We start from the raw sequence: 230686 nt of genomic DNA, 5'->3' as shown, positions 1-230686 counted from the left end.
TCGGGCGGATCCAGCGTGACGGCGCACTGCGCGGCATCCCGCTCGACGCGGTCTCCGAGCCCCGGCGCGGGCAGCGGTTCGCCTTCGTCATGGACACCCGGCTCTGCGACGGCGCGTACACGCTCGCCGAGGGCTGCGACATGCTGGTCATAGAGTCCACCTTCCTCGACGAGGACGGCCGGCTCGCCGCCGACCACGGTCACCTCACCGCGGGCCAGGCGGCCCGCGTGGCCAGGGAGTCAGGCGTACGGCACCTCGTGCTGACGCACTTCTCGCAGCGCTACAACGACCCCGAGGCCTTCGAGCGCCAGGCCAGGGCAGCCGGCTTCGAAGGTGAACTGACCATCGCCCAGGACCTGATCACGGTCCCCGTACCCACCCGCCACCAGTAACGAGAACCCCGTGCACCTCCCCAAAGCCGAACTCCACCTCCACATCGAAGGAACCCTCGAACCCGAGCTGGCCTTCGCCCTCGCCGCACGCAACGGCGTGGACCTGCCCCACGCGGACACCGAGGCGCTGCGCACCGCCTACCTCTTCGACGACCTGCAGAGCTTCCTCGACCTCTACTACGCCCTCATGGCCGTCCTGCGCACCGAGGAGGACTTCGCCGAACTGGCCGACGCCTACCTCGCCCGCGCCGCCGCCCAGGGCGTCCGCCACGCGGAGATCTTCTTCGACCCGCAGGCCCACACCGACCGGGGTGTCCCGATCGGCACCGTCATCGAGGGACTCGGCAGGGCGCTGGAGCGCAGCGAGGAGACGCACGGCATCTCCACCCAGCTGATCATGTGCTTCCTGCGCGACAGGTCCGCAGAGTCCGCGCTGGAGACCCTGGAGGCCGCGAAACCGTACCTGCACCGCATCAGCGCCGTCGGCCTGGACTCCGCGGAGGTCGGCCACCCGCCCGCGAAGTTCCGCGAGGTGTACGCCGCGGCCACGGCCCTCGGCCTGCGCAAGGTCGCCCACGCCGGCGAGGAGGGCCCGCCGGAGTACATCCGTGAGGCCCTGGACGTCCTGGGCGTCGAGCGCGTCGACCACGGCCTGCGCTGCATGGAGGACCCGGACCTGGTGGACCGGCTCGTCTCCGAGCGCATACCGCTGACGCTCTGCCCGCTGTCCAACGTGCGGCTGCGCGCGGTCGACACCCTGGAGGACCACCCGCTGCCCGCCATGATGGCCGCCGGGCTGCTCTGCACGGTGAACTCCGACGACCCCGCCTACTTCGGCGGGTACGCCGGAGACAACTTCCGGGCCGTCCACGAGGCACTCGCCCTGGACCACGAGCAACTGCGCACCCTCGCCCGGAACTCCTTCGAGGCGGCCTTCCTCGACCACGACGAGGAGCGCAGGTCGCGCTATCTCTCCGAGGTCGAGGCGTACGCGTTCGACTGACCCGATCCGCCCGCCGGACCGGCCGTCCGGAACGCGCTCCTGACGAGCCGCCTGCGGCGCAGCGCGGGAACGCTGATCTCCGTGACGGCCTGCTCCGGTGCTCCCAGTTTCGGCACCGCGCCGGACAGGCTGCCGGTCGTCGCGGCGAGCAGTGCCGCCGGGGCACCACCCCTGCGCCGGACGGAGCCGGGCACCAGCGGGCGCCCTCCGGTGTGCAGCGCGACGGCGGTCACGGGGGCGGCGACCAGCAGTGTGGCGGCGCCCAGGATCAGGCCCATCACCGCGTAACCGGCCTCCTCGGACAGCACACTGCCGAGGACGGGGCCGCAGGCCACGCCGACCGACGACGCCGAGCCCGCCAGGACCGCCCAGCGGCCGCGTACGTCCAGTGAGGCCGCCAGGCCGATCAGATACGACAGGACCACCGGGTAGAAGGCGTTCCACGTGATCTCGCCGGTCGCGAACGCGCCGAGGTCGTCGGCCGAGGAACTGAGAACGATGCTCATCGCGATGATCACGGTCCCGAGCCCGATCGGTACGGCGCGTCCGAGCCGGGCGCCCAGCATTCCGGCCCCCATGACGCCGAGGAGACCGGCCCCCAGCGCGGCCGCGAACACCGCGCCGACGGTCACCTCGGAAAGTCCCACCTGGACGACACCGATCCGGCTGCTGACCCCCCACAGGGCGTTCTGCGCCATGGACCAGACGAGCATCCCGCCGGCCAGCACCAGGCCCGACCGCCGGTGCGGCAGCCGCCCCTGGACGGTCGTGGCGGCGCCGACGGGCGAGGAACCGCCCAGCCGGGACGTGGCGGGCCAGACGAGCAGTGCGACCAGGGCGATCGACGCGAACGGCAGGCGGTGACCGCCGCCGAGGTGGGGGACCGTCAGATAGAGGAGGCCCGCCGTCGCCGAGACACTGAGCAGCCCCAGGGACGAGGTCCGGTGCGGGTCACGCTGCGCGGCGATGCCGGCCGCCGCGACCGCGGTCGCCGTGCCGGAGCCGAACCCGCCGATCACGACACCCGCGACCACCAGCGGAACCGAGGCGGTCAGGGCGGCGCAGCCGTAGCCCAGCACGGCCAGTATCAGTCCGACGCGCGCAGGTCTCCGTGATCCGTACCGCTCGACGCGTCCCGCCAGGGCGAAACCGGCCGAGGCCGAACTCAGCAGCAGGGCACTGCCGACCAGGCCCGCCTGGGCGGAGCTCAGCCCCAGATAGGCGCTGAGGCGGCCGACGATGGTGGGGAGCAGATAGGCGGCGAGGTAACCGGCGGTGAACACGGCGACCAGGGGCCACGCGGCGCGGGGGCGCGAGGACATGGGCGTTCCTGAAGACATGCCAGAAGAGGCAGGAGAAAGGCAGGGGAGGGTAAGGCGGGGGTGATGCGGGGGGCCCGGCGGATCCGGGCAGGGCGGTGCGAGGGGTGATGCGGAGGGGTGATGCGGAGGGGAGGGTGACGCAGAGGGGGGTGAAGCAAGAAAAAGCGGGAGATGCGAGACTCGTCGCCAACTGTCCCGAACGGTGCTCGCGGGCCAATTTGTATCAAGCGCGCACAGCGGACGGAAAGCCGCCTCGATGTGATCTGGGTCACTTACGGGTTTATGCATCTTCCGACCGGGTAGCAGCGCATGTTTATGCAGGTCGGAGCGAGTGTGAGCGTGGCGGCGCGGACCCTCCGGTTACGCGGGCGGATCGGGCACACTGGCCGGATCTCGCACTGTCCAGATCCGCCACGGCCGGGAGCGCACGGTGAGCACAGACATCTCAGGCATCGACCCGCTGCTCGGGCTGCGCGCCCCGCAGGACCCGCCCTGCGACGTCTTCCTGACCGGCCCGGTCTTCCTGGACATCATCTTCACCGGCCTGGACAGCGCACCCGTACGCGGCACCGAGTCCTGGGCCCGGGGGATGGGATCCAGCCCCGGCGGCGTCGCCAACATGGCCACCGCGCTCGCCCGGCTCGGACTGCGCACCTCGCTGGCCGCCGCGTTCGGCGACGACCACTACGGCGAGTACTGCTGGGACGCCCTCGAACAGGGCGAGGGCATCGACCTCTCGATGTCGCGCACGGTTCCCGGCTGGCACTCACCGGTCACCGTCTCCATGGCCTACGAGGGCGAGCGCACGATGGTCTCGCACGGCCACGAGGCACCCACCCCCGTCCCCACCGCGACACCCGGCCGGACACTCCCGCACTGCCCGCCCCGGGCCCGCGCAGCCATCGCCTCACTGACCCCCGGCCGCAGCGAGCCATGGGTGCCCGGCGCCGCCCGGGACGGCGCCATGGTCTTCGGCGACGTCGCCTGGGACGAGACCGGCCGCTGGGACCTGGACGCCCTGCCCGACCTCGGGCACTGCTCGGCCTTCCTCCCCAACGCCGAGGAGGCCATGCGCTACACCCGCACCGACTGCCCGCGCGCCGCCGCCCACGCCCTGGCCGAACGCGTGCCCCTCGTCGTCGTCACCCTGGGCGCGGAGGGCGCGTACGCCGTGGAGCGGGCGACCGGGACCGCCGCCGAAGTGCCCGCAATCGCGGTCGAGGCCCTGGACCCCACCGGGGCGGGCGACGTCTTCGTCGCCGGGTTCGTCACCGGCACCCTGGCAGGCTGGCCGCTCGCCGACCGGCTCGCCTTCGCCGGACTGACCGCCGCGCTCTCGGTCCAGGAGTTCGGCGGATCACTGTCCGCGCCCGGCTGGGCCGAGATCGCCGCCTGGTGGCAGCAGGTACGCACCTGCGCCGACCAGGACCCGGCGGCGCTGGAACGGTACGCGTTCCTGGAGGAACTGCTGCCCGCCACCAGCCGGGCATGGCCGCTGCGCCGCGCCGTCCCGACCATCGGCTTCCGCCAGTGAAGGGCTGATGATCAGCCGGTAAAACCTCTCGGTGTTGTCGGTGCGGAGTCGTACGCTGGTACTCCAGAGGCCGTCGAGCAGCGACTGCCCTGCAACGGGAGGTATGTGCAGGCCCGAGGGCCGGCCCATGACTCAGTCACCTACACAGCCACAGGCGCGAGCCCAGATCAGGATCCCCGCCGCACACCCCATGGTGATGCTCCTGGGATCGGGTGACTCCCTGCTGCGCGTGATCGAAGCGGCGTTCCCGGCCGTCGACATCCATGTCCGGGGCAACGAGATAAGCGCGACTGGCAGCGCGACGGACGTCGCCCTGATCCAACGGCTTTTCGACGAGATGGTGCTGGTGCTCCGCACCGGACTGCCGATGACGGAGGACGCTGTGGAACGCTCGATCGCCATGCTCAGGGCGAGCGGCAACGGCACCGGGGACGGCGCCGAGACGCCCGCAGAGGTGCTCACCCAGAACATCCTCTCCAGCCGCGGTCGCACCATCCGCCCCAAGACGCTCAACCAGAAGCGCTACGTCGACGCGATCGACAAGCACACCATCGTCTTCGGCATCGGCCCCGCGGGCACCGGCAAGACCTATCTCGCCATGGCCAAGGCGGTCCAGGCCCTGCAGTCCAAGCAGGTCAGCCGGATCATCCTGACCAGGCCCGCCGTGGAGGCGGGGGAGCGGCTCGGCTTCCTGCCCGGCACGCTCTTCGACAAGATCGACCCGTATCTGCGCCCGCTCTACGACGCACTGCACGACATGCTCGACCCCGACTCGATCCCGCGGCTGATGGCGGCGGGCACGATCGAGGTGGCGCCCCTGGCGTACATGCGTGGCCGTACGCTCAACGACGCGTTCATCATCCTCGACGAGGCGCAGAACACCAGTGCCGAGCAGATGAAGATGTTCCTCACCAGGCTCGGCTTCGACTCGAAGATCGTCGTCACCGGTGACGTCACCCAGGTCGACCTCCCGAGCGGGACGAAGAGCGGTCTGCGTCAGGTGCAGGAGATCCTGGAAGGTGTCCAGGACGTGCACTTCTCCCGGCTCACCTCCCAGGATGTCGTCCGGCACAAGCTGGTCGGCCGTATCGTCGACGCGTACGAGAAGTACGACAACGAAGAGGGCCGCAACGGCCGCAACGGGAAGTAGTCGCAGCGCACCATGTCGATCGACGTCAACAACGAGTCCGGAACCGAGGTCGACGAGCGGGCGATCCTCGACATCGCCCGCTACGCCCTCGCCCGGATGCGGATCCACCCGCTGTCCGAACTCTCGGTGATCGTGGTGGACACCGCCGCCATGGAGCAGCTCCACATCCAGTGGATGGACCTTCCCGGTCCGACGGATGTCATGTCCTTCCCGATGGACGAGCTCCGTCCGCCGGCGAAGGACGACGAGGAGCCCCCGCAGGGGCTCCTCGGTGACATCGTGCTCTGCCCGGAGGTCGCGAAGAAGCAGGGCGAAGAGGCGGACACCCAGCACTCCATGGACGAGGAACTGCAGCTCCTCACCGTTCACGGGGTGCTGCACCTCCTCGGCTACGACCACGAGGAGCCGGACGAGAAGGCCGAGATGTTCGGTCTCCAGGCCGCCATCGTCGACGGCTGGCGCGGTGAGCACGGGCTGACCGGCCCGTCCCCCGCACCCACCGTCTCGTGAGCGTCCCCCTCATCTCGGGTGCCGTCCTGCTCGTCGTCGTCGGCTGGCTCGCCGCCTGCGCCGAGGCCGGCATCGCGCGCACGTCCAGCTTCCGGGCGGCGGAGGCCGTCCGGGCCGGGCGGCGCGGCAGCGCCAAGCTGGAGCAGGTCGCCGCCGACCCCACCCGCTATCTCAACGTCGCCCTGCTCGTGCGGGTCGCCTGCGAGATGTCCGCGGGGGTGCTCGTCACGTACGCCTGCCTCGAGGAGTTCCCGGAGACCTGGGAGGCGCTGGCCGTCGCCATGGGTGTGATGGTCCTTGTCAGCTACGTCGCCATCGGGGTCTCGCCGCGCACCATCGGCCGCCAGCACCCGCTGAACACGGCGACCGCCGCGGCGTACGTCCTGCTGCCGCTGGCCAGGATCATGGGCCCGGTCCCGCAGTTGCTGATCCTCATCGGCAACGCGCTGACCCCGGGCAAGGGCTTCCGCAAGGGCCCCTTCGCCAGCGAGGCCGAACTCCGCGCGATGGTCGACCTCGCCGAGCAGGAATCGCTCATCGAGGACGAGGAGCGCCGCATGGTGCACTCGGTCTTCGAGCTCGGCGACACCCTCGTACGCGAGGTGATGGTGCCCCGCACCGACCTGGTCTGCATAGAGCGCTACAAGACGGTCCGCCAGGCGCTGACCCTCGCCCTGCGGTCGGGCTTCTCGCGGATCCCGGTCACCGGGGAGAACGAGGACGACATCGTCGGCATCGTCTACCTCAAGGACCTGGTCCGCAAGACGCACGTCAACCGGGAAGCGGAATCCGACCTGGTCTCCACGGCGATGCGCCCCGCCGCGTTCGTCCCCGACACGAAGAACGCGGGCGACCTGCTGCGCGAGATGCAGCAGGACCGCAGCCACGTCGCCGTCGTCATCGACGAGTACGGCGGCACGGCCGGAATCGTCACCATCGAGGACATCCTCGAGGAGATCGTCGGCGAGATCACCGACGAGTACGACCGCGAGCTCCCGCCGGTCCAGGAGCTGGAGAACGGCTGCTACCGGGTGACCGCACGGCTCGACATCGGCGACCTCGGTGAGCTGTTCGGCCTCGACGAGTACGACGACGAGGACGTGGAGACGGTCGGCGGCCTGCTCGCGAAGGCCCTCGGACGGGTCCCGATCTCCGGGGCCTCGTCGGTGGTGGACCTTCCCGACGGGCGCAGGCTCCGGCTGACCGCGGAGTCCCCGGCCGGCCGCCGGAACAAGATCGTCACGGTGCTGGTGGAACCGGAGGGAGCACAACCGGAATGACGCCCCAGGAACTGCGCGCGTTCTGCCTGGAATTCAGTGCCTGCGCCGAGGAGTTCCCCTTCGGGCCCGAGACCTCGGTCTTCAAGGTACTGGGGAAGATGTTCGCCCTCAGCGCGCTGGACGGCAGTCCGCTGACGGTCAACCTCAAGTGCGATCCGGACGACGCGGTGCGGCTCCGCGAGGAGCACCCCGCGATCGCGCCCGGCTGGCACATGAACAAGCGGCACTGGAACACGGTGACCGTCGGCGGACTGCCGGACCAGATGGTCCGGGAGCTCGTCGAGGACAGTTACGACCTGGTGGTGGCCGGTCTGCCGAAGGCGGAGCGCCTCCGGCTGGACCGGCCGTAGCCGCAGGTGCTCAGGCGGCGGACCGGCGCAGGCCGGCCGCCGCCGCGACGCCCGCCGCGAGGAGGATCAGCGCGGCGACCGCCGCCACCAGCCGCACCCCGTCGAACAGCGAGTCCTGGGTGGTCGCCAGCACCCCCAGCATCGGGATGCCGACCGTGAGCCCCACCTGCTGCGTCGTGGTGACCAGACCCGTCGCCAGCCCCTGCTCCTCGTCGGGGACCCCGGAGGTCACCGTCACCCCGTACGAGATGATCGCGCCCAGGTGGAACGCGCTGGCCAGGGAGACCGCCACCGTTGCCGTCAGGACACCGGTGTCCTCGCCCAGGGCGAGCAGCGCCCCGATGAAGACGCCTTGGCCGAGAAGCGACACGACCAGCGTCCGCCGGGCGCCGATCCGGCCGATGACCCGGGGCGCGTACACCCCGGCGGCCACGGACATCACGCCCTGCACCCCGAAGACCAGGCCCGTCCCGAAGGCGGAGAGGCCCAGCACCTCCTGGAGGTACAGGGTGAGGACGAAGACGACGGTGCTCATCATCGAGAACGTGGCCAGTCCGCCGAGGTTGCCGAACGCCACGGTGCGGCGCCGCAGCATCGGCAGGGACACCAGCGGGGCCGTCGCGCGCGACTCGACGGCCACGAAGGCCGCCAGCAGCAGGACCCCCGCCACCAGCGAGACCAGGACGTCCGCCCCGCCGAAGCCGCGCTCGGCCGCCGTGGACAGTGCGTAGATCAGTGCCAGCAGGCCCCCGGTGACGGTGACGGCACCCGGCACGTCGAGCCGCGGCCGGTCAGGCGTACGCGACTCGGTGAGCACCTTCGGTGCCAGGACGAGCACGACCACCGAGGCGACCGCCAGCAGCCCCGTCGTGGAGCGCCAGCCCAGGGTGTCGGTGAGCACGCCCCCCGCCACCATGCCGACGGTGAAGCCCAGCGAGAGCAGTGTGCCGCTGATGCCCAGGGCACGTTCCCGTAGCGGCCCCTCCGGGAACGTCGTCGTCAGCAGGGACATGCCGGTCGGCACGATCACGGCCGCCCCCAGCCCCTGGAGCGCCCTCCCCGCGAGGAACGACGCCGGGTCCCAGGCCAGGGTCGCGAGCAGCGAGGACGCCCCGAAGACGGTGAGACCGGCGAGGAACAGCCTGCGCCGGCCGTAGAGGTCGGCGATCCGCCCGAAGAGGAGCAGGAATCCGCCGGACGGCAGCGCGAACGCGGTGACCGCCCACTGGAGCCCTGACCGGCTCAGCCCGAGGTCCTCGCCGAGGACGGGCAGTGCCACGTTCAGCACGGAGAAGTCGAGCGCCACCATGAACTGGGCGGCGCACAGCACGAAGAGCACCAGACGGGCCCGGCCCGGCAGCCGGGCCGGTAGGGGGTTCACGGGGTCAGCGGCGCTGACGGATGAGGTGGAGGGGGTTTCGATCGCCATGGCGACAGCCTGCGACCGGCGGAATATCCGTGGGGAGCGGGAACTTATCCTGTTGGCCGCACCACCAGGCAGGCGCGCGGCACGGACACGGACACCAGGGGGAGTACGTGGCCTCACCGGCCCGTAACAGCACCACGGACCGCGGCATCACGGACGACAAGGCGCACCGCCTCGCCGAGCTGCGGGAGTTCCTGATGAGCCGCAGGGCCAGGGTCAGCCCGGCCGAGGCCGGACTGCCGGACGGCGGGGCACGCCGGCGTACCCCCGGGCTGCGCCGCGAGGAGGTCGCCGTCCTCGCGGGCGTCGGCGTCTCCTGGTACCAGTGGCTGGAACAGGGCCGCGACATCACGGTGTCGCCCCAGGTCCTGGACGCCGTGGCCCGGGTACTGCGGCTCAACAGCGCGGAACGCCGCCATCTCTACGTCCTGGCCGGCCTCAACCCGCCCGCGGCCGAGGTCGATCCGGCCTACCGGGACATGTGCGCGGGCCTGAACCGGCTCATCGACGCCTGGATGCCCTTCCCTGCCCACATCATGGACCGGTACTGGAACACCGTGCTCTACAACGACGCGGCGGCGACGGTGCTCGGCATGCGCCCCGGCATCGTGCAGAACTGCATGGTCGCCTTCTTCACCGACCCGGTGTACCGGGCCAGGTCGACGCAGTGGGAGGCGATCGCGCCGCTGGTCGTCGCGCAGTTCCGGGCCGCCTGCTCGGACCACCCCGACGACGACGGATTCCGGGCCGTCGTCGCCGAGGTGAAGGAGCGCAGCCCCGAATTCGCCGCGCTCTGGGACCAGCGGGACGTCGCCCCCGGCGGCCAGATCCGCAAGGAGCTCCAGCACCCGCTCGTCGGCACCCTGGCCGTGGAGTCCACCCAGCTGCGGGTGCCCGCACGCCCTGACCTGGTGATCGTGCTGCACACCCCGCTGCCCGACACCGGCACGGAGGCCCGGCTCCAGTGGCTGGCCTCGCCGGAGGGGCGGCGCGGCTCGATGTACCCCGTGCCGTGACCGGACCCCGTTGCGGCGCGGGTGCCCGCACGCTTCGTATGCTCAGCACATGACCGACACCGACCTCGGACCCGAGGACCGCAAGATCGTCACGCTGGCCCGCAGCGTCCGCGCCCGCAACGGAGTGCCGGAGGGCGCGGCCGTACGGGACGAGACGGGACGTACGTACGCGGCGGGCACCGTGGCCCTGGACTCGCTGAAGCTCAGTGCGCTGCGGACCGCCGTCGCGATGGCGGTGGCCGGCGGGGCCACATCCCTGGAGGCCGCCGCGATCGTCTCCGAGGCCGCCGTCCCCTCCGCCGAGGACCGGGCCGCGGTCCGTGACCTGGGCGGACCCGGCACTCCGGTGCTGCTCGCCGGGCCCGACGGGACGCTCCGGAGCACGGTCTCCGCGGGCTGAACCGCGACGGCGGCGCCCTGCTGTGCAACGGCGCCGCCGGGATCGGGGAGAATGGGCGCCATGAGCGCTCGACCGAACACAGAAGCTGCTGCGCAGCAGGCTGAGAACAACGCCCCCCACCGGGCCGGCTTCGCCTGCTTCGTGGGCCGCCCCAACGCGGGCAAGTCCACCCTCACGAACGCTCTGGTCGGTCAGAAGGTGGCGATCACCTCCAACCGCCCCCAGACCACCCGGCACACGGTGCGAGGCATCGTGCACCGTCCGGACGCGCAGCTGATCCTGGTGGACACGCCGGGACTCCACAAGCCGCGCACCCTTCTCGGGGAGCGGCTGAACGACGTCGTACGGACCACCTGGGCCGAGGTCGATGTCATCGGCTTCTGCCTGCCCGCCGACCAGAAGCTCGGCCCCGGCGACAAGTTCATCGTCAAGGAACTCGCCGGGATCAGGAAGACCCCGAAGATCGCGATCATCACCAAGACCGACCTGGTCGACTCCAAGACGCTCGCCGAGCAGCTGCTGGCCGTCTCCCGCCTCGGTGAGGAGCTCGGCTTCGAGTGGGCGGAGATCGTCCCGGTCTCCGCGGTCAAGGACCAGCAGGTGAGCCTGCTGGCCGATCTGATCGCCCCGCTGCTCCCCGAGAGCCCGCCGCTCTACCCGGAGGGCGACCTCACCGACGAGCCCGAGATGGTCATGGTCGCGGAGCTGATCCGCGAGGCCGCGCTCGAAGGCGTGCGGGACGAGCTGCCGCACTCCATCGCGGTCGTCGTCGAGGAGATGCTGCCCCGCGAGGACCGTCCGGCGGACAGGCCGCTGCTCGACATCCACGCGAACGTCTACATCGAGCGCCCCAGCCAGAAGGGCATCATCATCGGCCCTAAGGGCCAGCGGCTGAAGGACGTCGGCACGAAGTCCCGCAAGCACATCGAGGCGCTGCTGGGCACGCCGGTCTTCCTGGACCTGCATGTGAAGGTCGCCAAAGACTGGCAGCGCGACCCCAAGCAGCTGCGCAAGCTGGGGTTCTGAGCGGCAGTCCCGGGGCGTGGCACGCGTCCCGGCGTGCCGCGGCCCATCGGGACGCCGGGCGCGGGCTGTGCCGTGTGCGGGCCGGACGCCGGGCTACGCGCCCTCTTTCAGGACCCGGGAGATCAGTGCCCGCTGCGCATCGCTCAGCCGCGGGTCCGCGCAGTCGACGGTCCGGTCGCCGACCGTGATCCGGTACCGGAAGCCGTCCGGCACCCCCGTGGGCGGGCCGTCACGGCCGTCGGCGAGCACCGCCTCGGCCAGGGCCTCCCACTCCGCGGCGTCGGGCCGGCCCGAGGTGTCGACCTCGCCATGACGTGCGAGGCCGGCGAACCCGCCGGTCCGGCTCACCTGAATGCGCATGTGTACCGGCTCCTGCCTGAACCCGCCCGGACGGCCCGCTCGTACCCGGAGGGCCCGGCAGCCGCCGGACCCTCCTACCCGCTCATGCGGTCGGTACGCCCACCTCCGACCATGCCTTCAGTACGGCTTCCACCTCGTCGCCCTCGCCGAACCTGTTCCGGGCCGCCGCGATCGTCAGCCGGGCGAAGTCCGCGAAGTCCGCGTTCTGCGTGAGCTCGCCCCCGGTCAGGACGTCGAACCAGATCCCGCCTGCCCGCTCCCACGCGTTGCCGCCGAGCGCCATGGCCAGCAGGTAGAACGCACGGTTGGGGATGCCGGAGTTGAGGTGCACCCCGCCGTTGTCCTCGTCCGTCTCGATGTAGTCGTCCATCGACGCGGGCTGCGGGTCCTTGCCGAGCACGTCGTCGTCGTACGCCGTGCCCGGGGCCTTCATCGAGCGCAGCGCGACCCCGCTCACCCTGGGCGCGAGCAGTCCCGCGCCGATCAGCCAGTCGGCCTGCTCCGCGCTCTGGCCCAGCGAGTACTGCTTGACGAGCGAGCCGAACACGTCCGACACCGACTCGTTGAGCGCGCCCGACTGGCCTTCGTACGTGAGGTTCGCCGTGTACTGGGTCAGGCCGTGCGCCAGCTCGTGGGCGATCACGTCGATGGCGACCGTGAAGTCGAGGAAGATCTCCCCGTCCCCGTCCCCGAAGACCATCTGCTCGCCGTCGAAGAAGGCGTTGTTGTACTTCTCGTCGTAGTGCACGGAGCCGATCAGCGGCAGCCCCTTGCCGTCGATCGAGCTGCGGCCGTACTCCGTGAGCAGCAGCTCGAAGGTCGCGCCGAGTCCGGCGTACGCGCGGTTGACGCTGGCGTCGCGGGTGGCCTCCTCGCCCTCGTCGCGGACCTTGTGACCCGGCAGGTCCGTGCCGTGGCGGCAGTCGTACAGGGTGCGGTGGGGCCTGGTGGGGACGGGGTCCGCGGTGCGCGGGCGGTGGGGCGCCCAGGCCATCGCGGTCAGTTGCCGGTGGCGGCGCCGTGCCCCGTCGGCCTCCAGGGTGCGGCGGGCGGGACCGGCCAGGAGCGGGTCGTCCGCCTGGGACAGCTTGTCGAGGAGATGGGGCGGCACGATGGTGCAGAAGACGGGCTGGAACCCGTTGGTGCGAGGCTGCATGCAAATGACTGTGGCACTCCGTGACCGTGCTGTCACTGGTTGCGATCGCGATTGACGAAATAGAGTGATGAGTCACTGTTTTGCCCTCATCGAAGCGTGATCCCGCATACTGATACGGACCGACGCACCAGGCGCCCCTCGGTTAGTGTTGCCGCATCATGCGTTTCGGGCTGCTCCTTCTTAGCTGCCGCGGCGAGGGCCTGTAGTCGTAGGCCGGCTCCCTCCCCGCGGAGTTCGCTGTTGCAGCGACACAGTCGGCCGCCCCTGCTGGACCAAGAGGAGCCGTACGCCATGACTGCCGTAAATCCCGCCGAGAACGCCGCTGCCCCCGTGGGCGGACCCACCCCGGTCACCAACGCGACGCAGCTGCAGAAGCCTTCCGGGATGCCGGTCCACAAGTACCGCGGGTACGAGGCCGTGGACATCTCCGACCGCACCTGGCCGGACAACCGCATCACGCAGGCGCCCCGCTGGCTGTCCACGGACCTGCGCGACGGCAACCAGGCACTGATCGACCCGATGTCCCCGGTCCGCAAGCGCGAGATGTTCGACCTGCTCGTACGCATGGGCTACAAGGAGATCGAGGTCGGCTTCCCGTCCTCCGGCGAGACCGACTTCGCGTTCGTACGCTCCATCATCGAAGAGGGCGCGATCCCCGAGGACGTGACGATCTCCGTCCTGACGCAGGCCCGTGAGGAACTGATCGAGCGGACCGTCGAGTCGCTGGTCGGCGCGCGCCGCGCCACCGTGCACCTGTACAACGCCACCGCGCCCACCTTCCGTCGCGTGGTCTTCCGCGGCTCCAAGGAGCAGGTCAAGCAGATCGCCGTGGACGGCACGCGGCTGGTCATGGAGTACGCGGACAAGATCCTGGGTGACGACACGATCTTCGGCTACCAGTACAGCCCGGAGATCTTCACCGACACCGAGCTGGACTTCGCCCTGGAGGTCTGTGAGGCCGTCTGTGACGTCTGGCAGCCCGAGGAGGGCCGCGAGATCATCCTGAACCTGCCCGCCACGGTGGAGCGTTCGACGCCGTCCACGCACGCGGACCGGTTCGAGTGGATGTCCCGCAACCTGTCCCGCCGCGAGCACGTCTGCCTGTCCGTGCACCCGCACAACGACCGCGGCACCGCGGTCGCCGCGGCCGAGCTGGCCGTCATGGCCGGTGCCGACCGCATCGAGGGCTGCCTGTTCGGCCAGGGCGAGCGCACCGGCAACGTCGACCTGGTCACCCTGGGCATGAACCTCTTCTCGCAGGGCGTCGACCCGCAGATCGACTTCTCGCAGATCGACGAGATCCGCCGCACCAGCGAGTACTGCAACCAGATGGAGGTCCACCCGCGCCACCCCTACGCGGGCGACCTGGTCTACACGGCCTTCTCCGGCTCCCATCAGGACGCCATCAAGAAGGGCTTCGACGCCATGGAGGCCGACGCCGCCTCCCAGGGGAGGACCGTCGACGAGATCGAGTGGGCGGTGCCGTACCTGCCGATCGACCCGAAGGACGTCGGCCGTTCCTACGAGGCCGTCATCCGGGTCAACTCGCAGTCCGGCAAGGGCGGGATCGCCTACGTCCTGAAGAACGACCACAAGCTGGACCTGCCGCGCCGGATGCAGATCGAATTCTCCCGGATCATTCAGGCCAAGACCGACGCCGAGGGCGGCGAGGTCACGCCGGGCCAGATCTGGTCGACCTTCCAGGACGAGTACCTGCCGAACCCGGACAACGCCTGGGGGCGCGTGCAGATCCGCTCCGGCCAGACCATGACCGGTTCCGACGGCCGGGACACGATCACGGTCGAGGCCACCGTCGACGGCGCGGACACCCTGCTGACCGGTACGGGCAACGGTCCGATCTCCGCGTTCTTCGAAGCGCTGCAGGCCGTCGGCATCGACGCCCGTCTGCTGGACTACACCGAGCACACGATGAGCGAGGGCGCGAGCGCGCAGGCCGCCTCCTACATCGAGTGCGCGATCGACGGCAAGGTGCTGTGGGGCATCGGTATCGACGCCAACACCACGCGTGCCTCGCTCAAGGCGGTCGTCTCCGCGGTCAACCGCGCGCCCCGCTGACAGCAGCCTCCCGGCCCTGCGGACAAACGTCCGATAAGCCGTGAAGCCGTCCGGCCCGAGAGCCCCGTCCACCCGCCATGGGTGGGCGGGGTTCGGCCAACTCCGGGGGTTGTGACATCCGGGATGCTGACGCCACCTCGCGCATGTGGCTAACATCACGTCCGACACGGCAATGTTGCCGGGGCGTTACGGAGGTGTGCGACGTGCGGTCAGCCAAAGGACAACGCGCCACAAGACTGGGCATCTACGGCATCCGCACCGTCTGGGACACCGTCGGTGACGGTGAGTTCTTCTGCCCCGGATGCGGCGGCGACCGGAACTACCGCCGCCTCACCGGCCGCCACCGCTTCACCGTGATCGGCATGCCGCTGCTGCGGCGCGGCAGCGCGGGCCCCGTCGTCGAGTGCGCCGCCTGCCTGAGGCACTTCCCGACCGACGCCCTCGACCACCCCACCACCACCCGCTTCTCCGCGATGCTGCGGGAGGCCGTGCACACCGTCACGCTCGCCGTGCTCGCGGCGGGCGGCACCACCTCCCGTACGGTCCTGGAGGCCGCCGCGACCACCTTCCGCGACGCCGGGCTCGACGACTGCACGCAGGAGCAGCTGTTCACCATCGTGGAGGTGCTCGCCGCGGACACCGGGGCCGGTAACGGCCACGACCCCGCGGCCGAGGCCTGCGGAGCGGCCCTCGCCATCGAGCTGCACGAGGTGCTGAAGCCGCTGGCCCCGCATCTGGCGGTGGCCGGCCGCGAGGCGGTCCTGCTGCAGGGCGCCAGGATCGCGCTCGCCGACGGCCCGTACTGCCAGGCCGAACGCGAGGTGCTGACGACGGTGGGCGGCGCGCTCCAGCTGCGCCCCGCCGACACCGCCGCACTCCTCGCGGCGGCGGCGCGCACCCCTTCGTAGCCCCTCACCCCGCGCGTACGCCCCCGCGGCCCCGGCCTCCAGGCGTACGCCCTGTGTGACCCGTACGCCTCCGTGCGGCCGGGCGAGGGGAAAGGCCCGCGGCGTGCGGCTCCGGGCGGCACACCGGCCGCGGGGCCCCTTCCCGGGGCGACATGGAAGCCGCTCCGTGGCACTGTCGCGGTTTGTGGGCCACCAGGAACGAGGACCGCCGACGGGCGCCCGCCCCGGTGGGCGACAATGGGCGCATGAGCTTGTTCCGGGACGACGGCGTCGTGCTGCGTACGCAGAAGCTGGGCGAGGCCGACCGGATCATCACGATCCTGACCCGCGGCCACGGCCGGGTGCGCGCCGTCGCGCGCGGAGTGCGGCGCACCAAGTCCAAATTCGGGGCGCGGCTCGAACCCTTCTCCCACGTGGACGTGCAGTTCTTCGCACGCGGCAGCGAGCTCATCGGCCGCGGCCTCCCGCTGTGCACCCAGAGCGAGACGATCGCGCCGTACGGCAGGGGCATCGTCGCCGACTACGGCCGCTACACCGCCGGCACGGCGATGCTGGAGACCGCCGAGCGCTTCACCGACCACGAGGGCGAACCCGCGGTCCAGCAGTACCTGCTGCTCGTCGGCGGGCTGCGCACCCTCTCGCGCGCCGAACACGCGCCGAACCTCATCCTCGACGCGTTCCTGCTGCGTTCCCTCGCCGTCAACGGATACGCCCCCAGCTTCGACGACTGCGCCAAGTGCGGAATGCCCGGACCGAACCGGTTCTTCTCCGTCGCGGCGGGCGGCGTCATATGCGGCGACTGCCGGGTGCCCGGCAGCGTCGTACCCTCGGCGGAGGCCGTCGAACTGCTGAGCGCACTGCTCACCGGGGACTGGGAGACGGCGGACGCGTCCGAGGCGCGTCATGTCAGGGAGGGGAGCGGACTGGTGTCCGCCTATCTGCACTGGCATCTGGAGCGCGGCCTGCGCTCGCTGCGGTACGTCGAGAAGTGACACAGGGAGACGAGAGAAGCTCATGGCAGTACGCGGGATGCTCGGCGGACGTAACCGGCGTGAGTACAAGACCCCCGAGCCGCACCCCTCCGGCGCCACCCCGCCGAAGATCCCCGGCGAGCTGGTGCCCAAGCACGTGGCGGTCGTGATGGACGGCAACGGCCGCTGGGCCAAGGAGCGCGGCCTGCCGCGCACCGAGGGCCACAAGGTCGGCGAGGGCGTCGTCATGGACGTGCTCAAGGGCTGCATCGAGATGGGCGTCAAGAACCTCTCGCTGTACGCCTTCTCCACGGAGAACTGGAAGCGTTCTCCCGACGAGGTGAAGTTCCTGATGAACTTCAACCGGGACGTCATCCGCCGCCGCCGGGACGAGATGGACGAGCTCGGCATCCGGATCCGCTGGGTCGGCCGCATGCCGAAGCTGTGGAAGTCCGTCGTCCAGGAGCTCCAGGTCGCCCAGGAACAGACCAAGGACAACGACAGGATGACGCTGTACTTCTGCGTCAACTACGGCGGCCGGGCCGAGATCGCCGACGCGGCCCAGCGCATCGCGCAGGACGTCGCGGCCGGGAAGCTCGACCCGTCGAAGGTCAACGAGAAGACGTTCGCGAAGTACATCTACTACCCGGACATGCCGGACGTGGACCTCTTCGTACGCCCCAGCGGCGAGCAGCGCACGTCCAACTACCTGATCTGGCAGAGCGCGTACGCCGAGATGGTCTTCCAGGACGTCCTGTGGCCGGACTTCGACCGCCGGGACCTGTGGAGCGCCTGCCTGGAGTTCGCCCGGCGCGACCGCCGCTTCGGCGGTGCGGAGGAGAAGGCCGTGGAGAAGGCCGAGAAGGCCGCGGAGGCCGCAGGGAAGGCCTGACCCCTGCCACTTACGCCGATGGCCCCTCCCCGGGCGGGGAGGGGCCATCGGCGTAAGTGGGCAGGGGGATCAGCTCTCCGTGCCCGCGCACTCCGCGCAGGTCCCGAAGATCTCCACCGTGTGGGCCACGTTCACGTAGCCGTGCTGCGAGGCGATGGTCTCGGCCCACTGCTCCACGGCGGGACCCTCGACCTCGACCGCCTTGCCGCAGACCCGGCACACCAGATGGTGATGATGGTCGCCCGTCGAGCACCGCCGGTAGACCGCCTCACCGTCCGTCGTGCGCAGCACGTCGACCTCGCCCGCGTCGGCGAGGGACTGCAGGGTGCGGTAGACCGTCGTCAGCCCGACGGAATCGCCCCGGTGCTTCAGCACGTCGTGCAGGTCCTGGGCGCTGCGGAACTCGTCGACCTCGTCGAGCGCGGCGGCGACCGCCGCCCGCTGCCTGGTCGACCGGCCGCGTACCGGGGCCGCGTTCGTGCCACTGATCGGCGCCGTGGCCACAGGTGCCTCCTCGTGTCGCCCGTACGTATGTCGGGCCATTGTGCCAGCCCGTCCCGGCGGCACGGTCACACCCGCACGTCGTCCGTGGCCGGGCGAGCCGCCGGTACCTCCAGGGTGCACTCCTCGGGGTCCGCCACGCGTCCGCGTGCCCGCCTGCGCGCCAGCGGCGTGGCGAGCGCGGTCAGCGCGACGAACACGGCGATGGCCAGCAGCACGATCGTGGCGCCGGGTGGTACGTCCTGGTAGTACGAGGTCACGGTGCCGGCCAGGGTTACGGCGGTACCGATCACGACGGCCAGCACGAACGTCACCTTGAAGGACTTCGCGATCTGCTGCGCGGCGGCGACCGGAACCACCATCAGGGCGCTGACCAGCAGCAGACCGACCACCCGCATCGCGACGGTGACCGTGACCGCCGCCGTCACGGCGACCAGCAGGTTGAGCGCGCGCACCGGCAGCCCGGTGACCCTGGCGAACTCCTCGTCCAGGCTGACCGCGAACAGCTGCCGCCGCAGCGCCACCGTGACCAGCACCACGAAGGCCGCCAGCACGACGATCGCGGTGACGTCCTCCTCGGAGACCGTCGACAGCGAGCCGAAGAGGAACGACGTGAGGTTGGCGTTGGAGCCGGTGTCGGAGAGGTTGATCAGCATCACCCCGCCCGCCATGCCGCCGTAGAACAGCATGGCCAGCGCGATGTCGCCGCGGGTGCGCCCGTACCAGCGGATCAGCTCCATGACGACCGAGCCCGCCACGGCCACCAGGGTGGCCATCCAGACGGGGTTGGTGGACAGCAGGAAGCCGAGGCCGACCCCGGTCATCGCGATGTGCCCGATGCCGTCGCCCATCAGGGCCTGCCGGCGCTGGACCAGGTAGATGCCGATGGCGGGAGCGGTGATGCCGACCAGGACGGCCGCGATCAGGGCCCGCTGCATGAAGGGAGGTGTGAGGAATTCCATGATCAGGTCAGCAGTCCCGTCCGGACGGGCTCGGAGGCCGCGTGGGGGTGTACGTGGTCGTGGCCGGGCAGGGCGTGCTGGCCCAAGGCCTCCGGGGGCGGTCCGTCGTGCGTGACGCAGCCGTCGCGCAGCACGACCGCCCGGTCGATCAGCGGCTCCAGGGCACCGAGCTCGTGCAGGACGAGCAGCACCGTCGTACCCGCCGCGACCTGCTCGCGCAGGGTGTCGGCGAGGATCTCCTGGCTGGCCAGGTCGACCCCGGCCATCGGCTCGTCCATGATCAGCAGCTCGGGTTCGGCGGCGAGCGCGCGGGCGATCAGCACCCGCTGGTGCTGACCGCCGGACAGGGCGCTCACCGAGTCCTTGGCACGGTCGGAGAGACCGACGAGCTCGATCGCCCGGTCGACGGCCGCCCGGTCCGCCTTGCCCGGCAGCCGCAGCTTCGTACGGGACAGCCGCCCGGAGGCGACGACCTCGCGGATCGTGGCGGGAACACCGCCGGCCGCCGTGGTGCGCTGCGGTACGTAACCGACGCGGGCCCACTGACGGAAGCGGCGCAGCGGGGTGCCGAACAGTTCGACGGTGCCGGCGGTCAGCGGCACCTGGCCGATGACGGACCGCACGGCGGTGGACTTGCCGGATCCGTTGGCCCCGAGCAGGGCGGCCACCTCACCGCGGCCGACGGTGAGGCCGACGCCGCGCAGCACGGTGCGCGCACCGAGCGTGGCCGTGGCCCCGCGCATGCTGATCACGGGTTCGGGCGTACTGGGCTCGGGCACGAGCGCCTCCGATGCTGCTGCGACGGGTACGGGTGGTGCGAGGGTCACTTCGCGCCGAGAGCCTTCTCCAGCGCGGCCAGGTTGGACTCCATGACCTCGATGTAGTCAGCGCCGGCGGACTTGTCCGTGATTCCCTCCAGCGGGTCCAGGACGTCCGTCTTCAGTCCGAGGTCCTTGGCGAGGGTCTTGGCGGTCTTGTCGCTGGCGAGCGTCTCGAAGAACACGGTCGTGGCCTTGCTCTTCTCCGCGACGGCGTGGATCTCGTTGATACGGGCGGGACTGGGCTCGGCCTCGGGGTCGATGCCGGCGATGCCCTCCTGCGTGAGGCCGTAGCGCTCGGCGAGGTACCCGAAGGCGGAGTGCGTGGTGATGAAGGTCTTGGTCGTGGTGTCCTTCAGCCCGGTCTCGAACGCCGTGTTCAGCGCGTTCAGCTCGCCGACCAGGATATCCGTGTTCTTGCGGTAGTCCGCGGCGTGGTCGGGGTCGGCCTTCTCCAGGGACTTCCCGACGCCTTCGGCGACCTCGGCGTACTTCACCGGGTCCAGCCAGATGTGCGGGTCGGCGCCGGCCTCCTCGCCCTCGTGCTCCTCGCCCTCGTGCTCGCCCTCCTCGTGCCCGTGGTCGTGGCCGTCGACCTCGGTGCCGTGGTTCTCGAGCGTGGTGAGCTTCGCCGCGTCGACGGTGTTCTCGACGCCGGACTGGCCGACGGCGTCGTCGACGGCGGGCTGGATGCCCTTGAGGAACAGGATGAGGTCGGCCTCGGCCAGCCCACCGATCTGGCGCGGGGTGAGCTCCAGGTCGTGCGGCTCCACACCCGGCTTCGTCAGGGTGGTCACCGACACGTGCGATCCGCCGATCTCCTCGGCCAGGAACTGCATCGGGTAGAAGGACGCCACCACGTCCAGCTTGTCACCGCTCCCGCGGTCGGCCGCGTCGGAGGAGGAGCAGGCGGACAGCGCGGTGAGGCCGAGGGCGACTGCTCCGGCGACGGCGGCGGTGGGTATCAGGCGGCGTACGTTCATGACAGTCATTTTCAACAAAAGTGGAAACGATTGTCAACAAGGCTGATGAGATGCCCGGATCACACCGTGCGGGCCGTCGTACCCCCTGCCGATTTGATCCAGGGGGTGCGCCCGCCGGTAATCTGAGTCATTCGCCCGCAGCGTCGCCCGAGCACCACCCCCCGGCGAGGCGCTCCGCGCCGCCCCCTGTCCAATTTCACCGTCGCAATGAAGAGAGCACCGTGGCCGCCGACAAGATCGACACCATCGTCAGCCTGAGCAAGCGCCGTGGCTTCGTCTACCCCTGCAGTGAGATCTACGGTGGCCAGAAGGCCGCCTGGGACTACGGGCCGCTGGGCGTCGAGCTGAAGGAGAACCTCAAGCGCCAGTGGTGGCGCTACATGGTCACCTCGCGCGAGGACGTGGTCGGTCTCGACTCGTCGGTCATCCTTGCCCCCGAGGTCTGGGTCGCCTCCGGCCACGTCGCCACCTTCTCCGACCCGCTCACCGAGTGCACCTCCTGTCACAAGCGCTACCGCGCCGACCACCTGGAGGAGGCGTACGAGGAGAAGCACGGCAAGCCGCCGGTCAACGGCCTCGCCGACCTCAACTGCCCCAACTGCGGTAACAAGGGCACGTTCACCGAGCCCAAGCAGTTCTCCGGCCTTCTCTCCACCCACCTCGGCCCGACCCAGGACTCCGGCTCCGTCGCCTACCTGCGCCCCGAGACCGCCCAGGGCATCTTCACCAACTTCGGCCAGGTGCAGCAGACCTCGCGCAAGAAGCCGCCGTTCGGCATCGCGCAGATGGGCAAGTCCTTCCGGAACGAGATCACTCCGGGCAACTTCATCTTCCGCACGCGCGAGTTCGAGCAGATGGAGATGGAGTTCTTCGTCAAGCCGGGCGAGGACGAGCAGTGGCAGGAGTACTGGATGGAGCAGCGCTGGAACTGGTACACCGGCCTGGGCATGCGCGAGGAGAACATGCGGTGGTTCGAGCACCCGCAGGAGAAGCTCTCCCACTACTCCAAGCGCACCGCTGACATCGAGTACCGCTTCCGCTTCGGCGGCAGTGAGTGGGGCGAGCTGGAGGGTGTCGCCAACCGCACGGACTACGACCTCAAGGCCCACTCCAAGGCCTCGGGCACGGACCTGTCGTACTTCGACCAGGAGTCCGGCGAGCGCTGGACGCCGTACGTCATCGAGCCCGCGGCCGGTGTCGGCCGTTCGCTGCTGGCCTTCCTCCTCGACGCCTACAGCGAGGACGAGGCGCCCAACGCGAAGGGCGTCATGGAGAAGCGCGCCGTGATGCGTCTCGACCCGCGCCTGGCGCCGGTCAAGGTCGCGGTCCTGCCGCTGTCCCGCAATCCGCAGCTGTCACCCAAGGCCAAGGGCCTCGCGGCCGACCTGCGGCAGAACTGGAACATCGAGTTCGACGACGCCGGCGCCATCGGCCGCCGCTACCGCCGCCAGGACGAGATCGGTACGCCGTTCTGCGTCACGGTCGACTTCGACACCCTCGACGACAACGCGGTGACCGTGCGCGAGCGCGACACCATGAAGCAGGAGCGCGTCTCCCTGGACCAGATCCAGGGCTACCTCGGCTCCCGCCTGCTGGGCTGCTGACGGTACGCAGCTTCATAACGAAGCCCCCGGTTCCCGCGCAGGGAGCCGGGGGCTTCGTGCACACTGCTGGGCACACCCCTACAGGAGGCTCGGATGGCGTCCATGACCACGAGCAAGGTCAGCAGATGGGACCAGCACGGCCGCGAACACGTCGTCCAGGTACGGAAGTCGGGGATGCAGCGGCAGCTGACCTGCGACACCTGCGGATGGCGCAAGGGGGCACAGTTCCTGCCCTGGCTGAAGGCCGAGGAACACCTGGCCGAGGCCCACCAGGCGACGGTCGACCCGACCGCCTGAACCGGCACGGCGGCTCGGGTGGAAAATCGGGTGAGAGGTCCGTCGGGGCCGGGGTACCTTTTTCGGTATGTCTTCGTTCTTCCAGATCTACGAGTGAGCGTGCGACGGGCCGACCGCCCGTCGCCCATCGAATCGATCCCTGAGATCCCTGATCACTTCAGATCTCACTTCTCACCACGAATGGGAGAACCCCCGTGGCCAAGAGCCGCAACAACCTCCTCGGTGTGGGCGGACAGCGCAAGAAGCTGTTCCGCGCCGAGCAGCAGGGCGCGGGCCCCGCGCGCGACGCCGACCGCAGGACGGCGGCCGACAAGAAGCAGGAGCTGGTGCGCAAGATGCGCGAGCGCGCCGAGGGCTCAGGCTCCGCGCAGGCGGACGCCTCTTCGGACGCCTCCTCCGCCTCCTCCGGGCAGAACGGCACGGCGGCACAGAGCTGACGTACCTGTACGAAGGCGGGCCCGGATCACCACGGTGATCCGGGCCCACCCGCGTCTCCCCGGCCACCGCCTCCACCCGGCCGCACGGGACAGCACCACGGCCTGGGTCCAGGTCCCTCCGGCGTACGCGACAATGGATGGATGACCACGCTCGCCCCCGCCCTCCCGCTGCTCCGGATCGGCCCGCACACCGTGCGGCCGCCGGTGGTGCTCGCGCCCATGGCCGGCATCACCAACGCCCCGTTCCGCACCCTGTGCCGTGAGTTCTCCGGCGGCAAGGGACTGTTCGTCAGCGAGATGATCACCACGCGGGCGCTGGTCGAGCGCAACGAGAAGACCATGCAGCTCATCCACTTCGACGCGAGCGAGACCCCGCGCTCCATCCAGCTGTACGGAGTGGACCCGGCGACCGTCGGCAAGGCGGTCCGCATGATCGTCGACGAGGACCTCGCCGACCACATCGACCTGAACTTCGGCTGCCCGGTCCCCAAGGTCACCCGCAAGGGAGGCGGCTCGGCGCTCCCGTACAAGCGGCCGCTGCTCCGGGCGATCCTCCGTGAGGCCGTGGCGAGCGCGGGTGACCTCCCGGTCACCATCAAGATGCGCAAGGGCATCGACGACGACCACACCACCTACCTGGACGCGGGCCGTATCGCCGTCGAGGAAGGAATCACGGCCGTCGCCCTGCACGGCAGGACCACCGCCCAGCACTACGGCGGCACCGCCGACTGGGACGCCATCGCCCGCCTCAAGGAACACGTCCCCGAGATCCCCGTCCTGGGCAACGGCGACATCTGGTGCGCGGACGACGCGCTGCGGATGATGCGAGAGACCGGCTGCGACGGTGTGGTCGTGGGCCGCGGCTGCCTGGGGCGGCCCTGGCTCTTCGGCGACCTGGTCGCCGCCTTCGAGGGCACCGGGACGCGGCAGGCCCCGGCCCTGCGCGAGGTCGCGGACGTCATGCTGCGCCACGCGACGCTGCTGGGGGAGTGGATCGGCGACGAGAGCCGGGGCGTGATCGACTTCCGCAAGCACGTGGCCTGGTATCTCAAGGGCTTCGCCGTCGGCTCGGAGATGCGCAGGAAGCTCGCGGTCACCTCCTCCCTGGAGGAGCTGGGCGGACAGCTGCAGGAGCTGGACCTCGACCAGCCGTGGCCGGACGGCGCCGACGGCCCCCGCGGGCGCACCTCCGGCAACAACCGCGTGGCACTGCCGGACGGCTGGCTCAAGGACCCCTACGACTGCGCGGGCGTGGGCGCCGAGGCCGAGCTGGACACCTCGGGCGGCTGAAGCGCGCGCCGCCGTACAGGGCACAGGGTGCCCATCAAAGAGCCCGCTCATGTGAGCGGGCTTTTGCGTGAGATCTCGCGCGATTCGGAGCGGGATGGGCGCCCGTGTTCCGTCTTCCGGGTTCATGCTCACGCTCTGCGACGCTCTTGGGACCGACAGATGACCGACGGTCGGCCTAGGGGCGTCCGGATGATGACATCTGAGCGCGACCCGGGGCGTGATTCTCGCCACCCCTGAGGTGCGAGTGGCTCAAATGAGCGCTCTTTCGCTTACTGTATTTCTCAAATGATGGCACTGGGTGCCAGGGGGCTGTATTTTGATCGATCGACGCATTCGCTACTCCTGGTGCATGAGATCCATGATTTACGTCACTCTCCGTAGTTTTGACTTCGAGAAGTGAACGCGGATGCCTGTCCGGTCGATTCGAGACGTCACTTTCGATCTGCTGGCGGACGGGTGGTTGAGGCCTCGTGACGCGCAAGTGGGCGTACCCAGACACCTTCGATCTGGGTATGTTCCTCGCCGTCAGGGCAGCCACCGCGTCCTCGAGGAGTCGAGACCCGTGTCGGAAAACAAAGATTCTCAGAAGTTCGTCTACGACTTCACCGAGGGCAACAAGGATCTGAAGGACCTGCTGGGCGGCAAGGGTGCCAACCTCGCCGAGATGACCAATCTCGGGCTGCCGGTCCCTCCGGGCTTCACGATCACCACCGAGGCCTGCAAGGTCTACCTCGACAGCGGTGACGAGCCGGCCGAGCTGCGCGACGAGGTCGGTGCGCACCTCGTGGCGCTCGAGAAGCAGATGGGCAAGAACCTCGGCCAGGCCGACGACCCGCTGCTGGTCTCCGTCCGCTCCGGCGCCAAGTTCTCGATGCCCGGCATGATGGACACGGTCCTCAACATCGGCCTCTCCGACGCGTCCGTCGTCGGCCTCGCCGCGCAGGCCGGCGACGAGCGCTTCGCCTGGGACTCCTACCGCCGGCTCATCCAGATGTTCGGCAAGACCGTCCTCGGCGTCGACGGCGAGCTCTTCGAGGAGGCGCTGGAGGCCGCGAAGGAGGCCAAGGGTGTCACCGTCGACGTGGACCTCGACGCGGCCGACCTCAAGAAGCTGGTCACGCAGTTCAAGAAGATCGTCGCCCGGGACGCCGGACGTGACTTCCCGCAGGACCCGCGTGAGCAGATGGACCTGGCCATAAAGGCGGTCTTCGACTCGTGGAACACCGACCGTGCCAAGCTCTACCGCCGTCAGGAGCGCATCCCCGGCGACCTCGGTACGGCCGTCAACATCTGCTCGATGGTCTTCGGCAACCTCGGCCCCGACTCCGGCACGGGCGTCGCCTTCACCCGTGACCCGGCCAGCGGCCACCAGGGCACCTACGGCGACTACCTGCAGAACGCGCAGGGCGAGGACGTGGTCGCGGGTATCCGCAACACCGTGCCGCTCGCCGAGCTGGAGTCGATCGACAAGAAGTCCTACGACCAGCTGATCGCGATCATGAAGACGCTGGAGACCCACTACCGGGATCTCTGCGACATCGAGTTCACCATCGAGCGCGGCCAGCTCTGGATGCTCCAGACCCGGGTCGGCAAGCGCACCGCCGGTGCCGCCTTCCGGATCGCCACCCAGCTCGTCGACCAGGGCCTCATCGACGAGGCGGAGGCGCTCCAGCGCGTCAACGGCGCCCAGCTCGCGCAGCTGATGTTCCCGCGCTTCGACGACGAGGCCAGCACCGTGCTCCTGGGCCGTGGCATCGCCGCCTCCCCGGGTGCGGCCGTCGGCAAGGCCGTCTTCGACTCGTACACGGCCGTCAAGTGGTCCCGGTCCGGCGAGAAGGTCATCCTCATCCGCCGGGAGACCAACCCCGACGACCTCGACGGCATGATCGCCGCCGAGGGCATCCTCACCTCGCGCGGAGGCAAGACCTCGCACGCCGCCGTCGTGGCACGCGGCATGGGCAAGACCTGTGTCTGCGGCGCCGAGGAGATCGAGGTCGACACCAAGCGCCGCAGGCTGACGGTCGGCAGCACCGTCGTGGAGGAGGGCGACCTCGTCTCCGTCGACGGCTCCACGGGCAAGGTCTACCTCGGCGAGGTACCCGTCGTACCGTCCCCGGTCGTCGAGTACTTCGAGGGCCGCATGCACGCGGGCGCCGACGACGCCGACGAGCTGGTCGCCGCCGTGCACCGGATCATGGCGTACGCGGACCGGGTGCGCCGGCTGCGGGTGCGCGCCAACGCGGACAACGCCGAGGACGCCCTGCGGGCCCGCCGCTTCGGCGCCCAGGGCATCGGGCTGTGCCGCACCGAGCACATGTTCCTCGGCGAGCGCCGCGAGATGGTCGAGAAGCTGATCCTCGCGGACACCGACGACGAGCGCGAGACCGCGCTGGACGCGCTGCTGCCGCTCCAGAAGGCCGACTTCATCGAGCTGTTCGAGTCGATGGACGGGCTGCCCGTCACCGTACGGCTGCTCGACCCGCCGCTGCACGAGTTCCTGCCCGACATCACGGAGCTCTCCGTGCGGGTGGCGCTCGCCGAGTCCCGCAAGGACGCCAACGAGAACGACCTGCGCCTCCTGCAGGCCGTGCACAAGCTGCACGAGCAGAACCCGATGCTCGGCCTGCGCGGGGTACGCCTCGGCCTGGTCATCCCCGGACTGTTCGCGATGCAGGTCCGGGCGATCGCGGAGGCGGCGGCGGAGCGCAAGAACGCCAAGGGCGACCCGCGCGGCGAGATCATGATCCCGCTCGTCGGCACGGTGCAGGAGCTGGAGATCGTCCGCGACGAGGCCGACGGTGTCATCGCCGAGGTCGAGGCCGCCACCGGTACGGAGCTGAAGCTCAGCATCGGCACGATGATCGAGCTGCCCCGCGCCGCGCTGACCGCCGGTCAGATCGCCGAGGCCGCACAGTTCTTCTCCTTCGGTACGAACGACCTCACCCAGACGGTGTGGGGCTTCTCCCGCGACGACGTGGAGGCCTCGTTCTTCACCGCGTACCTGGAGAAGGGCATCTTCGGGGTGTCGCCGTTCGAGACGATCGACAAGGACGGCGTCGGCGCGCTCGTGCGCAGCGCCGTGGAGGCCGGCCTGGCCACCCGCCCGGACCTCAAGCTCGGTGTCTGCGGAGAGCACGGCGGTGACCCGGAGTCGGTGCACTTCTTCCACGAGGTGGGCCTGGACTACGTCTCCTGCTCGCCCTTCCGCATCCCGGTCGCACGGCTGGAGGCGGGCCGCGCCGCCGCCGGGTCGAAGGGCAGCGACAGCCGCTGAGCCCACCCGGCCGGCAGGCCGGCCACGAGCCATCACGACTCCGGGACCGCGGGCGGATCATCCGTACCCTCGCCGATCCGCCGGCGGCCCCGGAAAACCCGGAAGCGGCAGCACCCTGTGCGGGGGTGCTGCCGCTTCTTCAATTGAATTACGAACCATCCAGGGTTTTTTCTTTTCTTCGTTCAGTGAGCAAATCCCGTGGCCGAACGGACCGGGGTGCGGTCCATGGATCCCCACCCATGGACCGCACCCGGCTTACCCCCGCCGGGTACGGAGCCGCACCGTCGCCACCGCCGCCGAGCAGGCAAAGCCCCCCACGGCCCTCACCCGCTCTTTCGGTGACGCCGGATTCGCACCCGACGTCGTACAGCTTTTCGGCTGGCGAGGCTGTGGGCGAGACGTTTCAACTGTGGCCGAAACCCCGTGGTGACCTCCTGTGACGGCATGCATACCCTTTGATGGGGGCGATTGCGGTTGCAACAGTGGGGGTTCGGTGCTGCGTATCCATGTGTCCGGGGTGGACCTTTCCAGAGTGCGGATGGCCACGAGGCCTGACGCAATGTGGGAAACCATTCTCAGTTTTCACCGACTGAGGGACCGGCGGGGTTCCACGGTGTTCGGGAAATGGCGGACGGAATCCCGGGCCCGGTTGAATGGTGAAGCACGTCTGCTGTCGGCGGTCGTTCCGCTCCGCGGCTATTTCCCCGACTTCCTGACGCCTTCCCGGGAAGGCGCCGAGCCATTCGGTCTCGACGTCGGAATGGAGGCGCTCCGCGACACTCCCACGGAACGTCTCCACGCCGAACTGGCCCTGTTGGCCGAAAGTAGACCCTCCGTGCCGCGTGCGCGGGGCGTCAGCCGGTCGGCCGCCGCACTGCTGGACGTGCTCGCCGAGGGGCGTACGGAGCCGCTGGGCCGTCTCATCACCGCCCTGCGCAGCTACCACCGCGCCGCCGTCGAGCCGTACTGGCCGCACATCCAGGCGAGCGTGGAGGCCGACCGGGCCGTGCGGGGCCGCGCGCTGCTGGACGGTGGCGCGGACGAGCTGCTGGCCAGCCTGCCGTCCATGATCCGCTGGCGGGCACCCGTGCTGGAGGCGGACTACCCCGTCGACCGCGAGCTGCGCCTGGACGGGCGGGGCCTGCTCCTGCAGCCCTCGTTCTTCTGTCGCGGCACCCCGGTCGTCTACCGGAACCCCGACCTCCCGCCGGTGCTCGTCTATCCGGTCACTCACCCCGCTGCCCCGGTCTACGCCGCCGAGCCCGGCCCCTGGCTGGGACGACTGGTGGGACACACCCGCTCCGCGATCCTCCAGGCCATAGGGAAGGGCTGCACGACCAGCGAGCTGGCCCGCAGGACCGGAGTGTCCCTGGCCTCCGCGAGTCAGCACGCCTGCGTCCTGCGCGAGGCCGGTCTGGTCCTCACCCTGCGGCACGGCAGCTCGGTCCTGCACACGCTCACCCCGCTGGGCGCGTCACTGCTCAGGGGCGGCGCCCCGCTCGCGATGTCCTGACGGCCGGCGGCGCTCGCGAGCAAGGGACGCCGGGGTGCAAGGGATGCCAGGGCCGCCCGGGACGGGGGCGCCGGGGCTTGCGGGGACTCCGGAGAGGAATTCCCCCCGAGCGATGAGTTTCGCCGCGCCCCGCCGTCTACCTCTCGAAGGCGCTCGAACACAGTGCCTCGGAGCACGCGAAGTGCCGAGACGGAAGAAAGTGGGAACCATGCCTCAGATGATCTTCGTGAACCTGCCGGTCAAGAACCTGGAGACGTCGAAGAACTTCTTCGGGAAGCTCGGCTTCGGCTTCAACCCGCAGTTCAGCGACGAGACGACCGCCTGTCTGGTCATCAGCGACACGATCTTCGCCATGCTCATCAGCGAGCCGCGCTTCAAGGACTTCACCAAGAAGGAGATCGCCGACGCCTCGAAGACGACGGAGGTCCTCCTCGCCCTGAGCGCGGACAGCCGGGACCGGGTCGACGAGCTGGCCGACGCCGCGCTCGCCGCGGGCGGCTCGCCCGCCAACGAAGCCATGGACATGGGCTCCATGTACGGCCGTTCCTTCCAGGACCCCGACCACCACATCTGGGAGGTCGTGTGGATGGACCCGGCGGCGGTCGAAAGCGGCGGCCAGGCCTGATGACCGCGGGGACAGCCGCACGGCTCCGGTGCCGGCACCGTGCGGCCGATGTCCCGCTCAGCCGCGGAACGGCCCCGTGACCTCGTACGTGATGCCGCCGGAGGAGCTGCCGCTCGTCCCGCGCTGCGAGGAGAAGTAGAGCCGGGTGCCGTCCGGGGAGAAGGCCGGGCCGGTGATCTCCGAGCCGGACTGGCCGCTGATCCGCAGGAACGGCGCGACGGTGTCGTCCGGGGTGATCAGGCAGATCTCCATGTTCCCGCCGTCCTCGGCGACGTACAGGTCGCCCGAGACGGACCGGGTGACGTTGTCAACGCCGGTCAGCGGAGCTCCGCCGCCCGTGACCAGTGAGTCGTCGTAGGCGAGCGAGATGCTGGACGCGTTCGCGTCGTACGCCCACACCCGGTTGTCGCCCTTGGTGGTGAACCAGCAGGTGCCCGCCGCGTAGAAGCAGCCCTCACCGCCGTTGAAGACCTTCGCGCCGGAGACCTGGTGACGGGTCAGGGTGGGTGAACCGTCCGGGTCGGGGACCGTCGCCCAGGTCACCGGGCCCGAGGTGCCGGAGCCCGCCACCAGGACCTGGAGGGTGCCGGAGGACAGGTTGCCCCAGGTGGTGGGGCGGAAGCGGTAGAAGCGGCCGTCCGTCTCGTCCTCGGTGAGGTAGATGTAGCCGTGGTCGGGGTCGGCCGCGGCCGCCTCGTGCTTGAAGCGGCCCAGGGCGGGCCGCTGGACGGCCGCGTTCACACCCCAGGGGTCCGTCTCGTAGACGAAACCGCGGCTGACCTCCTCGCAGGACAGCCAGGTCTTCCACGGGGTGCTGCCGCCCGCGCAGTTGTTGTTCGTGCCGGACAGGATCCGGTAGGCGGAGGTGACGGTCCCGGCGGAGTCGAAGCGCACCGCGCTCGCCCCGCCGCCGCTGCCCGAGGAGACCTCGGCGTTGGAGACGTAGATCCAGCCGCTGCCGTCGGCGTACGTGGCGCCCCCGTCGGGCGCGCTGTGCCAGGCGTACGAGGTGCCGGGGACGGTCTGTCCCGAGCGGGCGACGATTCTGCTGGTGAAGCCGCTCGGCAGCAGGATGCCGTTGCCGTTGGCCGCCTGCAGCGCGCCGTACGGGCCGGTGGCCGGCTGGGCGGGGTCGGCGAAGGCGGCACCCCGCCACAGGGTGCCGCCGAAGGCCGCCGCCGAGCCGCCGATCACCGCTGTGCGCAAGAAGGTCCGACGTTCCACGATCACTCCACGGGTGACGTGAGGGCCCGCCGGTCCGGACGGCCCGGCGGGTCGAACGTCAGGACAGTAGAGGTACGTAGTTGACGGAGCGTCAACAGGCGGTGAACGGGCCGGGATCAGTCCGCGCGGACCGCGAAGACCGGCACGGTGACGTCGTCGTCGTCCAGGCAGGCGCCCGTCTCCAGGTCGAAGCGCTGCTTCAGCAGCGGCGACGCCACGAACGGCCGCCCGGCCGCCGAGCCGACCAGGCCCCGGGAGAGGACGTACGCCCCGGTGAACGGGTCACGGTTGTCGATCGCGTACGCGCGCCCCGCCCGGTCCACGAACAGGGCGACCTGCCGGCCGTCCGGGAGGAGGGCCGCCACGCCACGCCCCGGGGTCAGCAGGTCGCGGTCGCAGACCGTGAGCCAGCCGTCCCCGTCCGCGAGCTGGATCGTCCGGGTGTCCTGCGCCGTTTCCATCGTCTGCGTCGTCATCAGGAGGGAGTCCCTTCGAGAGTGCGGATGGCGAGCACGGGGCCCGCGAGGATGTCCAGGTCGGGCTTGACCTGATCGCGCTCGGGGACGAACCTGACCGAGGGGTCGGGTGCGTCGGGGGCGTTGACGAAGGTCACGAAGCGGCGCAGCCGCTCCGGGTCGTTGATGGTCTCGGCCCACTCGTCGCGGTAGCCGCGGACGTGGTCGGCCATCAGCCGCTCCAGCTCGTCGCAGAGACCCAGCGAGTCGTGGACGACGACGTCCCGTACGTGGTCCAGGCCGCCCTCGATCCGGTCCAGCCAGGTCGAGGTGCGCTCCAGCCGGTCCGCCGTGCGGATGTAGAACATCAGGAACCGGTCGATGAGACGGACCAGCTCGGCGTCGGACAGGTCCTGGGCCAGCAGGTCCGCGTGGCGCGGTGTGGCGCCGCCGTTGCCGCCGACGTAGAGGTTCCAGCCCTGGGCCGTGGCGATGATCCCGAAGTCCTTGCCGCGGGCCTCCGCGCACTCGCGGGCGCAGCCGGAGACCGCCGACTTCAGCTTGTGCGGCGAGCGCAGGCCCCGGTAGCGCAGCTCCAGGTCGATCGCCATCTTCACCGAGTCCTGCACGCCGTAGCGGCACCAGGTCTGCCCCACACAGGACTTCACCGTGCGCAGCGACTTCCCGTACGCGTGCCCCGACTCGAATCCGGCGTCCACCAGGCGGGTCCAGATCAGCGGGAGCTGGTCGACGCGTGCGCCGAACAGGTCGATCCGCTGGCCACCGGTGATCTTCGTGTAGAGGCCGAAGTCCCGGGCCACCTCACCGATCACGATCAGCTTCTCCGGGGTGATCTCACCGCCCGGGATACGCGGCACGATCGAGTAGGAGCCGTTGCGCTGGAGGTTGGCGAGGAAGTGGTCGTTGGTGTCCTGGAGGGCCGCCTGCTCGCCGTCCAGGACATAGCCGCTCGCACCGACCGTCGGTGCCAGCGAGGCGATGATCGAACCGACCGTCGGCTTGCAGACCTCGCAGCCGTCACCGCCCTTGGCCTCGTCGCGGCCGTGCGAGTCCAGCAGACCGGCGTACGTCGTGACACCGAGGGTGCGGACGATCTCGTACAGCTCGCTGCGGGTGTACGCGAAGCAGCCGCACAGGCCCTGGTCCTCGGGCTGCGGCAGCAGCTGTCCGATGACCTTGACGCAGCTTCCGCAGCCCGTACCCGCCTTGGTGCACTTCTTCACCTCGGGCAGCGTGGTGTGCTCGCAGATCGCGCCCTTGGTCACGTTGTGGCAGGAGCAGATCACGGCCTCGTCGGGCAGCGAGGACGGGCCGAGCGTGACCGGGCCGCCCGCGCCGGCCGGCAGCACCAGCTGCTCCGGCGCGACCGGCAGGACCGTGCCCGTCATCGGCCGCAGCGTGCCGTACTGGTCGGCGTCCCCGACCAGCACACCGCCGAGCAGCGTGCCGTCCCGGCCGATCACCAGCTTCTTGTACACCCCCGAGCGGGAGTCCGAATAGACGACGTCGAGGCAGCCCTCGGCCGCGCCGTGCGCGTCGCCGAACGAGGCGACGTCCACGCCGAGGAGCTTCAGCTTCGTCGACAGGTCGGCGCCGGTGAAGGAGGCCGCGTTGCCCGCGATCACCTCGGCGACCGCCAGCGCCATCTCGTAGCCCGGCGCCACCAGCCCGTACACCCGGCCGTCCGAGGCCAGCGCGCACTCGCCGATCGCGAAGACCGCGCTGTCCGAGGTGCGGCACTCCTCGTCGACGATGATGCCGCCGCGCGGGCCGACCGCCAGGCCGCAGTCGCGGGCCAGCTGGTCCCGGGGGCGGACACCGGCGGAGAAGACGACGAGGTCGGTGGCGAGCGAGGAACCGTCGGAGAGCGACATGCCGTTGACCCGGCCGTCCTCGCCCGCGGTGACCTCCTGGGTGCCGACGCCCGTGTGGACGGAGAGGCCCATGTCCTCGATGGTGCGGAGCAGCGCGGCACCGCCGCCGTCGTCGACCTGGACCGGCATCAGCCGGGGCGCGAACTCCACGACGTGCGTGCTGAGTCCGAGGCCCTTCAGAGCACCCGCGGCCTCCAGGCCGAGCAGCCCGCCGCCGACCACCGCGCCGGTCGTCGCGGTCTTCGCGTACTCCTCGATCGCGAGGAGGTCCTCGATGGTGCGGTAGACGAAGCAGCCCTCGGTGTCCTTGCCGGGCACCGGCGGCACGAAGGGGTAGGAGCCGGTGGCCAGCACGAGCGTGTCGTACGTGAAGGTCTGCCCGGAGCGCGCTGTGACGGTGCGCGCCTCACGGTCGACGCTCTCCGCCGGGTCTCCGACGTGCAGCTCTATTCCGTGCCGCGCCATGAAGTCCGGCTCGACGAGTGAGAGGTCCTCCGGGGTCTTCCCGGAGAAGTACGAGGTCAGCTGCACCCGGTCGTAGGCGGGGCGGGGCTCCTCGCAGAGGACGACGACCCGGGCCGTGCCCGCGGCGGCCGTCAGTCCGCGGTCGGCGAGCGCTTCCAGGAACCTCTGGCCGACCATGCCGTGCCCGACGACCACGATCGTCGGCACGCCTGCGGTGGGGGCGGTCGGGGGAGTGGACACCGGCATCAGAAGCCTCCGTCGTTGGTGAGCAGGTGGAGCAGGGACATGTCGGCGGGGAGAGGTTCGTCGTCCTGCCAGGTCCGGGCGAGGGTGCCGACCGCGGCGAGATCGCCGAACAGCACCCCGCCGGCCAGCCGGTCGCCCCGGACGACGACCGTGCGGTACGCGCCCCGGGTGGCGTCGGCCAGCCGGATCACGTCGTCGCCGGGCATCGGACGGGAGTCGCCGAAGGCGGCCAGATCGAGGCCGCCGGGGGCAGCGGGGGCAGCGGCGGAACCAAGGGCTCCGGCAGCTCCAGTAGCTCCGGCGGTTCCAGTGGCTCCGGCGGTTCCAGCGGTTCCAGTGGCTCCGGCGGCTCCGGCGGAGACAGGGACGGCGGCGGGGGAGCGCAGGGTGAGCCGGGTCAGGGCCCTGGTGCCCTCGTAGCGGTCGGAGCCGCCGGCCAGCACCCCGGTCAGCACGTCCGCCTGTTCCAGCGCGGCGCCCGCCAGCCCGTACACGGTGCCGCGGTGCTCGGCGCAGTCGCCGACCGCGTGGATGTACGGGTCCGAGGTGCGCAGCTCGTCGTCGACGACGACGCCCTTGCGGACGTCGAGCCCGGCGGCCTGCGCCAGACCCGTCCTGGGGCGGACCCCGCAGGCCAGCACCGTGATCTCGGCCTCCAGCTCGTAGCCGTCGGCGAGCTCCACGGCGCGTACCGCGGGGGTGGCCCCGTCGGTGCAGCGCAGACCGCGCACCCGGCACTCGGTGTGTACCTCGACCCCGAGGGCCTCCAGATGGCGCCGCAGCAGCCCGGCCGCCTCGGCGTCCAGCTGCCGCTCCATGAGGTGCTCGCCCTGCTGGGCCAGCACCACCTGGGCGCCGCACTCGGCCAGCGCACGGGCCGCGGAGACCCCGAGGAGCCCGCCGCCGATGACGACGGCGCGCACCCCGGGTCGCACGGCGGCGCGCAGCGCCAGGCAGTCGTCGAGGGTGCGGAAGGGATGCACCCCGTCCGGCAGCATGTGGCCGAGGCCCCGCAGCGGCGGCAGCACCGGGTTGGAGCCGGTGGCCAGCACCAGGCGCTCGTACCCGATGACGCTGCCGTCGTCGCAGTGCACCAGCCGGTCCGCCCGGTCGATCCGTACGACCCGCACCCCGCGCCGCACCTCGGCGGGCGGCAGCGTGATGACGTCCGGCTCGTACCGTCCGGCGAGTACCTCGGCGAGCAGCACCCTGTTGTACGGTGCGTGCTCCTCCTCGCCGATGACGGTGACACCGGGGACCCGGGCGGCGAGCCGTGCGCCCGCCATCCCGGCGCCGATCACCACCACACGCGCCGTGTTCCCGCTCCGTGTCCTCATGACAGAGAGACTGCGCGGACGGTGTTACCCGACCGCATCTCTCCTGTTTCCCGGGAGGAACCTTGCGCTCAGCGCGCGCGGGCGCCCTCTGTGAGGGCCCGGCAACTGGTTGGACTGGGCACCTATCGTCTGCCTAAGGTCGCGGACATGCCCGAGATGACGCTGACCACCCTCGTTCTGCTCTGCCTGGCCGCCGCCGCGGCCGGCTGGATCGACGCGGTGGTGGGCGGCGGGGGTCTCCTCCTCCTGCCCGCCTTGCTGCTCGGCCTGCCGAACGTCCCGGCCGCCCACATTCTCGGCACCAACAAGGCGGTCGCCGTCGTCGGCACCTCGGGCGCGGCCGTCACCTACGCACGCAAGGCGCCGGTCCAGGTGGGGACCGCCGTACGGATCGGGCTGATGGCACTGGCCGGGTCGATGACGGGCGCCTTCTTCGCCGCGGGGATCAGCAGCGACGTCCTGCGCCCGGTGATCATGGTGGTGCTGCTCGCCGTGGCGGCCTTCGTCATGCTGCGCCCGTCCTTCGGCACGGCGGCGGCCGGAGACGGAACGGGCAGGAAGGTCACCCGGGCCCGGACCGTCACCGCCATCGTGCTGGTCGGCGGCGGCATCGGCTTCTACGACGGGCTGTTCGGGCCGGGCACGGGCACCTTCCTGGTGCTGGCCCTGACCGCCGTGCTCCACCTCGACCTGGTGACGGCCTCCGCCACCGCGAAGATCGTGAATGTCTGCACCAACGCCGGCGCGCTGGCGATGTTCGCCTACCAGGGCACGGTGCTGTGGCAGCTGGCCGCGCTGATGGCCGTATTCAATCTGGCGGGCGGCATGTTCGGAGCGCGCATGGCACTCAGGAAGGGCAGCGACTTCGTCCGTGGGGTCCTGCTGGTCGTCGTGTTCTCACTCGTCGCCAAGCTCGGCTTCGACCAGTGGACCGCCTGATCACCGCCGGGCCCCCGGCTTCAAGGATGGACCGCCGGCCTCACCGCACTCCGGTGAGGTGGGCGTACGCCACCACGTTGCCCCGGTAGCCGGTCTCCGGCGAGAAGCCGCCGCCGCAGGTGATCAGTCGCAGGGCGGCGTGCGAGGAGGCGCCGTAGACCCGTCGGTCGGGGAAGTCGTCGTTGTCGTACACCTCGACCGCGTCCACCGAGAAGACGGCGGTGCGGCCGTCCCTGCGGTCGATCTCGACCCGGGCGCCCTTCTCCAGCGACCCGAGCGCGTAGAAGACGGACGGCCCCTCGGCGTTGTCGACATGGCCGGCGACGATCGCGGTGCCCTTCGCGCCGGGCGGGGTGCCGTTCCTGAACCAGCCCGCGAGATTACGCTCCTCGGCGGGCGGTACGTCGAGGCTGCCGCCCGCACCCAGGCCCAGGCCCGTCATGGGGGCGTCCACCCGGATGCCCGGGATGCGGATCCTGACCGGCTCGGAGGCGCGCAGCGGTCCGGCGACCGGTGAGCCGGGCCGCAGTTCGGGGCCGGCGGCGAAGGCCTCGGCGGTGGAGGGCTGCGGCGCGACGGTCCGGGTGGCCGCACCGTTCTGGACGAGCCAGACACCGCACAGCACGGCGATGCCCACCAGCCATGCCCTGGACCTCAGGGTCGTCCTGTCCACGTCGTCGTCCTCGCGAGGTCGCCGTCAGCCGTGCTGCGCGTCGTCCGCACGGCGCCGGCGCAGGAGCCAGGCGCCGCCGACGGCCGCCGCGCCGAGGACTCCTGCGCCCGCGACGAGCTGGGCGGTGTCAGGTCCCGCACTGCCGCCGACACCGGTCCGGACATGCCCGGAGGGGCGCTCGGGCCAGGTCCCGGTCGGGGGCGCGGACGGTTTGACCGGCGCGGGCTTCGTCCCGGGCGGCGGCTTGACGGGCTCCGGTCGCGGGCTGGTCCCGGGCCGCGCACCCGTCCCGAGCCCGGTCTCCGCCGGATCCGTCCCGGTCAGCTCGGCCTCCGCGAGCTCGGACCCGGTCAGCTCCGTCTCCGTCAGCTCTGTCTCGGTCAGCTCCGTATCCAGCCCCGGCTCCGCACCCGGGTCCGCCCCGAGTTCCGCCTCCGCCTGCGGGTCGGTCCCCGCCACGGAACCGGCCTCGGTGTCCGTCCCCGGATCCGTCCGGAGCACCGGCCAGGAGGATGACTCCGGCCTCGCGACCGCGCCTTCGGCGTACGCGGACGGGGTGGTCGCGAGGCCGAGCGCGACGGCGGTGAGGGCCGCGGCGGCGGTACCGGTCACGAGGCGGGCAGGGCTGCGCATGGGAATCCTCCGGGCAGACGGATGTGTCCTGCCTCCGAGACAACGGCCCGGGCCCGCCCGCCGCATGCTGACGGATGGTCAGCTTTCACCCGTACGGGCCCGCGAGGAGCGCCCGCCCCACCGGCCCGCCGCAGGTCGTGGCGGTGACACCGACTGCTCGGGCCGCCCGGTGCCGATCGGGTGACAGCCTTCCGCGCGACGTGTGATGCGCATCACACGCATGGTCCTGTGAGGGCCGGGCACACGGTTCACACCCCCCACGGGACGGCAGCCCTCCCGGCCGCCCCCACGGCAACCGCCCTCACCGGCCCATCCCCCCTGGGACCGGTGGGGGCGGTGTCACCCCCCGTCCGTGGCGGCCCACACGATGTCCGGCGGGCGCACGCGGGCGCACCGCGGCAGCCCTCCGTCGTCGGTCAGCCGCAACCGCGCGGTGAGGTGCCCGCTCAGTACGGCGGCTTCCAGGACGTCCTGAGTGACGTCGGCGATCATGAGTTTGGCCCGCCGGAACATGGTGAAGGTCCCGGAACCGTCCACCGTCCCCCAGGACAGATAGACGAAGCGCCCACCGAGCCTGTTCTGGATGTACGGCCCCGAGACCTCGATGCCGCCCTCGGCGGTCGGCACGGCGGTGCAGTCCAGGGTCCAGGCGGCCGAGGGGGCGTCGCCGGGGTGCAGGCCGAGCAGCTCGCCGGGCCGGTCCTTGCGCTGCACGCCGACGTGGATGTTGTCGAAACCGGCGAAGTCGGTGCCGGGCCGGCAGGTGAGGCCCGGGAGTTCTGAGGCTTCGATGTGGATCTGCATGACCCCATGGTGCTGCACCCGGCTCCCGGCCCGGGCGGCGCCGGACTCAGACGGCGCCCGAGGGGGCGGCGTCGTACACCTCGTCGAGGTGCTTCATCAGCTCCGCGTCGACCTCGAAGGACGTGCCGTCGATCCGGTGGACCGGCGCGATGCCCTGCGAGTTGGTGACGAACGCCGCCCGGTACGCCCCCAGCCCGTCCAGCGTCACCGCCCGCCGCACCGACGGCCGGTCCGTCCGTGCCAGACCGCTCTCCAGCAGGGCCATGGTGATTCCCGTCAGCGCGGGGGCGTCAGGCCAGACCACCGAAGTGCCGTCCCAGAAAGCCACATTGGTGATCGAGCCCTCGGCCACCTCACCACCGGGCCCGGTCAGCAGCGCCTCGTCGAAGCCCGAACGCCCGGCCAGCAGCCCGTAGTAGGTCTGGCCGAACTCACCGGGCCGCTTGATGTGCGGCACGGTCCGTGTGTACGGGACGGACATCAGGCTCCTGGGCGCGGTGGACATCCGCGCGGGCTCCCGCACCGTCACCATCGGCGTCGTCACCGTGTCGCCGGGCGGAAGGAATCCGTGCACCCGGACCGACGCGTCCCGTGTCCCGGCGCCGTCGAGCGCGTGCCCGATCAGCCCGCGCACGTACCCCCCGTCCAGGGGCTGGCCGAACAGCTCCCGGCTCGCGGAGTCCAGCCGGTCCAGATGCAGCCCGAGGCCGCGCACCGTCCGGTCCCTGACCTGCATCGCCGTGAAGTGGCCGTACCCGGCGAAGGCCGGGATCCGCAGATCCTCCGCGGTGGCCGGACGGCCGCCGATCTCGACGTACAGGGCGGTCGCGGGAGTCGTCATGCGCCCACCGTAGGGTGCGCCACGCACGGCCGGCTTGACCTCAACCACGCTTGAGGCGTGAGCCTGTGACGCATGGACCTCACCACAGTTGTTCCCACCCCGTCCGACGCCCCGCTGAAGGTGGCCGCCGTCCTCGGCAGCAACCGCGAGGGCCGCTTCGGCCCCGTCATCGCCCGGTGGTTCCTCGACCGGGCCGCCGGCCACCCGGACATCGACATCGAGCTGATCGACGTCGCCGAGGCAGGATCTCCGTCGGAACGGCTCGCGCGGGCCGACGCCTTCGTCGTGCTCACCCCCGAGTACAACCACTCCTACCCCGCCCCGCTGAAGGACCTCATCGACGCCCACTTCACCGAATGGCAGGCCAAGCCGGTCGGCTTCGTCTCGTACGGCGGGATCTCCGGCGGCCTGCGGGCCGTGGAGCACCTCCGTCAGGTCTTCGCCGAACTGCACGCAGTCTCCGTACGCGACACCGTCTCCTTCCACAACGCGGGCGCCCTCTTCGACGACCACGGGCGGCTCGGGGACCCGGCGGCCGCCGACGCCGCGGCGAAGACGATGCTCGACCAGCTGGTCTGGTGGGGGCGTGCGCTGCGCGAGGCCAGGATCCTGCGTCCGTACGGCGGCTGACCCGGGCCGGGCCGACAATCGAGGGGCAGCCCGCACCCACGAGACCGACGACGAACCGACGACGAACCGAGGAGACCCGGGGATGACAGAGCCGGCATGGCTGACCGTGCAGACCACGACGGACAGCGAGGAGAAGGCCCACACCCTGGCCCAGGGCGCGGTGGAGGCGCGGCTCGCCGCCTGCGCGCAGATCTCCGCGCCCGTCACCTCGGTCTACCGGTGGCACAACGCCATCGAGACCAGCGAGGAGTGGCAGGTGGTGTTCAAGACCACCACCCAGCGGTACGAGGAACTGGAGGCCCACCTCGTCACGGCGCACGACTACGACACCCCGGAGATCATCGCCACGCCGATCGTGCGGGGCAGCGCCCGCTACCTCGGCTGGGTGACGGCGGAGACGGCAGCGGCGGCGGCCCTGTGACCGGAACCGGACCGCCGTTCTTCGTCTACGGCACCCTGCTCCCCGGCCAACGCAACCACGACCGGTTCCTGCGCGGCCGCACGAGCGGGGAACGTCCGGCCGTGCTGCCCGGCGCCCTCCTGTACGAGGGCCCCGGATACCCGTACGCCGTCGGGGGCCACGGCACGGTCCACGGCGCACTCGTCACCGCCGCGCAGGGGTCGTACGCGGAACTGCTGGGCCTCCTGGACGACCTGGAGGAGTACCTGGGCCCGGACCACCCGCGCAATCTGTACGAGCGGGTGGTCCGCCGGGTCGTCCCGGGGACCGGTCCGGGATCCGGGGAGCCCGTCCGCGCCTGGGTCTACCTCGCGGCCGCCGCCGTCACCCGCTCCCTGCGCACCGGCGGCACGCCCGTCCCCGGGGGCGACTGGCTCAAGCGGCCTCCACCCGCACCGCGCACACCTTGAACTCCGGCATCCGCGACACCGGGTCCAGAGCCGGGTTCGTCAGGGTGTTGGCCCGGCCCTCGCCAGGCCAGTGGAACGGCATGAACACGGTGTCCTGCCGGATCGCGACCGTGATCCGGGCGGGCGCCACCGCCCGCCCCCGCCGCGAGGTGACCGCGACCGCGTCGCCCTCGGCCACCCCGATCCGCTCGGCCAACCGCGGATGCAGCTCCACGAAGGGGCCCGGCGCGGCGGCGTTCAGCTCCGCCACCCGGCGGGTCTGCGCCCCCGACTGGTACTGGGACACGACCCGGCCCGTCGTCAGCACCACCGGGTACGCGGCATCCGTCTCCTCCGCGGCCGGGCGGTGCACGACCGGGACGAACCTGGCCAGCCCGTCGTCCGTCGCGAAGCGCTCCAGGAACAGCCGCGGCGTCCCGGCGTGCTCCTCGTCCGGGCACGGCCAGAACACCCCGTCCTCCGCCGCGATCCTGGCGTAGGTGATGCCCGCGTAGTCGGCGGGGCCGCCCGCCGAGGCCCGCCGCAGCTCGTCGAAGACCTCCTCCGGATCGGCCGGGAAACCCTTCCCGTGCCCCAGCAGCCCGGCCAGCGCGTTCAGCACCTCCAGGTCGCTGCGCACCCCGGGCGGGGGAGTGACCGCCCGCTGCCGCAGCAGCACCCGGCCCTCCAGATTGGTCATGGTCCCGGTCTCCTCGGCCCACTGGGTCACCGGCAGCACCACGTCCGCCAGTGCCGCCGTCTCCGACAGCACCACGTCCGCGACCGCCAGGAAGTCCAGCGACCGCAGCCGCTCCTCGATGTGCCCCGCACGCGGCGCGGACACGACCGGGTTGGACGCCATCACCAGCAGCGACCGCACATCCCGCCCCAGCGCGTCCAGCAGCTCGTACGCACTGCGCCCCGGCCCCGGCAGCGAATCCGGGTCCACCCCCCAGACCCCGGCCACATGGCGCCGGGCCGCCGGATCGGTGAGCTTGCGGTAACCGGGCAACTGGTCGGCCTTCTGGCCGTGCTCCCGGCCGCCCTGGCCGTTCCCCTGCCCGGTCAGGCAGCCGTACCCGGACAACGGACGCCCCGCCCGACCGGTCGCCAGGCAGAAGTTGATCCAGGCACCGACCGTGTCCGTGCCCTTGGCCTGCTGCTCGGGTCCGCGCGCGGTGAGCACCATCCCGCTCTCCGCCCCGCAGAACATCTCCACGGCCTCACGCAGCTGCGGCACGGACACCCCGGAGATGCGTTCCACCAGCTCCGGCCAGTGCGCCATCGCCCCGGCCCTGGCCTCGTCCCAGCCGCTCGTCCGGGTACGCACGAACTCCTCGTCCACCCGCCCGTCCGCCACGACCAGATGCAGCATGCCGAGCGCGAGGGCCAGATCCGTGCCCGGCCGGGGCGCCAGATGCAGATCCGCCTGCTCCGCCGTCCTGGTCCGGCGCGGATCGATGACGATCAGCCGGCCGCCGTTCTCCCGCAGCTCGGTCAGATAGCGCAGCGCCGGCGGCATCGTCTCCGCGAGGTTCGAGCCGACCAGGATCACGCAGCCGGTACGGGGGATGTCCTCCAGCGGGAACGGCAGCCCCCGGTCCAGCCCGAACGCCCGCTGGTGCGCGGCAGCCGCCGAGGACATGCAGAAGCGGCCGTTGTAGTCGATCTGCGAGGTGCCCAGCACCACCCGGGCGAACTTCCCCAGCGCGTACGCCTTCTCGTTGGTCAGCCCGCCCCCGCCGAACACCCCCACGGCGTCCGCCCCGTACGCGGCCCGGGTCCCGCCCAGTCCCTCGGCGATCCGCTCCAGCGCCTCGTCCCAGCCGGCCGGTTCCAGCTCACCGCTCGCCGCGCTCCGCACCAGGGGCCCGGTCAGCCGGGCACCGGCGGACAGCACGGCGGGAGCCGTACGCCCCTTGCCGCACAGCGCCCCCCGGTTGACAGGGAAATCGGTGCGCTCCACGACCTCGACCACCGTGCCGTCGGTGACCGGTCGCAGCTTCATCCCGCACTGCAGCGCGCAGTACGGGCAGTGGGTGGACGTCTCGGTGCGGGCCATGCTCCCAGCGTGCGAGCCGGGTATTACGGGCACCGGTGCGTCCGGTTACGCCCCCGGTACGCGCACCTCAGCCCGCGTCCCGACCGGCCGTGAGGTCCGCGGCGAGCGCCTCGGTCACCCCCGCCTCGCGCGGCCCCAGGAAGTGCGGATCCGGTTCGAAGACGGTGTCCAGGAGCGCCTTGCCCGCCGCGAACACCTCCCGCGTCCCGCCGTAGTACCAGGTCGCATCGTGTACGGCGTCGACCCCGACCCCGTACGCGTCGATCCCGGCGGACCGGCACAGCGCGATCGCCCGCCGGATGTGGAAGCCCTGGCTCACCAGCACCGCGCGGTCGACCCCGAATATCTTCTTGGCGCGGACACAGGAGTCCCAGGTGTCGAAACCGGCGTAATCACTCACGATCCGTCCGTCCGGCACCCCGCGTTCCGTGAGGTACGTGCGCATGGCGTCCGGCTCGTCGTACTCCACCCGGCTGTTGTCCCCGGTGACCAGCACCACCCGCACCTTGCCGGTCCGGTACAGCTCGGCCGCCGCGTCCAGCCGGTGCGCGAGGTACGCCGACGGCCTGCCCTGCCACAGCCCGGCCCCGAACACCACGGCCACCTGCTGCGCGGGGGCGTCCGCCGCCGTCCGCACCCGGGCATCGGCAGTCGTGTGCAGCCAGGTCGCCGGCGCCAGGGCCACCACACAGGCGACCATCAGCCCCTGTACCAGCCACCGCTGCCCGCGCCGGGTGCGCGGCAGCCGTGGCCGCCCGGCGCCCAGCCACTTCGGCACCGACGGCCGCCCCAGTCCCCCCAGCCGCATGCGCGGTCCCCCCGTTCCGTACCGGATCCCTCATGGAACAAGACGATCGGGAAGGCCGAAAGGTTCGCCGGACCAGGAGTTCCGTGATCCCGGCCCCCGTCCTGACAGTGCGCCCCGCCCCGCCGTGAGGTGGCGGAAAACACCCGTCACCGGTGGGAAACGGCCTGGCAACCTCCGCCCGTCACCATCTGTTCATGACGGAGACGGCACCGGAACACCCGCGTGAGCCCCTGCCCCTCGACAGCACGGCGCAACTCCTCACCCGCATCACCTCACAGCTCGGAAACCAGCTCGACCTCGTCTCCCGGAACGGAGCCCGCAGACCTGTGCACCGCACCCGGAACGACGCCCGGCACCCCGCCCCGACCCTCGTCGCCGTCGCGCACGGCAGCCGGGACCCGCGGGCCCTGCGCACCGTCCTGGAACTCCTGGACCGGGTCCGGGAGCTGCGCCCCGGACTCGACGTCCGGCTCGGGCACATCGAGCTGAACGCGCCCCTGCTGCCGGAGACCCTGGACGGCATCGCGGCGGGCGACGCCGTCCTCGTACCGCTGCTCCTCGGCCGCGGCCACCACGTCCGGCACGACCTGCCCCTGGCCGCCGCGCGGGCCGGGCACCTGCGGACCCTGGTCGCCGCACCGCTCGGGCCGCACCCGCTGCTCGTCGAGGCACTGTACGAACGGCTCGTCGAGGCCGGCTGGCAGGCCGAGGACGGTACGAGCCGCAGCGCCGCCGTCGTGCTCGCCGCCGCAGGATCGCGTGACCCCGACTCGGCCGTCGACGCCCGCCGCACCGCCCAGATGCTCAGTGACCGCCTCGGCGGGGTGCCCGTCGTCCCGGCGTACGCCTCGGCGGCCACCCCCACCGTGCCGGTCGCCCTGCGCGCCCTCGCCGCCCGCGGGCGGCACCGCGTCGCCCTCGCCTCGTACTTCACCGCACCCGGCCGCTTCGCCACCGCGGCGGCCGACGCCGTCGACGGGACCGCCGCAGCACCGCTCGGCGCGCACCCGGCGATGGCCCGCCTCCTGCTGCACCGCTACGACCGGGCCCTGGCCACGGGCGTGCCCGCGTACGGCGCCCTGACACACGCGCACCTGCTGGCGTCCGCCTGAACCGTGCGGCCCGGCGCCGTACCGCGTCCGGAGCCGCATGACGCCACCCGCCGATCCCCTCCGCGCGACGGGCAGGCCGTTACTGTCGAGGTCATGGACGGTACGCACGACACCCGGGACACACAGGAGCACGGCACGACGCCCTACGGCGCGGCCGACACCGAGCGCTGGGACACCGAGCCCGACAAACGGCCCGGCCGCACCGCGTTCCAGCGCGACCGGGCCCGCGTGCTGCACTCCGCCGCCCTGCGCAGGCTCGCCGGGAAGACCCAGGTCGTCACCCCCGGCACCCGCGGCCGGGCCTGGGACGCCAGCCCCCGGACCAGGCTCACGCACTCCCTGGAATGCGCCCAGGTCGGCCGGGAGCTCGGCGCCGCACTCGGCTGCGACCCCGACCTCGTCGAAACGGCCTGCCTCGCCCACGACATGGGCCACCCGCCCTTCGGCCACAACGGCGAACAGGCGCTCAACGACTTCGCCTCGGACTGCGGCGGCTTCGAGGGCAACGCCCAGTCGCTGCGCCTGCTGACCCGGCTCGAACCCAAGCGGTTCGTCCGCGACCCCCGCAGCGGCGAGCTCGTCAGCGTCGGACTCAACCTGACCCGGGCCGCCCTGGACGCCGCCACCAAGTACCCCTGGCCCCGGGGCGAGCACCCGACCGACCCCGGCTCACCCAAATTCGGGGTGTACGAGGACGACCTGCCGGTCTTCGAATGGGTCCGCAAGGGCGCGCCGCAGGACCGGAAGTGCTTCGAGGCCCAGGTCATGGACTGGTCCGACGACGTCGCGTACTCGGTGCACGACTTCGAGGACGGGCTGCACGCCGGGCACATCGACCCCAGCTGCCTCTTCGCCGAACCGGAACGCAGGGAGATCTGGGAGGTCGCCATCGGCCGGTACGTCCCGGCCGGCACCGACCCGCAGGAGCTGGCCGACGCCCTCGACCGGCTCGTCGGCCAGGAGTGGTGGCCGCACGGCTACGACGGCTCAGCCGTGGCCCAGGCCCGGCTGAAGGACGCGACGAGCCAGCTCATCGGGCGGTTCTGCCTCGCCGCCGAGTCCGCCACCCACGGCGCGTACGGCCCAGGACGGCTCGGCAGGTACGGCGCCGAACTCATCGTGCCCGACGAGGTCCGCAACGAGTGCGCCGTCCTCAAGGCCGTCGCCGACCGCTACGTCATGCAGCGGGCCGAACAGGAGACCATCCGCGCCGGCCAGCGCATCGTCATCGCCGAACTCGCCGCAGCGCTCACCGCCCGCGCCCCCGGGGGCCTGGAGCCGCAGTTCCGCGCCCTGTACGAGACCGCACCCGACGACCGGGCCCGCAAGCGGGTCCTCGTCGACCAGATCGCCGCCCTCACGGACGCCTCGGCCCGCTCCCTGCACGGAACGCTCACCGGGGTTCGGCAGACTGGACCGTGACCGGGCCACATGACACCCGGATGTGACCTGATCGGGGCACACCCCCTTTCGCCATCACGCCGCGTGCGGGACGCTCGCAGGTGGTGGCGCCGCGCAGCACAGCACCGAGGAGGCTTCAAGTGGTCGACGCAAACCGGACGTTCGTCATCGTCGGCGGAGGACTGGCAGGAGCGAAGGCGGCCGAGACACTCCGGACGGAGGGTTTCACCGGCCGGGTCATCCTGATCGGGGACGAGCGCGACCATCCGTACGAACGGCCTCCCCTGTCCAAGGGTTACCTCGCGGGCAAGGACGAGCGGGACAGCGTCTTCGTCCACGAGACGGCCTGGTACGCCGGGGCCGACATCGAGCTCCACCTCGGCCAGGTCGTCACCTCCGTCGACCGGGAGGGCCGGTCCGTCCAGCTCGGCGACAACACCGTCGTCCACTACGACAAGCTGCTGCTCGCCACCGGCGCCGAACCCCGCCGCCTCGACATCCCCGGCACCGACCTGGTCGGCGTCCACCACCTGCGCCGCCTCGCCCACGCCGACCGGCTGCGCAACGTCCTCGCCGCCCTCGGCCGCGACAACGGCCACCTGGTGATCGCCGGCGGCGGCTGGATCGGCCTGGAGGTCGCCGCCGCCGCCCGCGGCTACGGCGCCGAAGTCACGATCGTCGAACCCTCCGCGACCCCACTGCACCACGTCATCGGCCCGGAGCTGGGCCAGATCTTCACCGACCTGCACACCGAGCACGGCGTCCGCTTCCACTTCGGCGCCCGCCTCACCGAGATCACCGGCGAGGACGGCCTGGTCCTCGCCGCCCGCACCGACGACGGCGAGGAGCACCCCGCCCACGACGTGCTCGCCGCTATCGGAGCCGCGCCCCGCACCGCCCTCGCCGAGGCCGCCGGGCTCGACATGGCCGGCCGGGCACACGGCGGCGGCGTCGCAGTGGACGCCTCGCTGCGCACCTCCGACCCGCACATCTTCGCCGCTGGGGACATCGCGGCCGTGGAGCACCCACTGCTCGGCACCCGGCTCCGGGTGGAGCACTGGGCCAACGCCCTGAACAGCGGACCGGCCGCCGCCCGGGCCATGCTGGGCCAGGAGGTCTCCTACGACCGGGTCCCGTACTTCTTCTCCGACCAGTACGACCTCGGCCTGGAGTACTCGGGCTGGGCCCCGCCGGGCTCGTACGACCAGGTCGTCATCCGCGGGGACGCAGGCAAGCGGGAGTTCATCGCGTTCTGGCTGAAGGACCGCAGGGTGCTCGCCGGGATGAACGTCAATGTGTGGGACGTCACCGAGACCGTCCAGGAGTTCATCCGGTCCGGCCGGCAGATCGACCCGGACGCCCTGGGAGACCCGTCGGTGCCGCTGCGGACCCTGCTCTGACCCGCCCGGCATCCGGGACCGGCCGGCGGCGGACACCCCGTGCCCGCCGCCGGCCGGTCCCGGATGTCCGGCCCCACCCGTAGACTTCACTCGTGGCAGGCAGGATCAACGACGACGACGTGAAGGCGGTACGGGACGCGGTCCCGATCGACGCCGTCGTCTCCGAGTACCTCCAACTGCGCAACGCGGGCGGCGGGAACCTCAAGGGCCTGTGCCCCTTCCACGACGAGAAGTCCCCCTCCTTCCAGGTCAGCCCCAGCAAGGGTCTCTTCCACTGCTTCGGGTGCCAGGAGGGCGGCGACACGATCGCCTTCGTGATGAAGATCGACCACCTCACCTTCTCCGAGACGGTCGAGCGCCTCGCCGCCAAGGCGGGCATCACCCTGCGGTACGAGGAGGGCGGCTACAACCCCTCCCACCAGCGCGGCGAGCGCATCCGGCTGGTCGAGGCCCACAAGATCGCCGCTGACTTCTACCGCGAGCAGCTCGACGGCCCCGAGGCGGAGATCGGCCGGAAGTTCCTCGCAGGGCGCGGCTTCGACCAGGACGCGGCGGCCCACTTCGGCGTCGGATACAGCCCCGCGGGCTGGGACCACCTCACCCGCTTCCTGCGCGGCAAGGGCTTCAGCGACAAGGAGCTCATCAGCTCCGGCCTCTCCCAGGACGGCCGCCGCGGCCCCATCGACCGCTTCCGCGGCCGGCTGATGTGGCCCATCAGCGACACCTCCGGCGAGATCGTCGGCTTCGGCGCCCGCAAGCTCCGCGACGACGACAACGGCCCGAAGTACCTCAACACCCCCGAGACGTCGATCTACAAGAAGTCCCAGGTGCTGTACGGCATCGACCTGGCCAAGAAGGACATCGCCAAGTCCAGCCGGGCCGTCGTCGTCGAGGGCTACACCGACGTCATGGCCTGCCACCTCGCCGGGATCACCACCGCCATCGCCACCTGCGGCACGGCGTTCGGCAACGACCACATCAAGATCCTCCGACGGCTCCTGATGGACAACGGCAGCGCCCGCGTGATCTTCACCTTCGACGGCGACGCGGCCGGCCAGAAGGCGGCCCTGCGCGCCTTCGAGGACGACCAGAAGTTCGCCGCCGAGACGTACATCGCGATCGCCCCGGACAACATGGACCCGTGCGACCTGCGCCTGGCCAAGGGCGACGACGCCGTCCGCGACCTGGTCGAACCCCGCACCCCGCTCTTCGAGTTCGCGCTGCGCCAGATCGTCGGCCGCTACGACCTGGAGACCCCGGCAGGCCGCGCCGCGGCGCTCGACGAGGCCGCGCCCGTCGTCGCCAAGATCAAGACGAGCAGCGTCCAGCGAGAGGTGGCCGTCCAGCTCGCGGGCTTTGTCGGCATCCTCGACCAGGAATTCGTCGTCCACCGGGTCAACCAGCTCGCCCAGTGGGCCCGCGGGCGGGGAGACAAGCGCGGACCCGCGCGAGCCCCCGCCGGTCCCGGCGCGCAGCACCAGCAGGGCCACCAGCCCGTCGCTCCGTCCGGCCCCGCGCTGAACCTCCGCAGCCCCGCCCACCGCACCGAGCGCGAACTGCTCAAGCTCGCCCTGCAGAAGCCCGCACTCGTCTCACCCGCCTTCGACGCCTACGGCATCGACGAGTTCACCGCCCCGCCGTACGCGGCGGTGCGCCAGTGCATCGCGGAGGCGGGCGGCGCCGAGCAGGGGCTGGCCGAGACCCGCGAGTACCTGGTCCAGGTGCTCGACGCGACCCCCAACGACTCGGTGCGCAAGCTCGTCACCGAACTCGCGGTCGAGGTCTTCCACGGCAAGTCCATCGACGAGTCGTACGCGGGCCAGCACCTGGTCAAGGTCCGGCTGCGCGCCGTCGACCGCCGGATCGACGACGTCCAGGGCAGCCTCGCCCGCCTCGGGAGCAACGTCGCCCCGGACCATCTGGCTGCCGCGCAGAACGAGGTCTGGGTCCTCCAGCAGTACGCCCAGTCGCTCCGGAGCCACGGCGCGGCCGCGCTCTGATCCGCGACACCGCCCGCCCCGCCCGGTGACCGGCCGGTCACGGACCGGTTCCAGAAAGTCACCGCACGCCCCTCGTGGCAGCGATGTGTCGTACCCCACACTGGGTAGCGGTGCCTGAGTCATCGGAGCGCGGACGGTCCACCCAGGGCGGACCCCCATCCCCGCGGTCCGGCAGCGATCACCTGGAGGTCGCCCCCGTGCAGACCCGGACCGTGACGACCACGACCGAGCATGTCCCGGCGATTCCCGCGCAGAACCGGGCCACGCGCCGTCCGGAGGCGGCCGCCCCGCCCCCGGACGCACCCGACCCGGTGATGGAGGAACCGGTGGAGGCCCCCGAGCCCCCGGAGCGGCGCCGGCCGGAGACCGGTGGCCCGTCGTCCGACCTCTTCCGCCAGTACCTGCGGGAGATCGGCCGTATCCCGCTGCTCACCGCGGCGGAGGAGGTGGATCTCGCCCGCCGCGTCGAGGCGGGGCTCTTCGCCGAGGAACGTCTGGCGGGCACCCCCGACCCGGACTCCCGGCTCGCGTTCGACCTGGACCGGATCGTCGTCATGGGACGGGTGGCGAAGCGCCGCCTCATCGAGGCCAACCTGCGCCTCGTCGTCTCGGTGGCCAAGCGGTACGTCGGCCGGGGCCTGACCATGCTCGACCTGGTCCAGGAGGGGAACCTGGGACTGATCAGGGCGGTCGAGAAGTTCGACTACGCCCGGGGCTACAAGTTCTCCACGTACGCCACCTGGTGGATCCGCCAGGCGATGTCCCGGGCCCTCGCCGACCAGGCCCGGACCATCAGGGTCCCGGTCCATGTCGTCGAGCTGATCAACCGCGTCGTACGCGTCCAGCGCCGCCTGCTCCAGGAACGCGGCTACGAGCCGACCTCCGAGGAGGTCGCGGTCCAGCTCGACCTGACACCCGAGCGGGTCGGCGAGGTCCTGCGCCTCGCCCAGGAACCCGTCTCGCTGCACGCCCCCGTCGGAGAGGAGGACGACGTGGCCTTCGGGGACCTCATCGAGGACGGCGACGCCGCCTCACCCGTCGAGTCCGCCGCCTTCCTCCTTCTGCGCGAACACCTGGAGGTGGTCCTCTCCACGCTGGGCGAGCGCGAGCGGAAGGTCGTCCAGCTGCGCTACGGACTGGACGACGGACGGCCCCGCACCCTTGAGGAGATAGGCCGCATCTTCGGCGTGACCCGCGAGCGCATCCGGCAGATCGAGTCCAAGACCCTGAACAAACTCCGCGACCACGCCTTCGCCGACCAGCTCCGCGGCTACCTGGACTGAGCCGCACCCCTGGGTCCGGGGCGTCGGCCCCGGACCCGCAGGGGAGTTCAGGAGCCGCGGACCCGCCGGGGGGTTCAGGAGCCCCGGACCCGCAGGGAGTTCAGGAGCCCCCGGCACCCTTCCGCTTGTGCCGCGCGCTGCCGGACGCCGCGCCGACCGCGACGCCCTGGGGCCATCCCCACGCCGACACCCATCGCGGGATCACCGGTCACCGCGCCGACCGCGGCCCCGAGCCCCGCACCGATCCCGATGCCGAGCGCGACGCGGCCTTCCTGGCCCGCGCCGTCGCGTCCCGTCCTCGTCAGCCGTCCCCCGTCCCTTCCGCCGGCTTCCCCACCGGCGATCAGTCGATCTCGGCAGGCGCCTGTGCGAACTGCGCGGCGTACAGCCGGGCGTAGGCGCCTTCGACCGCCAGCAGCTCGTCGTGCGTGCCCTGCTCGACGATCGAGCCGTTCTCCATCACGAGGATCACATCGGCATCCCGGATCGTCGAGAGCCGGTGAGCGATCACGAAGCTCGTCCGGCCGTGCGCGAGCCGCGCCATCGCCTTCTGGATCAGCACCTCCGTACGGGTGTCCACCGAGCTGGTCGCCTCGTCGAGCACCAGGATCACCGGGTCGGACAGGAACGCCCGCGCAATGGTGATCAGCTGCTTCTCGCCCGCACTGACCCCGGACCCCTCGTCGTCGAGCACCGTGTCGTAGCCGTCCGGCAGCGTACGGATGAACCGGTCGGCGTGGGCCGCCCTCGCGGCCTCCCCGATCTCCTCCCGGGTGACCTCGCGCGAGGCCCCGTACGCGATGTTCTCCGCGATCGTGCCGCCGAACAGCCAGGTGTCCTGGAGCACCATGCCTATGCCCGAACGCAGTTCGTCCCGCGACATCTTCGCCACGTCGACCCCGTCGAGAGTGATCCGGCCGTCCGTCACCTCGTAGAACCGCATCAGCAGATTGACGAGCGTCGTCTTGCCGGCGCCGGTCGGGCCGACGATCGCGACCGTGTGACCCGGCTCCACCCGTAGCGACAGATCCTCGATGAGCGGCTTCTCCGGGTCGTACCGGAAGGCCACCTTCTCCAGCGCCACGCTGCCGCGCAGCTCCACGGGCCGCTCGGCCGGCACCGGATCGGGCGCCTGCTCCTCCGCGTCCAGCAGCTCGAAGATCCGCTCGGCCGAGGCGACGCCCGACTGGACCAGGTTCGCCATCGAGGCGACCTGCGTCAGCGGCATCGAGAACTGCCGCGAGTACTGGACGAACGCCTGCACGTCACCGATCGACAGCGCACCCGAAGCGACCCGCAGACCGCCGACGACCGCGACCAGCACATAGTTCAGGTTCGAGACGAACATCATCAGCGGCTGCATGATCCCGCTGTTGAACTGGGCCTTGAACCCCGCCTCGTACAGCGCGTCGTTCTGCTCGGCGAAGTCCCTCGCGGACTCGTTCTGCCGCCCGAAGACCTTCACCAGGGTGTGTCCCGTGTACATCTCCTCGATGTGGGCGTTGAGCTTGCCCGTCACCTTCCACTGCGCCACGAACTGCGGCTGCGACCGCTTGCCCACCCGCGCCGCGACGAACACCGACAGCGGAATGGTCACCAGCGCCACCAGGGCGAGCAGCGGCGAGATCCAGAACATCATGATCAGTACACCGACGATGGTCAGCAGGGAGTTGATGAGCTGGCCCATCGTCTGCTGCATCGTCTGCGAGATGTTGTCGATGTCGTTCGTCGCCCGGCTCAGCACCTCGCCGCGCTTCTGCCGGTCGAAGTAGGACAGCGGCAGCCGCGCCAGCTTCGTCTGGAGGTCCTCGCGGAGCTGGAACACGACCCGGTTGATCACCCGGATCGACAGCCGCGTCGACACGAGCATCAGGAGCCCGGCGAGGACGTACACCACCAGCGCCGCCAGCAGGACGTTCCCCACCGCACCGAAGTCGATGCCCTCGCCGGGGACGAAGTCCACCCCGGACAGCATGTCGGCCAGCCCGCCGCTGCCCTCCTCCCGCAGCCCCTCGACCGCCTCGGCCTTCGACAGGCCGTCCGGCATCTGCCGGCCGACGACCCCCGCGAAGATCAGGTCCGTCGCCGCACCGAGGATCTTCGGCCCGACCACCGACAACGCCACGCTCAGCGTCCCGGCGCCCAGCATCAGGTACAGCGAGGACTTCTCCTTGCTGAACCTCTTCACCAGCCGCTTCCCGGACCCCTTGAAGTCCATGGACCGCTCGGTGGGCCCACCGGCCATCATCCGTCCGCCCGGCCCGGCCATCAGGCGGCCTCCGCTTCCGTCAGCTGGGAGAGCACGATCTCCCGGTACGTTTCATTGCCGTCCATCAGCTCACGGTGACTGCCCGTCCCGACGACCCGGCCCTCGTCCAGCACCACGATCCGGTCCGCGTCACGGATGGTGGACACCCGCTGCGCCACGATCACCACGGTCGCTCCCGCCGTCTCCCGGGCGAGCGCACCGCGCAGCGCCGCGTCCGTCGCGTAGTCCAGCGCCGAGAAGGAGTCGTCGAAGAGGTAGATCTCCGGCCGCTGCACCAGCGTCCGCGCGATCGCGAGCCGCTGCCGCTGACCGCCGGAGACATTGGTGCCGCCCTGCGCGATCGGCGCGTCCAGACCGTGCTCCAGCAGCTCCACGAATTCCTTCGCCTGGGCCACCTCCAGCGCGTGCCACAGCTCCTCGTCGGTCGCGTCGGGGTTCCCGTACCGCAGATTCGTCGCGACCGTCCCGGAGAACAGGTACGGCTTCTGCGGCACCAGGCTCACGGTCCTCGCCAGCAGGACGGGATCCACCGTCCGCACGTCCGTACCCCCGACCAGCACATCGCCGTCCGTCACGTCGAACAGCCGCGGTACGAGCCCGAGCAGCGTCGACTTCCCGCTGCCCGTCGACCCGATGACCGCGGTCGTCTCGCCGGGCCGCGCCACCAGATCGACCGAGCGCAGCACCGGCTCCTCGGCACCCGGGTAGCGGAACTCGGCGCCCCGTACCTCCAGATGGCCGTGGGTGAGCAGCTCGGTGACCGGGGCGGCCGGCGGCACCACGCTCGAATCGGTCTCCAGGACCTCCTGGATGCGCTCGGCGCAGACCTCGGCGCGCGGCACCATCATGAACATGAAGGTGGCCATCATCACGGACATGACGATCTGCATCAGATAGGCGAGGAACGCGGTCAGCGCACCGATCTGCATCCCGCCGCTCTCGATGCGGTGCGCGCCGAACCAGACCACGGCGACGGACGACAGGTTCACCACCGTCATCACGGTCGGGAACATGAGCGCCATCAGCCGGCCCGTCGACAGGGCGACGGCCGTCAGCTCGGTGTTGGCGCCCCGGAAGCGCTCCTCCTCGTAGCCGTCACGGACGAAGGCCCGGATGACCCGGTTGCCGGTGATCTGCTCGCGCAGCACCCGGTTCACCGTGTCGAGCCGCTCCTGCATCGTGCGGAACAGCGGCCGCATCTTCCTGACGATGAGGCTCACCGCGATGCCGAGCACCGGCACCACTGCCAGCAGCACCGCCGACAGCGGCACGTCCTGGCCGAGCGCCATGATGATGCCGCCGACGCACATGATCGGCGCCGAGACCATCAGGGTGAACGCCATCAGGACGAGCATCTGGACCTGCTGCACGTCATTGGTCGTACGGGTGATCAGCGACGGAGCACCGAAGCGGCCGAACTCGCGTGCGGAGAACGACTGCACCCGGTCGAAGACCGACGCGCGTACGTCACGTCCCAGCGCGGAGGCGGTCCGGGCGCCGTAGTAGACGGCGCCGACGTTGCAAAGGACCTGGGCGAGGCTGACGACGATCATCACGCCGCCGAACCTCAGGATGTAGCCCGTGTCCCCCTTCACGACACCGTTGTCGATGATGTCGGCGTTGAGGCTGGGCAGATACAGCGTGGCGCAGGTCTGCAGGAGCTGGAGCAGCACCAGCAGCAGGATCGGTCGTCTGTACGGACCGAGATAGGTCCGCAGGAGTTTTATGAGCACGCGGTTCTCTCGGAGTCGGCGAACGGCAGAGGCCGGTCCATCCTCCGGTACGCCGCACCAGGACTTCCAACGCTTTTCCTCAAGCCCGGGTCAAGAAAAGACCGGACCGCGAGACCCGGGCCCGGAAATCCCCGGGACCGGTGCCCCGCACCCCTCAGGCCGAGCCGTCGAACGCCCCGGGATGGATCTGGTCCCGGGTCGCCCCGTACTGCTGGCGCACCGCCCGGCCCACCGTCAGCTCCTCGCCCGGATCCAGCACCTGCGCCGCCGCCCCCTGCCAGGCCGGGGGAGTACGCGGGTCGAGCGACCCCTGCGCCACCCCGAGCGCCCAGGCCGCCTGCCGGGCCGCGCCCACCGCCGCGTACTGCGCGGGCTGCGGTACGACGACCTGCGTACCGAACACCGCGGGCGCCAGTGCCTGCACGGCAGGCAGCTCGGCAGCCGCGCCCAGCAGGAACACCCGCCGCACCTCCACACCCCGGCCGCGCAGCACGTCCAGCGCGTCGGCCAGCGAGCACAGCATCCCCTCGAAGGCCGCCCGCGCCAGATGCTCGGGCTTCATCGACTCGCGCCGCAGCCCGCTCAGCGTCCCCGCGGTGTGAGGCAGCTGAGGGGTGCGCTCACCCTCCAGATACGGCAGCAGCACGAGCCCGGAGGCACCCGGGGTCGACTTCAGCGCCAGCGCGGACAGCTCGTCCAGATCGTCCAGGCCCAGCATCTCGGCGGAGCCGCGCAGCGCGCGCACCGCGTTCGACGTGTGGACCACCGGCAGGTGCATCCCCGTCGCGTCGGCGAACGAGGTGATCATCCCGCTCGGGTCGGCCAGCGCCTCGTGGTGCACGGCCATCACCGAACCCGAGGCGCCCAGCGACACCACGGCGTCCCCGACCGCGACCCCGAGCCCGAAAGCCGCGGCCATCGTCTCGCCGGTGCCCGCCGAGATCAGCAGCCCCTCGGGCGTCGTCCCGGCGGCGTCTGCCGGGCCCAGCACCTCGGGCAGCGCGGCCTGATGGCCGAGCGCGAGCTCCACGAGGTCGGGCCGGTAGGAGCCGGAGCCCGCCGACCAGTAGCCGGTGCCGGACGCGGCACCGCGGTCGGTGGTCCGGCGGGCGGGCCGGCCGAGCAGCTGCCACACCAGCCAGTCGTGCGGCTGCATGACGGCGGCGACGCGCTGCGCGTTCTCCGGCTCCGTCCTGGCCAGCCAGCGCAGCTTCGACACCGGCTGCGTGGCCTGCGGCACGGACCCGACGGCCTCGGCCCAGGCCTGCCGCCCGCCGAGCCCGTCGATCAGATCAGCCGCGGCAACCTGCGCCCGCCGGTCGTTGCCGAGCAGCGCGGGACGTACGAGATTGCCCTGGTGGTCCAGCGGCACCAGACCGTGCTGCTGCGCGGACACACCGATGGCCTGCACACCTTCGAGCACTCCGCCGGAGGCCGCCTCACCGAGTGAGAGCAGCCAGGCCTGCGGATCCACCTCGGAGGACTTGGCCTCGATGGGATGCGCGGCATACCCCTGCCGCAGCACCTCACCCGTGTCCGTGTCGCAGACGACGATGTGTGTGAAGGCGGATGAACTGTCCAAGCCGGCGACTATGCCCATACCCAAGATTCTGCCGCACCCGCGGACCATTCCGCACCGGGTGCCGTCCGGCACCCGGCACGGGCCCGGTTCAGGTGTTCGTGGTGCCCCAGTCGTCGCTGCCGCTGTGACCGTTGTGGCCACTGCGCTCCCGCAGCGAACGCACCCGGTCCGAGACGGAGACGGGCACCTTGTCCCCCACCTTCTCGCTCACCGAGTGGTACGCCTTGCCCGCGAACTCCCGGCCGCCCTGCGCGGCCGACTCCGCGGCGTTGCGCACAGCGGGATTCTCGGCGAGCCGCTGCGCGGACTTCTTCAACTGCTCGTAACGCTCGCGCCCGGCTCGCGTGCCGAGCACGTATCCGAGGGCCACTCCGGCGATGAACGTGAGCCGGTACCGCATGGCTGCCACCCTTCCTTCGCTCTGTGCGACGTGTGCTGCCCGCCTACCCACGAGCACCGGAGATCACCCCGGGCGATACCGATTGGCGGAGCACCCCCCTGCTTGCGCTAATGTATGTGTCGCAGCGAACGCGCGCCGCTCGGCAGCCGCCAGGTAGGTACGATTCGAGGCAACGCAGCAATCCCCTGTAGCTCAATTGGCAGAGCAGCCGGCTGTTAACCGGCAGGTTACTGGTTCGAGTCCAGTCGGGGGAGCGCGATCCCCTGTAGCTCAATTGGCAGAGCATTCGGCTGTTAACCGGAGGGTTACTGGTTCGAGTCCAGTCGGGGGAGCGGAACGGAAGAGGACCCTTCGGGGTCCTTTTTCGTGTGCCCCGCGAAGGCCGTCGCGGACGCTCGGATGACGCTTTCGGGGCGATTTCCCGGCGGCCGGAACCGGGCAGCACGCTGCGCTGTCTTCATGGTCACGCGAAGGCGACCAACCGCAGCAAGAGATCGTATGACCGGCTATGCTGCGGCAGACGGCGCGCACACGTGTACGCGCCACGCCGAAACGGGGCGGTAGCTCAGCCGGTTAGAGCAGCGGACTCATAATCCGTCGGCCGTGGGTTCGAGTCCCACCCGCCCCACCCAGCATCCCCAGGCAGAATCGTTCTGACCTGGGGAAACGCGGATTTTGCGGCGGATTTCCGTGCGGTATTAGCCGCGCGCCGTGCGGTACTGGCTCGCTGTCGCAGCTTGCTGGCCCACTTTTGATGCGTCTGACCTGGCCTTTCGCGGCGGTTGCCTGAGGGAGCGTCGTGGCACGGTCCCACGGCCGTCGAGGGAGGCTTGTCGCTCTGTCCACGACCGCCACCCCGTAGGGCGTTTCCGCTGGCCCTCTGCTGTACCCAGTCTGTTCCGTGCAGGCCAAGCCGACGCCCTTCGGCTTTCTGATCGGCGCGACGCGTGCCGCTCCGCAGCGGAGCTCCGATCGAGCGGGGCGCGCTGACACGGTCGGACCCGTTCCGGTATCCGCCGGGGCGGGGACGGAGAATCCTGGGTTGTTCCTCGTGCTCGCGCGTACGGCAACTCGTGGGTACCGCGCTCCCCGGCGGTGGGCCGGTCGGAAGACCGGTGGCGAGCACGACCCGGACTGGCTCTACCGGATCAACGAGGGCGAGATACACGGACAAGCGGGCAGCTGCCGCCTCGACCTCGACGACCCGGCGGGGGCGCTCGTCTCCCTCCAGAAGGCCCGGAGCACACTCAACCCCGACGAACGGCGCACCCGAGCCCTCGCCCTCACCCACGAGTCCACCGCACACTTCCGCACCGGCGACGCGGAGGCTGGCGGCGACGGGTCAGCAGGCGCTCGCGATGGCCGGCGACCTCCAGTCCGCCCGCCTCGACGAGCATCTGCACACCCTCGCCGCCGAACTCGACGCCGATCCCGCCCCGTACGCTCAGGACCTTCAGGACGCGGAGGCGGATCTGGCGAGGACGGAAACAAGACGTGAGCGGACAGGTTCTCGTGCTGTGGGACATCGACCGAACGCTGCTGTACGTCGGAGACATCGACCGGCAGGTCTACCGGGAGACGTACCACGAGCTCACCGGTCGCACCGCCGGATCCCTCCCCAAGCGGGGCACCGGCACGACGATGCCCCTGGCGATCTTGCGCATGCTGGTGGAGAACGGCATCGCAGAGGACGAGGCGGCCTCCCTGCTGCCGACCATGGTCGAGCTCCTGCCGCAGGTCCAGCGCCGCCACATCGACGACATCCGACGCGACGGTGTCCTCTTGCCGGGGGCAGTCGCCGCGCTGCGAGCGGTGCATGACGAGCCGGAGTTCCTTCCCACGATCGTCACCGGGAACCTCAAGGCCAACGCACTGCTGAAGCTCGCCGCCTTCGACCTGTCCCGGCACGTCCATACGGACATCGGCGGGTACGCCTCGGACGACATGCACCGCCCCTCCCTGGTCGGCATCGCGCAGAAGCGGGCCGAGGCACTCACGGGGCAGAGCTTCGGCCGATCCGAGACGGTGATCATCGGAGACTCGCTCGAAGACATACGCACCGGCCGAGAGGGCGGCGCCTCAGTCATCGCATCGGTGTCCGGGACGACGTCGGCCGACGAACTGGCGGCGGCTGGCGCCGATCTCGTGCTGGAGGATCTGACCGATCAGCGGCGGGTCGTCGACTCGATCCGAGGCCTCGCCGGTTGACCGCCTCGAATAGCGCGCGGGTGTGTGAGTTCGGTACAGCACTGAGCACGAAATCGCGTACGAAGCTGGGGCTGTACCAACGCTGTGGGAGAAGGGAGTTCAACGCAGTTTCAGGTCCCCTGGGCAAGCGGCGGACGTACTCTGGCCCTGATTAGCTTGTCCGGGCGGGACAGTGGGGGATCCTCGTTGGCCGAGAACCAATTATGCCTTTCATGCGGCCAGCGCATCACTGTCGACGCCACCGGCGGAGTCGCTGCGCACACGAGGGCGCACAGTCCGTTCGCCTGTTTCGCATCCGGTCTCCCCGCCGCCGAGAACGCCAGGCCCGTCAACGGCGGCAGACGCGATGAGGGACGTCAGCGCGCCCCTGTCGCGCAGGAGTACAAGCTCCCGGAGCGTGTCTACGTCCAGGCCCCACCGTGGCTTCCTGAGTGGGGGCATGCCCATGTTCCCTCAGTTGCCCTTCGCGCATCCGGAGCCGTCGGAATCTACCTGCCACGCCACACCGATTGGGACCATCAGGAGAAGATCAACGCGATGGTCTCCGGCAGCCTTGGAGCCACACACGACGGCAATTGGGGTTGTTGGACGGTCCCTAGTTCGCACTTCCTTCACCTGGCCAATCAGATGCTGCGGCGTCACGACCGGATCATGGTGGGACGTCAGTACAACCCTGGCGAGAGGTGCAACGCCCGCTGCAAGAACGCGCTTGGACCCTTCTGTACGTGTTCCTGCCGGGCGAAGTTCCACAGTCGCGGTCGTTGGATGAAGGACTGGGAGACGATCGACGAGTTGGACACCCGTCACGGAGGACAGTCCTGGCATTGGCTCATCGTCTCGTCTGCACGCTGACACGCGAGTTTCCAGGGTGGGCAGCACCGAATCTTGCGTTGATCCGCTGTTGCCGCTCAAATAGCGGCGTTGGCAGAGCTCCGTTCGGGCCACGCCGCGAGCTGGAATCGCGACGGGCGGTTCTCGTACCGACCGGCCCGGCATTCGTCGCCGGACCTGCCCAGGGCCTTCTGCATGCGGGTGAGGAACCGGTAGTACTGCTCGTGCCAGAGCACGGCTGACCCCGCGTCCGGATAGGCGTCCGCCTAGCGAATTCCAGGGCCGCGATCTCGTACGTCAGGCCCTCGTGCTTCGCCCAGCAGGGCGGGATGGCGTCCTGCGGCTGCCAGGCGTACGTCCGGTTCAGTCAGCGGCACACGGAGTCGAGCCACGCGGGCATCGGCTTGTTCGGCTCCGCTGACAGGGCGCCGATGCCCAACGGGACGGGACCGTCGGCGGCCAGGCGAAGGCCGCCCCATAGCCGTGCGGTACGTACCGCACCGCAATGCCGTTGCCGGGGATCGAGGCGGATACAGCGGGTCCTCTAGCGGCCGGTTCCTCTCCCGCACCTGGCAGCGCAGAAGCTCATGGATCTACTGGTCGGTACCGTCGTCCCGCCAGACGCTGGCACCCCCACGGCCGCGAAGCTGTCGGCCGGGTCCGCCTCCTGCATGGCCGGCGGCGACGGCACGAGCGGGCCGGACGGCGTTACGGCCGTCGTCTTGCAGGTGCCGTCCTCCCAGACCAGATCCACGGTCACCGAAGGAAGGCGACCTGCGGGCGCTGCGTCTCGTCCTTCCCGGCAACGCCGCCCACCGGAGCAGTCCACAGCTCGATGCTCGCGGCCTGGTCCGAGTAGGAGATCGAGCGGGTGGCGAGTGCCGCCGTCCGCGTAATCAGCTCGCTTTCGTCGGCGGTCTTGCCATCGGCGCCGACTCCTCGGTTCTCCATGACCAGGCGAGCTGTCGAGTCGGTGTCGGAGGTGACCGAGTGCAGCACGTTGGACGCGGCGGTGGCCGCCAGCATCCGGTGTCGCCAGTCCTCGCTGACGAAGAACCGGGATCGTCGTGGAGCATGGTGGCGCTCACGGCAGCGGCACGGGCACCGCGCTCATCGCGTCCATACGGCGCCGGGAATCCGTCCTGGTTGGCCGAACCGCTCAGGACGGGGCCTTCTGCAGCTGCCGGAGCGTAGCCGGAGAAGTCGCCGGGGACGTTGGACGCCTGCCGCACGTCGATGGGAGCGACCAGGCCGTTCGTACTCGAACTGCTATCAAGTTTCCAGTCGTTGGACTCCCAGGTGAGCGTGACCGTCACGATTTCTGCGTTCGCTTCGGGCTGGTGGCTGGCTGTGGGCAGGTGGTATCTGCTGGTCTGCCCAGCTTTTCCACGGGTTCGGTTCCGGTCGGCCTTGGCGGGCGGGGTGGTCAGGGACTGTTCGTGTCAGCGGGGTGGGCCGTGGGTGGTGTCGAAGAGGTGTGTCCAGGCGTGCTGCCAGGGCCAGTTGTGCGGCAGGTGCAGGGTGACGCGGCGGGCGGAGCGGGCGATCCGGGCCGGGACCTGGATCAGGTGGGTGCGGAGGGAGGAGGTGGTGGCTTTGGCGTGGAACGCGGAGGTCAGGGAACCGGCGGCCCGCAGCAGGTTGTAGGTCATCGCCTACAGGGTGAGCCAGGCGGCGTTGGCGTTGAAGTGTCCGGACGGCAGATGAGCCAGGGCGCCGGCTTTGCTGTCCGCGATGACCTGCTCGACCACGGCGTGGTGGCGGTGTTCCCGCTCGGCCTGGAGTGTCGGGGCCGGCTGGTCGGTGAGGAAGGGGTGGTAGCGCCAGACGGGAAACAGCTCGCCCTGCTCGCCCACGACGGCGGGTTTGGCCAGGTCACGGACCCGCCGCACGATCAGCCGGGCGGTGACCCGGTCGACTTTCTTCCGGCCGACGAATGCGGTGTATTCGGGTATCTCGGCGACTTCGGCGTCCGAGATGAGTTCACCGGTCTCGGGATCAGGCACCGCGGTCGGGTAACTGATCTGCTGCCAGGCACTGTCAGGAAGGCTGTGAACGGCCCGCTTGATGGAGGGGTTCATCCCGGCGGTGATCGAGAAGTGGGCGCCTGCCCGGCGGCAGGCGGCGATCACCCCGGCGTTGTAGAACTGGGAGTCGGCCCTCAGGATGCGCATGCCGGTGCAGCCGGCCTCGACGGCGGTGGCCAGGGCCTCGCTCACGAATTTCGGGGCGCCTCGGGAGTCTGCCGCCTTGCCGCGTCGCATCCGCACCGTCGCGATCACCGGCCGGGAGTGGGGGGTGCAGATCGTGGCGAGGAGCGGGTGCAGGGTGCGGATGCCCCTGAACCGGCCGTACTCAGCACCCTGTTTCGCCCGGCCGTAGACCCGCTTGTGGGTGGAGTCGACGTCGACGAACGCCACCTCACCCGCGCCCGGCAGCAGCGGGGTGTGCGCGGCCAGAGCAGCCAGGAATCTACGGTGCACGGCGTGTAGTTGGAGAGCATGGCCGTGGGTGAACGCGCGCAGGAACGTGCCCAGCGTAGACGGGGCGCGAATCCCGCCGAACAACGCTGGCATCGCCCCGTGGCGCAACATCGCCAGGTCGTCGATGCTGTCCGCACCCGCGGCCATGCCCGCGACGATGCTGGTGACCTTGGCGTCCGCTGCCGCACCCGCCCCGTTCTTCACCCCGGTCAGCTTCACCTTCTCCGTCACCAGCCGCGACAACCCGCACCGCTCGGCCAGCCGCAGCACCGGGACCAGCCCGGCCTGCGCGATCAGATTCGGATCATCGCGCCCGACAGAGCGGAGACCGCCGCCGGTGTATGGGAAACTTGCATCTCGGAAGTGCCTTGCCGATCGTGCCTGATGGAGCCTCAAGAACTCCCATCATCACAGGTCACAAGGCACTTCCTCGTTTCAAGAGGAGTTATCCACAGACATCAAATCGGTGGATCAAGGCTAAGGGGCCTTGGTATCTCTGGACTCCGGCCGGACCGCGCTCCGTGCAGGGCGGATGCCTGCATGTCGGGTGCGCCCTGGGTGTCTGCGGCGCTGCTGGGCACCGGAAGGCTGAGTGCCGCATCCTGTAAAGGCCCGTCAGTGCACGTAGCGAACCTCTTGTGGAATATCCATCATTGCCCTGACCTGCGCGTTTGTCGGCGGGCAGCTCTTTGTGTCGGCGATCCAACTTTGCAAAGCCGTTATCAATATTTTGCCAAACGTCACCTATCTTGCATACAAGATCCACAAAGGGTCCGCAGTGCATCGGGCCGGGGGGCCCTAGAGGGGTGGGTCAGGCATGTCATTTTCCAGATGGACAGCTTCGCGGGCGGTGACCGCGTTGCTGGTCCTCGCGTTGGGGGGAACAGCTCCGTCGGCCTGGGCCGTGAGTAGTGGTTCTCTGTCTGGCGCGGCAGTGGCCTCCTCGGATCCTGCAACGGAGGCGGATTCCGCGCTGGCGGAGGCGGCCACCTCCGGTGAGCGGGTGGAGGTCGTTGGTGAGCGCACTGAGCGAGAGACAACGTTCGCCAACCCGGACGGCGCCACTTTCACGCTGGAGAAGTCGATCGCTCCGGTGCGGGTGAAGCAGCCGGGTGGCGAGTGGGTGAAGCCCGATGCCACGCTGGTGCAGCGCGCCGATGGGTCGATTGGTCCGAAGGCTGCGGTGGCCGGGGTGACATTCTCCGCCGGTGGAAGCGGCACGGATCTGGTGAAGATCGCCGAGGGCAGGCGTTCGGTGGCGTTGGGCTGGGCCGGCGAGCTGCCGGTTCCGACACTGGACGGCCCCAGGGCCACGTACGCGAATGTGCTGCCCGGCGTCAATCTGATCATGACGGCGACGGTGGTGGGCTACCGGCAGGTTCTCGAGGTCCGCACCGCAGAGGCGGCGGCGAACCCGGCCCTCAAGCAGATCAAGTTTGCGATGAAGGCCGACGGGCTACGGGTCAAGGGCGGACCCGGCGGAGGTGTGGAGGCGGTTGATCCCAACGGGCAGGTCGTTTTCCGTTCACCCGTAGCCCAGATGTGGAACTCGGCAGGGGATACTGCCGAGCCCACGCAGATGCGCGCGCTCGCGGCTTCGGCCGCCCCGGCGGATGTGGTGCAGGTAGCCCCGGGCGAGGAGGGTGACCCGCTGGCCGGGCCCGGCGCCGGGGATGAGTCGGCGGTGTTGGACATCGACCTGACGGCCACTTCGGTGACGGTCACTCCGGATGCCGGCCTGCTGGCGAAGGCGGATGCGGCATCGTTGCCGCTGTACATCGACCCGACGGTGGAGCTGAACGAGGACGAGCGCACAGTGCTGTCCTCGGACGGGGACGTGTTCTACAACTTCTCCGGCGGCGACAACGGTATGAGCGTCGGCAAGTGCGGAAGCGCAGTCATCGGCGGCGTGTCTTACTACTGCGGATCCGGCTATGTCAACCGTATGTACTTCGAGTTCAGCCCCACCAAACTTGCGGGCAAGGAGATCCTGGACGCGACGTTCAACGTGACGGAGACGTGGTCGTTCTCCTGCGATTCGCGCTGGGTTGATCTGGAGCGCACCAACAACATCTCCGCCTCGACGAAGTGGCCGGGCCCGGCCAAGCTCGACCAGATGGGCGATCGCGACATCTCAGCGGGCCGCGGCACCGCCTGCAGCCCCTCGCAGCCCCGCGCAGCGATCAGATTCCACGACAACGCTGAGGAGCCGGATGAGAATCTGACACCGACGGTGAAGGCTTTCGCGGCGGGCAAGATGTCTCGACTCACCCTGATGCTGATGGCCAAGGACGAGTCGGACACTGTTTCCTGGAAGCGCTTCGACGACGACGCCGTCCTCAGTGTCGTCTTTGTCGCCAAGCCGGCGCTGCCTGAGGCCACTGGCCTGGTGGTTGGCTCCAGCCCCGTGTGTTCCCCCGATTCGACCAAGCCCACCATCGTGAGCGATCCGACCCCTGCGGTGACGGGCAAGCCCAAGGTGGTGGCCGGTGGCGAGACGGGTGCGCGCCTGAGGATCCGCTGGCGTACGGAGAAGCTGAACGGTACGGCCTGGGAGGTGGCGCACACAGACGTCACCAGTCCCACGTCAGGGTTCGTCGGGAATGCGGTGAAGCAGACCCAGTCGCTGCCAGCGTTGTCGGAGGGGGTGTCCTACCGACTGAAAGCGCTGACGTTGTCCTATCAGGACAACGGGACGTCTTTCCTGAACACCGGTTACACCACGCCGTGCTACTTCCAGGTGGACGCTACAGCTCCCAAAGCCCCGACTATCGGTTTCAACGGCCCTTACACCCTGTGCACGACCACCGATTGTGCCCAGCACGGCAAGCCCGGGCTGCCGGGATCCTTCACCTTTGGGCCGTATGCGGGTGATGTCAACAAGGCCTACCGGTACGCGCTGTCCACCGGATCTAACCCGGATGCGAACCCGCAGTACATCTATCCGCCTGCCGGATCGCCTGTGACCGTAACCGATGTGACGCCGATGGACTCAGGCACGATTCACCTGCGGGTCGAGGCGCAGGATGCGGCCGGGACGGGCCGCTGGGGTGCCCCGAACATCGTGGATTTCCTGGTCAAGGAGAGTGACGCCCCGGTTGGCCGGTGGAGTTTCAACGAGGCGTCCGGCGATGCCAAGGACACCTCGACGACCGATCCAGCGCTGCAGGACAACGCGACCCTGGCCACCGGCGCTACCCGAACGGACATGGGGCGTCGCGGTGAGGTCTCCGGGGCTTCGGATCTGGGTCTGAAAACGGACGGCGCCACGGGATATGCCGCCACAGCCGGCCAGGTGATCGACACAAGGTCTTCCTACACCCTGGCTGCCTGGGTCCGGATGGACCCTACGACCCATAACGCCACAGTGCTGGGTCAAAACGGTGTCAACCGCAGCCCGTTCCTCCTGGGATACGAGCAAGCGCTGGGCAAGTGGTCCTTCAAAGCAGTGAACACCGATGCTCCGAAGTCGGGAACGTGGTCGTATCAGCAGGTGGCGTCCAAGAACCCGGCTGTGCCCGGAGTGTGGACGCATCTGACCGGGGTGTATGACGCGACTGCCAAGAAGCTCAGCCTGTACGTCAACGGCAAGCCGCAGGGCAGCGTCGCCTATACGACAGCGTGGGCGGCGACCGGAGCCTTCCAGATCGGCCGGGTCCAGTGGTCGGAGGCCTTCTCCGACTATTTCCCCGGCATCATCGACGAGGTCGCTGTCTGGCAGGAGGCCAAGACCGAGGCGGACGTGGCAAAGGAAGCTGCCACGTACGACGTGAACACCGGCCTTGCTTATCCCGAGTTGGTGACGGACTGGGACGCTGCTGGCGCGACCGGCACCACCCTGGCCAACCAGTCCCCAGGCTACGGCCACGACCTGGCGCTGTCCTCGGGTGCTTCGCTGGACGGTGAGGCGATCGTCCTGAACGGCTCCACCGGTGCCGGAACGACCACTGGTCCGCTGGTGGACGACTCCGGATCGTTCACGGTGTCCACCCACGTCGCACTCGACACGGCGAAGCTAGTCAACAAGCCCATCGGCTACCAGGCCCAGATTCTCGGCCAGCGCACCACTACCGGCTCATCGTGGAGCATCTGGTTCGAACTGACTGGCACCGACATGATTCCCGATGAGGACACCGGAGAACTGCAGACGGTGGTCTTGGGCCAGTGGCACTTCGGCCGCCTGACTGCGGACGGCACCGGGACATCGGTCGTCAGTGACACCGTCACGCTCGGCGACGGTGAAGAAGTAAGCCCGACCGGCATCTACGACGCCCAGGCAGGGACGACAGGCACGATCAGCCTCTACCTGGACGCGGACCAGAAGGGCATTCCCCTTGTCTACACGGCAGCCATCGGCAGCGGAGAGTTCGCAGTCGGCAAGGGCTACTTGAACAGCGTCTGGGGCAACTACCTGCCCGGCCGGATCACCCGCGTCCGCGTGTGGGCGGGTGCGCTGAGCAACAGCGATCAGGTCACTGCCGTCGTCGGCATCTGATCGGTTCCGGCCGGGGGCGGATCAGCCTTCGGCCGGCCTTCTTCCTGTTCTTCCCGGCATGGCGCTGCCGCCTGCCCGAAACCGCCCATCCCTCATGGAGAGGACCCTCGTGTCCAGACACTTCCGTATCGTCAAACGACGCTGGTCAGGGGGTGGCACGCCACAACCTGGCTCCACCCTCCGACGCCGGATACCCCTGATCGGCACCCTGATTCTGGCCCTGTCGGTGCCCGCCGGACTGACCCCGATGGCGGTGGCCGCCGACCCGCTGGGACGGCCTGGTCTGCAGGCCCCCCGGGTGGCCAAGGTCAAGGCCATGACCGCACCCAGTGCCAGGGCAGCCCGGGAGCGCGTCGACAAAGCCAAGGCCACCAATAAGGCACAGTCTGACCGAGCCCGCCAGGAACGCGACGTCTCCTGGCCCAAGGCCTCGAAGATCTCGCAAGCCCTCACAGGTAAGGCCGCCGCAGGCGCTGTCGCGCGAGTGGCCCCCACAAAGCTGGGCAAGTCCTCCCGCACCGCGAAGCCCACCGCCACGGGCACGGCGACAGTCCACGTTCTGAGCCAGGAAGCGGCGCGCAAGGCCGGGATCACCGGCGTACTGCTGACCGCTACCGCCTCCCAGCCAGGCAGTGCACACATCAGCGTTGACTACAGCTCGTTCGCCTCCGCGGTGGGCGGCAACTGGTCCACCCGGCTGGGCCTGGTCAGCTACCCCGCCTGCATTCTGACCACGCCGACGAAGGCCGGCTGCCACACCGCAACACCGCTGAAGTCCAGCAACGACCAGACCGCGCAGACAGTGAGCGCCCCGGTCACGCTGGCTGCCCAGACCACGCCGGCCAGCGGGTTGACGGTCCTGGCGCTCGCGGCCACCACTACCACCTCGGGCAAAGGGGCTGGCGACTTCAAGGCCACCCCGCTCTCCGCGTCCTCCACCTGGGAGGCCGGCGGTTCGTCGGGATCGTTCACCTGGTCGCACCCGCTGACCGTGCCGCCGGCCGTCGCCGGCCCCGTCCCTTCGCTGGGCCTGTCCTACGACAGCGGCAGCATCGACGGACGCACCGCCAACACCAACAATCAGGGCTCCCTGCTGGGTGAAGGCTTCGATGTCACCTCCTCCTACATCGAGCGCAAGTACGGCAGTTGCGACAAGGACGGACAGAGCGGCAAGTTCGACCTGTGCTGGAAGTACGAGAACGCCTCGGTCGTCCTGAACGGCAAGTCCAGCGAACTGGTCAAGGACGACACGACCGGCGTCTGGCACCTGAAGAACGACGACGCTTCCAAGGTCACCCTGTCCACCGGCGCCACCAACGGTGACGAGGACGGCGAATTCTGGAAGATCGTCACCGCAGACGGCACCACTTACACCTTCGGCCTGGACAAGCTCCCCGGCGCCGGCACCGAGCGCACCAACTCGGTGTGGACCGCGCCGGTCTACGGCGACGACGCCGGTGAACCCGGCTACACCAAGGGCAGCACCTTCGCGTCCCGGGCGGCAGTGCAGGCCTGGCGCTGGAACCTCGACCTGGTCGAGGACGTGCACGGCAACGCTTCCACCCACTGGTACAAGGCGGAGAGCAACTACTACGCCAAGAACGGCGACAAAAGCGCCCTGGCCTCCTACCATCGGGGCGGCTACGAGGACGAGATCCGATACGGGCAGCGCAAAGACACCCTGTTCACCGGAACCCCTTCGGGCAAGGTGAGTTTCTCCTATGCCGAGCGTTGTACCGCTACGGACTGTTCATCGCTGACCGCGGCCACCGCCGACAACTGGCCCGACGTCCCTTTCGATGCGATCTGCACACAGAGCGCCACGGACTGTGCAGCCACCTCGCCGGCCTTCTTCACCCGCAAGCGTCTGACCGGCGTGAATACATTCGTGTGGTCGACGGCAGCCGAGCCCGACGCGTACGCGCCGGTCGACTCTTACGCCTTCACACAGGAGTTCCTCGACGGCGGAGACATCGGCAACAGCTCCGACCAGACCCTGACTCTGAAGTCGCTGATCCACACCGGGAAGAACGGCACGGACAAGGCGCTGCCGCCGGTCGACTTCACCTACCACATGCTGTCTAACCGGGTCGGCCTGCCGGGCGAGGACATCCTGCCGCTGCACCGCCCACGCCTGAACACCGTCACCTCCGAGGCCGGCGCAGTCACCACCGTCACACTCTCCGCACCCCAGTGCGTGCGCGGCAGCAAAATGCCGACGGCCGAGGACAACAACAGCCTGTCCTGCTACCCGGTCTACTGGGCACCCAACGGCGGTGAGACGACACTGGACTGGTTCCACAAGTACAACGTTCTCGCCGTCACTACCTCCGACCCGGTCGGCTTCACCGACACCGTGGAGAACTCGTACACCTACGAGAATCCGGGCTGGCACTACAACGACGACCCGATGACGCCCAATGACGAGCGCACCTGGTCAGTCTGGCGCGGCTATCAGAAGGTCACCACCTACACCGGCGCGAGCGACGACACCCAGTCCAAGACCGTCAAGCTGTTCATGCAGGGCCTCCACGGCGACAAGCTCAAGGACGGCACGACCCGCACCGCAGTGGTCGCGGGCATCGACCTGCCAGGCCTGAACATCACCGACGCCAACGACACCGACGTCTTCGCCGGACAGCTGCGCGAACAGATCGTCTACAACGGAAGCGCCGCCGTCTCGGTCACCGTTCACAACATCTGGAACAAGCAGACCGCCAGCCAGCAGAAATCCTACGCAAACGTCAAGGCGCACTTCGTCAAGCCGTCCCGGACCTACGCCTACACCTACCTGACGGCCAGCGACACCTGGCGCAGCGCCTACACGTCCTACACATACGACAGCTACGGCATGACCAGCCTGGTCGACGCCGTCGGCGACTCGGCCAAGACCGGCGACGAAACCTGCACCCGCACCTGGTACGCCCGTAACGACACCAAGGGCATGACCAGCCTGGTCTCGCGCACCCGCACCGTCGCCAGCACCTGCGTGGACGCAGCCGGCGCAGCCATCACCGACGACAAGCTGACCCTGCCCGCATCCACCGCCACCCGCGGCAGCGTGCTCTCCGACACCGCGGTGGTCTACGACGACACGACCGCCACGGGCTGGAGCGCCACCCAGACCCCGACGCTCGGCGAGGCCACTTGGACCGGCCGCGCCAAGACCTACCCCGCCGCCAACGGCACCGCTGACCGCAACCCTGCAGTCAACGGCGGCTGGCAGACCATCAGCACCACCACCTACGACACCACCACCAGCAAGCTGGGCCGCCCGCTGTCCGTCAAGGACGCGTACCAGAACATCACCACCACCGCCTACACCCCGGCGGCCAGTGGCCCGCTGACCGCGACGATCGTCACCTCACCGAAGCTCGCCTCCAACGGGCAGACACACAAGGCCTACACCTACCTCGACCCCGCCCGCGGCTCGGTCATCCGCACCTTCGACGCCAACCTCAAACAGACCAACAACACCTACGACGCCCTTGGCCGGCTCACCGCCACCTGGCTGCCCAACCGCAGCCAAGCAGGCAATGACAGTCCCAACGCCAAGTACGACTACAACCTCTCCCGCACCAGCCAGCCCTGGACCTCCGTGTCCACACTGAACGCGGACGGCACCACCTACCAGACCAGCTACGACATCGCCGACTCCCTGCTGCGCCCGCTGCAGACCCAGACCCCCTCCCCGAAGGGCGGGCGGATCCTGACCGACACCCGCTACGACTCCCGTGGCCTGGCCTACGAGTCCTACGCGGACGTGTATGACGACAAGTCCGCCCCGAACGGCACCTACACCAGAGCCGAATACGGCGGCGCACCCACCCAGACCCAGACCGTCTTCGACGGCGCGGGCCGCCCCACCACAGCCGAACTGCTGGTTCTCGGCGTCCACAAGTGGTCCACGACCACCAGCTACACCGGCGACTCCACTGCCACCACCGCGGTGACGGGCGGCAGCGCCACTCGCACCCTGACCGACGCGCTGGGCCGCACCACCGAGACGCGCACCTACGCCTCCACCCAGCCCGACGACCCTGCCTACGGTGCCACCCTTGGGGCCACCTACACCCGCGTTAGCACCCAATACACCCCGGACGGCAAGCCCTCACTGGTCACCGGCCCGGACAACGCCCAGTGGTCCTACACATACGACCTGTTCGGTCGTACAGTCACGGCCAACGACCCGGACTCGGGCACCACGACCACCCACTACACCGACCTCGACCAGGTCGACACCACCCAGGACGCAAACAAGACCACGCTGCTGTACCAGTACGACGAGCTCGGCCGCAAGACCGGCCTGTGGCAAACCAGCCGGACCGACCCCAACAAGCTGGCCGCCTGGACCTACGACAGCATCCTCAAGGGACTGCCGGACACGTCTGTCCGCTACGAAGGCGGTCTGTCGCCGACCGGCAAGGCGTACACCAAGAAGGTCACCGCCTACGACTCGATGAGCCGGGCCACCAGCACCGACCTGCTCCTGCCCAGCAACGATGCGCTGGTCACCTCCGGGGCGGTAGCGGCGACCACCACCATCGGCACCGCCTACCGCATCGACGGCACCGTCAACAACATCAAGCAACCCGCCGCCGGCGGTCTGCCCGCAGAGACAGTCGAACCCGACTACAACGCCCTCGGTATGCCCATCGGCCTCTCCGGAGCCAGCAGCTACCTACTCGGCGTGTCCTACTCCGCCCTCGGCCAGCCCGAACAGCTGACCCTGGGTGTCTCACCCAGCGCCAAAAAGGCGACCATCGCCAATATCTTCGAGCCCGGCACCGGCCGACTGCAGCGCTCGCACGTGACAGACCAGACGCACACGTGGATGCCGCAGGACCTCAACTACAACTACGACGAAGCCGGGAACGTCACCTCCATCCAGGACCCCTCCACCCTCGGCGGCACCAGCAAACCCGACTACCAGTGCTTCACCTACGACGGCCAGCGGCGCCTGAGTGAGGCCTGGACCCCAAAGAGCGCCGACTGCGCCACCAATGGCCGCACCACAGCCAACCTGGATGGCCCGGCCCCGTTCTGGACGAGCTACACCTTCACCAACTCCGGTCAGCGCAAAACCGAAACCCAGCACACCGGCACCCCGACCACCACCAACTACTGCTACCAAGCCGACCGCCCCCACGCGCTGTCCGCCACCACCACCGCGCCGGACTGCACGCTCACCGCTCCGCAGTACAAGTACGACGACAACGGCAACACCACCACACGCGTCGAAAAGGCCGGCAGCACCACCAGCCAAAGCCTTCTCTGGAGCCCCGAAGGCAAGCTCAGCAAGCTCACCAAGGGCACGAGCGCCACCGAATACATCTACGACGCCGACGGCAACCAGCTCATCCGCCGCGACAGCAGCGGCGAGACGGTCCTGTACCTCGGCGACACCGAAGTCCACACCAAGGCCGGCAAGACCTGGGCAAGCCGCTACTACAGCGTGGCCGGATCCACCATCGCCGTGCGCACCAACGAGGCCGGCACCGAGAAGCTCTCCTTCCTCGCCGCCGACCAACACAGCACCTCCAGCCTGTCCCTGGACAGCACCACCCAGGCAATCAGCAAGCGCTACACCACCCCCTTCGGCGCCCCCCGCGGCACCTCCACAGGGACCTGGCCCGACGACAAGGCCTTCCTCGGCAAACCGGCCGACACCGCAACCGGACTCACTCACATCGGCGCCCGCGAATACGACCCAACCACCGGTCAGTTCATCAGCGTCGACCCCCTCCTCGAACTCGACAAGCACCAGACTCTTAACGGGTACAGCTACGCGGGTCAGGCACCCACCACGAATTCTGACCCTACGGGCACCTGTCTCGACCCGGGCAACGGCCACTGCCAGCCCGGCAATAACAGTGGGATACCGGACCCGGGCTATCCGATCAACACGAACCCGGCACCGGCGCCACCGCCCAAGCCCAGCGGCAGCGGCACTGCCCCCACCAGCAGCAGCGGCAACACCGGCAGTGGCAGCAACGGCAACGCCAACCGCGGCGGAAATGGTTGCGGAGACAACGGATTCACCGACATCTGCTACGGATTCGGCGAGATCTTCTACGGGCTGGTCTCGAATATCCCTCACACGGCTTCATATGGCGGCTGGCTCGTAGACAGTGACTGCTGGACCGGCGGCGGCGCAGGGGCACCTGGGTGCGACTACGGTGCCTCGTTCGACGAATGGGCTGCTAGCCAGGGCTACGACACCTCAAGTGACGCATACCAAGTGCCTAGCTTCGTTGCCGCGTTGTTCAGTCACGGGGAAGGGACCGGGCCTCGGCCTAGGCCGCGCACTAAGCCAACGCAATGTTTCCTGGCTGGCACGCAGGTTCTGATGGCCGATGAGTCGACCAAAAATATCGAAGACGTCAAGGTCGGCGACAAGGTTTTGGCAACCGACCCAGAAACCGGAAGAACCGAGAACCGTAAAGTTACTGCCCTGATTGTCACAGAGGGGCATAAGCACCTCAACGAGCTGACGATCAGAACAAAGGACGGAGAAAAGAAGCTCACTGCTACTAGTGAGCATCCATTCTGGGTTCCTTCTGAGCGTCAGTGGGTCTCGGCAGGTGACCTGAAGCCCGGCATGAAGCTCCGCACGGTGGACGGGACAACGGCCGAGGTTCGAGCGAATCGGGCATACAGTAAGCACACCCGCACGTACAACCTCACGGTCGAGGCCCTGCACACGTACTATGTGCTCGCAGGTCGTACCCCAGTGCTCGTACATAATCAGTGCGCCAAGAAGGCCCCTTCCGGGCCGAAGGTGCCACCAATCCCCAAGGAAGTGAAGTATCACTACACGGCCATTAAGCGGGGGAATGGAATTCCTCAACTCGACGACGAAGGCGTGCAGAAGATATTTCGTGGCGACAAACCGACCCAGCGGCAGTGGGCAGGGGCGAAGGAGTGGGTCGTCCCATCGAATCTCCCGGGGAATGAACTGAGAATCCTATGGAACGAAGATACGGGCCTCGTGGGGTGGAGTGCGAATCACTACACTACCATTCAGGAATTTCCTAAAGATTACGGAAACTAGGTCGGTCGTATCTGCGAACTTATGTAACAGTAACCCGAGGGGCCTGGCGAATATCGCGGGCCTCTCGGGCCCTTTCGTTGAATGGAGCCAGATCTATGAGCGCATGTTTCGCATTTTCGTTCCAGGCGGATGACGACGAAGATACCCCTCTCGGGAGCTTTGTTGACCTCGACAATTTCTTCATTGGCTCATCTAATGCGCTCTCCGAATTTGGTAGTGCAACAGAAAGCGGGTTGGATGGTGGCGGATTCTGGCTTAACCCTCGGCTGGTTGACCTGACCCCGACTGAGGCCTTGAGGGAGTATTGGGCCTCCGGATCGCCCGGCGAGAGGCATCTCGGAAATGCGTGGATCATCATCCACGGTGCGCACGGAAAAATGATCGGATCATACTTTGTGGGCTCTGTATCGCTGGATGAATGGGTGCAGAATCCAGACCAGACGGTGACAGTTACCCTTTCCTGCTGGGTCAACGTCCTTCCCGAGGGGGGTGCAGGCAGTTTGTGGAAATCCTGGGGTCGCCACGCGCCTACGTCCATGAATGGTTGGGTGGATATCCCACTGGGGCAGAGGGAGAGTTGGGTCGAAGTCTCTCGAATGTATGGGATGAAATCACGCCGGGCGAAGAATTCAGATGGAAGATATGTGCTCTGTGGTGAGAATATTCACGATCTCGCAAGCTTCTACTGTGCAATTGGTGAAGCTATGAATGGCCCTGGTGGATATTATGGATGCAATTTGGCCGCCCTTGATGACTGCCTCTTTGGTGGGCACGGCCCGGCAGCACCATTCCGGCTGGTGTGGCAGGAATCAGCGGTTGCAATGAACTCGCTCGGTACTCTGCCTACCGATATCGATAACAAAAAAGTACTTGGTTTGATTCTCGAATGTTTCGAACGTCGCGGGGTTAGTGTCGAACTGACCTGAGGCGAATGGTCTGCGGCGGAGGTCGTGGAAGCGGATGCGCCGGAGCCCGGCGCTGTCGAGGAAGCGGCCGAAGCGCCGGGTCATGTTGGCTGGGTCGATCGGTCCGCCGGTCGGAGTGGTGAAGACGAGCCCGCTGTCCTTCCAGTTGACACCGGCCGTCTTGCGTTCTGCTTTCTGATGTTGCCGGTGGCTCTTCAGCGAGTGGACGGACTCGGTCGGTAGGGCGATGCGGCGTTCGGAGGCACGGGTCTTGGTGGGCAGGGTCATCAGGCCGCCGCTCTGGGTGCGTTGGAGGGAGCGGCGAACGCTCGCCGTTCCCCAGTCGAGGTCGAGGTCTTCCCAGCGGAGGCCGAGGAGTTCGCCTTTCCGGAGTCCCGTACGGAGGGCGAGTTCGTACAGCGCGTGGAGCCGGTCGGCGCGGGCCGCGTCGAAGAACTGACGGGCCTCTGCCGCGGTGAGCGGACGGAAGCGCCTGGGCTGGTGCGTGGTGGTCTTGACGTTGCGGGCGACGTTGCGGGGCAGCTCGTCTTCGCGGACGGCGTGTTCCAGTGCCGACTTCAGCACCGAGTGCACGTAGGTCACGGTCAAAGCGGACAGCCGCTTGTGGCAGCACTGGCCGATGGTGCAGCACTTCTTCCGGTCGGTGTCCAGGCCCCGGGCGCAGCACTGGCAGGTGGTGCGGAGTCGGTCGAGGAAGGTGCGTACGTCCTTGGCGGTGAGGCGGGCGATCTTTTTAGTGCCGAGGCCGAGGCCGAGGCCGGGGATGAGGTGGAGGCGGAGGCAGGCGGTGTAGCGGGTGTGGGTGTTTTCGCGGAGCCGGTGAACGGCGACGCTGCCGAGCCAATAGGTCAGGTAGTCGCTCACGGTGCTGTCGGCAGTAGCGACGGGGAGACCGCGGTTGCTGTCGCTGATCTTCTCGGTGAGTTTGTCGGCGGCTTCTCTCCGGGTGGTGCCGTAGACGCGGACGCGTTTGCGGGTGCTGTCGGCGGCGAGGACGTAGCCGGCGGCTTCCCAGCGGCCGTCCTTGCGCTGGTAGATGGTGCCTTCGCCGTTGGCACGGGCCTTCTTGCGCTTGGGGGCGGTCATCGGGCGGCCTCTTCCAGGTGGCGCTGGACGTAGTCAGCGAGGGCGTGGGCGGGGATGCGGCGGGTGCGACCGATGGCCAGCGAGGCCAGGCGCCGGGTACGCAGGAGGTCGTAGAGCGCGGAGCGACTGATCTTGAGGCGGGCCATTGCCTCGGGGACGGTGAGGAGTTCGTCGTCACGCACCGGCCGTCACCTCCTGCTCGCGCACTGGGCCGCCACCGATGAGTGCGGTGAGGCGTTCGAGGTCGGGGGTGAGGCCGGTGCCGTCGTATGCCCAGTGGGCGAGGACGAGAGTGGTCGGTGAGGACGGAGGGGTGTGGCGGCGGCGCGGGCGGCTCGGAGGGCGCCGAGGGTGGTGGCGTAGGCGCGGGTCTTGGTGGAGAAGTGGCCGCGGAAGCCGAGCATGTGGGCCCACTTGCGCAGGTTCAGGTGCTTGAGGTCGTCGCGGGCGCCGAGGGCCCAGGCGGTGCGGATCATGCGGGCGGCGTGCTCGGGTACGGACTCGAACCAGAGGTCGGTGATCCTTTTCAGCCTGTGGTCGAGGGTTCCGGTCGCGGCTTCGGTTCCCTTGGTGGCGTACTTGGCGACGTATCCGGCGACCTTGCCCTCGGTGATCGTGGTCCCGCCCTGGAAGGCTGTGGACCGGATGATCCTGGTGTCGATCTGCTGGCCGAAGGTGAAGGAGCGGGCGCGGGCGTTGATCTCCGGTCCGTCGATGTGGGCGCGGGTGGCCGCGAGCCGGATGGCGTCGGCGAGGAGTTCGGGTGTGGCCCAGGCGGGTGGTGGGGTGTAGGGCTCTGCGGGGCCGTCGAGGCGGATCACGGCGTGGAAGTGGATCAGTCCGCGCTGCTGGTACTCGGCGACCTTGGCGTACGAGACGCGGGCGACCTTGTGGAGCAATTGTTGAGGGATTCCGGCTGCGGCGGCGATGGTGCGGCGAAGGTGGAGCATGAAGCGCGCCCACAGGGCCGGGGCGTGGGCGTTCCACAGCACGGCGCCGGTGTAGTCGTACCGCTCGGGGTCGAGCGGTGTACCGAGGAGCGGGTCGCCCTTGGTGTGGGTGCGTCCGCAGCGGCAGCGGGCGGAGCCGCTGGTGCGTCGCCCGTGGACCGGCCCGTACGAGGGCGCGGTGAGGGTGGCGAAGACGCGGGGGTGGGTCGCGACCTGGTCGGGGATGTTCTTGCCGCCGCGCAGGCCGGCGGCGATGAGGTGGTAGGTGTCCTGGCGGTAGAGCTCAGCGCAGGAGGGGCAACGGCTGGTACGGCGGTTGCCGCAGCGGACCAGGAGGTGCCCGGCGGGCAGCTCCTTGGACTTCAGTTCGCGCAGGATCTCGCCAGTGAAGGCGTCGATCTCGGTGCGCTGGCCTTCGAGCCGGATCGGCTGGGCGCAACCACTAACGACGTTGGGGGAAATACGGGTTCGGTCGGGCCGTGACATGGGAAGGGCCGTACAGGTTGGGTGAGTTGTGAGACTGACCTGGGCCCGTACGGCCTGCATCCATCCTGCCCTGTCCGGGGTCTCCCGCACACATTTCGGCGAGTTGCTCGAAGAACTCGCCCCGCGCTGGGCGGCGGCCCGCGAGTCGGCTCTGCACAAGATGCGGGGCGGAGTGCGCAAGCGGGCCGAGGGGGCCGGGCGCAAGCAGCGCCTCGTGTTCACCGACCGGCTCGCGGCCACCCTGGTCCACCGGCGACTCGGGTTGCCGCACGCCGCGCTGGCCGAACTGTTCGACGTGGACCGCTCCACCGTCTCCGCCGCGATCCGCGAGGTGCGGCCCCTGCTCGCCGCTCGGGGCTTCGCCGTCCCCGACCACCCCGGCCTGCGCATCCGCACCCTGGACGACCTGTTCGCCTACGCCGAGGCCGAAGGCGTCGACATCCGGCTCGACGGCACAGAGGTCCAGGTCAGACGCCCTCGCGCGGGTCGTCCCGGCCGTAAGGCGTTCATCTCGGGCAAGAAGAAGCAGAACACGATCAAGACCACCACCTTCAGCGACCACCAGGGCCGCACTCTGTTCTCCGGTGTGGTCCGCCCGGGCCGAATGCACGACCAGACCGCCGTGCGGAGCGAGGGCATCGCCGAGCAGTTCCGTCTGCACCCGGACGTGCGGGCCGAGGTCGACTCCGGCTACCAGGGCCTGGCCAAGGAGTTTCCGTCCCAGGTCAGCGCCCCGCCGAAGAAACCGGCCGAGGACGCTCCCGACGGCGACAAGCGTGCCTGGCGCGAGGCACGGCGGCGGCAGTCATCGGCCCGCATCGTGGTGGAGCACACCAACGCCGAGTACAAGCAGTGGCACCCGCTCCAGCGATACACCGGACGCCGCGAGGGCTACGAGCAGACCCACCTCGCCATCGTCGGCCTGGTCTCCGACCGTGCCGCCCGACGAGCTACTCGCCGCCCCACGAGCACCGAACTCGTGCCCGTCCGCGCGACAGCCTGCTGATCACCCACCAGCCAGACCGCCAGGCCAGCACGGCTCGATCTCAATTTCCCCCAACGTCGTAAGCAAACTACCCCCCGGTGCCATTGCGCCCCATATCTCACCCTTGGCAGAACCTACGCCTCAGACGCACCGCCTGCGGCGACATCACCCGGATTCGTCCACTGACCCGCCAGGCGGCGGCTGCCCGGTTTTGGCGCAGCGCAATAGCGGCTGTCGGCTCTCCGGCTGGCAGCGGACCAGATCCAGCAGCTCTCCTGAGTCCCTCTGCTACTTGCGTCGCCGGGAAGCCAAACTGATACGCTCCCGGCTCCTCGTGCCCAGTCGATACGGAGTGTGACTGCGTCGAACTGGGGGCGAGACGGTGTCGGAGTCGGCAGCATGCACTACGGATGAGTCGCGCGATGGGCTGGCTTGCAGCAGACTCGCCCGGCGGATCTACTCTCATACGGGCGCGGGCAGTGCCCTGTAGCCGTGCGGTACGTACCGCACCGCAGTGCCGTTGACAGGGATCGAGCCGGATGCAACGGGATCCAGCAGGATGCGAATGTCCCCCTCTGTGGCGTTTCCGCAGGTGAGAGGCATCACGCTTTTGGGTTCGAGTCCCACCCGCCCCACCAGTTCCATCCTGCGGAAACGTTCTGACCTGCGGAAACGTGGCTTTCGCGGCTGTTTTCCGTGCCGTATTAGCCGCGCGCCGTGCGGTACTGAACCGCTGTCGCATTGTGGCAGCGTGATCAGGAGCGTCTGACCTGGCTTTTTGTGGCGATCGCCTGAAAGGGCGTTGTGTAGCGGTCCCACGGCCGTTGGGGAGACGCTCGGGCTCACCGTGATCCAGGAGCGCTTCAGGGCCGGCGTGCAACCAGACGGGGAATACCTTGTCCGCCTGAACCGTGAGGAGGGGCGCGGCTGACGTGGTGCTCCGTGAAGGCCCTCGTGTCTCGCCCCGCCTCCAGCTGCTCCCCGGCGAACGCCCGTACCCCCGGCGGCACGTCGGCCGGCACGAGGAACGTCGGCACGGCCCTGACCGGCGCTGGGGGCCACCGCCAGTGCGTTCGGCAGCTGCTGACGGGTGAGATCCGTGCAGTAGGCGTGTGCCGGGCTGCTGCCGCCACGATTGCGCGAGTGGCCCCGCGGCAAAGGCGTCGAACCCGGTGTCCTCAACGAGTGCCATTGCCAGGTCAGGCTCTCGCGTGCTGTCGGCCGCGACGGGAGCGAGATGCGGTCCGCACCTCCCGCCGGCTTGATCCTGTGCGCGAACGACTCGGTGCGATCGAGTGCCACGCCTTGACGATTGGCCGGCCCAGTTGCTTGGCAGCCCACACGCTCTCGGCCTGTCCGGCCTCGATCGCCGTGATTCCGTTGTCCCGCGTGGTCTCGTCGCCGGACGTCGCAGGCTGCGCTGCTCGCAGTTTGTCCAGCTGGGAGCTCTGCTCGGCCGTGCTCCTCGCGATGGCTGCGGCCAGTTCCCTCGCCTCGTCGGCCTGGCCATGGGTCTGCTCGCCGGCGCAGAGCAACCGGGACTGCGTGAAGCCGGCGCGCAGCGCGTCGGAGAGAATCCGGTCGAACGCCTGACCGTTCGTGGCTGCCGCCTTTTCGAGGGTGGCGAGGCTCACCATGCCCGGCATGTTGTGCCCCTCGTGGGGGTGGGTATCGGGGACGCCTGAGAGACGCAGCACCGCGCGCAGTCGGCGGAGGTCTCCGCGCAGTGTCGATCCGGTCTTCGCCGCCAGCTTGGCCAGGCTCGGGTCCGCCGTGCGGGAGGGAGCCAGATCGGTCAGGAGTTGTGCGCGCTCGGTCATGGGGATCATCAACAGGATCCAAGCGGTGTCGGTAGCGTTGAAGGCCGGTCCCGGCGACGCGCCGGCCGTCGGCTGCGAGGTGCAGCCGACGGCCAGCAGCGCCACCACCATGGCGCATGCCGACCACAGGGTCAGAATGTGCCGGCGGAGTTGCACTTGGCCTTCTGGGTGATGCAGTCCTTCACGCGGTGCCCGAGACCGGCGTTGTCCCAGGCGTTGAAGAAGTCGCCGTGGATGGACGACGCCATGCCCGATGCCAGCCGGAAGCCCGCGGTGCTGCCGCTGGTCGGATAGCTGACGACGAAGGAGAGGTTGGGGATGGCGACAGGGTAGGCGCCGCTGCACTTGCCGTCGTAGGTGGTCGCCACGTGCGACGTGTGGTCGGGACTGTCGAGGTTCTTGCCGTCCCAGCAGTCGGGGAAGACGAGTTGGTGGGTGAGATGGGCCTGCGGGGCGCAGCGCGGCCAGTTGCCGTCGGCGCTGCGGCCGATCTCACCGCCCTCGCCGGCGCACCAGTACTGGCCCGGCGAGCCCGCCGGGGTGGGCGTCTGGGTCTTGGCGTTGCCCGCGATCATGCGGAACCCCTGCGGGAAGGGCACGGTCGCCGAGGGGTCGACGAGCCGGGAACCGTAGTACACGATCATGCCCTCGGCTTCGACGGCCTTGTCGCCTTCGTACAGGGTCGGGATCCAGTACGCCGAGAGGTCGTTGGCAGGGGTGCAACTGGTGGGTGTGTTGGTCAGCAGCGACTGGGGCGTGGAGAACGCGTCGGTGCTCTTGTTGCCGAAGAAGCTGTGCATGTGGGACGCACCGGGCAGGCCCGGCAGGACGATGGGGTCGTCCGGCTTGGAGTGACTGTAGGAGCAGGTGGCGTTGAACTCCGGGACACGGACAATACCGGCGGGCACCGCGGCGGGCGTCATCGCACGGAACTGCGCCAACTGGGCGTCCCACTTGGCCTGGTCGATGGGGACCCATCCGGCCGCCGGGCTGTCGTCCGCGCCGACGAAGGAGAACCAGTTGATGTTGACGAAGTCACCGGTCGCCGTGCTGCGCAGCACGGCGAACACCGTCTGTGAACCGGTGGGATGGGTGGTGACGTCGGTGGCCTGGGTCGCCCAGGTCTGCCAACCACCGGTCGGGGAGACCGGTATGACGGCGAGCAGTGGTCCGGTCAGGCTACCGGTCCGGAATTCCACCGTGCCCGAGCCGACGGCAGACGCGATCCGGGCCGACACCGTCAGCCGGCCGGCCGCGCCGAGGTCGACGCTGTCGAAGCGCATCCAGTCGCCGTTGGCGAGAAACGCGGCGTTCTGCCCGCCCCCGGTGTCCCCGGTCGCCTCCGAGGCGACACCCGACTGGGCTGCGTAGGACTCGGCCTGGACGGTGACCGTCGCGGCCTGGGCCTGCTGGGTCGACACGGCCAAGCTCAGGGCGGCTACCAGTACGACCGCCAGAGTGCTCACCAACAGTGTGTACAGATGAACGGGATATCTGCGCATTTCACTTCCTTACGGGCATCAGGGGTGACAGGTCTGCTCGCCGAAGTACAGCGATGGGAGAGCGGGAGGCGGACAGCGGCGTTTGCCCGCAAGGGGATTCGAGTGTCTCGAACCGTCGCCCACAGGGGGCGGGCGGAGCCGCCCGGGACCTTCGCGGTCACCGGGCGGCCAGGAGTTACTGGTAGACCCGCACGTGGTCGACGAGCATCTTGGCGGGGAAGGGGGTGTCGGCGTCTGTCGGACCCGGCCAGTCACCTCCGACCGCCAGGTTGAGGATCAGGTAGTGAGGGTGGTCGAAGATCCACGGTCCGCGTGTCTGCTCCACCTGTTCTTTGTCGAGAGTCAGAACGGTCCGGCCGTCCAGGCTGTAGGTGATGCCCTTGCTGTTCCAGTCGGCGACCCAGGTGTGGAAGTCGTCGGAGAAGTCGGCGTTCCCGGGCAGTGTGTACGGCGCGCCGATTCCACCCCCGCCGTTGTAGGCGGGCGCGTGGACGGTCGAGTACGCGGTTTTCACGTCCTTGCCGAGGATTTCCATGATGTCGATCTCGCCGTTGTACGGCCACGGCCGGCCCGTCAGGAAGTCGCCGCCCATCATCCAGAAGGCGGGCCACAGACCGTTGCCCTTGGGCACCTTGATGCGTGCTTCGACGCGCCCGTAGGTGAACTGGAACGTCGCGCCGGTGTTCATCCGCGCCGAGGTGTACTGACAGGTGGTGCTGCCGCTCAGCGGGTCACGCGGGCACGACGATCCGGCCGTGACCTCCTTGCGTGCTTCCATCACCAGGTGTCCCGCCCCGTCCAGCGCGGCGTTGCGGTGGTCGGTGTAGTTCTCCAGCTCGTTGTTCGGCCCGGTGCCCGGGTCGGCCCTCCACTTCGCGGAGTCGGGTTTGCCGCCTGCGGCGCCGTCGAACTCGTCACTCCACACCAGCCGCGGCGGGTTCGCGGGCTCACTCGGCAGCGGCGGAGCCTGTATCGGATCGCCGCCGGTGCCATACACCTGGAACTCCCACAGTGAGTATCCGTAAGGCGTGGCGCGCTGCGTCCCGTACATGCGCACATGGCGGCCGGTGCCGGAGACGGCCAGCGTCTGCTTGAAGCCCGTGCCGGACGTCGTCGAATAGATCGGTGTCCAGTCGGCCCCATTCGACGAGACCTGGATCTGGAAGGACTTGGCGTAGGCGGGATCCCACTGCAGGACGACCTTGTCGATCTGCGCCGGCGCACCGAGATCGACGGAGATCCAGCCTGGATCGGTCCATCCCGTGGTGGAGCTTGTGGACCAGCGGGAGGCCGGATCCCGGTCGAAGGCCCTGGCCGGCGTGCACTCCCAGCAGTTCTGGTCACTCTGGGAAGAGGAAGCCGCGCCCGGCCTGCCGTACGAGAGCAGCCTGGCGGCGTCACCGCCGGGACCGCCGGCGGTGCCGTACACCTGGAACTCCCACAGCGAGTATCCGTAAGCGGTGGCGCGCTGCGTCCCGTACATGCGCACATAGCGGCCGGTGCCGGAAACGGCCAGGTTCTGGGTGCCGCCCGTGCCCGCGGTTGTCTGGTGGACGACGGTCCACCTCTCCGCATCGCTCGATACCTCGATCCTGAACGCGGTGCCGTGCGCGGCTTCCCAGTTGAGGACGACCCGGCTGATCCCGGTACTCGCCCCGAGGTCGATCTGAATCCACTGCGGGTCGGCGAAGGCGCTGGACCAGCGCGTCCCGGGGTCGCCGTCGACGGCGCTACGAGCGCTGAAGGGCCCCTCGGTACTCGATGAGGTGGCGGGCTTTCCCTGAGAGAGCAGCACCTCCGCCGCCTGCGCGGAAGGGGGAGGGAGAGCGATGAAAGCGAGCAGTGCGGCCGCGAGGGCCAAAAATAAGCTAAAGCGACGCAGCGGCGCTTGCATGGGCGACTCCTCAAGTGGGGGAGGTCAGGGAGCGCTCCCTGAAAGGGAGGATGGAGGGACTGGTAAAGGCTGTCAAGGTCTCTTTCACCTCGAAAAAACAGCGATGTAACACGTACGACGCATGCAGGGAGCGGTCTCTCATGACCTACGCGGCGCGCCGACAGCCGCAGGGGTGGCGCTGAGGGAGACGCCTTACCGGGCACGCTCATGTCGCCCCGGCCTGCGGATACGCTGCTCGCATCGCCATGACGCAGAGCCGGAGGTCGCCCTGATGAGAAAACCCGCCCCGCGCACGAACCCGGGCGGCGGCACAGGGGACGGACAGGTATGAAACGCCCCACTCTCGATGTGGTAGCCGCCCGAGCGGGCGTGTCCAAATCGAGCGTCTCCCGGGTCATCAACGGCGAGACGACGGTCGCCCCGCAGATCCGAGACGTCGTCATGCGCGCCGTGAACGAACTGGGCTACGTGCCCAACGGCGCGGCACGCAATCTCGTCACCCGCCGCACGGACACCCTCGCCGTGGTGGTGTCCGACCCGCCTCAAGGAGTCGTCTCCGACGACCCCCTCTTCTCCGCCGTGGTCCGCGCCGTCAGCAGGGAGCTCGAGACGGCGGGCAAACGGCTCGTGCTCATGCTCGCGGAATCGGACCGGAGCCGGACCAGAGTCGTGCAGTACATCGCCGGCGGGCATGTGGACGGCGTGCTCCTGGTCGCCCTGCACGGGACGGATCCGCTGCCGGCCGCACTGGCCCGGCAGGGCCTGCCTGTCGTGTCCTTCAACCGCACCTCCGCACAGGACGTCCCGTACGTCGCGCTGGACAACGCCGGTGGAGCGGCGCTGGCCGTGAGTCATCTCCTGGAGCGCGGCCGGCGCCGGATCGCCACCATCACCGGGCCGCTCGAACTGTACGAGGCGCGGGAGCGCCTCGATGGCTACCGTCAGACGCTGCGTGACACCGGCCGTCGCTCCATCGTGGCACTGGGCGACTTCACCAGAGCCTCCGGCGCCGAAGCCATGCGGCAGCTCCTGGAGGACGATCCCGACCTCGATGCGGTGTTCGCAGCCAACGACCTGATGGCGATAGGAGCCCTGCGCACCCTCCATCAAGCGGGCCGGCGTGTCCCCGAAGACGTGGCGGTCATCGGCTTCGACGACATAGAAGCCGCGTCCTACACCAGTCCCGCGCTCACCTCGGTGTGCAGCCCGATGGCCGACCAGGCGACCGCCGCCGTCCACCTGCTCCTCGGTCTGATCGACGGCGGCCCCACACGGCCGGTGATCATGCCGAACGAACTCGTCGTGCGCGAGTCGACCTGATTTCCCGTCAAGGGCCCGTATTCCCTCCTCCGGGGTGAGCGCGCGGGGGTGCCAGCGCCGTGCCGCGGGCCGGCCGGGGCGAGGCTCTGGCGGTGGGATCGGCCTGCCGCTCGGTTACGGGCAGATCGACGAGCCGCTGACCGCGGACCAGTTGGCCGACGCCGTGCCCAGCCCGCGCGACCCGCGCTCCACCCGCGCCCTGGAGGTGGCCCGGGAGGGCTGGACCTTGCGCGACGTGCTCGCCCACGGCGTCATCGACTACCACCCGGTCGTGGCCGGTACCGCCACCGACGTGGCCGACCACATGCAGCAGTGGTTCGAGGCCGGGGCCTGTGATGGCTTCTCGCTGGCCATCGACGGCTACCACGACGGTGTCGACGCCTTCGTCGACCAGGTCGTTCCCCTCCTGCAGGAACGCGGCCTGTTTCACCTCGACTACGCAGGCCCCACGCTGCGCGACCATATCCTCGCCCGCGAGCAGTATGGTCTCGACCCGCGCGTCACGGAAGCGGCGACCCGGTGATGTCCACGAGCGCTTCTCTGCGATCCGGCGCCGCGGCGCAGCAGGCGTTCCGCGAGGTCATGGCCGCCGCGGCGTCTCCGGTCGCCGTGGTCACGGCACTGGACGGCAGCCGCCCGCACGGCACCACGGTCAGCGCCTTCGCGTCCCTGTCCCTGACGCCGCCCATGGTGCTGGTGTCGTTGGACGAACGCTCGCATCCGCTGGCGGTCATCCGGCGCAGCGGCCGCTTCGGCCTCAACGTCCTCGGCGCGCATCAGGCCGATCTGGCCTCCGTGTTCGCACGCTCGGGCCCCGACAAATTCGACGGGATCGGCTGGTCACCGAGCGAGGAACTGCCGCGGCTGCCGGATGCCGCCGCATGGGTCGCCGCCGAGGTGGCCGACAGCATCGACGCCGGGGACCACACCATTCTGCTCGCCCGCGTCATGGCCGCTGAGCCGGGCGAGGGATCCTTGCGGCCGCTCACGTATCACCGGCGCTCCTTCGGCACCCACACACCATTGATCCGGTAACCCTGCGGCACATCGAGGAAGCGAAAGCGGGCCTTGATCACGGGCCCGCAGTACGAGACGGCCTGCACGTCCTGCTCCACCCGGCACGTGGCACTGCAAGCAATGAACCGAAACCGCCCGGACCGCCCGGTCCCGGGCACACATGAAGGAAGCAAGGAGCAACGATGCCGACGCTGGGAATCATCGGAAGCGGCAACATCGGATCCGCGGTCGCACGGCTGGCGGTAGCTGCGGACATCGACGTGGTGATCGCCAACTCACGCGGTCCCCAGAGCCTCACCGACCTCATTGAGGAACTGGGGCCGCGCGCCACGGCCGGCACCATCGAGGAGGCCGCCCGGGCCGGGGAAGCGACCCTGCTCAGCATTCCCCTGACCGCGTACCGCGACCTGCCCGCCGGCCTGCTGACGGGCAGGACCGTGCTGGACACCGGCAACTACTACCCGTACCGCGACGGCCGGATCACCGAACTCGACACCGAGGAGGTGACCACGGCGGAGCTGGAGCAGCAGCTCCTGCCCGGCGCGCTGCTGGTCAAGGCTTTCAACAACATCCTGGCTCACCACATCCCCCAGCTGGCCCGGCCAGCCGGGGCTCCAAACCGCAGTGCCCTGCCCATCGCCGGCAACGACCCCGGTGCGAAGGCCCGGGCGGCAGAACTGATCGGTCGGCTCGGCTTCGACACGGTGGATGCCGGAACCCTGGACGAAAGCTGGCGCTTCGAGCCCGAGGCCGGCGCTTACACCCGTATCTACCTGGCAGATCCCGACATGCCGGCCGAGCATATGCTCCAGGCCCCCGCGGCTCCGCTGGCCGCCGACAAGCTGCGCGACGCGCTGCGGACGGCCCAGCGGGTGAACGTGGCCGCTCGCACCTTCTGACAGGACTCTTCCCGGCAGCGCCGCAACCCCGTGCGCTGCCCGCGGACCTTGGCTCCGGCGTCGGTCGACGCCGGGGCCAAGGCATTGGAGGTGGGCGGGGCGTGTACCGCTCGACGACCGACCGTAAGTCCGGGTACGGCGCATGCCCCGGGGGCTCACATGAACAGGACCCGGTTCAGGCGGACGCCGTACTCCGCGTCGGGGTTGGTCGTGGCGTCCCCGACCCTTTCCTGGATCGCAGCGACGGCCAGGTCGCGCCGCCTGGGCAGGCGCTCGGCTACCGCTGCCGCCAGCGCCCCCGGCATCTCCTCATGGGTGAGGTCCGTGCAGTAGCACGGCGCCCCGGGTTGCTGGCGCCAGGAGTCCGCGAGCGTCCCGGTGTCGAAGGCGTCGAACCCGGTGTCCTCGACCAGCGCCATGGCCACCCGACGGTCCCAGTCACGGTCGGCGGCGACGGGGATGACGATGCGGTCCGGGCTTCCCGCGGGCCTGCCCTTGGCCGCGAACGAATGGGAACCGACCGCGTTCCACGCCTTAGCGATCGGCTGCCCCAGCTGCTCGGCGACCCACAGGCTCTCCACCTGACCGGCGTCGATGGCCTCGATCCGGCTGTCACGCGCCGGGTAGTAGTTCGATGTGTCGATGACGACGGTATCTGCCGGCACATCCGCGATCAGCGGCGTGACCTGCGGAAGACGGTTCAGGGGAATCGAGAGGATCACGACGTCGACGTCCTCCGCGGCTTCTTCCGCCGTGACGGCCCGGCCGCCCGCGGACAGCACATCGGCCTCGATCGAGTGCGGGCCGCGCGAGTTGGCCACTTTCACCTGGTGTCCTGCCGCGGCCAGCTGATGGGTCAGGGTCTTCCCGATGTTCCTACGCCCAGAATTCCGATCTTCATGTTTCTTCTCCTTGCTCTCTGACTGCGATTACGCAGGGCCTTCGCCGCTCTCGGGGGTTGTTTCCGTCGCGGGCTTTTCCCACCCGGTGCGCATGAGGGAAACGAGCGCGTCGGGCGACGACTCGTCGGCCATGGCGGCGCTGCGTGCCCAGGCGGTGGCCAGAGTGCTGAGGAACAGGTCGCGTCCCCGCACCCAGGGCTGGGCCCCGCCGTCGCGCTGGGCCGCGTGTAGGAAATCCTCGGTGGTCGTGACGAAGCCCTGACAGGTGATCGCTAGAGGGGACGTGCCTTCGGTCAGCGCGGCCCGCAGGGGGTCGGGCAGGCCGTCGAAGGCGGTCACCCATTCGCCCAGCGCCTGAAGCCACTGCGCCAGCGCGGCGCGGGAGTCGGTCACCTCGCGCTGGATGGCGTCGCGACGGGCCTCCAGCTCTTCGTCGCGGGCCTGCAGCAAGGCAGCCAGCAGCGCCTCGCGGTTGGGGAAGTGCCGGTAGAGCGTGCCCGGGCCCACACCGGCCCGCTTGGCGATGGCGTCCATGGAGCCGGTGATGCCCTGCTCGGCGAAGAACTCCTCCGCGACCTCAAGGATGTGCGTGCGGTTGCGCTGCTTGTCCGTCCGCTGCCGACGCTCGCCGGTGGTTGCCTCACCCATGTCCGTGCACCTCTCGTTGACAATGTGGAGACACTCTCCGTATCGTCGCTCACGAAACGGAGACTATCTCCTTATCGGTTCCGATGCTACCGCTGGCCTCGGCAAGCATCCGCAACTCCCAGGGCAGTCCGGCGCGGCACACAGGCCTTCCGCATCGACGGCCACTGGGACCCGGCCGCCGCCCAGGGCGGCAGACCCCGACGCGACGGCTCCCCGGCGATCCTGACCAGCCCCGGAACGTACAGCCGGACACCACCGGCGTGCACCGACGGCATGGACGAACCCACGCGGCCCTGCGCACACCCTCGCCAGCAACAGCAACAGCAACAGCAACAGCAACACGGAAGAGATCACATGTCCCCCGACGAGACTCCGGTGCAGGCCGCCACGGACGCACCACCATCGACCCGCCACGACGGCAAACTGGCCTCCGGAGACGTTCTCGTCATCGGGATCCTGATGGTCTCCGCGTTCACCGTCCTGCTGAACGAGATGCTGCTGGGAGTCGCGCTCCCCACCCTGATCAGCGATCTCGGCATCACTCCCACCACGGGACAGTGGCTCACGACGGGTTATCTGCTGACCCTGGCGATCCTCATCCCGGCCACCGGCTTCCTGCTGCGGAGGTTCAACCTCCGCACGATCTTCATCGGCTCACTGTCCCTGTTCACCCTGGGCACGGCGATCGCCGCCGTCGCCCCGGGATTCGGTGTGTTGTTCACCGGCCGCATCATCCAGGCGGTCGGCACGGCCGCCCTCGTGCCCCTTTTGATGACCACGACGATGCGCCTGGTTCCCCCGCTTCGCCGAGGCCGGACGATGGCGCTGGTCACCGGTCTGACGGCGGTGGCACCCGCGGTCGGCCCGGCGGTGTCCGGCGTAGTGATCTCCCAGCTCAGCTGGCGGTGGCTGTTCATTCTGGTCCTACCCGTCGTCCTGGCCGCGCTGGCACTGGGAGCCGCCAAACTGCGCAACATCACCAGCCCCGAGCAGGTCAGGCTGGATGCACTGTCCCTCGTCCTGTCCGCCGTCGGGTTCGGTGCCCTCGTCTACGGCCTGTCCACGATCGGCGAGTCTGTCTCCGGCCACGCACCAGTCCCGCCTTACATCCCCATCGTCATCGGGCTCCTCGCCCTCGCCGTCTTCGTCCGCCGGCAGACCGTGCTCCAGCGCAACGACAATGCGTTCCTCGACATGAGGGTCTTCCGCACCCGCTCGTTCACCGTGCCGCTGCTGGTCATGCTCGTCGTCGCGCTGGTCGGTTTCGGCACCACGATGGTCCTGCCCCTGGTCCTCACCAACGTCGCCGGCCTGACGACGTTCCAGATCGGCCTCTTCCTGGTCCCCGGCGGAGCCTTGATCGCTCTCGTCTCGGCCCTCGGCGGCCGCGTCTACGACCGCTACGGGCCGCGGCCCCTGGCCATCCCCGGATCGGTCATCTGGACGGGTGCCCTGTGGTTCCTGAGCCGAGCGGACGAGAACACCGGTGTCGCCGCGCTCCTGGCCGCCTACCTCGTCCTGTCGGCTTCGCAGGCCCTCATGTGGGCTCCGATGACGACGGCCGCACTGTCCTCCCTGCGCACCGAGTTGTACCCGCACGGCACCGCGGCGTTCAACACCGTCCAGCAGTTGGCCGGCGGCGCAGGCGGCGCCGTCCTGATCTCGGCCTACACCATCGGCTCCCACGCGAAAGATGCGGGAGCACTGGATTTGGCCCAGTCCGTCTCGGCGTCACAAGCCGCCTTCGCCACCGCGGCAGCCATCGGCTGCCTCGCAATCATCGGCACCCTCTTCGTCCGCAAGGCCACGGCCGCCCTGCAACCGCCGGCCCCTCACACCCCGGGAAAGTACACCGTCTAGCCCTGGGACCTGGGCCAGGGTAGTGCGAAAAGAGCGGGCGCCTCGGCGTAGAGGAGCGGGGAAATGGCGGTCTACGGGGACATGGCCCGCGCGCTCATTCGGGCTGCGCTCGACGCCCTGGAGTGAACCTCCGCAATTTTTCGCAATTCTGTTGTGGAACGAGCGGCGGCCTCCGTAGCGTCGAACGGCACCGACGCACCCAGTAGCGGAGGCGGTGCCCATGAGCCCACCCACACCCGCTGACCCCGACGGTGTGGCGGCGCCTGGGGCGTGCGGACGAACAGGCCCTGGCGACGCGCTCGACAGCCCCGATGGCGAGGCCCGCTACTGCGAACAGGTCGCCCGCGTTGAAGCGGAGGAGAAGCGGCGCCGTGCCGCTGAGTGTTGCGGCCACGGAGGTAGCAGCGGCTCGATCAGTGCCCACAAGTCGTCGTCCACGATTCACGGTCGAGTGCTCACACCCTCACGAACGGCCGAATCGTCACACTGGTAACGCCCAACCAGGGCATGCATCTCGACGAGATCGTGCAACGAGTTCTTAGGTCGGCTTCTTCCGGACCGTCACCCACGCGGCGAAGTCTTCGATGCCGTCGATGAGCGCCTCGAACCGAAAGGAGTGGAGGAGGTCGAAGGCGTGGTGAGCGCCTGGCAGTTCGATGTACACGACTGGCGAGGTGGAGACGGAGCGCAGAGCGGCGACAAGAGCCCTGGGGTTCGCGGTGTCCACCAGCTCGTCCAGGTCCCCGTGCGCGATGAGGAATGGTGGTGCATCCGTCCGGACGAGGTTCACCGGCGAGGTCGCCGGGTCGCCGTCGAAGTACTCCGCGAGAAAGTCAGGCTGCCTATGTCAACGCGCTGGGCGGCAAGCTGAAGATCGTCGCTGACGTCGGTGATGAGATCTACGTCCTCGGCTGACCCGATCTGCAAACTCCGGCCCCGCCAGGCGTCGCTGCTCGCTCGGCGGGCCAAGTCGCTCAGTGACAGGTACGGGTGTCGGCGGTGAAGGCGCCGAGGATCTGCGGGGCGCGGCCGATGAGGGGCCTGTGCCAGCGGCGGGTGCAGGCTTCTGTTTGGCCGTCGGCTCGGCGGGGCAGCGGCCTCCAGGCGGTCGTATGTCAATGTGTGACACCTTCTTCGCCCGTGGTGCGGTCGTCCGACAGGCTCTGTTCCTCACACGAAGAGTGAGGAACAGAGCACTGAGCGGGGCCTCATCCCAAGGACGCCCTGTCACGCTCATGCTCCGCCGCGGAGCGACTCCTCATCCAGCGAGGCAAGTCTGCTGAGGATGTCAACGGCTATGGCCCGTTCACCCTCGGGAAGTGATCTGAGAAGTAGTTCGTTGATCCGTTCTGCCGGAGCGATCAGGGAATCGAGCAGCGCGGCCCCCTCGTCGGTGAGACTCAGCAGGGTTCGCCTGCGGTCTTCTTCGTCGCGCACTTGGCTCACGAGCGCCTGGTCGGTCAGGCGGCGGATCATCAGGTTGACCGTGGAGCGGTCCAGCGAGGTGAGGCGTCCGAGCGTCCGTTGGTCCACGCCGGGGTCCCGGCTCAGCGCGTTGAGGATGGCGAACTTCTGGGAGGTGATCTCCCTGGACACGTGCTGGGTCCAGAGAGCCGTGTGCACCTGCTCGGCACGCCGGATCAGATGGCCGATGTAGTTGGGCAGCTCCAGTGCGCGCGCCACGGTGCTCCCTCCGTCCGTCGTCTAGGTGGTGCCGGCCGAGGGACAGCCGGTCTGGATGGAGTCTAGGAGTGCGCGGCACCACCCTGTGTGCGACCTTCCGTCAGCGGTCCCGTCGTCCGGGGCGCTGCTCGTACGGGGTGGCCCGGGAGCCGTCGACACCCACTTCGAGACGGCCGACGCGGTCGATCTCCAGGACGACGCGGTCCCCATGGCTGAGCGGTCCCACTCCAGCGGGCGTGCCTGTCGCGATCACGTCGCCGGGGTGGAGTGTCATGACGGACGAGGTGTAGGCGATCAGCTCCGCGACCCCGAAGATCAGATCGGCCGTGTTGGTGCGCTGCCGGGTGACTCCACCGACATCACAGCGCAGGTCGAGGGAGTCGGGGTCCGGAATCTCGTCTGCGGTGACGATCCAGGGCCCGATCGGTGTGAACGTGTCGAACGACTTGCGCGTGGAGCGGTCCTCGCCGGAGCGCACGGTGATGTCCAGAACGCAGGTGTAACCGAAGACGTGATCCAGTGCGTCCCTTGCGTCCACGTGATTGGCGGTGCGTCCGATGACGACGCCGAGCTCTCCTTCCTGGTCGGTGCGCTTGTCGGTGTAGGGCAGGACGATGTCCTGACCCGGGCCGATGACCGAGGAGTTGGCCTTGAGGAAGACCCCGAGATCGGCGACCGAGGTGGTGTAGGCCATCTCGGCTTTGTGGTCGAGGTAGTTGACCGGTGCGCCGACGACTTTTCCGGGCCGGGGCAGGGGGGCTTCGAGGGCCGCTTCGTCGAGCGGAACGCGAGCGCAGCCGGTGAGGTCGACCTGTACTGCTCCGTCGCGTGCGACGGTCTCGATGTGCTGGTGCAGCGCACCGGCCGCACTCGGGGTGCCGGTTCCGGTGAGTTGTTCGGTCACGTCGACGAGGTCGTCGCCGTCGACGATTCCGAGGCGTCCCTTGTTGAACAGGGCCAGACGCATCGTGGCCTCCTTGTGAAGTGTCGGGTGGGGGAGATCAGGCGCCGGGGTCGGCGTCTTCGCTGCGGTAGAGGCCGAGGGAGCGCATGACGGGCTCGTCGCTGTACGAAAACAGGACCGCGTCGTCGGAGGCCGAGGCGTTCAGATGACGGTAGGAGGCCCAGCCGGGCACGGCGAAGGTGTCGTGCTCGGCCCACTCCAGTCGTGCGCCGTCCACGATCGTGGCGCCTTCACCGCGGACGACGTTGAAAATGGTGGAGGCTGTGTGCCGACGGCCTGCCCCCTGGAATCCGGGGCGCAGGCGCTGGACGCGGCAGCCGATGGTGGGCATGACCGGACCGCCCGTCCACGGGTTGGTGTACTCCAGGACGATGCCGTCGACGTCGCTTCCCTCGGCCGTGTCGGCGATGCCTTCCAGTGACCGCTGGGTCTCCTGCCAGGTGTAACGAGTGACGGGGGAGTTGGGCCCGTCCTGCGAGAGCCAGACGGGATTGAGCCTGCCGTGGAGGAACTGCCTGCTGCCCGCGTCGTCCGCTCGGGTAACGGGCTGGAGGCGCTGGTGGAACCTCTCGTAGAAGCCGGCTTCCAGGGCGTTGACCAGCGGGTAGTCGAGGGCGTCGAGCCAGATCATGGGCGCGTCGCCCTCGTGGGTGTGGTCGTGCCAGTGCCATCCCGGGGTGAGTAGCAGATCACCCGGAGCCATGAAGACACGCTCGCCGTTGACCGTCGTCCACGCGCCGCTGCCCTCCAGGATGTAGCGGAAGGCGTTGGAGGTGTGCCGGTGGGCCTGCGCGGTCTCGCCGGGCAGGATGACCTGCAGTCCGGCGTAGAGCGTGTTGACGGTGGCCGGGGGATCGGTCAGACCGGGGTTGACGAGCATGAGGACCCGGCGTTCGGCCTCTTCCAGCGAGAGGGTCTGAGAGAAGTGCAGGAGGAGGGGCCGCAGTTCCTGCCAGCTCCAGCGGTAGGGAACGGCGCGGCTCTTCGGCTGGGCGGGGAACAGGTTTCCGTAGAAGCGCCAGAGCGGAGCCGCACCCAGGCCCGGCAGGGCCTTGTAGGCGAGTTCGTCGGTCGTCATGGTGTCCTCCTGCGGTTGCTGGATCACGGGATGGGGACGGTGGCCGGGGACGGCGTCCACACCCAGGAGACGTCGTCGAAGTCCTCGGGCCCACGTGACGCGAAGAGCTGGTTGCGCAGGGTGGCCCCCATGCCCTCCAGGTGGCAGATCTCGCCGAAGGCGCGGGCGTTGGTCTGGATGAGGGCCGCGCGCTCGCGGCGCTGATCGGCGTACGCCGCGAAGGCGTCGGCAGGGTCGGTGAACCGGCCGAGAGCTCCTCCGAGGGCGACTGCGTCCTCCAGTGCCTGACATGCGCCTTGGGCCAGGTACTGCAGCATCGGGTGCGCGGCGTCGCCGAGCAGTGCGATCCGGCCGTGCACCCAGTTGTCGATGGGGAGACGGTCGAACAGAGGCCAGCGCCGGTCCCGCGCTATCAGGGGCAGGGCGTCACGCACGGCCTGGCAGGTTCCCGCGAAGCGTTCCTCGAGCTCGGCCTCGGTGCCCCAGGCGTCGGAGTCCGGTGTGTAGTGGTCGCTCTCGAACACCGCGACCTGGTTGTAGAGCTCGCCGCGTCGTACCGGGTACTGCACCAGGTGCATGCGCGGTCCGGCCCAGACCATCACCGCGTCCGAGGCGGCGTGCTGTGACATCCGGCCGGTCATCCTGTGCGCGGGAAGGGCTCCACGGAACGCCACGTAGCGCGAGCAGACAGGCTCGCCGTCACCGACCAAGGCCTGGCGCAGCCGCGAGTGCAGACCGTCCGCCGCCACGACCGCGTCGGCCGTCAGTTCCGTCGCAGTCTCGGCGAAATGCAGGTGTACCGCGGAGTCGTCCTGTCCGGCGTGTGTAACGGTGTGCCCGGTGCGCAGCGTGATGGCGGGGTGTTCCTGGCAGGCGGTGAGGAGCGCGGCATGCAGGTCCGTGCGGTGCGTGACCAGGTAGGGGTGACTGAAGCGCTCGATGTACGCAGGGCTGCGGAGATCGAGAGAGGTGACCTGATCTCCGCTCAGGGCGTCCATCATCACGAGCCGGGGCGGGGCGACCGCACTGCGCTGGACCGCCTTGAGCACCCCCAGTTCTTCGAGGGCCTGAGAAGCGTTCGGGGCGAGCTGCAGGCCGGCTCCGATCTCCCCGAACTGGGCGGCGCGTTCCACCAGGGTCACGTAGTGACCGGCGCGGGCGGTGGACAGCGCTGCGGCCAGACCGCCGATACCGCCGCCGACCACGGCGATGCGGAGTGGAACACGGGTCACGGACATATGGCCTCCTTGGCAGGGAAGTGGAGGACACCGACGGAAGGCGGCGAGAGGAGCCGCCGGAATGATCAGTACGCTAATCATTGGTGTACGGATCATATTGCGAGGGCGTTACCCCGGTGTCAACGGTTTCGCTGAGATAGGTCAGCCGGGGACGCGGCTCAGGTCCGTGGGATCAACATGCGGCCGTGTGACTGTCCGCGTGTACGGGAGCGTCGGTGTACGCGGTGATGTCCGCGAAGGTGACGCCCGGGGCCGTATCGACGAGGGCGAGGCCGCGGGCGGTTACATCCAGCACACCGAGATCGGTGATGATGCGGTCCACGCATTGCCGACCGGTAAGGGGCAGAACGCACTCCTCAACGATCTTGGGGCTGCCGTCCTTGGCGGTGTGTTCCATGACGACGATGACACGGCGGGCGCCGTGGACCAGGTCCATGGCGCCGCCCATGCCCTTGACCATCTTGCCGGGGATCATCCAGTTGGCGAGGTCGCCATGGGCCGACACCTGCATGGCGCCGAGAACGGCGGTGTCGATGTGCCCGCCCCGGATCATGCCGAAGGAGAGTGCGGAGTCGAAGAAGGAGGCGCCGGGCAGGACGGTGACTGTCTCCTTCCCCGCGTTGATGAGATCCGGGTCGACCTCGTCCTCGGTGGGGTAGGGGCCGGTGCCGAGGATGCCGTTCTCCGAGTGGAGCACGACGTGGACTCCGGGCGGGAGGTAGCCGGGTATGAGGGTGGGGAGGCCGATACCCAGGTTGACGTAGGAGCCGTCAGCGAGTTCTTCGGCTGCGCGGGAGGCCATCTGTTCACGGGTCCAGGGCATCAGATGCTCACCGTCCTCTTCTCGACAGGTTTGTCAGCGGCTTGTTCAGGGGTGAGTTCTACGATTCTTTGCACGTAGATGCCGGGCAGGTGCACATCGTCGGGTGCCAGCTCGCCCGGTTCGACGAGTTCCTCGACTTCTGCGATGGTGACGCGGCCGGCCATGGCGGCGAGCGGGTTGAAGTTTGCGGCGGCCCGGCGGAAGACGAGGTTGCCGTGCCGGTCGCCGCGCCAGGCCCGGACGAGGGCGAAGTCGGTGGTGATGCCGTGCTCCAGGAGGTACGGCCGCCCTGAGAAGTCCCGGGTTTCCTTGGGCGGTGAGTCGACGGCGACCGAGCCGTCGGGTGCGTAGCGCCAGGGAAGGCCACCCTCCGCCACCTGGGTGCCGACGCCGGCTGGGGTGTAGAAGGCGGGAATGCCTGCGCCGCCGGCCCGCAGGCGTTCGGCGAGCGTGCCCTGCGGGGTCAGCTCCACCTCAAGCTCTCCACTGAGGTACTGCCGGGCGAACTCCTTGTTCTCGCCCACGTAGGAGCCGGTGACCCGGGCGATGCGCCCCGCAGCGAGCAGGATGCCCAGGCCGCGGCCGTCCACGCCACAGTTGTTGGAGACGACCTCCAGCCCGGCTGCCTCCTGTTTGTGCAGGGCGTCGATGAGGGCGTCAGGAATTCCGGAGAGTCCGAAACCGCCGACGGCGAGTGAGGCGCCGTCGGGGATGTCGGCGACCGCCTCGGCAGCACTGCCGCTGACTTTGTTCACGTGCGTGATTCCTTTTGTGTGATGGCGCCGGGCAGGACCGTGGGCCGGCCGCCGTCGACGACGAGGTCGGCGCCCGGCTGCGAAGCGCAGGCCGCTGCCCGGCCCTGGCTTTGGGCGGTGCCGGAGATCAGAGCCACCTTGCCTTCGAGCCGGTTCACTCAGCGGCCTCGGGGGCGCAGGGCGTCGGAGACGGACTTGACGCCGCCGTGTGCGGTGAGGCCGCCGTCGACGGGGATTTCGGCTCCGGTGATGAACGACGACTGGTCGGACATCAGGAAGACCACCAGCGGCGCCACTTCGTCGACGCTTCCGGTACGCCCCAGCGGGGTTTCGCGGATGTTGGTCTCGCGGAAAGCCGGGGCGGCTGAGGCGGTCATCTCGGTCTCGATGTAGCCGGGATGGACCGTGTTGACACGGATACCGCGCGGGCCGAGCTCCAGCGCCGCCGTCTTCGACAGTCCCCGCAGCGCCCACTTACTGGTCGTGTACGCGACCGGGTAATGGGCGGTGAGGGCTGCGGAGGAGCCGACGTTCACGATCGAGGAGCCCAGGGGCATCAGGGGCATGAGGTGCTGGATGCCCAGGAGAGGGCCGGTGACGTTGACCGCGTGGACGCGCGCCATGTCCTCGGGGCGCACGTCGCCGACGCGGGCACGCCAGGTGATTCCGGCGTTGTTGACCAGGCCGTGCACCTGCCCGTATGTCTCCCGCAGTTCGGCGGCGAGTTCGGCCCAGTCCTGCTCGCTGGTGACGTCCAGGCCGCGGCAGCCGTCCCCGGGTTCGACATCCGTGGCGATGACGTGGGCGCCTTCGTGGGCAAGAGCGGTGGCCTCGGCTGCGCCCAGACCACGGGCCGCGCCGGTGACGACGACCACCTTGCCGAGCAGTCTCATGGGGTGCGGGCCGGTCACGGCCGCTCCCGGTTTCGACGCCGGCCGATCGGCAGGGGCAGGGGCTCAGCACCGGGGACAACGGTGCTGGTGAGCGTGCCGACGCCCTCGACGGTCAGACTGACGGTGTCGCCCGGCTGCAAGGGGGGCGGGGTCCGCTCACCTCGCCGGCCCCAGAGCTCGGCGAGGCAGCCGCCGTTGCCGCACGTGCCGGAGCCGAGGACGTCGCCCGGGACCACCCGGGTGCCGCGTGAGGCGTAGGCGGTCATCTCCTCGAAGGTCCAGCTCATGTTGGACAGGAGGTCCTCGCCGATGGTCTCCCCGTTGATCGCGGCGGTGAGGGCCAGCCGCAGGAAACCTTCGGAGTCGCGGTAGGGCTCCAGCTCGTCCGCGGTGACCAGGTAGGGGCCGAGGGTGGTTGCGGTGTCCTTGCCCTTGCAAGGGCCGAGACCCACCTTCATCTCCGCCGACTGGAGATCGCGGGCGGACCAGTCGTTGAAGACGGTGTAGCCGACGATGTGGTCACGGGCCCGTTCCGGGGTGAGGTCGCGGCCCTCGCGGCCGATGACGGCGGCGACCTCGAGTTCGAAGTCGAGCACGGCGGAGCCGGGCGGCACCGGGACGCCGTCGTGAGGGCCGTAGATCGCGTGGGGGTTGGTGAAGTAGAAGGTCGGTGCCGCGTACCACTGCTCGGGTACACCGGCGACGCCGTCGACCGCGCGGCGCACACCTTCGACATGCTCCTCGAAGGTGACGAAGTCGCGTACGGACGTGGGCTGGAGTGGGGCCAGCAGCCGGACCTGGGAGACATGAGGTCCGGCCGGTACGTCGAGTGCCGCCGCACCTGCGGCGAGCAGGCCGGGCAGCCCGTCGGTCTCTGCGAGCAGCGTGGTGAGTGAGGTGACGCCGGGCAGGGGGAAGAGTGTGCCGTCTTCTTCCACCACGGCAACGCGGTGGCGGTGCTGATGTTCGTAAGTGGCGAAACGCATGGTGCGGCTCCAGAAGGGGGCGGGGAAGGGCCGCTGCGGCCGTGTGCGTGACACGGCCGCAGCGGCCCCCGACAGGAACAGGAGAGGAGTGGTCCGGCTCAGACCGGCGGGGCGACGAACACGCCTCGGTCGGGGTCGTTGAAGGATTCCTTGGCGACGATTTCGTTCATCGTGTTGGCGGTGCCCCACTGGTCGGTGACCTCGGGCTTGGAGAAGTCGTAGACGTGGGGGTGCCAGGTGTCCTCGTCGAGGTTCTCCAGCTCGGTGGTGTATTCGACGGTGTTGCCGTGCGGGTCGAGGAAGTACGTGAAGGTGTTGTCGCCCGCCATGTGCCGTCCTGGCCCCCAGATCTTGCGGAAGCCGGCCCGCATGACGCGGCCGGAGCCGCGCATGTACTCGTCGATGCCGCGCATCTCGAAGGAGACGTGGTGCAGCGCGGTGTGCGGGCCCTGGGCGATGGCCATGGAGTGGTGCTGGTTGCTGATCCGCATGAAGTGCATGACCTCGCCCATGTGCGGGGAGCTGAGCGTGTCGGAGAGGGCGAAGCCGAGGTGGCGCTCGTACCACTCCCGGGTGCGGTTCAGGTCGGGGGAGTTGAGGACGACGTGGGAGAGCTTGACCGGGATGGCCTCCTTCTCCTCGATCTTCCTGTGCTGCCGGACCTCGACGTCGGCGGACACCTCGATCGTGCGGCCGTCGACGTCGAAGAAACGGAAGCCGTACCCGCCGCCCGGGGTGTCCACGGCACCGGGCCGCGAGATCAGCTGCACGCCCCCGGCCAGGAGCCGCTCGGCCAGGGTGTCCACATCGGCCGGGCTCGCGGCGCCGTAGGAGACGAGGTCGAGCCGCTTCTCCTCGGCCCTGCGCAGCCGTACGACGTACTGCTCGGGGGAGCCCTCGGCGGCCAGGAAGGAGATCCCGGAGTCCTCGGTGACCTTGGTGAGGCCCCAGACGCCGGCGTAGAAGTCGAGCTGCTTGTCGTAGTCCGGCACCGCCAGGTCGACATGACGCAGGTGGGTGAGCAGGCGTGCGCTCATGGTGGGTTCCTCCTCAGGCGAGGGTGAGGTTGAGCAGGGCTGAGGCGTTCCGGCCGCGTACGGCGTCGAGATCGGCCTCGGACAGCCGGGCTGCCCGCAAAGCGGCGACGGGGTCGTCGGCACCCATGTCGAAGGGGAAGTCGGAGCCCAGGAGTACGCGGTCGGCCCCGGCGGCGCGGATCAGCTCGCGCAGGACGTGCGGGTCGTGGACGAGGGAGTCGAAGTAGAGCCGCTTGAGGTAGCTGCTGGGCAGGTGGGCGCAGCCGGCACCGGCGTCCGAGCGGGCGGTCCAGGCGTGGTCGGAGCGGCCGATGTGGGTGGGCAGGTAGCCGCCGCCGTGGGCGGCGATCAGCTTCAGACCGGGGTGGCGGTCGAGCACGCCGGAGAAGATGAGGTGGGAGAGGGCGACGGCGTTCTCGGTGGGCTGGCCGACCGTGTTGGACAGGTACCAGCGGTCCAGACGCTCGTCGAGCGTGCATCCGAAGGGATGCAGGAAGAGCACCGCGCCGCTTTCCTCCGCCCGGGTCCACAGGGCCTCGTACGCGGGGTCGGACAGCTCGCGGCCCGGTGCGTGGCTGGAGATCTCCACGCCCAGAAGCCCGTGCCCCAGCGCGTCGTCAAGCGCTTCGACGGCCATGTCCGGGTGTTGAAGTGGTACGAGTCCGAGCCCGCGCAGCCGTTTAGGGGCCGCCGCGCAGTGCGCTGCGGTGGCCTCGTTGGCCAGCTGGTACACCTTCTCGGCAGTCTCCTCGTCGGCCCAGTAGTGGTAGTGCGAGGGGGACGGGCTGACCAGCTGTATGTCGACGCTCTGCTGGTCCATCGCCGCAAGGCGCACAGCGACGTCAGTCAGTTTCGGGATGCGCTCACCCACCATGCGCCCACTCACCGCGAGAGCCTCGGCGCCGTTGCGCCGGGCGTCCAGAGCTTTCGCCGCATCGTGGCCGGGCAGGCCGGCCACAAGTGCCTCGACCTCGGGAAGCAGGACGTGCGCGTGTACGTCTACGGTCGGGGCGGTCACGGCATCTCCCGGAGCATCGTCATGGTGCGGCCCATCAGGCCGGGAACATCGGCGTCACGCACGCCGTCCAGCTGCCACTGCCCGATCTGTACAGACGCTTCCACCACCGGCCGGACCCTTGCGATCCGTCGTTCGTAGTACTGCTGGAACAGGGTGTCGTCCCAGGTGTCGGACCCGGTCAGGAGCTGCGCGAGGACCCAGGCGTCCTCCAGGGACAGGGCGGCGCCCTGCGCGAGGGTGGGCGGGCAGCAGTGGGCGGCGTCGCCGACGAGGACCACCCGGCCCCGGTGCCACGATCCCTCGACCAGCATGCGGTCGAACCAGGTGTAGTTGACCTGCGTGGGGTCGGTGATGTGCTCGGTGATCTCCGGCCAGTTGCCGCCGTAGGCAGAGGCCAGGCGGCGCATCTCGTCGGCGTACGAATCGGCCGGGATGGTGGCGCGGTCGCGATTGGCCTCGACGACGTACGCGTAGAGCGTGCTGTCGCTGGTGGGGCAGTAGCCGGCGATGAAGGCCGGGCCTCCATAGGCGAGGTCGGTGCGCTCCACGCCTGTGGGGCGGGGGGTGGCGATGCGCCAGATGGCCATGCCGGTCGGTTCGGGCTTCGCCGTGATGCCGATGGCGGCCCGGGTCGTGGAGCCGAGGCCGTCGGCGGCGATCACCAGGTCGTAGCGGCCCTCGGAGCCGTCACTGAAGCGGACGGAGACGCCGTCGGCATCCTGGTCCAGGATATCGGCGGTGATGCCCAAGCGGACGGACGCGCCGCTTGCGCGTACGGCCTCGATCAGGATGCGCTGGAGCTGCGGCCGCTGCATGCCGACGGTGGCGGGGAGGTCGTCGCCACCGCTGCGGATGTCGTCCTGCGCGTGCAGGACGGTCCCGTCAGGGGCGGTGATGCCGACCGACCCGAAGCCGAAGCCGGATGCCTCGACCTGCTCCCACACGCCCAGCTCGCGCAGCACGCGCAGGGCGTTGCCCTGGAGGGTGATGCCGGAGCCGGCGGTGGCGTTCCAGTCACCCTTGGCCTCGATGAGGTTCACGTCGAGGCCGGCTCGCCGCAGCAGGAGGGTCACGGCGTTCCCGGCCGCGCCGCCACCGATCACCAGGACCGTACGAGCTTCATTCATGGGGGAACTCCCTTGTTCCTGGTACTACTTGACGGCGATCGGGTTGATGGGGGAGCCGACTGCGCCGGTGATGGGAAGGGGCGCGGCGGTGAGCCAGAACGCGTACGCGCCGTCGGCGGCACAGTCCTCGGCAAGGGCCTCCAGGTCCCACATCTCCCCGATGAGCAGGCCGATGTTGGGGATGGCGACCTGGTGCAGAGGCTGGAAGGCGACGTCGAACTCGTTGGGCCGCACCTCGAAGCCCCAGGTATCGGTCGCGATCGCGGCGATCTCACTGCCGTGCAGCCAGCCGGCGGTGGTGAAGGACAGGCCGGGGGCCGCGCCGCCTGCGTAGTCGCCCCAGCCGTCGCGGCGTACCCGGGTGAGCTGACCGGTACGCACCAGGACGATGTCGCCGCGACCGACGCGCAGGCCCTGGGCCTCAGCAGTCGCTGTCAGGTGTTCCTCGGTGATGGCGAAGCCGTCGGGCAGCTCGCCGTTCTCGCCGATACTGCGGCCGACGTCCAGGAGCACACCGCGTCCGGCGACGTGCGGGGCCATGTGCTCGATGCCGGTGACCAGGTCGCCTTCAGAGGTGACTGTCTTCGCCGCGTCCCGGCCGTTCCACGTCCTGCCGTGGTCGAATATGTGGCCGAGCCCGTCCCACTGGGTCGAGCACTGTAGCGGCATAGCGATGACGTCGTCGGCACCGCCGAGGCCGTGCGGGAAGCCCTGCAGGCCGAGTGCCGCGTCGGTGCCGGTGTCGAGCATGGTGTGCACCGGATTGGTGCGGCGGCGCCACCCCTTTTGGGGGCCGTTCATGTCGAAGCTCTGGGCGAGCGAGAAACTGGCGCCCCGGCGGATGAGCGTGGCGGCCTCGCGCCGTTTCGCCTCGTCCAGGAAGTTGAGGGTGCCCAGCACGTCGTCCGCGCCCCAACGTCCCCAGTTGGAGTACGCCTTGGCGGCCTCGGCGATCGAGCCCTCGGGATCGGTGCGGTCGAGGGTCATGACGTCTCCCCGACACAGCGGGTGCGCTGAGCGCCGAGTCCGGTGATGGCGCTGTCCATGACATCGCCGTCGCGCAGCAGCCGCCCCCAGTGCATGCCGTTGCCGGCCGGGGAGCCGGTGAGTACCAGGTCGCCGGGCAGCAGCTGGGCGGTCTGCGAGGCGTAGGACACCATGCGCGCGACGTCGAAGATCATGTCCTTGGTGGACTCGTCCTGCATGGTCTCGCCGTTCAGTTTCAGCACGAGGCGGAGGTCGTCGGTGTCCCCGACCGTCGCGGCCGGCACGATCCACGGGCCGAGCGGGGTGAACCCCGGGGCGTTCTTGCTACGGAGCCAGTCGGTGCCGATCTGCGGCATGTCCCGACGGAACACGGTCGCCCGGTCGGTCAGGTCGTTGGCGATGGTGTATCCGGCGACGTGGCTGAGGGCCTTCTCCACGGACACCTGGTGGGCCGGACGGCCGATGACAACCGCCAGCTCCAGCTCCCAGTCGGGCTTTTCGGCCCATGCGGGGAGGACGACATCGTCGTACGGGCCGGTGATCGCGCTCGGCAGGCCGATGAAGACGTACGGCAGGTCCTCGGTTGCCCTCCGGTCCATGATCTCCGCCGCCTCCGCGCGCCGCTCCTCCTCGGAACGATCGTCATCCGGCGCCCGGTGCGCGACATGCAGGTCGATCACGTGCTGCCGGTAATTGGCGCCCGACTGGAACACCTGGCGGGGCTCGACCGGTGCGTGCACCCGAAAGTCCGCCAGAGGCCTTCGCTCCAGAGCACTGTCGCCGGCCAGCGACGTAAGCCGCTCCGCAGCCGTGTCCCAGGCCTCCAGGAGACTACGGATGGACAAGGACTCGTCACCGAAGGCAGCGCGCAGGTCGACTGCCTGGGCGTCCGCCGTGACGAGCGCGGGGAAGGCCGGTCCGCCCGGTGCCGAGAGCGTGGCCAGAGCGAACGGCCCGGCGAACAACGCGGATGCAGATTTCACGAACATGTCCTCCTGATTGCTGTGTGACTAATCTGGACCCAGCACCCGGGATCACGGAAATCAATTCTGTGGATGGCCCTCATCCATCGTGTTTATTCCTTCCTGGTCGACGCCTTACCGCAAGGGGGAAATCTCGTGAATCTGGCCCGTCTCGACCTCAACCTCATCGTCGCTCTGCGTGCCCTGCTGGAGGAGCGCAACGTCACCCGCGCCGGGGAGCGCGTCGGACTCAGTCAGCCCGCGATGAGTGCTTCCCTGGCCCGGTTGCGCCGCCACTTCGGCGACGATCTGCTTGCCCGTGTCGGCGGCCACTACGAACTCACCGCCCTCGGCCAAGTCCTCCTGCACCGCACTTCCACCGCCTACGAAGTGGTGGAGCGCCTCTTCGCCAGTCAGGCCGACTTCGACCCGGGAAGCGAGAAGCGCGAATTCAAACTCGTGGCGTCCGACTACGCGGTCGCCGTGTTCGGCGCCGATCTCGCCCGGGTGGTCCACGAGGAGGCTCCCGGCATCCGTCTGCGCTTCGTCCAGACCCCGCCCACCGTGGTCGACGACACGGCCACGCTGCTGAGCACGACCGACGGTCTGCTCATGCCGCACGGCGTCATCAGTGACTTCCCCGCCACCGACCTCTACGAGGACAGCTGGGTCTTCCTCGTCGCGGACGACCACCCGAGCGTCGAGGACCGGCTCACCCTCAACGATCTGGGACGACTGCCGTGGGTCACCTACCAGCGGACCTACGACGCCCCCGCCGTGCGCCAGCTCGGCATGCTCGGCATCGAGCCGCGCGTGGAAGTTTCCGTCGACAGCTTCCAGCTGTTGCCGCTGCTGGTGGCGGGCACTCGGCGCATCGCCCTGATCCAGGCCCGCCTCGCCCGGCTCCTTGCACCGCTCGCGGCCGTGCACGTGGTGCAGCCGCCCTACGAAGCGGTCCCGCTGCGGGAGGCGATGTGGTGGCACCCGGTGCACACGCACGACGCGGCCCACATCTGGCTGCGTGAAACGACTGCCCGCGTGGGCAGGCGCATGGCTGACGTGTCCGGGGCGCCGACCGCAGACCGCTGAGTGTGCGTCCCCGCGGCCACCAGTGAAACCTGGCCGGGAAACATCGCGCCATCCACGGCTTGGATCGACGTCATCCGAAACTTGGATCGCGTGGGGGGTGGGCAGTGCAGCGCCCGAACCGCATAGTCATGGCACATCACGCGCATGCGCAGCGATCTCCGACAGCCGGACTCGCCCGCTACATGGCGCGACCTTCCCGCCTCGCATCCTGGAGTGCCGCCATGCCGGTTTCTGCTGATCCGCCTGTCAGTGAGCGCGATGACCACCCGGCTGTGGCGGGCAGGCTGCCAGCTGCTCTGCTGATGGCCGGCAGTTGTCTGCCCATCCTCGGCGCCGTGCTGGTTGCTCCGGTTCTGCCTCGTATGCAGGACCATTTCGAGGGTGTACCGGGTAACGCGGCGTTGGTCCCCCTGGTGCTGACGGTCCCGGCGCTGTCACTGGCTCTCCTTGCCCCGTTCGCCGGTGTCATCGTCGATCGGCTCGGCCGCAAACGCTTGTTGGTCGTGGCGACGATCTTGTACGCGTTGTTCGGCACGGTGCCGCTGTGGCTGGACTCCCTGCACGGCATCGTGGTCAGCCGCGTGCTGCTAGGGGTAGCGGAGGCCGCCATCATGACCGGTTGCACCACCCTGATCGGTGACTACTACACCGGCAAGCTCCGTGACCGCTATTTCGCCCTGCAGACGATGTGCGCGTCGGCATCAGCCACCGTCTTCTTCGTGTTCGGAGGTGCTCTCGGGGCGGTCAGCTGGCGTGCGCCCTTCTGGCTGTACGCGGTGGGTCTGCTGCTTGCCCCCGTCATGGCCCGTGTGCTGCCGACACCGGCAACCGGCGCCAGGCGCGTGGCAGGAGAGGAGCCCGTCGAGGCCGAGCGTCGGCCCTTTCCCGTGCGCAGAATGGCCGGCCTGTGCCTGCTGACCGTGTTCGGGGCGGTTGTCTTCTACGCCGTCCCTGTGGAGATGTCCTACCTCCTCGACGACTTGGGTGTGGATTCCACAGGCGTCATCGGAGCAGTCACGGCGATCGCCAGCGCCGCCACCGTGGTCGGCTCGATCGTCTTCACCCGGCTCACCGACCGGCCGCGACGCCGACTGCCGGCACTCTTCCTGTTGTGTGCCGCCGGCTTCCTTGTCATGGGGACCGCCGACAGCCTCCCCTTGTTGATTGCGGGCGCCGTGTTGAACTGCGTCGGGACGGGGCTGCTTCTGCCCTCGCTGCTGACGCTGGCGATGTCCCGGCTCGACTTCGCCGACCGAGGGCGCGGTACCGGCCTGTGGACGGCGGCCTTCTTTCTCGGTGAGTTCCTCTGCCCACTGGTCCTCCTGGGAGGCAAGGAAGTCCTGGGCGACCTGGCATCGGCGGTCGGACTACTCGGACTGGTCACCATGCTGGTCTCGGCCGCACTGCTGCCCGTCACGCGGCGTACGACGCAGCGGGAGCCGCATCACCATGCTCCTGAACATCCCTGACCGATCAGGGTCACCGCGCCGGTACGGCCAGCGTCGACCGGCGCACGACCAGTTCCGGCTGCAGTACGACGTGGGCGTGTTCGTGGTCGGCGCCGCGGGTCGTCTCCTCGACGAGCAGACGGCCGGCCTGCCGTCCCATCGCCACGGCAGGCCGTCGCACCGAGGTGAGCGGGACGACGGCGGACGCGGCGAATTCGATGTCGTCGTAGCCGACCACCGCAAGGTCCTCCGGCACCTTCAGCCCGGCTTCGTACAGCGCCTGGAGTACGCCCAGGGCAAGCAGGTCGTTGGCGCAGAAGACGGCGGAGGGGCGGTGGGGGAGCCCGAGGATGCGGTGCCCGGCGTCCTTGCCCGCGCCCACGGTGAGGTCCGCACAGGCGAGCTCCCTCAGGGCGGTGAGCTGGAGCCCGGCCTGAGTGACAGCGTTGACGGCTCCCCTGCGGCGGTCCCGCACCTGCTGGAGCTCCGGACCGCTGACATAGGCGATGGAGCGGTGTCCTTGGTCGATCAAGTGGCGTACCGCGGCGTGCCCACCCGCCACGTCGTCGATGCCGACGGAGCACGCGCCGGGCTGAGGGCCGTACTGGTCGGCGACGACGAATGGAACAGCATTCCGTCGGAAGGCAGCCACTGTGCGCCCGACGGCCTCTCCGGAGGTCAGCACGGCACCTCGGATCCGGTGCGAGGTGATCAGGGAGAGATGGCGCGACTCCTCTTCGAGGTCGCGGGTGCCGGTGCAGACCATCACACCGAGGTCGGCCTCGCGGGCGGCCTGTTCCACGCCTATGGCGAGGGCCGTGAAGAACGGGTGAGCCAGATCCGGCACGAGAACTGCGAGGACACGGGCGGCCCATCCATGAAGTTGCCGGGCTCCTTCTGTCCTTACGTAGCCCAACGAGTCGATCACTGCCAGCACGCGGGCTCTTGTGGGTCCAGCCACGAGTTCCGGGCGGTTGAGCACGTTGGAGACGGTGCCGAGAGATACGTCGGCCTCCCGCGCGACATCCTTGATGCCCACTCTGCGGCGTGCGGCATTCTCATGGTCCATCAGAGTCCTCTGTATGAGCCTTGGGTCAAGACACGTCGGAGAGTGCACGGCAGGCCCGCTTCCCTCCACGGTCTAACTGCCACTCAGGGCGGCGGTGCTGCCGCGTACCACCAGTCGCGGTGTCATGGAGGTCTGCATGGCCCTGTCGCGTCGGCCCTCCACGCGCTCGATGAGCATGCGGGCGGCGGAGGAGCCCATGGTGTGCCCGGCCTGGTCGACGCTGGTCAGCTGGACGGGGGCCAGGGCGGCCAGGGCCGTGTTGTTGTAACCGGCGAGCGAAAGGTCGTCCGGGATGCGCAGCCCGAGTTCGTGGGCCGCCCGGTAGATGCCCAGAGCCGCGACATCGGCGCCGGTCATGACGGCGGTCGGCCGGCGCTCGGCGGTCAGCAGAGTCATGCCGGCCTTGAAGCCCCCTTCGTCGGAGTACGCGGCGTGGTGGACGCGTACATGGTCGGCGAGACCGTGCCGCTCCATGGCTGCGCGGTAGCCGTCGGCGAGGACGACCTCCGGTGTGCGTTTCCACTGATTGGCCTTGGTGCCGGGGGCGGCGACCAGGGCGATGTCCCGGTGGCCGAGCGCCACGAGATGGTCCACCACCAGCTCGGCGCCGGTGTCGTCGGCGTCGACCACCGAGTCGTGGGTGTCGGTGCCGTCGTGATGGCCGATGACCACGGTCGGTGTAGCCGTCGCCGTCGCCAGCACCTCGGCACGCGAGGTCCCCGGCGCGATGAGGATCAAGCCGTCCATCTGACGGTCGACCATCGAACGGATCGTCTTCGCCTGCTCGTCCGGGTCGAAGCCGGCCGCGCCGATCAGCACCGTGTACTCGCTGGTGCGGAGCTCCTCCTGGATGCCGTCGAGGATGTCCGCGAAGAAGGCGTTGCGGACGTTGTCCAGCAGCACGCCGATCGTGTACGTCCGCCCCCGCATCCCGCGGGCAGCCGCCTGCGGGCGGTAGTCCAGCTCGGCGATGGTCGCGCGCACCCTCTGCTGCATGCCCGGGCTCACGCCGTAGGCGTTGCGCAACACCTTGGACACCGCGGCGACGGACACGCCCGCGTGCCGCGCGACATCGGTGATGGTCACACGCTTGTTCTGCTTCGGTGCGGCGGACCTGCCCATCGTCAGCACTCCGGATTTCATAGGCGTCGGTGTAACGGTCTACATCATGGCGCCTGAATGACGACAAGGCTACTGTCCCGTGCTCCGGTGTTACAGCTCCGTGTCTTGACGGATCCATCGGTGCGGTGCAGGGTGTTGCTCACTTCGTGGTGGAGAACGTTACACGCAGCCTTCTGCGCGGTCGGACCCGTCTGCCTTCCTCAGCGCCGCTCGCCGTTCCTCGCCCTCTCTCAAAGACCTTCGGGAGTCTTCCGTGTCTCTTCGCATGCCCCGCGTTCGTCGTGCGCGTCTGAGCCTGTTCACGGCCGGCACCGCCTCACTGGCACTGCTCACCACCGCCTGCGGCGGTGGTGGCGCCGGATCCTCTGCCGCGCCCAAGGAGTTCAGCTACCTGAGCGTCACCGAGAACACGACCGTCAAGACCGCCCTGACCACCATGTCCAAAGGTGCGTGCAAGTCGGCGAACGACGAGCTGCCGCTGAAGGTGGAGACCGTCCCGCAGGCGAGCTTGGACCAGAAGCTGCAGCTGCTGGCCGGCCAGGACGCCCTGCCGGTGCAGTTCGCTGCGGGCAACGCGCCGGCGTTGACGCAGCAGTTGGCGAAGTCGGGCAAGGTCGCCGACCTGGAGAAGGAGCTCAAGTCTCTCGGCGTCCTGGACCAGTTGGAGCCTGCCGCCGTCTCCACGATCAAGGCGTTGTACGGCGGCAAGGTCGAGGTGCTGCCGTACGAGTACAACATCGAGGGCATCTTCTACAACAAGAAGCTCTTCCAGGAGAACGGCATAGCTGTGCCGGGCACCTGGGACGAGTTGGTGGCTGCCGCGGCGAAGCTGGACGGCAAGAAGGTTCAGCCCTTCTCCGCATCCGGTCAGCAGGGGTGGCCCATCACCCGCCTGGTGAGCACCTACCTGTACCGCAGTCTGGGCCCCGACGCTCTCCAGAAGGTGGCCGACGGCAAGGCGAAGCTCACTGACCCGGAGTACGTGAAGGCCGCTGAGGAGATCGCCGCTCTCGGTAAGAAGGGGTACTTCGGGAAGGGCGTCGGTTCGATCGACTACGACACCGCGATGAACCAGTTCCTCAACGGCAAGGCAGCCATGTTCTACATGGGCAGTTGGGCGCTGGCCAACGTCTCCGACGCGAAGCAGAACAAGGTCGGCGCGGAGAACGTCGGCTTCATGCCCTTCCCCGCTGTCGCCGGTGGCAAGGGTTCCATCGACCAGTACCCCTCCAACGTCGGCCTCGGCATCACCCTGGGTGCGAAGTCCTTCGACAAGAAGACCGGCGCATGGGCGTCCTGCATCGCCAAGAACTACGGCAGCACCGCGCTCAAGGACCACGGCTCAATCTCCGGCTTCAAGGTGAACACCGAGGTGAAGGACGCCAACGAGGTCACCACGCAGGTCCGCGACACCATCAGCACGTCCAAGCAGAACGTCCTGTGGTTCGAGGCCCTGTTCAGCACCAAAGCCACCACTGTGAGCCAGACCAACGCCGCCGGCCTGGTGGCCGGGAGCATGAAGCCCGAGCAGTTCATGCAGACCGTCCAGGATGCTCTGGCCGCCCAGTGATCAACCGGGGGCGGCCCATCGGCCTCCTCGCGCCATACGCGTGGGCCGCCCCCGGTTCCGTTCCGACAGGTTTCTTCAACGGAAACGAAGTGGACACCATCCATGCACCGCGTACTCGGTGACCGCAGGGCCATCGCAATCCTCCTCGGTCCCGCCCTTCTGGTCTATTCATTGGTCATGCTGGTCCCGATCGTGTGGTCGCTCGGGTATTCCTTCACCAAGGGCAACACCATCGACGGCTTCACCGGAAACGGGGTCGCCAACTTCTCCCGCCTGTTCGATGACCCGGCCGTCCATGACGCCCTCTGGTTCACTCTCAAATACGCCGCCATCGTCACGGTGGGACAGGTCATCGCCGGCTATCTGCTGGCACTGCTCTACGTGTTCTTCCTCAAGAAGTCCTCCGCGCTCATCCGCACCCTGGCCTTCTTCCCCGTCGTACTGCCCACGGTCGCGGTGGGCCTGCTCTTCCAGAAGTTCTTCCAGGTCGCCCCGCAGACAGGCCCGGTCAATTCGCTGCTCAATGCGGTCGGAATCGAATCCATCGATTTCTTCGGCAACGCGGGAAGCGCGTTCTGGGTCCTGATCGTCATGGACATCTGGCGCTCCATGGGCTTCTACGCCGTACTGCTCTTCGCCGGCCTGGTGGACATCCCCGACGAGGTCCTCGAATCGGCCCGCCTGGACGGCGCCTCGGGACTGCGGCTGATCCGCCACATCGTGCTGCCGCTGTCCCTGCCGGTGCTGATGTCGTCACTCATCTTCAGCATCAACGGCACCCTGAAGGTCTTCGACTCCGTCGTCGCCCTCACCAACGGCGGCCCAGGCAACGGCACCACCCCCCTGACCCTGTACATGTTCCAGACGTCGTTCACCTACAGCGACTACGGCTACGGCAGCACCATCGCCCTGCTGCTGACCGTGGTCTGCCTGCTGGTGAGCCTGGTCGTCCACCGCGTCTCGCAGCGCGACCTCACGGAGGGCTGAACACATGGCCATCGACACACCTGTGAAGACCTCCGCAGGCCGCTGGAGCCGAGGACCGTCCGGAAACGCCGGACCGAGCCGCAGGCCCAGGGCACCGCGCCGGCTGTGGGTGAAGATCGTCGTCACCCTGCTACTGGTCGTCGAGATCTACCCGCTGATCTGGATGTTCCTGACCTCCCTGAAGTCCAACGACGACTACCTGAACAACTCCACCTGGAGCCTGCCCACGACCTGGGAATGGGGCAACTACTCCGAGGCCTGGACCACCGGCAACCTGGGTCTCTACGTCCAGAACAGCCTGCTCGCCGTCCTGCCCGCCCTCGCACTCATGCTGCTCCTGGGCACAGCCGCGGGATTCGCCCTGCAGATCATGGTGTGGAAGGGCCGCAGCCTCACCCTTCTCGTCTTCCTGGCGGGCATGATGGTGCCCCCGCAGATGATCCTCCTGCCGCTGTTCACGGTGTACTTCCAGGCCGGCCTGTCCGGCACCCTGTGGCCGCTGATCCTCACCTACACCGGCACAGGACTGCCGCTGACCGTCTTCATGATGGCCACGTACTACCGCACCGTCCCCCGCGAACTCTTCGAGGCCGCCACCATCGACGGCGCCGGCATCCTGCGCGCCTTCTGGACCATCAGCGTGCCCCTGGTCCGCAACGCACTGCTGACGGTCGGCCTGGTGCAGTTCTTCTTCATCTGGAACGACCTGCTCATCGCGCTGACCTTCACCAACAACCAGGACCTGCGGACCATCCAGGTCGGTCTGCTCAACTTCACCGGTGACTTCGGCGCCACCCAGTACGGTCCCCTGTTCGCCGCCGTCTGCATCAACGTCTTCGGCACCCTCCTGATCTATCTCTTCCTCAACCAGAAGGTCATGAAGGGCCTCACCTCGGGAGCGGTCAAGGGCTGAGCCACGCCCGAAACCCCGCTCGCTCTGCTCCCGTGCACGTGACGAAAGGCTTTCCTTGCTCCCCCCGCAGCCCTCACCGGTGACCTTCGAACATCTCCCGGACGGCCTCGGCATCGGGGCCCCCGCCCCGCGCCTGACGTGGACGTTGCCGAAAGGCGGCGGTTCCCAGGAGGCATACGAGCTCGAACTCACTCGCGCCGGACGGACCGACCGCACCGGCCGCGTCGCCGGCCGGGACCAGGTGCTCGTTGTCTGGCCCGGCGCACCGCTGACCTCCCACGAACGCGTAACCGTCCGTGTCCGCGTCTGGACGACTAACTCCGATGCCCCCTCGGGCTGGAGTGGGCCAAGTGTGGTCGAGGCGGGCCTGCTCGACGCGGCCGACTGGCACGCCGTACCGGTCGGCGCCGACTGGGACGAGGACCCGGAAGCCGACCGTCGCCCGGCGCGTGTCCGCAAGGACTTCCGTCTCGACGGGCCCGTCACGCGCGCCCGTCTCTACATCACGGCTCACGGCCTGTACGAGGCGGAGATCAACGGGCGCCGGGTCGGCGACGAGACCCTCGCCCCGGGCTGGACGGTGTACCCGCATCGCTTGCGCTACCGCACCCACGACGTCACCGGCCACCTCACCACAGGCGCCAACACCATCGGAGCCTGGCTCGGTGACGGCTGGTACCGGGGCAAGTACGGCTTCGACGGCGGCACCCGCAACATCTACGGCACCGACCAGTCCCTCATCGCCCAGCTGGAGGTGACGTACGAGAACGGCACCACGGTCACGATCGCCACGGACGGCACCTGGAGCGCCGCCCCCGGACCGATCCTGACCAGCGGCCTGTACGAGGGCGAGACGTTCGACGCCCGGCTGTACGACCCCGGCTGGGCCACCCCCACCGGCGCCGCCGCGGGGGGGTGGGCCCCCGTGCGTACCCACAGCCGTGACCTCGGCGTCCTCGTCGCCCCGACGGGCCCACCGGTGCGCTGCACCGAGGAGATCGCGCCGGTCGAGGTGACCCGCACCGGCGACGACCGCCACCTGCTCGACTTCGGCCAGAATCTCGTCGGCCGCCTCCGCGTCACCCTCGACGGCCCGGCCGGCACCGCCGTCACCCTCCGGCACGCCGAGGTTCTGGACGCGGGCGAGCTCGCCACGCGGCCGCTGCGCGAGGCGTACGCCACCGACACCCTGATCCTCTCCGGCCGGGGTCCGCTCACCTGGGAACCACGCTTCACCCTCCACGGCTTCCGCTACGCAGAAGTCAGCGGCTGGACACCCGACCTGACCGCCGACATGGTGACCGCCCGGGTGTACCACACGGACATGCGGCGAACCGGCTGGTTCGAGTGCAGCGACCCGCTGGTCAACCGCCTGCACGAGAACGTCGTATGGAGCATGCGCGGCAACTTCGTCGACATCCCCACCGACTGCCCCCAGCGCGACGAACGCCTCGGCTGGACCGGCGACATCCAGGTCTTCGCACCCACCGCAAGCTTCCTCTACGACTGCGCGGGCATGCTCGACTCCTGGCTCACCGACGTCGGTCTCGAGCAGCTGCCCGACGGCACGATCCCCTGGTACGTGCCCGTCATCCCGGGCGAGCCCATGTGGACGCCGATCCACCCGGGGGCCGCCTGGGGGGACGTCGCCACGCTCACCCCCTGGACACTCCACCAGCGCTTCGGAGACCTCGACCTGCTACGCCGTCATTACCCCATGGCCAAGAAGTGGGTGGACCTGGTGGAAGGTCTCGCCGGGCCGACCCGGCTGTGGGACACCGGCTTCCAGCTGGGGGACTGGCTCGACCCGGCCGCACCACCCGACGACCCGGCCGCGGGCCGCACCGACCGCTACCTCGTCGCCACCGCCTACTTCGCCCACTCCGCCCGCCACCTCGCCCTGACGGCAGCCGCGCTGGGGAATGACGCGGACGCCGAGCGATACAGCGCACTCGCCGACGAGGTGGCTGAAGCCTTCCGCCACCGGTACGTCCTTCCCTCGGGCCGTATGACGAGCGACAGCCCCACCGCCTACGCAGTCGCACTCGCGTTCGATCTGCTGACCCTGCGGCAGAGGCAGCCGGCCGGCGACCGCCTGGCTGAGCTGGTCGTCGAGGACGACGCCCGCATCGCCACCGGCTTCGTCGGCACCCCACTGATCTGTGACGCGCTCACCGACACCGGGCACCTCGACATCGCCTACCGCCTGCTCCTGCAGACCGAATGCCCATCCTGGCTGTACACCGTGACCATGGGCGCCACAACGATCTGGGAACGCTGGGACAGCCTGCGGCCCGACGGCTCCCTCAACCCCGGGGGCATGACGTCGTTCAATCACTACGCTCTCGGAGCCGTCGCCGACTGGCTCCACCGTGTGGTCGGCGGCATCACCGCCACGGCCCCCGGATACCGGAAGATCACCTTCCGCCCACGCCCCGGCGGCGGCATCACGTCGGCCCGCACCCGGCACGAGACCCCCTACGGAACGGTGGCCATCTCATGGGAGCAGGCCGCCACGGGGCTGACAGCCGACATCGTCGTACCGGAGGGCTGTGAAGCAATCGCAGAACTGCCCGGTTGTACGCCGGTCGCCCTGGGGCCAGGCGAACATGTCCTCGACACGGCGAAACTCGCCATAAAAGTTGCCTGAACAAACCCCTCGCGCATCAGCTATAGCAAGCCCGGCGCATGCCTGCATGCGCCGGGCTTTGTCATTGTCATTCCAAGGTTCGTCGAACTCTTCGGCATTCGTCCTGTGGATGGTCTCCATCCATTGCGCTGATAAAGGGCAGTCTCGTAAAGCGTTTCAATTGAAATTTCAGATCGCTCCGTTCGACGAAAGGGGCTGCCTTGATGGTTGTGAGATTTCCTTGAGGTGTGTGCTCCCCGAGGGTTGACCTGAAGCCGTGAGAGGCAATAGTTTCCCCTTTGTTGGCTGAAACGCTTCACGAACGGTTGTCGCCGGACACCGAAATTGCTTTCCTGGGATGCGGCGGCGCTCGTGGCGAAAGAGTTGGAAAATGCGTTTCGCCTGCAAGAGATGTTCGTAAAAGACCCTCCTCAAGCCGGGGCCGACCGAGTACCTGACTGCTCGGTCGGCCCCGCCCCCCACGGTGGCCCGTCGAGCGGCTGCCGATTCGTCCGGGAGAGCCGCTGGTCCCAGCTGTACTTCGGCACCGCATATCACCTTCCCCTTCTCCTGCACGGAGCCTGTCATGAGAACCTCCCGCCGCGTCCGTGCCACCGTCATGGTCACGAGCCTCGCCATGAGCCTGAGCGCTTGCGGTGGGTCCGGCTCGGCAGCCACCGACGACGGCATTCTGAAGATCACTGCCAATATCACCGATCGCTCAGCCATGAAGACTGTCGTGGCGGCCTTCGAGCGGGAGAATCCGCAGGTGAAGATCGCGGTGACCTACGCCGGCACCGACCAGCTCCAGAGCACCCTCCCCGCCCAACTGTCCTCAGGTGCGGCGCCTGACGTCTTCACTGTCTGGCCCGGCTACGGCAATCCTGCCGCTTTGCGGACGCTGGAGTCCGCAGGTCGACTTGCCGATCTGTCCGGTCTGCCATTCACGCGCAGTGTCCCGGAGGACGCCAAGTGGGTGACCCGGGTCGGCGACGCCACCTATGCCGTGCCGGCCAACTACAGCGGTATCGGCGCGATCTACAGCAAGAAGGCCATGCGTGACATCGGCGGCACCGCGCCGGAGACGTGGGACGAGTTGCTGCAGCTGTGCGACAAGGCCAAGGCCGGCGGCAAGGTGCTGTTCGCACTGGGCATCGAGACACCGTGGGTGACCCAGCTCGCCGATTACGCGTTGGCCGCCACCACTGTCTACGCCGGCCAACCCGAGTTCGCGACGGAGATGGGTCACGGCCGGGCCACCTTCGCCGACTCCGGCTGGAGAAAAGCGTTGGAGAAGTACGTCGAGCTCGATGAGCGGGACTGCTTCAGCAGCGATCCCTTGGGGACGAGCTACGAGACGTCCATCCAGGACGTTGCCGAGGGCAGGGCGGTGGGCGTCGTACAAGTCGCCAGCAGCACCTCGGCCATCACCGCGACAGCTCCGGAACTGCAACTGGCCATGTTCGCCCTGCCCGCGAGCAACAATGCGGCCCAGACCCACATGCCCGGCGCCGTGTCAGCCGCTTATGGAGTCAACTTCGACAGCGACAACAAGGCGCTGGCCATGAAGTTCGCCGAGTTCCTCGGGTCCGACACCGGCCAGAACCTCTACAACCAGGACAGTGGCACCCTGCCTGCCATCCCCAACGACCGCTTCACGGCCGACCCCGTTCTCAAGGAACTGGTCGCACACCAGAAGGCCGGCACCACCGTGCCCTTCATGGATCAGCTGTGGCCCAACCCCCAGGTCCAGCAGGAGCACTTCACCCAGATCCAGAAGCTGTTCGCCGGGCGCACTGATATCGATGGTGTCCTTGCCGCCCTCGATGAGGCCTACCAGGAGGGATAGGCCGCAGGTGCCGTGCCCAGGCGGCGCGCGCCAGTGAGCAACCCCTCATCCCCGCAAGGTGCGGCGTCCCGCTGCTCGCGCCGACCAAGGCGCTGTTTTGTCCTGCCCCGATTCCTCATGGAAGAGCCGCCATGAATCGTCGTACGTTTCTCTCAGCCGCCGTTCTCACCGCTCTGGCCTCCGGCATCGCACCGGCCGCCGCAGCGCCCCGCCGTACCGCGGGTGCCGCCCCGGACAGCAGGGCCGTCGCCCTCCTGGCCAGGATGACCGCCGCACAGAAAGAGGCCCTCGTCCGCTGCGACTTCGCAGCCCTGAGCTCCCTCGGCATACCCGCCCTGACCATGGTGGACGCCTCAGCCGGCCTGCGCGGGGAAACCGGCGTCACGGCCTTCCCCGTCCCCCTCGCGCAGGCCGCGACATTCGATGCCGACCTCGCCGGCCGGCTCGGCCAGGCGCTGGGCGCCGAAGGACGCGCCAAGGGTTACAACAACCTTCTGGGCCCCACTGCCGACACCGCCCGCACTTGGCACTTCGGCCGGCAGGCCGAGAGCATGGGGGAGGACCCGTTCCTCGCCGGCACCCTTGGCGCGGCGCTCACCCGGCGCATCCAGGAACAACACGTCGTCGCCACCCTCAAGCACTTCAGCGCCTACACCCAGGAAGTCAACCGCTTCTTCGTCGACGCGCAGATCTCCGACCGGGCACTGCACGAGATTTACCACGCCGCCTTCGAACGCATCATCGACGCCGTACCGGTCACCTCGGTGATGATGGCCTACCCCAAGATCAACGGCACGTTCGCCACTCAGAGCCCCGCGCTGTTCAACGACCTCAAGGAGACCATCGGTCTGGAGGGCTACACCGTCCCCGACTTCTGGGCCGGCGATGACCCCGTGGGAGCCGTCAAGGCAGGCATGGACCTCGGCGGACTCGGCCCCGGGGGCGTGAAGATACCTGTCGGCGGCCTCACCGACGGCAGCGTCCCCGCGGCCCGCCTGGACGACGCCGCCCTGCGCATCCTCAACACCATGTATGTCAACGGCCTGTTCGACCACCCCGTACCGGCGCCTGCCGCGAACGTCAGTACACAGGCACACAAGGACCTCGCCCACGAACTTGCCGTCAACTCCACGGTCCTGCTCACCAACCGCAGCCAAACCCTCCCACTGACCTCCACCATCAAGTCGCTCGCGGTGATCGGCCCGGCCGAGAACACCGCCCTGACAGGAGTCTCCGGCTCCACCTACGTGAACCCCGGCACCTGGACCACCCCGCTGGCGGCCATCAAGGACCGGGCCGGTACCGGGGTCACCGTCACCTACCGCCAGGGAACCGTCGGAGACATCCCCCTCACCGCCGTCCCGGCGACGGTGCTGCGCACAGCCTCCGGCGCGGCGGGGCTGACCGGCAGCTTCTACGCCGCGGCCCACCCGTCGGGTACTCCCGTCGCCACACAGGTCAGCGCCGGTATCGACTTCACCAGTGCGCCCGTGGCCGGTCTGCCCGCCGTGTGGTCGGCCAGTTGGAGCGGCACCCTCACGCCGACCACCACGGGCCCGCACCGTTTCTCGCTGCTGCCCTCAGGCACCACCAAGCTCGTCATCAACGGCAAGACGGTCATCTCCGGCACCCGTCACAGCCGCCGGTTCTTCCTCGGGCCGTACGACTATCCGCTCCAGGGCACCATCGATCTCACAGCTGGGCAGGCGGTGGGCATCAGCGTCGAGTACAGCAACAGCACTGCCGACACCGGTACCTGCGGCCTCACCCTCGGCTGGCAGCCGAAGTCCCTCATACCCGACGCGGTCGCCGCAGCACGGACCAGCGACGCCGCCGTCGTCATCGTCAATCGGGTCGCGGGCGAGGACATGGATCATGGTTCCCTCGACCTGCCGGGCGACCAGGACAAGCTCATCGCCGACGTCGCAGCAGTCAACTCCCGCACCATCGTCGTTCTGAACACCGACGGCCCCGTTGCCATGCCATGGATCAACGATGTCGAAGCGGTCGTCCAGCTCTGGTACGCCGGACACGCCACCGGCACCGCATTGGCAGCCGTCCTCTACGGCGACGCAGACCCTTCAGGCCGTCTTCCGGTCACCTTCCCCGTCACAGCGTCCCAGGGACCCGGGGCCACACAGGCCACCTACCCGGGCAACGGCCCCACGGTCTCCCACAGCGAGGGTCACCTGGTCGGCTACCGCTACTACGACGCGAAGAACCAGAGCCCGCTGTTCCCCTTCGGACACGGCTTGTCCTACACCACCTTCAACCTCGGCTCACTGGAAACGTCCTACAACACAGCGACCAAGACGCTGACTGCCGCAGTCACCCTCACCAACTCCGGATCTCGCGAAGGTACCGAAGTCGTGCAGCTCTACGCGGTCCTGCCTGCCGGCGCCCAGGCCGAGCCACAGCGACTGATCGGCTTCCGCAAGGTCACGCTCGCCGCCGGTGCAAGTACCCGGATCGCCTTCAGCGTCACTGCCCGCGACCTGTCGGTGTGGACTGCTGGCGCCTGGAAGCTCACCCCCGGCTCCTACACCGTCCACGCCGGCCGGTCCTCACGCAGCCTGTCCGTACAGCGCCTCGTCACCGTCAGCTGAGTCGAATGAACCCTGCCGAGGGCGACAGACTCTGCAGAGGCAGAAACTCATCCGGATCCTGATGGCGGTTCCTGCGGGCGAGCGTCACGTCGGCCTTCACGTCCATTCGCGTCGTGAAGGCCGACGTTGTGCTGGACGAGGGTCGGAAAATCCCCCGCATGGAGGCAACTTCCTGTTACTCAATGCCGAAGCGCACCTGCGCCTCGAAGCCGGAGAAGGCGTAGTGTGGATCGCCCGTCCGGCGCGATGTCTGCTGCGTAACGCAACCGCGTGCGGCAGTCAGAATCTGGCCGTGAGCAGGAATGCCCACTGCAACGCGGCGGTGATCCGATGGAGCTGAGTACGAGATCGTTTCCATGCTCCTCGAGAGCGGTGCTTGTTCGGGACGGGGAGGAAACTGTGTGGCGGACGCCCAACCGATCCCCATCCGAACGGGATCGAGGGGGCGCAGCCGGATGGAAACGAGTGGCTATGTCCGTCGTTTCGGCATCGTCGCAGGTGAGAGGCGTCACGCTAAGGGGTTCGAGTCCCACCCGCCCCACTCAAGAAGTCCGCGCAGAATCGTTCTGGCCGGACTTCCCGCTCTGCCGGGCCACCCACGGGGTGGCCGAAGGTCCGGAGCCCCGCGGTAACCGGAGCGGTCCGTCCGGAAGGCGACCGCGCGGTCCGGCGGAGTGTCCCCGGGCCGTCCTCTGCAGCGGCGGTCGAGTGCGGTGAGAGGCCGCGCGGCGAGACTGCGCCCATGAATCGGATGAAGCCCGCGCGGCCGGAGTGGAAGAACCTCACGTCGAGACCGGCCCGGCGGGCCGCTGTCTGTGCGGCGGCCGTCGGTCTGCTCGCCCCGTTGGCGGCCGGGACCGCGGAGGCGTCCCCGCGGTACTCCGTCCCGGTGGGGAACTGGCAGGCACAGGTGACGCGCGAGGGCGCGGCCTACGAGGTGCGGTTGTCGTTCCGGCCGGACCGGACGGTCTGCCTGGTGTCCCCGGCCGGTGCCAGCAAGGGCAGCTGGAGCAGGACGGGAACCGACGCCTTCGACTACCGCATACGCGAGACGTGGCACGACGAGGGCGGCGCCGTGACGGGCTGGGTCGACATCGACCAGGCCGCGAAGCAGAGTGGGTCCTCCTTCACCAGCGCCGGAGTCTCGACGGTGTACCGCCCGGACGGGACCGTCGACAGCAGCGTCCCCGTGAACATCGGCGCCGTGCGGACGGGACCGCCGGACCCGGCCGCCTGCGCGTGACCGGTGCGGGCCCCGTCCCGGGTGACGGGCCCCGCACCGTACGCGGTCGCTATCATCCCCTGTGACCGAAACGGCCGAACAACCTGTACCCCGCACGCGCATACTCGCCGACCTGACGCCCCTGCGGACCTCGCCCGACTACCGGCGGCTCTGGTTCGGGAACACCGTCTCCTGGATCGGGCAGGGCATGACGGCGCTGGCCGTCTCGCTCCAGGTCTACGACATCACCGGGTCCGCGTTCTCCGTCGGGCTGATCGGTCTCTGCTCGTTCGTCCCGCTGGTGCTGCTCGGGCTGTACAGCGGGGCCGTCGCGGACACCGTCGACCGGCGCAAACTGGGCCTGTTCAGCGCGACCGGATCGTTCGTGCTCTCCGTGGGCCTGGCCGCCGTGACCTTCGCCGGTGTCGAGGAAGTGGGGCTGCTGTACGTGGTCGTGGCCCTCCAGTCCGCCTGCTTCGCCCTCAACTCCCCGGCCCGCAGCTCGATGATCGCCCGGCTGCTGCCGGCCGGACAGCTGCCCGCCGCCAACGCGCTGAACGCCATGACGTCCACGACGGGCTCCCTGGTCGGCCCGATGGCCGGCGGCCTCATCGTGGGCTGGTGGGGCTACCGGGCCGCGTACACCGTCGACGCCGTCACCTTCACCGCCTCGCTGTACGCGATGTGGCGGCTGCCCTCGATGCTCCCCGACCGTGCGGCGGGCGGGAAGGGGGAGCGGGCGTCCGTCGCCGACGGGCTGCGCTTCCTGGGGACCCGGCCGAATCTGCGGATGACCTTCTTCAGCGACCTGTGCGCCATGGTGCTCGCCCAGCCCCGCGCCCTGTTCCCGGTGATAGCCGTGGTCTGGTTCGGCGGCGACGCGCGGACCACCGGACTGCTGGTCGCAGCCCCGGCCCTGGGGGCGCTGCTCGGCAGCGTGTTCTCCGGGTGGCTGGGGCGGATCCGGCGGCACGGGCTCGCGGTGCTGATCGCGGTGGTCTGCTGGGGCAGTGCGATCGCCGTGTTCGGACTGACCCGGCAGCTCTGGCTCGGCCTGGTCCTGCTGGCGCTCGCCGGGTGCGCCGACTCCATCTCGATGGTCTTCCGCAACACCATGCTGCAGGCGGCGGTCCCCGACGAGATGCGGGGGCGGCTCCAGGGCGTGTTCATCGTCGTCGTGGCAGGCGGCCCACGGCTCGGCGACCTCGCCGCCGGCTCCGTCGCCGACCTGTCCTCCCCGACCGTGGCGGTGACCGGCGGCGGCATCGCGTGCATCCTGCTGGTGTGCCTGCTCGGGCTGCGATGGCGCGGCTTCGCCCGCTACGACGCCCGGGACCCGCAGCCGTAGCGGCACGCGGCCAGCGCCGCGCCCGCGCCGGCCACGCTCAGGGCAGCGGGGCCGGGCCCACGACCGAGCGGGCCACCCCCAGGTCCACCAGATCCTGCGGGCGGATGCGGAGCTGGTCGGCGGTGGCACGGACCTCCTCGGGGCCGCGCTTCAGGATGGCCGCCGCCAACTCCGGTGCGATCACCGAGAAATAGCTGTCCGCGGTGACATGGGTACGGTCCGGTGAGGCGAGGGCCAGCGCCCCGCCCGAACCGCCCTCGCCGATCACCAGGGTCGTCACCGGCACCCGGGCGGCGGCGATCGCCGCGAAGGTGTCGGCGATCGCCGCGCCCGCACCCGCCCGTTCCGCCTCCGCGTCGTTGGCCGCGCCCGGGGTGTCGATCAGCGTCAGCACCGGAAGGCCGAGCCGGTCCGCGAGCCGGATCACCCGGGCCGCCGTCCGGTAACCGGCAGGGCGGGTCGCGGTGCCGCACTGGGCCACGTACACCACCGGCCGTCCCTCGTGCAGCCCCGCCCCGCAGAGCAGCCCCGGGTCACTGCCGCCGCACCGGTCGCCGTTCAGGGGCAGCCGGAAGTCGAAGTACGCGTCCAGGTACGCCTTCGCTCGTGGCCGCGACGCGGCGCGGGCCTGGCGTACCGCGTCCCAGCCGGTCGCCGGCAGTGCCGTGCCCGACAGCGCGGCCGGGACCGGCGCCGCCCCTGCCTGTCCGGCGGCCGTGAGCACGGCCAGCCAGCGGCCCAGCGTCCCGGACAGCTCCCCGGCCGGCACGACCGCGTCGACCTGACCCGCCGCCAGCTGCCCCTCGGCCGAGTACGCGAACGGGTCCGCGCCGGCGGGCCGCACCCGGGACCCGGCGAACCCGATCTGGGCACCCGGCAGCGCCAGCACCACATCGGCACCCGCCCCCACGGTCGCCCAGCCGCCGCCGGTCGTCGGATCCCGCAGCACCGCGATCTGCGGCAGCCCCGCCGCACGCAGCCGTGCCGAGGCCCGGGCCACCCGCTGGAGCTGTATCAGCGCGATCATGCCCTCCTGCATCCGGCTGCCCCCGGTCGCGACGAGCGAGACGAGGGGGAGGCGCCGCTCACCGGCGAGCGCGTACGCGGCCTCCAGCCGGTCCCCGGTACGCCTGCCCAACGAGCCCCCCAGGAAGCCGAATTCGAAGGAGACCAGGACACAGGGAAGGCCCTCGACGGTGGCGACCCCGTAGAGGACGGACTCGTCCTCGCCGGTCCGGGCGGCGGCACGGGCCCGGGAGTCGGCGTAGCCGCTCCAGCCGAGCGGGCCGTCCGCCGGTCCGGGGCGCTCGGGCGGACGGTGCTCGGTGAAGCTCCCGGTGAGAGTGGCGACGGCCTCCCGCGCCGACACGCGGCCGCCCCGCGCGTCAGACACCGAGCGACCTCTTCATGATCTTGCCCAGCTCGTTGCGGGGCAGGACGTCGAGGTAGCGGACGACGCGCGGCCGCTTGTGCGGGGCCAGCAGGTCCGCCACATGGTCCGCCAGCTCCCGCTCACCGGGCGGCGAACCCGGGTCGGCCGGCACCACCCAGGCGACGATCCGCTCGCCGAGATCGGCGTCCGGCTCGCCCGTGACGGCGGCCTCACGCACCCCCGGATGGTCCAGCAGCGCGTTCTCGATCTCGCCCGCGCCGATCTTGTAACCGCCGCTCTTGATCAGGTCGGTGGCCTTGCGCCCGACGATGCGTACGTAACCGTCGGGATCGACCGTGGCCATGTCGCCCGTACGGAACCAGCCGTCCGCGGTGAAGGCGGCGGCCGTCGCGTCGGGACGGTTCAGATAGCCGGTGAAGAGGTTCGGGCCGCGCACCTGGATCTCGCCGATGGACGCGGTGTCGTCGAGCACGGTGCCGTCCTCCTCGACGAGCCGCAGCTCCACGCCGGACAGCGGCGGGCCGACCGTCCCCGCGCGCGGGGCGCCGTCGGCGCGTACGCCCGTGTTCATCAGCGTCTCCGTCATCCCGTACCGCTCGATGACCCGGCGGCCGGTGGCCGCCGCGATCCGCTCGTGGTCGTGGACCGGAAGCGCCGCCGAGCCGGACACCAGCAGCCGGGCACCCGCCAGAGCCTTCGTGAGGCTCCCGGCGGCGGCCGGCTCGGCCAGCGCCCCGGCCAGCCGGTGGTACATCGTGGGCACGCCGAACAGCATCGTGCCCCCGGCGAGCAGCTCCCGGGCCACCCCCTCGGTGGTGAACCGGCCGAGGTGGCGCACCGAACCGCCCCGGCGCAGCGGGCCGAGGACACCCAGGATCAGTCCGTGCACATGGAACAGCGGCAGGGCGTGCACGAGGACGTCGTCGCCGGTCCACCCCCAGGCGTCCTCCAGCGCGTCCAGCGACGCGGCGATCGCCCGACGGGGGAGCACGGCGCCCTTCGGCGGCCCCGTCGTCCCGGAGGTGTACACGATCAGGGCGGGGGACTCGGGGGACGGCTCGGGCGGGGGAGCCGACGGGGACACCGCCGCCGTGTCGACGTCGATCCGCGCCAGGCCGCGCAGCGGGGCGGGCAGCTCGTCACCGGCCCCGGCCAGCACCACGGAGGGCGTGCTGTCGGCGAGGATGTGCGCCAGCTCCCGCCCGCCCGTCCTCGGGTTGAGCGGTACGGCCGGCACGCCCGCCCGCAGGGCCGCCGTCACCGCGACCACCGTCTCCGGGGTGGACGTGGCCCAGACGGCGACCCGCCCCGCGCCCGCGATCCGGTCCGCGAGGAAGCCGGACGCGCCGGCCAGTTGTGCGTAGGTCAGGGCGTGTCCGCCGAACCGGACGGCCTCCCGCGAAGCCGTGGGGCCGGACGTCTCGTGCAGCGCAGGCAGAAGAGGAATCACGCCCCGAGCCTAGGGCCTCTCGTTCGGATCATGCCGGGCTCGCGGGGTCTGGCACGCACTCGCCCGGGCTCACGGCTTCGCGCGAGCAGGGAGGGACACCCTTCCGCGTTGTCGCCGATCACCAACTCCCCGGGCTCACGGCTTCGCGCGAGCAGGGGAGAGCCCATCGCGTTGTCCCGATCCTCCGCCTTGCGGCTGCACGCACCGGACGCCGCTCCCTGACCCGGCCTGATCCAAACGAAAGGCCCTGGGCCGACCGGCTCCGGCACCGGGGTGATCCGGCTGGAGACGCCACCGTCCTCGTGCGCTCAGTCCGTCGGCCGCAGGGTCCGCATCCGCCCATACGCGTACACACAGCCGGCCAGTGCCAGGTCGGACAGCAGCATGAAGCCGATCGAGTACGAGTCCTTCGCGCTGTAGATCGCGCCCATCACCAGCGGCGGTACGAAGCCGCCGAGACCGCCCGTCGCGCCGACGATGCCCGTCACACTGCCCACCCTGGCCTGCGGTGTCACCTGCGAGACCAGGGCGAAGACGCTGCCGCTCGCGGTACCGAGCCCCGCCGCCATGCAGAGCAGTGCGATCGTGCCGACCGGATCCAGGCCGGGGTCGAAGGCCTGGACGATCGCCATGAACGCCGCGGCCAGCAGGGCCGCCGCCGTGACCAGGGCCGGGTGGATCCGGTCCGAGAGCCAGCCGCCGATCGGCCGGAAGACCACCGTGACCAGCGCGAACCCGGCCGCCTTCGTGCCCGCCTCGGTCGGCGACATGTCGTACCAGGTCTTCAGATACGTCGGCAGGTACACCCCGAACGCGACGATGCCGCCGAAGCCGATCGCGTACAGCGCGGACAGTTCCCAGGTGACCCGCAGCCGGCCCGCCTGCCCCAGCCGGTGTCCGAGCGAGTCCGTCGGCACCTGCCGGTCCGGGCGGTCCGTGATCAGGACCGCGGCCAGCAGCGAACAGACCACCAGCGCCCCGGCGACGATCAGGAACGGCAGGTTGTCGCCGTGCTTCGCGATACGGGGCGTGAAGTAACCGGAAAGCGCGACACCGCCCATGCCCATCCCGAACACACCGAGGGCGAGTCCCCGCTTCGCGGGCGGGAACCACGAGTTGACGAGCGGGATGCCGATCGCGAACGTCGTCCCGCCCAGACCGAGCAGGAAACCGACGGCGAGCATCGCCCCGTAGGAGTCCCTCGCCGGGATCAGCAGCAGCACGGGGACGATCGTCAGAGCCGACACCACGGGGAACATCAGCCGCGCACCGAACTTGTCGGTCAGCGCGCCCACCGGGATGCGGCCCAGCGAACCGACGAGCACCGGCACCGCGACGAGGAACGACTGCTGGAACGAGTCGAGACCGAGCCGCTCCTTGTAGTCCCCGGACATCGGTGCGATCAGGTTCCACGCCCAGAAGGTGAGGGTGAAGCCGACCGTGGCCACGATGAGGTTCCGGTAGGCGGTGGAGGACTGACTCCGGTCCGGGGCAGGGGCCTGTTCGGCGGCTGTGTCCACGGGCCAAGTCAACGGTCGCGGCCCCTCGGCGGCCCGTCGGATTGAGCCATCCGGGGAAGCCCCCTCCGGCAGACGCGCCTAGGGCGACGGCCGCCCCGGGGCCCGGGAGACCGCCGCTCAACCGCCGCTTCCGGGCCCGGGCTGCGACAATCGCAGGTATGGACCGGCTGGACAGAGAGATCCTCGGCATCCTCCAGGAGGACGCCCGGATCTCGTACCGCGATCTGGGCGTACGCGTGGGGCTCAGCGCCAACGCGGCGGGCGACCGTGTACGCCACATGCGCCGCGACGGGGTGATCCGCGGCTTCACGGTCATCGTCGACCCGGCCGCCGACACCCGGTCGGGACTCGTCGTCTTCATCGACGTGTCGCTGCGCCTCGACACCACGAACGAGGAGTTCGAACGCGCGGTGCTCACCCTGCCCGGCATCACCGAGGTGGTGCACGTGACGGGCGGCCACGACTATCTCGTACGGGCCACGGCCGCCGACCCCGGCTCCCTGGACGCCCTGCTGCGCCGGCTGAAACGCGACGCCGGTGTCGCCCACTCCAACACGCGCGTCGCGCTCAGAGCGGCGCCTGCCAGATGACGGTCGGCGACCGGGTGCCGCTCTCGGTGCGCCCGTCGTCCGCGACCACCAGCCGCACCGCCGCGTGCCCGTCGGGCAGCCGCGCCGTCGCGTCCACCTCCACCTCGATGGCCGACACCCCCGTGCGGCGGTGCGCGGTGGCGAGCGCCCCGCGCAGCACACCGAGCAGCTGCCCTTCCACCGGCTCCGGCACCAATGCGTCCACCGCCCCCGTGAAGTGCACGGACGGCTGGAAACCCAGCACCGCCGCCGCACCGCCCGTCTCGCGCAGCACCTTGCCGCGGAAGGTCGTGGGGGCGTCGGCAGGCGGCTGCTGCAGCGCGAAGATCGCGGTCCGGACCTCCTGGATCGTGGAGTCCAGCTCGTCGACGGCCGTCGCGAGCAGCTCGGCGGTCTCGGTGTCGCCCGCCAGGTCCTTGCGGCGGGTCGACTCCAGCATCATCTCCGTCGCGAAGAGCCGCTGGACGACGAGGTCGTGCAGGTCGCGGGCGATCCGGTCGCGGTCCTCGTAGACCGCGAGCTGCTCCCGGTAGTGCTGGGCGTCCGCCATCACCAGGGCCAGCGCGGCCTGGGAGGCGAACTGCGAGGCCAACAGCCGGTCCACCGCCGTGTACGGGGGGCCGCCGCGCCGCCGGGGCAGGGCCAGGGTGCCGATGAGCCGTCCGCCGCTCTTCAGCGGCAGCATCATGCTGGGGCCGAACCGCGACCGCACGTGCGTCGTCATCCGCGGATCGGTCGCCGAGTCCTCGATGAACACCTCCTCGCCGCCCAGCAGCTGGACGAGGACGGGGGAGCCCGGCTCGATGACGGTGCCGACGAGGCCCGCCGGGTCGTCGTGGGTGGAGGCGGCGACGATCTCCATCCCGCCGTCCCCGGTCGGCTGGAGGATCACCCCGGCCGACGCGCCGGCCAGCACCCTGGCCCGCTCGGCGACGGTCATCAGGGCGTCCGTCGTACCGCTGCCGGCCAGCAGCGCCCTGGTGACGGCGGCTGCCCCCTCGATCCACTGCTCGCGCTGCCGCGCCGCCTCGTACAGATGGACGCCGCCGATGGCCGCGCCCGCCTGGGAGGCGAGCAGCCGCAGCAGCGCCGTGTCCGTGTCGGTGAAGTGTCCCGAGCTCTTCCCGGTGACGCACAGACTGCCGAGCACCTCGGTGTGCACCCGGATCGAGGAGCCGAGGAAGGAGCGCATCGGAGGGTGCCCGGGAGGCATGCCGCAGGAGCGCGGATCGGTGGTCAGATCGTCCAGGCGCAGCGGCTCCGGGTCGTCGACGAGGACCCCGAGTACCCCCGTGCGGCCGTCCGGGAGACGGCCGATGCGCCGGCGTTCGGCGTCGGTCAGCCCGGTGGTGAACAGGTCGACGACACGGTGGCTGTCCCGGTCGAGGACGGCCAGGGCTCCGTAGCGCGCGCCGGTCAGCGCCGTGGCGGTGTCCACGAGGTGCTGGAGGGTGGTCCGCAGTTCGAGACCGCTCTCGCCCACGGGGGAGTCCCGGCGGTTCTCAGCCGACGAGCGGATTGAGGACCAGCGGCTGGACCTTGCCGTCCAGCATGGCGCCGAGCCCGAGCACGGAGCACACGTCGGGCCGCTCGGCGATGTGCACCGGCACACCCGTCGCGTCGCGCAGCATCTGGTCGAGCCCGGGCAGCAGGGCGCTCCCGCCGACCATCATGATCCCGGAGTCCGCGATGTCGGCCACCAGATCGGGCGGGCAGTCGCGCAGCACCTTGCCCAGCCCGTCGAGCACGGCGGTGAGCGGGGTGTGGATCGCCTGTCGTACGGCGGCGGTGTCGACCTGCACCGAACGGGCCAGGCCGGTGGCCACGTCGCGGCCGTGGATCTCCGTCACCGCCGGGCCGCTGAGCGTCAGGCCGTTGCCCCGGAGCGCGAGCTGGAGGGGGCGCACGGACTGGCTGGGCAGCATCAGTTCGTGGTGCTGGCGCAGATGCTGGATGATTGCCTGGTCGATGGCCTCGCCGCCGATCGGGATGCGTACGGCCGTCACGATCGAGCCGAGCGAGAGCACGGCGATCTGGGTGGTGGCGGCCCCGCACACCATGATCATGGTGGCGGTCGGCTGCTCGACGGGCAGCCCGCAGCCGACGGCCGCCGCGATCAGGGTGTCGACCAGCTCCACCCGGCGCGCGCCGAGCCCCACGAGGGTCTCGACGGTCGCCCGCTGGGCCAGCGGATCGGCGTCGTGCGGGGTGCAGGCGGCGGCGCGCAGCCGGGGCTTGCGGCGCAGCTGGCGGCGGAGCTTCTCGCCCAGCAGCTGGCGCAGCATGCGCTGGGCCATCTCGATGTCGACGACGGTCCCCCCGGAGACCGGACGGACCACCCGGATGTACGCGGGCGTACGGCCGGTCATCTGCTCGGCGAGGGCCCCGACGGCGATGAGCGAGCCGGTACGGGTGTTCACGGCGGCGACACTGGGCTCGTCGACGACGAGCCCCACTCCCTTGATGTACACGCGGGTCCTCGCGGCCCCGAGGTCGACGGCGACATGGCAACGGCGCAACTGATCGAGACTGACGGTCACGGCAGGTTCTCCCGAGAGCGCTGACGGGGGGCACCGGCGGCAGCCGGCTCTCCTGGCATCGTCCCGCCGCGACGGGGGCGCCGCGCGCTGGGTGAGCCGTAGGGGGGAACCCGGCTGACGGGGCGCCAGATGTCAGGAGTCGCCGGGAAGCAGCCGCTGGAACAGGCCCCAGGTGAACTCGGCGACGTACGGCCGGTGGTCGGCCGGGTCGGTGAGGGCGAGCGCCCAGCGGGTCGGCGCGCTGCCCTCCATCGGGCGTACCGGCGCGAAGGCCCGGGCCACCTCGTCCACGGTGCAGGACCACGGGCGCAGGTCACCGACGGCGTGCAGCGCGGGGCCGGCCACCCCCGGGGCGCGGACCAGCCATTCGTTCCACACGGCACCGCCGGGGCCGGCCATCACCTCGAACCTCAGACCGGGCCAGAGCGGCAGCGGCCACAGCAGCGCGTCGCACTCCAGGTCGCCGACCCTGCGGCGTACGGAACTCTCCGGCTCGCCGAGCACCGAGCGGTAACGGCGCAGTGCGCCCCGGCCGCGCGGGGCGTGCAGCATGGCCTGCCAGCGGCGGTTCGCCTCCCGCATCTCGGCGAGCGAGGCGCCCAGTTCGTGCCGGGCGTCCTCCACCAGGTCCGGTTGGTGGTCGGCCATCCGGCGCAGCAGGACGAGCTGGAGGTGGAGCGGCCCGAACGGGGCGGGAGCGGTCATGGCGCCCATCCTGCCGCGCCTCACGCGTATCGGACGGCGCGCTTCGGAATCCGGTATTCCACACAGGATCCTCACCTGGGCGGCTTCCTCCGTCCTTCTTCGCCCGTCTAGTCTGCGGGCGCCATGGATTACTGCCACCCGTGCCAAAGGCACCTCAACGGAGCCCTGGCCTGTGCCGGTTGTGGGACCCCCGCCGACGCGCTGGTCCCCTACGCCGGCCCGGCGTACTCCGGTCACGAGCCGGAGGCGCCGCGCGAAACCCCTGAGCCCGCCGGGGCCGGAGGGCACCGCCGTCGTGCCCGGGCCGCCGCCCAGGGGCGTGGCCGCCGGGCACACCGGCGCCGCGGGCGCGGGGTGCTGCTGGCGGCGCTCGGGGTGCTGCTGGCCGTCGGGGCGCTGAGCCTGGCCGAGCTGGCCATCGAGCCGGGGGGCGACGACGGCGCCGCGGACTACGTGAGCGAGTCCACGGCCTCCGCCACCGAAGCCGCCCCTGACCCCTCGGCGAGCACCGTGCTCGACGACGCCCCCGGATCGGTGGACGCGCCGACCGCGGTCCCCGTGTCCGATTCCGGCTCCGCGGAGTCGGGCGGGAACCCGTCAGGCTCCCCGGGGCCGGGTGGGCCCGCGCCCTCCGCGTCGGCCTCCGCCGCTCCCGACGTGGACCCGCCCACCGGGTCCACGCCCTCGGCTCCGGACGACACCGAGCCGCCCGTCGAGTCGCCGGGCCCGGAGCCGACCGACGGCCCGACGTATCCGGAGCCCCCGGAGGAGGACCCCGAACCCACTCCGTCGCCGACCGAGACCTGCATCCGGTGGCTCTGGTTCTGCACCTGAGGAGGCACCGCGGGGCGCGCCCGGGAAGGCGTGCGGGAAGGTCCCCGCGAAGGGTCTAGGAGGGACCGCCCGCCGCCTCCGTACCGAGCATCCGGCGCAGCAGGTCGCGCAGCACCGTCCGCTCGGCCTCGGTCAGCTCCGCGAGCGGCTCCCGGGCGAAGTCCAGCGCGTCCCGCAGCTGCCGGGCCGTCCGGACGCCCTCCTCGGTCGGGGCGGCCAGCTTCACCCGCCGGTCGGCCGGGTCGGGGCGGCGCTCCACCAGGCCGCGGAGCTCCAGGCGGTCGACTATGCCCGTGATGTTCGACGGTTCGCACTTGAGCTTCCGGGCTACCTTGCGCATCGGCATCGGTTCGAGGGAGAGCAGTCCGAGCACCCGCGCCTGGGCGCCGGTCAGCGCGTGCGCGGCCGCCGCCCGGTCGTACTCCTCGTGGTAGCGCGCCACGACGCCGCCGATGAGCTCGATGACGTCGAGGGTCAGTGGGTCCGAGCGCAAGGTGGCCATGACACTCAGCTTACCCAATTACTTGACAAGGTGAAATATTCGGGCGCATGGTTGTTTCACATCATGAAGCATTTTCCGCTTCCCCCGTGAGCCGAGGAGAACCCGAGCCCATGTCTGCAGCACTTCCCACGTCCAGCCGTGAATGGCACCTCGTCGCCCGCCCGCACGGCTGGCCCGAGGCCACGGACTTCGCGCTGCGTGAGGCGCCGGTGACCGCTCCCGGCGAGGGCCGCGTCCTCGTGCGCAACCTGCACTTCTCGGTGGACCCCTACATGCGGGGCCGGATGAACGACGTGAAGTCGTACACCCCGCCCTTCAAGCTCGACCACCCCATGGAGGGCGGCGCGGTCGGCGAGATCATCGCGTCGAACGCCGAGGGCTTCGCCGTGGGCGACCACGTCCTGCACGGGCTCGGCTGGCGCGAGTACGCCGACGTCCCCGCCAGGCACGCGGTGAAGGTCGACGCCTCGCTCGCCCCGCTCTCCGCCTACCTCGGCGTGCTCGGCATGACCGGCCTCACCGCCTACGCGGGACTGTTCGAGGTGGCCTCCTTCAAGGAGGGCGACGCCGTCTTCGTGTCCGGCGCGGCCGGTGCGGTCGGCAGCCAGGTCGGCCAGATGGCGAAGCTCAAGGGTGCCTCCCGGGTCATCGGCTCGGCCGGCTCCGACGAGAAGGTCAAGCTCCTCGTCGAGGAGTACGGCTTCGACGTGGCCTTCAACTACAAGAACGGCCCCGTCAGGGAGCAGCTCGCGAAGGCGGCGCCCGACGGCATCGACGTCTACTTCGACAACGTCGGCGGTGAACACCTGGAGGCCGCGATCTCCTCGCTCAACGTCCACGGCCGCGCCACCATCTGCGGCATGATCGCGCAGTACAACGCCACGGAGCCCACCCCGGGCCCGCGCAACCTCGCCCTCGTCATCGGCAAGCGGCTGCGCCTGCAGGGCATCCTCGTGGGCGACCACGCGGCGCTGCAGCCGCAGTTCGTCCAGGAGGTGGCCGGATGGCTGGCCTCCGGTGAGCTCAAGTACGACGAGACCAAGGTCGAGGGCATCGAGAACGGATTCGACGCCTTCGTCGGCCTGCTGCGCGGCGAGAACACCGGCAAGATGATCGTCTCGCTCGACGCCGCCCGCTAGGCTCGGCGCAGGCCGTCGCGGTCGTGGGCGCGAGTCGCGGCGCATCAGCAGGAGGAATCACCGGTATGACCATCGGGCACATAGACGTGGCCTACACCGCCGTCGCCACCGCTTCGAACGGCCGTGACGGCCGTGTCTCCTCCGACGACGGCAAGCTCGACGTCGTCGTCAACCCGCCGAAGGCCATGGGCGGCAGCGGTGCGGGCACCAACCCCGAGCAGCTCTTCGCGGCCGGCTACAGCGCCTGCTTCCAGGGCGCGCTGGGCGTGGTCGCCCGCAGGGCGAAGGCCGACATCACCGGTTCGACGGTGACCGCGTCGGTCTCCATCGGCAGGACCGAGGCCGGGGGATTCGGCCTGGAGGTGGCGATCGCCGCCTCCATCCCGACCCTCGACCGGGCCACCGCGCAGTCGCTCGTCGAGCAGGCGCACCAGGTGTGCCCCTACTCGAACGCGACCCGCGGCAACATCGAGGTCGTGCTTTCGGTCGCCTGATCCCGTTCCCCGTACGTCCGAGGGCCGCATCCCGTCACCGGGGTGCGGCCCTCGGACGTGCCCTGCCGCGAAGCGTGACCCGATGGAGGGCGTGCAAGGGCATTGACCTCCGAAGGGAGGGGAATCTACGGTCCGTTCGAGGTTACGAGCATCATTCGAAATGTCGAACGCATGGCGTATCGAACGCACTCCGTAGGCAGCCGACCCGTGAGGAAGTCATGACCCGCACCGCGCGCTTCACCCTCGACCCCGCCTTCACCGTCGGCGAGGTGAACCCCCGGCTCTTCGGATCCTTCGTCGAACACCTCGGCCGCTGCGTCTACGACGGCATCTTCGAACCCGGCCACCCGTCCGCCGACGAGGCGGGACTGCGCACCGACGTACTGGACCTCGTCCGCGAACTCGGCGTCACCGCGATCCGCTACCCCGGTGGCAACTTCGTCTCCGGCTTCCGCTGGGAGGACGGCGTCGGCCCCGCCGACGAGCGCCCCCGCCGGCTCGACCTCGCCTGGCGCTCCACCGAGACGAACCGCTTCGGCCTCTCCGAATACATCGGCTTCCTGCGGAAGATCGGTCCGCAGGCCGAACCGATGCTGGCCGTCAACCTCGGCACCCGAGGCGTCCAGGAGGCCATCCAGCTCCAGGAGTACGCCAACCACCCGTCCGGCACCGAGCTGTCCGACCGGCGCATCGCGCACGGCGACAAGGACCCCTTCGGGATCAAGCTGTGGTGCCTGGGCAACGAGATGGACGGCCCCTGGCAGACCGGCCACAAGACCGCCGAGGAATACGGGCGCCTCGCCGCCGAGACGGCCCGCGCGATGCGCCAGATCGACCCGTCCGTCGAACTCGTCGCCTGCGGCTCCTCCAGCCGCGCCATGCCGACCTTCGCCGCGTGGGAGGCGACGGTCCTCGCCGAGACCTACGACCTCGTCGACCACGTCTCCCTGCACGCCTACTACGAGGAGACCGACGGGGACCGCGACTCCTTCCTGGCCTCGGCCGTGGACATGGAGTCCTTCATCGAGAGCGTCGTCGCCACCTGCGACCACATAGGCGCCCGGCTCAAGTCCACGAAGAAGATCAACCTCTCCTTCGACGAGTGGAACGTCTGGTACATGGCCCGCTTCCAGCAGGACGCGGCGGAGAACCCGCTGGACTGGCCCGAGGCCCCGCGGCTGCTGGAGGACAACTACAGCGTCACGGACGCCGTCGTCTTCGGCAGCCTCCTCATCGCGCTGCTGCGCCACGCCGACCGGGTCACCGTCGCCTGCCTCGCCCAGCTGGTCAACGTGATCGCGCCGATCATGACCGAGCCGGGCGGTCCCGCCTGGCGCCAGACGACCTTCTTCCCCTTCGCGCAGGCCGCGCGCCACGGGCGGGGCCAGGTCCTGGACGTACGGGTGGACTCGCCCACGTACGGGACGGCGAAGTACGGCGAGGCGGATCTGCTGCACGCCACCGCCGTGCGCGACCCGGAGACCGGGGCCGTCACCGTCTTCGCGGTCAACCGCGGACAGGACACCGCGCTGCCGCTCGAAGTCGCCCTGCCCGGGCTGCACCTGAGCGCGGTCGCCGAGCACCAGGTGATCGCCGACGCCGACCCCGAGGCGCGCAACACCCTCGCCGACCCCGAGCGGGTCGCGCCGCACCCGGCGGAGGGGACCGTGCTCGCCGGCGGGACGCTGAAGGCCGTCCTGGAGCCGATGTCCTGGAACATGATCCGGCTGGTCTGACACGCCGGGACGGCTCCCCCTCCACGTGCGGAGGGGGAGCCGCCGCGTGCTCAGCGCGTCGAGAAGGCGTGCACCGTCGTCGACCGGTACGTGTCGCCGGGGCGCAGCACCGTCGAGGGGAACGACGGCTGGTTGGGGGAGTCCGGGAAGTGCTGGGACTCCAGGCAGAACGCGTCGCCCTGCCGGTACACCCGGCCGGAGGTCCCGGTCAGCGTGCCGTCGAGGAAGTTCCCCGTGTAGACCTGCATCCCGGGCTCGGTCGTGTACATCTTCATCACCCGGCCCGACCCGGGGTCCGTGACCGTCAGCGCGTACTCGGGGCGGGCCGTGATCCCCTTGTCCAGTACGTAGTTGTGGTCGACGCCCTGTCCGTGGCCGATCTGCTCGTGCGGGGTGCGGACGGCCTCACCGATCGCCCTCGCCCGCCGGAAGTCGAACGGTGTGCGCGCCACCTTCGCGAGCTCGCCGGTCGGGATGAGCGTCGCGCCGACGGGGGTGTAGCGCGAGGCGGCCAGCTCCAGCAGGTGCCCGTCGACGCTGCCGACGCCCTCGCCCGCCAGGTTGAAGTAGGTGTGGCTGGTGAGGTTGAGCACGGTGGCCCGGTCGGTGGTGGCCGTGTAGTCGATCCGCCACTCGCCGCGCCCCGTCAGGGTGTAGACGACACGGACGGCGAGGGCCCCCGGGTAGCCCGCCTCGCCGTCCGGGGAGGTCCGGGTCAGCACCAGGCCGACCTCGCCGCGCGCGGTGAACGGCTCGACGTCCCAGACCCGCTTGTCGAAGCCCCGGTCGCCGCCGTGCAGGCTGTTGGGACCGTCGTTGACCGGTAGCCGGTACGTGGTCCCGTCGAGGGTGAAGCGGCCCTCCGCGATGCGGTTCCCGTACCGCCCGATCAGCCCGCCGAAGTACGGGGACTTCGCCACGTAGTCGGGGAGGCCGGCGAAGCCGAGTGAGACGTTCGCCGTCCGGCCGCGCCGGTCGGGGGTCTCCAACGACTGGACGATCCCGCCGTACGAGAGGACCTTGAGCCGGGTCCCGCCGTTGGCGAGCGTCCAGCGGTACACCTTCGTCCCGTCGGCGAGTGTGCCGAACAGCTCCTTCGACGGGGTGCGTCCGCCCGTCGAGGCGTGCGCGGGGGCGCCTGCCGCGACGGCCAGCCCGGCGGCCGCCGTGGCCGCCAGGACGGTGCGTCTGCTGGTGCGGATCATGGAACAACTCCTTCTGGAAGAGGGGGTGTTACGAGCCGACCTTGCGTTTGTTCCAGACGTCGAAGCCGACCGCGGCCAGCAGGACGAAGCCCTTGATCACCTGCTGGTAGTCGGTGCCGATGCCCACGAGGGACATGCCGTTGTTCAGTACGCCGAGGACCAGGCCGCCGATGACCGCGCCGAAGACCGTGCCGACGCCGCCGCTCATCGAGGCCCCGCCGATGAACGCGGCGGCGATGGCCTCCAGTTCGAAGTTGGTGCCGGCCTGGGGGACACCCGCGTTCAGCCGGGCCGCGTAGACGATCCCGGCCAGGGCGGCCAGGACGCCCATGTTCACGAAGACCAGGAAGGTGACCCGCTTGTCCTTGACGCCCGACAGCTTCGCCGCCGCCTGGTTGCCGCCGAGCGCGTACACATGGCGGCCGATGATCGCGTTGCGCATGAGGTAGCCGAAGCCGATGAGCAGCACGGCCAGGAGCAGCAGGACGACCGGGACACCGCGGTAGCTGGCCAGTGTCATGGTGAAGGCCAGCACGGCCGCGGCGATGGCCGCGCACTTGGCCAGGAAGATGCTGCGGGGCAGGACGTCGAGGGCGTACTCCTTCTGCCGGTTGCGGTCGCGGACCTCCTGGAGCAGGGCCATGGCCAGCACGACGAACCCGAGCACCAGGGTGAGGTTGTGGTAGTTGGTGTCCGGGCCGAGCTCCGGCAGGTAGCCGGTGGATATCTTCTGGAAGCCGTCGGGGAAGGGCCCGATGGAGCGGCTGCCGAGCAGGATCTGGGTGCCGCCCCGGAAGAGGAGCATCCCGGCCAGGGTCACGATGAACGACGGGATCCCGACGTACGCGATCCAGAAGCCCTGCCAGGCGCCCGCGGCCGCCCCCAGGAGCAGGGCCAGCACGAGCGCGAGCACCCAGGGCACGTCGTGCTCGACCATCATCACGGCGCAGGCCGCCGAGACGAACGCGGCCAGCGAGCCGACCGACAGGTCGATGTGGCCGGCGATGATGACGATCATCATGCCGATGGCCAGGACCAGGATGTAGCTGTTCTGGAGGACCAGGTTGGTGACGTTGTTCGGCCTGAGCAGGACGCCGTCGGTCCAGATCCCGAACAGCGCGACGATCAGACCGAGGGCGATGAGCATGCCGTACTGGCGCATGTTGCGCCGGACGGCGTCCAGGAGCAGCGTGCGTGTGGACGACACGCGCGGGGTGGGGGCCTTCGGAGTTCCGGTGGTGGCCGTGGACATGTTCCGTTACCTCTTGTCGCTGGTCATGTGGCGCATCAGGACTTCCTGGGTGGCCTCCGCGCGCGGGACCTCCCCCGTGAGCCGGCCGGCGGACATCGTGTAGATGCGGTCGCACATGCCGAGCAGCTCCGGCAGTTCGGAGGAGATGAGGACGACCGCCCGCCCCTCGGCGGCGAGCTTGTCGATGACGGTGTAGATCTCGAACTTCGCGCCGACGTCGATGCCCCGGGTCGGCTCGTCCAGGATCAGCACGTCCGGACCCGCGAAGATCCACTTGCTGAGGACGACCTTCTGCTGGTTGCCGCCGGAGAGCCGGCCCACCTGCTCGAAGACGGTCGGGGCCTTGATGTTCATCGAGGTCCGGTACGACTCGGCGACCCGGGTCTCCTCGTGCTCGTCGACGATGCCGCGCCGCCCCACCTTGCCCAGGGCGCTGAGGCTGATGTTGCGGCCGATGGTGTCGATGAGGTTGAGGCCGTACTGCTTGCGGTCCTCGGTGACGTACGCGATGCCGTGCCCGATGGCCTCGGGGACCGTGCGGGTGCGTACCTCCCGGCCGTCCCTGAGGACCGTGCCGCTGATGCCCCGGCCGTAGGAGCGGCCGAAGACGCTCATCGCGAGCTCGGTGCGGCCCGCGCCCATCAGCCCGGCCAGGCCGACGATCTCGCCCCGCCGGACGTCGACGGAGACCCCGTCGACGACCTTGCGGTGCTGGTCGATGGGATGGTGCACGGTCCAGTCGCGTATCTCCAGGGCGGGGTGGGCGCCCGGCTCGCCCTCGTACGGTGAGCGGGGCGGGAAGCGGTGGTCGAGATCGCGTCCGACCATGCCCCGGATGATCCGGTCCTCGGTGGTCGACCCGTCCGCCACGTCCAGGGTCTCCACCGTGTGCCCGTCCCGGATGACCGTGACGGAGTCGGCGACCGCCGCGATCTCACCCAGCTTGTGCGAGATGATGATCGAGGTGATGCCCTGGGCCTTCAGCTCCCTGATGAGCTGGATGAGCCGTTCGCTGTCCGCGTCGTTGAGCGCCGCGGTCGGCTCGTCCAGGATCAGCAGTCGCACCTCCTTGGCCAGCGCCTTGGCGATCTCCACGAGCTGCTGCTTGCCGACCCCGAGATCGGCGACCCGCGTCTGCGGGTGCTCGTCGAGACCGACACGCTTCAGCAGCGCCGCGGCGTGCTTCAGCGTCTCGTTCCAGTCGATCACACCCCGTCTGGCGTGCTCGTTGCCGAGGAAGAGGTTCTCGGCGATCGAGAGGTAGGGCACCAGGGCGAGCTCCTGGTGGATGATCACGATGCCGCGCGCCTCGCTGGCCCGGATGTCCTTGAAGGCGCAGGGCTCGCCGCGGAAGAGGATGTCCCCCTCGTAACTGCCGTGCGGGTGCACGCCGCTGAGGACCTTCATCAGGGTCGACTTGCCGGCCCCGTTCTCCCCGCAGATGGCGTGCACCTCGCCCTCGGCGACCGTCAGCGAGACGTCGGAGAGCGCCCTGACCCCGGGGAAGGTCTTGACGATGGACCGCATCTCCAGAACGGGTCCGCCGCCGTCCACGGGGCCGGTGTCCCTGAGTGCCCCGGTCACTTGAGGTCGCTCTCCTTGATGTAGCCCGAGTCCACCAGCTCGGCCTGGTAGTTGGTCCTGTCGACGCTCACCGGGTCCAGCAGGAAGGCCGGGACGACCTTCTTCTCGTTGTCGTAGGTGGTGGTGTCGTTGGTCTCGGGCTTCTTGTCGTTCAGGACGGCGTCCGCCATCTGCACGGCCTGCTTGGCGAGCGCACGGGTGTCCTTGTAGACGGTCTGCGTCTGCTGGCCCGCGATGATCGACTTCACCGAGGCGACCTCGGCGTCCTGCCCGGTGACGATCGGGTACGGCTTCGCCTTCGTGCCGTAGCCGTCGGACTTGAGCGCCGAGATGATGCCGATCGAGATGCCGTCGTACGGGGAGAGCACCGCGTCCACGCCGGCCGAGGAGTACGCGCTGGTGAGCAGGTCGTCCATGCGCTTCTGGGCGGTGCCGCCGTCCCAGCGCAGCGTGGTGACCTGGTCCAGCGCGGTCTGCTTGGAGCGGACCACGATCTGGCCCTTGTCGATGTACGGCTTGAGGGTCTTCCACGCGCCCTGGAAGAAGTACCGGGTGTTGTTGTCGTCCGGCGACCCGGCGAACAGCTCGACGTTGAACGGACCCTTCTCGCTGCCGTCCTTCAGCCCGAGCTTCTCCACGATGTAACCGGCCTGCAGCTCGCCGACCTTCTCGTTGTCGAAGGAGGCGTAGTACGCGACGTCCTCGGTGCCCAGGATCAGCCGGTCGTAGGAGATCACCTTGACGCCCTGCTCGCCCGCCTGACGCAGGACGTCACCCAGCGCCCGGCCGTCGATGGCCGCGACCACCAGGACGTCCACACCCTTGGTGATCATGTTCTCGATCTGCGAGACCTGCTGGTCGACGTCGTCCTCGCCGTACTGCAGGTCGGTCTTGTACCCGAGCTTCTTGAACTCGGCGGCCATGTTGCTTCCGTCGGCTATCCACCGCTCGGAGGACTTGGTCGGCATGGCGATGCCGACGGTGGAGTCCTTGCCGCCCTTCTTGTCCACCTTGCCGCCGCCCTCGCTGCTCTGCCCGCAGGCGGCGAGTACCAGGGAGAGTGCGACGGCGGTCGTTGCTGCTGCGGCTCGTGTGGTGCGCATGTCAGTCCTTTGGGGTCAGAGGGAACCGGTTGAGCCGGCCGGGGAGGCGGGAGCCGAGCGGCGACATGTCACCGTCGGCGCCGTGCCGGGCCAGCAGATCGAGGGCGAGGCGGCCCCGTCGGACGCGCTCGCGGGCCGAGTTCAGCGCGACGTCGCGCAGCTGATGGCCGTAGGGGTAGATGCCGGGGGCTCTGGAGAGGCCGAACTTCAGATAGATCGGTGCGCCGCGCCGCACCAGCTCGGCCGCCTCGTACATCCGCACATAGCCGCCGAGGTCGTCCGGCGCCTCGATGTAGAGGTCCATCGGGGCCCGGGAGACCCTGCGGATCTCGGTGAACTGGGCGAGCGTCAGGTCGGACGGGATGTTGATGGAGTCGGCGCCGAGCTGCTCGAACACCGCGTACGAGGCCGGGTTCACCGGCCCGATCAGCGCCGACACCTTGAAGGTGGTGTCCGCGGGCAGGACGCCCTGCTCACGCAGCCGGTGCAGGGTCCACAGCACCCCCTCGTCCGCCACGAGCAGGCACTTCACCCCCAGCCCGGTGGCGCGCAGCGCGTCCTCGACGCAGCCGGCCAGGGCGTCGTGGCCCCGGGAGCGCAGCCCGGCGCCGCCGGAGTCCGTCCGGACCGAGGCGCCGGTGTCCCAGGTGCCGCGCGGTCCCGTGAACAGGCAGAGCTCGATGTCGCGTTCGGCGCAGCCCTCCACCATCTCGGTGATCTCCGCGTCGCTCAGCATCCAGACACCGCTGCCCTGACTGACACGGTGTACGGGCACGTCGAGCCTGGCCGACTCCTTCAGTACGACACCGAGGGCCTCCGGACCCTCCACGGACGGCACCTCGGTGCGCCAGCTGCCCCCGTCCGGGAAGGAGTGCGGAGAGGCGTCGGCGGGGGAGAGGGGCGCCGGGCCGAGGCCGAGCGCGGTGAGCGCGGCGTCGCCGGGGCGACGGGGACCGACGGCACCGGGGGCGTGGACGGGGGTGTCTTTCACGGCTGGTCCTTCATGTTCGGTATTTCGGACGAAGTTCGGATCAAGGGGTGCGGGCAGACACGCACGCCGTTGCGGGCGTTCTCAGGGCGGACCCGTCACGGGCGCAGCAGCACCTTCCCGGTCTCCGGCCCCCCGGCGCCGACCAGCGCCACCGCCTCGGCGAACCGCTCCAGCGGGAACTCATGGGTGATCAGCGGCGCCGGATCGAGCAGCCCGGCCGCGAACGCGCGCACCGCGTACGACCACGCGGACGACGGAGCCCCGAAGACGCTCCGTACGGTGAGCTGGCTCAGCGACAGATGCACCGGATCGATCCCCAGGGCACCCGGGGTGAACATCCCGGTGAGCACCACCCGTCCGCCGCGCCGCGCCAGCAGGCACGCGTCCGCCGCGGTGGACGGTGCTCCTGCGGTCTCCACGACCAGGTCGTACCGGCCGCGCACCTCCTCGGCCTCCTTCGGGCTGCGGGCCTCGCCCGCGCCGAAGTCCAGGGCCAGCGAGGCCCGTTCCGCCCGGGGGTCGATCACCGTCAGCTCCGCCGGCGACACCGCGGCCAGCAGCTGGACCGCGAGCAGCCCCAGCGTCCCCGCTCCCAGCACGGCGATCCGCTCGCCGGGCTCCGGCGCCCCGGCCCGCACCGCCGCCGCGATCACCGCGGCGGGCTCCAGCAGGGCCGCGGCCCGCAGATCGGCGTCGTCGGGCAGCAGGTGCAGCAGCCGGGCCGGCACCACCACATGGTCGGCGAAGGCTCCGGGCCGGGTGAAGCCCGTCTCGTCGTACCCCGCCGTGCACAGGGAGGTCTCCCCGTACCGGCACCGTTCGCAGCGCCCGCAGGCACGGAAGCCCTCGGCGACCGTGCGTCGGCCGACCAGTTCGGGACCGACACCCTCGCCCACGGCGTCGACGGTCCCCGACCACTCATGACCGGGCACCACCGGATAGCGCACATAGGCCGGGTCGCGGTGGCCGTCGTACACCTCGCGGTCGCTCATGCAGATCCCGGCCGCGGCGACCCGCACCCGGACCTCGCCGGGGCCCGGCTCGGGGACCGGACCCTCGGTCAGCCGGTGGCTGCCCGGCCGCTCGACGGTCAACGAGCGTGAAAGGGAGCTCACTTGGGCTGCCTCTTCTCCCAGCCGTCCGCCCACAGGTCGAACCGCGCCTGTTGCTGCGGGAATTCGGCCGCGGCGTCCACGTCCAGCTCCACGCCGAGCCCCGGGGCGTCGGAGAGCTCGAAGCAGCCGGTGGCGGGATCGACCTGCGGTGCGCCCTTGACGACCTTCTTGATGTCGGCGTCCGCGAAGTCGTTGAAGTGTTCGAGGATCTTGAAGTTGGGTGTGCAGCCTGCGAGTTGGAGGCTGGCCGCAGTCAGGACGGAACCGCCCACGTTGTGCGGCGCGATCAGTGTGTAGTGGGTCTCCGCAGTCGCCGCGAGCTTGCGGGCCTCCAGGATGCCGCCGATGTGGCCGACGTCCGGCTGGATGATGTCGGCGGCCTGCGACTCGAAGAGCTCACGGAACTCGATCCGGTCGTGAATGCGTTCACCCGTCGCGATCGGCAGGTCAACCTTCTCCGCCACCTTGCTCAGCGCCTTGAGGTTCTCCGGCGGCACCGGCTCCTCCAGCCACGCGGGCCTGAAGGGCGCCATCTCGCGGGCGATCCGCACAGCCGTCGACGGGCTGAACCGCCCGTGCATCTCCAGCATCAGCTCGGTGTCGGGCCCGATGGCGTCCCGTACGGCCTCGATGAGGGACACCGCGTACCGGGTCTCCTCCTGGCCCAGCTCGAAGTGCCCCGTACCGAAGGGGTCGATCTTCAGCGCCCGGTATCCGCGCTCCACGACCGCCTGTGCCGCCTTGTGGTACGCCTCCGGGGTGCGCTCGGTGGTGTACCAGCCGTTGGCGTACGCCTTGACCCGGTCGGTCACCTTCCCGCCGAGCAACTGCCAGACCGGCACGCCGAGTGCCTTGCCCTTGATGTCCCAGCAGGCCATCTCGACGACCGCGATGCCGGACATCACGATCTCCCCGGCCCGCCCGTAGTCGCCGTACTTCATGCGCCGCACGAGATCCTCCACCGCGAACGGGTCGGAGCCCGTGACGTGGTTGGCGGCGGCCTCCCGCAGATAGCCGACCAGCGCGTCCGTCCGGCCGAGCATCCGGGTCTCGCCGACCCCGGTAAGCCCCTCATCGGTATGAACCTGTACATAGGTGAGGTTGCGCCACGGCGTTCCGACGACATGCGTGCTGATTCCGGTGATGCGCACGGGTGTTGCCTCTCGACGTGTTCGGCATTTCGTCACTCGTTCGAAATTCTGGCGTGACGGTAATGACGGGCCAGGGGCAGTGTCAATGGTTCGCGCAAGTACGCTGACGCCATGAGTGATCTCGGGGCGGGTTTCGGTTACTTGATCAAGGGACAGCGCTGGGCCTTCGGGCACGGCCGGTGGTTCGGCTTCGGCCTGCTGCCCGGACTGATCACCCTGGTCGTATACGCGGGCGCGCTCGTCGGACTCGGTTACGGCGCCGACGACTTCGTCGCCTGGGCCACCCCGTTCGCCGACGACTGGTCCTCGCTCTGGGTGGGACTCCTGCGCAACACCCTGGTCGTCCTCGTCTTCGTCCTCGGGCTGTTCCTCTCGGTGATCACCTTCACCGCGGTCACCCTGCTGGTCGGCCAGCCGTTCTACGAGTCGCTCTCCGAGGAGGTCGACCGCGCCGAGGGCGGCGAGGTCCCCGAGTCGGGCCTGCCCCTCTGGCAGGAGCTGTGGATCTCCGCCCGCGACTCCGTCCGTATCCTGCTGCGCGTCGCGCTGTACGGGGTGCTGCTCTTCGCCCTCGGATTCGTCCCCGTCCTCGGGCAGACGGCCGTCCCCGCGATCGGCTTCTGCGTCTCCGGATACTTCCTCGCCGAGGAGCTCACCGCCGTCGCCCTCCAGCGCAGGGGCATGGTCCTCAAGGACCGGCTCGTCCTGCTGCGCGGCCGCCGCATGATGGTCCTCGGCTTCGGCGTCCCGCTCGTCCTCTCCTTCCTCGTGCCCTTCGTCGCCGTGTTCCTGATGCCGGGAGCCGTCGCCGGCGCCACCCTGCTGGTCCGCGACCTCACGGCGCCCCCGGCCGCGGATCCGGCCGCCTCGCCGTACACCCTCAACAAGGGCTGAGGAGGGGCCTGCCGTGACCGAACTCCTCGCCGTCGCGCTCATCACCGTGCTCGCGGTCATCAGCCCGGGCGCCGACTTCGCGATGATCGTCCGCAACAGCTACCTCTACGGCCGTACGACCGGACTCGTCGCGGCCGTCGGTGTCGCGGCGGGCGTCCTCGTCCACGTCACGTACACCATGCTCGGCGTCGGTCTGCTGATCGCCTCGTCCACCGCGCTGTTCACCGCCATCAAGCTGGCCGGCGCGTGCTACCTCGTCCACATCGGCGTACGCACGTTCCTCGCCCGCGCCGACCTCGACGTCGACCTCGGCTCCAAGCCCGAGCTGAGCAGGCTCGGGGCCCTGCGCACCGGCTTCCTGACCAACGCGCTGAACCCCAAGACCACCCTCTTCGTCGTGTCCACCTTCACCCAGGTCGTCGGGCCGGACACGGCCCTCTGGCAGCAGGCGGGCTACGGACTGTTCATGTCCCTGGCCCACTTCGGCTGGTTCGGCCTGGTGGCGCTCTTCTTCTCCCACTCCCACCTGCGCACCGCGATGCTGCGCAGGCAGAGGGTCCTCAACCGGGCCATCGGCTCGGTCCTGGTGGGTCTCGGCGTCACCCTGGGCCTCGCCCGCTGAGCCGGGCCCGCCGGGCCCGTCAGCCCCCGTGCACCTCCAGCGCGGTCCGGACGGCGGACTCCAGCGCGCCCTCGATCCAGGCCGGCTTGACCGACGTGTGGCAGCCGGCGAAGTGCAGCGTCCCCTCCGGGGTGCGGACGTCGGGGAACAGCTCGGTGTGCTGGCCCGGCAGGAGCACGGACGCCTCGCCGTACGCGTACGGGTCGCGCATCCAGGACTGGGTGCGGCCCACCCCCGTGTAGAACACCTCGATCCGCTGCCCGTACACGTCCTGGACACCGCCCAGGGTGCGCGGGTAGCGCTCGTCCTCCTCCAGCGAGTCCCACTTCAGGGCGTCGTCGGCCCAGCTGTACGAGGCGAGGAGGACCCCGCCCTCGCTGCCCTCGACCGGGTGCGAGGGCTGGTAGACGAACCGGTTGGCGTTGTCGGTCACCGAGCCGCCGCCGATGACGTGCGCCGCCTCGGGCTGGTCACGGGCGGTGGCCCGGCAGGCCGCGTAGTGCACCCGCTGGTTCGGCGGGATGTGGCCGCGCGGCACCGAGGGGTGCGCGCCCAGCAGCGAACCGTCGGCCGGGGCCTTGCCCACCCGGTAGGCCTCGTACAGGCCGGGGCGCACCGCCTCCAGCTCCCGCTTCCAGTCCGCCTCGTCGAACTCCCACCAACGGCGGCTGAATTCGAGCAGCACCTTGGTCGCGGTGTCGTAGTGGATCTCGGTGATCGCACGGCGCTTGCCGTACGAGAGCGCGGGCGTGACCGGGATGTGCCGCAGCCCGGAGAACGGGACGGTGATGATGGCCCGGTCGCCGGTGAACGTCTCCCGGACGACGGGACCGCCCCGGCCCTCGGAGACCGTCTCGACGGTGACCCCGTCCTCGGTGCGGCTGATCCGGGTGGCCCGGCGGTCCAGGTGCACCAGGTCCTCGACCTGCGCGTACATCGCGTCGACCAGCGTGGCGGTGCCGTCGGGCAGCTCGAAGAAGGAGGTGGCCGGGCTGATCAGCGAGGCCCCGATGAAGCTGTGCAGGAAGGCCAGGTGGAGCCGCGAGGTCATGTTCTCGACGGTGCCGATGAGGTCGACGGTCCGCTCGTCGAGCTTGGCGGCCTCGGTCAGGTAGCGGTACATCGACCAGTGCCCGTACCGCTGGAGGACCGTCGCCCAGCCCTCGACCAGCGCGGTCCCCTCCTTGCCCTCGATCTCCTTGCGCACGGGGGCGAACGCGTCCCGGACGATCTGCGAGGCGGGCGTGTTCTCGTAGGCCGCGGGCACGCCGAAGGAGCGGTTGACCGCCTGAGGCTTCCCGGCGTAGTCGGCGCGGCGGACCCGGACGCCGTTGACATGGATCCAGGTGCGGTTGGCGGGGCGCCCCTCGCCGTCCACGTCGACCAGGTGGAAGCGGCGGCGCTTCAGCTCGTAGCCGTCCATCAGCCCGGTGACCAGCGGGTGGCTGTCCGGGATGCGCATCGCGCCGGCCTCGGCGTACTGCTTCGGGTCCGCGAAGGGCGGGTCCGACTTCTCGTGGCCACCGGCCCGGAAGGTCTTGATGCGGCCGCCGACCCTGTTGCCGTTGGCCTCGATCACGGTGACGGTGTGCCCGGCCTCGTGGAGCAGCCGCGCCGCGGCGAGCCCGGCCGGCCCCGCGCCCACGACCAGCACCTTCTTGCGCGCGGCACGGGTCCGGGGCAGCCCTTTGCCCAGCAGGACCTCGCGGTAACCGGGCACCAGGTCCCGGTCGTTCGCGTCGCGTACGAGGATGGCGCGGGCGACGGTGAGGCAGGCATCCCAGTCGGAACCCGGCGCGGCGGCCGGGGCCGCTCCGGGCGCCACGGCGGCGGCCCGGGGCACCGCGCCCGCGGACGGGGCGGCGGCCACGGCGAGGGCCGCGGCACCCGCCGTGGCGCCCGCGATCAGGGACCGGCGGGAGGGCAGGGAGGAAGACGATTCATCAGCTGGTGAGGTCATGATGATCACCTTGCTGTGCCACACCGCCCGACGCCCTCACGGACGCGCCCCGGAGGGCACGTTTCACCCGCCGGTGATCTTGGTCCGTCTGTGTTGACACCGGTCGGTGCGGCGGGAGTTGGGCGTCAGCGCACCGAGAACCCGTACACGGTCGTGGACACGAACTCCTCGCCCGGCCGCAGTACCGTGCTCGGGAACTCCGGGCGGTTCGGCGAGTCGGGGAAGTGCTGCGTCTCCAGCGCGATCCCGCCGCACGGCGCGAACGGCCGTCCGTCGAAGTGGTCGGCCGTGTACAGCTGCAGCCCCGGTTCCGTCGTCGTGACCGTCAGCACCCGCCCGGAGGCCGCGTCGTACAGCTCCGCCACGGGACCGTCACCGCTCCCGTCGAGCACGTAGTTGGTGTCGTAGCCGGCGCCCACGGGCTTCGGCTCCCGGAAGTCGAACCGGGTCCCGTCCACCGGCGCGAACTCACCCGTCGGAATGGCCTCCGCGTCCGACGGCGTGATCCGCCCCGCCGCGAGCCGCAGTTCGTGCCCGAGCGCGCTCCCGCTGTCCGCACCCGCCAGGTTCCAGTAGGTGTGATTCGTCAGATTCAGCACCGTCGGCGCGTCCGTCGTCGCCCGGTAGCCGATCCGCAGCGCCCCGCCCGCGTCCAGGGTGTACGACACCGAGACCTCCAGCCGCCCCGGGAACCCCTCCTCGCCGTCCTCGGCCACCAGTGAGAGCCGCACCCCGTCCGGCACCTCCTCGGCGTCCCACACCCGCTTGTCGAAGCCCCGCGTCCCGCCGTGCACATGGTTGCGGCCCTCGTTGGGCGTCACCCGGTGCGTCCGCCCGTCGAGGACGAACGAACTCCCGCCGATCCGGTTCGCGTACCGCCCGACCAGGGCACCGAAATACGGTCCCGCGTACGTCTCGTACCCCGCGGTGTCCGGCAGCCCGAGGGCCACACCGGTCCGGCTGCCGTCCCGGCCGGGCACCTCGACCGACTGCACCACGGCGCCGTACGTCAGCACGCGCACCCGCGTCCCGTCGCGCTCCAGGGTCCAGCGCCGCACGGCGGTGCCGTCCGCGAGCGGGGAGAAGTCTTCGCTGTGTACCGCTGTACCCGTCGTCATGATCAAGAACTTTACGCGGGCGGTCCGGCCGCCGTGACAGTGCGGTAAGCGATTTCCGCCAGCCGTGCCTGGCCGTCCAGCCCCGGGTGGAACCAGTCCCACCGGCTGAGCTGCTCACCGGTGAACGGGTAGTCGAACACCGCCCCGCCGTCGTAACGGCAGCGTCGGTCCCGGGCGCACACGTCACGCAGGACCCCGTTGTACGCGACGACCCGCTCCCGCACCGTGTTCCGCCGCTCCACGGCCGCCGCGCCCATGTCGTCCGCGTCCCCCAGCATCGACCCGCAGATCCCCAGCTTCCAGATCTGCCTGCCCAGCGGGTTCTCGCGCCCGGTCGACCAGAGCCGCTTCAGGTCCGGCACGCTCGACACGTACACCTGGGCCTTCGGCGCCGTGCCGCGCAGCTGCCGCATCGACGCCTCGAAGGCCGCCTCGAAGTCCGCCACCGGGGTCATGAGGTCCACGGAGTCACGGCAGGCGTCGTTCGCGCCGATCATCACCGTGACCAGCTCCGGCTTCTCCTTGCCGGCCAGCGCCATCTGCTCGGGCAGCTGTGCGATCCGGGCGCCCGACACGGCGTGGTTCCAGCTGTGCGAGGCCACCTTCGACGCCCCGAGGAGCCGCACCGCGAGACTGCGGACCCCGACGTCGGTGCCCGTCGCCCACGACACCTCCGGGCAGTCCGCCAGCACCGAGCAGGCGTCGAAGCCCCGGGTGATGGAGTCGCCGACGGCCGCCACGGAGGCCGGGCTCGCGTCCCACACGGGGGTCGAGGGGGAGGGGCTCCGTGGCGCGGCGGCGCTCCCCGTGGTCCCGTCCGGTCCGCCCGTGCAGCCCGCCAGCAGGGCGGCGCCGGCGCACACGGCCGCCGTCACCGTGGCCGCGGCAGTGCGGACACGACGGCGCGACGAACGCTCAGGCATCCCTGTTCCTTCCGGTCACACAGGTGATTGTGCCCCTGGCACACCCCGACAGCCCAGGTGGCGGGCCCGCGCGCCCTCGCGGGTGAATGCTGAGCGAATCATGGGCCCGGGACCGACGGTACGTCACACACCCGGCCCCGGCGCACGGTAGCTTTTCCCCGTCGAACCAGTGACGGTTGTCCGCCCACCCGACGAACGGGCGGCTCCGGTAAATTACCTCACGTCACATACTGTCCCTTTTCAGGAGATTAACTCCCGATGCTGTTTACTGATGACAACCTCGGGAGCCGGCCGGAAAGAGGCCGTACGGGCACAAGGCCGCTGGGGAAGGCGAACCTCGTCCCACACTGGAGGTCCCGGTGACGACACGTGGAGTCCTGTACGTCCATTCCGCACCGCGCGCGCTGTGCCCGCACATCGAATGGGCCGTGGCGAACGTCCTCGGGGTGCGGGTCCAGCTGGACTGGATCAGGCAGCCGGCCGCGCCCAACACCTGGCGGTCCGAATTCTCCTGGGAGGGCCGCGTCGGCACCGCGTCGCAGCTCGCCTCCGCACTCCGCGGCTGGGACCTGCTGCGCTTCGAGGTGACCGCCGAGCCTTGCCCGACGGCGGAGGGTGAGCGCTACAGCTCCACGCCCGGCCTCGGCATCTTCCACGCGGTCACCGGCATGCACGGCGACATCCTGATCCCCGAGGACCGGCTGCGGGCCGCGCTGGCGCGCTCCGTGCGCGGCGAGACCGACCTGGAGGCCGAGGTCGCCAAGCTCCTGGGCAAGCCCTGGGACGACGAGCTGGAGTCCTTCCGGCACGCCGGCGAGGGCGCGCCCGTCCGGTGGCTCCACCAGGTCGTGTGACCCGCCTGCCCACCACAGGTCCGCACGCACCACGCGTGAGGCCCGCCTCCCGGAACGGGGAGCGGGCCTCACGGGCGTATCACGGGTGCGCCGGGGTCAGACCGACCGGAAAGCCAGCACCACGTTGTGGCCGCCGAAACCGAACGAGTTGTTGATCGCGGCGATCGGCCCCTCGGGCAGCGGCTGCGGCTTGTCGCGCACGATGTTCGCCTCCACCGCCTCGTCGAGGTTGTCGATGTTGATCGTCGGCGGCGCCAGCCGGTTGTGCAGCGCCAGAACCGTCGCCACGGTCTCGATGCCGCCCGCGCCACCCAGCAGGTGACCGGTCATCGACTTCGTGGCGGAGATCGCGACGTGGTCCAGGTCGTCGCCCAGGATCTTGCGCAGTGCCTTGAGCTCGGCCACGTCGCCCTGGGGGGTGGACGTGGCGTGCGCGTTCAGGTGCACGACCTCCGACGGCTTCAGATCCGTGGAGTCCAGCAGATTCTGCATCGCGGCGGCGATCCCGCGCCCGGTGGGCTCGGGCTGCGCGATGTGGTGGGAGTCCGCGGACAGCCCCTGCCCCAGCACCTCGCAGTAGACCCGGGCGCCACGCGCGGCGGCGTGCTCCGCGGACTCCAGGACGACGACACCGGCGCCCTCGCCGAGGACGAAGCCGTCACGGCCCGTGTCGTACGGACGCGAGGCCTTCTCGGGCTCGTCGTTGCTCTTGGACATCGCCATCATGTTGGCGAACGCGGCGATCGGCAGCGGGTGGATGGCCGCCTCGGTGCCACCGGCGAGGACCACGTCGGCACGGCCGGTGCGGATCATCTCGACGGCGTACCCGATGGCCTCGGCACCGGACGCGCAGGCGGAGACCGGGGTGTGGACACCGGCCTGGGCGTTGACCTCCAGGCCGACGTTGGCCGCCGGGCCGTTGGGCATGAGCATGGGAACGGTGTGCGGGGAGACGCGGCGTACGCCCTTCTCCTTCAGCACGTCGTACTGGTCGAGCAGGGTGATCACGCCGCCGATACCGGAGGCGATGACGGATCCCAGGCGCTCGGGCCGGATCTTCTCGTCCTCACCGGCCTTGCCGGTGAAACCCGCGTCGGCCCACGCCTCGCGGGCCGCGATCAGCGCGAACTGCGCCGAGCGGTCCAGCTTGCGGGCGAGCGGGCGGGGCAGGACGTCGCCCGGGTCGACGGCCGCGAGGGCGGCGATCCGGACAGGCAGTTCGGCGAAACGTTCGCCCTCGAGGGGCTTGACGCCGGAGCGGCCGGCCATCAGACCTTCCCAGGTCGATGCGGAGTCGCCACCCAGCGGAGTGGTTGCGCCGATACCGGTGACGACCACGGTGCGATTGGTCGGGCTCACTGGAAAATCTTCTCCACGTGTAGAGGGTCGTGAATCAGCGGCGCCACCGCCGGGTGGCGACACACGAGTCGGGCTGAGATCAGCCCTGGTGCTTCAGGATGTAGTCGGCGGCGTCGCCGACCGTCTTGAGGTTCTTGACGTCCTCGTCGGGGATCTTGACGTCGAAGCGCTCCTCGGCGGCGACGACGACCTCGACCATGGACAGCGAGTCGACGTCCAGGTCGTCGGTGAAGGACTTGTCCAGCTGGACGTCCTCGACCGGGATACCGGCGATCTCGTTGACGATCTCGGCGAGACCGGTGACGATCTCTTCCTGAGTGGCGGCCATGTTGGCGCTCCTTCGATGTGTTTGTGCGGGGTTCGGGCGTACGGACCGAAAGGTCCGGTGTGCCTAGGGGAGGGTAACGACCGTCGCGGCGTAGACGAGACCCGCCCCGAAGCCGATGATGAGCGCCGTGTCGCCGCTCTTGGCCTGACCGGTCGCCAGAAGCCGCTCCATAGCGAGCGGAATCGAGGCGGCCGACGTGTTGCCGGTGGTTTCCACGTCACGCGCGACCGTGACGTGCTCCGGCAGCTTGAGCGTCTTCACCATCGAGTCGATGATCCGCATGTTGGCCTGGTGCGGAATGAAGACATCCAGATCTTCCGGGGAGATCCCGGCCGCTTCCAGTGCCTGCTGGGCGACCTTGGCCATCTCGAAGACGGCCCAGCGGAAGACCGCCTGGCCCTCCTGCGTGATGGCCGGGAACTTCTCCGGCCGGTCGGCGTGGAAGACGTCCCACGCCACGGTCTGCTTGATCGTCCCGGACTTGTCGCCCTCGGATCCCCACACCGTGGGGCCGATGGCCGGCTCCTTGGCGGGGCCGACGACGACCGCGCCCGCACCGTCGCCGAACAGGAAGGCCGTCGCACGGTCCGACAGATCGGTGAGGTCGCTCAGGCGCTCGACGCCGATGACGAGGACGTACTCCGCGGAACCCTCGACGATCATGCCCTTGGCGAGCGTGAGGCCGTAGCCGAAGCCCGCGCAGCCGGCCGAGATGTCGAAGGCCGCGGGCTTGCCCGCGCCGATCTTGTGGGCGATGTCCGTCGCGATGGCAGGGGTCTGCTGGAAGTGCGAGACGGTGGAGACGATCACTCCGCCGATCTGCTCGGGAGTGATCCCGGCGTCGGCGATCGCCTTGCCTGCGGCCTCCACGGACATCGCCGACACGGTCTCCTCGTCGGAGGCCCAGTGACGGGTGGCGATGCCGGAGCGGGAGCGGATCCACTCGTCGGACGAGTCGATCGTCTCGAGGATCACCTCGTTGGGCACGACACGGGTCGGGCGGTAGCCGCCGACACCCATGATCCGTGCGTACGGGGCGCCCTTGCTGGGCTTGATCTTCGACATGCTCTCGGGCTCCTTAGGCGCCGGCGTGCTCGGAGATGAGCGCGCGGGCGGCGTCGAGGTCGTCGGGGGTCTTGAGCGCGAGGGTCTTCACACCGGGCAGGGCGCGCTTGGCGAGCCCCACCAGGGTGCCGCCGGGGGCGGCCTCGATGAACGCCGTGACCCCGAGCTCCTTGAAGGTCTCCATGCACAGGTCCCAGCGGACCGGGTTGGCGACCTGGCCGACGAGCCGGGAGATGACCTCGGCGCCGGTGGCGACCGTCTTCCCGTCGGCGTTCGACACGTACGTCACGGCCGGGTCTGCGACGGTCAGGCCGGCGGCCGCCGTACGCAGCTTCTCCACGGCCGGGGCCATGTGGTGCGTGTGGAACGCGCCCGCCACCTTCAGTGCCACGACCCGGCGCACGCCCTCGGGCATGTCCTCGGTCAGCGCGGCGATCTGCGCCGCGGTGCCGGCGGCGACGATCTGGCCGCCGCCGTTGACGTTCGCCGGGGTGAGCCCCAGCTTCTCCAGGTGGGCGACCGTGACGTCCGGGTCGCCGCCGAGGAGCGCGGCCATACCCGTCTCGGTGACCGCGGCGGCCTCGGCCATGCCGAGCCCCCGGGTGCGTACGAAACGGAGTGCGGCCTCGTCGTCGATGACGCCGGCGAGCGCGGCGGCGGTGATCTCACCGACGCTGTGGCCCGCGACGACGCCGGGCGAGGCGTCCAGGGCGGCGGCCGACAGGAGACCCGCGGCGACCAGCAGCGGCTGGGCCACCGCCGTGTCGCGGATCTCGTCCGCGTCGGCCTTCGTGCCGTAGTGGGCAAGGTCGAGCCCGATGGCGTCGGACCAGCCCGCGATGCGGTCGGCGGCGCCGGGGAGTTCGAGCCAGGGAGTCAGGAAGCCGGGCGTCTGAGCGCCTTGGCCGGGAGCGACGAGTACGAGCACCCTCACACTCTCTCTTGTGGACGGCTCCATACGCCCGTGGGGACAGGGACGAAGAACCGTCAGGGGAATTGTTGAAGTCCGACAAAAGTCTAGGACTGAGTGTCCCCGGCGGCCAAGCGCCCCAGGATGAGGGCGATCCGCAGGGTGAACGCGGAGCGGACATCGGAGGGTGACCAGCCGGTGACGTCGGTCACACGTCGTAGCCGGTAGCGCACCGTATTGGGGTGCACGAACAGCATCCGGGCCGCACCCTCCAGGCTGCTCGCCTGTTCCAGATAGACACTCAGCGTCTCCAGCAGAGCCGAACCGGCTTCTTCGAGCGGTCTGTAGATCTCCTCCACCAGTTGATCGCGTGCGGCGGGGTCTCCGGCCATCGCACGCTCCGGAAGGAGATCGTCCGACAGTACGGGGCGCGGGGCGTCCTGCCACGCCGAGCACGCCTTGAGCCCGGCGGCGGCGGCCTGCGCGGACCGGGTCGCGGCCAGCAGGTCGGGCACCACGGGCCCGGCGACGACGGGCCCGGCGGCGTACGGGCCGATCAGGGACTTCGCCACGTTCAGCGGATTGTCGCTGCCGCCGGCGATGACGACGAGCCGGTGACCGAGCACCCCGGTCAGCACCTGGAGCTTGGCGTGCCTGGCCGCCCGGCGGATCGCCTCGACGGTGAGCTCGCTGTCGCCGTCCGGGGCGGTGCCGAGGACGACACAGACGTGCTCGGGGGAATTCCAGCCGAGCGCGGCGGCCCGTGACACGGCACCCTCGTCCGCCTCGCCGGACAGCACCGCGTTGACGACGAGGGACTCCAGCCGGGCGTCCCACGCCCCGCGGGCCTCGGCGGCCTGGGCGTACACCTGGGCGGTCGCGAAGGCGATCTCGCGGGCGTAGACGAGCAGCGCCTCACGCAGCACCGACTCGTCGCCGGGGGCCGCCACCTCCTCGATCGCGGATTCCATGACCTCGATCGTCGTCCGCACCATCTCGACGGTCTGCCGCAGGGTGATGGCCCGGGTCAGCTCGCGCGGAGCCGTGCCGAACACATCGGTGGAGATGGCCTGCGGGGTCTCCGGATGCCGGAACCACTCGGTGAACGCGGCGATGCCGGCCTGGGCCACCAGACCGATCCAGGACCGGTTCTCCGGTGGCATCGCCCGGTACCACGACAGCGTCTCGTCCATGCGGGCGATGGCGTTGGCGGCCAGACGGCCGGAGGACTGCTCCAGCCGCTTCAGCGTCGCGGCATGGAGGTGGGCGGCGTTCGAGGCGGGTTGCTCAGGATCGGGTCGGGGCACGGACACAAGACTGCCTTATCGGGGCAGGTGCGCGGAGGGGAGGGGCGGGCGGGCTGCCGGGCGGGGCTACCGTGGACGTGTGATGGACGTACGCCGCTCCGGCGACCGCTTCCGCGGTGGTGACCCTGCCCCTGGTGTCTCCGCGGGCATCGAGACGCTGCACGCATTCTCCTTCGGGCGCTTCTACGACCCCGACAACCTGCGCTTCGGGCCGGTCCTGGCCTGCAACGAGGAGCGTCTCGCCCCGGGTGCCGGTTTCGACGAGCATCCGCACAGCCACACCGAGATCGTCACCTGGGTGGTGGAGGGCGAGCTCACCCACCGGGACTCGGCGGGTCACGCCACCGTCGTACGCGCGGGGGACGTCCAGCACCTCAGCTCGGCCGCCGGGGTCCGGCATGTCGAACGGAACGACGGCGAACACCCGCTGACGTTCATTCAGATGTGGCTGGCCCCGCTGGCACCCGGCGGGGACCCCTCGTACACCCATGTCGCAGGGGTCGCCGACTCCACGCCGTACGCCCTCCCGGAGTCGCACGCGATGCTCCACGTCCGCAGGCAGGCCGAGGGTGAACGCAGCGCGGTTCCGGACGCGGCGGGCGTGTACGTCCACGTCGTCCGGGGTGGGGTGCGGGTCGGTGGTGAGGAGTTGGCGGCGGGGGACTCGGCGCGGATCACGGAGCCGAAGGGGCTGGAACTGGAGGCACTGACAGCCGCCGAGGTGCTGATGTGGGAGCTCGGGACGGTGTGAGTGCGATGGCGCGGGTGTGCGTGTGCCGGAGGACCCGGACCACCGGCACGGCCTCACACGCGTCGCTTCAGCGGCCCGAGTCCGAGTGCCCTGGCCACCGTGTGAGCTGACCGCGCCCGCGGTCGCCGACGTCGAGCTTGCCTTGGAGCCGAGCCGGCAGCCCGAGCGGGCCCGTTCCTCACGCTCACGCTTCAGGTGGAAGAGCGTGTAGTCGACGCCGACCGCCAACCCGATGAGCAGGATGAGGTTCATCCCGACCCCGGCGTCGGGCAGGTCGTGCGAAGCGACCACGGACAGTCCGATCGCGGCGGCTGTCGAGGACAGCGCAAGAAGCGACGGCACAGCACACCCGCCATGACCACCGAGCCGAACACGATCAGCAGGGTGATGCGTCCGGAGAGCGCGAGATCCTCACCGCGCTGGTCGTTGACACCCTTGCTGATGGCGGGGGATCCAGTCTCCTCCACCACCAGGCCCGGATGGTCCGCGCCCACCGCCGCCGTCTGCTCCAGGAGCGGCACGACGCCTGCTCCCCAGCTCGGGGCCGTTCAGCACCACCGGGACCAGCAGGACCTGGCCGTCGTCCGGGCGGACGGGCGCCGCCCCGCCCTCCACCCCGGTGGACCCCGAGGTAGGCCGTTGGGATCCGGCGGACGGAAAAAGGGCCTCTGGAGGGGGCTGAGCCGTCCGTGATCTCGCAACGACCAGGCCTGGGCTACCGGGTGCCGAGCTCCGTCAGCAGCGCATCCGTGAAGGGGGGCCAGGCCTTGGTGGCCCAGGGGCCGAAGGCGCGGTCCGTGAGGGCTACGCAGGCCGCGCCCGCCGCCGGGTCGATCCACAGGAACGTGCCGGACTGGCCGAAGTGGCCGAAGGTCGCGGGGGAGGACGTGAGGCCCGTCCAGTGCGGGGACTTGGAGTCGCGGATCTCGAAGCCGAGGCCCCAGTCGTTGGGGTTCTGGTGGCCGTAACCCGGGAGTACGCCCTTGAGGCCCGGGTGGACGACGGTCTGGGCCTCCAGGACCGTGCGGGGGTCGAGGAGCCGGGGCGCCTGCACCTCCGCGACGAAACGCGCCAGGTCGTCCACCGTCGAGACGCCGTCCTTGGCGGGGGAGCCCTCCAGCGTCGTCGCCGTCATGCCCAGCGGCTCCAGGACCGCCTGGCGCACGTACTCCGGGAACGGGATCTCGGTGGCCTTCGCGAGGTGGTCGCCGAGGACCTCGAAACCGGCGTTGGAGTACAGCCGGCGGGTGCCGGGAGGGGCCGTGACCCGGTGTTCGTCGAAGGCGAGGCCGCTGGTGTGCGCGAGCAGGTGCCGGACGGTGGATCCCTCGGGCCCGGCCGGTTCGTCCAGCTCGACCGCGCCCTCCTCGTACGCCACCAGAGCCGCGTAGGCCACCAGCGGTTTGGTGACGGAGGCGAGCGGGAAGCGGTGTGCGGTCGGGCCGTACGTACCGACGACGGTGCCGTCCGCTCGTACGACGGCCGCCGCCGCGGTGGGCACGGGCCAGTTGTCGATCATCGCCAGGCTCTGCATGGAACGAGCCTAAACCGAAGCCCGGAACGGGACGTCACCCGAATGCGCTTGCTTGGAGTGCACTCGAAGGTTCTAGCGTGGAGGACATGACGGTGATGGAAAGCACTTCCGCACGGACCGACACCTGTGCCTCGGCCCCCCAGGCACACCCACGCCCCGAGGGCCAGGACCGCTACACCATCAGCGAGGTCGTCGCCTTCACGGGTCTCACCGCGCACACCCTGCGCTGGTACGAACGGATCGGGCTGATGCCGCACGTCGACCGGTCGCACACCGGCCAGCGCTGTTTCAGCAACCGTGACCTGGACTGGCTGGCGTTCGTCGGCAAGCTCAGGCTGACCGGGATGCCGGTCGCCGACATGGTCAGGTACGCGGAACTGCTGCGCGAGGGCGAGCACACCTTCGAGGAGCGGCAGGAACTGCTGGAGGCGACCCGCCGCGACGTGAAGACGCGGATCGTGGAACTCCAGGACACCCTCGCCGTACTCGACTTCAAGATCGACTTCTATGCGGGCGCCCGCGCGGCGTCGGAAAGGGTCTGACGGCATGAGCGACAGCACCGGAAAGACGGCGACCGTACGGCTCGGGAGCGACGGCCCCCCGGTCGGCGTGCAGGGGCTCGGCTGCATGGGGATCAGCGAGTTCTACGGGGACACGGACGAGGCGGCGGCCCGGGACACCCTGGAGGCGGCGCTGGAGGCCGGCGTCACCCTCTTCGACACCGCCGACGTCTACGGGCGCGGCGCCAACGAGACGTTCCTCGCGCCGTTCGTGGGCGCGCACCGCGAAGAGATCACGCTGGCCACGAAGTTCGGCATAGAGCGGACCGACGACCCGCTGTACCGCGGGGTGCGCAACGATCCCGCGTACATCCGGCAGGCCGTCGAGGACAGCCTGCGCCGGCTGGGCATCGAGGTCATCGACCTGTACTACATGCACCGGCGCGACCCGCTCGTCCCGCTCGCCGAGTCGGTCGGCGCGATGGCCGAGCTGGTGCGGGAGGGCAAGGTCAAGCAGCTCGGTCTGAGCGAGGTGACCGGGGCCGAGCTCCGCGAGGCGCACGCGGTGCACCCGATCGCGGCCCTGCAGTCCGAGTGGTCGCTGTTCAGCCGGGACGTGGAGCGCAGCGCCGTGCCCGCGGCCGTCGAGCTCGGGGTGACCCTCGTGCCGTATTCGCCGCTCGGCCGCGGCTTCCTGACCGGGTCCTTCGCCGACGCGTCCAAGGACCTGACGGCGGACGACTTCCGTGCGCGCCAGCCGCGCTTCACGGGGGAGAACGCCAGGACGAACGCGGCGCTGCTCGAACCCGTCCACAAGATCGCGGCGGCGCACGGTGCGACGGCCGCACAGGTGGCCCTCGCCTGGGTGCAGCAGCGTGCCGGGGTGCACGGTCTGACGGTGGTGCCGATCCCCGGGACGCGGCGGCGCGGCCGGCTGCTGGAGAACGTCGCGGCGACCCGGCTGGTCCTGACGGAGCAGGAGCTCGCGCTGCTGGAGCCGATCGCGGGGCAGGTCGCGGGGGACCGCTACCCGGACATGAGCAGCACCGCGACGGCTCGCGAGTAGCGCCCCGAGCAGCATCACTCAGGCCTCCGCGTCGCCCGGGGCCACCAGCCCCGACTCGTACGCGAAGATCACGGCCTGTGCCCGGTCCCGCAGGTCGGCCTTGGCGAGTATGCGTCCGACATGGGTCTTCACCGTCTGTCCGGCCAGGACCAGCCGTTGCGCGATCTCCTGGTTGGACAGGCCCCGGGCCACCAGCTCCAGCACCTCCGTCTCGCGCGGTGTCAGCCCCCGCAACCGCAGGGCGGGCCCGCTCCGGAACGCCCCGGTGGGCCGCTGCCGTGCGAAGTCCGCTATCAGCCGGCGGGTCACGGACGGGGCGAGGAGGGCGTCCCCCGCGGCCACGACGCGTACCGCCGAGATCAGATCGGCCGGTGGTGCGTCCTTCAGGAGGAAGCCGGACGCGCCGACGCGCAGCGCCTCGTACACGTAGTCGTCCACGTCGAACGTGGTCAGCATCAGCACCTTCGGCCGGTGTTCCGACTCCGACCCCGCCGTTGTCCCAGCCTCGGGGGACAGCAGTTCGCGGGCCGCCGCCAGTCCGTCCATCTCCGGCATCCGTACGTCCATCAGGACGACGTCCGGCCGCTGTTCACGGCTGACCTCGATGCCCCGGCGTCCGTCCGGCGCCTCTCCCACCACCTCGATGTCGCTCTGCGCGGCCAGCAGCGCGGCGAAGCCCGCCCGGACCATGGCCTGGTCGTCGACGATGATCACGCGGATGCTCAAGAGTCCTCCGGGGCAGGGGCGTTCGACGGGGCCGGACGCGAGCCGTTCCGTCTCACCGCGCAGCCGGCACCGGCGGACAGCGGAAGCCGCGCGGCCACCCGGAAGCCCCCGTCGGGCAGCGGGCCGGTGTCCAGCGTGCCGCCGGTCAACCGTACGCGTTCGCGCATCCCGACCAGCCCGTGCCCGGTCCCGGTCGTCTCCAGCGGTGAACCGGGCAGCTGCGCACGGTCGTTGACGACCAGTACGGTCAGATGGCCGTCGGCCACCGTGACCGACACCCGGGCGCGGGCCCCTGGCGCGTGCCGGACCACATTGGCCAACGCCTCCTGCACGATGCGGTACGCGGACAGGTCGACGGCCTGCGCCATCCCGTCCCGCACCGCCGCCGCCACCCCGGCGCCCATCGAGAGCTCCGCGGGAAGTCCCGACCGCACCGTCGCCTCCACCAGCTGCTGCACCCGGTCGAGCCCCGGCTGGGGAGCCCGCTCCCCAGCCGTGCCCTCGCTGCGCAGCACCGAGAGCAGCCGCCGCATCTCCGTCAGCGACTCCCGGGCGCTCGCCGCGATCGACGCGAACTCGGTGCGCGCCTGCTCGGGCAGCCCGCCGATCCGGTACGGTGCCGAGTCGGCCTGCACCGTGATCACGGACATGTGGTGCGCGACCACGTCGTGGAGCTCGCGGGCGATACGGGTCCGTTCCTCCAGGAGCGTCCGTCCGGCACGCTCGGCCTCGCTGATCGTCTCCTGCTCGACGAGCCTGCGCCGGGCCTCGCCCCGTTCCCGTAGCGCCGCCGCGACGACCAGGACCACCGCGCCGAGGACGGGCAGCAGCAGGGCGCTGCCGTTGCCGCGGTCGGGCGCGACCAGGTGCAGCAGCAGCCCCGCCGCACCCGTCACCAGCCAGACCGCCGCCGAGGCCCGCCAGGGCTCGTGCAGACCCAGGGCGAACAGCACGAAGAGGTAGGCGATCATGACCGGTGGGGTCCACGGCCAGATGCCCGTCATCCCGGCCGTCCACGGCAACGGCGCGGTGCTGAACTCCCCGGCCCCGGACGACAGCAGCACCAGGGCGCCGACCACATCCGCGCAGAAGATGATCCACCAGGCCTGCAGCGGCCGGTGCGCGAGCATCAGCAGCGGAGCGGCCTGGGCGACGGCGAGCACCGCGGCCGGACCGCCCGCCAGGCCGTACTCCGAGGTCAGGACGTTGAGCGTGACGGGCACGAACACGACGGGGAGCAGAGCGACGACCGCGTACGGCAGCTGTCGCCGCCAGCGCTTCGGGGAGCCGGCGAGGAGCGGGGCCGAGGACGGGGACGGGTGGGTCAACGCGTGGGCGAACGCCCGCAGATGGCGGCGAGCTGCGCTCGACAGGCTGTCGGCGGGTACGGATTCGGGTGGACCGGAGGCAGTGGTCATCACCCGTTCAGCCTAGGCAGCGGGCCGCGCGGCGGCGTCCTACCGGAGTGCCGTCACGCGGGGGGCCGAACCCGTACCGGGGTAGGGGGTCGCCCGGATCACAGGCCGGGTCACAGGCCGGATCACCGACCAGGTCACGGCGGCTCGCGTCCGCCCACCAGCAGCTCGCCGACGACGTCTCGCCGACGACGTCTCGCCGACGACGTCTCGTCGGCTACAGCTCGGCGAGCAGCTCCGCCTTCTTCGCGCCGAACTCCTCGTCCGTCACCAGGCCGGCCTCGTGCAGGTCCCCGAGGTGCCGGATCCGCTCGGCGATGTCCGCCGGGTCGCGCCGTCCGCCGCCCGTCCCGGCGGGAGCCGTGGCGACGGGCACCGACTGGGTCCGGCGGACGGACTCCAGGACCGCCGCGGCGAACGGCAGCGACTCGTGAACCGGCCCGTAGCCCAGACCGAACACGACAGCGGCCGGATCCTGGTCGGCCTGGAGCCGCCGGACCGCATGCCGCGCGTCAGGTGCCGGGCCGGACGGAACAACCGAGTCGGGTTCCCCGGCACAGGCACCGCGCGGCACCAGCCGTAGATAGCCCTCGAACGCCTCGGGCGAACGCCACTCCACACCGCTCAGGTCCGCCACCGGGAACGCCTGGTCGCCGGCCTTCCACTTGGCGCTGGACGCACCAGTCCAGGACCAGCGGAAGGACACCCGCGACCCGTCGAAGCCGGCCCGTCCGTCGTACGCCTTGAACCGCATCGGTGCCTCGGGGGCCGTGACCAGGAAGCGTTCGGCGGGCAGCGAGGCGTCGGGGCCGAGCAGGGCCCGCAATTCGTCCGCGTAGTACTCGGCGAGCGTCTCGCGCTCCGCCGGCAGCACCAGGCGGTACGGGTCGCAGCCCTCCTTCAGCTGCCCGGCCGCGGCCTCCAGCAGCGGATCCGCACCCGGTCTCGGCACCGCGTGCAGGACCACCGTGCCCCGCTTGCCCGGGGTCAGCGCCACCGATGACAACGCCGCGTACGGAATGCGGCGTTCACGCAGACTCAGAAAGAGCCTCGGCGTGCGGATCCCCCGTTCGAAGCGGATGAGCACGGAGTCGGTGTCGAACTCCCAGGTGGCCTGAATTCCCGCCAGCACATCACCCATGTGCCTCATCGTATGCGGCACGGGTCCGCGCGTCCCCCCTCGGTACGGTCGGAAACCGGCAAGGCAGCCCGCGTCCTCTACGCGCGTCAGGCACCGGGCGCGCCGGAAATGCCGCGGTGGCACGCGTGGTCGGCGGCTGAGCAGCTGACCGAGTCGTAGGCGCCCACCCCGATCGCGGCGAAGTTGCTGAGGCTCGTCGTGCCCGGCTCGAAATAGCCGCTGTGCCCGATCGCACCGCTTGCCGACACGATCCGCGCACCGAAGCCCGGCTCGACCGGATCGGCACCGTGGCCGAGCCCGCCGACCGCCATGTTCGGCACGTCCTCGATCCAGTCGTCGCCGTCCCGCATCGCCCACACCCTCGCCCGGGTGTGCAGACCGGCCGCACTGTCCGCCCGCATGCCCGGACTGCCCGCGACCGCGATGTCGGACACCCGCGAAGGCAGCTCGCGGGCCGCGACACCGCACAGCACGGAGCCGTAGCTGTGGCAGAACAGCGAGACGGACGAGGTGCCGGGCAGTGCGCCCACCAGCGCGTTCAGCCGCACCGCGCCCTCCGCCGCGAGCTTGCCCAGCGCCGCGTCCATGCCGATCCCGGCGGGCGCCGTGTAGTCGGCCCAGGCGATCACCGCGGTTCGGGAACCGGGGACGGCGGCGCGCTCGGCGGCGTACAGCGACCGCGCCATGCCGACGGGCGCCGCGTTCTTCTTGCGCCCGGTGCGCTCCAGCGTCAGCAGATTCGTGTCGACCCCGGGGACGACGACCGAGACCCGCCGCGCCCGGTCGAGGTCACCGAAGACCTCCGCCGCATGGCCCCTGCCCGACGGGTCGAAGGCGAGGATCTGCCGGTCACCGGCGAGCAGCGACCTGAAGCGTTCGAGCCGGAGCGCGGCCTGACGGCGGCCGTCGGGCGAAAGTCCGGTGTCCTGCGTCCGCAGCTGCTCCTCGGCCCGCGCCCGCACCAGGGCGTGGCGGTTGGCCCGGTACCGCAGGGTGACCGGGGCGCCGTTCAGATTCCCCACCACGAGCGGGTACTTGTCGGCGAGCGCGACCTGCTGGCCCGCTGTGAGCGTCGCGAAGAAGTGGGCCAGCCGGTACGCCGGCGCGTCGGTGTCCGGGAGGGAGTGACCGGCTGTCCGGTCCCTCGCCCAGGCGGCCAGCGCGATCTCGCGTGGTGCGGCGGAGTGCTGATGACGCACGGCGGTCCACCCGGTGGTCGCGAGCATCACGAACACGACCGCGACGGCGAGCAGGGCGCGCCATGCGGTGAGCGTGGGAGAGGAGTCGAAGGAAGTCACTGGGCCCCACCCTAGGAGACGTGCACAGACCGACGTCACAGGGGTGACGCAGATCACCCGAGCGCGGGGAATTGGGCAGGGGACTCTCACGCTCCGTGTGCGTCGCGCCCACACTGCGATGCGCCGAGGGCCCGTTGGGCACTGGAAATGAACGGCGAGGCCGAGGTGCTGTGAGTTCGCCCATGGTCCGGTGACGAGAGGTGCGGCACAGCCGTAGGGTCCGCCTAAGCGGCGCGCCATCCTTCGGAGAGCGCAGGTCCGAGGTGGTCCAGGTGGAGCTCGGTCAGACGGCGCAGCGCCTCCACGCTCGCGTCCTGGCGCTGCCCCCACAGCTGTCCGGTCAGCCGCATCACCCCGGAGAACGCGGCGACGGCCACCCGCGGCCGGGGATCCGCGCACGGGTCGAGTCCTTCACGCTCCGCGATCAGCAGGGTGATCTGGCGCTCCAGATCGACGCTGCGCCGCATGTGGGCGGCGATCAGCGAGGGCGTCGACTCGATCATCCGGTACGTCCGCATCTGGAGCGCGACCGTGATGTTCCCCCCGGGGGCGTCGGCGATACTGACCCAGGCCTGCAACACGGCCCGGCGCATGGCCTCGAAGGGGGACTCCCCGGCGGGGCGCCGGCGCAGTTCCGAGAGGAAGCTCAGCTCGACCTTCTCCTGGATGGCGAAGGCCGCCGCTTCCTTGTTCGCGAAGTAGCGGAAGAAGGTGCGCTGGGACACCTCGACGGCGTCGACGATCTCGTCGATGGTGGTCGTGTCGTAGCCCTGGGTGGTGAAGAGCTCCAGAGCGGTGTGCAGCAGGGCCTCGCGGGTGCGCTGCTTCTTGCGCTCACGCAATCCGGCCGGAGCTCCCACCGCGGGCGCCCCGGATGCCTGCGTGCGCGTCACTTTCCGGACCTCTTTCTGCTGCTTTGGGCGTCTCGGCCTACCTGTGAGCTACATGACAGTTACTGTCTTGTGAATTGGTTTGTCAACTGTCAGACGCTGACACTAATCTCCAGCGCATGACTAGTCAGACCACTGTCGAGAAGGCGCCGCGGGAGCCTGAAGACACCCACGTTCCCGCACCGGTGAAGGGGCTGCGCGGCCATCCCTGGCTGACGCTCTTCGGCGTCGCCATCGGCGTGATGATGGTGGCCCTCGACGGCACGATCGTCGCGATCGCCAACCCCGCCATCCAGCAGGACCTCGGCGCCTCGCTTGCCGACGTCCAGTGGATCACCAACGGCTACATGCTCGCGCTCGCGGTCTCCCTGATCACCGCGGGCAAGCTCGGTGACCGCTTCGGCCACCGCCAGACCTTCCTGATAGGCATCGCGGGGTTCGCCGCCGCCTCGGCGGCGATCGGCTTCTCCCAGGGTGTGACCCTGGTGATCGTCTTCCGGGTCCTCCAGGGCCTCTTCGGCGCCCTGCTGATGCCGGCGGCGCTCGGCCTGCTGCGCGCCACCTTCCCGGCCGAGAAGCTGAACATGGCGATCGGCATCTGGGGCATGGTGATCGGCGCCTCGACCGCGGGCGGCCCCATCCTCGGCGGTGTGCTCGTGGAGCACGTCAGCTGGCAGTCCGTCTTCTTCATCAACGTGCCGGTCGGTGTGCTCGCGCTCGCCTTCGGCCTGGTGGTCCTCAAGGACCACCGCGCCGAGAACGCGCCGAAGTCCTTCGACATCGGCGGCATCGTGCTGCTGTCGCTGGCGATGTTCTGCCTGATCTGGTCGCTGATCAAGGGCTCCGAGTGGGGCTGGGGCGACCCGAAGACGATCGGCTTCCTCGTCGGCGCCGTCGTCCTGTTCGCCGCGTTCGCGTTCACCCAGACGAAGGTCAGGGAACCGCTGATCCCGCTGGCCATGTTCCGCTCCGTGCCCCTCTCGGCGGGTGTGGTGCTGATGGTGATGATGGCCTTCGCCTTCATGGGCGGGCTGTTCTTCGTGACCTTCTACCTGCAGAACGTGCACGGCATGAGCCCGGTCGACAGCGGTCTGCACCTGCTGCCGCTGACCGGAATGATGATCGTCGGATCGCCGCTCGCGGGCTTCGCCATCACCAAGCTGGGCCCGCGCGTCCCGCTGGTCGGCGGCATGGTGTTCACCGCGATCGCCATGTTCGGCATGTCGCAGCTGAGCATCGGCACCGGCACGCTGACCATGTCCATCTGGTTCGGTCTGCTCGGTCTCGGACTCGCCCCGGTGATGGTCGGCGCGACCGAGGTCATCGTCGGCAACGCCCCGATGGAGCTCTCCGGGGTCGCCGGCGGACTCCAGCAGGCCGCGATGCAGGTCGGCGGCAGCCTCGGCACGGCCGTCCTCGGCGCAGTCATGGCCGCCCAGGTCGACGCGAAGCTCGGGGACAACTGGAAGGACGCCGGCCTCCCGCCGGTGAACGCCACCGAGCTGGAGCAGGCGTCCTCGGCCATCAAGGTCGGGATGCCCCCCGTCGCGCCCGGCACCCCGCCGGAGATCGCGGCGAAGATCACGAGTGTCGCCCATGACACGTTCGTGTCGGGTATGAGCTCCGCGTTCATGGTCGCGGGCATCGTCGCCGTGGTAGCGGCGCTCGTCGCCACACTCACCAAACGCGGTGCGAACGCTGAGGCGGGAGCGGGCGCGGCCCACATCTGATCCCCCGAACCCCTGACGCGGAGACGTCAACACAGCGCGTACGACAGCCCCGCCGGACGGTTCCGGCGGGGCTGTCGCCTATCAGGGTGGTCCATCGCCCGGCCCCTTCCCGATGCGCTCCCGCGCAGGTCAGAGTGCGGACATCGATTCACTCGACCACGGGGGTTGATCCACCATGCGTACGACCGTTCTCGCCGCCACCCTGGCGGCCACCGCGCTCGTCCCGGCCACGGCACTGGCCGGCACCGCGCCCGCCGCACACCACACGCCCGCCGGACAGGGGCGCACGCACAGTTCCCCCGCGGGGCTCGCGCCCTGCGGGGCGGGGCAGCTCTGCCTCTGGACGAAACCCGACTTCGAGGGAGCCGGACAGACCCACGAGCTGTCCGGCGTCGACATCGAGAGCTGCGTCCCGCTGCCCGCCGGCGGCCGGGCCCAGTCCCTCGTCAACCGCACCGGGCGCCCCGTCACCACGTACCAGTCGGCCGAGTGCGGGGAGACCGGGGAGTTCGAGACGTACCCGGGCGGCGGCACCTGGGTGCCCCGGTCGCCGTACACCGTGAGGGCCTTCAAGATCTGGGAGAACTGACCGTGAGTGCCCCGCGGACCGAGGACGGCTGACCGGCCGCGGAACGCCGAAGGGCGGCGGAACCCTGGGTAACGCCGAGGGGCGGCGGAACCCTGGGGTCCCGCCGCCCCTCGTGCCCGGGCACCACGCACGGCCGGTGCCGTCAAGCCCTGGCCGTGCGTCCGCGCCCTACGTCCGTGCCGACCGTGCCGTTACGCGTCGCCGCCGGCCGGGCCCGGGTCGGCCGCGGCCACGTCCAGGAGGTCGTACCGGTCCACCGCCGTCTTCAGCGCCGAACGGTCGATGCGGCCCTCCTTCGCCAGCTCCGTGAGCACCGCGAGCACGATCGACTGCGCGTCGATGTGGAAGAAGCGGCGGGCCGCCCCGCGCGTGTCGGCGAAGCCGAAGCCGTCCGCACCCAGCGACTGGTACGCACCGGGCACCCAGCGTGCGATCTGGTCGGGCACCGAACGCATCCAGTCCGAGACCGCCACGAACGGTCCCTCGGAGCCGGAGAGCTTCCGGGTCACGTACGGGACGCGCTGCTCCTCCTCCGGGTGGAGCAGGTTGTACCGCTCCACGTCCACGGCCTCACGGCGCAGTTCGTTCCAGGAGGTCGCCGACCAGACGTCCGCCTTCACGTTCCACTCGTCGGCGAGGATCCGCTGCGCCTCCACCGCCCACGGCACCGCCACACCGGACGCCATGATCTGGGCCGGGATCTGGCCCTTCTCGCCGCTGCTGTAGCGGTACACGCCCTTGAGGATGCCGTCGACATCGACATCGGCGGGCTCGGCCGGGTGCTGGATCGGCTCGTTGTAGACGGTGAGGTAGTAGAAGACGTCCTCGTTCTCCTCGGGCGTCCCGCCGTACATCCTGCGCAGACCGTCCTTGACGATGTGCGCGATCTCGTACCCGAACGCCGGGTCGTACGCGACACAGCCCGGGTTCGTCGAGGCGAGCAGCTGCGAGTGGCCGTCCGCGTGCTGGAGCCCTTCACCGGTCAGCGTCGTACGTCCGGCGGTCGCACCCAGCACGAAACCGCGCGCGAGCTGGTCGGCCATCTGCCAGAACTGGTCACCGGTGCGCTGGAAACCGAACATCGAGTAGAAGACGTACACCGGGATCAGCGGCTCGCCGTGCGTGGCGTACGCCGAGCCCGCGGCGATCAGCGAGGCCGTGCAGCCGGCCTCGGAGATGCCGTCGTGCAGCATCTGGCCGGTCGGCGACTCCTTGTACGCGAGCAGGAGGTCGCGGTCCACCGCTTCGTACTGCTGACCCAGCGGGTTGTAGATCTTCGCACTCGGGAAGAACGCGTCCATGCCGAAGGTGCGGTACTCGTCGGGGGCGATCAGCACGAAACGCTTGCCGATCTCCTTGTCCCGCATGAGGTCCTTCAGGACGCGGACGAACGCCATGGTGGTGGCGATCGACTGCTGACCCGAACCCTTCTTCGCAGTCGCGTAGGCCTTGTCGTCCGGCAGTGGGAGCGGCTCGGCGCGCACCACACGGGTCGGGACGTAGCCGCCCAGGCCCTGGCGGCGGTCGTGCATGTACTGGATCTCTTCCGAGTCGCGGCCCGGGTGGTAGTAGGGCGGGTAGCCCTCGTCCAGCTGCTTGTCCGTGATCGGGATGTGCAGCCGGTCGCGGAAGCGCTTGAGGTCCTCGACCGTGAGCTTCTTCATCTGGTGGGTCGCGTTGCGGCCCTCGAAGTTCGGTCCGAGGGTCCAGCCCTTGACCGTCTGCGCCAGGATCACCGTCGGCTGGCCCTTGTGCGCCTTGGCCGCCGAGTACGCCGCGTAGACCTTCCGGTGGTCGTGGCCGCCGCGCCCCAGGTGCAGGATCTGGTGGTCGGACATGTCCTTGACCATGTCGCGCAGCCGCGGGTCGTCACCGAAGAAGTGGTCCCGGATGTACGCGCCCGTCTCGGTGGCGTACGTCTGGAACTGGCCGTCCGGGGTGGTGTTCAGCTTGTTGACCAGGATGCCCGTGCGGTCCTGCGCGAGCAGCGGGTCCCAGGTGCGGTCCCAGACCAGCTTGATGACGTTCCAGCCGGCGCCGCGGAACTGCGACTCCAGCTCCTGGATGATCTTCCCGTTGCCGCGGACCGGGCCGTCCAGGCGCTGCAGGTTGCAGTTGACCACGAAGGTGAGGTTGTCCAGACCCTCACGGGCGGCGATGGAGAGCTGGCCGAGCGACTCCGGCTCGTCCATCTCGCCGTCACCCAGGTAGGCCCAGACGTGCGACTTGGAGGTGTCGGCGATGCCGCGCGCCTCCATGTAGCGGTTCATCCGCGCCTGGTAGATCGCACCGAGCGGACCGAGGCCCATCGAGACGGTCGGGAACTCCCAGAAGTCCGGCATCAGCCGCGGGTGCGGGTAGCTGGACAGCCCGTTCGGTGCCTTCGACTTCTCCTGGCGGAAGGCGTCGAGCTGCGCCTCGCTCAGCCGGTCGAGCAGGAAGGCACGGGCGTAGATCCCCGGGGACGCGTGCCCCTGGAAGAAGATCTGGTCGCCTCCGTCACCATGGTCCTTGCCACGGAAGAAGTGGTTGAAGCCCACGTCGTACAGCGAGGCGGAGGACGCGAAGGTGGCGATGTGGCCGCCGACCCCGATCCCGGGACGCTGCGCGCGGGAGACCATCACCGCGGCGTTCCACCGGGTCGCGTTGAGGACCTTGCGCTCGATCTCCTCGTCGCCGGGGAAGAACGGCTCGTCCTTCGTGGCGATCGTGTTCACGTAGTCCGTGCTGCGCATCTCCGGCACGGCGACACGCTTCTCGCGCGCGCGTTCGATGAGGCGGAGCATCAGGTAGCGAGCCCGCTCACGGCCTCGCTCGTCGACGGCGGCGTCGAGGGAGTCGAGCCATTCCTGGGTCTCTTCCGGGTCGAAGTCCGGGACCTGGCTCGGAAGGCCGCCAATGATGATCGGGTTGCGATCGGATCCGGAAGCCACGCTGTTCCTTCGCTGTTCGGTGATGCTCTTCGGGGCCTGGTTGCGGGGGAACGTACCCCCGGAGCGTCTGCTGTACGCCGACTCCATCGTGTACCGAGAGAGGTTGAACGTCATCTCTACTGTGGGGTAACGCAAGGTTCCCGAACACCGGGTCCGGGCGTGGGTACCGGCGGAACGAGGGCGCTCCGGCCCAAACCGCAACCATACGCCCAACCCGGCCATGCGTTCCCAAAGGCTGTTCGACTCCGAATGGCGGACCGAAACGGCATAAGCTGAGGAAGGACGTAAAGGGTTCGGACAGCGTTCCGGGCCCCGCAGGAGACATGCCGGAAGTTGCGGCGACGTGGCAGGGAACGTCACCGTTTAGGCGGTCTCGGACGCCGGGTACTTGCGCGATTCGCCGAGCCCGTGTGGACTACGGCCAACGCCCCGCGCACGCGCGTGGCTGAAGCATTTTCCGAAACATGATCAGGAGGCAACCCGTGAGCGCGACCGCGGACCACGCGGAGGAGCGGACCAACCCGGCAGCACGCCTGGGGTTCGAGCCCGGACAAGTGGTCCAGGAGATCGGCTACGACGACGACGTCGAGCTGGAGCTCCGTGAGGGCATTGAGGCCACAATCGGCCAGGAACTCGTCGACGAGGAGTACGACGACGTCGCTGACGTCGTCCTGCTCTGGTTCCGCGACGAGGACGGCGACCTTACGGACGCGCTGGTGGATGCCATTGGTCTGCTCGAGGACGGTGGGGCGGTCTGGCTGCTGACGCCCAAGACCGGCCGCGACGGATACGTCGAACCGAGCGACATCAACGAGGCTGCCCAGACAGCTGGTCTCGCCCAGACCAAGAGCATCAGCGCGGGCAAGGACTGGACGGGCAGCCGTCTGGTCACTCCCAAGGGGGCTCCGGCCAAGCGCTGAACCCCTTTCATCACCGAGGCCCCCGACGGCACCGCGCCGCCGGGGGCCTTCGTACGTTCCGACAGGGGCGGGCGGGGCTTTCGTGAGCGGGCCGGAGGGCCTCCACGCGGGCCCGCCCGGGCCCGGCGGAGGGCTCTGCGTAGGGTGGGAGTCACCCGGACGGACCAGCCCGGGAAAGTGGTGACGCTGCGAAGGGACACGTTTCATGGCGATCGAGGTCGACACGCCGGCTCCGGATTTCGAACTGAAGGACAACCACGGGCGGACGGTGAAGCTGTCCGACTTCCGTGGTGAGAAGAACGTGGTGCTGCTCTTCTACCCGTTCGCCTTCACCGGTGTCTGCACGGGCGAGCTCTGCGCGCTCCGTGACGAGCTGCCCAAGTTCGAGAACGACGACACCCAGCTGCTCGCCGTCTCCAACGACTCGATCCACACCCTGCGCGTCTTCGCCGAGCAGGAAGGCCTCGAGTACCCGCTGCTGTCGGACTTCTGGCCGCACGGCGAGACCTCGCGGGCGTACGGCGTCTTCGACGAGGACAAGGGCTGCGCGGTGCGGGGCACCTTCGTCATCGACAAGGCGGGCGTGGTCCGCTGGACCGTCGTCAACGGCCTGCCGGACGCGCGTGACCTGAACGACTACATCAAGGCCCTCGACTCGATCTGATTCCGGGATCTCCTGGCGGCACCCGGCCAAAAGCCTGTTTGGCCGGGAACCGGTCACTAGGATCCAATCGTTGATCCGATGCCAACGCACGACGGGGGCGCTGGTGTCTGCCGGCCCTCTCAAAACATTTGGAGGACTCGTGGGAGTCAGCCTCAGCAAGGGCGGCAACGTCTCGCTGACCAAGGCCGCGCCGAACCTGACCGCGGTCATCGTCGGTCTGGGCTGGGATGCCCGTACGACCACCGGTGGTGACTTCGACCTCGACGCCAGCGCTCTGCTGACGAACACCGAGGGCAAGGTCGGCGGTGACGGGAATTTCGTCTTCTTCAACAACCTCAAGAGCCCCGACGGCTCGGTCGAGCACACCGGCGACAACCTCACCGGTGAGGGCGAGGGCGACGACGAGGTCATCAAGGTCAACCTCGCCGGTGTCCCGGCCGACGTGGACAAGATCGTCTTCCCGGTCTCGATCTACGAGGCCGAGAGCCGCCAGCAGAGCTTCGGCCAGGTGCGCAACGCGTACATCCGCGTGGTGAACCAGGCGGACAACACCGAGCTCGCACGCTACGACCTGAGCGAGGACGCCTCGACCGAGACCGCCATGGTCTTCGGTGAGCTCTACCGCAACGGCGCGGAGTGGAAGTTCCGCGCCATCGGCCAGGGGTATGCGTCGGGTCTGCGCGGCATCGCGCAGGACTTCGGCGTCAACGTCTGAGCCGTCTCAGCCTCACCACGTCCGGCGCCGCACGTTGTGCGGCGCCGGACGTGGTGGACAGAGCGTTCCGCGCCCCGCAGGCGCCGTGCGCTCGCAGGACCGTCCATCGACTCGGGGAGGACACACCATGGGCGTCACGCTCGCCAAGGGAGGCAATGTCTCCCTCTCCAAGGCCGCACCCAATCTGACCCAGGTGCTGATCGGGCTCGGCTGGGACGCACGATCCACGACGGGAGCCGACTTCGACCTCGACGCCAGCGCACTGCTGTGCCAGTCGGGCCGGGTGCTCGGTGACGAGTGGTTCGTGTTCTACAACAACCTCACCAGCCCCGACGGCTCCGTCGAGCACACCGGCGACAACCTCACGGGTGAGGGCGATGGCGACGACGAGTCGGTCATCGTGAACCTCGCGGAGGTGCCGGCGCACTGCGACAAGATCCTTTTCCCTGTCTCGATCCACGAAGCCGATAATCGTGGGCAGACTTTCGGGCAGGTCAACAATGCCTTCATTCGCGTGGTGAACCAGGCGGACGGCCAGGAGCTGGCGCGTTACGACCTCAGCGAGGACGCTTCGACGGAGACGGCGATGATCTTCGGGGAGCTGTACCGCTACGGCGGGGAGTGGAAATTCCGCGCAGTCGGACAGGGGTACGCGTCGGGGCTGCGGGGCATCGCTCTAGACTTCGGGGTCAACGTTTCGTAAAGCCGCGCACGGCGCGGGGGAGCCCCTCACTCACCGGGGGAGGTCCGTACACACACGATGGGGTGCCAGTGATTCTGAAAACCTTCGGCTGGTCGTTCGCGGTTACCGCGGCCGGCCTGGTCGCAGCGGTGTTCTACGGGGGGTGGCAGGCCTTCGGTATCGTCGCGATCCTGTCGATCCTGGAGATCTCGCTGTCCTTCGACAACGCGGTGATCAACGCCGGAATCCTCAAGAAGATGAGTGAGTTCTGGCAGAAGATCTTCCTCACCATCGGTGTGCTCATCGCCGTCTTCGGTATGCGGCTGGTCTTCCCCGTCGTGATCGTGGCCATCAGCGCCCAGCTCGGGCCCATAGAGGCCATCGACCTCTCGTTCAACGACCCGGACCGCTACAAGGAACTGGTGACGGACGCGCATCCGTCCATCGCCGCCTTCGGTGGCATGTTCCTGTTGATGATCTTCCTCGACTTCATTTTCGAGGACCGTGACATCCAGTGGCTCGGCTGGCTCGAGCGCCCGCTCGCCAAGCTCGGCAAGGTCGACATGCTGTCGGTCTGTGTCGCGCTGATCGTCCTGCTGATCTCGGCCATGTGGTTCGCGCCCAAGGCGCACCAGCACGGTGGCGCTCACGCGGACAAGGCGGAGACCGTCCTGCTCGCCGGCATCGCCGGTCTGATCACCTACCTCGTCGTGGGCGGGCTCTCCGGATTCTTCGAGAACAAGCTCGAGGAGGAGGAGGAGCGCGAACACGAGGCCGAGGAAGAGGCCAAGAAGGCCGGTAAGCCGGTCTCCGCGGTCGTGCTCGCGGGCAAGGCGGCGTTCTTCATGTTCCTCTACCTCGAGGTCCTCGACGCGTCCTTCTCCTTCGACGGTGTCATCGGCGCATTCGCCATCACCAACGAGATCGTGCTGATGGCCCTCGGCCTCGGTATCGGCGCCATGTACGTCCGATCGCTCACCGTCTACCTGGTCCGCCAGGGCACGCTGGACGACTACGTCTACCTGGAGCACGGCGCGCACTACGCGATCGGCGCGCTGTCCGTCATCCTTCTCGTCACCATCCGGTTCGAGATCAACGAGCTCATCACGGGTCTCGTCGGAGTCGTGCTGATCGGCTGGTCCTTCTGGTCCTCGGTGCGCCGCAACAACGCGCTCGCCGCTGCCGGCGGCGACGGCGGCAGCCCCGATTCCCCGGCGGAAGTCTCCTCCGGGGTGTGACCCGGTAGGGAATGAGGAACGCTCTCTCTGCGGGGCGGCCCACGGCGGCGGTTCTCCGGGAACACCCGGACCCGACCCGACGGCCGCCCCGCAGTGACGTACGGGGCGTGTGCGCGGGCCGGGACGGTAGCGACTACATGTGGGGGTTGGGATGGCCTTCTGGGACGGCCTGCGGGGGGCGGCGCAGTTCGAATCGGGTAACTCCGCGACGAACTCCATCGTGCTCTCCAGGCGCAATGCGACGGTCTCGCTCAACAAGCAGGGGGCGCTGTCGGGCAACCTGCGCGTCAACCTCTCCTGGCGGATGCGTACGTCGGACATCGGGGGCAGGTCGCGGGAGAGCGGCCGGCTGCTGCGCCCGCTGAAGCTCTTCAAGCCCGATGTGGTCCAGGCCCACACCCAGGGCATGGTCAACGTCGACCTGGACCTGGGCTGCATGTACGAGCTCACGGACGGCACCAAGGGCGTGGTGCAGCCGCTGGGCAATCTCATCGGCGACCTGAACACGGCGCCGTACATCAGGCTCAGCGGGGACGACCGCTTCGGGGCGCCGTCGGGCGAGACGGTCTACGTGAACCTCGACAAGCGCGACGAGATCAAGCGGCTGCTGTTCTTCGTCTACATCTACGACCAGACCCCGGCCTTCGACCGTACGCACGCGAAGGTGACGCTCTACCCGGGCAACGGCCCGCGGATCGAGATCGAACTCGACGAACGGGCCCCGCAGGCCCGCTCCTGCGCCGTGTTCACGGTGGAGAACGTCAAGGGCGAGCTGATCGTGCGGCGCGAGGTGAAGTTCGTGTACGGCTTCCAGTCGGAGCTGGACCGGATGTACGGCTTCGGCATGCAGTGGGGACGCGGCTACAAGACGCGGGCCTGAGTGCCCGCGGTGACGGGCGACCGGTGGGCCGGCCCCGGACCGGAGTGCGGCTCAGGACCTGAGGAACTGCGGGCCCTGCGGCGGAAGTACGAAATTCGGGTCGGCGGCGTGCGCGGCCCCGGCCGCGGGCTGCGGGTAGCCGTACGCGGGCTGCTGCGGGTCCGGGGACGGCTGCGGGTAGCCGTAGGCGGGCTGCTGCGGGTCCGGGGACGGCTGCGGGTAGCCGTACGCGGGCTGGGAGGCTGCCGCGGGCTGCGGGTAGCCGTACGCGGGCTGCTGGTGCTGGACCGTCGCCTGGGAGTCGGGTTCGGGTGCGGAGGGCGCAGGCAGCGCGAACGGCTCCGGTGCGGGAGTGACGGGTGCGGCCGAGGATTCCGGCTCGGCAGCCGCCTCCGCCTCGTCGACCGAGATCCCGAAAGCGGTGGCCAGCCCGACCAGGCCCGTCGGGTAGCCCTGGGCCACCGCGCGGAACTTCCAGCCGTCGCCGCGCCGGTACAGCTCGCCGCAGATGATGGCGGTCTCCTCGCCGGTCTCCGCCCTCACGTCGAAGACCGCGAGCGGATCGCCGTCCGCGGACGCCGCGTCGTACAGCGATATGCGCAGGTCACGAACCCGCTCGAATGCCTCTTCGTCGCAGGACGCGGCGATGACCACCTGGTCCACGGAGGGGTCGAGCGCGGAGAGGTCCGCCTCGATCGTGTCCGTGAGCCCGTCGGGGACGCTTCGCTTGGGCAGCCGGCGCACCAGGCCCGAGGGATGCCGGGGCTGGTTGTAGAAGACGAAGTCCTCGTCGGAACGCACCCGGCCGGAGGTGCCGAGCAGCAGGGCGGAGGCGTCCACATCCGGGACCCCGGCGCCCGGGGTCCAGCGCAGCACGGCCCGTACGGCCGTGGCATCGAGAGGGACGTTCGAGCCCTTCAGCATCGCGTGCGTCATGCCGGTCATCCTGCCTGCTGGGGGGCCACCCGGACAACGCGGGGGTCCGAACCAGTAGGCCAGGGGCTGTTCGAACGCGGCACGGAGGCGCGCCGCGACAGGTGTGGGAAAGGGCCGAGTTACCCGAAGTTCATACGGACGGGGAACCGCCGACACCTGTCCGTACGTACTATTCGGCCATACGTTGTCCGGCCTGTCAGGCAGTACGGGGGAATCACATGCGTCATTTCGGGCACATCTCGCCCGTTGCCCGTGAAGGGCTGTTCTTCAAGGAGCCGTGCGAATTCGACGCGCGCTCGTCCGCCCGCATGCTGTCGGTGGCTCTGGGAGCCACTCTCTACAGCCCGGCGACCCGGCCCCGGCTGGCCGACGACGTGATCAAACTGGCCGGGCGCGGTGTCGTCTCCATGGTGCTCTGCCTGGAGGATTCGATCGACGACGCCGAAGTGGTCGGCGCCGAGGCGAATCTGGTCCGGCAGTTCCAGGACCTTCAGGCGCGGGCCGCCGAGGTGCCGCTGCTCTTCATCAGGGTCCGCGAACCCGAGCAGATCTCCGACCTCGTGACGCGCCTCGGCAGCTCGGTCCGGTTGTTGTCTGGATTTGTACTTCCGAAATTCACGGAGGAACGGGGCGAGCTGTTCCTGGAGGCCCTCACCGCCGCCGAAGCGGCGAGCGGCCACCGGCTGTTCGCGATGCCCGTCCTCGAATCTCCCGAACTCCTTCATCTGGAGAGCAGGGCCGAAACCCTCCAGGGAATCGCCCGCACCGTCGACAAGTACCGTCAGCGTGTACTCGCGCTGCGACTCGGTGTAACCGACTTCTGCTCGGCGTACGGTCTGCGCCGCGCCCCGGACATGACCGCGTACGACGTCCAGATCGTCGGCGCCGTCATCGGCGACGTCGTCAATGTGCTGGGCCGCGCGGACGGCACCGGGTTCACCATCACCGGTCCCGTGTGGGAGTACTTCCGGCTCCAGGAGCGTATGTTCAAGCCCCAGCTGCGCCGCAGCCCCTTCATGGGACGGGCCGAGGAGCTGCGCACCGCCCTCATCGAGCACGACCTCGACGGACTGCTGCGGGAGATCGACCTCGACCGGGCCAACGGCCTGCTCGGCAAGACGTGCATCCACCCCTCCCACGTGCAGCCCGTGCACGCGCTCTCGGTCGTCAGCCATGAGGAGTACAGCGACGCGCAGGACATCCTCCGGCCAGAGCGGGGCGGCGGCGGAGTGCTGCGATCCGCGTATACGAACAAGATGAACGAAGTGAAACCGCACCGCGCCTGGGCCGAGCGCACCCTGCAGAGGGCCGAGGTCTTCGGGGTGGCGCGGGAGGACATCGGTTTCGTGGAGCTCCTGGCCGCGGGGCTGTCGGACTGAGCACGATCATGGGTGAGCACGTATCGGCATCGAGGGAAGAGGCAGTGGACGTGGAGTGGTCGGGTAACTGGGTCGCGGAGCGGCTCGGAGTCGAGCTCGTCGGCGACGGGGAACTCCGGGAGCTGCTGGGCCTCGCCCTGCGCCGCAACCCGAAGCGGGCCCATCTGCTCGTGTCGAACGTCCTGGGCAAGCATGTGCCCCAGCGGCCGTCCGTCGTGTACGGGGCGGGCTTCGAGCTCGGCGAGCGCGTGCGGGACCTGCTGGGCGAGACCGAAGCCGGCCGCGCGGTGGTCCTCGGGTACGCGGAGACGGCCACGGGCCTCGGCCACGCCGTCGCGGACGGGCTCGGGGTGGCCCCGTACCTCCACTCCACGCGCCGCCCCGTCGCCGGTGTCGCACCGGCGGGCGGCTTCGAGGAGTCGCACTCGCACGCCACGTCCCACCTGCTGCTGCCCGAGGACCCGGACCTGCTGAACAGCGCGGGACAGGGTGCGCCGCTGGTGCTGGTCGACGACGAGTTCTCCACCGGCAACACCGTCCTCAACACCATCCGCGCCCTCCACGAGCGCTACCCCCGCGACCGGTACGTCATCGTGACGCTCGTGGACATGCGGTCCGGGGCCGACCAGGGGCGGCTCGCCGAATTCGCCCAGGAGATAGGCGCCCGGGTGGACCTGGTGGCCCGCGCCTCGGGCACCGTGCGGCTGCCGGACGGTGTCCTGGAGAAGGGCCGCAGCCTCGTCGCCTCCCACGAGAAGCCGTCCTCGCCCTCCTTCGTGGATCCCGGCCCCCGCCCGGCCCCCGTAAGGGTCGAGCTGGACTGGCCGGCCGGTGTCCCCGACGGCGGACGCCACGGCTTCACCCCCGCCCACCGCGCGGCCCTCGAAGCGGCCCTGCCGGACCTGGCCGCCCGAATCGCCGCCGCGCTGGGCGACGCCCGCAGGGTGCTCGTCCTGGGCTTCGAGGAGCTGATGTACGCGCCGCTGCGGCTCGGCACCGCCCTGGAGGACGCCACCACGGCCGACGTGCGGTACTCCACCACCACCCGCTCGCCCGTGCTCGCCGTCGACGACCCCGGCTACGCGATACGCAGCCGCCTGGTCTTCCCGGCCCACGACGACCCCGCCGACGGACCCGGCGACCGCTACGCCTACAACGTCGCGGGAGCGGGCTTCGACGCCGTCGTCGCCGTCGTCGACTCCACCGCCGACACCCCCGCACTGCACGCCCCCGACGGACTGCTGGCCCGGCTCGCCGCGCACACCGGCCAGGTCCTGCTCGCGGTCGTCCCCTCGTACGCCCCGTCGCCGACCCCCCACAGGCAGGAAGCCGCCATGCTGCCCGAACCCCTCCGGGGCCCCGCCTTCTCCTCCTACGCGGCGGACGACGTCGGCTGGCTGCTCCAGGACCTCTCGGACACGGTCCTGGAGGCGCCCACCGAGGAGCGCGAGGAGGCGATACAGAGCGGTGGCGCGCACTACGCCGAATCGCTGCCCGTCGAGTACCAGCCGAGCCCGCAGTACCAGGAGCTCTTCAAGGCGGCTCTGGCCACCTCCGCGGCCCGTATCGCCCGGGCCGTCGGCACCGTCACCGAGACGGTCCTCGCCGAGCGCGGCCCCCGCCCCGTCCTCGTCTCCCTCGCCCGGGCCGGCACCCCCGTCGGCGTCCTCATGCGCCGCTGGGCGCAGCACCGGCACGGACTCGACCTGCCGCACTACGCCGTCTCCATCGTCCGGGGCCGCGGCATCGACGCCAACGCCCTGCGCTGGCTCGCCGCCCACCACGACCCGGCGGACGTCGTCTTCGTGGACGGCTGGACCGGAAAGGGCGCCATCACCCGCGAACTCGCAGTCGCCCTCGAAGAGTTCGACGGCTTCAACCCGGAGATCGCCGTACTGGCCGACCCGGGCGGCTGTGTCCGTACGTACGGAACGCGCGAGGACTTCCTCATCCCGTCCGCCTGCCTCAACTCCACGGTCTCCGGGCTGATCTCCCGCACGGTCCTGCGCGCCGACCTGGTCGGCCCGCACGACTTCCACGGTGGGAAGTTCTACCGCGAGCTCGCCGGCTCCGACGTCTCCGGCTACTTCCTGGACACGGTCGCCGCCCGCTTCGACGAGGTCGCCGACGCCGTGGACGCCGAGGCCAAGGAACTGCTCGCCGCGGACCGCGCCCCCACCTGGGAGGGCTGGGCCGCCGTCGAGCGGATCAGCGAGGAGTACGGCATCCACGACGTGAACCTCGTCAAGCCCGGGGTCGGCGAGACGACCCGGGTGCTGCTGCGCCGCGTGCCCTGGAAGATCCTCGCCAAGCGCGGTGCGGGCGCGGACCTCGACCACGTACGGCTGCTCGCCGAGCAGCGCGGCGTACCCGTCGAGGAGGTCGACGGACTCCCGTACACCTGTGTCGGGCTCATCCATCCGAAGTTCACCCGGGGCGCGACCGGCGCGGACGGCACGGCGGTGACGGCGAAGTGACCACACCCGTGATGCCCGAGGGCTCTGAGACGTCTGCGGCTCCTGTGACGCTGGGGGTCCCCAAGACACTTGGGGCTCCTGTGGCCCTTGGGGTTCCCGAGAGGCCTGGGGCTCCCGTGACGCTGGTGGCCAGCGACCTCGACCGCACCCTGATCTACTCCGCGGCCGCGCTCCAGCTGGCCATGCCGGACGAGGAGGCCCCGCGGCTGCTCTGCGTGGAGGTCTACGACCGGAAGCCGCTCTCCTACATGACGGAGAAGGCCGCGGCGCTGCTCGCCGAACTGGCCCGCACCACGGTCTTCGTACCGACCACCACCCGGACCCGGGAGCAGTACGGGCGCATCCACCTGCCCGGCCCCGCGCCCCGGTACGCCATCTGCGCCAACGGCGGGCACCTCCTCGTCGACGGGGTCTCCGACCCGGACTGGCAGGCCGAGGTGGCCGGCCGGCTCGCCGACGAATGCGCCTCCCTCGCCGAGGTCCGGGCCCACCTCCTGGCCACGGCCGACCCGGCCTGGCTGCTCAAGGAACGGGTCGCCGAGGGCGTCTTCGTCTACCTCGTGGTCGAACGCCAGGCCCTGCCCGAGGGCTGGGTGAAGGAACTGTCCGCCTGGGCCGACCCCCGCGGCTGGACCGTGTCCCTGCAGGGCCGCAAGATCTACGCCGTACCCAAGCCGCTCACCAAGAGCGCCGCGATGACGGAGGTGGCCCGCCGCTGCGGCGCCACGACGACGCTCGCCGCCGGCGACTCGCTCCTGGACGCCGACCTGCTCCTCGCCGCCGACCGCGGCTGGCGGCCGGGACATGGCGAGCTCGCCGACAGCGGCTGGACGGCCCCCCACACGGATATGCTCCGGCACCGGGGCGTCGCCGCGGGCGAGGAGATCCTGCGCCGCTTCCTGCTCGCCGCCGACCCACAGCGGAGGGCGGGCGGCTGACGCGCCCGGACTCGTCACCGGCAACCGTGCCGGGCCGCCGCGATCGAGGGAGCAGCGCTGTGTCCAAGGGGAACCAGACCGCGATCACCGACGAGCTCTACGCGTACATGCTGGCCCACAACCCGCCGCTGGACGTCGTGCAGCGCGAGCTCGTGGAGAGCACCTACGCCCGCTTCCCGGACCACGCGGGCATGCAGTCCGCGGAGGAACAGGGGCCGCTGCTCGCCTTCCTCGTCAGACTGACGGGTGCCCGGCACATCGTGGAAGTGGGAACCTTCACCGGCTTCTCGGCGCTCGCGATGGCCCTGGCGCTGCCCAAGGACGGGCGGCTGATCGCCTGCGACATCTCGGAGGAGTGGACCGCCTACGGCCGCGAGGCATGGCGGAAGGCGGGCGTCGACGACCGGATCGACCTGCGGATCGCACCGGCGCTGGACACCCTGCGCGCCATGCCCGCGGAGCCGCACATCGACCTGGCCTACCTGGACGCGGACAAGAGCAACTACATCGCGTACTGGGAGGAGCTGGTCCCCCGGATGCGCCCCGGCGGGCTCGTCGTCGCGGACAACGTCCTCTTCCACGGCGGCGTCACCGACCCCGGGGCGACCGGCGCCGCGGCCGCGATCAAGGAGTTCAACGACCACGTGAGCGCCGATCCGCGGACGGACAGCGTGCTGCTGACCGTGGCGGACGGCCTCACGCTCTCCCGCAGGGTGTAGCGGCTCCGGGCGTACGGGGTGCGGCGCGGCTGCTCAGCCGCAGCAGCCGCCACCGCAGCAGCCTCCGCCTCCGCCCCCGGCGGCCGGAGCGGACGACGCGGCGGAGCCGCCGACGGCCACGGTGGAGAGCAGCTTCACGGTGTCCTCGTGCCCGGCGGGGCAGGAGGCCGGAGCGGAGGACTCGGCCATGGGACGGCTGAGTTCGAACGTCTCGCCGCAGGGGCGGCAACGGTACTCGTAACGAGGCATGGCCCCAGATTAGGGCCTTTCCCGCGTGATCTCGGGCATCGGGGGCCGCCTGCGGCGTTCCTCGTGGGCGGCCTGTTCGGGATGGCGGGCCCGCCAGTACGGATTGTCGTGGGACAGACCGCCACTGACCCTCCCGTACATGCCGAACATCATCAGCAGCAACCCGACCACGAAGCTGAACAGCACGTTCTGCATCTGGAAGGCGAGGAAGTTGAGCCCCGTGTCCAGCAGCGCCAGATTCACGAACCCGCTGAGGATGAAGGCGATGCCGAGGACCATGTTCAGCGTCGAGGCGAGATTCCCGCCGATCACCATCCCGGCGAAGAGCAGCAGGCCGGCACAGATGGACAGCACGCTGAGCGCACCGTTGGTGTTGAGGCCACCGACCGTGTCGCCGCCGGTGTCGAAGAAGCCGATGCGGTCGATCAGCCCCAGGATGCCGAAGACGAGGAGCAGCAGGCCCATCAGGCCTGCCCCCACCCGGTAGACCTGGCTGAGCCGGTGGTCGACGGGCAGGTGTTCATCGAGCCGGGTGGCCTTGCGGCGCCGACCCGTGGGATGCAGGACCTGTGTGGCCATGACCATCTCCTTCGGCCGCGTGCGGCCCGGAACGCCTCAGCGGGAGCCGCTGCGTACCTCCAGCATCTGCCCACCGACAGCGGGGGACAAATCGGATCGGAATCATGGCGGGGCCCGGCCGGGGGTGCGGCCGAGGCGGCAGAGCGCCGATGTGCGGCCGGGCGTCGGGACGCGGCCGGGCGTCGGGACGCTCAGGCGCCGCCGCCCAGGTCCTCGCGGATCGTGGAGACCACCCGCGTCGTCGCCTGTCGCACGGCCTCCGTCTCGGTCAGGAAGTGCCAGTAGTCGGGATGCCGCCCCTCCAGTCCGGCGATCGCCCGCTCCAGCCGGGCCACGGCGTCGTCCAGCGGACGGGCGTGGCGCGGATCGGGGGTGTGGCGCCCGGCCATGGCAAGGCGTTGGGCGTCCCGGATCGCGAACCGGGTGCGGTCGATCTCCGTCTGCGGGTCCTTGGCCACGGCGTCCAGCCGCTGCAGCCGGTCACCGGCGGCCGATACCGCCTCGTCGGTGGCGTTGAGCAGGGCCCGTACCGTACTCAGCCGGGCCGTCGCGTCGGCCCAGTGCTGCTCGGCCCGTGCCGTGGCGGCCTCCACCAGCTTCTCCTCGGCCTGCCGGACATTGGCAGCCGCCTGGTCGGGAACCGGCTGCAGGTCCTGCCAGCAGGCGGCCGAGAAACGCCGCCGCAGCTCGCTGAGCACCGGCTCGACCTGCCCGGCGCGCGTCGTCAGTGCCTGGGCCCGGGTCCGCAGCGACACCAGCCGCCGGTCGATCTCCGCCGCGCGCTCGGGCAGCCGGTCCGCCTCGGCCCGCACCGCCTCGGCATCGCGCAGCACCTGGTCCGCCCGCTGCAGGGTCTCGGCCACGCCGTGCCGCCCGGCGCCCTGGTTGAGCTTGGTCAGCTCCGGGGCGAGGGCTGCCAGCCGAGCAGCGAGATCGTCGGCCCGCAACCCGGAGGCACGGACCGTGTCCAGGGCGTTGCTCGCGCCGAGCAGAGCCTGACGGGCGCGCTCCACGGCGGGCGCGAGCCGGGCGAGCTGCGTCTCCGCGCTGCCGAGCAGCGGCCCGAGCCCCTGGGCGAAACGGTCGAGCTCACCCTTCACCCGTACGAGATCGTCCTTCGCCCGGGTCAGCTGCGTCCGCGCACCGGCAGCCGCCGACGGCTCCAGATCGTCCCGGTCGAGGTCGTGCGCGTCGACCGCCGTGATGTACGCGTGGCTGACCTCGTCGATCCGCCGGCCGAGCGCCGCGAAGTCCTCCGCCGCCTTGCGGCCCCGGGGCGAGCTGTCCACCGCGGTGATCGTCTCGATCGAGATCTTCAGATCGCGCTGAGCGGTGTCCAGCTCGTAGAAAGCGGCGGCGGCATCGTCCTTCGCCGCCTGCGCGTCGGCCCGCTGGCTCTCACCACGCCCCCCGAACCAACGCCGCGTACCCCCGCCGGCGAAGGCCGCCGACAGCGAGGCCGCGAACAACGGCACCGGCAGCAGCATCAGCACCAGGACGTCCTTGACGGCCGAACCACCACTCGCTTTCGCCTGCGGCCGCGTGTGTGTCGCCGTCACATCCCTCTCCCGTGCCGTATCGCCCTGCCGGGTTCATTCTCCCACCAGTAAGGACGAATACACGGGTCGGTTAGTTCGCCCTTCGGACGGTGACTTCCCCGTTCGAGCTGCGCGCCTTCACCACGTGCTTGCTGGAGTCGCTGCGTGGTACGCCGACGTGGACGTCACCGTTGTCGGTCGAGGTGGACACCGCGTACGCCCCGCCGCTCCTCGGCAGGTCGATGGTGATGCTCCCGTTGTCCGTGACGGTGTCCACAAGATCCGGAACCCCGCTGAACCCGAGCTCGACCTCCCCGTTGGACGACCGCGCGACCACGGACGCCGCCGAGACCCGCTCGGCCACGACGGAGCCGTTGTCGGTCCTGAGGTCCAGCGGCCCACTGGAATCGCGTACGAAGACCTCACCGTTGTCGGAAGACAGCGTGAGAGCGGTGTCGAACCCGGAGGCGGTGACCGTCCCGTTGTCCGAGTCCACCGTCAGGACGGTCCCACGGGGCACCTTCACCTCGTGGTGAGCGTCGCAGTTGCTGATCACGGCGCTGCACTTCACCCCGAGCGTCAGCTTGTCGCCCTCCAGCTTCCAGACGGGATCCGGCCCGCTGCCGAACACGACCCACCCGTCGACCCGGCGGGTCACCTCGATCCGCTCCACATCGGCGGGCACGACGTCCACCGTCGAGTTCCCGCTGTCGATGGTGAGGTTCTTCCCGCTGTACGGGAACGCCTTCTGCTCGACGGGCGCGTCGTCGGCCCCCGTGCCGCAGCCGCTGAGGGCCACGAGGAGAAGGGCGGTTGCTCCGGTGGCCACGAATGCGTGGGTGCGGATACGGCTGGTCATCGCGATCGGGTCCCCCTGCTGGCGCTGCCGGTGTGGTCCCACCGTAGGTAAGGACAGGCCCCCGGGACGATCCGGACGGCTACCGTCTCCGGGTGGGGATATCCCCCCGCATGCCCGGCCCGCGGCCCCTGGACCTGCCGGTCCCGGACGGGCCCGTAACCGGATTGCCGACCGGGGCCGTAAGCCATGTAACCTGTTGCCTCATCCACGGGTGCGTAGCTCAGGGGTAGAGCGCTGCTCTTACAAAGCAGATGTCGGCGGTTCGAAACCGTCCGCGCCCACCAGCAGGACACACGACGAAGGCCCAGGTCACCGGCAGTAAGCCGAGAGCCTGGGCCTTCTTCGTTCCTCCGTGATTCCGGCGAAGGAGTGGCGCCGTGCCACTCACGTGCCAGATGCCTCCTCCGGACCCCCCTTAGCGGGATCGGCCGGCCGGACCTTCTTGATCTGCTCGTCGACGTGGGCGGCGATCGCATGGTCGCGTCCGTTGACCAGGTGCTGATAGATCAGTGCAGCCCGCACCGACGAGTGCCCCATGCGCTGCATCAGCTCACGCGTCGTCGCACCACCCGTCGCGGCGAGGGTGTTGCCCGTGTGCCGGAGATCGTGAAAATGCACGTCCCCGCGCCCGGACTCCTCGACAGCCCGCAGCCAGATGCGGCGGAAGTTGTTCCGGCGAAGCTGTCCGCCTCGCGCACCGGTGAAAATCAGACCCGTGCGGCCCGGCTCGGCGTGCTGGTCGAGATGTGTGACCACCTCGGCCCCGAGCGACGCCGGGAACGCGACGGTACGGACTCCGGCCGCACTCTTGGGAGCCTTGATCAGCAGCCCATCGGTCCGCGTCTCGGCAAGCGCGCGGCGCACGGAGACGGTGCGCCGTTCGAGGTCCACATCACGCCGCTGGAGAGCGGCCAACTCACCAAAGCGCAGGCCGGTGAAGGCAGCCAGGAGGATGAAGACGCGGAACCGTACTGGCACCGCTTCGGCGAGTTGGAAGACTTCCGTGACTTCGAGGAACGGCCGTTCGGCAGTCTTCGCAGCGCCAGCACCCTTGATGCGGCACGGATTGCGCTGGATTACGCCGTCATCCACCGCCGTGTTCATGATGGCGCGAAGGATCTGGCAAGCTTTGGCCACAGTCGGCTCACCCACGCCCGCGTCCAGGAGATCCGCCCGCCAACGCCGTATCTGCGGCGTCGTGATCTCACTCAGCACCGCACGCTCGAAGGCTGGCAGGACGTGCAAACGGAGCGCGCTGCCGTTGCGCTCCCGGGTCGTGGCCGCGTAGTCCCGTTCCTTGAACCAGGCTCCGGCGTAGACACCGAACACGATCTTCTCGTCCGGATTCTGCCAACGCCCCTCGATAATCTCGGCCTCTTTGCGCACCAGCCAGCGATCAGCATCAGTCTACGTGGGGAACGTCTCCGGAGCAGAGCGCAGCAGACCATCCGGACCGGGATAGCGCGCTTGAAAGCGGCCGGACGGCAGCTTGCGGACCGAGCCGAAACGGCGACGTTTGCCCTTCTGGTTCGCCATCAGGCCACCGCCCCATAGCGCCGACGACTCGTGACGATCGGCTGCACCGTGTTAGCCGCGATGAAGTCGGCCAACGCGGTCTGAGGGATGCGGACATGCCGCCCCACCTTTACGAACATGATTCTCCGTTCGGCGATCAGGCGCCGAGGGAAGCGGACGGTCGTACCGAGGAGTTGAGCGGCCTCTTTCACCGTGAGCAGGCGGTCAGTCATGCGGCGATGTCTCCTTCCTGGGCGGGTGTAACGGAGGCGGCGAGCCATTCCTCGCCGCGTGTGAGTCCGGTTCCGGCGAACGTCCAGTGGGCGAGGACGAGGGTGGTGTCGTCACTGTCCGGATCGGCCGGCACGGGGGTTTGGTCACCGTGGGCGATGGCGGCTTGGAGGCGTCGCCATTCGGCTTGTGCGGTGCGGAGTGCGCCGAGGGTGGTGGAGTAGCGGCGGGTTTTGGTGGAGAAGTGGCCGCGAAAGCCGAGCATGTGGGCCCAGGCGCGGAGGCGGAGTTCGGCGAGGTCTTTGCGTGCGCCGAGGGTCCAGGCGGTGCGGATCATCTGGCGGGCGTGGTCGGTGAGCGTCATCTGCGCGAGTTCGGCGAGGAACTTCAGCGGGCGGTCGAGGGTGCCGGTCGCGGTCTCAGCCCCCTTGGTGGCGTACTTCGCGATGAACGCGGCCACGGCCCGTTCGGTCAGCTCGGTGCCACCGTCGAAGTCGGCGGAGCGGATAGGGCGGATGTCGAGCTGTCGGCCGAAGGCGAAGGAATGGGCGCGGCTGTCGATGACCGGGCCGGGTACGTCCGCGGATGCGGCTCGGATGGCGTCGGCGAGGAGGTCGGGGGTGGCCCAGGCCGGGGGAGGGGTGTCGCTGCTGCTGGGGCCGCCGAGGCGGATCACAGCGTGGAAGTGGACTGCGCCGCGGCGTTGGTATTCGGCGACTTTGGCGAAGGAAACGCGGGCGTGCTCCTTGAAGGCGCGTTGGCTGAGTCCGGCGCGCTTGGCGACTTCGCGGCGCAGGTAGATGGAGAAGCGGGCCCAGATCTTGGAGGCGTGCGCGTTCCAGAGCACGGCTGCTTCGTAGTCGTAGGTGGCCGGGTTGAGCGGGGTGCCTAACTCGGCTGCGTCGTCGGGGTGCTGGGTCCCGCAGCGGCAGCGCCCGTTTGCGGGACGGTTGTGGACGGGGCCGAAGCCGGGTGCGGTGAAGGTGGCGAAGACGCGGGGGTGGGTGGCGACGCGTTCGGGGGTGCCTTTGCCGCCGCGGAGTCCGGCGGTGATGAGCTGGTAGGTATCGCGCCGGTAGGTCTCTGCGCAGGCCGGGCAGCGGGTGGCGCGGCGGTTGTTGCAGCGGACCAGAAGATGCCCGGCGGGCAGATGCGACGAGGTGAGTTCGTGCAGGACTTCGCCGGTGGCGGCGTGCACGTCGGTGCGCTGGCCATCGAGGCGGGTCGGTGGTGCAGCCGCCGAGGCCGCGCAGTTGGCGCATGAGGCCGGGCATGGTGCCCAGCCGGGCGAGGAACGCGAGTTCACCCACCGGGGGCGGTGTGATCGTCGTGGTCACTGTGGAGTCCTCCTCTCAAAGGCGAAGGCCGGGACACCGGGCCCGAGGGCGCGGTGTCCCGGCGGCGGGTCAGCGGTGGGTGAAGGCGGCGGTGGCCGCGGTGTCGAGCAGGGTGCGCAGGGGCCGGGTGGTGCCGGTGCCGTGGCAGGTGCGGCAGTGGGCGGTGATGGTGCGCCGGTTGCCGTTGCGGTCGTGGCCGCCGAGGGTGATGGCGGCGGAGGCGAAGCCGTCGCAGGCGGGGCAGATGCGTCCCGGGGCAGGGGTGGGCTGGGCCATGATGAGGGTTCTCCTTCGGTCCTTTGGGATGGAGGGGCAGGGCTCTCGGGGCGGCGGAAACTTGGCGGTGGAAGCCGCCCCGAGGGCCGGTTACAGGTGAGTGGTTCGGCGGCCGTGGCCTTTGACCGCGTACATGGCGGCGTCTGCGGCGGCGAGGGCGTCCGTGAGGGTCGCCACGGGCAGGTCAGCGACATTGCAGCTACCGACCGAGGCGCAAACCGACAGCAGGCAGCCGCGGTAGGGAATCGGCCGGCACAGGGCCTCATTGAGGGCGTCGAGGCCGGGGGTGCGATCAGGGTGGGTGACGATGGCGGTGAATTCGTCTCCACCGAGGCGGGCGGCGATGCCGTGCTGGTCGCACCAGGCGGTCAGCCGGGCGGCGGTGGCGGTGAGGACGGCGTCCCCGGCGGCGTGCCCGTGGGTGTCGTTGATGCTTTTGAAGTCGTTCAGGTCGGAAACGCGTGGGTTCGCGGATTCCGGGAGCGGAGAGATGACGAACCCACTCGCCTGTCAGCCTTGGAGGCGGTGTCGGAAGCGGGTTCGGTGCGGGGCATTGGGGGTGACCGGTCGTGGTCGAGGATGATGCGGGAATGAATGATCAGGTTCCCGCTGTAATTCCAGCGCTGGTGTTCGATCGGGAGTACGTACCCGTGCTCGTCGGCGGCTCGGTGGTACCCGGGCGCTTCACGGTGGGCGGTGCCAGTGTCGTCATAGGCCCGGCCGGAATGGTGATCATCGCGGAAGCGAGTGACGCACCCGCCAAAAGCGGTGTGTGGAACGCTGAGGAGGTCCGCTTGATCGGGCCCGCACCGGCGCCGGTCACAGAGCGGCTCATGGGGGCGCCCTGGGGTGTGGACGAAGGCTCGTTGCCGATCCACATCGCGGTCCGCGTCAGAGGTGAAGTTTTGTACCTGGGCACCGCCCAGGTGAGCCAGGCTGGCACCTCCGATGGCGTTCTCACCGACTGTGAACTGCGCTTTGAAGCACCCTTGAGCAGAGAACTCCTCAACCGAGTGCGCCCACCACTTCCACCTGAGCACTTGCCGGACTTGGAGTGGCTGGGGAATGTGAACGGTGACCGTGCGGCAGCTCTTGAGCAGTTCGTCACCGGCTGGTACCCGACCGCAGACGCCACCGAATCGCCTACCAGTGACTCCGCGTCACGCCTTCCCGGCGGACTGAGACAGCTGTACCGGCTCGCGAAGCAGCGGCCGGGTGCCCTCGGAATCCAGAACAGGATCCTGCCCGAGCCAGACCTGCACACCGACCATCTCGGGGAGATGCTCGTCTTCGGCGTCGAGAACCAAGGAGGCTTCTTCTGGTCACTCCTGTGGACGCTTGAGGGACCTGAAGCCGATCCGACTGTCTGGTTCCGTGCATTCGACGAGGAGCCGATCGCCGAACAGGAACCGCTCAGCGGCTTCCTGATCCAGTTCTCCCTCTTCGAGGCCTCCATGGGCGCCGAATACCTCGCCCTGGCCCGCAAACTCACTGCACCACAGGTCGAGCGACTCACGGAAGCGCTGCACCCTGTGCCCCTGCGTCCCTTCTGGCCCTGGGCGCCCAACCGCTTCTATGTGGCCCCCGGCCTCGTCGTGCATGTCAGCAGCGAGGACGGCGAAGCATTCGATGCCTGGGCCGGCGCCACCCACCGAAGCGCCCTGGACCCGCTGGCCGGCCTCCCTATCGACTGGAACCGCTTCGATGGCTGATTGTCCCAAGAGACCAGCTGACGGTCCGCCGTGGTGATCACCTCAGTTGCCGGGTGGTCAACGGGGCAGTCGGGCCGTCCGCTCCGGGTACGCCGCAGCAACGTAGCGCATGGCGGTCTTAGCGGTGATCCCGAAGAGCCCCACCAACTCGTTAGGCCCCCTCGGCGCTGCCGCTGCCGCCGCCGAGGGGCGCCCGGCAGGCCCGAGGGCATGAGCCGAGACCAAGCCTGCGGCTTCAAGAGATGCCTCCGGCGGGTCGATCTTGGCCACGGAACCCGTTCATGACTGTCAGTGGCCGCACGTACGCTTCCGCCATGCGCAAAGGTGCGATCAGCCGGGATGGCGTCCTCAAGGCCGTAGCCGAGTATGACGAGTTGGGACGCGAAGGGTTCCTGTCCAAGTACGGATACAAGCCGGCAACCGGGTACCTCCTCGTGCACGAGGAACGGACATACGACTCCAAGGCCATTGTTGGTGTGGCCCACGAGTTCGATCAAGGCCGAGTGCTGAGGCCGGACGAGTTGAGTGGGGGAAGGTCGCACGCCGCCAGGTGGCTTGCCGGACTCGGGTTCGTGATCCGCTCGTCTCGGAGCCCCGACTGGACTCGTGACGAGATCATCCTCGCCTGTGACTTGGCCATGGCTAACGGTTGGAAGCGGCTGGAGTACGACGACCCACGCGTGGTCGAGCTGTCTGCACTGCTACAGGTCATGCCGATCCATCCGGAAGAACTGCGGAATGAGCTGTTCAGGAACCCCGGCGGCGTAGCCCGCAAGACAGTTGACATCACGTCGCGTCACCCGGACTACCTGGGGAAGCCCACCAACGGCAATGTGCTTGATGTCGAAGTCATGAATGACTTCCTTGCCCGGCCGGCTGAGATGACGGAGGTGGCTCAGCGTATTCGGCAGGGTCTGACCTCAGGCGATTTCCAGGACCTGCTTCCGGAGGCCGAGGAGGAAGACGACTACGACGCTCCCGAGGGCAAGTTGCTGCTACGCCGCCACCGGAGCCGTGAGCGGAACAAGGCTTGCGCAAGAAGAAGATCGATGCAGTGTTGCGCCAGGGCCGTCAGCTCACCTGTGAAGCATGCGGTTTCGACTTCGAGCAGGTCTACGGCGACCGCGGAAGCGGGTACATCGAGTGTCACCACATTGTCCCTCTGCATGAGGCGGGCGAAGGCCGGACCAAGCTCAATGATCTCGCCCTCATATGCGCCAACTGCCACCGCATGATCCACCGGCGCGCGCCATGGCCGACTCCTTGGGAGCTGCGGGCCTCCATAGAGCAGAAGCAGGCCGCTGACAGGCGTGCGGCGGAGGCCCTGGCACGACCGCGTAGGGCGGCTGAAGAGCAGATGCCGAACCCGTGATCCAGCATTCACTGCTGACATCACGTCGGCGCACAACCAAATCTAGGTGAGCGGGGGAGATTTACGTGGGAGCAGAGCCGCCGGTTCCTCCAAGCCGCTGGGTCCGAGGAGCTGGCTTTGGCGCCGTCTTCGGTGGGCTGGCCGCGGTGGTGACCATCGTGGCCATTGGATCGGTGTGGGCTGCTTGTGACGTCGGCGGCAACGCAGCTGCCAACGGCACGGCATTGCTCTTTCTTGCGCCGCTCATTTGGATCGCCGCGGCGGTTCCATGGGTGGTCCTGCAGGGCACTGTCGGAAGACGTCATCACACGACAGCCCTGATGGCAGGGCTCGTCCTCACCCTGTGGTTCACCTGGTTCCTTGTTACATGGCTCGGCATGCCGGACTCCTACCCCGACCCGTTGTGCCCTGGCAACGTTCCTCCCTGGTGGCCGAGCTTTATACCGGCGTGACTCCGGCACGGCCTGTGAACGACCTTTGCGCCGTCGGCGGCGTACTCGACCGCGGCCCGTGCAGGCTCACTTTTGCACCGTCTGGCCGGATCGCTCCCTTGCCCCCACTTCGTGTTCCTGTCACACAGTTGGTAGGCGGGCGACCGGGGAGGGACGTTTTATGTCTGTGTCGGGTGAGGGAGAGGCTTTGCCCTCGGCTTGGGCAGTCGAGCGGTTCGGACGCAGTGCCGGCACACTTGCCGCGGTGCTCCCGGTTCAACTGGCCCGGGCACATGAACGGGCTCACGCCGTGCACCTCACGGCCGGGCTGAAGAGGCGCCTGGCATTCCGCGCCCCCTGCCCGGCGGGGGCTTCGGACCTTGGGCTCAGGCGCCTGCTCCGGAGGCGCGAGTCCTCCGGTACGCCATGAACTCCATGCCGAACCCGATGAGGGAGAGCGCGACACCCGACCAGAAGAACCGGTCATCCTGTTCCATGCTGCCGAGCAGCATCAGGTCGATGCCCAGGACCGGGAGGAGAACTCCACCAGCGGTGTACCACCGTCCCTTGCGCGCCTGGTTGATCGCCGAGGCCAGACCGAGCACAAGGAGCAAGCCCAACACTGCTGTCCACATGGCGGAATCCTCCCAGTGGGCGGCCCTGCTTGCAACGGACAGAACGGGCGCGGTGCCTCACGGCTTGCGTGTCGTCCGTCATCCGCGATTGACGTCAACGGCAGCAGGGAGGGGGGATGTATCACCGGCCGGGACCGCCGTGAATATCCTCCTGGGAGCGGCGTGGGGGCGCGGAGGATCGAGGGGACACCGGCCGTCCCGGGGGAGGTGTCCGTCCTCGATCGGGGCGCTGGGGAGCGTGCCTGTGTGCGCCGTGAACGTCACAGCTTTCGGATTGGGAGGACACTGAACGTATGGCCCTACCGAAAACGCACCATTGCTCGGCCTGTTCGAACGGCACCACCCAGGACGAAGTCCTTCACGAAGATCTTGTTGTCGGAGCGCCTCTGTCCATGGAGGATCTCACCGACACGCAGCGCCACGACCGGTTCGCCCTCAAGTACGCCCACGACAGTTGCCAGGTCAGAGAGGTCCGGCGCGTTCCGCATGACAGTTTGAGCGGGTACGCCTGGTCCGTCCGCTTCACCAGTTCGTGACGAGTGACGACTTGATCTCCGGACGTACCGGGTCCGTGCCGGATCACGGCTGTCACTGATCGGCTGCGGACAGGTGGTGAGGCCCCGACCGCGACCTGCGGTCGGGGCCTCACCGTTCACCACATGCTCGAACGACCGTGCCGTCCGCCCCCGGGATGCGGTCCGCCGGGGGGCGGGGGACCGTGGAGGCATGTCCGGTCATCCGCCTGTGATCGTGTATCCGCCCTCGCCGTCCGGTGGGCGGCGGGTGACCGTGCGTGGGCAGATCGTCGGGCTCGCGCACGGGCGTGGGGACGTGGCCTCGTTCCTGCGGCAGGCCGGGTTCGCCCACGGGGTCGAGGAGATCGACCTGGATCAGCCGGAGTTGATCGAATGGCGAGGCGGCGACCTCGACACCTGGAGGTGAGCCCCATGAAGCCTCGTGGAGCGCCCCGGGGCGAGGCGGCGTCACTCCAGCCGCCCCCGGGGTATTACGGGGCCGGCGGCGCGGTGCCCGATGCCACGCAGCGCGGCCTGATCCTGGACTGGGTGGTCAGTCAGCGGATCGCCGCCGGGTGGCGGGTGGAGTCCCGTTCGGGGAGCCAGGCCGTTCTCGTACGCGGGCAGCCGGTCAACCATGTGCTGCACGCCCTCCTGACCGTCTTCTCGTGCTGTGTGTGGGGCGTCGCATGGGCGGCCCTGGCACTGACGAACAAGGTCGAGCGCATCGCTCTCACCGTCGACGCCCAGGGGCAGGTGGTGACGGTCGGCGCACCCTGAGAGACGCCCTGGAGGACGCCCTGACGGACGCCCGGCGGTGCACCCGAACGGGTGCGTACGGGTCGTCGTGGGGGAGACCGTCGCGCAGGGTCGGAGCTGCCCGCCCCGGGGTCTGCGGGGCACGTCCTTCGAGTGGAGGAATCCATGGCTCAGACAGCACCGTCGGCCCTCGCCCTCGCCCCCGGTCCGCCGCCGTCCGGCTCCGGCAGTGCCTGGGCGGCCGGAGGGACGATGTTCGCCGGGGTCCTGCTGCTCGTCGACGGAATCCTGGCCGTGATCAAGGGGACCGCCGGGCTCGCCCCGGACGACGTGTACGCGCGTATCGACGAGTACACCTTCAAGCTCGACGTGACGGCCTGGGGCTGGATCCACCTGATCCTCGGAGTCGTCCTCGCGCTCGTCGGCCCGGGCATCCTGAGGGGCGTCGGCCGGGCCCGGGCGGTGGGCGCCGGGCTCGCCGGGCTGACGCTGATCGCCAACTTCATGTGGCTGCCGTACCAGCCGGTTCGGGCGATCATCTCGATCGCGATCGACACCTTCGTGATCTGGGCCCTGTGCACGGCGGGCCGCTCGAAGGCGGCCTTCTGACGTGGGACAGGGCACGTTCCTCCTCGCCGCCGACGCGTACGTCTACGGGTCGCCACTGGTCCGCGACCTCTGCGCGGTCCAGGCGGGCCTCCAGGAGGGCTTCGGCGTGCCGGGGCCCGCCCCGTTCAACGACTTCGCCCACGCGGAGGGGCCCGCCACGCCCGAGGCCCATGTCCCGTGGGGCACGAGCGACCTCGTCGACGCGTTCGCCCAGCTCGATCTGTCCGGCGGCCCCGTCCGGCTGCACGTGCCGGACACCGGCGGGTCGTACTACGTGCTGCAGTTCGTGGACGCGTGGAGCAATTCCTTCGCCTACCTGGGCAGCAGGGCCACCGGCACCGGCGAGGGGGACTGGCTGATCGTGCCGCCCGGCTGGTCCGGGACCGTGCCCGACGTGGTGACGGGCGTCATCGACGCACCCACGTCCGTCGTGTCCCTCATCGGCCGCATCGCCTGCGACGGCCCCCAGGACCTGCCCCGGGTGCGCGCGCTGCAGCAGGAACTCACCCTCACGCACCTGGGCGCGTCGGCGCACCGGACGGGGCTACCCGCGCCCGACTCCGGCGTACCCGAGGAGCTGCGGTTCTTCGAGCAGCTCCGGGTGTGGATGGCCGACTTCCCGCCAGCCGCCGCCGATCGTGCCTACCAGGACCGCTTCCAGCCGCTGGGGCTCCTGGAGGAGGGGCCCTCGCCCTATGTGTCGGCCGGGTCCGGGCTCGTCCGCGCGCTGACCGAGGGGCGCGCGCTGGGCAGGGCGCGGGTGGAGGAGGCCGGACGTCCGCGGAAGGGCGAGCCGGGGGCCTGGGAGGCGCGCCCGCACCTGGCGGACCACAACCTGGACCACCACGGCGTCGGCACGATCGGCTCACCGGAGTGGCAGATCGCGGACCGGGAGGCGTCGTACCTGGTCAGGGCGGTGGCCGCGCGACAGGCGCTGTGGATGCCCCATGGGTACGAGGCGGTGTACGCGCGCACCGCCCACGACTCCCGCGGGCGCCCGCTCGACGGTGCGCACCGCTACGTGCTGCGCCTCGCGCAGCCGCCGCCGGTCCGGGCGCTCTGGTCGGTGACCGTGTACGACGCCCTGGGCCACCACCTGGTCCCGAATCCGGCGGACCGGTACGCCGTCGGGGACCGTACGCCCGGACTCGTGTACGAGGCCGACGGATCGCTGACCGTCCACCTGTCCGCGGAGCCGCCGGCGGACCCCGCCCGGGCGGCCAACTGGCTGCCGGCGCCCACCGGGGGATTCGGGGCCGTGATGCGCCTCTACCGGCCCGGCCAGGCCGTTCTCGACGGGACCTATGTCATCCCGGCCGTCGAGCGGGTCGAGGACGTGTGAGGTCCGGGCGCGCTGTCAGTGGTGCGGTCCACACTGGAGACATGTGCCGCAGTATCAAGACCCTTCGCCCGCCCGCCATCCCCGAAGAGGCCACCGAGGAGGAGATGAGAGCAGCCGCCCTGCAGTACGTACGCAAGGTGTCCGGCTTCCGTGCGCCCGCCGCGCACAACCAGGAGGTCTTCGACCGTGCGGTCGCCGAGATCGCGGAGGCGACCCAGCGGCTGCTGGACGGCCTGGAGGTACGGGGCGCCGCCCGGGTGTGAGCCGTGGGGCTCAGAGGCCCGCGGGGGCTCCGGTGGCCACCGCCGCCGGGAGGCGTGCGGGCCGCCGGACGACGAGCGCCGCCAGGGCGCCCGCCAGGAACAGGGCGAGCACCGAGACGGCCGTGCCCAGCCAGGTCGCACCCAGCCACTGGCCGCCGAAGTAGCCGAGGCCCACGCTGTAGCCCGCCCAGGCCACTCCGGCCAGGGCCGACCAGGGCAGGAAGTCCTTCGCCCGGCGGTGGGCGGCGCCCGCGCCCAGGGAGACGACCGAGCGGCCGGCAGGGGCGAAACGGGCGACGACGACGAGCACGCCGCCGCCGCGGCTCAGTGCCGCGCCGAGGCGCTCCTGTGCGGTGGTGAGGCGGCGGGAGCGGGCGATGGCCCGGTCCAGGCGGTCGCCGCCGCGCCAGGCGAGGCGGTAGGCCACGAGGTCGCCGAGCACGGAGGCGGTCGCCGCGCTCAGGGTGAGCACCAGGAGGGACGGGACCTGCGGGGCAGCCTGTCCGGCCACCGCTGTCACCGTGGTAGTGCCCGCTGCCGCCGTGGCGGCCGCGATCACCAGCACCCCGCTGGGCAGGACGGGCAGGAAGACGTCCAGGAGTACCGAGAGGGCGACCACGACGTAGATCCATGGGCTGCCTGTCAGCGCACCCACACTCTCGAGCACTTTCCTATTCCCCGTTCCGTGTATCACCGTGTCAACACCGCGACGTCGCAGGAGAGCGGCAGGAGCGGCAGGGTCAGCATTCCAGAGTACGCCCGCCGTTTGCCCGGAGTTCGCCGGACGGCCGGTGATGTCGTGCAGGTCACGTACGCCCCGGCCGCCAGTGACGACGGTGGCCGGGGCGTACGTACGTGAGGGGGTGAAGCGGCAGTCGGCCCGGACCTCGGTCAGACCGAGACTGCCTGCCCCTGTTCGCGCTTGGGCTCGTCCTCGTGCGCGGGACGGGTGCGCGAGGAGAACAGCCTGTCCACGGCCAGGGCGCCGGGGCCCGTGAAGACCAGCAGGAGGAAGGCCCAGCAGAAGACGGCGGAGGACTCGCCGCCGTTCTGCAGGGGGAAGAGCGATTCGGGCTGGTGGACCTTGAAGTACGCGTACGCCATGGATCCGGAGGCGATGAACGCGGCGGAGCGGGTGCCGAGGCCGAGTGCGACCAGGGTGCCGCCGACGAGCTGGATCACGGCTGCGTACCAGCCGGGCCAGGTGCCGGCGGGAACGGTGCCGCCACCCATCGCCCCGCCGAGCACGCCGAAGAGCGAGGCGGCGCCGTGGCAGGCGAAGAGGAATCCGATGACGGCACGGAAGAGGCCGAGTACGTAGGGCTGGGCCCTGTCCAGGCGTTCGAACATGGGGGGGCTCCTTCGGTCTGGGGACGTGAACCGATTGGGGCCCAAAGGTTAGGGAGGCCTCATCGTTACTTGCAAGTTCAACATTCTGATAGCTGGCTGAAATCCGTTCATTCGTTCGACGTCAGTGTGCGCTCCAGAACGGTCTCCAACTGTGCGCCCGTCGGCTCTTCTCTGGCCTGAACCAATGTCAGCGCGGCTTTCCGGCCATGCAGGGTGAGGGTCATCAGCTGATTGCCGAACCAGGGTCCGCCGGTCTTGTGCCAGTGCATCGGCGCGGCCCCCGCCCGTGCGTGGAGCGCCAGCCCGCGGCCGAGCCACCGGCCCGCCCGGCTCCAGCCGAAACGGAATCCGGCTCTTATCGTGGCGGGGATGGAGTTGTGCACGGGAGAGCAGGTCAGCTGCAGGATCCGTGCGCCGGGAGTGCCGTCCGGCGCGGGACCGGACCAGTGGGGTTCGGCGATGTAGGCGTGGTGCACATCGCCCGAGAGCACGCAAACCGTCGCCGGGGCGTCCGGACCGCTGCCCGCCTCCCGCAGCAGCTCCGACAGCTGACGGAAGGATTCGGGAAACGCCGCCCAATGTTCCAGGTCGGAGGCGCGGCGCACCTTCTCGCCGATACGCGCCCAGCGCCCGTCGGGGCCGCCACGCTCCCCGCGGCACAGAGCCGCGTTCCATGTCTCCGCGTCATGGACGAGCGGCGGCAGCAGCCACGGCAGGGAGGTGCCGACGAGCAGATGGTCGTACGCGGCCCGGTCGGTGAGGGCCTCGTCGCGCATCCATCGCGCCTCCTGGGTACTGAGCATCGCCCGCTCCTGCTCGCCCAGGACTCGGGCCGCACGGGTGTCCACCATGAGCAGCCGTACTCGGCCGAAAACACGCCGGTAGCTCCACCGGGTGCGCGTCGGATCGGCGTCGGACTCGGCGGCGTGCCGGCGCAGCGTCTCCGTGGCGTCCGGGGTGGCGCGCACCGCCGCGTACACCGGGTCGGCGGCCAGGGCTTCGGGGGAGAGGTTGCCGAGGTGCTGGTAGACCCAGTACGACATGAGGCCGCTGATGATCCGCTCGTGCCACCACGGCGTGCGCCGCATGTCCTCCAGCCAGGCGCCGCTGGTGTTCCAGTCGTCGATGACGTCGTGGTCGTCGAAGATCATGCAGCTGGGGACCGTGGAGAGCAGCCACCGGACGTCGGGGTCGCGCCAGGACTCGTCGTAGAGGTGGGTGTACTCCTCGTAGTCAGCGACCTCCGCCCCGGGCGGCTCGTCCAGATCCCGTCGCGCCGCGATCCGCTGCCGGGTGGCGTCCGACGTCTCGTCCGCGTACACCTGATCGCCGAGCAGGAGCAGTACGTCGGGCCGTACGGCCGTGGGATCGGTGGCGAGCCGGACGGCCAGGGTGTCGAGGGCGTCCGGGCCGATGGGGTCCGCCCCGACCGGGTGCAGGCGGGGGACCGGGTCGTGCTCACGGCCGGGCGGGGCCGCCCAGCGGCAGGAACCGAAGGCGATCCGGACGGGGCCGGCCTCCTCCGGCTGGGGCACGGCGGGGGTGGTGATCGTGCTCGCGGGGAAGCGGGATCCTTCGGGCGGCCAGACGCGGCGGCCGTCGAGCAGCACCTCGTACGCCGCGGTGGAGCCGGGCGTCAGTCCCGTCACCACGACCAGCGCGTAGTGGTGCCCCTCGACCGCGAAGGTGGGGGAGGAGCCCGAGGCGCCGTCCGCGCAGCGGACCTCCGCGGTACAGGGTCTGGTCGTCTCGACCCAGACGGTCGCCCGGGAACCCGACTCCCAGTCGACGTACCGCAGCAGTGGTCCCAGGCGTAGCCCGGCCATGTGTGCCCTCCTCGCGTCGCCGTGACCGATGGCTCCGTACGGTACGGAACGACGGAGGAGGGCAGGTTGGTTCCGGCCGGTGGTCGTGTCCCGGTGGCCGGACGTGAGGTGGGTCAGCAGCCGTTCAGCACGGACTGCAGCGCGCTCTTCTCGGTCGAGTCCACCGTCATGCCGTAGTAGTACTTCACGTGCACCCAGGCGCGGGCGTACGTGCAGCGGTAGGCCGTGCGCGACGGCAGCCACTCGCCCGGGTCCTGGTCGCTCTTGGACTGGTTGACGTTGTCCGTGACCGCGATGAGCTGGGGCCGGGTCAGGTCGTTGGCGAAGGACTGGCGCCGCGCCGTGGTCCAGCTGCTCGCGCCGGAGCGCCAGGCCTCGGCGAGCGGGACCATGTGGTCGATGTCCACGTCGGAGGCGGCGCTCCACGTGGCACCGTCGTACGGTGAGTACCAACTGCCGCTGGTCGCGGCGCAGGCGGAGTCCTGGACGACGTTGGTGCCGTCCCGCTTCAGGACCACTTCGCGGGTGTTGCAGGCGCCCGACTGGGTGATCCAGTGCGGGAACTGCTCGCGGCTGTAGCCGGTGGACGAGCCCTCGGCCGAGACGGTGAGCTGACCGAGGTAGGTACGGGCGGTCGCCGCGCTGACCGGGGTGGGCATCGCGGCCTGGGCGGTCGGGGCGGCGAGCAGCCCGGTGGTGGCGGCGAGTGCGGCGGAGGCGGCGACGACGGCTATGCGACGCGCGTAGATACCTGACATGCGAACTCCCTTGATGTGGGGGGACCTTGGGTGGGCGACCTGTGGGCCAGGCCATCGTGGCGGCGCCGGGTTTCTGTGGGATGGTCGCCAGGTAACAGAGTGGCGACATGTGCACGTCACATCAAGGGGTAGGGAGCTAGGTCTGACGTCCGGTCCGAAGTCTGTTCGGGTACGGGGCGTGGGCGATTCGCGGACCAACGGGACGTATGCGGACAGTTCGTGACGGTGTGCCGGGCGGGTGGCACCGGTATCCGGGCGCAGGGGCGCCCCGGGCTCCGGAGCGGCGGACCTGTCGTGGCCGTGTGCTGCTTCCGGTCACTCCCCCGCTCGGTGTCGTCCTCGCCGTACTCCTGGGTGTTCGCCGCCGCCGTCGCCGCGGGGGCCTCGCTCGGCCGCTCGCGCGAGATCCTCGTCGCCGGCCTGCGGGCCGCCGTACAACTGGGCGTCGTGTCCCTGCTCGTCAGCCGGGTGGTGCGCTCGCCGGGGCCGCTGCTCGGTTTCGTCGCGCTGACGCGCCGTGGCGGTGTGGACGGCGGGGCGCCGGAACCGGACCTGGTGGCGGGCCGCGACACCGATCGGGGCCGGCGTCGTCCCCGTGGTCGGCCTGCCGCTGCTCACCGGACTTGTCCCGGTGCGCGGCCTCGCGCTGATCCCGGTCGCGGGCATCCTCGTCGGGGGCGCGCTCGGCCCGACCGTGCTCGGCGGGCGGCGGGCGCTGGACGAGCTCGGGACCCGGTGGGGAGAGGTGGGGGCCGGGACGGCGCTCGGCCGGCCCGACCGGGACGCGCGGCTGGAGATCGCCCGCCTCCGACGCGCTCCTGCCGGGGCTGGACCAGACCCGGACCGTGGGCTCGTCACCCTGCCCGGGGCCTTTGCGGGGGTGCTGCTGGGCGGCGCCTCACCCGTGGAGGCGGGCGCCGTGCGGCTGTTCGTCCTGGTGGCGCTGATGGCGGTGGCCGTCGCGCTGGCGCTGGAGCTGGTGGCCCGGGGGTGGATGCACCGGGACCGTGGCGGGCGCGTCGGGGTCGCGGGGTGAGGGAGCTTCGCGGGGACCCCGAGGGCCCTGGTGGCCGGCGCTGCTACCGGGCGTCGATGTGCAGACGGATCGAGCCGTCGCCGACCGCCTCCACCCGGAGCTGCGTCAGGTCGTCGACGTGGGCGTCGGGGGAGAGCGCCGCCGCGCGCGGGCCGATGCCCACGATCCGCATGCCGGCCGCCCGGCCGGCCATGATGCCGGCCTCGGAGTCCTCGAAGACGATGCAGTCCGCCGGTTCGAAGCCCAGCTCCGCCGCGCCCTTGAGGAAGCCCTCGGGGTCCGGCTTGCTGGCGCCGACCAGCTCGGCCGTGACCCGGGTCTCCGGCATCGGCAGGGCGGCGGCCGTCATCCGGGCCTGGGCGAGCGCCTCGTCGGCCGAGGTCACGAGCGCGTGCGGGAGGGTGGCGAGAGAGGCCATGAAGGCGGTGGCACCCGCTACGGGCACCACGCCGTCGACGTCGGCGGTCTCCTCGGCGAGCATGATCCGGTTCTCCGCGTGGTTCTGCTCCATGGGGCGGTCCGGCAGCAGGGCGGCCATCGTGGCGTATCCCTGGCGTCCGTGGACCACCTTGAGCGCCGCCTCGGGGTCGAGGCCCTGCGCGAGCGCCCAGCGGCGCCAGCAGCGCTCCACCACCGCGTCGGAGTTGACCAGGGTGCCGTCCATGTCCAGCAGGAGGGCGCGTGCTTCGAGGACGGTGGCCGACATCGGCAGGCTCCAGAGCGCGGGGGGAACAGCGAGCGGCACATGACGTGCTGCCCAGAAGAACAAGCAGCCCCGCCCGCCGGTCAGGGAAAACGGGCGGAGGCCACTTTGTTCCATCACGATACAAAAACCGTGACCGGAACGCCAATCCCGCAGGTCCGGCCACCCGCCCCGCCCTCCCCGGCCGTCAGCCCTCCCGGCCCTCACCGGTCGTCTGGGCCTCCAGTGCCCGACGGGTCTCCGGCCCGTACACACCCGGCGGATCGGTCTGGACGGACACCCAGCTCTGGAACTCCCGCACGGCCCGCTCCACCCGGTCCGAGAAGTTCCCGTTGTCCCGGTCGTGATAGAGCCACTTCTCCTGCAGCCGCCGCTGGAGCTCGGCGACCTCCGGACCCTGGTCACCACGCCGCAGCGTCGGCCCGGCGATCTGCGCGGGCGGCGCCGCCGACTCGCCCGGGGTCTCGGTGGCCGACGCCGAGGGCGACGGAGTTCCGGGGGCGGTGGTGGCCGAAGGGGAGGCCGACGGGCTCTCCGGGGCGGAGGCGGAAGGAGACGCGGACGGTGACGCCGACGCGGACCGGGAAGGTGCCGACGACGCGGACGCGGACGGGGACTCCGACACGGACGCGGCCGGTCCGTCACTCGAGTCCGGGACACTCGTCGTGATCTCGGGAAGGGCCTCCTCCCGGGTGTCGTCCTTGTCGAACAGTCCGCCCGCGAAGGCCGCCGTACCCACCACCGCGACCACGGCCGCCCCCACGGCCAGGACGGCGAAAGGCCGGCGGCGGCGCGGCTGCACGGGCTCGGGGCCGCCGCCCGCGTAGGCCGCGGCCGTACGCCGACGGGACTCGTCCGCCGGGCCGGCGTCCGGCAACGGGTCCGCCGGGCCACCGGACGTACCGCCACCCGCCGCGCCGCCCAGGAAGAGCGGCATCGTGGTGGCCGCGGCGGGCGCCTGCGCGTCGTCGCTCGACAGCGTCACGTACGGCCGGATCCGCAGCGGGTCGAAGTCCTCCGCCGCGGCCATCTCCGCGGAGCGGGCGGCCCGGTGGTCCTCGCCGGGCAACGGGCCCGTACGCCCCCCGCAGGCGCAGACGGGTCCCGTACTCCCGGGATCCGCACCCGCCACCGGTCCCGCACCCCGCCCGCCACCGCACTCCGGGCACATATGTCCGGTCATCGTGGGTTCCCCTCCCCTTTGAACTGCCTGCGATTATGCAGGCCGCGCGGCCCGGCCGCCCAACGCCCACCCCGCTGCTCGGCAGGCCATAACGGGGCGCAGCGGCCAGGATGGGGTGGAAGCGGACCCGAGGAGACGTACATGGCCGAGCAGCTGAGCCCCCAGCCCCTCGCACCGGGCGAGGGCAGGTCCCGGCGCGGAGTCCTGGTCGCCATCGGCGCACTGCTCCTCGGCATGCTGCTCGCCGCACTCGATCAGACGATCGTCTCCACCGCACTGCCCACCATCGTCAGCGAACTCGGCGGCCTGGACCATCTGTCCTGGGTCGTGACCGCCTACATGCTGGCCGCGACGGCGGCGACCCCGCTCTGGGGCAAGCTCGGTGACCAGTACGGCCGGAAGAAGCTGTTCCAGACGGCCATCGTCATCTTCCTCATCGGATCCGCCCTCTGCGGCGTGGCCCAGAACATGCCGCAGCTGATCGGCTTCCGGGCACTCCAGGGGCTCGGCGGCGGCGGACTGATGGTCCTGTCCATGGCCATCGTCGGAGACATCGTCACCCCACGTGAACGAGGCAAGTACCAGGGACTGTTCGGCGCCGTCTTCGGTGTGACCAGTGTCCTGGGGCCGCTCCTCGGCGGATTCTTCACCGAGCACCTCAGCTGGCGCTGGGTCTTCTACATCAACCTGCCCATCGGCGTCGTGGCCCTGCTCGTCATCGCCGCCGTCCTGCACATCCCGGTCCGGCGCACCAAGCACACCATCGACTACCTGGGCACCTTCCTCATCGCCTCGGTCGCCACCTGCCTGGTCCTCGTCGCCTCCCTGGGAGGCACCACCTGGGCCTGGGACTCCGTACAGATCATCGCCCTCGCGGTCCTCGCCGTGGTGCTCCTCGTGGCGTTCGTCCACACCGAGCGCCGGGCGGCGGAACCCGTGCTGCCGCTCAAGCTGTTCCACATCAGGACGTTCAGCCTCGTCGCCGTCATCAGCTTCATCATCGGCTTCGCGATGTTCGGCGCGATGACCTATCTGCCGACCTTCCTCCAAGTGGTCCACGGCATCACACCGACGATGTCCGGCGTGCACATGCTGCCGATGGTGTTCGGCATGCTGATCACCTCCACCGGATCCGGCCAGATCGTCAGCCGGACGGGCCGCTGGAAGATCTTCCCCGTCGCGGGCACCGCCCTCACCGCGGCCGGTCTGATGCTGCTGCACCAACTGTCGGAGACCAGCTCCACCCTGCAGATGAGCATCTACTTCTTCGTCTTCGGCGCGGGGCTCGGCCTGGTCATGCAGGTGCTCGTACTGGTCGCCCAGAACTCCGTCAGCTACGAGGACCTGGGGGTCGCCACGTCCGGAGCGACCTTCTTCCGGTCCATCGGCGCGTCGTTCGGCGTGGCCGTCTTCGGCACCATCTTCACCAACCGGCTCACCGGCAAACTCGGCGAGGCACTCGCCGGCCGCTCCCTGCCGCCCGGGGTCGACGCCGAGGCCCTCGCCGCGGACCCGCGGGCCATCAGCCGGCTCCCCGCGGATCTGCGGCCCTCGGTGCTCAGCGCGTACTCGACCTCGATCACCGACGTCTTCCTCTATGCGGCCCCCGTCGTCGTGGTCGCCTTCGCCTTCGCCTGGTTCCTCAGGGAGGACCCCCTGCGGGGTTCGGTGACCGCCCCCGACACCAGCGAGACCCTGGCATCGAACCCCGTCCAGCGGTCCTCGTACGACGAGTGCGCACGCGCCCTGTCCGTGCTGGCCACCCGGGAAGGACGCCGGGAGATCTACGAGAAGATCACCGCCAGGGCCGGGTACGACCTGCTCCCGGCGGCCAGCTGGCTGCTGCTGCGCATCAAACGGCACGGCACCGTCGAACCGGCCATGCTCGCCGATGTCGCCCCCGTGCCGCTGAAGGTGATCACCGAGGCGGCCCGGCAGGTGGAGGGGCGCGGCCTGGCCCGCCGCGAGGGGCTGCAGCTGGTGCTCACCGACCGGGGCGCCGAGGCCGTGGTCAAGCTCTCGCAGGCCCGTGAGGAGTCCCTGGCCGAGATGCTGGGCGACTGGTGGGGCCCGGACCGGCCCACCGACCTGGTCCGCCTCGTGACGGAACTGACCGCCGAGGTGAGCGGATCGAGCAAGGAGCGCCCGCACATGCCCGAACCGCGCCGCGACCACTCGGCCTGACGGCGGCGTACGCCCCTGCGGGCCCTCTGCGGGGCCTCTGCGGGCCCTCTGTGGGCCCTCTGCGGGGTCTCCGCGGGGTCTCCGCGGGCCCCGGGCGGAGACCGGAAGCCCCCGGAGCTCACAGCTCCTTGGCGAACCAGTGTTCCGCGTACGGCCCCTGGTTGAACGCCGGGACCTCCCGGTATCCGTGCTTGGTGTAGAGGCCGCGCGCCTCCACCAGGTCGTTGCGGGTGTCCAGCCGGATCCGCCGCACCCCGAAGGACCGTGCCGCCCGCTCGGCGGCCGCGAGCAACAGCCCCCCGCCCCCCGTGGCGCGGAACGCCGGGCGTACGAACACCCGGGTCAGCTCGGCGGTGTCCGCGTCGACCAGCAGCACCCCCGCGCAGCTCGCCGGCTCGCCCCCGTGGCGCCCGACCAGGAACTCGCCGGTGGGTCGGCCGAGACGCTCGACACCGTCTCCGGCCAGGCCGTCGTCGATCTCCCCGGCGGTCGCGGGACGGCCCCAGTAGCGGCTCGCCACCTCGTCGTAGTAGTCGCGCCGCAGCAGTGCCGCATCGGGGGTGTCGAATCGTTCGGGGGCCACGGTCCACGTCATTGGTTCATTCTGGCTCCGGTACGACCGGATGACGAACCATTTACATGTAGGGAGCAGCGATGGTGGGGGAGACCGGCACGGCGACCCGGGACGCAGCGGTCCGGCGGCTCGGCGAGCGGTGGACAGGGGAGCTGGCGCGCGCGGGCGACGGGAGTTTCGTGTGCTCGCCCGCGGGGCTCTGGCTGGCGCTGACCGCCGTCGCGGCCGGCGCCCGCCGGGAGACGGCCGCCGAACTCCGCGCCCTGCTCGGGGTCGCGGAGCGGGAGGCCGCAGGCGTCGTCACCGGGGCGGCGCGGGACTGGGAGCGGACCGGGGCGCTGCGCGTGGCCACCCGGGTGTGGGCCAGGGTGCCCGTACTCCCCGAGTTCGAACAGGCTCTGCCCGGCATTCCCTTCGGGCCGATGGACCCGGACGGGATCGACGCCTGGGTGTGCGAGCGGACCGGCGGCCTGATCGAACGGCTGCCGCTGGAGCTGGACGAGGACGTCGCGCTCGCACTGGTCAACGCACTGGCTCTGAAGGCATTCTGGGAGACCCCCTTCGCCACGGACCGCACCGTGGGAGTCCCGTTCACCGACGCGGCGGGCAGGACCCGGCCGGCGGCGACCATGCACGCGGCCGTCCCGGTGCGGGACGCCTGGACGGTGGCGGGCGCGGACGTCGTGGAGCTGCTCTGCCGCACGGAGCCGGACGGTGCCGCCCCGGCACGGATCAGGCTCGTCCTGGGTGAGCCCGGCACGGGGCCCGCCCAGGTCCTGCCCGCGGCGTGGGCGCCTCCGCAGGAGCGTGCCCCGCTGGACGCGGACCGGGTGACCATCGGGGTCCCACGCTTCACCCTGCGTACAAAGATCCAGGTCACCGACCAGCTGGCCGCGCTCGGGGTGCGGCTCGCGACCAGCCGGCTCGAAGCGGACTTCTCCGGGCTCTCGCCCCGGCGCCTCCATGTCTCCGCCGTGGTGCAGGAAGCCGTACTGAAGATCGCGGAGGAGGGCGTCAAGGCCGCGGCGGTCACGGTCGTGACCATGCGCGGGCGGGCCGCACCCCGCCCGCAGGTGGTGCGGCACATCGCCTTCGACCGCCCCTTCGGCGTCGTCGTCCTGGACGGGACCTCGGACGTCCCCCTGTTCGCGGGATGGCAGGCGGACGCCCCGGCGTACGAGGACTGAGATCAGGGGAGCGGCGGCGGCAGCGGTCGCCGCCGCGCCCGCAGGAACAGCGGTACGGCCGCGGCGAGGAGCAGCACCGGGGCGAGCACCGTCAGCAGCCAGACCGGGAATCCGCCCACCGTCAGCAGCCTGTCGACGTGGTGGACGGTCCGGTACGGGGTGTCGGCGGTGGCCGCCCGCAGTTCGTGGTCGCCGTCGATCCGTTCCGGCTCCGGGAAGGACTGGGTGATCGCGGTCAGGAACGCGGGCCCGTCCGCCACGAGTTCACCGAGCGCGCCGCCGTCCGCGGTCCGCCCCAGCCGCCCGGCGTACGTCACCTCCGGTTCCTGCCCGCCGATGCTTCCGGCCGGCTCCATCCGGTGCTCCGCGATCACGTACAGGCCCAGGGACTGCCCGTCGCGGGCGAGCCGCGAGAGCCGCATCGGGTACACGAGCCGGTCGCTGGCGAAGCTCAGCCGCAGCGGTTCGAGCGCACCGCCGAGGGCGGCCCCGTCCTCCTCGGGTGCCAGGCGCACCGCGACGTACTCCCACTCCTGTGCGACGTACGGCCGCAGGGCGGTCGCCAGCTTGTCGGGCAGCTCGAAGCCGTTCGACTCCAGCCAGCCGCGCAGCGCCTCCGGGTCCGTCGCGGTCAGCCGGGCCACGTCGAACGGACCCAGCCGCTCCCGGCCCACCACGCCGACATCCGGCGCCCCGGCCGCACCGGGGGCCGGGGCGCCGGCGCCGTCCGTCCCCTCCAGCGGCCAGTCGCCCTCGCGCGGCCAGAAGTAGTGCCGGTCCCGGTACACCGGAGCGGTGATCTCCGCCAGTTCGTCGAACAGGCCCGGATCCCCCAGCTCCACGGAGGCGCGGTGCGGTACGGGCATGACCCAGGCCGCCTCCGGGGCGTCGCCGTCGACCGTGAGCCGCATGACGATCTGCTCGGTCCGCCCGTCCCAGTGGACGACGGAGGTCTCCCGGCCCACCGAGAGCCGCGCATCGCCGGCCGTGACCATCGCCCCGCATCCGCAGGCGTACGCCGGGGCGATCAGCGAGCCGAGCTGCAGGGCCGCCAGCACCAGCAGCAGCGACAGCACCCGTCGGTACGTGCCGCCCGGTGTCCGTCCGTGACGCATGATCCATCTCCCCCGGAAGTCCGGCGCACCTACGGCCGGTCAGGTGATCGGACGAGTGGCCGGATCGATCCGGTTCCGGCCGGCGCGGGGGAGCGGCATTCATGTTCTGAGCATTCTTTCGGGCAAAAGCGTGGTGACAGTCAGGCGAAGAGAGGGTTGATTGGGTCTACCTCACAGGGCAATGCGAGGCTTCATCCGCACATACCCGGGCCGACGGGACAGTGCACAAACGGTGGGAGGGTCGGCGCGGCGTGGCAGATGCGGAGCGCAGTATGCGGGGGAACGTGGCGGCGGACCCGGGAGTGAGGGCCGGGGCGGCCCGGATCGTCCTCTGGCTGGTCGTCGCCGTGCTGGCGGTACGGCAGATGGCGGTGGTGCTGCGGGAGCAGCCCGGTGAACGCCTCGCCGACCTGGCGGCCTGGACGGGCGGTGACGGGGTCCTGCGTGCCGTGGGCTCCCTGTACGACCCCGGCAGGTTCACCGGCACGCCGTTCGCGGGGCTGGTGCTGAAGCCGCTGACCACCTCGGCCGAACAGGCCCTCGGCGTGGCATGGACCTTCGGCACCCTGCTGCTCGTCGTGGCACTCGGCCTCGTCGCGGCCCGCGCCCTGCCCGGCCCCGTCGGCCGCCGCACCGCGTTCCTCGCGGCCCCCGTGGCGATCACCCTGCTCATGGTGTCGCTGCCCGTGCGCAACACCCTGTACCTGGGCCAGACCAGCATCCTGCCCGTCCTGCTGGTCGTCCTCGCCTGCTTCGTGGCGCGCGGCGAGCGCCTGCCGGGCGTGCTGACCGGCATCGCCGCCGCCCTGCAGCCCACCGTCCTGCTCTTCGCCGTCCTGTTCTGGCTCACCGGCCGGCGGCGGGCCGCGGCGGCCGGCGGCACGGCCTTCGCCGTCTGCACGGCGCTGGCCTGGGCGGCGATGCCGCACGACTCGTGGACGTACTGGGTGGGCCACCTCGCGGGCGCCGGACTCGGCGACAGCCCGGCCGGCCTGGCCAACCAGTCCCTGCACGGCGCACTGCTCCGCCTCGGGTTCGAAGGGCCCCTGGAGATCGCGCTGTTCCTGGCGCTGGCCGCCGCCGTCACCTTCGTCGGGCTGCGGCGCGCGGCCCGCTACGCGCAGGACGGGCAGCTCCTCCTGGCGGTCGCCGTCACCGGCTGCGTGGCCGCCGCCGTCTCGCCCACCGCCTGGCAGCACCAGCTCCTCTGGGTGCTGCTCGCCGTCGTCGGCCGGGTCGGCACCCGGGCCTCGGACCGGCTGGTGTACCCGGCCGTCGTGGTGCTCGTCGTCACCCTGCCGGGGAAGATGCTGTTCCCGAACGTCGGGGTGCTCCTGCCCGTACGCGACAACGTGCTGCTCGTCGCGGCCCTCGGCGCGGCCTGCGTGGCGCCGTTCCTGTCCCGTACGTCGCCGTACTGGCAGCGCCCCGTTCCCACGGACCACGCCCGGCCGGTCGCGTCCCGCTTCGCCCGGGTGCCGCTGATGCCCTTCTGGAGACGGGTGCTCGGCCGCCCCAACCTGCTGCTGGAACTCCTGCTGATCCGGGTCGTCTACTCCGCGTACGCGCAGGTCCGGCTGGCGGCGACCGCCGGCCGCGCCACCGCCGAGGAGCACGGCCGGCAGATCCACTCCATCGAGCAGTGGCTGCACATCGACATCGAGCACCGGATCAACCACGCGGTCGTCGACATCACCTGGCTGCGGGACTTCTTCGACTACTACTACTCGACGTTCCACTTCATCGTGCCGCTCGCCATCCTCGGGGTGCTGTATGTGCGCCGGCCTCCGGACTACCGCTGGGCCCGCAGCTCCATCGGCTTCGCCACGGTCCTGGCCCTGGCCGGCTTCTGGCTCTACCCGCTGGCCCCGCCGCGCCTGATGCCGGGCCTCGGCTTCATCGACACGGTCCACGGGGTGCAGGACCTGTCGAGCCCCGACTTCGGGGCGCTGACCGCGATGACCAACCAGTACGCGGCGATGCCTTCGCTGCACTTCGGCTGGTCGCTGTGGTGCGGGGTGGTGATCGTGCTGCTCGCGCCGAAGACGTGGATGAAGGCCCTCGGTCTGCTCCACCCGCTGTTCACGGTCTCCGCCATCGTCGCCACGGGCAACCACTGGGTGCTGGACGCGGTCGGCGGAGCGCTGGTCGTCGCCCTGGGCTTCGGGCTGACCCATGTGCTGTCCGGACCCCGGAAGCTGCTGCCCCGCACCGACGACGTGACGCGCCCGGCGTCCGGGCGTACGGCGGACGAGGGCGACGGGGTGCTGGTGGCCGGGACCACGGCCGGGAAGCGGTAGGGCCCGCGCGCACGGCGAAGGGGGTGCCGGAACGGAAAACCGTTCCGGCACCCCCTTCGGCCGGGATCGCCGCGTCAGACCGGCATCCGCCCGGAACCACCGGTCCGCCACTCGAACGGCTCAGCCGCGCGACGGTCCCAGCGCCCAGGCGGTCAGGGACAGCGTGGCCATCGACACGACCGTGGACGCGACCACGGCGTCGCGGGCGAGCGTGGTGTCCAGACCGTACTCACGGGCGTAGACGAACGCGTTCTGGGCGGTCGGCAGTGCCGAGCACAGCACCACCGCGAGAAGCTGGTCGGCAGGCAGGTCCAGGAGCGGCGGACCGCCGATGACCAGGGCGACCAGGGGGTGGACGACCGTCTTGAGGGCCACCACCACCGCCACCTCCGCCCGGCTGCCCGGTGCGGCGACCGGGTCCGCCGGATCCGGCCGGCCGTGCAGCGACAGGCCGAGCGTGATCAGGGCGGCGGGTACGGCGGCGGCCCCCAGCAGGTCTCCGCTGCGGGCGAGCGCGTCGGGCAGCCGCAGTCCGGCCGCCGACACGGCCACACCGAGCACGGACGCCACGATGACGGGATTGCGGACCGGCATGGTCCCCATGCGGCGCAGACCGGCCCGCCAGTGGGTGCGGCCCCGGTCGGTGCCGGTGTCCAGCAGCGTCAGGACCACCGGGGACATCAACAGCACCTGGAACAGGATGACCTGGGCGACGAACGACGCGTCACCCAACACCTGGACGGTCACCGGTATACCGAGGTTGGCGGAGTTGACGTACCCCGACGCCATGCCGCCGATCGCCCCGTCGGCCGTCTTGCGGCCGAAGAAGCGCCGGACCACCAGCAGACCGAGACCCGACACGAGGACCGATCCGGCGCCGAACACGATCAGTGACGCGTTCACGAAGGAGCCCAGGTCGGCGCGCGAGACCATCATGAACAGGGCCGCGGGCATGGCCACATGGAAGACGAACCGGCCGAGCACCGCCTCCGCCTGTTCTCCGAGCAGCCGCCCCCGCCCGGCCGCGTAACCGATGGCGGTCAGCGTCCAGACGGGGGCGAAGCCGGAGAGCAGGGCGTTCATGCACCTCATGATCCCCGGAGGGGTACGGCGGCCCGGGCGGGGGTCTGGACGGTCCAGGGATCATCGGGCCGGGATCAGACCCCGAGCGGCGTCCTGGTCCCCGAGACGCTCCGTCTCCACGTGCGCGGTCTCGCGTGCCGTGAACGCCGCGACGACGGACGGCAGGCAGAGCGCGGCAGCGAACAGCGCGACCCCGGCCCAGTCGTCCCCGTCGGGGCCGGCGATCTGCGAGGCGAAGGCCACGGCGAAACCGGCGACGGCGAAGCCGGTTTCGGCGAACTACTACGACGACCTGGCCGCGTGCCACGTGTTCGCCCCCGGAGAGCTGGAGACGTACCGCGAGCTCAACATCCTCTACGACCGGGACGAGAAGGGGGAGTTCCGGCACGGCTGCACCATGACGACCGGCCGCCTCTTCTTCGAACTCGTCGAGCGCACCGGCGGTCACGACGGCTACGGCGCCCGGAACGCCCCGTCAGACTCGCCGCCCAGCGGGAGTGAACAGGTCCGGACGCCCCGCGGGGCCCCGACCGGCGAACCGGTCGGGGCCCCGCGGTGTGCGTGGGTGCGGTGGATCAGTACCAGCCGTTGGACTGCCAGAAGTCCCAGGCGCCGCACGGGCTGCCGTAGCGGTCCTCCATGTAGTCCACGCCCCACTCGATCTGCGTCTTGGCGTTGGTCTGCCAGTCGGAGCCCGCCGAGGCCATCTTCGAGCCGGGCAGCGCCTGGACCAGGCCGTACGCACCGGAGGAGGCGTTGGAGGCGTGCGTGTCCCAGTCGCTCTCGTGGTCCACGATCTTGTCGAAGCAGGTGAACTGCGCGTCGTCGTCGATCATCTTCTTCGCCGTGGCCTTGGCGCTCGACGCGGACGTCGGCGCGGCGGGGGCCGCCGTCGCGGGGGTCACGCCGAGGGCGATTCCGGTGGCACCCAGCAGCACGGAGGCGCCGGTGACGGCGGCTGTGCGGCGGGTGACGCGGGGCCGGGCAGAAATGCGACGGGCGAACGACACGTAGGAACCTCTCGTCGGGGACGGGGGAGTCGCGGCCGGCCCACGAACGGGGGACCGGCACTCGCCGACCGCGGTCCACCGGGGTGGACGCCGCGGTGCTCGGCGACGTCGTCCATCGTCAGCCACACCGTCCGGGCCGCGCAACGACCGCCCCTACGACCCCGCCTCGTAGCCGGAGGCCGAAGGCCCCCTCCGGACCGCCGGGAACAGGGGCCGGGCAGGGGGTCCCGGCCTCCTGGGCCGGGTCGTACAGGACCGAGGTCCTGTGGGCACACTCACCCCTTCGGGACGTCGAATGTGACCTGGGCCTCGAAGGCGGCGCGCCGGGTGGCCCGGCGCAGGGCCTTCAGCAGGGTGGGGCCGACCGTGAGCGTCAGGACCACGGTGAGGACGGCACGGCCCAGGTCCCAGCCGAGCGAGGTCGCCAGGCAGTACGCGAGGAAGCGGACCAGGTTCTCGTGCAGGGGGCCGCCCCCGACGAAGGAGATCCCGGAACCGAGCCCCGACACGAGCGTCCAGCCCTGCAGATTCATCACCGTGCCGTACGCGAACGCCGCCACGAAGCCGTACGCCGCGAGCATCAGCACCTCGCCCCGGCCGCGCAGCCGCTCCGGGCCGGGCAGCAGGCCCGCGCCCATCGCGAACCAGCCCGTCGACAGCATCTGGAAGGGCATCCACGGCCCCACCCCGCCGGTGAGCAGCGCGGAGGCGAACAGCGTCACCGAGCCGAGCACGAAGCCGAAACCGGGCCCCAGGACCCGGCCGCTCAGCACCATCAGGAAGAACATGGGCTCCAGACCAGCCGTCCCCGCCCCCAGCGGGCGCAGCGCGGCGCCCACCGCCGCGAGGACGCCGAGCATCGCGACGGCCTTCGCGTCCAGGCCGCCGTCCGCGACCGTGGCCACGACCACACCGACGAGCAGGACGAGCAGCGCGGCGAACAGCCACGGCGCGCCCTCGGCGTGGGCGGTGACACCGGACGCCTCGCCGGCCAGCAGGGGCCAGCCGAAGGCCATCACCCCGATCGTGCTGACCAGGACGAGCGCGGCAGCGGCCCGCGGGCCGATCCGGACCGGGCGCACCGGGCGGGAGCCGGTCATGCGAGGCGCTTCCCGGGAGCGTGCGCCTCCAGCGCCGTACGCACCTGTGCCACGGTCAGCCACTGCTGCGGGGCGAGGATCTTCGCGGTCTGCGGGGCGAAGGCCGGGGAGGAGACGACGACCTGCCGGGTCGGCCCGTCGGCGACGACCTCGCCGTCGGCCAGGATCACCACCCGGTGGGCCAGTTCCGCCGTCAGCTCCACGTCGTGCGTGGCGAGGACGATCGCGTGCCCCTTCGCGGTCAGCCGCCGCAGCACGCCGACGAGCCGTGCCTTCGCCGCGTAGTCGAGGCCGCGCGTCGGCTCGTCCAGGAGGAGCAGCGGGGGGCGGGCGGTGAGGACCAGGGCGAGCGCGAGGGCGAGCCGCTGCCCCTCGGACAGATCGCGCGGGTGGGTGTCGTCCGGCACACCGGGCAGCAGCTCGGAGACCAGGGCCCGGCAACTGCCCGGGGGCGCGCCCGCGTCGGAGTCGGCCGCGGCGCACTCGGCGGCGACCGTGTCCGCGTACAGCAGGTCGCGCGGCTCCTGGGGCACGAGTCCGACCCGGCGCGCCATGGTGCGCGGCGGTGTACGGGACGGGTGCAGACCCCCGACGAGGACCGAGCCCGTGGTGGGTTCGATCATCCCGACGAGTGTGGTCAGCAGGGTCGACTTGCCCGCGCCGTTGCGGCCCATCAGGGCCACGGTCTCCCCGGGCGCGACGGACAGCGTCACCCGGCGCAGCGCCTCGACGCGCCCGCGCCGCACCCCGAGGCCCTCGATCCGGGTGACGCCGTCGCCCGGTACGGGCCCGGGCGTGGGGCGCGGACGGCGGCCGAGCAGCCGGTCGAGGAATCCGGGGGGCACGGCGGCGGGAGCGGGGAGGGGGTCCGGGGCGGCCTCCCGGGACGGTCCCTCGGGCGCCGGGAGCGGCACGGACACCAGCCGTTCGCGGAGGCCCACCGCCCGCTTCCGCGCGTCGCGCACCGACAGCGGGAGCGGCTCCCACCCGGCGAGCCGGCCCAGGTCCACGACCGGCGGGCGTACGGGCGAGACGGCCATGACGTCCGCGGGCGCGCCCGTCACCGGGGCGGCGCCCGGTGACGGCAGCAGGACGACCTGGTCGGCGTACTGCACCACACGCTCCAGCCGGTGCTCGGCCATCAGCACGGTCGTGCCCAGGTCGTGCACCAGCCGCTGGAGTACCGCCAGGACGTCCTCGGCGGCGGCCGGGTCCAGGGCGGACGTCGGCTCGTCCAGGACCAGGACCTTCGGATGCGGGGTGAGGACCGACCCGATCGCGACCCGCTGCCGCTGGCCGCCGGACAGCGTGGCGATCGGCCGGTCGCGCAGCTCCGCCAGGCCCAGCAGGTCCAGCGTCTCCTCGACCCGCCGCCGCATCACGTCGGGGGCCAGGCCCAGCGACTCCATGCCGTACGCCAGTTCGTCCTCGACGGTGTCGGTGACGAAGTGCGCGAGCGGGTCCTGGCCCACCGTGCCCACCAGATCGGCGAGTTCACGGGGCTTGTGGATACGGGTGTCCCGGCCGTCGACCGTCACCCGGCCGGTCAGCACACCGCCGGTGAAGTGCGGAACGAGACCGGAGACGGCACCCAGCAAAGTCGACTTGCCGACCCCGGACGGGCCGACGAGCAGCACCAGCTCACCCTCGGGAACCGTGAGGTCGACCCCCGAGAGCGTGGGACGGTCCGCTCCCTCGTACCGCACCGAAACCTGCTCGAACCGGATCACGCCTGCTCCTGGGAGTTCTTGGGGGAGGCCGACGGCGGGACGGGCGCCACGGCGGCGGGCAGCAGCCCGATCAGCACCGCGGCGGCGGGCCACAGCGGCAGTACGGGAGCGGTCAGCGGCACGACACCGGGGTACAGCGCCGCCGGATCGGCGGCGGCCGCCCAGAACATCGCCCCGGCCACGGCGGCACCCGAGCCCGCGACCAGCCAGGCACGCGCGCCCCACCGGTCCGGCCGGTAGCGGGTGCGGACCGTGCGCCGGCCGCCCAGCCCGAGCCCCGCCAGGGCGGCGGCCAGTCCGGCCGGCAGCAGCGGCAGCCCGTAGACCGCGCCCTGCGCGGACAGCAGCGCGTACGTTCCCGCGCACACGCCCAGCAGCCCGCCGAGCGTCAGCGCGTTCGTGGTGCGGCGGACGGAGGCAGGGACCTCGGCCGTGCGCCCGTACCCCCGCGCGTCCATCGACGCCGCCACCGCCACCGAACGCTCCAGGGCGCCCTCCAGCACCGGCAGCCCGATCTGGAGCACCGCCCCGATCCCGCCGGTCGGCCGGCCGCGCAGCCTGCGGGCGGTCCGCAGTCGCACCACGTCGGCGACCAGATTCGGTGCGAACGTCATCGCGACGACGACGGCCACCCCCACCTCGTACAGCGCTCCCGGCAGCGACTTCAGCAGCCGCGCCGGGTTGGCGAGCGAGTTCGCCGCACCGATACAGATCAGCAGGGTCGCCAGCTTCGCCCCGTCGTACAGTGCGAACACGACCTGCTCGGCCGTGACCCGGCCGCCGATCCTGACGCCCTGCGCCCAGTCGGGCAACGGCAGTTCGGGGAGCGTGAACAGTGTGTGCGTACCCGGGACCGGTGAGCCGAGGAACACGGAGAACACCAGCCGCACACCGACGACGAACAGCCCCAGCTTGATGAACGCCCCGTACGAACGGGCCCACGGCGCATCCGTACGGCGCGCCGCCACCACATAGCCCGCCACGCCCACCAGCAGTCCGAGCAGCAGCGGATTGGTCGTACGGGACGCGGCCGTGGCCAGACCGAGCGCCCACAGCCACCAGGCCCCGGCCGGCAGCGCGTTGCTGCGGGTCGCCTCGGGAGCGCGCAGGGCACGGTGCGGCCGGGCCGCGCCGGCTTCGCGGGTCATCGGCGGCGACGGGCCTGCAGCACCGCGGCGACACCCAGCAGGAGCACCGCACCGACCCCGGTGAGCACACCGGCCGACGGACCGCCGCCGTCCGGGTCGCCGGCGGCATCCCCGGCGTCCGCGGCGGTCGCCGGGGCCGAGCCGCCGGACCCCGGGGCACCGGAGTCCCCGCCGACCTGCTCACCGCAGCCCGACGCCGGATAGCCCGAGATCGCGCAGAGCATCGCCGAACTGTCGTACCGCAGCGGCTTCGCCACCGAGGCGAGCGCCTCCGCGGTGCTCGCCTCCGGCGCCACCCGCGCACAGGCGGTGCGCGGCACGGGCGGTGTCTCACCGTCCGGGGCGTCCGCCGCCGTGCCCGGGTCGATGACCAGCGCGATCCGCTTGAGGCCGTCCTTCGCCAGGGTGCCCGCGCAGATCGCCCCGAAGTCCGGGGCGCGGCGCGGCTGCGCCGAGTCCGAGGAGTCCTCGCTCACCGAGAAGCGGAAGCCCTGCACGGCGCCGTCGTCGGGCCGCACCAGGGACGGGCCCTGCGTGGCGTACGTCCAGTTCTTCCCGCCGTCGCCCTCCCAGAACGACCAGTAGCGGTAACCCGCCGCCTGCGCGCTCCCCGCGGCCGGCACGACCAGCAGGGCGCCGACGAGGAGAAGCAGTGCCGCGGTGCCGCCCGGCGGGCGCCTCACAGCTGCTGGTTCTTCCGGCGCCCGCTGAGCAGGAAGCCGATGCCCGCGCCGAAGGCGAGTCCGATGCCGACCAGCCACCAGACGCCGAGCCCGCCGTCGTCGCTGCTCGTGTCCTTCGGCTCCTGCGCGGTCGTGGTAGGCGAGGGCACGGCGGTCGCGGCGGGCGCCGGGCCCGTCGCGTTGAGCTGCTTGACGAGGTCGACGCCCCCGAAGTCACGGGCGTCGGTCCCGGTCGCGTGCGCGGCGAGCACCAGCTGCGCGGTGGCGGCGGGGCCGCCCTCCTTCGCCCAGCCCAGCGCGTTCTTCTCCAGGTAGGCGACCGCTCCGGCCGCCTTGTCCTTGTGACCCGACGCCGCCAGCGCGACGACGGCGTCGGCGGTGTTGCCGAAGTCCGGCTGCGGCTCGGTGTCCTCGGCGCCCGGCATCGGCGGCAGCTCCAGATGACCGGAGCCGGCCAGGGCGCCCGCGAGGTAGAAGGCGCCGTTCTGCGCGGACTGCTCCGGGGTCAGGTCCGTGCCCTTGGCGCAGGAGGGCGCCTTCGCCGCGTTGGAGGTGCCGGCCGCCATGCCCTTGCCCATCGCGCCGAGCACCGCCGCCGCCGTGGCGTCCGCGTTGGCCGTGAGCTTGCCGTTCTTGTCCGGCTGGTAGGCGAACGCCCCGCCGTCCTTCCCCCCGCACGGCAGGGCGAACGACTGCAGCGCCGTGTACGGCGTGCTGCCGCCCGGCTTCGTGACCGCGGCCAGCGGTACGCCCGCCCGGGCCAGTGCGCCGATCACGACGGCGGTGGAGTTGGCGTCGCTCGGGCTGCCCGGGTTGTAGCCCCAGCCGCCGTCCTCGTTCTGCACGGACTTCAGCCAGGTGACGCCCTTGTCCACGACCTCGCGGTGCACGGCCAGCTCGACCACGGCCTGGACCGCCGCCGCGGTCGCGTTGGTGTCCGCCACCGTCTTGTCGTCACAGGGCACGGAGGCGTCGCGGTACGAGGTGAAGGCCCCGTCGGCGCACTGCTGGCCGACGAGCCAGTCCACCGACTGCGTGGCAGGCGTGACGAGCTCGATCTTCTGCGCCAGGAAGGCCACCGACTGGCGCCACACGCCGTCGTACGCCGGGTCCTTCGTCCCGTACAGACCGGGCGGCAGCGCCGCGGACGGAGAGGGGGACGGGCTCGGGGCGGCGACCGCCGCAGGGGCGGCGGCGGCACAGAGCACGGCGGTGATCGCGAGCGCTGCCGCGCGGCGGCGTACGGTCATGGCGGGCTGGGCCTCTCCTGCGAGGACCGGGCTCGGGCACACGGATGCACCGGGCTCCGGCCCCGTATACCTCGACGGTGCCGGCCACCGGGGTTCCGGTGGCACGAGCCGGTCACGCTCACGCACGGGGCATTCCGGCTGACCGTCCCTGGGGACGGATGACGGCTGCGGGCCAGCGCCGGATTCGCACCGGCTTCCCCCCGTACGGGCATGATGACGACCCGTTCACTCTACCGGGGCGCTCCACGCCCTCCCCGGGCGCACGGCGACGGGACCGGCCGCGATCCCGGGGAAAGGGCTTCCCAGCAGGTCAAAGCCCGTGCGAAACTCCGGCGGGGGATCAAACGGGCGGGCGCCCGTGGACAGGAACGACCGGGGCGGGAAGCACCAGTGCGTACAAGAGGAACGGCGGCAGCGGCCGCCGCGGTGAGCGCATTCATGACGGTGACCGCGGGCTGCGGTCCCGTCGGCGAGGAGGGGGCCGCGCCGAAACCGTCGCCCGTGCCCACCGTGGCGTTCACCAAGGAGACGGTGACCGGCGAGATAGCCGCCGTCGCCGGGACCGCGGGACTTCCCGCCGGTGACACCTCCACGGCCGGTCTGCCCGCGGGCGACTGGCAGGAGTGCATCGCCCCCTGGATGGGCGACGCGCCGGCCGCGGGGGCGGCCGACGCCTTCGAGGCGGCCGTGCGGCAACTGCGCCAGCGGGACTGGGAGATCGTCTCCAGCCACGCGGAGCAGGACGTCACCTTCCGCACCCTCGCCAAGCGGGGCTGGAAGGTGTACGCCCGGCACTACGCGATGGCGGGCTTCGGCACGGAGCAGATCGTGTCGCTCACCGCGGTCGAGGACGGCTGCGAACTGCCCGAGGAGATCAGGGGCGACTACGAGGACCCGGCCTGACAGCCGGAGTCGGCGATCACGAAGTGGCCCGTCGGTGACTCCCTGAGCGTGTGCGTGACGAACACGTTGTACAGGCCCATGTTCTGCCCGGAGCCGTTCGCGTAGACGTACCCGCCCGAGGTGCGGGCCCGTCCCGCCGTCACGTGCGCGTAGTTCGTCGCCTCGACGCACCGGGCGGGTACGGTACCGCCCGTGGTGGTCGCCGTCACCGCCGTCGAGACGGCTCCGACGGTTCCCGAGGAGTCGACCGCCGCCACCGTCCAGCGGTACGCGGTCCCGGCGCCCAGCCCGGTGTCCGTGACCGAGGGCGAGGCCGGTGCGGCCACCTGGGCGCCGTCGCGGTACACCCGGTACGAGGCGGCTCCCGCGACCGCGTCCCACACCAGCGAGGCCGTGCCGTCCGTGACCCCGGTGACCGTCAGACCGGCCGGGGCGGGCAGTCCGTCCTCGCCGCCCGGGGTGTCCCGGTCCAGGCCCCAGAACAGGCCCGTGCGGTACGTCGAGCAGATCGTGTCCAGGAAGTACGCGGCCGTCGACCCGCACTGCCCGTCGCCCGACCCCGGGTCCACGGCCAGGCCGTGCCCCATGCCGGAGACCGAGAACGTCTCCACGGCCGGCTGCCCGGACGCGTCCTCGTACACGCTCCGGGTCGTGCCGCCGGGCAGGCTCTCCGTGCGGGACGGGGTCTGGCCGATCCCCCAGACGTCGGTCCACTGGTCGCGCAGCGCCGTGGCGTTGGCCGGGTGGACCGTGTAGTCCGAGGTGCCCTGCCAGACCGAGACCCGGGGCCAGGGGCCGGTCCAGCCCGGGTAGGAGGCGCGGACCTTGTCGCCCCACTGGGCGGGCGACAGCTTCTGCGGGCCCGTCTGGCAGCCCGACGCGGCGGCCTGGCTGGTGGCGCACTGCGCGGGCAGCCCGGAGGCCACGGACCCGCCCGCGAACACGTCCGGGTAGGCGGCCAGCAGGTCGGCGGCCATCCCGCCGCCCGCCGACAGTCCGGTGACGTACACCCGGCGGCCGTCGGAGCCGTACGTCTGCTTCGCGTACTCGACCATCTGCGCGACGGACGCGGCCTCCCCCCGGCCCCGGGTGCTCTCGGCCGGGTCGAACCAGCCGAAGCAGGACAGCGGGTTGTTCGCCGACGTCGTCTGCGGGAAGACGACGTCGAAGCCCCACAGGTCGGCGTACTGCGGCCAGCCCGAGTGGGAGTAGTAGGCGTCGGCGGACTGTGCGCAGCCGTGCAGCGCGACGACGAGGGGCGCGCCCGCCGGCACGTCGTCGGGCGTGTAGGCGTACATCTGCAGACTGCCGGGATTCGAGCCGAAGCCCGTGACCTGCCGCAGACCGGCGGCGGCCGTGGCCGGCGGGGCGGCCAGAGCGGTACCGGGGGCCGGGGCGAGCAGGATCAGGACGGCGGCGGACGCGATGCGGCGGAGCAGGCGTCGGAGGGTCGGTGGGCGCACGGTGGGGCCTCCCTGGTCGGGTCGGGCGTGCGGACTTACCGGCCGGAAACTATTGGCCGGGGAGCGCCCCGCCCATGTGACAGACGGACATCCGCCGATTCCCGCTGTGTGCGGCGCTCCTCTTGCGCCCGCCGCGGGCCGGGGAGAACGGCGGGGACCGCCCGCCCGCCGCCCGCCCCGCACCATGTACGCCGCCACCATGGCCCCGCCCGAGGGTGTGTGCACCGACCCCGTGTGATGCGGGCGGTGACGTCCTTACGGTGACGCCCATGCAGACTTCCCGGACCCCGGACCACGCACCCCCCACACCGCCCGCAGACCGGTTCCTGGCCGGACGCACCGCCCTGGTCACCGGTGCGGCGAGCGGTATCGGACTGGCCTGCGCCCAGGCGCTCGCCGCCGCGGGCGCCCATGTCCACGTGGTGGACAAGGCCGCAGACGCGGCGAAGGACCTGGCCGAGCGGATCGGCGGAACGGCCTGGGTGGCCGACCTCTCCATGGCCGAGGCGGTGGAAGCGCTCCCCGCCGACGCGGACATCGTGGTCAACAACGCGGGGCTGCAGCATGTGGCACCGGTGCACGACTTCCCGCCGGAGCGCTTCACACTGATCCACCGGGTGATGGTGGAAGCCCCGTTCCGCATCTTGCGCCGGACGCTCCCCGGCATGTACGAACGCGGCTGGGGGCGTGTCGTCAACATCTCGTCCGTGCACGGGCTGCGCGCCAGCCCCTACAAGTCGGCCTACGTGTCGGCCAAGCACGCACTGGAGGGACTCAGCAAGGTGGTCGCACTCGAAGCGGCGGAGCACGGGGTGACCAGCAACTGCGTCAGCCCCGGCTACGTCCGCACCCCCCTGGTCGAGAACCAGATCGCCGACCAGGCCCGCAGCCACGGCATCTCGGAACAGGAGGTGGTCGGTCGGGTGATGCTGGAGCGCAGCGCCGTCAAGCGGCTCATCGAACCCGGTGACGTGGCCGGGGCCGTCCTGTGGCTGTGCGGTCCCGGCACGGGGCACATCACCGGAACCTCCCTCGCGATGGACGGCGGCTGGACCGCCAACTGACCCTCCGCCCGCACCCCGAGAGACGATGGCCGCCCATGTCTGCACCGTCCCCCTCCGCCGCGCTCCTCCTGGCACGCCTCCTCGACCTGCTGGCCGACGACGCCCCCGCCGAGGCGCTCGGCGCCGTCACCTCGGAGGCCAGGGCCGCCGGGGTGCCCGCCGCCGACCTGGCCGAGGTGGAGCGGGCGGCCGCCACCGCCCTGCGGATCAGGGGCGCCCTGCGCCAGCACCGGCGCCGCGAGCTCCAGCTCACCGCCCTCTTCGACACCGCGGGCGACCTGGCGGCCTCCCGGGACCTGGACGACGTGCTGAAGGCCATCGTGCGCCGGGCCAGGATGCTGCTGGGTACCGACACCGCCTACCTCACGCTCCCCGACGAGGAGGCCGGGGACACCTACATGCGGGTCACCGACGGGTCGGTGTCCGTGCTCTTCCAGCGGCTGCGCCTCGAACTGGGCGAAGGGCTCGGCGGACTGGTGGCACAGACCGCGAGCCCGTACGCGACCCCCGACTACCGCACCGACGACCGCTTCCGCCACACCCGCAACATCAACGCCGGTGTACTGGACGAAGGGCTCGTCGCGATCCTCGGCGTCCCCCTCCTCCTCGGCTCCAGCCGCGGCGGTACGGGAAAGGTCATCGGCGTCCTCTTCGCGGCCGACCGCGCCCCACGCGTCTTCAGCCCCGACGAAGTCGCCCTGCTCTGCTCGCTCGCCGCGCACGCCGCGATCGCGATCGACACCGCGCGGGCCCTGGACGACACCCGGTCGGCCCTCGCGGAACTGGCCGGGGCGAACGCCGAACTGGCCGAGGCCAACGCCGCCGTACGCGCCCACTCGGCCGCCATGCAGCGGGCCGAGGAGGCCCACGACCGGCTCACCGACCTGGTGCTGCGCGGCGGCGACATGAAGGACGTCGCCGTGTCCGTCGCCGGGCTGCTCGACAGCCCTCTGACCGTCCACGACCCGGGCGGGCGCCTGCTGGCCGCCGTACGGCCGGACGGCTCCGGATTCGCCGCCGACAGCTTGGACGCCGGCTGGCTCGCCGGAACCGCCGAGGAGTCCCGCCACGTGGCCCGCGCCGTACACCGCGACGGCCGGTGGATCTGCGCCGTGCTCGCGGGCCAGGAACTCCTCGCCAGCCTGGTCCTGCACCGGGCCGGCCGGCTCGACGACTCCGACCGGCGGCTCTTCGAACGCGCCGGTGTCGTCACCGGTCTGCTCCTGCTGCTGCGCCGCACGGTCGCCGAGACCGAGAACCGGATCCGGGGTGAGCTGATCAGCGACCTGCTCGGCGACCCGGAACGCGACCCGGCCGGACTCGCCGAGCGGGGCCGGCGCCTGGGCGTCGACCTGGACCGGCCGCATCTGCTGCTGGTGGCGGAGGCGGTGGCCCGGGAGAAGCTCGGCGGCGCGGCGATGCGCTACCTCTTCGGCGGGGACATCCACGGGGTCAGCGCCGAACACGCGGGCACGGTCGTGCTGCTGATCGACTGCGGTGACGGCGCCGTGCCCGTCGGCGAGTCCGCCCGGGCGGCGGCCGCACAGCTCGGCCACCTCGTCCAGGCACCCGTCACCGTCGCCGGGACGGGCCCCGCCCGGGGCGCCCGCGAACTCGCCGCCGCCTACGGGGAGGCGGCACGCTGCCTGCGCGCGATGCGGGTCCTGGGGCGCACGGGCGAGGGCGCCTGCGTCGACGAACTCGGCTTCCTCGGGGTGGTGCTCGGCAACGCGAAGGACGTGGACGGCTTCGTCACCGCGGTCCTCGGCCCGCTCCTGCGCTACGACGAACGACGCGGCACGCACCTGGTCCGCACGCTGCGGGCGTACTTCGGGGCGGGCGGCAGCCTGATCCGGGCCAAGGACGAACTCCACGTCCATGTGAACACGGTGGTGCAGCGCCTGGACCGGATCCAGGTGCTGCTGGGCCGCGACTGGAACGAGCCGGACCGGGCCCTGGAACTGCAACTGGCGTTGCGGCTCCAACTGCTGTCGGGTGATCGGGGCTAGAAGGGCCGGGAAGGCCGGAAGACCCTGGGTCTCCCGGCCGCACGCGGGCCCCTCAGAGGTGGCCGGAGTACTCCAGCAGGCTGTCGGCGACCAGGGCGGAGCCCCGTTCACCCGTGAGTACCGTGTAGTGGTTGACGCCGCCGATCCGGACCGCCCGGACCTTCGTGCCGGGCAGACCGGCCCTGGCCAGCCTCGCCTCGTCGTACAGCCCCTGCTCCTCGTTCATCAGGCCGCGTTCCGCCCACAGCAGCGTCGTCGGCCCGGCGAGCGCGTGCACGGCCGACAGCACATCCTGTTCGAACAGGTCCGTCCCGTCCGTGCGGACCGCCTCCAGACGGCAGCTGGAGCGCATCGCGGGTTCCTCACCCGTCAGGTCCCGCTGGATGTACGCGTCGATCTCCGGCGACCACCCGTCGTCCGAGAACGAGGGGTGGGCCTGCCAGAAGTCCCGGTACGCGGCGCGGTCGGGGAACGTCATCGACAGCCGGGCCATGGCCGGGCCGATCACCGCCGTGATCAGCTCGTCCGCGGACAGATGGGTGGGCGCCGGGAAGCCGAACCCGCCGTCGACCAGCACCAGCGGGCCGAAGCGGCCCGGGTGCCGTACGGCGGCCAGCGCCGCCACGAAGGCACCCATCGAGTGGCCGGCCAGCACCACCCGGTCCAGCCCGAGCGCGTCGGCCAGCGCCGCCGCGTCGTCCGCGTGCGCGGCGATGCCGTACGGCCCGGGCAGCGCGGCGCTGGCCGCCCGGCCGCGCAGGTCCGGGGCGACCAGGGTGGCCCGGCCGGCCAGCTGCCGGGCCACCGGGCCCCAGGACAGCGCGTTGGCGGTGATGCCGTGCAGGGCCAGGACCACCGGAGCGCCGGGGTCCCGGGCCGGCCAGCGCAGCGCGGCGAGTTCCCCGCCGGTCACGGGGACGCGTATCTCTTCGTACGGGGTCATGCGTTCTCCTTGCGGGTTCCGCGCAGACGGGACGGCAGGCGGGCCAGGCCGCCGGGCAGTACGTGTACCACGACCACGAACAGCGCCCCGAGCAGGAACAGGGGCTGGGAGAGCGGCACCCTCAGGACGGCGGGCAGATCGGCCACCGCCCCCGATCCCGCGAGATCGCCGAGCCGGTGGTCCGCCCAGGCGTAGAGGATGCCGCCGACCATCGGCCCCCAGCGGGTGCCGGAGCCGCCCAGCACCACCATCACGAGAAGGGCCAGGGTGAAGTCCGAGGTCGTCGTCTGCGGGGTGGAGCCGCCGGTGAGGAGGAGGTGGACGAGCCCGCCGACCGCCGCCAGACCACCGGCCAGCACGAAGGCCGTCAGCTTGAAGCCGTACGGCTTCAGCCCCAGCACCTCCACCCGGCGCTCGTTCTCCTTGATGCCCTCCCAGACCCGGCCGGTGGGGGAGCGGACCGCCCAGTGGACGACACCGAGGGTCAGGACGAGGTAGGCGAGGGTGATCCAGTACAGGTTCGCGGTGTTGCCGATGCCGACCACCCAGGACGGCAGCAGCTCCGCCGGGGCCGCCCGGCCCTCCTCGCCGCCGGTGAAGCCACCGGGGTTGCGGGCGACGACGATCGAGCCGGCCTGCGCGAAGGCCAGCGTCACCATGGTGAAGCCGATGCCGGTGACCCGCAGGCTCACCGCCCCCAGGACCAGGGCGAGCGCGATCCCGGAGCAGAGACCCAGGGCGGCGGCCGCGGCGAACGGCAGGCCCGCCTCCAGCAGGAACGTGTTGGTGGCGTAGCTGCCCACCGCGAAGTACAGGGCGTGCCCGAAGGAGAGGAGCCCTGTACGGCCCAGCAGCAGGTCGTAGCCGGTCGCCAGGGCGCCGAACAGCAGGCAGGTGGCGAGGAGTTGAAGGCTTCCCGGGCTGCCGAGCGGCCCTTCCAGCAAGCCGGGCAGGGGGAGCGCGCTGAACGGTGCGGTGATCAGGAGGACCAGTACGGCGGCGGGCCACCAGCGCAGCAGCCGGGCCGTGTTGCCCGGGGCCCGTGCGGGGGAGGGCGCGGGCGTCCCCTCCGTACGGTCGTGTGTCTCCGTGGCGGTACTCACGCGAGCCTCCCGGTCAGTCCGCGCGGCCTGACGAGCAGCAGCGCGGCGAGCATGACGACGACGGCCAGGTCGCCGAGGCCCGCCGCGGTGTAGTAGTTGGCGAACTGCTGGACCAGGCCGATGACGACGGCGGCCACCGCGGCCCCGGTCACCGAGCCCATGCCGCCGGTGACCACCACGACGAACGCGAAGATCAGCAGCGAGGTGCCCTGCCGGGGGTCGACGGAGCCGAAGTACAGCCCGCCGAGGGCTCCGCCGAGCGCGGCGACCGAGCCGCCGATGGCGAAGACGAGGGTGAACGCCTTGCGGACGTCTATGCCCAGCGCGGTCACCATCGCCCGGTCCTCGACCCCGGCCCGCACGACCAGACCGTGCCGGGTCCGGCCGAGGAACAGGTGCAGGACGACGAGGACGACGGCCGCCGCCGCGATCAGGACCAGCCGGTTCACCGGCACGTCGGCGCCCAGCAGCGCGAAGGTGCCGGAGAGCGCCTCGGGCCCGGGGAAGGTCCGGGCGTCCGATCCCCAGATCCCGGAGAGCAGCGCGGGCACCGCCAGCGCCACGCCGACCGTGGCGAGGATCTGCTCGCGCGGCCGGGTGTACAGCGGGCGCACGACTCCGAGTTCCAGCACCACGGCGGCGAGGGTGCCCACCGCCGTGCCGAACAGGACGGCGAGGACGAAGCCCCAGCCGCCCGGGCCCGCGCCGGGAAGATTCCCGGAGGCCGCCCACCAGGTGCCGTAGGCGCCGATGGAGAGCAGCGCCCCGTGGGCGAAGTTGAGCACGTCCATCAGGCCGAAGATCAGCGAGAGTCCGGACGCGACGAGGAAGTAGAGCGCACCCAGGCCGAGGCCCGTCATGGTGAGCAGCACGATGGTGGACATCAGGAATCCGCCTCCGCGGGATGTGTGGTGAGCGAGCCCGGTCCCACGCCGAGCAGCCGGCGGGTCGCCTCCGCGTCGCCCAGCAGCCCGTCCGCCGTGCCCTGATGGGCCGTCCGGCCGTCGGCGAGCACCGCACAGTGCGCCGCGAGGCGGCGTACGACGGCGAGGTTCTGCTCGACGAGGAGCACGGGGACCGCCTCGGCCGCCCGTTCCAGCACCTGGGCGACCTCGGTGACCACCTTGGGTGCCAGGCCCTTGGTGGGCTCGTCGGCGATGATCAGCCGGTTGCCGTTGAGCAGGGTCCGGCCGATGGCCACCATCTGCTGCTGTCCGCCGGACAGGGTCCCGGCCTGCTGACGGGCGCGCTGCCTCAGTTCGGGGAAGAGCTCGTGGACGAGGGCGTACGCGGGCTCGCCCGCCCCGCGGCGTTCGGCCAGGCGCAGGTTCTCCGCCACCGTCAGGCCCGCGAAGACACCGCGGTCCTCGGGGGCGTAGCCGATGCCCCGCCGGATCAGTGTGTGGGTGGGCAGCGTCACGGTCTCCTCGCCGTCGAACCGCACGCTCCCGGTGCGCGGGACGAGGCCGAGGATGCCGCGTACGGTCGTGGTCTTCCCGGCGCCGTTGCGGCCGAGCAGCGCGGTCACCCCGCGGGGTGCCACGTCCAGGTCCACACCGTGCAGGATGTGCCTGCCGCCGATCAGGACCCGCAGCCCGCGGACGGCGAGAAGCGTCTTCGGCCCGGCTGTCACAGGCCCTCCCCGAGGTAGGCCTGCTGGACGACGGGGTCGGCGGTCACTGCCTGAGGGGTGTCCAGGGCGAGCAGCCGGCCGTGGTGCATCACGGCGAGCCGGTCGGCGAGGCCCAGCAGGACGTCCATGTGGTGCTCGACCATGAGGACGGTACGGCCCTCGTCGCGGTGCAGGGTGCGGATGAGTTCGGTGAGCGCGGGGACCTCCTCGGCGCTCACCCCGGCCATCGGTTCGTCGAGCAGCATCAGCCGGGGCTCGCCCACGAGCAGCACGGCGAGTTCCAGCTTGCGCTTCTCGCCGTGGGAGAGCTCCGCGGCCGTGGCCCCGGCGCGATGGCCGAGGCCGGTGCGTTCCAGCACACCGGTCACCTCGGCGGTGTAGCGGGACGCGCGCCGCCACAGCCGGTACGAGCCGCCGTGGCGGGCCTGCGCGGCCAGCCGGACGTGCTCGGCCACGGTCATCTGCGGCCAGAGGCTGGAGGTCTGGAACGTCCGGCCGATGCCGCGCCGGGCGCGGATGTGCACGGGCAGGTCGGTCAGGTCCGCGCCGTCCAGGGCGAGGGTGCCGTCGGTGGGCAGGCTGATCCCGCTGATGAGGTTGAACAGGGAGGTCTTGCCCGCGCCGTTGGGGCCGATGAAGGCCAGGAACTCGCCCTCGCGGACGCTCAGGGAGACGTCCTGGAGGATGGTCGCCCCGCCGATGCTCCAGCCGAGACCGTCCAGCCGGAGCACGGGGGCGTCCGTACACGCCCCCGTGCCGTGCGCGGTGGTGGTGTGTGCGGTCACCGGTCAGCCCGCCGAGGGCGTGACGGGCGGTGCCACGTCGTTCATCGGCCGGGCGCCCACCAGCTCGGGCTCGGCGGCGGCGCCCTGCCCGTTCAGCTTGGCCTCGAACATCGGCTGCACCAGTGCGTGGTCCTCGGCCCGGACCTGTGTCTCGCCCTTCACCCCGTCGAACTTCCAGCCCTCCAGGGCCTTCACCATGGCGGCCGTGTCGGTGGGGCTGCCTTCCTCGACGGCCCGCACGATCATCTGTGCCGCGGTGAAACCGTCCGTGGAGAACAGGTCGGGTGTGCCGCCCGCCTTCGTGATGCCGTCGATCATGGCCTTCTCCACGGCGTTGCCACCGCCCGCGCCGGGGAAGTAGTGCGCGAGGAACGAGACCTTGGTGCCGGCGGCTCCGAACACCGGGTACGAGGCCGTCCCGGCCAGCCCGGTGACGACCCTGCTCGCCGTCAGCACACCCTGCTGGTCCAGCGCGGTCCACAGGGCGGGGGCCGTCGCACCGGCCCAGGCGACGAAGACCAGGTCGGGCCCGCCCGACTTGACCTGCCGGGCGAACGGGGTCAGGTCCGTGGCGCTGGGCGGTGCGAGGACGGAGTCCACCTTCGCGCCCTCGGCACCGAGCACCGCCTCGACGGCCGCGACGTTGGCCTGGCCGAACGTCGAGTCCTGGGCGAGGACGGTGACCTTCTTGCCCTCGGGGTCTCCGAGCATCGTGCCCGCCGTGAGGATGTCCTGGTAGGACTGCCGGCCGGAGCGGAAGGTGTACTCGTTGATCCCGGTCACGGCGTCCGTGGCGGCCGGGCCGTTGACGTACAGCACCTTGTTCTGGGCGGCCAGCGGGGCCATCTGGAGGGCGACGCCGGAGTCGGTGGTGCCCGCCAGCACCTTGTAGCCCTTGCCGATCAGGTTCTTCGCGGCGGAGACCGCCTTGCCCGGGTCACCGGCGTCGTCGTGCTCGGAGACCACGATGGGGTGGCCGTCGACCTCGCCGGTGCCCTGGGTGGCGTAGTCGAGGCCCGCGATGAATCCGTCGCGGTACTGCTTGCCGTACGCGGCGAGCAGTCCGGTGCGGGAGTAGACCAGGCCCACCTTGACGGCCTCGTCCTCGCCGGAGCCGGATTCGCCGCCGGCCTGCCCGGCGGCGGTACACCCCGCCAGGAGGATGCCGGCGGTGGCGAGCACGGCCGCTGTCAGGGTTCTGTGCTGGACGGTGCCTACAGCTCTGCGACGCATGGGACCGGCTCCTCGGCATGGTTCGGGTGACGTGGGCCGAACCGTATGAACACCGTGGCGCCGTCGACATGGTGCAGGGCACCTCACCTGACGGGGGTGTGGTGTGAGCACCGCACATGGGCCCCGGGCCCATGTCCTCTCAGACCGCCGGCGCGTCCACGGATCCGTCCGTGTCCCCGTCCCCGCTCCCGTGCGCCGGGCCGATCAGCCCGCAGACCGTCTCGATGTCCCGCTCCACCTGCCCGATCGACTCCCGCCCCGACAGCCAGGTGATCAGCGCCGAGTGCCAGGTGTGCTCGATGACGCGGACCACGGACAGCTGCTCCTGGGTGGGGTCCTCCAGCTCCATCGCGTCCAGGATGATCGCCGTCGTGAGCCGGGAGACGGCGTCCACCTCGGGGCTCACCCCGCGGTCCGCGAACGTCAGCGCCCGCACCATCGCGTCCGCCAGGTGCGGCTCCCGCTGGAGCGCGCGGAAGGCCCGCAGCAGTGTCTCGGCGACCCGCCGGGCGGCGTCGTCCCCGGAGGGCGGACGTCTGCGGAGCGTGAGCTGCAGATGCTGGAGCTGGTCCTGCATGACGGCCACCAGCAGATGGATCTTGGAGGGGAAGTAGCGGTACAGCGTGCCCAGGGCGACCCCGGCGGCGTCCGCCACCTCGCGCATCTGCACGGCCTCGAAACCGCCCCGGCCGGCCAGCTGGGCACCGGCCTGCAGGATGCGGCGCCGACGAGCCTCCTGACGTTCCGTCAGGGGGGATGCCGCCGCTCTGGCTTCCGCTGTCATCTGTCCCCGTCCAAGGCTTCCGTCCGCACCGGTATCCGCACCGGCGTCCGCGTCGCGGTCCGTGCCGAAGAAGGGGAACCCGTTCCCTGTCCGGCCGGGTGCCGTCTCCCGGGCGCGCACAGCATGCCAGGGGGGCCGCCGTGGCGCGAATCACCTGATCCGGCCGTCACCACCGACCTACCTGCCGGTAGATTCGATGCTTGTTGAACGAACAAGTCTGAAACTTGTTCTAGATTAGCGCGACCGGTTACGCTCCGGCGAACACGCAGTGAGAAGGGGGCCGAGTGTGACCGCTGAGGCCATAGAGACAGGCCCCTTCGCGGGCGGCGGCGCGTCGGACACCGACGGTGACCGGCCGTTGCGCATCGCACTCCTCACCTACAAGGGCAACCCCTTCTGCGGCGGCCAGGGCGTCTACGTGCGCCACCTCGGCCGCGAGCTGGCCCGGCTGGGACACAGCGTCGAGGTGATAGGCGCCCAGCCCTACCCCGTACTCGACGAGGGCGTCCCGCTCACCGAACTGCCCAGCCTCGACCTGTACCGGCAGCCCGACCCGTTCCGCACGCCGGGACGCGGCGAGTACCGCGACTGGATCGACCTCGCCGAGGTCGCCACCATGTGGACCGGCGGTTTCCCCGAGCCCCTCACCTTCAGCCTGCGGGCCCGGCGCCATCTCCTCGCCCGACACGGCGACTTCGACGTCGTGCACGACAACCAGACACTCGGCTACGGCCTGCTCGGCGACCTCGGTGCACCCCTGGTCACCACGATCCACCACCCCATCACCGTCGACCGGCAACTGGACCTGGACGCAGCGGAGTCCGCCCGCCGCCGGCTCTCCGTACGCCGCTGGTACGGCTTCACCCGCATGCAGAAGCGCGTCGCCCGCCGGCTGCCGTCCGTCCTCACCGTCTCCGCCTCCTCCCAGCAGGAGATCGTCGAGCACCTCGGGGTACGCCCGGACCGTGTCCGGGTCGTGCACATCGGGGCCGACACCGACCTGTGGTCGCCCGACCCCTCCGTCGCCGAGGTGCCCGGCCGCATCGTCACCACCTCCAGCGCCGACGTCCCGCTGAAGGGCCTCGTCCACCTCGTCGAGGCACTCGCCAAGCTCCGTACGGAGAACCCGCGGGCGCACCTCGTCGTCGTCGGCAAGCGGGCCGAGGACGGGCCCGTCGCCCAGGCCATCGAGCGGTACGGACTCCAGGACGCCGTCGAGTTCGTCAAGGGCATCAGCGACGCCGAACTCGTCGACCTGGTCCGCAGCGCCCAGATCTCCTGCGTCCCCTCGCTCTACGAGGGCTTCTCGCTGCCCGCCGCCGAGGCGATGGCCACCGGCACACCGCTCGTCGCCACCACCGGCGGCGCGATCCCCGAGGTCACCGGCCCGGACGGCGAGACCTGCCTCGCAGTCCCGCCCGGCGACGCCGACGCCCTGGCCGCCGCGCTCGGCCGGCTGCTCGGCGACGCGGACCTGCGCACCCGCCTCGGCTCGGCCGGCCGCGACCGCGTGCTGGCCCGATTCACCTGGGCCAGGGCGGCCGTCGGTACCGTCGAGCTGTACCGTCAGGCGATCGCCGCCCGGGGCGTCCGCAGGTGACCGCCCCCGTCGCTCCCTGAACCCGCATCTCCCGAACCCGTACCTCCGACCTCGAAGGCAGGCCCCCGTGCTG

200 protein-coding genes, 4 tRNA genes, 7 pseudogenes and 1 riboswitch (2 of these 212 running past the window's edge) are annotated in these 230686 nt (G+C 70.3%); of the genes and pseudogenes, 97 read left to right on the top strand and 114 right to left on the bottom strand.

The features are described 5' to 3' along the window. Positions 1-392, top strand: partial view of a ribonuclease Z gene (locus OG524_RS11725; RefSeq protein ID WP_405810121.1) — the 3' portion only. It extends 517 nt beyond the left edge of the window; the window shows 392 of its 909 coding nt (coding positions 518-909); its start codon lies beyond the left edge, outside the window; the stop codon is at positions 390-392. A 10-nt stretch (positions 393-402) separates the two neighbouring features. Then, positions 403-1395, top strand: coding sequence for an adenosine deaminase (locus OG524_RS11720; RefSeq protein WP_405390902.1), 993 nt, complete (start codon positions 403-405; stop codon positions 1393-1395). Here OG524_RS11720 and OG524_RS11715 read toward each other — a convergent pair. Further along, positions 1359-2717, bottom strand: a complete 1359-nt coding sequence (locus OG524_RS11715) for an MFS transporter (RefSeq protein WP_405810119.1) — start codon at positions 2715-2717, stop codon at positions 1359-1361. The genes OG524_RS11720 and OG524_RS11715 overlap by 37 nt on opposite strands. A gap of 430 nt (positions 2718-3147) precedes the next feature. On the opposite strand from OG524_RS11715, the gene OG524_RS11710 reads away from it, so the two are divergent. The 5 genes from OG524_RS11710 to OG524_RS11690 all read left to right on the top strand — a co-directional run bounded on the left by OG524_RS11710 (position 3148) and on the right by OG524_RS11690 (position 7541). Beyond that, a complete protein-coding gene (locus OG524_RS11710) occupies positions 3148-4251 on the top strand; it encodes a carbohydrate kinase family protein (RefSeq protein WP_405810117.1) in 1104 nt (367 codons plus the stop codon). A 127-nt stretch (positions 4252-4378) separates the two neighbouring features. Continuing rightward, a complete protein-coding gene (locus OG524_RS11705) occupies positions 4379-5401 on the top strand; it encodes a PhoH family protein (protein ID WP_405390905.1) in 1023 nt (340 codons plus the stop codon). 12 nt (positions 5402-5413) lie between these two features. Beyond that, positions 5414-5911 (top strand): rRNA maturation RNase YbeY, encoded by a 498-nt coding sequence (ybeY, locus tag OG524_RS11700; protein ID WP_405390906.1) that lies wholly within the window; start codon positions 5414-5416, stop codon positions 5909-5911. Beyond that, the gene (locus OG524_RS11695; protein WP_405390907.1) at positions 5908-7191 is read left to right on the top strand and encodes a hemolysin family protein; all 1284 of its coding nucleotides are present in this window, start codon (positions 5908-5910) and stop codon (positions 7189-7191) included. The genes ybeY and OG524_RS11695 overlap by 4 nt, the downstream gene beginning before the upstream one ends. Continuing rightward, entirely contained in the window at positions 7188-7541 is a 354-nt protein-coding gene (locus tag OG524_RS11690) for an MmcQ/YjbR family DNA-binding protein (protein ID WP_405390908.1), read from the top strand. Before OG524_RS11695 ends, OG524_RS11690 begins: the two co-directional genes overlap by 4 nt. Before the next feature lie 10 nt (positions 7542-7551). On the opposite strand, the gene OG524_RS11685 is transcribed toward OG524_RS11690, so the two are convergent. Beyond that, a complete protein-coding gene (locus tag OG524_RS11685; RefSeq protein ID WP_405390909.1) occupies positions 7552-8970 on the bottom strand; it encodes an MFS transporter in 1419 nt (472 codons plus the stop codon). A 107-nt stretch (positions 8971-9077) separates the two neighbouring features. On the opposite strand from OG524_RS11685, the gene OG524_RS11680 reads away from it, so the two are divergent. Genes OG524_RS11680 through era form a run of 3 tightly spaced genes read left to right on the top strand, consistent with a single transcriptional unit; the run spans position 9078 to position 11409 of the window. After that, the gene (locus tag OG524_RS11680) at positions 9078-9983 is read left to right on the top strand and encodes a helix-turn-helix transcriptional regulator (RefSeq protein WP_405390910.1); all 906 of its coding nucleotides are present in this window, start codon (positions 9078-9080) and stop codon (positions 9981-9983) included. Between the two features lie 49 nt (positions 9984-10032). Continuing rightward, positions 10033-10383: a cytidine deaminase gene (locus tag OG524_RS11675; RefSeq protein WP_405390911.1), complete on the top strand. Its 351-nt coding sequence runs from the start codon at positions 10033-10035 to the stop codon at positions 10381-10383. Between the two features lie 51 nt (positions 10384-10434). Continuing rightward, a complete protein-coding gene (gene era, locus OG524_RS11670) occupies positions 10435-11409 on the top strand; it encodes a GTPase Era (RefSeq protein WP_405390912.1) in 975 nt (324 codons plus the stop codon). Positions 11410-11502: 93 nt separating this feature from the next. On the opposite strand, the gene OG524_RS11665 is transcribed toward era, so the two are convergent. Together OG524_RS11665 and OG524_RS11660 are read right to left on the bottom strand one after the other, a co-directional pair. Next, the gene (locus OG524_RS11665) at positions 11503-11769 is read right to left on the bottom strand and encodes a protealysin inhibitor emfourin (RefSeq protein ID WP_405390913.1); all 267 of its coding nucleotides are present in this window, start codon (positions 11767-11769) and stop codon (positions 11503-11505) included. Positions 11770-11851: 82 nt separating this feature from the next. Next, positions 11852-12925 carry a M4 family metallopeptidase gene (locus OG524_RS11660; RefSeq protein ID WP_405390914.1) on the bottom strand — a complete coding sequence of 358 codons (1074 nt, stop codon included), beginning with the start codon at positions 12923-12925 and terminating at the stop codon, positions 11852-11854. A gap of 291 nt (positions 12926-13216) precedes the next feature. Here OG524_RS11660 and leuA point away from each other — a divergent pair, with 291 nt between their 5' ends. The 4 genes from leuA (at position 13217) to OG524_RS11640 (ending at position 17772) form a co-directional block, all read left to right on the top strand. After that, positions 13217-15001: a 2-isopropylmalate synthase gene (gene leuA / locus OG524_RS11655; protein WP_405810112.1), complete on the top strand. Its 1785-nt coding sequence runs from the start codon at positions 13217-13219 to the stop codon at positions 14999-15001. 203 nt (positions 15002-15204) lie between these two features. Beyond that, positions 15205-15909, top strand: a complete 705-nt coding sequence (locus tag OG524_RS11650; RefSeq protein ID WP_405390916.1) for a TerB family tellurite resistance protein — start codon at positions 15205-15207, stop codon at positions 15907-15909. A gap of 245 nt (positions 15910-16154) precedes the next feature. After that, the gene (gene recO, locus OG524_RS11645; protein WP_405390917.1) at positions 16155-16901 is read left to right on the top strand and encodes a DNA repair protein RecO; all 747 of its coding nucleotides are present in this window, start codon (positions 16155-16157) and stop codon (positions 16899-16901) included. Positions 16902-16923: 22 nt separating this feature from the next. Next, positions 16924-17772, top strand: a complete 849-nt coding sequence (locus OG524_RS11640) for an isoprenyl transferase (RefSeq protein ID WP_405390918.1) — start codon at positions 16924-16926, stop codon at positions 17770-17772. A 69-nt stretch (positions 17773-17841) separates the two neighbouring features. Here the strand turns inward: OG524_RS11640 and OG524_RS11635 are convergent, their stop codons facing one another. From OG524_RS11635 to OG524_RS11620, 4 genes are all read right to left on the bottom strand, one after another. After that, a complete protein-coding gene (locus OG524_RS11635) occupies positions 17842-18276 on the bottom strand; it encodes a Fur family transcriptional regulator (RefSeq protein WP_405390919.1) in 435 nt (144 codons plus the stop codon). Positions 18277-18341: 65 nt separating this feature from the next. After that, positions 18342-19235, bottom strand: coding sequence for a metal ABC transporter permease (locus OG524_RS11630; protein WP_405390920.1), 894 nt, complete (start codon positions 19233-19235; stop codon positions 18342-18344). A gap of 2 nt (positions 19236-19237) precedes the next feature. Beyond that, positions 19238-19978, bottom strand: a complete 741-nt coding sequence (locus OG524_RS11625) for a metal ABC transporter ATP-binding protein (protein WP_405393233.1) — start codon at positions 19976-19978, stop codon at positions 19238-19240. An 80-nt stretch (positions 19979-20058) separates the two neighbouring features. Beyond that, positions 20059-21036, bottom strand: coding sequence for a metal ABC transporter substrate-binding protein (locus OG524_RS11620; protein ID WP_405810106.1), 978 nt, complete (start codon positions 21034-21036; stop codon positions 20059-20061). Between the two features lie 221 nt (positions 21037-21257). On the opposite strand from OG524_RS11620, the gene OG524_RS11615 reads away from it, so the two are divergent. The 7 genes from OG524_RS11615 to OG524_RS11585 all read left to right on the top strand — a co-directional run bounded on the left by OG524_RS11615 (position 21258) and on the right by OG524_RS11585 (position 30076). Beyond that, positions 21258-22640, top strand: coding sequence for a glycine--tRNA ligase (locus OG524_RS11615; protein WP_405390922.1), 1383 nt, complete (start codon positions 21258-21260; stop codon positions 22638-22640). 93 nt (positions 22641-22733) lie between these two features. Next, on the top strand, positions 22734-22937 hold the full coding sequence (locus OG524_RS11610; RefSeq protein ID WP_405390923.1) for a hypothetical protein: 204 nt from the start codon (positions 22734-22736) through the stop codon (positions 22935-22937). Between the two features lie 194 nt (positions 22938-23131). Beyond that, positions 23132-23374: a DUF6243 family protein gene (locus OG524_RS11605; RefSeq protein ID WP_405390924.1), complete on the top strand. Its 243-nt coding sequence runs from the start codon at positions 23132-23134 to the stop codon at positions 23372-23374. A 141-nt stretch (positions 23375-23515) separates the two neighbouring features. Beyond that, a complete protein-coding gene (gene dusB, locus OG524_RS11600; RefSeq protein WP_405390925.1) occupies positions 23516-24664 on the top strand; it encodes a tRNA dihydrouridine synthase DusB in 1149 nt (382 codons plus the stop codon). A gap of 562 nt (positions 24665-25226) precedes the next feature. Next, positions 25227-27938, top strand: a complete 2712-nt coding sequence (ppdK, locus tag OG524_RS11595) for a pyruvate, phosphate dikinase (protein WP_405390926.1) — start codon at positions 25227-25229, stop codon at positions 27936-27938. 493 nt (positions 27939-28431) lie between these two features. Beyond that, positions 28432-29451, top strand: a complete 1020-nt coding sequence (locus OG524_RS11590; RefSeq protein WP_405390927.1) for an ArsR/SmtB family transcription factor — start codon at positions 28432-28434, stop codon at positions 29449-29451. Between the two features lie 208 nt (positions 29452-29659). After that, on the top strand, positions 29660-30076 hold the full coding sequence (locus OG524_RS11585) for a VOC family protein (RefSeq protein ID WP_405390928.1): 417 nt from the start codon (positions 29660-29662) through the stop codon (positions 30074-30076). A 57-nt stretch (positions 30077-30133) separates the two neighbouring features. Here the strand turns inward: OG524_RS11585 and OG524_RS11580 are convergent, their stop codons facing one another. The 4 genes from OG524_RS11580 to OG524_RS11565 form a co-directional block, all read right to left on the bottom strand. Continuing rightward, on the bottom strand, positions 30134-31300 hold the full coding sequence (locus OG524_RS11580; RefSeq protein WP_405390929.1) for an alkaline phosphatase PhoX: 1167 nt from the start codon (positions 31298-31300) through the stop codon (positions 30134-30136). Between the two features lie 116 nt (positions 31301-31416). Continuing rightward, positions 31417-31776 carry a nitrite reductase small subunit NirD gene (nirD, locus tag OG524_RS11575; RefSeq protein WP_405390930.1) on the bottom strand — a complete coding sequence of 120 codons (360 nt, stop codon included), beginning with the start codon at positions 31774-31776 and terminating at the stop codon, positions 31417-31419. Then, positions 31776-34361: a nitrite reductase large subunit NirB gene (gene nirB / locus OG524_RS11570; RefSeq protein ID WP_405390931.1), complete on the bottom strand. Its 2586-nt coding sequence runs from the start codon at positions 34359-34361 to the stop codon at positions 31776-31778. Before nirB ends, nirD begins: the two co-directional genes overlap by 1 nt. After that, complete coding sequence (locus tag OG524_RS11565; protein WP_405390932.1) at positions 34361-35698, bottom strand: NAD(P)/FAD-dependent oxidoreductase; 1338 nt, start codon at positions 35696-35698, stop codon at positions 34361-34363. Before OG524_RS11565 ends, nirB begins: the two co-directional genes overlap by 1 nt. Positions 35699-35845: 147 nt before the next feature. On the opposite strand from OG524_RS11565, the gene OG524_RS11560 reads away from it, so the two are divergent. Beyond that, positions 35846-36637, top strand: coding sequence for a sulfite exporter TauE/SafE family protein (locus OG524_RS11560; protein ID WP_405810100.1), 792 nt, complete (start codon positions 35846-35848; stop codon positions 36635-36637). Positions 36638-36677: 40 nt separating this feature from the next. Here the strand turns inward: OG524_RS11560 and OG524_RS11555 are convergent, their stop codons facing one another. The 4 genes from OG524_RS11555 to OG524_RS11540 all read right to left on the bottom strand — a co-directional run bounded on the left by OG524_RS11555 (position 36678) and on the right by OG524_RS11540 (position 39588). Next, the gene (locus tag OG524_RS11555) at positions 36678-37310 is read right to left on the bottom strand and encodes a class F sortase (RefSeq protein WP_405390934.1); all 633 of its coding nucleotides are present in this window, start codon (positions 37308-37310) and stop codon (positions 36678-36680) included. A 24-nt stretch (positions 37311-37334) separates the two neighbouring features. After that, positions 37335-37943 carry a hypothetical protein gene (locus OG524_RS11550; RefSeq protein WP_405810098.1) on the bottom strand — a complete coding sequence of 203 codons (609 nt, stop codon included), beginning with the start codon at positions 37941-37943 and terminating at the stop codon, positions 37335-37337. Between the two features lie 339 nt (positions 37944-38282). Next, the gene (locus tag OG524_RS11545; protein ID WP_405390936.1) at positions 38283-38747 is read right to left on the bottom strand and encodes a DUF5990 family protein; all 465 of its coding nucleotides are present in this window, start codon (positions 38745-38747) and stop codon (positions 38283-38285) included. Positions 38748-38793: 46 nt separating this feature from the next. After that, positions 38794-39588, bottom strand: coding sequence for an aminotransferase class IV (locus tag OG524_RS11540; RefSeq protein ID WP_405810096.1), 795 nt, complete (start codon positions 39586-39588; stop codon positions 38794-38796). 72 nt (positions 39589-39660) lie between these two features. On the opposite strand from OG524_RS11540, the gene OG524_RS11535 reads away from it, so the two are divergent. The 3 genes from OG524_RS11535 to OG524_RS11525 all read left to right on the top strand — a co-directional run bounded on the left by OG524_RS11535 (position 39661) and on the right by OG524_RS11525 (position 41088). After that, positions 39661-40218 (top strand): NADPH-dependent FMN reductase, encoded by a 558-nt coding sequence (locus OG524_RS11535; RefSeq protein WP_405390938.1) that lies wholly within the window; start codon positions 39661-39663, stop codon positions 40216-40218. Positions 40219-40300: 82 nt separating this feature from the next. Beyond that, on the top strand, positions 40301-40639 hold the full coding sequence (cutA, locus tag OG524_RS11530; RefSeq protein ID WP_405390939.1) for a divalent-cation tolerance protein CutA: 339 nt from the start codon (positions 40301-40303) through the stop codon (positions 40637-40639). Further along, on the top strand, positions 40636-41088 hold the full coding sequence (locus OG524_RS11525; protein ID WP_405390940.1) for a gamma-glutamylcyclotransferase family protein: 453 nt from the start codon (positions 40636-40638) through the stop codon (positions 41086-41088). The genes cutA and OG524_RS11525 overlap by 4 nt, the downstream gene beginning before the upstream one ends. Here OG524_RS11525 and OG524_RS11520 read toward each other — a convergent pair. After that, positions 41054-43129 carry a molybdopterin oxidoreductase family protein gene (locus OG524_RS11520; RefSeq protein ID WP_405390941.1) on the bottom strand — a complete coding sequence of 692 codons (2076 nt, stop codon included), beginning with the start codon at positions 43127-43129 and terminating at the stop codon, positions 41054-41056. The two genes, OG524_RS11525 and OG524_RS11520, sit on opposite strands and share 35 nt — an antisense overlap. A gap of 67 nt (positions 43130-43196) precedes the next feature. Then, positions 43197-43937, bottom strand: coding sequence for a vancomycin high temperature exclusion protein (locus tag OG524_RS11515; RefSeq protein WP_405390942.1), 741 nt, complete (start codon positions 43935-43937; stop codon positions 43197-43199). A gap of 194 nt (positions 43938-44131) precedes the next feature. Between OG524_RS11515 and OG524_RS11510 the strand changes: the two genes are divergently transcribed. The 5 genes from OG524_RS11510 (at position 44132) to OG524_RS11490 (ending at position 51133) form a co-directional block, all read left to right on the top strand. Further along, on the top strand, positions 44132-45049 hold the full coding sequence (locus OG524_RS11510; protein ID WP_405810093.1) for a sirohydrochlorin chelatase: 918 nt from the start codon (positions 44132-44134) through the stop codon (positions 45047-45049). Between the two features lie 93 nt (positions 45050-45142). Continuing rightward, complete coding sequence (locus tag OG524_RS11505) at positions 45143-46471, top strand: deoxyguanosinetriphosphate triphosphohydrolase (protein WP_405390944.1); 1329 nt, start codon at positions 45143-45145, stop codon at positions 46469-46471. Between the two features lie 119 nt (positions 46472-46590). Then, entirely contained in the window at positions 46591-47850 is a 1260-nt protein-coding gene (locus OG524_RS11500) for an NAD(P)/FAD-dependent oxidoreductase (RefSeq protein ID WP_405390945.1), read from the top strand. 92 nt (positions 47851-47942) lie between these two features. Next, entirely contained in the window at positions 47943-49850 is a 1908-nt protein-coding gene (gene dnaG, locus OG524_RS11495; protein ID WP_405810091.1) for a DNA primase, read from the top strand. Positions 49851-50047: 197 nt separating this feature from the next. After that, on the top strand, positions 50048-51133 hold the full coding sequence (locus tag OG524_RS11490) for an RNA polymerase sigma factor (RefSeq protein ID WP_405812450.1): 1086 nt from the start codon (positions 50048-50050) through the stop codon (positions 51131-51133). Positions 51134-51476: 343 nt separating this feature from the next. On the opposite strand, the gene OG524_RS11485 is transcribed toward OG524_RS11490, so the two are convergent. The 4 genes from OG524_RS11485 to OG524_RS11470 form a co-directional block, all read right to left on the bottom strand. Continuing rightward, positions 51477-53402, bottom strand: coding sequence for an ABC transporter ATP-binding protein (locus tag OG524_RS11485; protein WP_405390948.1), 1926 nt, complete (start codon positions 53400-53402; stop codon positions 51477-51479). Then, positions 53402-55135, bottom strand: coding sequence for an ABC transporter ATP-binding protein (locus OG524_RS11480; RefSeq protein ID WP_405390949.1), 1734 nt, complete (start codon positions 55133-55135; stop codon positions 53402-53404). Before OG524_RS11480 ends, OG524_RS11485 begins: the two co-directional genes overlap by 1 nt. Before the next feature lie 154 nt (positions 55136-55289). After that, positions 55290-56735: an FGGY family carbohydrate kinase gene (locus tag OG524_RS11475; protein ID WP_405810088.1), complete on the bottom strand. Its 1446-nt coding sequence runs from the start codon at positions 56733-56735 to the stop codon at positions 55290-55292. 70 nt (positions 56736-56805) lie between these two features. Then, positions 56806-57117, bottom strand: coding sequence for a YtxH domain-containing protein (locus OG524_RS11470; RefSeq protein ID WP_405390951.1), 312 nt, complete (start codon positions 57115-57117; stop codon positions 56806-56808). 181 nt (positions 57118-57298) lie between these two features. On the opposite strand from OG524_RS11470, the gene OG524_RS11465 reads away from it, so the two are divergent. The 4 genes from OG524_RS11465 (at position 57299) to OG524_RS11450 (ending at position 59325) form a co-directional block, all read left to right on the top strand. Continuing rightward, positions 57299-57371, top strand: a tRNA-Asn gene (locus OG524_RS11465). A gap of 5 nt (positions 57372-57376) precedes the next feature. Beyond that, positions 57377-57449: transfer RNA gene (locus OG524_RS11460), tRNA-Asn, on the top strand. A gap of 222 nt (positions 57450-57671) precedes the next feature. After that, a tRNA-Ile gene (locus OG524_RS11455) sits at positions 57672-57745 on the top strand. 866 nt (positions 57746-58611) lie between these two features. After that, entirely contained in the window at positions 58612-59325 is a 714-nt protein-coding gene (locus OG524_RS11450) for a haloacid dehalogenase-like hydrolase (protein ID WP_405810086.1), read from the top strand. Positions 59326-60912: 1587 nt separating this feature from the next. On the opposite strand, the gene OG524_RS11445 is transcribed toward OG524_RS11450, so the two are convergent. Then, positions 60913-61182 carry a hypothetical protein gene (locus OG524_RS11445; protein ID WP_405810084.1) on the bottom strand — a complete coding sequence of 90 codons (270 nt, stop codon included), beginning with the start codon at positions 61180-61182 and terminating at the stop codon, positions 60913-60915. 416 nt (positions 61183-61598) lie between these two features. Next, positions 61599-62995: pseudogene (locus OG524_RS11440) on the bottom strand (IS1380 family transposase). A gap of 494 nt (positions 62996-63489) precedes the next feature. Here OG524_RS11440 and OG524_RS11435 point away from each other — a divergent pair. The 3 genes from OG524_RS11435 to OG524_RS11425 all read left to right on the top strand — a co-directional run bounded on the left by OG524_RS11435 (position 63490) and on the right by OG524_RS11425 (position 75114). Next, a complete protein-coding gene (locus OG524_RS11435; RefSeq protein ID WP_405810082.1) occupies positions 63490-67134 on the top strand; it encodes a LamG domain-containing protein in 3645 nt (1214 codons plus the stop codon). Between the two features lie 247 nt (positions 67135-67381). Continuing rightward, positions 67382-74188 carry a polymorphic toxin-type HINT domain-containing protein gene (locus tag OG524_RS11430; protein ID WP_405812449.1) on the top strand — a complete coding sequence of 2269 codons (6807 nt, stop codon included), beginning with the start codon at positions 67382-67384 and terminating at the stop codon, positions 74186-74188. Between the two features lie 95 nt (positions 74189-74283). Next, complete coding sequence (locus OG524_RS11425; RefSeq protein WP_405810080.1) at positions 74284-75114, top strand: barstar family protein; 831 nt, start codon at positions 74284-74286, stop codon at positions 75112-75114. Here the strand turns inward: OG524_RS11425 and xerC are convergent. The 3 genes and pseudogenes from xerC to OG524_RS11410 all read right to left on the bottom strand — a co-directional run bounded on the left by xerC (position 74998) and on the right by OG524_RS11410 (position 77636). Further along, on the bottom strand, positions 74998-76200 hold the full coding sequence (gene xerC, locus OG524_RS11420) for a tyrosine recombinase XerC (protein ID WP_405810078.1): 1203 nt from the start codon (positions 76198-76200) through the stop codon (positions 74998-75000). The genes OG524_RS11425 and xerC overlap by 117 nt on opposite strands. Then, positions 76197-76382 (bottom strand): helix-turn-helix domain-containing protein, encoded by a 186-nt coding sequence (locus OG524_RS11415; RefSeq protein ID WP_382542785.1) that lies wholly within the window; start codon positions 76380-76382, stop codon positions 76197-76199. Before OG524_RS11415 ends, xerC begins: the two co-directional genes overlap by 4 nt. After that, positions 76375-77636, bottom strand: a pseudogene (locus OG524_RS11410) (replication initiator). Before OG524_RS11410 ends, OG524_RS11415 begins: the two are co-directional and overlap by 8 nt. 28 nt (positions 77637-77664) lie before the next feature. On the opposite strand from OG524_RS11410, the gene OG524_RS11405 reads away from it, so the two are divergent. Then, on the top strand, positions 77665-78642 hold the full coding sequence (locus OG524_RS11405) for a transposase family protein (RefSeq protein ID WP_405810076.1): 978 nt from the start codon (positions 77665-77667) through the stop codon (positions 78640-78642). A 1178-nt stretch (positions 78643-79820) separates the two neighbouring features. Here the strand turns inward: OG524_RS11405 and OG524_RS11400 are convergent. The 3 genes from OG524_RS11400 to OG524_RS11390 all read right to left on the bottom strand — a co-directional run bounded on the left by OG524_RS11400 (position 79821) and on the right by OG524_RS11390 (position 83837). Beyond that, positions 79821-80552, bottom strand: a complete 732-nt coding sequence (locus tag OG524_RS11400) for a DUF305 domain-containing protein (RefSeq protein WP_405810074.1) — start codon at positions 80550-80552, stop codon at positions 79821-79823. A gap of 20 nt (positions 80553-80572) precedes the next feature. Then, positions 80573-81907 (bottom strand): DUF1996 domain-containing protein, encoded by a 1335-nt coding sequence (locus tag OG524_RS11395; protein ID WP_405810072.1) that lies wholly within the window; start codon positions 81905-81907, stop codon positions 80573-80575. 211 nt (positions 81908-82118) lie between these two features. Further along, positions 82119-83837 (bottom strand): discoidin domain-containing protein, encoded by a 1719-nt coding sequence (locus OG524_RS11390; protein WP_405810070.1) that lies wholly within the window; start codon positions 83835-83837, stop codon positions 82119-82121. Between the two features lie 327 nt (positions 83838-84164). Between OG524_RS11390 and OG524_RS11385 the strand changes: the two genes are divergently transcribed. From OG524_RS11385 to OG524_RS11370, 4 genes are all read left to right on the top strand, one after another. After that, a complete protein-coding gene (locus tag OG524_RS11385; protein WP_405390954.1) occupies positions 84165-85157 on the top strand; it encodes a LacI family DNA-binding transcriptional regulator in 993 nt (330 codons plus the stop codon). A gap of 34 nt (positions 85158-85191) precedes the next feature. Next, complete coding sequence (locus OG524_RS11380; RefSeq protein ID WP_405810068.1) at positions 85192-85680, top strand: hypothetical protein; 489 nt, start codon at positions 85192-85194, stop codon at positions 85678-85680. Continuing rightward, positions 85680-86192, top strand: a complete 513-nt coding sequence (locus tag OG524_RS11375; protein WP_405390956.1) for a flavin reductase family protein — start codon at positions 85680-85682, stop codon at positions 86190-86192. Before OG524_RS11380 ends, OG524_RS11375 begins: the two co-directional genes overlap by 1 nt. Positions 86193-86356: 164 nt before the next feature. Then, positions 86357-87073 carry an NADPH-dependent F420 reductase gene (locus tag OG524_RS11370; protein ID WP_405810066.1) on the top strand — a complete coding sequence of 239 codons (717 nt, stop codon included), beginning with the start codon at positions 86357-86359 and terminating at the stop codon, positions 87071-87073. Between the two features lie 155 nt (positions 87074-87228). Here the strand turns inward: OG524_RS11370 and OG524_RS11365 are convergent, their stop codons facing one another. Beyond that, the gene (locus OG524_RS11365) at positions 87229-87900 is read right to left on the bottom strand and encodes an NADPH-dependent F420 reductase (RefSeq protein WP_405810064.1); all 672 of its coding nucleotides are present in this window, start codon (positions 87898-87900) and stop codon (positions 87229-87231) included. Positions 87901-88002: 102 nt separating this feature from the next. Then, the gene (locus tag OG524_RS11360) at positions 88003-88623 is read right to left on the bottom strand and encodes a TetR/AcrR family transcriptional regulator (RefSeq protein ID WP_405390959.1); all 621 of its coding nucleotides are present in this window, start codon (positions 88621-88623) and stop codon (positions 88003-88005) included. A 354-nt stretch (positions 88624-88977) separates the two neighbouring features. Between OG524_RS11360 and OG524_RS11355 the strand changes: the two genes are divergently transcribed. Then, positions 88978-90483 carry a DHA2 family efflux MFS transporter permease subunit gene (locus tag OG524_RS11355; RefSeq protein ID WP_405810062.1) on the top strand — a complete coding sequence of 502 codons (1506 nt, stop codon included), beginning with the start codon at positions 88978-88980 and terminating at the stop codon, positions 90481-90483. Between the two features lie 538 nt (positions 90484-91021). Here OG524_RS11355 and OG524_RS11350 read toward each other — a convergent pair. The 15 genes from OG524_RS11350 to OG524_RS11280 form a co-directional block, all read right to left on the bottom strand. After that, on the bottom strand, positions 91022-91273 hold the full coding sequence (locus OG524_RS11350; RefSeq protein WP_405390961.1) for a hypothetical protein: 252 nt from the start codon (positions 91271-91273) through the stop codon (positions 91022-91024). 443 nt (positions 91274-91716) lie between these two features. Further along, positions 91717-92166, bottom strand: a complete 450-nt coding sequence (locus tag OG524_RS11345) for a MarR family winged helix-turn-helix transcriptional regulator (RefSeq protein ID WP_037827391.1) — start codon at positions 92164-92166, stop codon at positions 91717-91719. A gap of 100 nt (positions 92167-92266) precedes the next feature. Continuing rightward, on the bottom strand, positions 92267-93133 hold the full coding sequence (locus OG524_RS11340; protein WP_405390962.1) for a fumarylacetoacetate hydrolase family protein: 867 nt from the start codon (positions 93131-93133) through the stop codon (positions 92267-92269). A 34-nt stretch (positions 93134-93167) separates the two neighbouring features. Next, the gene (locus OG524_RS11335; protein WP_405390963.1) at positions 93168-94208 is read right to left on the bottom strand and encodes a cupin domain-containing protein; all 1041 of its coding nucleotides are present in this window, start codon (positions 94206-94208) and stop codon (positions 93168-93170) included. Positions 94209-94231: 23 nt separating this feature from the next. Further along, entirely contained in the window at positions 94232-95440 is a 1209-nt protein-coding gene (locus tag OG524_RS11330; RefSeq protein ID WP_405810059.1) for an FAD-dependent monooxygenase, read from the bottom strand. A 178-nt stretch (positions 95441-95618) separates the two neighbouring features. Next, positions 95619-96269, bottom strand: a complete 651-nt coding sequence (locus OG524_RS11325) for a CoA transferase subunit B (protein ID WP_405810057.1) — start codon at positions 96267-96269, stop codon at positions 95619-95621. Next, positions 96269-97024 (bottom strand): CoA transferase subunit A, encoded by a 756-nt coding sequence (locus tag OG524_RS11320; RefSeq protein WP_405390966.1) that lies wholly within the window; start codon positions 97022-97024, stop codon positions 96269-96271. The genes OG524_RS11325 and OG524_RS11320 overlap by 1 nt, the downstream gene beginning before the upstream one ends. Next, the gene (locus OG524_RS11315; RefSeq protein WP_405390967.1) at positions 97021-97182 is read right to left on the bottom strand and encodes a hypothetical protein; all 162 of its coding nucleotides are present in this window, start codon (positions 97180-97182) and stop codon (positions 97021-97023) included. Before OG524_RS11315 ends, OG524_RS11320 begins: the two co-directional genes overlap by 4 nt. After that, on the bottom strand, positions 97183-97917 hold the full coding sequence (locus tag OG524_RS11310) for an SDR family NAD(P)-dependent oxidoreductase (RefSeq protein WP_405812448.1): 735 nt from the start codon (positions 97915-97917) through the stop codon (positions 97183-97185). It lies immediately after the preceding gene. A 14-nt stretch (positions 97918-97931) separates the two neighbouring features. Next, positions 97932-98903 (bottom strand): fumarylacetoacetate hydrolase family protein, encoded by a 972-nt coding sequence (locus OG524_RS11305; RefSeq protein WP_405390968.1) that lies wholly within the window; start codon positions 98901-98903, stop codon positions 97932-97934. A 98-nt stretch (positions 98904-99001) separates the two neighbouring features. Next, positions 99002-99940, bottom strand: coding sequence for a VOC family protein (locus OG524_RS11300; protein ID WP_405810055.1), 939 nt, complete (start codon positions 99938-99940; stop codon positions 99002-99004). 13 nt (positions 99941-99953) lie between these two features. After that, positions 99954-100958 carry an amidohydrolase family protein gene (locus tag OG524_RS11295; protein ID WP_405390970.1) on the bottom strand — a complete coding sequence of 335 codons (1005 nt, stop codon included), beginning with the start codon at positions 100956-100958 and terminating at the stop codon, positions 99954-99956. Then, positions 100955-102085 (bottom strand): FAD-dependent oxidoreductase, encoded by a 1131-nt coding sequence (locus tag OG524_RS11290; protein ID WP_405390971.1) that lies wholly within the window; start codon positions 102083-102085, stop codon positions 100955-100957. The genes OG524_RS11295 and OG524_RS11290 overlap by 4 nt, the downstream gene beginning before the upstream one ends. Before the next feature lie 24 nt (positions 102086-102109). Then, a complete protein-coding gene (locus tag OG524_RS11285) occupies positions 102110-103072 on the bottom strand; it encodes a cyclase family protein (RefSeq protein ID WP_405390972.1) in 963 nt (320 codons plus the stop codon). Further along, positions 103069-104061, bottom strand: coding sequence for a fumarylacetoacetate hydrolase family protein (locus OG524_RS11280; RefSeq protein WP_405390973.1), 993 nt, complete (start codon positions 104059-104061; stop codon positions 103069-103071). The genes OG524_RS11285 and OG524_RS11280 overlap by 4 nt, the downstream gene beginning before the upstream one ends. Before the next feature lie 129 nt (positions 104062-104190). Here OG524_RS11280 and OG524_RS11275 point away from each other — a divergent pair, with 129 nt between their 5' ends. Together OG524_RS11275 and OG524_RS11270 are read left to right on the top strand one after the other, a co-directional pair. Further along, positions 104191-105123, top strand: coding sequence for a LysR family transcriptional regulator (locus tag OG524_RS11275; protein ID WP_405390974.1), 933 nt, complete (start codon positions 104191-104193; stop codon positions 105121-105123). A gap of 221 nt (positions 105124-105344) precedes the next feature. Then, complete coding sequence (locus OG524_RS11270) at positions 105345-106592, top strand: MFS transporter (RefSeq protein WP_405390975.1); 1248 nt, start codon at positions 105345-105347, stop codon at positions 106590-106592. A 10-nt stretch (positions 106593-106602) separates the two neighbouring features. Here the strand turns inward: OG524_RS11270 and OG524_RS11265 are convergent, their stop codons facing one another. Both OG524_RS11265 and OG524_RS11260 read right to left on the bottom strand, forming a co-directional pair. Further along, complete coding sequence (locus tag OG524_RS11265; RefSeq protein ID WP_405390976.1) at positions 106603-107640, bottom strand: LacI family DNA-binding transcriptional regulator; 1038 nt, start codon at positions 107638-107640, stop codon at positions 106603-106605. A 72-nt stretch (positions 107641-107712) separates the two neighbouring features. Then, positions 107713-108783 carry a LacI family DNA-binding transcriptional regulator gene (locus OG524_RS11260; RefSeq protein WP_405810051.1) on the bottom strand — a complete coding sequence of 357 codons (1071 nt, stop codon included), beginning with the start codon at positions 108781-108783 and terminating at the stop codon, positions 107713-107715. 244 nt (positions 108784-109027) lie between these two features. Here OG524_RS11260 and OG524_RS11255 point away from each other — a divergent pair, with 244 nt between their 5' ends. From OG524_RS11255 to OG524_RS11220, 8 genes are all read left to right on the top strand, one after another. Continuing rightward, a complete protein-coding gene (locus tag OG524_RS11255) occupies positions 109028-110332 on the top strand; it encodes an ABC transporter substrate-binding protein (RefSeq protein WP_405390978.1) in 1305 nt (434 codons plus the stop codon). Between the two features lie 102 nt (positions 110333-110434). Beyond that, positions 110435-111319, top strand: a complete 885-nt coding sequence (locus tag OG524_RS11250) for a carbohydrate ABC transporter permease (protein WP_405390979.1) — start codon at positions 110435-110437, stop codon at positions 111317-111319. A 4-nt stretch (positions 111320-111323) separates the two neighbouring features. Beyond that, positions 111324-112232, top strand: a complete 909-nt coding sequence (locus tag OG524_RS11245) for a carbohydrate ABC transporter permease (RefSeq protein ID WP_405390980.1) — start codon at positions 111324-111326, stop codon at positions 112230-112232. A 79-nt stretch (positions 112233-112311) separates the two neighbouring features. Further along, positions 112312-114882 (top strand): family 78 glycoside hydrolase catalytic domain, encoded by a 2571-nt coding sequence (locus OG524_RS11240; protein WP_405810048.1) that lies wholly within the window; start codon positions 112312-112314, stop codon positions 114880-114882. A 565-nt stretch (positions 114883-115447) separates the two neighbouring features. Continuing rightward, the gene (locus tag OG524_RS11235; RefSeq protein ID WP_405390982.1) at positions 115448-116710 is read left to right on the top strand and encodes an ABC transporter substrate-binding protein; all 1263 of its coding nucleotides are present in this window, start codon (positions 115448-115450) and stop codon (positions 116708-116710) included. A 131-nt stretch (positions 116711-116841) separates the two neighbouring features. Further along, positions 116842-119316, top strand: a complete 2475-nt coding sequence (locus tag OG524_RS11230; RefSeq protein WP_405390983.1) for a glycoside hydrolase family 3 protein — start codon at positions 116842-116844, stop codon at positions 119314-119316. Positions 119317-120058: 742 nt separating this feature from the next. Beyond that, entirely contained in the window at positions 120059-120559 is a 501-nt protein-coding gene (locus tag OG524_RS11225; protein ID WP_405390984.1) for a hypothetical protein, read from the top strand. 61 nt (positions 120560-120620) lie between these two features. Further along, the gene (locus OG524_RS11220) at positions 120621-121886 is read left to right on the top strand and encodes an MFS transporter (RefSeq protein ID WP_405390985.1); all 1266 of its coding nucleotides are present in this window, start codon (positions 120621-120623) and stop codon (positions 121884-121886) included. Positions 121887-121923: 37 nt separating this feature from the next. Here OG524_RS11220 and OG524_RS11215 read toward each other — a convergent pair whose 3' ends face one another. From OG524_RS11215 to OG524_RS11205, 3 genes are all read right to left on the bottom strand, one after another. Beyond that, entirely contained in the window at positions 121924-123279 is a 1356-nt protein-coding gene (locus tag OG524_RS11215; protein ID WP_405390986.1) for a carboxyl transferase domain-containing protein, read from the bottom strand. Beyond that, positions 123272-124726 (bottom strand): acyl-CoA synthetase, encoded by a 1455-nt coding sequence (locus OG524_RS11210; RefSeq protein WP_405393236.1) that lies wholly within the window; start codon positions 124724-124726, stop codon positions 123272-123274. Before OG524_RS11210 ends, OG524_RS11215 begins: the two co-directional genes overlap by 8 nt. A gap of 311 nt (positions 124727-125037) precedes the next feature. After that, the gene (locus OG524_RS11205) at positions 125038-126249 is read right to left on the bottom strand and encodes a nitrate/nitrite transporter (protein WP_405810045.1); all 1212 of its coding nucleotides are present in this window, start codon (positions 126247-126249) and stop codon (positions 125038-125040) included. Positions 126250-126407: 158 nt separating this feature from the next. Between OG524_RS11205 and OG524_RS11200 the strand changes: the two genes are divergently transcribed. Then, positions 126408-126839, top strand: a complete 432-nt coding sequence (locus OG524_RS11200; protein WP_405390988.1) for an Lrp/AsnC family transcriptional regulator — start codon at positions 126408-126410, stop codon at positions 126837-126839. Here the strand turns inward: OG524_RS11200 and OG524_RS11195 are convergent. The 3 genes from OG524_RS11195 to OG524_RS11185 form a co-directional block, all read right to left on the bottom strand. Continuing rightward, positions 126817-128322, bottom strand: a complete 1506-nt coding sequence (locus OG524_RS11195; RefSeq protein WP_405390989.1) for a GAF domain-containing protein — start codon at positions 128320-128322, stop codon at positions 126817-126819. The genes OG524_RS11200 and OG524_RS11195 overlap by 23 nt on opposite strands. 19 nt (positions 128323-128341) lie before the next feature. Then, positions 128342-129379, bottom strand: coding sequence for a rod shape-determining protein (locus tag OG524_RS11190; RefSeq protein ID WP_405390990.1), 1038 nt, complete (start codon positions 129377-129379; stop codon positions 128342-128344). Positions 129380-129511: 132 nt separating this feature from the next. Next, positions 129512-130084, bottom strand: a complete 573-nt coding sequence (locus OG524_RS11185; protein ID WP_405810042.1) for a hypothetical protein — start codon at positions 130082-130084, stop codon at positions 129512-129514. Positions 130085-130207: 123 nt separating this feature from the next. Between OG524_RS11185 and OG524_RS11180 the strand changes: the two genes are divergently transcribed. Beyond that, on the top strand, positions 130208-130918 hold the full coding sequence (locus tag OG524_RS11180) for a hypothetical protein (protein WP_405810040.1): 711 nt from the start codon (positions 130208-130210) through the stop codon (positions 130916-130918). 55 nt (positions 130919-130973) lie between these two features. Here the strand turns inward: OG524_RS11180 and OG524_RS11175 are convergent, their stop codons facing one another. Continuing rightward, positions 130974-131420: a MarR family winged helix-turn-helix transcriptional regulator gene (locus OG524_RS11175; RefSeq protein ID WP_405390993.1), complete on the bottom strand. Its 447-nt coding sequence runs from the start codon at positions 131418-131420 to the stop codon at positions 130974-130976. A 110-nt stretch (positions 131421-131530) separates the two neighbouring features. Between OG524_RS11175 and OG524_RS11170 the strand changes: the two genes are divergently transcribed. From OG524_RS11170 to OG524_RS11160, 3 genes are all read left to right on the top strand, one after another. Then, a complete protein-coding gene (locus tag OG524_RS11170; protein WP_405390994.1) occupies positions 131531-132559 on the top strand; it encodes an NADP-dependent oxidoreductase in 1029 nt (342 codons plus the stop codon). Between the two features lie 65 nt (positions 132560-132624). After that, positions 132625-133053: an organic hydroperoxide resistance protein gene (locus tag OG524_RS11165; RefSeq protein WP_405810038.1), complete on the top strand. Its 429-nt coding sequence runs from the start codon at positions 132625-132627 to the stop codon at positions 133051-133053. A 218-nt stretch (positions 133054-133271) separates the two neighbouring features. After that, complete coding sequence (locus OG524_RS11160) at positions 133272-134789, top strand: alpha-N-arabinofuranosidase (protein WP_405390995.1); 1518 nt, start codon at positions 133272-133274, stop codon at positions 134787-134789. Positions 134790-134839: 50 nt separating this feature from the next. Here OG524_RS11160 and OG524_RS11155 read toward each other — a convergent pair whose 3' ends face one another. The 7 genes from OG524_RS11155 to OG524_RS11125 form a co-directional block, all read right to left on the bottom strand. After that, the gene (locus OG524_RS11155; protein ID WP_405390996.1) at positions 134840-135994 is read right to left on the bottom strand and encodes an aldose epimerase family protein; all 1155 of its coding nucleotides are present in this window, start codon (positions 135992-135994) and stop codon (positions 134840-134842) included. A 28-nt stretch (positions 135995-136022) separates the two neighbouring features. Next, positions 136023-137246, bottom strand: a complete 1224-nt coding sequence (gene mmsB / locus OG524_RS11150) for a multiple monosaccharide ABC transporter permease (protein WP_405810035.1) — start codon at positions 137244-137246, stop codon at positions 136023-136025. 6 nt (positions 137247-137252) lie between these two features. Continuing rightward, the gene (gene mmsA, locus OG524_RS11145) at positions 137253-138773 is read right to left on the bottom strand and encodes a multiple monosaccharide ABC transporter ATP-binding protein (RefSeq protein WP_405393237.1); all 1521 of its coding nucleotides are present in this window, start codon (positions 138771-138773) and stop codon (positions 137253-137255) included. Positions 138774-138826: 53 nt separating this feature from the next. After that, entirely contained in the window at positions 138827-139933 is a 1107-nt protein-coding gene (gene chvE, locus OG524_RS11140; RefSeq protein WP_405390998.1) for a multiple monosaccharide ABC transporter substrate-binding protein, read from the bottom strand. Between the two features lies 1 nt (position 139934). Next, on the bottom strand, positions 139935-140924 hold the full coding sequence (locus OG524_RS11135) for a hypothetical protein (protein WP_405390999.1): 990 nt from the start codon (positions 140922-140924) through the stop codon (positions 139935-139937). A gap of 95 nt (positions 140925-141019) precedes the next feature. After that, positions 141020-142039 (bottom strand): zinc-binding dehydrogenase, encoded by a 1020-nt coding sequence (locus tag OG524_RS11130; RefSeq protein WP_405391000.1) that lies wholly within the window; start codon positions 142037-142039, stop codon positions 141020-141022. Next, positions 142036-143190, bottom strand: coding sequence for a mandelate racemase/muconate lactonizing enzyme family protein (locus OG524_RS11125; RefSeq protein WP_405391001.1), 1155 nt, complete (start codon positions 143188-143190; stop codon positions 142036-142038). The genes OG524_RS11130 and OG524_RS11125 overlap by 4 nt, the downstream gene beginning before the upstream one ends. A 111-nt stretch (positions 143191-143301) precedes the next feature. On the opposite strand from OG524_RS11125, the gene OG524_RS11120 reads away from it, so the two are divergent. Next, complete coding sequence (locus OG524_RS11120) at positions 143302-144084, top strand: EI24 domain-containing protein (protein ID WP_405810032.1); 783 nt, start codon at positions 143302-143304, stop codon at positions 144082-144084. Between the two features lie 13 nt (positions 144085-144097). After that, on the top strand, positions 144098-144706 hold the full coding sequence (locus OG524_RS11115) for a LysE family translocator (RefSeq protein WP_405391003.1): 609 nt from the start codon (positions 144098-144100) through the stop codon (positions 144704-144706). Between the two features lie 19 nt (positions 144707-144725). On the opposite strand, the gene OG524_RS11110 is transcribed toward OG524_RS11115, so the two are convergent. The 3 genes from OG524_RS11110 to OG524_RS11100 form a co-directional block, all read right to left on the bottom strand. Beyond that, positions 144726-146666: a flavin monoamine oxidase family protein gene (locus OG524_RS11110; RefSeq protein WP_405391004.1), complete on the bottom strand. Its 1941-nt coding sequence runs from the start codon at positions 146664-146666 to the stop codon at positions 144726-144728. 125 nt (positions 146667-146791) lie between these two features. After that, positions 146792-147784 carry an aldose epimerase family protein gene (locus OG524_RS11105; RefSeq protein WP_405391005.1) on the bottom strand — a complete coding sequence of 331 codons (993 nt, stop codon included), beginning with the start codon at positions 147782-147784 and terminating at the stop codon, positions 146792-146794. Between the two features lie 11 nt (positions 147785-147795). Further along, positions 147796-148707, bottom strand: a complete 912-nt coding sequence (locus OG524_RS11100) for an SGNH/GDSL hydrolase family protein (protein WP_405391006.1) — start codon at positions 148705-148707, stop codon at positions 147796-147798. A 359-nt stretch (positions 148708-149066) separates the two neighbouring features. On the opposite strand from OG524_RS11100, the gene OG524_RS11095 reads away from it, so the two are divergent. Continuing rightward, positions 149067-149561 (top strand): DUF3145 domain-containing protein, encoded by a 495-nt coding sequence (locus OG524_RS11095; protein WP_405391007.1) that lies wholly within the window; start codon positions 149067-149069, stop codon positions 149559-149561. A 96-nt stretch (positions 149562-149657) separates the two neighbouring features. On the opposite strand, the gene fabF is transcribed toward OG524_RS11095, so the two are convergent. From fabF to OG524_RS11070, 5 genes are all read right to left on the bottom strand, one after another. After that, positions 149658-150920: a beta-ketoacyl-ACP synthase II gene (gene fabF, locus OG524_RS11090; protein ID WP_405391008.1), complete on the bottom strand. Its 1263-nt coding sequence runs from the start codon at positions 150918-150920 to the stop codon at positions 149658-149660. Between the two features lie 79 nt (positions 150921-150999). Further along, positions 151000-151248, bottom strand: a complete 249-nt coding sequence (locus tag OG524_RS11085) for an acyl carrier protein (protein WP_014045780.1) — start codon at positions 151246-151248, stop codon at positions 151000-151002. A gap of 63 nt (positions 151249-151311) precedes the next feature. Then, complete coding sequence (locus tag OG524_RS11080) at positions 151312-152313, bottom strand: ketoacyl-ACP synthase III (RefSeq protein ID WP_405391009.1); 1002 nt, start codon at positions 152311-152313, stop codon at positions 151312-151314. A 13-nt stretch (positions 152314-152326) separates the two neighbouring features. Further along, the gene (locus tag OG524_RS11075) at positions 152327-153241 is read right to left on the bottom strand and encodes an ACP S-malonyltransferase (RefSeq protein ID WP_405391010.1); all 915 of its coding nucleotides are present in this window, start codon (positions 153239-153241) and stop codon (positions 152327-152329) included. A gap of 89 nt (positions 153242-153330) precedes the next feature. Next, on the bottom strand, positions 153331-154530 hold the full coding sequence (locus OG524_RS11070; protein ID WP_405391011.1) for a PucR family transcriptional regulator: 1200 nt from the start codon (positions 154528-154530) through the stop codon (positions 153331-153333). Positions 154531-154612: 82 nt separating this feature from the next. Here OG524_RS11070 and OG524_RS11065 point away from each other — a divergent pair, with 82 nt between their 5' ends. Further along, positions 154613-155281 (top strand): pirin family protein, encoded by a 669-nt coding sequence (locus OG524_RS11065; protein ID WP_405393239.1) that lies wholly within the window; start codon positions 154613-154615, stop codon positions 155279-155281. Positions 155282-155395: 114 nt separating this feature from the next. On the opposite strand, the pseudogene OG524_RS11060 reads toward OG524_RS11065, so the two are convergent. After that, positions 155396-155884 (bottom strand): annotated as a pseudogene (locus OG524_RS11060) (MMPL family transporter); the annotation flags it as partial. Between the two features lie 112 nt (positions 155885-155996). After that, entirely contained in the window at positions 155997-156815 is an 819-nt protein-coding gene (locus OG524_RS11055) for a serine hydrolase domain-containing protein (RefSeq protein ID WP_405391012.1), read from the bottom strand. An 86-nt stretch (positions 156816-156901) separates the two neighbouring features. Here OG524_RS11055 and OG524_RS11050 point away from each other — a divergent pair, with 86 nt between their 5' ends. Both OG524_RS11050 and OG524_RS11045 read left to right on the top strand, forming a co-directional pair. Beyond that, on the top strand, positions 156902-157357 hold the full coding sequence (locus OG524_RS11050) for a MerR family transcriptional regulator (RefSeq protein ID WP_405391013.1): 456 nt from the start codon (positions 156902-156904) through the stop codon (positions 157355-157357). A gap of 4 nt (positions 157358-157361) precedes the next feature. Next, the gene (locus OG524_RS11045) at positions 157362-158381 is read left to right on the top strand and encodes an aldo/keto reductase (protein ID WP_405391014.1); all 1020 of its coding nucleotides are present in this window, start codon (positions 157362-157364) and stop codon (positions 158379-158381) included. 18 nt (positions 158382-158399) lie between these two features. Here OG524_RS11045 and OG524_RS11040 read toward each other — a convergent pair whose 3' ends face one another. The 5 genes from OG524_RS11040 to OG524_RS11020 all read right to left on the bottom strand — a co-directional run bounded on the left by OG524_RS11040 (position 158400) and on the right by OG524_RS11020 (position 163854). Continuing rightward, positions 158400-159107: a response regulator gene (locus OG524_RS11040; protein ID WP_405391015.1), complete on the bottom strand. Its 708-nt coding sequence runs from the start codon at positions 159105-159107 to the stop codon at positions 158400-158402. Continuing rightward, complete coding sequence (locus tag OG524_RS11035) at positions 159104-160528, bottom strand: sensor histidine kinase (protein WP_405391016.1); 1425 nt, start codon at positions 160526-160528, stop codon at positions 159104-159106. The genes OG524_RS11040 and OG524_RS11035 overlap by 4 nt, the downstream gene beginning before the upstream one ends. A gap of 211 nt (positions 160529-160739) precedes the next feature. Further along, positions 160740-161663: a DUF4429 domain-containing protein gene (locus tag OG524_RS11030; protein WP_405810026.1), complete on the bottom strand. Its 924-nt coding sequence runs from the start codon at positions 161661-161663 to the stop codon at positions 160740-160742. Positions 161664-161749: 86 nt separating this feature from the next. Then, complete coding sequence (locus OG524_RS11025) at positions 161750-162961, bottom strand: alpha/beta hydrolase (RefSeq protein ID WP_405391018.1); 1212 nt, start codon at positions 162959-162961, stop codon at positions 161750-161752. A 224-nt stretch (positions 162962-163185) separates the two neighbouring features. Then, positions 163186-163854, bottom strand: coding sequence for a TetR/AcrR family transcriptional regulator (locus OG524_RS11020; protein ID WP_405810024.1), 669 nt, complete (start codon positions 163852-163854; stop codon positions 163186-163188). 116 nt (positions 163855-163970) lie between these two features. Here OG524_RS11020 and OG524_RS11015 point away from each other — a divergent pair, with 116 nt between their 5' ends. Both OG524_RS11015 and OG524_RS11010 read left to right on the top strand, forming a co-directional pair. After that, positions 163971-165581 (top strand): MFS transporter, encoded by a 1611-nt coding sequence (locus tag OG524_RS11015; protein ID WP_405391020.1) that lies wholly within the window; start codon positions 163971-163973, stop codon positions 165579-165581. 175 nt (positions 165582-165756) lie between these two features. Further along, on the top strand, positions 165757-166170 hold the full coding sequence (locus tag OG524_RS11010) for a peptidase inhibitor family I36 protein (protein WP_405391021.1): 414 nt from the start codon (positions 165757-165759) through the stop codon (positions 166168-166170). A 191-nt stretch (positions 166171-166361) separates the two neighbouring features. On the opposite strand, the gene aceE is transcribed toward OG524_RS11010, so the two are convergent. After that, the gene (gene aceE, locus OG524_RS11005; RefSeq protein WP_405391022.1) at positions 166362-169103 is read right to left on the bottom strand and encodes a pyruvate dehydrogenase (acetyl-transferring), homodimeric type; all 2742 of its coding nucleotides are present in this window, start codon (positions 169101-169103) and stop codon (positions 166362-166364) included. Between the two features lie 482 nt (positions 169104-169585). On the opposite strand from aceE, the gene OG524_RS11000 reads away from it, so the two are divergent. The 6 genes from OG524_RS11000 (at position 169586) to OG524_RS10975 (ending at position 174202) form a co-directional block, all read left to right on the top strand. Continuing rightward, on the top strand, positions 169586-170023 hold the full coding sequence (locus tag OG524_RS11000) for a DUF3052 domain-containing protein (RefSeq protein WP_384492779.1): 438 nt from the start codon (positions 169586-169588) through the stop codon (positions 170021-170023). A gap of 205 nt (positions 170024-170228) precedes the next feature. Continuing rightward, positions 170229-170687 (top strand): peroxiredoxin, encoded by a 459-nt coding sequence (locus OG524_RS10995; RefSeq protein ID WP_405391023.1) that lies wholly within the window; start codon positions 170229-170231, stop codon positions 170685-170687. Positions 170688-170826: 139 nt separating this feature from the next. Continuing rightward, entirely contained in the window at positions 170827-171402 is a 576-nt protein-coding gene (locus OG524_RS10990; protein ID WP_384492777.1) for a TerD family protein, read from the top strand. A gap of 127 nt (positions 171403-171529) precedes the next feature. Further along, complete coding sequence (locus OG524_RS10985) at positions 171530-172105, top strand: TerD family protein (protein ID WP_405391024.1); 576 nt, start codon at positions 171530-171532, stop codon at positions 172103-172105. Positions 172106-172173: 68 nt separating this feature from the next. Next, complete coding sequence (locus OG524_RS10980) at positions 172174-173322, top strand: DUF475 domain-containing protein (protein WP_405810020.1); 1149 nt, start codon at positions 172174-172176, stop codon at positions 173320-173322. A gap of 151 nt (positions 173323-173473) precedes the next feature. Then, complete coding sequence (locus OG524_RS10975; protein WP_405391026.1) at positions 173474-174202, top strand: Tellurium resistance; 729 nt, start codon at positions 173474-173476, stop codon at positions 174200-174202. A gap of 51 nt (positions 174203-174253) precedes the next feature. On the opposite strand, the gene OG524_RS10970 is transcribed toward OG524_RS10975, so the two are convergent. Continuing rightward, on the bottom strand, positions 174254-175147 hold the full coding sequence (locus tag OG524_RS10970; protein ID WP_405810018.1) for a TerD family protein: 894 nt from the start codon (positions 175145-175147) through the stop codon (positions 174254-174256). A gap of 209 nt (positions 175148-175356) precedes the next feature. Here OG524_RS10970 and OG524_RS10965 point away from each other — a divergent pair, with 209 nt between their 5' ends. From OG524_RS10965 to OG524_RS10950, 4 genes are all read left to right on the top strand, one after another. Continuing rightward, positions 175357-176517, top strand: a complete 1161-nt coding sequence (locus OG524_RS10965) for an HpcH/HpaI aldolase/citrate lyase family protein (RefSeq protein ID WP_405391028.1) — start codon at positions 175357-175359, stop codon at positions 176515-176517. 8 nt (positions 176518-176525) lie between these two features. Continuing rightward, complete coding sequence (locus tag OG524_RS10960) at positions 176526-178994, top strand: phosphoribosyltransferase (RefSeq protein ID WP_405810016.1); 2469 nt, start codon at positions 176526-176528, stop codon at positions 178992-178994. Between the two features lie 125 nt (positions 178995-179119). Then, positions 179120-179932: an HAD family hydrolase gene (locus OG524_RS10955; protein WP_405391030.1), complete on the top strand. Its 813-nt coding sequence runs from the start codon at positions 179120-179122 to the stop codon at positions 179930-179932. Between the two features lie 59 nt (positions 179933-179991). Then, positions 179992-180651, top strand: coding sequence for an O-methyltransferase (locus OG524_RS10950; RefSeq protein ID WP_405391031.1), 660 nt, complete (start codon positions 179992-179994; stop codon positions 180649-180651). Positions 180652-180684: 33 nt separating this feature from the next. On the opposite strand, the gene OG524_RS10945 is transcribed toward OG524_RS10950, so the two are convergent. The 4 genes from OG524_RS10945 to OG524_RS10930 all read right to left on the bottom strand — a co-directional run bounded on the left by OG524_RS10945 (position 180685) and on the right by OG524_RS10930 (position 183876). Beyond that, positions 180685-180900 (bottom strand): zinc ribbon domain-containing protein, encoded by a 216-nt coding sequence (locus tag OG524_RS10945; protein WP_405391032.1) that lies wholly within the window; start codon positions 180898-180900, stop codon positions 180685-180687. Positions 180901-180909: 9 nt separating this feature from the next. Then, a complete protein-coding gene (locus tag OG524_RS10940; protein WP_405391033.1) occupies positions 180910-181479 on the bottom strand; it encodes a DUF4383 domain-containing protein in 570 nt (189 codons plus the stop codon). Between the two features lie 191 nt (positions 181480-181670). Continuing rightward, complete coding sequence (locus OG524_RS10935; protein WP_405391034.1) at positions 181671-183038, bottom strand: hypothetical protein; 1368 nt, start codon at positions 183036-183038, stop codon at positions 181671-181673. A gap of 70 nt (positions 183039-183108) precedes the next feature. Then, positions 183109-183876 carry a DUF4097 family beta strand repeat-containing protein gene (locus OG524_RS10930; RefSeq protein WP_405810013.1) on the bottom strand — a complete coding sequence of 256 codons (768 nt, stop codon included), beginning with the start codon at positions 183874-183876 and terminating at the stop codon, positions 183109-183111. 209 nt (positions 183877-184085) lie between these two features. Between OG524_RS10930 and OG524_RS10925 the strand changes: the two genes are divergently transcribed. Beyond that, a tRNA-Val gene (locus OG524_RS10925) sits at positions 184086-184160 on the top strand. A 100-nt stretch (positions 184161-184260) separates the two neighbouring features. On the opposite strand, the pseudogene OG524_RS10920 reads toward OG524_RS10925, so the two are convergent. From OG524_RS10920 to OG524_RS10900, 5 genes and pseudogenes are all read right to left on the bottom strand, one after another. Further along, positions 184261-185412 (bottom strand): annotated as a pseudogene (locus OG524_RS10920) (tyrosine-type recombinase/integrase). Next, entirely contained in the window at positions 185412-185624 is a 213-nt protein-coding gene (locus tag OG524_RS10915; RefSeq protein WP_405391118.1) for an excisionase family DNA-binding protein, read from the bottom strand. The pseudogene OG524_RS10920 and the gene OG524_RS10915 overlap by 1 nt, the downstream one beginning before the upstream one ends. Further along, a pseudogene (locus tag OG524_RS10910) lies at positions 185621-186896 on the bottom strand (replication initiator). The gene OG524_RS10915 and the pseudogene OG524_RS10910 overlap by 4 nt, the downstream one beginning before the upstream one ends. Before the next feature lie 132 nt (positions 186897-187028). Continuing rightward, on the bottom strand, positions 187029-187235 hold the full coding sequence (locus tag OG524_RS10905) for a hypothetical protein (RefSeq protein WP_405391119.1): 207 nt from the start codon (positions 187233-187235) through the stop codon (positions 187029-187031). 90 nt (positions 187236-187325) lie between these two features. Further along, complete coding sequence (locus OG524_RS10900; protein ID WP_405812447.1) at positions 187326-187685, bottom strand: diguanylate cyclase domain-containing protein; 360 nt, start codon at positions 187683-187685, stop codon at positions 187326-187328. A 119-nt stretch (positions 187686-187804) separates the two neighbouring features. On the opposite strand from OG524_RS10900, the gene OG524_RS10895 reads away from it, so the two are divergent. From OG524_RS10895 to OG524_RS10880, 4 genes are all read left to right on the top strand, one after another. Further along, positions 187805-188947: a hypothetical protein gene (locus tag OG524_RS10895; protein ID WP_405810011.1), complete on the top strand. Its 1143-nt coding sequence runs from the start codon at positions 187805-187807 to the stop codon at positions 188945-188947. 314 nt (positions 188948-189261) lie between these two features. Further along, a complete protein-coding gene (locus OG524_RS10890) occupies positions 189262-190182 on the top strand; it encodes an HNH endonuclease (protein WP_405812548.1) in 921 nt (306 codons plus the stop codon). Then, positions 190086-190319 (top strand): HNH endonuclease, encoded by a 234-nt coding sequence (locus OG524_RS10885; RefSeq protein ID WP_405812446.1) that lies wholly within the window; start codon positions 190086-190088, stop codon positions 190317-190319. Before OG524_RS10890 ends, OG524_RS10885 begins: the two co-directional genes overlap by 97 nt. A gap of 146 nt (positions 190320-190465) precedes the next feature. Next, on the top strand, positions 190466-190771 hold the full coding sequence (locus OG524_RS10880) for a hypothetical protein (protein ID WP_405391121.1): 306 nt from the start codon (positions 190466-190468) through the stop codon (positions 190769-190771). 365 nt (positions 190772-191136) lie between these two features. On the opposite strand, the gene OG524_RS10875 is transcribed toward OG524_RS10880, so the two are convergent. Beyond that, positions 191137-191385: a hypothetical protein gene (locus tag OG524_RS10875; protein WP_405391122.1), complete on the bottom strand. Its 249-nt coding sequence runs from the start codon at positions 191383-191385 to the stop codon at positions 191137-191139. Positions 191386-191777: 392 nt separating this feature from the next. On the opposite strand from OG524_RS10875, the gene OG524_RS10870 reads away from it, so the two are divergent. The 6 genes from OG524_RS10870 (at position 191778) to OG524_RS10845 (ending at position 194873) form a co-directional block, all read left to right on the top strand. Then, positions 191778-191921 carry a hypothetical protein gene (locus OG524_RS10870; RefSeq protein ID WP_405391123.1) on the top strand — a complete coding sequence of 48 codons (144 nt, stop codon included), beginning with the start codon at positions 191778-191780 and terminating at the stop codon, positions 191919-191921. A 190-nt stretch (positions 191922-192111) separates the two neighbouring features. Then, a complete protein-coding gene (locus OG524_RS10865) occupies positions 192112-192327 on the top strand; it encodes a hypothetical protein (RefSeq protein WP_405391124.1) in 216 nt (71 codons plus the stop codon). 5 nt (positions 192328-192332) lie between these two features. Then, positions 192333-192680, top strand: a complete 348-nt coding sequence (locus OG524_RS10860; protein WP_405391125.1) for a hypothetical protein — start codon at positions 192333-192335, stop codon at positions 192678-192680. 144 nt (positions 192681-192824) lie between these two features. After that, complete coding sequence (locus OG524_RS10855; RefSeq protein WP_405391126.1) at positions 192825-193268, top strand: hypothetical protein; 444 nt, start codon at positions 192825-192827, stop codon at positions 193266-193268. A 1-nt stretch (position 193269) separates the two neighbouring features. Beyond that, positions 193270-194610 carry a DUF1254 domain-containing protein gene (locus tag OG524_RS10850; RefSeq protein WP_405810008.1) on the top strand — a complete coding sequence of 447 codons (1341 nt, stop codon included), beginning with the start codon at positions 193270-193272 and terminating at the stop codon, positions 194608-194610. 41 nt (positions 194611-194651) lie between these two features. Next, positions 194652-194873 (top strand): DUF2277 domain-containing protein, encoded by a 222-nt coding sequence (locus OG524_RS10845; protein ID WP_376368133.1) that lies wholly within the window; start codon positions 194652-194654, stop codon positions 194871-194873. A 10-nt stretch (positions 194874-194883) separates the two neighbouring features. On the opposite strand, the gene OG524_RS10840 is transcribed toward OG524_RS10845, so the two are convergent. From OG524_RS10840 to OG524_RS10825, 4 genes are all read right to left on the bottom strand, one after another. Further along, positions 194884-195540 carry a DedA family protein gene (locus tag OG524_RS10840; RefSeq protein WP_405391128.1) on the bottom strand — a complete coding sequence of 219 codons (657 nt, stop codon included), beginning with the start codon at positions 195538-195540 and terminating at the stop codon, positions 194884-194886. 224 nt (positions 195541-195764) lie between these two features. Continuing rightward, a complete protein-coding gene (locus OG524_RS10835; RefSeq protein WP_405391129.1) occupies positions 195765-196223 on the bottom strand; it encodes a DoxX family protein in 459 nt (152 codons plus the stop codon). Between the two features lie 107 nt (positions 196224-196330). Beyond that, positions 196331-198049: an alkaline phosphatase D family protein gene (locus OG524_RS10830; RefSeq protein WP_405391130.1), complete on the bottom strand. Its 1719-nt coding sequence runs from the start codon at positions 198047-198049 to the stop codon at positions 196331-196333. Between the two features lie 113 nt (positions 198050-198162). Then, positions 198163-198807: an HNH endonuclease family protein gene (locus tag OG524_RS10825; protein ID WP_405391131.1), complete on the bottom strand. Its 645-nt coding sequence runs from the start codon at positions 198805-198807 to the stop codon at positions 198163-198165. Positions 198808-199324: 517 nt separating this feature from the next. On the opposite strand from OG524_RS10825, the gene OG524_RS10820 reads away from it, so the two are divergent. After that, complete coding sequence (locus OG524_RS10820; RefSeq protein WP_405810005.1) at positions 199325-199843, top strand: ABC transporter permease; 519 nt, start codon at positions 199325-199327, stop codon at positions 199841-199843. A gap of 43 nt (positions 199844-199886) precedes the next feature. On the opposite strand, the gene OG524_RS10815 is transcribed toward OG524_RS10820, so the two are convergent. Next, positions 199887-200549 carry an HAD-IA family hydrolase gene (locus OG524_RS10815; protein WP_405391133.1) on the bottom strand — a complete coding sequence of 221 codons (663 nt, stop codon included), beginning with the start codon at positions 200547-200549 and terminating at the stop codon, positions 199887-199889. Between the two features lie 184 nt (positions 200550-200733). Beyond that, entirely contained in the window at positions 200734-201729 is a 996-nt protein-coding gene (locus OG524_RS10810) for a peptidoglycan-binding protein (protein ID WP_405391134.1), read from the bottom strand. 141 nt (positions 201730-201870) lie between these two features. Here OG524_RS10810 and OG524_RS10805 point away from each other — a divergent pair, with 141 nt between their 5' ends. Further along, on the top strand, positions 201871-203913 hold the full coding sequence (locus OG524_RS10805; protein WP_405391135.1) for a DHA2 family efflux MFS transporter permease subunit: 2043 nt from the start codon (positions 201871-201873) through the stop codon (positions 203911-203913). 118 nt (positions 203914-204031) lie between these two features. Here OG524_RS10805 and OG524_RS10800 read toward each other — a convergent pair whose 3' ends face one another. After that, complete coding sequence (locus tag OG524_RS10800) at positions 204032-204508, bottom strand: GNAT family N-acetyltransferase (protein WP_405391136.1); 477 nt, start codon at positions 204506-204508, stop codon at positions 204032-204034. Positions 204509-204567: 59 nt separating this feature from the next. Here OG524_RS10800 and OG524_RS10795 point away from each other — a divergent pair, with 59 nt between their 5' ends. Continuing rightward, a complete protein-coding gene (locus tag OG524_RS10795) occupies positions 204568-205674 on the top strand; it encodes a serpin family protein (RefSeq protein WP_405391137.1) in 1107 nt (368 codons plus the stop codon). Between the two features lie 2 nt (positions 205675-205676). On the opposite strand, the gene OG524_RS10790 is transcribed toward OG524_RS10795, so the two are convergent. Continuing rightward, positions 205677-206789, bottom strand: a complete 1113-nt coding sequence (locus tag OG524_RS10790; protein WP_405391138.1) for a DUF2330 domain-containing protein — start codon at positions 206787-206789, stop codon at positions 205677-205679. 272 nt (positions 206790-207061) lie between these two features. On the opposite strand from OG524_RS10790, the gene OG524_RS10785 reads away from it, so the two are divergent. Beyond that, complete coding sequence (locus tag OG524_RS10785; protein ID WP_405810001.1) at positions 207062-209089, top strand: bifunctional glycosyltransferase 87/phosphatase PAP2 family protein; 2028 nt, start codon at positions 207062-207064, stop codon at positions 209087-209089. A 120-nt stretch (positions 209090-209209) separates the two neighbouring features. Here the strand turns inward: OG524_RS10785 and OG524_RS10780 are convergent, their stop codons facing one another. Together OG524_RS10780 and OG524_RS10775 are read right to left on the bottom strand one after the other, a co-directional pair. Continuing rightward, positions 209210-210172, bottom strand: coding sequence for an AEC family transporter (locus tag OG524_RS10780; protein ID WP_405391140.1), 963 nt, complete (start codon positions 210170-210172; stop codon positions 209210-209212). Positions 210173-210232: 60 nt separating this feature from the next. Further along, positions 210233-210445: pseudogene (locus OG524_RS10775) on the bottom strand (MFS transporter); the annotation flags it as partial. On the opposite strand from OG524_RS10775, the pseudogene OG524_RS10770 reads away from it, so the two are divergent. Next, positions 210441-210647, top strand: a pseudogene (locus OG524_RS10770) (sugar phosphate isomerase/epimerase and 4-hydroxyphenylpyruvate domain-containing protein); the annotation flags it as partial. The pseudogenes OG524_RS10775 and OG524_RS10770 overlap by 5 nt on opposite strands. A gap of 100 nt (positions 210648-210747) precedes the next feature. Here OG524_RS10770 and OG524_RS10765 read toward each other — a convergent pair. The 6 genes from OG524_RS10765 to OG524_RS10740 all read right to left on the bottom strand — a co-directional run bounded on the left by OG524_RS10765 (position 210748) and on the right by OG524_RS10740 (position 217093). After that, positions 210748-211182: a lytic transglycosylase domain-containing protein gene (locus OG524_RS10765; protein WP_405391141.1), complete on the bottom strand. Its 435-nt coding sequence runs from the start codon at positions 211180-211182 to the stop codon at positions 210748-210750. 275 nt (positions 211183-211457) lie between these two features. Continuing rightward, positions 211458-212282, bottom strand: a complete 825-nt coding sequence (locus OG524_RS10760; RefSeq protein WP_405391142.1) for an ECF transporter S component — start codon at positions 212280-212282, stop codon at positions 211458-211460. Then, entirely contained in the window at positions 212279-214012 is a 1734-nt protein-coding gene (locus OG524_RS10755) for an ABC transporter ATP-binding protein (protein WP_405809999.1), read from the bottom strand. The genes OG524_RS10760 and OG524_RS10755 overlap by 4 nt, the downstream gene beginning before the upstream one ends. Further along, positions 214009-215160, bottom strand: coding sequence for an energy-coupling factor transporter transmembrane component T (locus tag OG524_RS10750; RefSeq protein WP_405809997.1), 1152 nt, complete (start codon positions 215158-215160; stop codon positions 214009-214011). Before OG524_RS10750 ends, OG524_RS10755 begins: the two co-directional genes overlap by 4 nt. Next, positions 215157-215843: an SCO2322 family protein gene (locus tag OG524_RS10745; RefSeq protein ID WP_405809995.1), complete on the bottom strand. Its 687-nt coding sequence runs from the start codon at positions 215841-215843 to the stop codon at positions 215157-215159. The genes OG524_RS10750 and OG524_RS10745 overlap by 4 nt, the downstream gene beginning before the upstream one ends. Next, positions 215840-217093, bottom strand: coding sequence for a prenyltransferase/squalene oxidase repeat-containing protein (locus OG524_RS10740; RefSeq protein ID WP_405391146.1), 1254 nt, complete (start codon positions 217091-217093; stop codon positions 215840-215842). Before OG524_RS10740 ends, OG524_RS10745 begins: the two co-directional genes overlap by 4 nt. Positions 217094-217199: 106 nt before the next feature. Next, a riboswitch (cobalamin riboswitch) is annotated at positions 217200-217323 on the bottom strand. A gap of 208 nt (positions 217324-217531) precedes the next feature. Here OG524_RS10740 and OG524_RS10735 point away from each other — a divergent pair. Next, positions 217532-217996, top strand: coding sequence for a hypothetical protein (locus OG524_RS10735; RefSeq protein WP_405391147.1), 465 nt, complete (start codon positions 217532-217534; stop codon positions 217994-217996). On the opposite strand, the gene OG524_RS10730 is transcribed toward OG524_RS10735, so the two are convergent. Then, positions 217978-219459 carry a PHB depolymerase family esterase gene (locus OG524_RS10730; protein WP_405391148.1) on the bottom strand — a complete coding sequence of 494 codons (1482 nt, stop codon included), beginning with the start codon at positions 219457-219459 and terminating at the stop codon, positions 217978-217980. The genes OG524_RS10735 and OG524_RS10730 overlap by 19 nt on opposite strands. Before the next feature lie 269 nt (positions 219460-219728). On the opposite strand from OG524_RS10730, the gene OG524_RS10725 reads away from it, so the two are divergent. Together OG524_RS10725 and OG524_RS10720 are read left to right on the top strand one after the other, a co-directional pair. After that, positions 219729-220523 (top strand): 3-hydroxybutyrate dehydrogenase, encoded by a 795-nt coding sequence (locus OG524_RS10725; RefSeq protein WP_405391149.1) that lies wholly within the window; start codon positions 219729-219731, stop codon positions 220521-220523. Between the two features lie 35 nt (positions 220524-220558). Next, positions 220559-222532: a helix-turn-helix domain-containing protein gene (locus tag OG524_RS10720; RefSeq protein WP_405391150.1), complete on the top strand. Its 1974-nt coding sequence runs from the start codon at positions 220559-220561 to the stop codon at positions 222530-222532. A gap of 52 nt (positions 222533-222584) precedes the next feature. Here the strand turns inward: OG524_RS10720 and OG524_RS10715 are convergent, their stop codons facing one another. The 7 genes from OG524_RS10715 to OG524_RS10685 all read right to left on the bottom strand — a co-directional run bounded on the left by OG524_RS10715 (position 222585) and on the right by OG524_RS10685 (position 229013). Further along, the gene (locus OG524_RS10715) at positions 222585-223475 is read right to left on the bottom strand and encodes an alpha/beta fold hydrolase (RefSeq protein WP_405391151.1); all 891 of its coding nucleotides are present in this window, start codon (positions 223473-223475) and stop codon (positions 222585-222587) included. Then, positions 223472-224578, bottom strand: coding sequence for a branched-chain amino acid ABC transporter permease (locus tag OG524_RS10710; RefSeq protein WP_405391152.1), 1107 nt, complete (start codon positions 224576-224578; stop codon positions 223472-223474). The genes OG524_RS10715 and OG524_RS10710 overlap by 4 nt, the downstream gene beginning before the upstream one ends. Continuing rightward, positions 224575-225462: a branched-chain amino acid ABC transporter permease gene (locus OG524_RS10705; RefSeq protein WP_405809991.1), complete on the bottom strand. Its 888-nt coding sequence runs from the start codon at positions 225460-225462 to the stop codon at positions 224575-224577. The genes OG524_RS10710 and OG524_RS10705 overlap by 4 nt, the downstream gene beginning before the upstream one ends. Continuing rightward, entirely contained in the window at positions 225462-226211 is a 750-nt protein-coding gene (locus OG524_RS10700; protein WP_405391154.1) for an ABC transporter ATP-binding protein, read from the bottom strand. Before OG524_RS10700 ends, OG524_RS10705 begins: the two co-directional genes overlap by 1 nt. Next, positions 226208-226996 carry an ABC transporter ATP-binding protein gene (locus OG524_RS10695; RefSeq protein ID WP_405809989.1) on the bottom strand — a complete coding sequence of 263 codons (789 nt, stop codon included), beginning with the start codon at positions 226994-226996 and terminating at the stop codon, positions 226208-226210. The genes OG524_RS10700 and OG524_RS10695 overlap by 4 nt, the downstream gene beginning before the upstream one ends. Positions 226997-226999: 3 nt before the next feature. Further along, complete coding sequence (locus tag OG524_RS10690; protein WP_405391156.1) at positions 227000-228229, bottom strand: substrate-binding domain-containing protein; 1230 nt, start codon at positions 228227-228229, stop codon at positions 227000-227002. A gap of 139 nt (positions 228230-228368) precedes the next feature. After that, positions 228369-229013, bottom strand: a complete 645-nt coding sequence (locus tag OG524_RS10685) for a TetR family transcriptional regulator (RefSeq protein WP_405809986.1) — start codon at positions 229011-229013, stop codon at positions 228369-228371. Positions 229014-229299: 286 nt separating this feature from the next. Between OG524_RS10685 and OG524_RS10680 the strand changes: the two genes are divergently transcribed. Further along, positions 229300-230613, top strand: a complete 1314-nt coding sequence (locus OG524_RS10680; RefSeq protein ID WP_405391158.1) for a glycosyltransferase family 4 protein — start codon at positions 229300-229302, stop codon at positions 230611-230613. Positions 230614-230680: 67 nt separating this feature from the next. Next, positions 230681-230686: the 5' end (the start) of a class I SAM-dependent methyltransferase gene (locus tag OG524_RS10675; protein ID WP_405809984.1), read on the top strand. The gene runs 726 nt beyond the window's last position; 6 of the gene's 732 nt are visible here — the first part of the coding sequence; its start codon is at positions 230681-230683; the stop codon falls past the right edge of the window.

Origin of the sequence: Streptomyces sp. NBC_01520 (assembly GCF_045040375.1) — a bacterium.
In the GTDB taxonomy this organism is placed as follows: domain Bacteria; phylum Actinomycetota; class Actinomycetes; order Streptomycetales; family Streptomycetaceae; genus Streptomyces.
The sequence above is the reverse complement of the archived record's forward strand: the minus strand, read 5'-3'. Positions and strand labels throughout refer to the sequence as shown.

Excerpts from the sequence above, each read along its gene's own strand:
- OG524_RS11715 (WP_405810119.1), bottom strand. The coding sequence starts at position 2,717 with ATGTCCTCGCGCCCCCGCGCCGCGTGGCCCCTGGTCGCCGTGTTCACC.
- OG524_RS11705 (WP_405390905.1), top strand. The coding sequence starts at position 4,379 with ATGACTCAGTCACCTACACAGCCACAGGCGCGAGCCCAGATCAGGATC.
- ybeY (WP_405390906.1), top strand. The coding sequence starts at position 5,414 with ATGTCGATCGACGTCAACAACGAGTCCGGAACCGAGGTCGACGAGCGG.
- OG524_RS11690 (WP_405390908.1), top strand. The coding sequence starts at position 7,188 with ATGACGCCCCAGGAACTGCGCGCGTTCTGCCTGGAATTCAGTGCCTGC.
- OG524_RS11685 (WP_405390909.1), bottom strand. The coding sequence starts at position 8,970 with ATGGCGATCGAAACCCCCTCCACCTCATCCGTCAGCGCCGCTGACCCC.
- OG524_RS11675 (WP_405390911.1), top strand. The coding sequence starts at position 10,033 with ATGACCGACACCGACCTCGGACCCGAGGACCGCAAGATCGTCACGCTG.
- era (WP_405390912.1), top strand. The coding sequence starts at position 10,435 with ATGGGCGCCATGAGCGCTCGACCGAACACAGAAGCTGCTGCGCAGCAG.
- OG524_RS11665 (WP_405390913.1), bottom strand. The coding sequence starts at position 11,769 with ATGCGCATTCAGGTGAGCCGGACCGGCGGGTTCGCCGGCCTCGCACGT.
- OG524_RS11660 (WP_405390914.1), bottom strand. The coding sequence starts at position 12,925 with ATGCAGCCTCGCACCAACGGGTTCCAGCCCGTCTTCTGCACCATCGTG.
- leuA (WP_405810112.1), top strand. The coding sequence starts at position 13,217 with ATGACTGCCGTAAATCCCGCCGAGAACGCCGCTGCCCCCGTGGGCGGA.
- recO (WP_405390917.1), top strand. The coding sequence starts at position 16,155 with ATGAGCTTGTTCCGGGACGACGGCGTCGTGCTGCGTACGCAGAAGCTG.
- OG524_RS11640 (WP_405390918.1), top strand. The coding sequence starts at position 16,924 with ATGGCAGTACGCGGGATGCTCGGCGGACGTAACCGGCGTGAGTACAAG.
- OG524_RS11630 (WP_405390920.1), bottom strand. The coding sequence starts at position 19,235 with ATGGAATTCCTCACACCTCCCTTCATGCAGCGGGCCCTGATCGCGGCC.
- OG524_RS11625 (WP_405393233.1), bottom strand. The coding sequence starts at position 19,978 with ATGCGCGGGGCCACGGCCACGCTCGGTGCGCGCACCGTGCTGCGCGGC.
- OG524_RS11620 (WP_405810106.1), bottom strand. The coding sequence starts at position 21,036 with ATGAACGTACGCCGCCTGATACCCACCGCCGCCGTCGCCGGAGCAGTC.
- OG524_RS11610 (WP_405390923.1), top strand. The coding sequence starts at position 22,734 with ATGGCGTCCATGACCACGAGCAAGGTCAGCAGATGGGACCAGCACGGC.
- dusB (WP_405390925.1), top strand. The coding sequence starts at position 23,516 with ATGACCACGCTCGCCCCCGCCCTCCCGCTGCTCCGGATCGGCCCGCAC.
- OG524_RS11585 (WP_405390928.1), top strand. The coding sequence starts at position 29,660 with ATGCCTCAGATGATCTTCGTGAACCTGCCGGTCAAGAACCTGGAGACG.
- nirD (WP_405390930.1), bottom strand. The coding sequence starts at position 31,776 with ATGACGACGCAGACGATGGAAACGGCGCAGGACACCCGGACGATCCAG.
- nirB (WP_405390931.1), bottom strand. The coding sequence starts at position 34,361 with ATGCCGGTGTCCACTCCCCCGACCGCCCCCACCGCAGGCGTGCCGACG.
- OG524_RS11565 (WP_405390932.1), bottom strand. The coding sequence starts at position 35,698 with ATGAGGACACGGAGCGGGAACACGGCGCGTGTGGTGGTGATCGGCGCC.
- OG524_RS11560 (WP_405810100.1), top strand. The coding sequence starts at position 35,846 with ATGCCCGAGATGACGCTGACCACCCTCGTTCTGCTCTGCCTGGCCGCC.
- OG524_RS11550 (WP_405810098.1), bottom strand. The coding sequence starts at position 37,943 with ATGCGCAGCCCTGCCCGCCTCGTGACCGGTACCGCCGCCGCGGCCCTC.
- OG524_RS11545 (WP_405390936.1), bottom strand. The coding sequence starts at position 38,747 with ATGCAGATCCACATCGAAGCCTCAGAACTCCCGGGCCTCACCTGCCGG.
- OG524_RS11540 (WP_405810096.1), bottom strand. The coding sequence starts at position 39,588 with ATGACGACTCCCGCGACCGCCCTGTACGTCGAGATCGGCGGCCGTCCG.
- OG524_RS11535 (WP_405390938.1), top strand. The coding sequence starts at position 39,661 with ATGGACCTCACCACAGTTGTTCCCACCCCGTCCGACGCCCCGCTGAAG.
- cutA (WP_405390939.1), top strand. The coding sequence starts at position 40,301 with ATGACAGAGCCGGCATGGCTGACCGTGCAGACCACGACGGACAGCGAG.
- OG524_RS11520 (WP_405390941.1), bottom strand. The coding sequence starts at position 43,129 with ATGGCCCGCACCGAGACGTCCACCCACTGCCCGTACTGCGCGCTGCAG.
- OG524_RS11515 (WP_405390942.1), bottom strand. The coding sequence starts at position 43,937 with ATGCGGCTGGGGGGACTGGGGCGGCCGTCGGTGCCGAAGTGGCTGGGC.
- OG524_RS11510 (WP_405810093.1), top strand. The coding sequence starts at position 44,132 with ATGACGGAGACGGCACCGGAACACCCGCGTGAGCCCCTGCCCCTCGAC.
- OG524_RS11505 (WP_405390944.1), top strand. The coding sequence starts at position 45,143 with ATGGACGGTACGCACGACACCCGGGACACACAGGAGCACGGCACGACG.
- OG524_RS11485 (WP_405390948.1), bottom strand. The coding sequence starts at position 53,402 with ATGGCCGGGCCGGGCGGACGGATGATGGCCGGTGGGCCCACCGAGCGG.
- OG524_RS11475 (WP_405810088.1), bottom strand. The coding sequence starts at position 56,735 with ATGGGCATAGTCGCCGGCTTGGACAGTTCATCCGCCTTCACACACATC.
- OG524_RS11470 (WP_405390951.1), bottom strand. The coding sequence starts at position 57,117 with ATGCGGTACCGGCTCACGTTCATCGCCGGAGTGGCCCTCGGATACGTG.
- OG524_RS11445 (WP_405810084.1), bottom strand. The coding sequence starts at position 61,182 with ATGCTGGCGGCCACCGCCGCGTCCAACGTGCTGCACTCGGTCACCTCC.
- OG524_RS11430 (WP_405812449.1), top strand. The coding sequence starts at position 67,382 with ATGGCGGTGGCCGCCGACCCGCTGGGACGGCCTGGTCTGCAGGCCCCC.
- OG524_RS11425 (WP_405810080.1), top strand. The coding sequence starts at position 74,284 with ATGAGCGCATGTTTCGCATTTTCGTTCCAGGCGGATGACGACGAAGAT.
- xerC (WP_405810078.1), bottom strand. The coding sequence starts at position 76,200 with ATGACCGCCCCCAAGCGCAAGAAGGCCCGTGCCAACGGCGAAGGCACC.
- OG524_RS11400 (WP_405810074.1), bottom strand. The coding sequence starts at position 80,552 with ATGGTGGTGGCGCTGCTGGCCGTCGGCTGCACCTCGCAGCCGACGGCC.
- OG524_RS11390 (WP_405810070.1), bottom strand. The coding sequence starts at position 83,837 with ATGCAAGCGCCGCTGCGTCGCTTTAGCTTATTTTTGGCCCTCGCGGCC.
- OG524_RS11385 (WP_405390954.1), top strand. The coding sequence starts at position 84,165 with ATGAAACGCCCCACTCTCGATGTGGTAGCCGCCCGAGCGGGCGTGTCC.
- OG524_RS11375 (WP_405390956.1), top strand. The coding sequence starts at position 85,680 with ATGTCCACGAGCGCTTCTCTGCGATCCGGCGCCGCGGCGCAGCAGGCG.
- OG524_RS11370 (WP_405810066.1), top strand. The coding sequence starts at position 86,357 with ATGCCGACGCTGGGAATCATCGGAAGCGGCAACATCGGATCCGCGGTC.
- OG524_RS11360 (WP_405390959.1), bottom strand. The coding sequence starts at position 88,623 with ATGGGTGAGGCAACCACCGGCGAGCGTCGGCAGCGGACGGACAAGCAG.
- OG524_RS11355 (WP_405810062.1), top strand. The coding sequence starts at position 88,978 with ATGTCCCCCGACGAGACTCCGGTGCAGGCCGCCACGGACGCACCACCA.
- OG524_RS11340 (WP_405390962.1), bottom strand. The coding sequence starts at position 93,133 with ATGCGTCTGGCCCTGTTCAACAAGGGACGCCTCGGAATCGTCGACGGC.
- OG524_RS11335 (WP_405390963.1), bottom strand. The coding sequence starts at position 94,208 with ATGACGACCGACGAACTCGCCTACAAGGCCCTGCCGGGCCTGGGTGCG.
- OG524_RS11325 (WP_405810057.1), bottom strand. The coding sequence starts at position 96,269 with ATGCCCTGGACCCGTGAACAGATGGCCTCCCGCGCAGCCGAAGAACTC.
- OG524_RS11310 (WP_405812448.1), bottom strand. The coding sequence starts at position 97,917 with ATGAGACTGCTCGGCAAGGTGGTCGTCGTCACCGGCGCGGCCCGTGGT.
- OG524_RS11305 (WP_405390968.1), bottom strand. The coding sequence starts at position 98,903 with ATGCGTTTCGCCACTTACGAACATCAGCACCGCCACCGCGTTGCCGTG.
- OG524_RS11300 (WP_405810055.1), bottom strand. The coding sequence starts at position 99,940 with ATGAGCGCACGCCTGCTCACCCACCTGCGTCATGTCGACCTGGCGGTG.
- OG524_RS11290 (WP_405390971.1), bottom strand. The coding sequence starts at position 102,085 with ATGAATGAAGCTCGTACGGTCCTGGTGATCGGTGGCGGCGCGGCCGGG.
- OG524_RS11285 (WP_405390972.1), bottom strand. The coding sequence starts at position 103,072 with ATGACCCTCGACCGCACCGATCCCGAGGGCTCGATCGCCGAGGCCGCC.
- OG524_RS11280 (WP_405390973.1), bottom strand. The coding sequence starts at position 104,061 with ATGTTCGTGAAATCTGCATCCGCGTTGTTCGCCGGGCCGTTCGCTCTG.
- OG524_RS11270 (WP_405390975.1), top strand. The coding sequence starts at position 105,345 with ATGCCGGTTTCTGCTGATCCGCCTGTCAGTGAGCGCGATGACCACCCG.
- OG524_RS11265 (WP_405390976.1), bottom strand. The coding sequence starts at position 107,640 with ATGGACCATGAGAATGCCGCACGCCGCAGAGTGGGCATCAAGGATGTC.
- OG524_RS11260 (WP_405810051.1), bottom strand. The coding sequence starts at position 108,783 with ATGAAATCCGGAGTGCTGACGATGGGCAGGTCCGCCGCACCGAAGCAG.
- OG524_RS11255 (WP_405390978.1), top strand. The coding sequence starts at position 109,028 with ATGCCCCGCGTTCGTCGTGCGCGTCTGAGCCTGTTCACGGCCGGCACC.
- OG524_RS11250 (WP_405390979.1), top strand. The coding sequence starts at position 110,435 with ATGCACCGCGTACTCGGTGACCGCAGGGCCATCGCAATCCTCCTCGGT.
- OG524_RS11245 (WP_405390980.1), top strand. The coding sequence starts at position 111,324 with ATGGCCATCGACACACCTGTGAAGACCTCCGCAGGCCGCTGGAGCCGA.
- OG524_RS11235 (WP_405390982.1), top strand. The coding sequence starts at position 115,448 with ATGAGAACCTCCCGCCGCGTCCGTGCCACCGTCATGGTCACGAGCCTC.
- OG524_RS11230 (WP_405390983.1), top strand. The coding sequence starts at position 116,842 with ATGAATCGTCGTACGTTTCTCTCAGCCGCCGTTCTCACCGCTCTGGCC.
- OG524_RS11225 (WP_405390984.1), top strand. The coding sequence starts at position 120,059 with ATGAATCGGATGAAGCCCGCGCGGCCGGAGTGGAAGAACCTCACGTCG.
- OG524_RS11200 (WP_405390988.1), top strand. The coding sequence starts at position 126,408 with ATGGACCGGCTGGACAGAGAGATCCTCGGCATCCTCCAGGAGGACGCC.
- OG524_RS11185 (WP_405810042.1), bottom strand. The coding sequence starts at position 130,084 with ATGACCGCTCCCGCCCCGTTCGGGCCGCTCCACCTCCAGCTCGTCCTG.
- OG524_RS11180 (WP_405810040.1), top strand. The coding sequence starts at position 130,208 with ATGGATTACTGCCACCCGTGCCAAAGGCACCTCAACGGAGCCCTGGCC.
- OG524_RS11175 (WP_405390993.1), bottom strand. The coding sequence starts at position 131,420 with ATGGCCACCTTGCGCTCGGACCCACTGACCCTCGACGTCATCGAGCTC.
- OG524_RS11170 (WP_405390994.1), top strand. The coding sequence starts at position 131,531 with ATGTCTGCAGCACTTCCCACGTCCAGCCGTGAATGGCACCTCGTCGCC.
- OG524_RS11165 (WP_405810038.1), top strand. The coding sequence starts at position 132,625 with ATGACCATCGGGCACATAGACGTGGCCTACACCGCCGTCGCCACCGCT.
- OG524_RS11160 (WP_405390995.1), top strand. The coding sequence starts at position 133,272 with ATGACCCGCACCGCGCGCTTCACCCTCGACCCCGCCTTCACCGTCGGC.
- OG524_RS11155 (WP_405390996.1), bottom strand. The coding sequence starts at position 135,994 with ATGATCCGCACCAGCAGACGCACCGTCCTGGCGGCCACGGCGGCCGCC.
- mmsB (WP_405810035.1), bottom strand. The coding sequence starts at position 137,246 with ATGTCCACGGCCACCACCGGAACTCCGAAGGCCCCCACCCCGCGCGTG.
- mmsA (WP_405393237.1), bottom strand. The coding sequence starts at position 138,773 with ATGCGGTCCATCGTCAAGACCTTCCCCGGGGTCAGGGCGCTCTCCGAC.
- chvE (WP_405390998.1), bottom strand. The coding sequence starts at position 139,933 with ATGCGCACCACACGAGCCGCAGCAGCAACGACCGCCGTCGCACTCTCC.
- OG524_RS11120 (WP_405810032.1), top strand. The coding sequence starts at position 143,302 with ATGAGTGATCTCGGGGCGGGTTTCGGTTACTTGATCAAGGGACAGCGC.
- OG524_RS11110 (WP_405391004.1), bottom strand. The coding sequence starts at position 146,666 with ATGACCTCACCAGCTGATGAATCGTCTTCCTCCCTGCCCTCCCGCCGG.
- OG524_RS11105 (WP_405391005.1), bottom strand. The coding sequence starts at position 147,784 with ATGACGACGGGTACAGCGGTACACAGCGAAGACTTCTCCCCGCTCGCG.
- OG524_RS11100 (WP_405391006.1), bottom strand. The coding sequence starts at position 148,707 with ATGCCTGAGCGTTCGTCGCGCCGTCGTGTCCGCACTGCCGCGGCCACG.
- OG524_RS11085 (WP_014045780.1), bottom strand. The coding sequence starts at position 151,248 with ATGGCCGCCACTCAGGAAGAGATCGTCACCGGTCTCGCCGAGATCGTC.
- OG524_RS11080 (WP_405391009.1), bottom strand. The coding sequence starts at position 152,313 with ATGTCGAAGATCAAGCCCAGCAAGGGCGCCCCGTACGCACGGATCATG.
- OG524_RS11065 (WP_405393239.1), top strand. The coding sequence starts at position 154,613 with ATGGACGTACGCCGCTCCGGCGACCGCTTCCGCGGTGGTGACCCTGCC.
- OG524_RS11055 (WP_405391012.1), bottom strand. The coding sequence starts at position 156,815 with ATGCAGAGCCTGGCGATGATCGACAACTGGCCCGTGCCCACCGCGGCG.
- OG524_RS11050 (WP_405391013.1), top strand. The coding sequence starts at position 156,902 with ATGACGGTGATGGAAAGCACTTCCGCACGGACCGACACCTGTGCCTCG.
- OG524_RS11045 (WP_405391014.1), top strand. The coding sequence starts at position 157,362 with ATGAGCGACAGCACCGGAAAGACGGCGACCGTACGGCTCGGGAGCGAC.
- OG524_RS11030 (WP_405810026.1), bottom strand. The coding sequence starts at position 161,663 with ATGGGTGATGTGCTGGCGGGAATTCAGGCCACCTGGGAGTTCGACACC.
- OG524_RS11015 (WP_405391020.1), top strand. The coding sequence starts at position 163,971 with ATGACTAGTCAGACCACTGTCGAGAAGGCGCCGCGGGAGCCTGAAGAC.
- OG524_RS11010 (WP_405391021.1), top strand. The coding sequence starts at position 165,757 with ATGCGTACGACCGTTCTCGCCGCCACCCTGGCGGCCACCGCGCTCGTC.
- OG524_RS10995 (WP_405391023.1), top strand. The coding sequence starts at position 170,229 with ATGGCGATCGAGGTCGACACGCCGGCTCCGGATTTCGAACTGAAGGAC.
- OG524_RS10985 (WP_405391024.1), top strand. The coding sequence starts at position 171,530 with ATGGGCGTCACGCTCGCCAAGGGAGGCAATGTCTCCCTCTCCAAGGCC.
- OG524_RS10975 (WP_405391026.1), top strand. The coding sequence starts at position 173,474 with ATGGCCTTCTGGGACGGCCTGCGGGGGGCGGCGCAGTTCGAATCGGGT.
- OG524_RS10970 (WP_405810018.1), bottom strand. The coding sequence starts at position 175,147 with ATGACCGGCATGACGCACGCGATGCTGAAGGGCTCGAACGTCCCTCTC.
- OG524_RS10965 (WP_405391028.1), top strand. The coding sequence starts at position 175,357 with ATGCGTCATTTCGGGCACATCTCGCCCGTTGCCCGTGAAGGGCTGTTC.
- OG524_RS10960 (WP_405810016.1), top strand. The coding sequence starts at position 176,526 with ATGGGTGAGCACGTATCGGCATCGAGGGAAGAGGCAGTGGACGTGGAG.
- OG524_RS10945 (WP_405391032.1), bottom strand. The coding sequence starts at position 180,900 with ATGCCTCGTTACGAGTACCGTTGCCGCCCCTGCGGCGAGACGTTCGAA.
- OG524_RS10940 (WP_405391033.1), bottom strand. The coding sequence starts at position 181,479 with ATGGCCACACAGGTCCTGCATCCCACGGGTCGGCGCCGCAAGGCCACC.
- OG524_RS10930 (WP_405810013.1), bottom strand. The coding sequence starts at position 183,876 with ATGACCAGCCGTATCCGCACCCACGCATTCGTGGCCACCGGAGCAACC.
- OG524_RS10915 (WP_405391118.1), bottom strand. The coding sequence starts at position 185,624 with ATGACTGACCGCCTGCTCACGGTGAAAGAGGCCGCTCAACTCCTCGGT.
- OG524_RS10905 (WP_405391119.1), bottom strand. The coding sequence starts at position 187,235 with ATGGCCCAGCCCACCCCTGCCCCGGGACGCATCTGCCCCGCCTGCGAC.
- OG524_RS10890 (WP_405812548.1), top strand. The coding sequence starts at position 189,262 with ATGCGCAAAGGTGCGATCAGCCGGGATGGCGTCCTCAAGGCCGTAGCC.
- OG524_RS10875 (WP_405391122.1), bottom strand. The coding sequence starts at position 191,385 with ATGTGGACAGCAGTGTTGGGCTTGCTCCTTGTGCTCGGTCTGGCCTCG.
- OG524_RS10870 (WP_405391123.1), top strand. The coding sequence starts at position 191,778 with ATGGAGGATCTCACCGACACGCAGCGCCACGACCGGTTCGCCCTCAAG.
- OG524_RS10865 (WP_405391124.1), top strand. The coding sequence starts at position 192,112 with ATGTCCGGTCATCCGCCTGTGATCGTGTATCCGCCCTCGCCGTCCGGT.
- OG524_RS10860 (WP_405391125.1), top strand. The coding sequence starts at position 192,333 with ATGAAGCCTCGTGGAGCGCCCCGGGGCGAGGCGGCGTCACTCCAGCCG.
- OG524_RS10855 (WP_405391126.1), top strand. The coding sequence starts at position 192,825 with ATGGCTCAGACAGCACCGTCGGCCCTCGCCCTCGCCCCCGGTCCGCCG.
- OG524_RS10845 (WP_376368133.1), top strand. The coding sequence starts at position 194,652 with ATGTGCCGCAGTATCAAGACCCTTCGCCCGCCCGCCATCCCCGAAGAG.
- OG524_RS10835 (WP_405391129.1), bottom strand. The coding sequence starts at position 196,223 with ATGTTCGAACGCCTGGACAGGGCCCAGCCCTACGTACTCGGCCTCTTC.
- OG524_RS10830 (WP_405391130.1), bottom strand. The coding sequence starts at position 198,049 with ATGGCCGGGCTACGCCTGGGACCACTGCTGCGGTACGTCGACTGGGAG.
- OG524_RS10825 (WP_405391131.1), bottom strand. The coding sequence starts at position 198,807 with ATGTCAGGTATCTACGCGCGTCGCATAGCCGTCGTCGCCGCCTCCGCC.
- OG524_RS10815 (WP_405391133.1), bottom strand. The coding sequence starts at position 200,549 with ATGTCGGCCACCGTCCTCGAAGCACGCGCCCTCCTGCTGGACATGGAC.
- OG524_RS10810 (WP_405391134.1), bottom strand. The coding sequence starts at position 201,729 with ATGACCGGACATATGTGCCCGGAGTGCGGTGGCGGGCGGGGTGCGGGA.
- OG524_RS10805 (WP_405391135.1), top strand. The coding sequence starts at position 201,871 with ATGGCCGAGCAGCTGAGCCCCCAGCCCCTCGCACCGGGCGAGGGCAGG.
- OG524_RS10800 (WP_405391136.1), bottom strand. The coding sequence starts at position 204,508 with ATGACGTGGACCGTGGCCCCCGAACGATTCGACACCCCCGATGCGGCA.
- OG524_RS10795 (WP_405391137.1), top strand. The coding sequence starts at position 204,568 with ATGGTGGGGGAGACCGGCACGGCGACCCGGGACGCAGCGGTCCGGCGG.
- OG524_RS10790 (WP_405391138.1), bottom strand. The coding sequence starts at position 206,789 with ATGCGTCACGGACGGACACCGGGCGGCACGTACCGACGGGTGCTGTCG.
- OG524_RS10785 (WP_405810001.1), top strand. The coding sequence starts at position 207,062 with ATGCGGGGGAACGTGGCGGCGGACCCGGGAGTGAGGGCCGGGGCGGCC.
- OG524_RS10780 (WP_405391140.1), bottom strand. The coding sequence starts at position 210,172 with ATGAACGCCCTGCTCTCCGGCTTCGCCCCCGTCTGGACGCTGACCGCC.
- OG524_RS10760 (WP_405391142.1), bottom strand. The coding sequence starts at position 212,282 with ATGACCGGCTCCCGCCCGGTGCGCCCGGTCCGGATCGGCCCGCGGGCC.
- OG524_RS10750 (WP_405809997.1), bottom strand. The coding sequence starts at position 215,160 with ATGACCCGCGAAGCCGGCGCGGCCCGGCCGCACCGTGCCCTGCGCGCT.
- OG524_RS10740 (WP_405391146.1), bottom strand. The coding sequence starts at position 217,093 with ATGACCGTACGCCGCCGCGCGGCAGCGCTCGCGATCACCGCCGTGCTC.
- OG524_RS10735 (WP_405391147.1), top strand. The coding sequence starts at position 217,532 with ATGACGGTGACCGCGGGCTGCGGTCCCGTCGGCGAGGAGGGGGCCGCG.
- OG524_RS10725 (WP_405391149.1), top strand. The coding sequence starts at position 219,729 with ATGCAGACTTCCCGGACCCCGGACCACGCACCCCCCACACCGCCCGCA.
- OG524_RS10720 (WP_405391150.1), top strand. The coding sequence starts at position 220,559 with ATGTCTGCACCGTCCCCCTCCGCCGCGCTCCTCCTGGCACGCCTCCTC.
- OG524_RS10715 (WP_405391151.1), bottom strand. The coding sequence starts at position 223,475 with ATGACCCCGTACGAAGAGATACGCGTCCCCGTGACCGGCGGGGAACTC.
- OG524_RS10705 (WP_405809991.1), bottom strand. The coding sequence starts at position 225,462 with ATGTCCACCATCGTGCTGCTCACCATGACGGGCCTCGGCCTGGGTGCG.
- OG524_RS10690 (WP_405391156.1), bottom strand. The coding sequence starts at position 228,229 with ATGCGTCGCAGAGCTGTAGGCACCGTCCAGCACAGAACCCTGACAGCG.
- OG524_RS10685 (WP_405809986.1), bottom strand. The coding sequence starts at position 229,013 with ATGACAGCGGAAGCCAGAGCGGCGGCATCCCCCCTGACGGAACGTCAG.